Consider the following 230,686-nt stretch of genomic DNA (forward strand, 5'->3'; position numbering starts at 1 on the left):
TATTTATGACCGTGTAATCAATACTGCAATCAGAACGGTTAACCATCATGATTTCAACTTGCGCTATCTGGCGCCCTATCGTGAGCAGATGCGCCCTGTTCTGCAACAGCAGCAGCTGGATGAAGCGTTTGTATACGGGCTGATACGGCAGGAGAGCCGCTTTATCGCGGATATCAAATCCGGCGCTGGTGCAATCGGCCTGATGCAACTGATGCCGGCCACAGCCAAGTGGGTAGCCGGCAAACTGGGAGTGCGTGATTTTCATACCAGTCTGGTTAGCGATATCAATACCAATCTCCAGTTAGGCACCTATTACCTGAAGCATGTACTGGATCAACTGGATGATCAACCACTGCTGGCTGCAGCTGCCTATAACGCCGGACCTGGCCGGGCAAGGCAATGGAAGGATACGCGTCCTTTAGAGGGGGCGATTTATGCGGAGACTATCCCGTTCAATGAAACGCGCGACTATGTCAAAGTGGTGCTGAGTAATTCGATGTACTACGCTAATAATTTTGAACAACTTGACCGTCCAACTCTGAAACAACGGCTCGGGATCGTTGCGCCGAAGCGCTGATGTGTCGAACATGAAGATTTATCGGGTAGGAGGCTCAGTACGTGATGAACTGCTGGGCTTACCTGTCAAGGATCAGGATTATGTGGTGGTGGGTGCTACGCCGGAAGATATGATCCGCCAGAGCTATCGTCCGGTAGGCAAGGATTTTCCGGTATTCCTGCATCCTGAGACACACGAACAGTACGCGCTGGCGCGGACTGAACGAAAAATCGCTCGAGGGTACAAGGGTTTTGCGATTTACGCCACGCCCGAAGTGACGCTGCAGGAAGACCTGGCCCGGCGCGATTTGACAATTAACGCCATCGCGAGAGATGAAGCCGGCAATATTATTGATCCGTTTGGTGGAATTGCCGATTTGCAGGCAGGTATCCTGCGTCATATCGGCCCGGCATTTGTTGAAGATCCCGTGAGAGTGCTGCGGGTTGCACGGTTTGCTGCCCGCTTTGGTTTCCAGGTCGCACCGGAAACGTTTGAACTGATGAAAGAGATTGTTCATACTGGTGAGACGGAGGCGCTGGTCGCGGAGCGGGTCTGGCAGGAAATAGCCTATGGCCTGATGGAACAGCATCCTTCGCGTATGTTCCACGTTTTGCGGGAATGTCGTGCGCTCGCCCGTATTTTGCCTGAAGTGGATGCATTATTCGGCGTGCCGCAGCCCGCACATGCGCACCCTGAAATCGATACCGGCATTCACGTCATGATGGTTATTGATTATGCTGCATCGCAGCAGTACCCCCTTGAAGTGCGTTTTGCCGGATTGACCCACGATCTGGGGAAGGGCACGACACCTCCTGATGAATGGCCGCGTCATATCGGTCACGAAGCGCGCGGTGTGGAACTGGTCATGGATTTGTGTGAGCGTATCCGGGTGCCGCGAGAATCCAGGGATCTGGCGCTGCTGGTGGCGCGTTTTCATGGCGATGTTCACCGGGCACTGGAATTGCGCCCTAGTACCATTGCCGATATGCTGCAGGCAACAGATGCCTATCGCAAAAAAGTGCGCTTCCAGGCTTTTTTGCAGGCGTGTGCCAGCGATTTTCACGGGCGGCCAGGTTTTGCTGATCAACCCTACCCGCAGGCGGAGCATTTAAGCAAGGCACTGCAGGCCGCAAATAGCGTCGATGCGGGCGCGATTGCCATGCAACTCGGTCAATCACATGCTGGGGACACGGATTTACCGATGCGGATCAAGCGTCAGGTCTACGCTGCGCGAGTTGGCCGGATTAAATCTCTTCTTTCAAATCCGTAACAGCGGGCAGGCCGGTATCCGACAATAATTCTGCTTTTCCATTCGAGACAATGAATACCCGGTTGGCCGCGTTAATCACTGCGGGTTGATGGGAGACAGCAATGATCGTGAATTCCTTTGATAGATTCTGCAGCGTTGTGCAGATAATGCGTTCACTTTCCGGATCCAGTGCACTGGTGGGCTCATCCAGCAATAACAGTTTCGGCTGATGAGCCAGTGCTCTGGCAATGGCGATGCGTTGTCGTTGTCCACCGGACAGCATGCCGCCGCGTTCTCCGACAATAGTATGAATCCCATCGGGAAGTGAATTGACGAAATCCCATGCACCAGCCTGTCTGAGCGCGCGTTCCGCATCCTCGACGCTGATGGTGGAATCACCCACGAGAATATTGCTCAAGATAGTATCATGCAGCAATACTGTATCCTGGGAAACATAGCCAATCATATGCCGCCAGTGACGCAGATCAATGTTGTGCAAGGATACGCCATCAATCAGGATTTCACCGGATTCTGGTTCGGCCAGTCCGCAGAGCAGATCAAGCAATGTGCTTTTGCCAGCACCTGAAGAACCAATGAGAGCGGTGAACGAATGAACTGGTATTTCTATATTCAAATCACTGAATATGGTTTTTCGTTCATAGCTGAAGACAATATGTCGCAGGTTCAGACCCTGTTCCAGGGTCGGTATCAATGTACCAGTTGATCTTTCTGCCTCCATACGTGCTTCCTCAGCAGCACTGCGCAAGGCCCAATAGGCACTTTCCTGTGCCACAAGCTGCTGATAGCGGCGCTGGGTTTTATTCAGTAATCCCAGCACCCGGGTCAGTAGAAATACCATGACCATGACTTCAGGCAGGGACAATTTCCAGATAACCAGTGCGAGATAGAGGCCGCTTGCGGTCAGAGCGGCCAGAATGGGTTCCTGCAAGGCCAGCAGAGCCGCCCGGTTGGTTACCTCTTTACGCGTGGCTTTTTCCAGCAGCCGGGTTTGTTCGCGGAGAATAACATCGGCCACATTATCACGCGCCATTGCTTTCAGAGATTTCACCGAACCAAGCACATCAGATAGATAGGTCAGCAAATGACGCAACAAATGAGTCTGCTTATTACCGGCGCGTTTGGTTGCCCTGACCAGCCGGTGCAATACCATAAACAGGATCGCTCCGATGATCAGCGATCCCAACGTCGCCTCCCAGGAAATGAATAAGGCCACGATGCTGTATACCAGCGCCTCAATTGCCAGCGCCAGTACATTGACACTGTGTTCAAAACCGTTGGCGGCACGATAGGCTTCGGTGGCAATTGAATTTGCCAGCGCACCGGCGGGCTGACGCAGATAGTATTGCCAGCGACTGGCAAGCAGCGCCTTGATCAGATCCAGCCGCAGCGCGGTAGCAACATGGGCGACGGTATGACCGACTTGCTGGTTGGTCAGCAGCAGAATAGCGCCCTTGAGGAACATGCCGCCAACGATAACCAGCAGAATGGTTTCCAGTGTGGGCTCCAGTCCGATCTCATGCAGCATATTAACGATCAGCTGGCCCATTTTGGAATCAACCGATTCGCCTACTGCAATGGACAACAGGGGAAGCAACGCAGTCAGACTAAGTGCCTCGGCGACGCCTGCCAGCAGCAGAGCAATCAGTACGAATGCGCTGCGCTTCGGGAAGACCATGATGTAAGTAATCAGCGTGCGCATGATGGGATGAGTGGGTGTTTACAGATCAATTGTGCCTTCAAATACAGTAATAGCTGGCCCGGTCATCCAGATAGGCTTGTCTTTTCCGTCCCAGCGAATCTGGAGATTGCCACCGTGCATGGCTACCTGTACTGTGGTATCCAGAAGGCCGCGCAGAATGCCGCAGACAACGGCAGCACAGGCGCCGGTACCGCAGGCCAATGTTTCGCCGGTTCCACGTTCAAAAACACGTAGCCGGATATGCGCACGGTCAATAATCTGCATAAAGCCGGCGTTAACTCTTTCAGGAAAAAGTGGGTGGGCTTCAATTTTGGGGCCTTCAGTTGTGACCGGTGCCAGATCAATATCTGGAACGATTTGCACGGCATGAGGGTTCCCTATCGAGACAGCAGAGATTTCAATAGTTTTGTCGCCGATTTGCAATGGGTAAACAGGCATACGCTGTGCGGCCTGAAAAGGAATTTCAGCCGGTTCAAACTGGGGAACTCCCATATTGACGGAAATTTCACCATTGTTTTCGATCGTCGGCGTGATGATGCCGCGAGCGGTTTCCACGCAGATCGTATTTTTGTCAGTCAGATTGTAGTCACGCACAAAGCGGGCAAAGCAGCGGGCGCCATTGCCGCATTGTTCAACTTCTCCACCATCGGCGTTGAAGATACGATAGCGAAAATCGCCGCCTTCCCTGGCCTGTTCTACAACCAGTAGTTGATCGAACCCAATGCCGAAATGACGATCTGCCAGCCGGCGGATCGTGGCAGGATCCAGGAAAGTGAGGGAGGCTGGCTGGCTGATTGCATTGATGACAATGAAATCATTTCCCAGCCCGTGCATTTTCGTAAATTGTAATTTCATCTTTAGAGTCCTTCAGATTTATCAGAAGGTGTGTAGATGTTCTGAGTTAGCTGATGGATGTAATTCAATCCCGGGAACAAATGTCATATTTTCCTGCTTGACCATGATGGAACGCAACTCTACTATATTGAGCACAAAAATATCAGAGCCTGGCTGTGGTAATGGGGGATACACTTCCATTCCCGATCGTCGTTAAATGCGGGGATAAGAAAGGGTGCAAGGGTAGTATTATGCTACGTGTCATTGCTTTGCATTATGCAACTTCCGGTTTTGTGTTGGTAATCCGTCAAATTTGTCGGTATCTCCAATTTCCAGATCATGTTCCTTTTGCTTATCTGCGTACTTGTTTACGCTCTTTCGGAGAGTTTTCCGGAAAAATCCAAATTCAGAGGTCATCGAAATATGAAGCATGTATCAAACATCCGGTTGCGTGTGGTTTATGAACGCGGATTCACTTTGCTCGAATTGCTGGTTGTCATGGTGATTATTGGCCTGTTGGCGGCTTATGTTGGCCCCAAGTATTTTTCACAGGTAGGTAAATCTGAAATCAAAATGGCCCAGGCGCAAATAGATTCTCTGGAAAAGGCGCTGCATCAGTATCGGCTGGATGTCGGAACATATCCCACCACTGAGCAGGGGTTAAACGCACTGCTTACTGTGCCCACCAACGAACCGAAATGGCAAGGGCCTTATTTGAGTAAACGTTTACCAGCTGATCCATGGGGCAAGCCTTATCAGTATAAATATCCGGGGACACAGAGTGATTTTGATTTGTTCTCATTTGGTAAGGACGGTCAGCCAGGTGGTAGCGGTGAGGATGCGGATATCACCAACTGGTAGCCGTATTCAATCCCATTGATGCGCTACACAGTAAAAGCTTTACTGACCGGAAAAGGCGCTGTGCTGCTTGAACTTGAGGCGGCCAGCGAAGCCGATGTTCGCAATCAGATTAGCGCCCAGGGTGGCGTGGTACTGAGTATCCGGCGGAATTTCTCAAGCTTGTTTTCCAGGCCGCGTTCGCGGTTTCCGTTATCTAATTTCTCCCAGGAACTGCTTGCCTTGCTGACAGCCGGCCTGAATCTGGTGGAGGGGATTGAAACCCTGGTTGAGAAAGAAGAAGACAGTGCGGTGCGCGAATTGCTGCAGCAGATATTGGTGCGATTGCATGAGGGGATGACACTCTCGCGTGCTCTGGAATCTCATCCGCAAACATTTCCGCCGCTGTACGTCGCCACGATTCGCGCCAGCGAGCAAACGGGAGATCTGGCAGAAGCGCTGACACGTTATCTGACTTACCAGTCACAAATGGATCTGGTTCGCAAGAAACTGGTGGGTGCATCCATCTATCCGGTTTTGCTGCTGGTGCTGGGGGGGCTGGTGGCCATTTTTCTGTTGGTGTTTGTTGTGCCAAAATTCAGTGCCATCTATGAAGATATGAGTACGGATCTGCCCTGGATGTCCATGCTGTTAATCGAATGGGGGCATCTGGTGCAAAAAAACGGCTGGATGCTGGCAGGCGTTGTAACGGTTATGCTGGCCGCCGTGTTTTACACACTTTCACAACCGCAAGTTCGGGCGCACCTGTTGCAAGCGCTATGGCGTATTCCGGCAATTGGCGAGCGGATGCGGGTTTACCAGCTTGCCCGTTTCTATAAAACGCTGGGCATGTTGCTGCGTGGCGGGATTCCCGTGACACAGGCGCTGGAAATGGTCAGTGATCTGTTGCAACCACATTTTCGTCCCCGCGTAAAAATTGCCGCAACACTGATTCGTGAAGGTAGCACTATTTCCAGTGCGATGCAGCGTGCAGAACTGACTACTGCAGTGGGCAGCCGCATGTTGCGGGTGGGTGAGCGTACCGGCATGATGGGCGACATGATGGAGCGTATCGGCAATTTTCACGATGAAGAAATCGGGCGCTGGGTTGAGTGGACCACCAAACTGATCGAGCCGCTGTTGATGGCAGTAATCGGAACTGTCATCGGCGGTATCATCATTCTCATGTATCTGCCAATTTTTGAGCTGGCCGGGAGTATCAATTGACGCAGACGCAGGTCGCCCTGCTGGACCAACCGGTAATTGATGCAGCCCAACTTCGCCAGGCACGGGAGCAGGCTGTCATCCATGGTACGTCGCTGATCAAGGTGCTGGAAGAAACCTGGCAAGGTACTCCGGATGAACTGATAGTCGCACTAAGTAGAGCACTGCGTGTGCCGATGCTCTCCATGAGCGATTTGCATGCGTTATATCCGGCTTTTGACAAGTTGCCTTTTGCTCAGGCGGTCAAGCATGAGTGCGTGTTGTTGCAAAAACCGGATCAGTCGTATCTGCTTGCCGTCAGTGATCCATTCCGGCCGAGCCTGCGTGACTGGGTGGAAGAATATGTGCCGGTCAATGCGCTGTGGCATCTGGTACATCCAGCAGATCTGGCTGCCTTTTTTGCGCAGCAGGAACAGAGTATGCGCGCGATGGATAATGTTCTGACTTCTGCCCGGGAAAACCTGATTCAAACTGGTATTGAGGAGTTGTCGCTCAAAACGATACATGAAGGTACCAGCCAGGTGGTGCGCCTGGTGCATTCAACACTGTACGATGCACATAAATCTCAGGCAAGCGATATCCATCTGGAAACCACGCCAGGTGCGCTGTCCATCAGATACCGGATCGACGGCGTACTCACCAGCATTGGTACGATGCAGGGGACGGATCTGGCTGAACAGGTGATTTCCCGCATCAAGGTAATGTCGGATCTGGATATTGCCGAACGCCGCATTCCGCAGGATGGTCGCTTCAAGGTATCCATCCAGGGCAGGGAAATTGATTTTCGCGTGTCGGTCATGCCCAGCATTTTTGGGGAAGATGCGGTGCTGCGAATTCTGGACCGTCAGGCGCTGACCGATCATATTGAAGGGTTGACACTGAATCAGTTGGGATTCAATGTCGTTGCTATTGCCAGCATACGTCGTCTCAGCGCAGAACCATATGGCATGCTGCTGGTAACCGGGCCGACCGGCAGCGGCAAAACAACTTCGCTCTATGCTGCTATTTCTGAAGTTAACCACGGCCAGGACAAAATCATCACTATCGAAGATCCGATCGAATACCAATTGCCGGGTGTGCTGCAGATACCCGTTAACGAAAAAAAAGGATTGACATTTGCCCGAGGGCTGCGTTCAATTTTGCGGCATGACCCCGACAAGATCATGGTGGGAGAAATCCGTGATGCTGAAACCGCACAAATCGCTATTCAGGCTGCATTGACGGGGCACTTGGTGTTTACCACAGTGCATGCCAACAATGTATTTGATGTAATCGGCCGGTTTGCGCACATGGGAGTGGATCCCTACAGCTTTGTTTCGGCACTGAACGGTATCGTGGCACAGCGGCTGGTGCGTTTGTTATGCCCAAATTGCATGGTTTCTGAGCAACCGGATCATCAGATGATCGAGGAATCGGGGATTCCTTTGGAACAGGCGGAACAGTTTGATTTCAACTCTGCAAAAGGTTGCGGGCACTGCCGAGGCAGTGGTTATCGCGGGCGCAGCGCCATTGCTGAGATCTTGCTGTTGAACGATGAAATCCGTGAGCTGATTATCGCGCAGGCACCTATTCGTCGGATCAAGGAAGCTGCCCGGCTGAATGGCACCCATTTTTTGCGTGAAGCAGCGCTGGATATGGTGAAATCCGGGCAAACCAGCTTACAGGAGGCTAATCGTGTCACGGTTGTGGCGTAACTGTATGCAGGTTTTTTTGGCACCCGGCCGGGTCAATCTGGTGGGTTTTGCCCGTGGCATCAAGCCCATGCAGCGCTTCAGGCAGTCGGGTACTTGTGGTCAGGCGAATGCTGCAAGCCAGTGGCAGGCTCCCTTGCAAGTACTGGAGCAGATGATCGGGCAGGTGGATGACAGTTTCAGACGAGGTGCTGAACTACACATCACGCTATCCAATTACTTTGTTCGTTATGGTGTTATTGCACCACAGTCTTCGCCGGCGAATCCGGATGAACTGATGGCTTATGCTGGTTTCCAGATGCGTGAAATCTATGGTGAACATGTTGATAACTGGGAGCTCAGTCTTGGCATATGGGATCCCCACGGCGGGACATTATGCGCGGCCATTGCCCGCGATTTGCAATCAGAACTGGAAGCACTGGCACAGCGTCATGAAATGCTACTTGTGCACATAGAGCCCTATCTCGCTGCGGCACTGGATCACTGGTCAAAGCAGTTGAATGACAAGCAGATATGGTTTGTTCTGGTGGAATCGGGGCGTTTCTGCCTGGTTTCATTGCTTGATGGCGTGTGGTGCGGTGTGCGCAATCAGAAAGTAGTAGAGAATTTGCAGGAAGAACTGTTATCGGCACTGGTGCAGGAGTCGATCATGTCCAGTTCAGGTCAACTGAGAGAGCGGGTTTATGTGTTTGCTCCCGAATTGGCCAGGCCACTTCCTGATGTATATGATTCTCGCTGGCAATTGGTGCACTGGCCGGATGAAAGCTATCCTGTGCCTGCACATTTCCCGTGGATAAAAAAGGTGGATGACAGGCAGAATCATGCGTAGTCTAAAGCTAAATTTCCCCTATCGCGGACAGCGGCTCCCGGTGGCCGATTATATGTTGCTGCTGCTAGGCGTTGCATTGCTGCTGAGTGCGGTTTACCAGCTCAAGCAAACCATGTCGAAGATCACTTACTGGGAATCGCGCGAAGTACGTATGACCCAGCAGCAGAAGCATACCAGGCAACCCAGAACACCAATGGCACGTATTAACAAAGCAACACAGCAGGAACTCGAACAGGTAAATGATATTTTACGCCAGCTCAATTTTCCCTGGGAAGCGTTGTTTGATTCGCTGGAGCTGGCCGCCAGTAAGGAAGTTGCACTGCTGTCGCTGCAGCCCAGTGTATCCGGGCGTACTGTCCGTATTTCAGGTGAGGCAAGAAATCTTGCCGGCCTGGTGGAATATGTTCAGGCACTGGAACAGGAACCTGTATTTAGGAATGTGCATCTGGCCAGTTATAAAACCCGGCAGGATGATTCGCATCACCCTATTGTTTTTTCAATCATGGCAACGTGGCACGAATTATTTTAGAAAACTGGCTGGTCAGGATACGCTGGCATGCTACCTGTCTGGGTACTATTGGCAAGACGGGAGCGGGATTGCTTGTGCTGACACTGGTATTTTTTATGGCGGCCGTATTGCCCCAACAGCAGACCCTGAAGGAATTAAAAAACAGGGTGCAAACGGTACAGCAACAGGAGCAACCTGATTCTGTGAGACAGGCAGGGCTGAGTGACAGCCAGGCCCTGCAGGTTTTTTATGATTTTCTTCCGCGCAGTGATTCCTCCCCGTACTGGATCAGTGAGCTTGATAGGATTGCGCGAGACAGTAGCGTGGAATTGAACAGCAGTGATTACCGGCTGACGATGGAAAAAGAATCTAAGCTGATCCGTTATGAGATTCAGTTGCCATTGCGCGGAACTTACCCCCAGATTCGTGCGTTTCTTGCAGAAGCGCTGCAGGCGATGCCAACACTGGCGCTGGCGGATATCGCGATTAAACGTGAAACCGTACAGACTGGCCGTGTGGAGGCACGCTTGAATATGTACCTTTATCTGAATGACTATTAGGGAGACGCTGATTAAATGGCTGCTCGGATGAGCTGCAGCACTACGCGGTGCTCACAGCCTCGCTTATCTACTGGATGTATCTCGTCAATTGCTGAATCTGGTTGCGGGATCTGATATGGCCAGCGCGGTTTATCGGAAATGGATGCTCTGGGGTGCTCTGGCGGCTACTGTACTAGCAGCATTGCTGGTTGATGATGAGAGTGAACAGGCTGTGGATGATGTAGTACAGGCAGTACAACCGGTATCTGGTTCTTCAGGCGACAAACACACTGTTGGACAAACCCGTGAAACGTTGCCGGTCGATCAATTGGGAAAACGAAAATTTAGTGCCAGGGCAGATGATATATTTGCTGTGACTTCCTGGGTGCCGAAACGCACTGCTGTAGATAGCAGTTTTAACCCGCAAATTCTCCAATCCAGGCAGGAAGAAGTCAGGCGACAGCCGCCGACACCCTCTGCGCCACCATTACAGTTTGAATATCTGGGTCGAGTGGTTGCGGAAGGAAAAACCCGGATATTTCTGGCCCAGGCAGATCAAAATTATGTTGCTGGTGTGGGGGAAAGGATCAATGCGGAATACCGGATTGGTCGGATTCAGGAGGATGCAGTTGAACTGATTTATCTTCCCTTGGGTGTCAGGCAAACACTGCTTATCAATTAGAGCTGTCCATAAAGGGTGTCATGAATAGAGGGAGAAATTTTTTTGTGCTGCTGCTATTGTGTGTATTGATCACCGGTTGTGCAACACAAATGACACGAAACCCCTCCTTCCTGGAAGGAAAACAGCTGATCGCGGAAGGTCGGCTGGAAGAAGGATTGAGCAAGCTGGAGCAAGCTGCGCGCGAGGAACCAGATAACAGGGAAGTGAGTGCGACTCTGGCCAGAGAACGTGATTCCATCATTGGCCAGATTTTATTCGAGGCAGATGGCTTCCGGATGGCAGGCAATTTGGAGCAGGCGGAGCTGGATTATCAACGAGTCCTGGGTGTCAGTGTCAATAATGAACGTGCCCGGGAAGGATTGGAAGCAGTTGAGCTGGAGCGCCGTCATATTGTGCTGGTGAATCAGGCAAAAGAAGCGCTTGCGCATCATGACGTGGAAGGTGCGGAAAAAATCGTAAGAGGGGTACTGGCAAATAATCCCATGCAATCCGAAGCCAGGCAGCTGATCAAGGCGCTTAGTGAACGGATTGCACGGGCCGAGACATCCGAATTATCCCTGATCTCCGAGTTCAGCAAGCCAATTACCATGGAGTTTCGTGATACATCACTAAAAGCCATATTTGAACTTATTTCCCGCACGGCTGGTATCAATTTTGTGTTTGATCGCAATGTTCAGCAGGAAGCAACGGCTTCGATGTTTGTACGGGACAATTCCATTGAAGATGTGCTGAAATTGTTGCTTCTGACCAACCAGCTCGCTTATAAGGTGTTAAACAGCAACACGCTGTTGATTTATCCGGATACGCCGGCCAAGCAAAAAGATTATCAGGAGCTGGTAGTGCGCAGCTTCCATGTCGCTAATACCGATGTCAAACAGATGGTGGCTATGATCCGTGGGCTGGTCAAGGCGCGTGATATCTACGTTAACGAAAAACTCAACCTGTTTGTGATCAGAGATACGCTGGAGATGATCCGGTTAGTGGAACGCCTGGTTGCAATCAATGATTTTCCTGATCCCGAGGTGATGCTGGATGTGGTTGTATTGGAAGTGAAGCGTGATAACACACTGGAGCTGGGGCCGAATATGCCTACTTCGGTGACATTCAGCGCCATCCCTGGAGTGGGTGCACCTGCCCAGGCGGCAGCTGATTCCGTGGTGAAAATGAGCATGATCAAGAATGCGGGATTTGAAGGTCTGCGGAGTTTTACCATTAGTAATCAGGCAAAAATTGATTTTGGCAGAACGCTGACTAACGCGGATGTGCTGGCCAATCCCCGTATTCGCGTTAAAAGTCGGGAAAAGGCAAAAATCCATATCGGCAACAAGGAGCCGGTGTTCACCGTGACCAATACCGCCAATGTCGGGTCGGCTGCTTCAGCGACTTATATTGATGTCGGATTGAAATTCGAGGTTGAACCAGTCGTTAGAACCAACAATGAGGTAACACTGAAAGCATTGCTGGAGGTCAGTAGTAATCTGGGCGAGAAGAGATCCGGAGGGGGAGATAATGCGGCCACAGCCATTGTCATCGGTACACGCACTGCGGAAACAGTGTTGGAATTGCGCGATGGGGAAACACAGGTACTTGCCGGATTGATTCAGGACGATCTGAGCCGGGTAAAATCGGGTATCGCTGGACTGACCGAGATTCCGATACTGGGGGATATTTTTTCCAAGCAGGTCAGGAAACATAATAAAACCGAAATAATTTTGCTGATCACACCGCATATTATTCGTAATGTCGTTCAGCCCAACCATTTTGAGAGTGAATTTTATTCCGGTACAGCCAGCGCTGCCGGAAAACTTCCTGTTACTATCCGGAAAACGGCTCCGCAATCACTAGCCATGGAATCCTCAGGCAGCGCTTCAGTCGGTGGTGGCTATGCCGCATTTGGCCAGGCGGCACGATCTGCCGGATTGCTCGGCACGGAATCTGATCCGTTTGAAGAAGCTATCACCCAGGCAGGAAGTGTTGCGTCACCTTCGCTGACATTGCGGGCACCGGAAAGCGTGACAATGGGACGGGAATTTACCACTACTGTCAGGCTGGTGACACAGGATTCCATGCTGTCCGGTGAGTTGAACCTGATCTATGATCCGGAGGCGCTGGAGTTGATAGATGGCGGAGAAAAATCCGGCATGCGCAACCTGAAATTTGGACGGGATCAACCTACTGGAATGACGGCAGTATTACGTTTCAAGGTGATTAGTACAAATCCGGGTTCAACCGAAATCGCGTTACAGAATCTGCAGGTGCGAGATGAAACCGGACAGGCGATTGAAGTGGACGTGCCACCGACAGCAACTATCCGGATTCAATAAAGGTATCTCTGAAAACGATCGTGCAAAAAGTGTTTCCAGAAAACTGTCATTTTCAGGCTTGTCGAGGTTTTACGCTGGTTGAACTAATGGTTGTGGTGGTGATTATGGGAATCCTGGCTTCTGCTGCAATGCCGTTAGGTGAAATGGTCGCCAAGCGAGAAAAGGAGCAGGCGTTGCGTACTGCACTGCGTCAGATTCGTACAGCGATTGATGCTTACAAGCAGGCGGCGGATGAAGGACGGGTGGAGAAGAAAGCTGATGAAACCGGCTATCCCCGCAAACTGGAAGATCTGGAGATGGGGGTAGACGATACCAAGGATCCGGACAAGAAAAAAATCTTTTTTATGCGCCGGCTGCCGCGTGATCCCATGTTTCCCGATTCTGATGTAATGGCTGCCGAAACCTGGGGTAAGCGCAGTTACGCCAGCTCACCCGATCATCCTGAAGAAGGGGACGATGTTTATGATGTTTATTCATTGTCGGAAAAGGTGGGGTTGAACGGGATTCCTTATAACCAATGGTAAAATTTGCTGATGGGTTTGTCATCAATCGTTCAAAGCCGTTTTTTTAGTGGCCATCATCTAGTTGATGCAGATCAGCCTGATGGACATTTTATACGGTTGCGTGAGCGTGGGTTTACACTGATCGAGCTGCTGGTTGTCATGACAATTATTGCTATTTTGCTCACCATTGTGTCGCCACGTTACTTTACATCCGTTGATCGGGCGAAGGAAACGGTGCTCAGGCAGAACCTTGGTATTTTGCGCGATGCTATCGATAAATATTATGCCGATACTGGCAAATATCCGGCTGATTTGAATCAGCTGGTTGAGGATCGCTATATTCGTGCAGTACCGGTTGACCCGATTACTGGGGAAAATATCTGGGTGGAAATACCACCTCCTGATCCTGAAATGGAAGGCGTATTTGATGTACATACCATTTCCGACAAGCAGGCGCTGGACGGGACGTTTTATGAAAAATGGTGATGAAACGGATCAGAGAAGAACAGGGATATATTTATATCTGGATGTTGTTTGCTGTTATGCTGGCGGGCGTGATGCTGGCTGCCGCCGGATTGGTATGGCAAACAGAAGCCAGGCGGGAGAAGGAGCAGGAATTACTGTTTGTGGGAGATCAGTTTAGGCGGGCGATTGAATCTTATTACAATGATTCCCAAACCGCCGGGGGAGGCGCTGGGCGCTACCCGGAATCGTTGGAACAATTACTTAAAGATGAGCGTTCCCCGGTTGTTAAACGGCATCTCAGAAAAATTTACTATGATCCGATGACCGGCAGCCACAACTGGGGGCTGATCAGGCAGGAGGATGGAGGGATCATCGGTATTTACAGTCTTTCGACAAATGTGCCGATCAAGCGAACCAGCTTCCCGGCGGATTATGCGGCGTTTGAAAATGCCGAGAGTTATCAGAGCTGGAAATTCACTCTGGCTGCCAGTGGTACCGGAGGACAGGGGACGCAACAGATCGATGATCAGAAAAATGTGCCGGGCAGCATGCCTTGATGCCTGATTCCCGAGTGTTTCACTTAATCCATTTGCGCAGGATCAGTCTGCTCCGGATGTAAACGCCTACCCATCCCCGCAAAATTCTGTGGATCAACCAGTTGATCAGTGATTGTCTTTTTAAATAAAGAATATTGAAACCAACCGAATATACCGTAATTACAAGAACCAGGCTTGTTGTTTGAAAGTCTTAGTACAGATAAATAGTTGCCGAAGGCCGATACGAAATGAATGTTATTTTGACGATATTATTAGCAACGCTGCTGGGCGTGGCGGGATGTACCCAGCTTCCCAAGACAGGAAATAAAGTTATGGGTGATTCGGAGGCACCCGAGAATGCAGCGCCCGTTACTGAACTCACTGCTGATCTTCTTTTTGATTTCCTGCAGGGAGAAATTGCTTTGCAGCGGAATCAGCCAGGCGTTGCTGTGGAAAGCTTTATCCGGATGGCAAAGGAAACACGTGACCCGGGAATCGCAGAGCATGCGACTGATATCGCACTGCGGGCGCGTCGTTTCGATGATGCCCGGGAAGCCATTGATTTATGGGCAACGCTGGAACCGAATTCCATACAGGCACATCAGGCAGCTGTAGCGCTGTTTGTTGCGACCGGCCAATTGAATAAAGTGCGTCCTCATATTGAACGGTTGCTTGTGCTTGAGCCGGAAACCGTCGATAAGGCTTTTATGCAGCTTAACAAGCTTCTGTCTCATCATCCAGACAAGGAGGCAGTACTAAAGCTCATTCGGCAGCTTGCAGCGCCCTATCCTGATCTGCCGGAAGCCCATTTCGCTGTTTCACAGGCCGCATGGGTTGCCCGTCAGTTCAAATCGGCATCAGAAGCCATGAGCCAGGCGCTCAAGCTGCGACCGGAATGGGAAATGGCTGCTGTACACCAGGGACAGATTCTGCAGAAAATTGATACAGACAAAGCACAGGCCTTTTACAGTCAGTATCTTGACCGGTTTCCCAGAGCCAATGATATGCGAATTGCCTATATCCGCATGTTGATGGAGGAAAAAGAATTTGATCGGGGGCGTGAACAATTTCAGAAACTAGAACAGGCCAATCCATCCAATCCGGATATCGCGCTGGCAATCGGTCTATTATCTGCCGAGCTGGATGATCTGGAAAATGCCGAAAAATATTTCAAACGTGCCTTGCAACTGGGGTTTGAGGATGCCGATACGATTCATTTCAATCTGGGACGTATCTATGAGATCTCGCAGCGTGATGCGCAGGCAATGGATGCCTATCAAAAGGTGGCAAGTGGAGATCGTTATATTCCAGCACATGTGCGCTATGCTTATTTGCTGGCAAAACGGGATAGCGTGGTAGCTGCCAGACACTATCTGAAGACGATCCAGGTTTCGGATGAGCGGCAACGTACGCAGTTGCTGATCTCCGAAGCACAGTTGCTACGAGATAATAATGATTTCCGGGGAGCGTATGATTTGCTGGATGCCTATCTCCGGAAATATCCGGAACAGGTCGAGCTGCTTTATGATCGCGCCTTGATGGCAGACAAGATTGGCAAACTGGATGTGCTGGAACGGGATCTGCGTAGATTAATCCAGCTGAAACCGGATAATGCTCATGCCTACAATGCACTGGGTTACAGCCTGGCCGAGCGTGGAGAGCAGTTACCGGAGGCATTGGCGCTGGTCCAGAAGGCGATTGAGCTCTCTCCTGATGATCCTTACATTCTGGATAGCCTGGGCTGGGTGTATTACCGGATGGGTGATCCGAGAAAAGGGATCAAGTATATAAAACTTGCTTTTGATACGCGCTCTGATCCAGAAATTGCCGCGCATTATGGAGAATTGTTGTGGGTATCCGGTGCCAGACAAGATGCTGAAAAAATTTGGCAAACAGCACTGGAAGATCATCCTGAAAACGAGCTGCTGCTGGATACCATCAGGCGGTTCATGAAATAGACAGCAGCCAAGGAACTTCTGAAGAACATCAGTGAAGCAGTCAGTGCAAAGTTGCTTCATGTGTTCATAAAGAGGTAAATAACATTCCGTAAGGTGTGCTTGTGTGCATCATCAAACTGATAATCCGACAAAAATAGACGATCTGATGTGATTTCTGTCGGATTTTTATACACCTCCTCTTTTTTGTCCATTGGCCTTTGAAATCCCACATCATTTTTCTCGTTCTTGTGAAAAAGAACAGAAAAGTTCGTTGAAAATCCCGTAAAAAATTAAAAAAAGTTTGCAGAGCACCAAAAGTGTGTCGATAATTTTTACATGTCATTGCCATTATCTCGTCTTTTAAAAATAGACGATCTGATGTGATTTCTGTCGGATTTTTATACACCTCCTCTTTTTTGTCCATTGGCCTTTGAAATCCCACATCATTTTTCTCGTTCTTGTGAAAAAGAACAGAAAAGTTCGTTGAAAATCCCGTAAAAAATTAAAAAAAGTTTGCAGAGCACCAAAAGTGTGTCGATAATTTTTACATGTCATTGCCATTATCTCGTCTTTTATTGTTGTTATTAAATTAGTTATTGTTATGGCATGAAATTTGCTTATTAATGAATGACAATTTTGTCAATAATTCAGAGGGGAAGAAGTTATGAAAAATAGGAGTTGGGTGGCCATTGGTTTGACGGGTGCTATAGCAGTGTTGTCACTAGGTGTTTAGTCCCACGGTGTGCTGGTGTAACATATAACCAGCTACGGAGGGATGATTTATGGGACAGATATTACACGGAAGCGCCCGCACGACAGCGGCGGTACGTCGAGCGATACAAAATAGTCAAGAGAGTCTGAATGTTCTGGCCAAGCGGCATGGGATTAATCCAAAAACGGTAGCGAAGTGGCGGAAGCGGGAATTCACCCACGATGCACCGATGGGCCCCAAAGAGTCGCACTCGACTGTTTTAAGTCTGGAAGAAGAAGCCGCTGTTGTGGCGTTTCGCAAACATACGCTTCTACCGCTGGATGATTGTCTATATGCCTTGCAACCAAGCATTCCGCATTTAACCCGCTCAAGCCTGCATCGCTGCTTTCAACGGCATGGCATCAGTCGGTTGCCGGAGGTTGATGGTGACAAGCCAAAGAAAAAGTTTAATGCCTATCCAATTGGCTACTTCCATATTGATATTGCCGAAGTTCGTACGAAGGAAGGTAAACTCTATCTTTTTGTAGCCATTGACCGGACATCAAAGTTCGTTTTTGTTCAACTCCAGAACAAAGCCAACCGCAACACGGCAACCGCCTTCTTGAAGGCCGTGATCGAGACTGTTCCCTACAAGATCCATACAATCCTGACTGATAACGGTATCCAGTTTACGTTCCCGGCGCGTTATCGGAATGGGCCAACGGCTCAGTATGTAACGCATATGTTCGATAGGTGTTGTCAGATCAACGGCATCGAGCACCGTCTCACCAAACCCAACCATCCCTGGACCAATGGTCAGGTTGAACGCATGAATCGAACCATCAAGGATGCGACTGTAAAACGGTATTATTACGACTCACACGATCAGCTGAAGGCCCATCTCCATCGCTTTGTGATGGCTTATAACTTCGCCAAAAGACTAAAAGCTCTCAAAGGCCTAACACCCTATGAATACATCTGCAAAATCTGGAAAAATGAGCCAGATCGTTTTATCTTTGACCCATTCCAGCACACCGTGGGACTAAACAACTAGGTGGTAATGCAGTAGCAGCTCCACTGCCGGACAGCTGGACATGTGTTGGTAATTGCGGAACGAATACCGCGGTTGATGGTGTGGTAACGCTGGCGCCAGGTTTTAATTCTTATCAGTGGATTTCAACAAATAATGGCCCTAGTGGTGCTGGCGCATTACCAGTCGGTCCGACTGGACAAGAAACCAACGGTTCTGCAGCACACACGGGGACGTTTTCTGTAAATGCAGGTGATACGTTAAATTTTTATTTCAATTACATTACTTCTGATGGAGCTCAGTATACAGAATATGCATGGGCCGGTTTATATCAGGACTCAAGCGCATTTGATTCCTATCTGTTTACCGCGCGAACGACTCCTTCTGGCGATACCGTACCGGGATTCAGCCTGCCGGGCTTGGGTAATGGCGTAACGCTTTCACCTAACACGACTGAAATTATTTCCGGTGGCCCAGCATTCTCACCGCTCGGCAGCTCCTCGGGTACCTGCTATTCAACGGGGTGTGGCTACACTGACTGGGTCCAGATGAGCTATACATTTACCACAGCCGGAATCTACTCACTTGGATTTGGTGTTACTAATGCGCTGGATACTGCTTATGATTCTGCCTTTGCGATCGCTGGCGTGTCGATTAACGATGTGCCCATTGACGATAATACCGTACCTGAACCAGTGACACTGGCACTGTTTGGCATTGGCCTCATTGGATTGAGTGCATCACGACGTAGACGCGCATGAGTTGATAAATAAGCTCTTGTTCTGACAAAGGGTGAAGCAGCCAAATGAATTGGTGCAGGCTGCTGCACCCTGTCTCATACTGTTTGTTTATTCCCTATAAATTGCCTTACCAGATTACTTTACCCTTCAAGGGTTTGCAAAGACGGTATTCTTACCATCAGTGTTGCGTACACCCTGCTGATTATGTCAGATGATTCGTGAAATAACAGGCAGTCAGCCAGTCAGTTGCCGATAGAGTGCCGGAATAATTTTGATGAGTCGTTCCGGCCGATTGATGATGGCGTAGCCACCACGGCCGAACAGATAAGGAAAATAAGCTTGTGCTTCATGGTCGATGGTGATGCCAAACAATTGCAATCCTTGCCGCCGGGCTTCGATAACCGCTTGGCGAGTATCTTCAACGCCGTAGCGACCTTCATAATGATCCAGATCGTTGGGTTTGCCATCAGTCAGCAACAGAATCAGGCGGTGACGTTCTGGTCGTTGCGCCAGTAACTGGCTGACATGGCGCAATGCTGTGCCCATCCGGGTGTAGTATCCTGGCCGTAATGCTGCAATACATCGCAATGTCCGGCTGCTGAAAGGTTCGTTAAAATCTTTCACAGTCGTCATTTGCACAAAATGGCGCTGGCGTGAGGTAAAGGTGTGAATTGAAAAACAATCCTGACAAGCGGCAATGCCAGTGGCCAGTGCAACCAGTGCTTCTTTCTCGATATCCAGCACCCGCCGCCCGCCAATCCAGCTGTCTGTGGAGAGAGAAACATCTACCAGCACCGCGACCGCCAGATCTCGTGCTTGTTCGCGTGCAGCAAGATAGAGCCGATCTGTACCCATGCCATGAGCGGCCTGATCCGCCTGGGCGCGTACGAGTGCATCCAAATCCAGTTCCGCGCCATCCGGCTGGCCGCGTAAAATTTCCCTACGAGGGCGTAATGCCTCGAACTGACGGCGAATCCGGCGAAACTGCCGCCGGGCACCGTCACTGGGTTCCCATTGCTCTCCGGTTTCACTGGCGATTCGGCACAGCACCTGACAATGGGCAGCGTGATATTGTTTGCGGCGATAATCCCATTCAGGGTAAGTTAGTTTCGCAAGCAGGCTGGCTGGATCGGTATCTTCCGGTGCCAGATCAAGATCAAATTTCAATACTGTGGAGGCGCGCCGTCGATGGGTAGTAACGGCCAGCTCTTCCATTGAATCAGCTACTTCTCGAGCGCCTGCTTCATTATCATCTTCTACTGGTCGGTTGACATTCACCATTTCCGACCAGGTGATCAGTTTCTCAAAACGGTTTAGTAATAGGGGATCATTACGTTCGCTCTGGTCAAATTTTCTCCGTCGGGCTTTTCTACTGCACCGATCTTCCTGATTGACAGAATGATCAACCCGATCTTCATCAGCGGACAATGTTCGGGTAGTACCCGACGGTGAATCTATTTCTATCGTGCCCCATAACGGCACTGGCAGAAACGGGTGGTAACCTTTATCTGCGCGCAGATCACTGAAATCCGGTTCAGGTTGTTGGATGCGTGCGAGTAAATTGATTGCTGCCGGATCAGTACACGGTTGTCCAAGCAGGGCAAGTACAATGGATTCTACAATGTGCTCTTGTGTCGGTAGTGAACGGGGTGGACGTGTTTGAAGTAAATGAGAGCACAGTGTCTGATATGTTTTTCTTAAGCCCAGATAGCGTTGACAAATAGCAAGACTGGTTTGCCAGGCACAATGAAGAAAATAAAGATCAGTCTGGAATGGATCATCCTTTGAAAAAGCGGATTGATGACAATGCTGGCTTATTTCGTCGAAATGTCCGGATTGCTTACTGCTACTTGCTGCCGCCTGCTGCATTTCATTCTCGGTAGCGTGCGCAGTCGCAATGACATTGGTTGATCTAATCAGCGTTTTCTTGCCTGTCATAGCAAAAAAAGCGGCTAACCAGAAGTAGAGTTGCCGATTGAGCGATGCTTCTGGGAACAAGCAAATCTCGGCGGGCAGTAATAATCGTTCCGGGCCAAGTACCGCCAACGGCAGTTTTTCTTGGTGATGACCCAGGCGCTGTTTCCAACTTGGACGATTTCGTACCGTTTGTAGCGTTGTGGCCGTCAGTAACAGACCGTGATCACCGCCCATACCATGAAAAAATGTGCGCAACGCTGCATGAATGGATTCCAGCGAAACGGCGGCCGAAGGATAGTGTGGGTAACTACTTTCAGACTGGCCAACTAGTCGGTGCCAGAGACGGCCGATTTGTTCTTCCAGCTCCAGCCATTGCCACATGGTGTTTAACCGAAAGTAGCGTGGATCAGTTCAAATAAACCTTGTTGCACTTCCGGCTCATCGCTTAATGGTTCGATCAATGCGGCTTGTGCTGCCTGCAGGGGATCAAGCCCAGCCGCCATCAGTGTAGCGCAGTACACCAGCAACCGGGTGGAAACACTTTCTTCCAGATCAACTTCTTTCAGCAGTCGCAGTTGGGTAGCTAGATTGACCAGCGCAGTGCAATGTTCTCTTGCGAGGCCGCTTTCATTGGCGATAATTTCCAGCTCAATTTCCGGTGGAGGGAAGTCAAAGGACAGGGCGATAAACCGCTGCCGTGTACTGGGTTTGAGTGATTTAAGAATGTTCTGATAGCCGGGATTATAGGAGATGACCAGCATGAAGCTATCTGGTGCCTGCAATACTTCATTAGTACGTTCCAACGGCAACATGCGCCGATCATCTGTCAGGGGATGCAGTACGACTGTTACATCCTTGCGTGCTTCCACAACTTCATCCAGATAACAGATACCGCCTTCGCGGATGGCGCGGGTCAACGGTCCATCCACCCAAACTGTTTCCCCACCCTTGATCAGGAAACGGCCAGTCAGATCAGCTGCGGTCAGATCATCATGGCAAGAGATCGTAAAAAGCGGCCGCTGTAGTCGGGCAGCCATGTGAGTGACAAAGCGGGTTTTGCCACAGCCGGTTGGCCCTTTCAGTAACAGCGGCAAGCGTTGCCGGTAGGCAGTTTCAAACAACTCACATTCATTGCCGATCGGGACATAAAATGGCAAATCTGTTGCCGTAGCAGCTGTCACAGCTATATTCCCGGAGTGGCTAACAACTGTTTCATTTGTTGGCTGCCCGCAAGTTCAGGGAGGGTGACACCTGGTTTTTGACAGGCCCCAACGCAGCGTAAATGTATAGGATTACGCCGATAACGAAGACGATACCGGACAGCAATCGCATCCAGTAGAACAAATCCAGTTGCTGTTGAATTTCCATGAATCCCAGTCCCATAACCCGTTGTAAATGCGTTTGCAGTACCCCGGCAAACGTCAGGGTGAAGGTCATGAACGCCATGGAAGCAGTCATCACCCAGAAACTCCACATATTCAAAATCTGGTTATACGGTTGCACGCTGCGCAATTGTGGCAGGGCATAGGTGAAGAAAGCCAGATTGAGCATGACGTAGGCACCATAAAATGCCATGTGTCCGTGAGCAGCGGTGATTTGCGTACCATGACTGTAAAAATTTATGAATGAGAAACTGTGCATTAGCCCCCATACCCCGGCACCGAAAAAAGCCATCACCGGACAGCCTAAAGTCCAGAGCATGGCGGCCTTATTGGGATGATTACGTCCGCTGCGGTACACCATGTGGAAACACCACAGCACCATAGCGAAGAAGGGCAGCACTTCCAGAATCGAGAACAGACTGCCGATCCATTGCCAATAGCTTGGTGTGCCAATCCAGTAATAGTGGTGACCGGTGCCTAGCAATCCGCTGAACAACGCTAGACCAACAATTACATACAGCCATTTTTCGATGACTTCACGGTCCACGCCAGTCATCTTGATTAACAAAAAAGCAAGCATCGATGCCATGATTAACTCCCATATGCCTTCCACCCAGAGATGCACGACATACCACCAGTACATTTTGTCCAGCGCGAGGTTATCCGGATTATAGAAGGCAAATAGAAATAACAGTGCCGCCCCCCACATGCCAAGTAGCAGAACTGTGGAGACAACGGTCTTTCGTCCCTTGAGGACTGTCATAGAGACGTTGTACAGAAATAACAGGAACGCAACGACTAACAACACTTTGACCCATAAAGGCTGTTCCAGAAACTCCCGGCCTTCATGTATCCCCATCAGGTAACTCACCACGGCAGCCAGTGCAGCGAAGACGAAGATAAACAATTGCAACCAGGCAATTTTCGGGCTATGGATATCTCGCTCGCTTTCTTCAGGAATCAGAAAATAAGCTGCCCCGAAGTAACCTAGCAGCAGCCAGATCAGCAGGGCATTGGTGTGAATCATCCGAATAATGTGGAATGGCAAACTTTCTGCCAGTAAATTAGGCAAGGTATAGACGGAACCGGCAAGGACACCGGCCAATACCTGTACAAGGAACAGCGCTAATGCGGCGATGAAATAGGGGTAAGCAAGTTTCTGGGTCGAATATTTCATGGATATTTTCCTTCGTATGATAGTTGTTCAGGTGAGTTAGCCTGCGGTATTTGGAGGCCATGCTTGTGTATCAATACGACTGACCCACTCAAGAAAATCGATTAAGTTATCCAGCTCCTGTTCGCTTAAATTGAATTGTGGCATCTGGCGACGTCCCGGTACACCGGTTGGCTGGGCTCTCATCCAGGCCTTTAATCCCATTCTTGCACCCTCCGGATGCTCACGTCCGCCATAGCGGACCCAAACATTACCCAGTTCTGGAGCAAAATAAGCCCCTTCACCCAGTAGCGAATGGCAATTGATGCAGGCATTGTGCTCCCATACCTGTTTTCCTTGCGCAACAGAGGGCGTGAGTGTTGCCTGATCAGTCGAACTGTTGACAATATATAGATGGGTATGGATTGAAAGTGCAATGAAAAGTAGCAGGAAGAAAGCTGTCCCGCCGTAAAAAATATTACGGGCAGCCGATTTAGTAAACCTTTCACTCATCGCTATTCTCCTTGTTCAAATATTTTGGGTAATTATAGCTGTGACCGGGTTGCTGGTATTTTAGGGCCGCAGAGTATAGCCAACTTGTCGGCATTTGTCTGATGACTCAGAACCTGCATGGAGGCTCTTGTACATCGCCATATTTGCTTGCCTGGATCCATTCCCGCAACTACCTCAACTACCTGCTGCTTTATCGTCTGGAGCGGATGCATTGCGCTAAATAATACCGTGTTACAGCTCGACCTGTATGCCGAGCTCGATCACGTGCTCTGGCGGCAGATGGTAGAACGCCGTTGGCCAGGCGCTGTTGCGTGACATAAATGCAAACAGGCGATCTCGCCAGAGCGCCATTCCGGGGCGTTCGTCGGTAGGGATCAACGAGGCACGGCTGAGATAATAGGTCGTGGTGTCGAGATCAATCTTCAATCCCAATGTTTCACATGCTCGCAGCGCCACCGGAACATTCGGACTTTGCATGAATCCATAGTGCACAATGATGCGGTGAAAACCGGAAGACAGCTCCATGACTTCAAGGCGCTCTGCTGCCGGTACACGCGGCACCTCTTCGGTAATTACGGTAACCAGGACCACTTGTTCGTGCAAGGCCTTATTGTGAATCAGCTGGTAGAGTAATGCCGGCGGTGTATCGTGCTGGTGGATAGTAAGGAAAACTGCCGTACCAGACACACGCACAGGAGGATCAGTCACGATACGTTGGAGAAAATCTTGGAACGACTCGGTTTCCTTATGTATTCTCTGTATGAGAAGCTGGCGCCCCTGCTGCCAGGTAATCATTAAGGTAAATATGAACACGGCTATGGCCAGCGGGAACCAGCCACCATCCGTGATCTTGAGTAGATTTGAACTGAAGAAGGCCAGGTCAATTATCAGGAATCCCACCGTCACTGCTACTGCGGTCAGGATGTTCCAGTGCCAGCGTTCGCGCATCACAAAAAATGCCAGAATGGTAGTGATCACCATAGTACCTGATACCGCGATACCAAAGGCACCCGCGAGGTTATCCGAGGAGCGGAAGTGCAGTACCAGCCATACGGCAGCAATCATCATGAACCAGTTTGCCGCAGGCACGTAGACCTGGCCGATTTCCTCCGAGGAGGTTTGCACCAATGTCAGCCGTGGGCTCTGCCCAAGCTGAATCGCCTGCCGGGTCAGCGAGAATACACCTGAAATGATCGCCTGAGAGGCAATGATAGTGGCGAGCGTTGCCAGGCCTACCAGGGAATATAGGAATGATGGCGGCGCTAGGTGAAAAAACGGTTGTGCCTCATGTGGGTCGAGCAATAGTAGCGCCCCCTGCCCGAAATAATTAAGTAACAAGGCTGGCAGTACCAGGGCAAACCACATTAGCCGGATCGGCGCTCGCCCAACATGTCCCATATCTGCATAGAGAGCCTCGGCGCCGGTTAGGGCGAGAAACACGCCACCGAGAACTCGGAAAGCGCTCCAGCCGTTATCAGTGAAGAAATTGATCCCATAATAGGGGTTGACCGCGACCAACACCTGTGGATGGTGAATGATTCCATTCAATCCGAGCAAGGCGATTACTACAAACCACACTAGCATGATCGGGCCGAAGACTCTGCCGATGCGCGCGGTACCTCGCTTCTGTACCATAAACAGCAGCACCAGAATAACGGTGGTTGCCGGGATTATGTAAGATGTCAGTTGTGGTGCTGCCACTTCCAGCCCTTCCATGGCGCTCAGTACCGAAATCGCTGGTGTGATCATGCCGTCGCCATAGAGCAGCGCCGCACCAAACAATCCAAGGACAATCAGTATATTGCGCTGGTGTTGTGGCGATCCGCGCCAGGGGCGCAACAGTGCCAGCAGAGCCAGAATGCCGCCTTCGCCGTGGTTATCCGCACGCATAATAATTAGCAAATACTTGATCGAAACAAGGATGATCAGCGCCCAGAAAATCAACGACAGGATACCCAGGATACTTTCAGGCGTTCTTGAGTCGGGCGCCATATTGTGCAGCGCTTCGCGAAACGCATATAGAGGGCTGGTAGCGATATCACCGTAGACCACACCCAGGGCGGTTAGGCATAAAGCAGCAGTGAGGCGGGGGTTTGTGTCCTGTTCGTTACGTGATCCTTGCCTGTTACTGGCAGATGATTCCGAATCGAGTGCCATGTTTTATTTTCTTTTTTTTCGATGTAGGGAGATTACTGCTTAAACTACCCATTATGCAAACCTGCTGTAAACCGTAAACGGTAGTATATTTGACGAAGCATTGAATGACACGCACAAACGCGAGAGTGTAAGAATTTTTGTGTAAACGGTTATTTGGCAGGATACTGCCGTGCGACGCAGTACCAAGCCTACGACAGTGGATCTATATGAGGTGTTCTGCGCGGTGCTATACCTACTGCGCACCGGTTGCCAATGGAGATTCCTGCCCAGTGAGTTTCCCAAATGGTAGCGTGTGTATGCCTTATTGGCACAAATGGAGTGAGCCCGATCAGCACGGTGTGAGTGTGTTGGAGCAGGCATTAAAAAATCAGGTTGGCGCGGCCCGCGAGAAACGGGGGCGCAACGCTTGCCGCACGTTCTTGATCGTGGACGCGCAGAGTGTGAGAAACACGGACATGGCGGGCCAGAAGGGCTATGACGCAGGCAAGAAGGTATCGGGCATCAAGCGTCATATCGCGGTCGATACCCAGGGTTTGCCGCATGCCATTGCGGTGACGACAGCGGAAGTGACCGATCGCAAAGGTGCGTTGCAGGCTTTCCGGCGTTGTCGTTCAGGCCTGGGCCGGGTGGTGGCGGTGTTGGCGGACAGCGGTTATGTGGGAGAGCCGTTTGCTCAAGGTGTACGCGATGTGCTGAGCGAGACTGTCGCGGTTCAGATCGCCAGGCGCAGTGAGTTGCATACCTTCGCCGTTATCCCCAAGCGTTGGGTAGTGGAACGCAGCTTTGCCTGGTTGGAGAAGAATCGACGGCTGTGGAAGAACTGTGAGCGCTTACTCAACACCAGCTTGCAGTTTATTCACCTGGCCTTCCTGGCCCTTCTACTCAAAAGACTTTGAACAGGTTCTAAGTGTTTAGTCCCACGGTGTGCTGGTGTAACATATAACCAGCTACGGAGGGATGATTTATGGGACAGATATTACACGGAAGCGCCCGCACGACAGCGGCGGTACGTCGAGCGATACAAAATAGTCAAGAGAGTCTGAATGTTCTGGCCAAGCGGCATGGGATTAATCCAAAAACGGTAGCGAAGTGGCGGAAGCGGGAATTCACCCACGATGCACCGATGGGCCCCAAAGAGTCGCACTCGACTGTTTTAAGTCTGGAAGAAGAAGCCGCTGTTGTGGCGTTTCGCAAACATACGCTTCTACCGCTGGATGATTGTCTATATGCCTTGCAACCAAGCATTCCGCATTTAACCCGCTCAAGCCTGCATCGCTGCTTTCAACGGCATGGCATCAGTCGGTTGCCGGAGGTTGATGGTGACAAGCCAAAGAAAAAGTTTAATGCCTATCCAATTGGCTACTTCCATATTGATATTGCCGAAGTTCGTACGAAGGAAGGTAAACTCTATCTTTTTGTAGCCATTGACCGGACATCAAAGTTCGTTTTTGTTCAACTCCAGAACAAAGCCAACCGCAACACGGCAACCGCCTTCTTGAAGGCCGTGATCGAGACTGTTCCCTACAAGATCCATACAATCCTGACTGATAACGGTATCCAGTTTACGTTCCCGGCGCGTTATCGGAATGGGCCAACGGCTCAGTATGTAACGCATATGTTCGATAGGTGTTGTCAGATCAACGGCATCGAGCACCGTCTCACCAAACCCAACCATCCCTGGACCAATGGTCAGGTTGAACGCATGAATCGAACCATCAAGGATGCGACTGTAAAACGGTATTATTACGACTCACACGATCAGCTGAAGGCCCATCTCCATCGCTTTGTGATGGCTTATAACTTCGCCAAAAGACTAAAAGCTCTCAAAGGCCTAACACCCTATGAATACATCTGCAAAATCTGGAAAAATGAGCCAGATCGTTTTATCTTTGACCCATTCCAGCACACCGTGGGACTAAACATCTAAGAGGCTGTTTGACTCAGCTTCATCATCAAACGATCCAATGCATTGGCAAATCCGCGCTGATCAGATTGACTAAACGCTGCAGGTCCGCCCGTTTCCACCCCCGCACTACGCAATTCTTCCATCATATCGCGTATCGATAATCGTTCACGTATGTTATCTACGCTGAAAAGCTCTCCTCGATGGCTGAGCACGAAGGCTTCTTTATCAATTAACTGTGCTGCCAGTGGAATATCGCCCGTAACCACCAAATCACCAACGCCCGCGTGTAGCACAATATAATCATCCGCCACATCAAAGCCACGGGGTACTTGAACCGCTCTAATCAAAAGTGAAGGTGGTGTATACAACATCTGATTCGCCACCAACGTTAAAGGCCGTTTCCAACGTTGTGCTGCCCGAAATAAAATATCTTTAATCACGACTGGACATGCATCCGCATCGACCCAAATATGCATCTTATCTCCTAAAACCCATGCTCTAGCGCATGGATAATTGTAGTTATTTCCGGCTCAAAATCGCGCTGAATGCTGGTTGAGTCAGCTTTAAATGTAGGTCATTACATGTATGCTGGTGTAGCAGTTCACTAAATTCGTCTGCTGTTACAGGCTTGCCCAGCAGGAATCCCTGTACTTCATCGCACATCATGCTTTTTAATTTCGTGAGCTGCGAATCGGTCTCGACGCCCTCAGCTACCACATCCATTCCGAGTGTATGGGCAAGTTTGATGATTGCAGAAACGATGGCGCTGCCTTCATGTCCGTACTCATCCATACCACTGGTGAAAAAACGATCTATCTTCAGTTGCTTGGCACGGAAGCGTTGCAAGTAGGCAAGGCTCGAATAACCTGTCCCGAAATCGTCAATGGCAATCTCGAAGTTGTTTTCCTGGAACTTACGGATCATATCAGTCGTTTTGGGTGCATCCTGCATCGCCACGGTTTCCGTGATTTCAAACATGATCTGTTCGCATGGGATTTGTTCAGATCGGACGATATCCAGCATCGTTGTGATCAGATCCGGTTGCTCCAGTTGCCTGGGAGACAGATTGATGGCCACCTTGATTGCTGGCAAGCCGTCTTCCTTCCAGCGGCGTAGTTGTTGGCAAGTTTCGCGCACCACCCAGTAACCTATTGGGATGATTTGCCCGGAACGTTCAGCGATCGGGATGAACTCTATCGGTGGTAAAAGTCCGAATTCTGGATGGCGCAGACGGAGTAGCGCCTCGGCACCGACTAGCTCACTATTGCTGCCACGGAATTTTGGCTGAAAATACAGAGAAAAGTAGCCAACTTTGAGTGCTTCGTGCAAGACACGCTGAATCTGCAGCGCGCGAGTGGCCGCTTCATTCATGCTCGTCTCAAAAAATCGATAGGTGCTGCGCCCACCCCGTTTTGCTTCGTACATCGCGGCATCCGCGTTCTTCAGCAGTTTTTCAACGGTATCGCCGTCTTGTGGAAATAATGTAATTCCGATACTTGGCATCACCTGTAGAGGCTGGTTATTGGCCCATAGACCTTGGCGCATGCGGCTGAGTATGCTATCTGCCATTTCTGAGGCATCGTCCGTAGTCGCGATATTTTCAAGCAGTGCCACAAATTCATCACCTCCCAGCCGGGCGACCGTGTCGCTGCCGCGCACGCAATGCAGCAACCTTAGCGCGAACGCCTTCAGGACTTCATCCCCAACTGAATGCCCAAGAGAATCATTGATGATCTTGAATCCATCGAGATCCATAAACAGGATGGCAAACATATTCCCATCGCGCCTGGAAATTTCAATCGCACGTTCCATCCGCTCTATAAGCGTCCAGCGGTTTGGCAAATCCGTCAAGGCATCAAATGTTGCCATGCGGACGATCTGGTCGTTGAGGCGGGATACTGAGCCAGTAAGAAAGTTTGCCCTCGCATCGTAGCGAGATAGTGTGAGTGTAATGATCAGGATCAGGAATGTGAGCAAAATGATGGTAGTGGCGAGCCATTGCGAATCGATATCGTTGGCTGTGCCGCTAGTTGATCCGGGTGGAAAATAGGCGGCGGCCATGCCGGTGTAGTGCATCCCGGTAATCGCGACACCCATCAGGAACGCTGCGCCGATACGCTTAGCAATCAGATGGGTTTGATCTGCATCGCTGAGAATGTAAGCAATCCACAGTGCAGCATTGGCTGCAATAATGGCAATAACAACCGAGATACCGAACAGCAGCGGATCGTAGTGAATCGCAGGTTGCATCTCCATAGCGGCCATGCCGGTGTAATGCATGCTGGAGATACCCAAACCCATCAGGGTGCCGCCGATGAGGAGGCGAGAAATCGTCAATTTTGTTTGCGTGACCACATACAGCACAGAATAGGAAAGCAGTATGGCGATCACCAGCGAATAGACGGTAGTTGCGAAATCGTAACCGAGTGGGGTAGGCAGCAAAAAAGAGAGCATTCCAATGAAATGCATAGACCAGATACCAATGCCCATTGCTGCTGCGCCGCCGGCAAGCCACACATAACGCAGCCTGGGACGCGTCAATGCAGAAATGTGGCTCGATAGGTCAAGAGCGGTATAAGAGGCAAGCATGGCCACCACAAGTGACAAGCCAACCAGCCAGGAATTGTATGTGGCTTGCATGACAGTTCCGGTACAGGATTAGTAACATAGAGGATAACGGCAACGAGAGCACTTCTTTTAAGCACTGCCACGGTACTTATAATCTATTTTCTGAGATCGTATCCCTGATACAGCAGCTACATTTCCTGATTGGAGTACTTGAGAGTTTTAGTTGGACAGACCAAATTTACCCCTGGAGTTCGTGAATGATCTGTTCGCCTGGTACAAGAGCATCGCGGCGAATATCCATCGCTGTGGGCGCCGGTTGAATCAATTGCCCCCAGTTTGTCTTGATCAATTGATACACTTTCTCAATTAATCATGGTTGTTTACAAACCAGGCCGTAGCCTTTGCCAATAAATATGTCACGCTCCATCTCCACACGCTTGAGCTTCGTTGGAATTCAAGGGAGTACCACTCGATACCGAAGCCGTGGTAGTTGCCTGATTAGGCTGATATTGAAACGGCGCCAGGCTTAGATCAAAGTGTAGTGGCAGCCAAATTTCTTGGATAGCCCTACGAACAGGTAGACACAAGTGGGCCTGGGCATTGATTTTTATCGTGATGAAGTAACTGGCATGCTTCATTTTCATTCCAAGTAAACGTTTGGCAGTACCAATCATTGTTCAATCACAATATAACTAACGTATAGAGGCGGAATAACCACATCGTATCAGGTGTTCTGTCGTTGTCCTGCTTGGATTTCTTTGACTATTCTTTCGATTGAATTTTTGTAGAATACCCGGTTTGTTTGGTTCTCTTTTTTACGGTTGATCCCCACCGATTTAACTATCATGGCTCATTCTTTTGATGTGATTATCATCGGTGCTGGCGCAGCCGGATTGATGTGTGCGATTGAGGCTGGCAAGCGAGGGCGCAAGGTGTGGTTGATCGATCATAGCGCCAAGATCGCCGAGAAGATTCGTATTTCTGGTGGTGGGCGCTGCAATTTTACCAATCTGCATACCCAGCCCCAAAGCTACCTTTCTCAGAATCCGCATTTCTGCAAATCGGCACTTAGGCGCTATACGCCGCAGGATTTCATTGCACTGGTGTGCAGGCACGGTATCGCTTTTCATGAAAAGAAGCTGGGGCAGTTGTTTTGCGATGATTCCGCCAAACAGATTATCGCTATGTTGTTGGCGGAAGCGCATGAGGCAGGTGTGAAGCTGGAAACCTCGGTGCAGGTGCGTGCCATTGAAGCAGTTGCGGGCGGTTATTGGCTTAAAACCAATCGGGGCGAGCAAACTTGTGCTTCGCTGGTGATCGCGACTGGTGGCCTTTCGATTCCCAAGATTGGAGCGACGCATTTTGGCTATGAGGTTGCCAAACAATTCGGGTTGCACGTGATTCAGCCGCGCGCGGCGCTGGTGCCGTTGATTTTCGATGGAGCATTGTTGGCACGTTGTCAGGCATTGAGCGGGCTTTCGGTCGAGGCGGATGTGCGTTTCGGGAAACAGATTTTTGCTGAAGGATTGCTTTTCACCCACCGAGGGTTGAGCGGGCCTTCCATTTTGCAAATCTCATCGTATTGGGAGGAGGAAGAGCCGATTGTGATCAATCTTGCACCAAGTACGAATGTGTTGGCATTTTTAAAAGTGCAAAAACAACGTCAGCCCAGGCTGCATATCAACAATGTATTAGCGGAAATCTTGCCTAGGCGACTTGCCCAAAGTATTTGTGATGAACGGAATGATAGCGGGCCATTGGCCAACTTGTCCGATGTCCGGCTTGCGGCGCTGGCTAGTGCTGTCAATGATTGGCATATCAAACCGGTTAGTACTGAAGGTTATCGGACGGCTGAAGTGACTCGGGGCGGGGTAGATACACGTGAGTTGTCTTCGCAGACAATGGAGGCAAGCAAACAATCTGGCCTGTTCTTTATCGGCGAAGTGGTGGATGTTACCGGTCACCTGGGTGGTTTTAACTTCCAGTGGGCCTGGTCCTCGGGTTACGTAGCCGGGCAGTATGTATAGACTTGTTTTGGTACCGGCATGGCAGCCAGTGCTGCCTGGTGAGTGCATGATGATCTGGGCATAGACTTTTATCGTGCTGAAGTAGCTGGCAAATCGCACCGCTCATCTTGCCTGTTCCATCACATCAATTTGAGTTGCCAGTTACGCTGCGTGGCCAAAGCGATAAAACGCAAGAATACCGAAGAGATTGGGAAAGAATGCGACCTTTTTATCATGATTCATTACTCGCCTTTCCAGGATGTTCACTTTGTGTTTCTGGCATAGTTGCTCGAAATCGTGCAAGGTACAAAGGTGAATATTCGGGGTGTCATACCATTGATAAGGCAGATTGGATGAAACTGGCATGTGTCCGGCAGCAACCTGCAAGCGGTTTTTCCAGTAACCGAAGTTGGGAAAAGAGACGATACCTTCCTTGCCAACGCGCAATATCTCCTGAATGATATTTTCTGTGTTTTTCATCGCCTGTAATGTCTGCGACAGGATGACATAATCAAACGATGCATTCTCAAACCCGGACAGGCCGGATTCAAGGTCGCTGTGTATGACATTGATTCCTTTTTGCATGCACGCCAGAATATTGTGAGCGCTGATTTCCACGCCGTAGCCGCGTACATCGAGCTTGTTACCGAGGTAGTGCAGTAACGTCCCGTCACCGCAACCCAAGTCAAGCACGCTGGATCCTGGTTTGATCCAGGCTGCGATAGTGGCGAAATCCGGCCGCAATGTCAGGACCGATCTGCTGATTTCAGTTGTTGTCATGTCCAAATAAGAAACCGTTAACCGGTTCTGCTAGATAGAGATGTTATCCATGTAGGCGCGCACCAGCTGGTGGTAGTAGTCATCCTGCATGAGAAAAGAGTCGTGCCCGTATGTGGAAGGTATTTCCGCATAGCTGACATTCAGTTTATTGTCGAGCAGTGCTTTGACGATCTCGCGTGAGCGTTCCGGAGAAAAACGCCAGTCAGAGGTGAATGAGAGTACCAGGAAATCTGCTTGTGCACGCGCAAACGCTGCACTCAGGTTGCCATCATAATCCTGTGCCGGATCAAAATAATCCAGCGCTTTTGTCATCAACAGATAAGTGTTGGCATCGAACAGATCGGCAAATTTATCTCCCTGATAATGCAGGTAGGATTCAATCTGAAACTCCACGTCATAATTGAATGCAAGCGAGCCATTACGCAGTTCGCGGCCAAATTTGCTGGCCATGGAATCATCCGACAGATAGGTGATATGACCGAGCATACGGGCCAGGCGAAGCCCTCTGCGCGGGTGGGTGCCATGGGAATAATAGTCTCCGCCATGAAAATCCGGATCGGTCAGAATCGCTTGTCGTGCCACATCGTTGAAAGCAATATTCTGTGCCGTTAATCTGGCAGAAGCGGCGATCACCGCGACATGGCGCACTCTTTCCGGAGCATCAAGCGCCAGTTGCATGGCCGACATGCCCCCAAGACTGCCCCCAATGATGGCAGCAAAACAATCAATACCGAACTGGTCAGCAAAACGCACATAGGTTTTTGCCCAGTCACTTGTTGTGACCAGCGGAAAATCCGGGCCGTAGCGTTTTCCGGTTCTGTTATTAATGCTGATGGGGCCGGTAGAACCATGGCAGCCACCCAGATTATTAATGCCGATGACAAAGAATTTCCGGGTATCAATCGGTTTTCCTGGACCGATCATGTTGTTCCACCATCCGGTATTCTTGGGATTATCTGCGTAAACACCAGCCACATGGTGGTTGCCGGATAATGCGTGACAGACCAGAATTGCATTGGATCGCTCCGGGTTCAACTCTCCGTAGGTTTCATAGACCAGTTCATAGCTGTCCAGTACAGCCCTGCTTTTCAGGCTGAGTGGGGTGTCAAAATGTACGCGTCGCGCCGAGACGATACCGATAGAATCAGAATCTTGCATGAACATCTGAAAATAATAAAACTGACTGTAGATGTGAAAAATGAATGCTCATTGTATCTAATTGTATTACTGAAAATTCAGTATTCCTTAGGGAGGTGGATGTATCAGCTATTAAGTTTCTGCAGCAGATCATGAATTTTCTCCGGCTCGTCCGCCTTGAGTATCTTTTGTATCAGACGCGAAATATCGGGCAAAGAACTATCCAGTACCTCCCGTTTCACAGTCAGTAGCTGTGTGGGATACATGGAAAACTGCCGTAGCCCCATCCCGAGTAACAGACGGGTATATTTTGCATCGCCTGCCATTTCTCCGCAGATAGAAACCGGTATGCCGGCTTTTGTCGCACTCTGGATGATCCGAGCCAATAATCGCAAAATGGCCGGATGCAGCGGATCAAACAGATGCGCAACGGTTTCGTCGGTCCGGTCAATTGCCAGTGTGTACTGAATGAGATCATTGGTGCCGATGGATAAAAAATCCAGTTTGCGCATGAATAGCTCAAGGCTCAGCGCAGTTGCCGGGATTTCCACCATGCAGCCGATTTTAATAGTTTCATTGAAAGGCTTGTTTTCATCTCGTAAACTTTGCTTGGCAAATTCGATCATTTGCAGTGTCTGATCAACTTCCCGGCTGCTGGAAAGCATCGGAATCAGGATCTGGGTATGGCCCAGGCTTGAAGCGCGCAAAATGGCGCGCAGTTGCGCCAGAAACATGCCTGGTTCGGCCAGGCTCATCCGGATCGCACGCAGGCCAAGCGCCGGATTGGGAGCCATGCGATAGGCGCTTCTGAGATTCTTGTCCGCACCCAGATCAAACGTACGAATGATGACAGGTGATCCATTCATGCCTTTGATCACCGTGGAATAGGCTTCAAACTGTTCTTCTTCATCCGGCAGATCATCCCGGTTCAAAAACAGAAATTCACTGCGAAACAGACCGATTCCGGTTGCGCCATGTTCTTTTGCCCGCTCGACTTCTTGCGGCAGTTCGATATTGGCAAGCAAATCCACCGGAGTACCATCCCGTGTCACTGCTGCTACAAAGCGGAGACGCCAGAGTTTGCGTTTCTCCAGCTCAAGCTGGTTTTGCTTCAGACGATATTCGGCGAGGATATATTTATCCGGGTTGATAATGACGATGCCCTGATTGCCATCCACAATCAGATTGTCATTCTCGCGGATAAGCTGCTGGGCGTGCTGCATAGCCACGATCGATGGAATATTGAGACTGCGTGCAACAATAGCGGTATGCGAGGTTGGCCCGCCCATGTCTGTCAGAAAGGCAGAAAATTGATACTGCTTGTATTGCATGACATCAGCCGGACTCAAATCATGTGCTACCAGAATACCGGAGCCATCTTGTTTCACCGGCGGGGGCGTATACCCCGGATGTCCGAGCAACACCTTCAGAACCCGTTCAGCTATCTGGGCAACATCGGTTTTGCGTTCACGTAAATAGGCATCTTCTATTTCCTCGAAGCGTGCAACCAGGACTTCCATTTGTTGTGTAATTGCCCATTCGGCGTTGCATTGCGCTTGCTTTACAATGTCCAGTGCAGCCTGGGAAAACATCGGATCATCCAGAATCATCTGGTGCAGTTCCAGAAATGCATTGAATTCAGCCGGTCCAGCTCCTTGTACAGTAGAACTCTTTAGTGTTTCCAGCTCCAGCCGCACGGTGGAAAATGCGTTGTGTAACCGTGCCAATTCAGCATCAATTTGATCCTTTGGCAGCTGGTAATGAAGGATGTTCAGCGCTGCTGACGAGGCCAGATGAGCACGTCCGATCGCAATTCCGTCGGACACACCGACACCATGGAGGATGAAACTCATTCACCTTCCCCGAAGTAATCATTGATCAACGCTTTTAATGCTTCCATGGCCTGAATTGCATCGGGTCCGATCGTTTCCAGCTCGACCACTGTACCCTTGCTGGCGGCAAGCGTCATGACACCCATGATGCTTTTGGCATTTACCCGGCGACCGCTGCGTGTCAACCAGACTTCACTCTCGAACCTCTCTGCCAGTTGTGTCAGTTTGGCTGATGCACGCGCATGCAAACCCAGTTTATTGAGGATAGTTAACGTCTCAGTTGGCATTGCCGGTTTCCTGCGATATATGAAGGATACTTTCCCGTCCGCCTGTCAGAACTTTGTTAATCAGCTGTGGCAGGGGAATATGCCGGTGTTGTACCGCACGCAACAACATGGGCAGATTTAGCCCGGCCAGGCATTCAACGCGCCCATCCTGAATCAGCCTACAAGCGATATTAGCTGGCGTGGCGCCCAAAATATCCGTCAGAATCAGAACACCGTCACCCTGATCCAGCTGCTTGAGTACTGCCTGCAACTTTATCGCCTCAGTATCCGGATCTGCAGCCGGGGACACAATATGATTAAGCAACAGCGGGGGACGCTCGCCCAGAATATGGATGACGCAGTCAATCAGACTGGCCCCAAACTGCTCATGACTGATGATCAGGATTCCGATCATTTTGTGATTTACCTACCTGTTTACTAGAAATGAATTTCTGGATTTTATCATCAAGGTATTTCTAAACAATTCAATTACTCGTGTAATTTGTATTCGTATTAAAAATGCATACGGCGGTATCTTTTTCAATGGCGGCGGATTTAATTTAGATGACGGTACAGTGCACTGTCAGATCTGGTAAGTAAATATTAAGCAGGTTGTAAGCTATTTCACGGCAGGTTTCCACAAAATGAATCATGATCACACAATAATTGTAACAATTACGTATGTAGAGGCGTGTGGTTGCAGAGAGAAATAGAAATCAGAGTATATGCTGGAAAAATTTAATCCTACTGTCAATTTTCGGTGATGGAGCAATTCTTTGTAACTGTTCTGCTTTCAATTGAGCATTTTCATATGCTTGGCGGGGTAGCTTTTTTGGCAGCGTTGCTGGCCATATTGGCCGCCTGGATCATGCTGTGGCTTGTCCAATATTACCTGCTTCGCTATGGCAACAGGTTATGGCGGGCAACGGTATCGTTGGGCCATGTACTCAAGAGCAAGTTTATTTGCAATCCATACGTGCACCGGTGGATGCGCCGACATCCCGGCAGCATCCGGTTTCTGGCGGAGCGTGCTGATTACACCCATTTTTTCGGCCTTCCACTGACACTTCTTTTCTTGTCGCTTGCCGTTACGTTGGTTTTGCTTGTAGAAGTTGCTGAAGATGTCGCTACTTCCGATTCGATCGTTGTGGTTGACCATATTGCTGCCCGGTTGATTTCCACATTTCGTGCGCCAGAACTTATTCCTGTTGCCATCTGGATTACGAATTGGTGTGCACCGCCGATAATCGGCATATTACTGGTGGTGGCATGTTTGTTGCTATGGCTGGTGAACCGCAGATTTGCTGCCATAGGCTTGATAACTTCGTTACTGGGAGCCTCCCTGTTCAGTGTGCTGAACAAATTGATTTTTCAGCGGCTCCGGCCGGATGGCGCTGTGCTGCTTGAACCATCCTATTCCTTCCCAAGCAGCCATGCCACCCTGTCAGTCGCTTTCTATGGATTTCTGGGGTATTTGCTGATCAGATCTGTGCAGAAGTGGGATACACGGATCAAATTATGCTTTGCCATGATGGGATTTATTTTTCTGATCGGACTCAGCCGCATTGTGCTCGGCGTACACTACCTGAGCGATGTCTGGGCGGGCTATTTGGTGGGGTTGCTGTGGCTGATCGTGGGCATCAGCGTGAATGAATGGCTCGCTGCAACCGGGCGAATTGACTGGAATTTACCACTTGACCGGCGTCGGAGAATACTAGCGTGCTCCCTCATGCTTGTCGCAGTAATTGGTGTTGCCGGTTATTTATTTGCCCAGGCACTGGTTTTTCGCAGTCTGCAATAGAAGCATCGTCTAGTTTGACTAAGAAGGTTTAATGCCCAAAATCAGCGGTATGAGCTGCAGGCCGGTATCTGCATGGATAAATTATTATGCGTTACTACTACAATGGATTGTAGCGAATGAATCTTTGCGGCAACTCAGGTCAGCAGCTATTACCGAACCGGTAACACTGAGTGTGAGAATTATCAAAACGAACTCTTTGACATTTATAGCTATCACTTTTCTTCAGTTGGTTTGATCGATTTTGAGCGCATAACGTGGGAATTAAGGCAGGACGCGAAGCGGCGTCGGTTTGAATGAATTGTTAGTCGGCATTTACATGGGAAATTCAGCTGAAGTGAGTTTCCAGGAAAATAACCCGTGGCACTCTCGTCATTTCTACCGCGCGGGGTGAATCAGTGCGAGCTTTTGTACCTAGCCCATTGCCGCGCTTTGCCGCCGAACATGCACGCCAGCAACTGAATACCAGTTTCTCGATAGCTACTGCTGCCGTATTCTGAAGCATTCCAGAGTTGTGCAAAGGTTTCCAGGGATTCAAAATGCATACAGTAGTATCTTTTTCAATCAATCTGCCATGAGGAGAAATTGTGAAAAAACTGATAATGGGTGTGCTTTTCCTGGCCTTCATGTTGTCCGGAGCTGTCTGGGCAACGCCGTTTACCAGCCTGTACGCGTTTGGCGATAGTCTCTCGGATGGCGGTAACAGCCCGACTGCGGTAACGAGTATTTACAAGCTGCTGGGAAATAATTGTGATCCCACCCATCCCTGTCCACCTTATGTGGGTGGGCATTACTCCAATGGACCGGTAGCGGTTGAATATCTGGCAAATTCAATCCTGCCTGGTGGCGCTAATTCAGGCAATTTTTTTAATTTCTCCGTCGCTGGAGCAACCAGTGGTATCGGTAACTATGGTGATGGAGGGTCTGCAACCTCATCCGGCATTTTCGGATTACCTGGCATTAGTCTGGAAATTGGAGGTTATCTGTTTGCTTCGGGAGGAGTGGCTGATCCGGATGCGTTGTATTTTGTCTGGGGTGGAGCAAATGATTTTCTGACATTAGATTCCCCCACTGCTGCAGCGCAGAATATCGCAGCCAATGTAGACAAACTCATGGCGGCTGGAGCCACTCATTTTTTTGTGCCCAACCTGCCTGATCTGGGCCTGACACCGCTGGCTGCAGAAGGAAATGTGCAAGGGCTGGCCACATTATTCTCCACCACGTTTAATACGGTGCTGTCTTCCGAGTTGGCAGCGCTGGGTACGCAGTTTCCTGTTGCTGAAATTCTCCAATTTGATACCTATTCCTTTTTCAATCGGATTGTTGGTGACCCGGCTGCGTATGGTTTTACCAATGCACAGGCAAGCTGCCTGGCTTTTCAGGCAGGAGGGGTGCGATGCAGCAACCCGGATCAATACGTATACTGGGATGACCTGCACCCTACCACGCAAGCGCACGCTCTGTTTGGCTCTGTTTTTGCCCGGGCCATCCCTGCGCCGGGAACACTTTTTTTGCTGATGCTGGGCTGGCTGGCACTTGTTTTTGCGCGCGGGAACTGGACTTGCAAGAACCTGGCCAGGCCAGTTAATTCCATGAAACTGGTTGGCTGATTGCCGGGCTCTGTTTGAATCTGGTGGTGATGCAGGGCGGGCAAGCATAGTGCATCACCTGCAAACTACCGGGTTATTTCGAGTGCTTCCCGGTAGCTTTGCCAGTCAAAGCGGGGGCCTGGGTCAGTTTTCCTTTGTGGCGCAATATCGACGTGCCCGACAATGTCATGAATAGGGTAGGTTGCCTGTAGTGCTTGGGTGAGTTTAACCAAACGGGCGTACTGAATTGGTGCAAATGGTTGATTATCACTGCCTTCCAGCTCAATACCAATGGAAAAATCGTTGCACCGGGTGCGGCCTTGCCAGCAGGAGACGCCGGCATGCCAGGCACGCAGCGTGCAGGGGACAAACTGGATGATTTCCCCATCACGGCGAATAAAAAAATGGCTGGAGACTTTTAATCCTGTCAGCTCTTGATAATACGGGTGTGCTTGAGGGTTGATCTGGTTGGTAAACAGTTCAATGACGCCTTCGCCGCCAAATTCTTCCGGGGGCAGGCTGATGGCATGGATGACCAGCAGGCTGATATCATTCCCGTCCGGCCGTTCATCGCAATTGGGAGAAGGAATGTATCTGGCGTGAACGAGGTAACCGTCCGTATTGATTAGCATGGATATGATTGAATTGCCGGCATGAGTTCTGAAATTTTAAGGGTGCCGCCATAAAAACGCCCGTTAACCATTTTAATTGAGTGACTATCTTGCAACGCGGAAAATTTATTACTTTTGAAGGGATAGACGGGGCGGGGAAAAGCACCCATCTGGCCTGGCTGGCGAGTTTCCTGCGTGATAAGGGGCTGGAGGTAATCGTGACGCGTGAACCAGGTAGCACCGCGCTGGGTGAACAATTACGGCAATTGTTGCTGGATCATCGCCAGGCGATGCACGCTGAAACCGAGACGTTGTTGATGTTTGCCGCGCGGAGAGAGCATCTGGACAAAGTGATATTGCCAGCATTGGAGCGTGGTGCCTGGGTAATTTCAGATCGTTTTACTGACGCCAGTTTTGCCTACCAGGGCGGCGGCAGGGGAGTGCCATCAGCCAGGCTGGAAATTCTGGAACAATGGGTGCAGAAAGGGTTTTCTCCTGATCTGACGGTGTACTTCGACGTACCGGTGACAATCAGCCGCCAGCGGGTACAATCCGCCAGAACGGCCGATCGCTTTGAGCTGGAACCAGATCTGTTTTTTGAGCGTGTGCGACAAGCCTATCTGCAACGCGCCAAACAATTTTCTGAACGGATCAGAGTAGTGGATGGCAGCTTGTCGCTGGAAGAAGTCAGAACAGCCATGGTGGAAGTTGTAGAGAAATTCTGGTCGGCTCAAGCGAGCTCCGGATACAGAATGTAAGTTTGGCATGAGTAAACAGCCAGATATCAGAGAGACGCCAGATGGGAAGAATATACTGAAAGACAGTGCTGTCGTTGTATTCCTTGCTATTAGATGATTACCCGGACTTCAGCCATAAATCATTCCAATCAGGTTTCATCCATATCCAGCCACACTCCATTCTGACGACAATGCCTCCGCCTGCTGCAATACGGTCTGCACCGCCGCATCCTGCAGGTCGGGTGGGTAGCCATATTTGCGCAGGATGCGCTTGACCAGCACGCGCAGCCGCGCCCGGGCCGATTCACGGTGGGCCCAGTCAACGGCAATGTTTTCTTTCAGGCTGACCAGCAGCTCGTGAGCGATAACCCGCAAATTGTCGTCACCCATCACCTGCACAGCAGATTCGTTCTCCGCCAGCGCGTCGTAAAAGGCGATCTCATCAAGGGATAAGCCCTGTTCCTCGCCGCGATTACGTGCAGCGCGAATGTCCTGCGCCAAATTGATCAGTTCCTGCAGCACCTCGGCGGTGGTGATAGCATTGGCGTGATAACGGGCAATGGCGTCTTCCAACCGCTCGGTGAAAGCGCGAGTCTCAACCACGTTGGTGCGGGTGCGTGAGCGGATGTCATCGTTCAGCAGCTTGCGTAGCGCCTCCAGGCCGAGGTTCTTTTTCTCCATCTGCTGTACTTCGAGCAGGAACTCGTCGGAGAGGATGGAGATGTCAGGGGTTTGGATGCCAGCCGCCGCCAGGATGTCGACGATTTCCGTCGACACAACAGCTCGACTAACAATCTGCTGAATGGCCATCTCCCGGTCCTGACGCGTTCCACCGCTACCGCTTGCGGTCTTCGACAAAGCGGCCCGGATGGCCTGAAAGAATCCCACCTCCTCGCGGATGGTGCGTGCTTCATCAGAACTCGACGCCAGCGCAAAGGCTTTGGACAAAGCCAATACCCCGTCGGCAAAGCGCCGCTGGGCCTGCTTCTTGGCTTCTGGTGTTTTTTCGGCAGCCGCCCACTGTTGCTGCTTGTCGAGTATCCATTCAATGGCGCCGGCCATCATGGCTAGTCGCTCGCCGGGTGTGCCACCCAGAGCACTGCGGTAGTCGAAGCCGTGGAACATGTCGCGCACGATTTCGTACTTCTCCAGCATCACCGCCACGGCTTCGGCTTCGTCGATGCCGGTCTTGTCCTGGTCTGGTTTGGAGTACTGCGCCAGTGCCGCTTTCAGATTCTGGGCAATGCCAATGTAATCCACTATCAAGCCCGCCGGCTTGTCACGGAATACGCGGTTAACGCGAGCAATAGCCTGCATCAGACCGTGGCCGCGCATCGGCTTGTCGATATACATGGTGTGCATGCTGGGCGCATCAAAGCCGGTCAGCCACATATCGCGCACGATAACCAGCTTGAGCGGGTCTTTAGGGTCACGAGCCCGCTTGGCCAACAAGTCACGTCGCGCTTTGTTGCCAATATGTTGCTGCCACTCAACAGGGTCGCTGGCAGTGCCGGTCATGACGATCTTTACCTCACCGGCATTGTCATCCTCGCTGTGCCATGCAGGCCGCAGCTTGGTGATCTCGTCATAAAGTGCCACGCAAATGCGCCGGCTCATGCATACCACCATCGCCTTGCCATCGAGCGCCACTACCCTGTCCTCAAAATGGTGCACTAGGTCGTTTGCGATCAATGCCAGGCGCTTATCGCTGCCTACCAGAGCTTCCACCGTGCTCCATTTCTGTTTGGTGCGTTCGGCGCTGGATTCGTCCTGGTCTTCCAGTAGGGCTTCAATTTCCGCATCAATACGCGGCTTCTCATCGTCATCAAGTTCAATGCGGGCCAGGCGCGATTCGTAATAAATGGGTACGGTCGCACCATCTTCTACGGCACGGCTGATGTCGTAGATATCGATGTAATGGCCAAAGACAGCAGGTGTGTTGACGTCAGTCGCTTCGATGGGAGTGCCCGTAAAGCCGATGAATGAGGCGTTAGGCAGGCCGTCGCGCAAGTATTTGGCGAAGCCGTAAGCAATCTCGCCGGTCTTGCTGGCGACTTTGGCTTTGAAGCCATACTGGCTTCGGTGTGCTTCATCCGCGATCACCACCACATTGGCACGATCAGTCAGCACCGGGAAATCCGTTTCATCGGCGGCTGGCGAAAACTTCTGTAGCGTGGTGAAGATAACCCCACCGGAAGCGCGAGACAGCAAGGTACGCAGGTGCTCCCTGTCCTCCGCCTGAACAGGTGTCTGCCGTATAAGGTCCTTGCACATAGCGAAGGTGGCAAAAAGTTGATCGTCGAGATCATTACGATCAGTTAGCACCACCAAAGTGGGATTGGCCATGCGATGCTCGAATACCAGCAGCCCCGCATAAAAGGCCATCAACAAACTCTTGCCCGAGCCCTGGGTATGCCAGATAACTCCCGCTTTCCGGTCGCCGGGCGGTTGGTCCTTCACACTAGGCAAGCCGTAGACTGCGGGGTCTTCAGCAACGGCGAACTGGCTGGCCCTTAACGTAGAAATCACGGCTTTCTTGACGGCGTGGAACTGGTGATAACCGGCGATGATCTTGATCAATCCAGATGGGCTTTCACCGAATACCGTGAAGTGACGCAACAAGTCGAGAAAACGCCCCCGCTCGAACACGCCCTCGATCAGGGTGGCCATCTCAGGCGAACCCTTGGGCTCAATATGCTGACCGTCCGTGGTGCGCCAGGGCATAAAGCGCTCTTGGTTCGCCGACAATGAGCCTACCCGCGCCGACAGACCATCAGAGGTCACCAGCAGTGCGTTGCTGCGAAACAGTGCCGGGATCTGCTGCTTGTAGGTTTGTAGTTGATTGAAGGCACTTGTCAGGGTGGCGTTTTCGCCGCCAGGGGCCTTGAGCTCAATAACGGCCAGCGGCAGGCCGTTGACGAACAGCACAACGTCTGGCCGTCGCTTGACCTGTCCGGCAACCACCGTAAATTGCTGCACCGCCAGCCAGTCGTTGTTGCTCTGCTGCTCAAAGTCGATCAGGCGCACGTTGCCTGCTGTGAGCACGCCATCATCACCATAGTATTCAACCTCCGCGCCATCGATCAGCAGGCGATGGATTCGGCGGTTCTCTTCCAACAGGTTGGGCAATTCCGACTGTGTCAGGCGGCGTATGGCGTCTGCCTGTGCTTCGGGAGGCAGCGTTGGATTCAGGCGCGCCACAGCATCACCAAGTCGACTTTTCAGCACGACTTCATCATAGGCATCACGCTCCGGTTCGCTGCCATCCGGGCCTATCATCTCATCTGTTGCACAGGCAAAGCCGAGCGAGGTCAGTTGGTCAAGCAGTGCGGTTTCCAATTGGGCTTCGGAGAGAAAAACCATCATGCGTTCCCCCCGTCATTTCCCATCTGCTTCTCGAAGGATTGGCGCACCAACCCCATGACATAGGGCAATTCATCCAGCGTACTTAGCCCTACTTCAACATCTCCGTTACCCCAGCGGCCGAGGTTGGTCACATCCTTGGCTTTGCCCTTGGGGTCATGCAGCTCATGGAAGGCCATGTTCAGGGAAAGGCGCAGGCGGCTTTTTTGTGGCACTACATCCACGAAGTTGGTCTCGGCCTTGAAGGCAATATAAAGCTTGAGCACTTCTTCGGTTACACCGGGGTCTAAAGCCATTACTTCCTTGCGCAGCGCGTCGTACATTCCCCGCATGGGTGAGCCTGCAGCAAGTTGTGGGTGATTGCTTAAATCATATGCGGCGTTGGCAGGTGAGGGCTTCCGATAGTCGTCGAGCACGTTTGCACTCAGAGCAGGGGCAGGCCACACTGCCACCGCTTGCGTGGCCAGGCGCTGGGCACGTGCCTGGATCGCTGCCTCGTCCCAAGTGTCCAGAACACCAAGACCCTCGTTCACACGCAGTGGACTTTGTTTGAAACCACCTTGCATGTCGCGTTTGTCGGCAAAGGAACGGTCACTGTATTCCGTGTTGTAGCCCGTGAGCGTCAGGTTGCCAAGAGTGTGCAACCAGCTCTCCTGCACCCGCTGCCAGTCGTGGCCCAACGCCTCGCGCCATTTGGCTGAAAGAGTCTCGTTCTGTGGCAGGATATGTTCGATGGTGTACTCATCCACAGGCACCCGCTCCTTGCGACCGTGGTTCTCCAGTCGGCGCAGCCAATAGCTGCGGCTGCGGAAGTTATACAAGTCGCGCACGCTCAGCTCGCGCTTAAACTCCTCATCATTGGGAAAGCGCCGATAGGACGGCAAACCGAGAAAATGGGCCTGGATGCTTTCCAGGTAGCGGTCTTTTTTCAAGGCTCGACCGAAGTTGGCGAAGGTTTTGTTCAGGGAGTTGGTGGGAATAGCGCACACTGCACGCCGGAACACATAGGCCTCCACCAAGCGCACAGCAGCGATGAAATCATCGCTGCTCAGCTGAGCCTTAGCATAGTCATCATAGAGTTGCAGTAGGAAAGGGTAGGCCACATCGACCTTTAACTCGCGCAGATCCTGAAACGCCTCGGCCAACTTCTTGTCGGTCTCTTGTCCCAGTGCCATGGCGCAGTAATAACCACCAAACCTGTGGATATCGGCTACTAGCGCATCTACCCCTGCTGCCGACTGTGCCGGGGTTCGGGCAAAGGCCTTGAAGGCTTCGTAAACATCGCCGATTTTGGGCAGCTCGCCCGTGCGCACCGTCAGGTAATGGCGCATGAACCAGTCGAAATGCTCGCCATAGCCTTCCTGTCCAAAGGCGACCTCCATCGGTCGCCAGTGATCCTCGTAAAGCCGGGTCTGGTGCTCGGGCTCTAGCCCCATCAAAACAAAGTTGCGGATTAGGTCGGCCTGGCTTAGCGCCCGCCCGGTGGAGTTCATGCTTTCGAAGATCAGTTGAGGGTTATCTTGGTCGCGGCTGAGCGCAATATCCACAATGATCAGCTTAGCCAACCCTTGGCACAGCGGCTTGAGGTCAGTTAGCGTCTTCACCTTCTGCTCGAAAAACGCGAAGTTCTCCTGAATGCGCAGGGAAGGCTGGGCCGGCCAGGGCTTTTGCCGGAGCAGCGCCAACAGGCTGTCCTTGTCGGTCTGTGTCAGCAGCAGCTTGAAACCACGCTCGCCGTCTTCCAGCGGGTTGAGCAAGTAATAGTTGCGCAGCTTCTTCGCGGAGAAACCATCGATGGGTTCTTCATTACCTAGATGGCGGCACAGCGCCTCAATAATCAGCATGGCCGTGGTAAGGCGTTGCTGTCCGTCAATTACCAGCAAGGGTGATTGACTGGAAACCTGATATAAACCCTGTTCGATATAGACCACTGAGCCGATGAAGTGCCCACCAACGTTATCGTCACTGCCGGCACGTAGAATGTCGTCCCACAATTGCTGGCACTGAGGCTCATTCCAGGAGTAGGTGCGCTGATAGATCGGAATAATGAACTGCGGAGATTTTTTCAAAAAGTCCAGAAGTTTGGCTTCGGTGGCTTTCATGGATTCTCCTCTTCGTCATGTGCCTCAGTCCCCAGCAGTGAGGAGTGGCTTGTATGGTCCATTGCCTCGCTGTTGGCACTACGCGCAGCGTTCAGAGCTTCCACGTATGCCTCGCGGTCTAACTGATACAACAAACGGCTCACTTCGATGGATAGTGGCAGAACATCTCCGCCCGGCAGTAGGAATTGCAGGCTGGTCAGGCCTTCGTCGTCGGTTTCAACGGCCAGTCCTACGTGCTCATCGATCAGCACGTTGTCGTCGGCGAAGCGCGCCCAAGGTTCGCGCGAACTGCTGGGGTCCAGCTGGGCGTCCAGATAGGCCTTGTGCAGAAAGGCCACAATGGCATCGGCGGCGAGCACTGCTGACCGACGGTGGTGGATTGCCAGTCGCTCTAGGTATGGGTCTTTGCCATGACTTGCTGGGCCGGCCTGATTTCGCAGATCGTTGAGCGCGCCAGCCAGCTTGTGATGGCTCGACACCAGCTTTTTGAACTTTTCGTCTCGGATATCGCCAAGCTTCAACGCGCGCACGGCAGCGCTTAGCCAGTCGGAAAGTCTGGGCGTCTCCTGCACCGGCTTGAGTGGCGTCAGCGGCGTATGGAAACTCTCGACAATAACCCGGCAGACCACCTCAACCATGGTCTTCGCGCAGTCAATGCAGGCATCATTGTTCTGGTCGAGGGTCTGTTCCAGCGCTTCGAGATTCTGCTGCAGCATTGGAGCATTGCGCCAGTGATTACACGCCTCGCGAATGCCGGGGCACCAATCCATAGTCATGAATGTGCCCCTTCCAACATAAGCTGCGTCCGCCCTCGGTGTATCATCTCGGAAGAGAGCATGACGTGCAGGTTTAGGCCGATGTGAGTCTTGGGAATCTTGATGCGCTTGACTGAGGTGGTAGACACTTCATGGATGACCACTACGTGCCTGTCTACCAGCGCGAGCGACTCCAGCCCGGCGCGCTCGCATGCCCAATGCGCGGAGCTGATTGGAAAGAGGGTCATTGCATTGCCACCGCAGCCTGGTCTGCTGCTTCGTCATCATACGCCTCTCCCATCATCATCCTATAATGCGCTAAATGCTCCGCTTTCTCGAAAATTGCCCTGAAAACATTTAGGTAGTTATCAACAGTTGCATCGTCGATAGCTATGTACAGGTCATCATGGGCAAAGTGGGAGCCATCGTTTACCCACGAGAAAAGTGACTTGCATATCAGCCTTTCTTTGCCTTCAAACATGGCGCAAAGCTTGTCTGGATCAACCCCACCCAAAATTTTGAAATAGTTTTCAAGAATCCGCCGCAGTGTGTTTTGGATGGTGAGTTTTGAGGTATCCTGTCGGCGCACTTCAGCCCAAAGCAATTCATAGGATGTCTTGATAGGATTAGACTCGTGCCGCTCAATCCTCGACACGAGTCCGGCTTTGCGAACCACCCAGAAGGTCTCTTCGTTCATTGCCTTTTCAGTCCGTTTCGGATTGAAAGTCACCTCTTTATGAAAATAGACATTGTGGGTGAGTACGAATATCTGCTTGATAAGGCCAGCACCTGATCTAACCTCATCGAAAAGCCCCTTAATCAGACTTCCAACTATAAAAAGGATGTCACTATCCAGACTGGAAACAGGATCATCAATAACCACGATGCGGTCCGTCGTCATGCCGCTTTCGGTATCACTACCTTTCAGAAGATGATAAAAATATAGGAAGGTCACAAAAGTCTTCTCGCCCTCACTCAAGGTGTCTTTTGCATCCGAACCATCCGCTCGCAAGAGCTTATATGACGTGCCGTTTTCCGCTTTTGCTAGGGAGAACCCGTTGAAGCCGAAAGACCGAAGTAGTGTGTTAATGGCATCTATCGTTGGCTGAACGCTGGTTGTCTGCTTCTCTAACTCACGGATTTCGGCTTCTTTCTGCGTTTTTTTGGTGTTGTTCGCAGTAATTTTCTCGTCAAGAGAATTAACCGCCCTTTTGATTGCTTCAGCCTTGTTCTGATAGTCCTCAAGGTCAGCTTTCAACTCATCCAGAACGAACTTCCAAACCTGCGATGTCAAGGTGCGTCGTTCTTGCGCCAGATTGTTCACCATGGTGTTGTGGGTGCTGACTTCTGTATTAGCCGCATCAATCAGTGACTTGATTTCGGAGATGACATTGCCCAAAGATTCCAGTTCTATTATTTGACTCGCCTCTTTTTTCTTCTCGGCAAGACGCTGGATGTTAATCGTGATTTTGGACTCAAGCAGTTGCTTCTCCGATTTCAGTTTTTCGATATCGAGGAACCGTGACGGAGCATCAACGATCCCATTAATCTGTTGTTGCAGGCGCTCAGCATTGGTTATGTAGTTGCTCGCGAGCTCGTCAATTGCCTTTGTTTCAGTAATAAATGACTCGTCAAAATAATCCTCCAGGCTCTTGGCGAAAGCTTCATCTGTACTCTGCTGGCAAAAGGGGCAGATGCCATCATTGATGTCGTAGTAGCTTCGACCCTGACGGACCCAGTCACTGTTTCCAAGCTTCTTGATCATGGCGGCGATATCAACGTCTTCCTTGCCGATAACACGCTTTTTCAGGATTGGATTGGTTTCATGCGCGATTAGTGTGGCTGCGTCGATGGCGGGTATCGCTGGCTCAGTCGTGGGTGTTGTTCCGAATATGGACGCACATTTCTTTTCGAGGTCAGTCAGTGGGGAAAGGGCTGATGTATTGACCGCTAGCTCCTGAAGGATTTTAGTTTTGAAGCCCTCTTTATTATTTCGATAGCCCTCGAAAGCCCCATGCAGCTTGGCATCGTGCTTTTGCTTCTGCGTCCAGCACTTCTCCTTGAGTGCATTTTCGAGCACGGAAAGTTCGCCTTTTTTACCGCTTGCCCCATCATCGCCGTGAAGCGTATTAGTCAGGTTCTCAATCTTGCTCTTGAGCTCATCAAGATCAGTCTTGGCCGCTTTAATCTTGCCCAAAGTTTCAGCCTGGTTTTCGCCCAGCGTGAAGACGCCTTTCAAATCAGTGGATTGGTCAAAATTGCGTTCTACGAAGTCACGGTTATAGACCATAGCCTGAACTGGTAAGCCACCTTTCCAGCCTACAGTACAGGTAGGATGACCCGCCTGATCGGCGATAACTCGACTGATTGTCGTTTTGCCACTGCCATTTGAACCGTACACGAAGTTGATCTGTGATAGGCCGTTGAGTATCACGGCTGGGCCTGTGTAGCTGGCAGCGCCAGTGAGGGTTATCGACTCAATCATGCATTGGCTCCTGCCATGAATATTTCGGCATCCTTGATGCGCAGCTCACCTGAGATTAGTTTGGGTAGTAGGCTGTCGCGGAGTTGGGCGAGGGTTTCGTTTGCCTTGGCATTGGACTTGATGCTCTCAAAGAGAGGCATAACCTGTTTTGCGAAGGCATGCCAGACGTTTTTGTCGGGTGGAGAGGCGAGCTTGAATGCCGCGACCGAATCCCCTTGTGCGCGCTGACGACCAGATGTCCCGGTCATGCTTCTAATCGCGTGTTCTCGAAAAGCATCGTCTCGCGCAAGCAAGTATGGGTACTCGGCTGGAACCGGTGATTTGGGTCGCATGACGATGTATTCCGTCGATCCCCATCCGATTGTGTCATTAGGCAGGCACTGAACGAATGCGGTCTTCCCGTTCTCAAGGCATGGCGTAATTCGCGCCAACAATGTATCGCCGTTCCGAAACCGCATCCCGCTACCGAAGTTCCTCGTGACTGGTGGTTCAGGCCAACTGCCTGATGTTGGGAGAGAGGCCATATCGAGGTAAGGCGCGGGCGTGCCCTTGCGCAGAGGTTCGCTCGGGTTGAACTCGATAAGCTCGCTCGCGGGAACCGTCTCCCACCCTCCAGGCCTCCCCTCATCATCCAAACGGTCTGGAAAGAGGTTCCAGAGATCGGCGGGCAGATAGGGTTCTCGACCTCTCATCTTGGCGCGGACGGGACCGAAGTCAACAAACCAGTCCTTGAACAGGGCGCGGGCCATGGCCTCCAGGGTCTGGTTGCGGCGGCGGTTGAGTTCGATCTTGTCATCCAGCGTGCCGAGAATGTGGGCGATGGCGCGTTGTTCGCTAGGTGGTGGAACTAGCGTCCTGAATGCCTCGATTCGAGATGGGGACGTATGCTTGACTGTTGTCCCTGTCGCGGAGCCAATTACCCAAGCACGATATTCGTGAGATCGGAGCAAGTACTCGACAAATCGAGCATCAGCTTCAGCAGATGGGTTGAAAACGAGCAGGCCTACGCGCTGATTGTGGAGCCACATATTAGCGTCATTCGGAACCCTCGCCGCAAACCCAAGTGTGTCTGATTGCTTGCTAAGGTCGGTCATCGTCACGACGATCTGGCCAGGCTGCAGCACGTAATCTGTTGGTACAGGACCACGGTAGTACTTGCGCTTATCGTCTTGAAAGCCGCCACCAATGGCAAAGTTGCCTGGTGTGACCAGAATCTCAGACTGCTGCTGGTCAGTGAAAAACTCGCCCTTGAAGGCAAAGCCGTGCTTCACCTTAAAAAGGTCGCCGAGCGCGACGTCACGCCACTCAACCGCCATACCCAATCTCCCTCAGGTTGGCCTCAATCGCTGCATTCAGCCGTGCCGCTTCCTGCTGCTGCTCGCGCCACTGGGCACTGAGTCGCAGCATCTTTTCCTCAAATGGTTCGCCGTCGTCTTCCTGTTCTGCTGCACCGACGTATCGGCCGGGTGTTAGCACATGGCCGTGCTTGCGGATCTCTTCGAGGGTTGCGCTCTTGCAAAAGCCGGGAATATCCGTGTACTCCCCATCCTCCTGCTTGCCACGCCAAGCATGGTAGGTATCAGCGATTTTCTGAATATCGGCATCACTGAGCTCACGCCGGGTGCGGTCCACCAGGGAGCCCATATTACGGGCGTCGATGAATAGGATCTCGCCGCGCCGGTCGCGCAGGGTTTCCTTGCCGCGCTTGCCGTTGGATTTGTCACGGGCAAGAAACCACAGGCAAGCGGGAATCTGGGTGGAGTAAAAAAGCTGACCGGGCAGGGCGACCATGCAGTCCACCGCGTCGGCCTCGACCATAGCCTTGCGGATCTCGCCTTCGCCGCTCTGATTGGAACTCATGGAGCCGTTGGCCAGCACCACGCCGGCAGTGCCGAAGGGCGCGAGATGCCAGTAGATGTGTTGCAGCCAGGCGTAGTTGGCGTTGCCTACCGGTGGCACGCCGAATTGCCAGCGCGGGTCTTCACGCAGGCGGTCACCGCCCCAGTCGGAGATATTAAAAGGCGGGTTGGCGAGAATGTGATCGAAGCGCAGGTCACGCAGCTCGTCCTTGTGGAAGCTGCCCTCGTTGTTCCATCGGATATCGGAGTCGATGCCTCGCACAGCGAGGTTCATCTTGGCGAGGCGCCAGGTGGTGTAGTTGCTCTCTTGGCCGTAGATGGCGATGTCGCCGATGCGCCCGCCATGCTCCAGCACGAATTTCTCGCTCTGCACGAACATTCCGCCGCTGCCGCAGCAGGGGTCGTAGACACGCCCCTGATAGGGCTCGAGCATCTGCACCAGTACTTGAACCACCGAGCGCGGGGTGTAGAACTCGCCGCCGCGCTTGCCTTCGGCACCGGCGAACTGGCTGAGAAAGTATTCGTAGACGCGGCCGAGCACGTCTTTTGATTTGTCGCCACTCTCGTTCATGGCGATGCCGGAGATCAGGTCGATCAGCTCACCCAACATCACCTTGTTCAACGCCGGGCGGGCGTAGTCCTTGGGCAGTACGCCCTTGAGAGATTCGTTGTCCCGCTCGATGGCGCGCATGGCGTCGTCGATCAGGGTGCCGATTTCAGGGCGCTTGGCATTGGCCTTAAGGTGCGACCAGCGTCCTTCCTTGGGAACCCAGAACACGTTGTCAGCCAGGTATTCGTCTCTGTCCTCTGCCGCTTGCGTGTCTTCAGCCAGTAGTTCGGCGTGGCGGGCCTCGAAGGCGCCTGAGATGTATTTCAAGAAGATCAATCCGAGCGCGATGTGCTTGTAGTCGGAGGGCTCCATATTGCCGCGCAGCTTGTCAGCGGCTTTGAACAGCTCGGTTTCGAAGCCGAGGTGATCGGTAGTTTTGTTATTGGGTTTAACCATTGGGTATTCTTTGCTCCCTATAGTGCTAGCGGGTTAGTTGACTTATTATCAACAATTTATATATCAGTAAAATGCTGAATAAATAGAGATTTTACTTTTTTAAGCTGGTTATGGCGGGCAGAAGTAGCGCTTTGTGTTAACTCTCCACAGGGTGCTTGGTGCGCAGCAGGCCTATTCCCAGCATGGCCATGATGATTGAAACCAGAGGATTTAACACGTTGAGCAGAGCATACGCGGCGTAGTCCAGTGTTGGTACGCCCAGTGTTGCGGCGTAAAAAACACCTGCTGTTGTCCACGGGATCAGGCCGGTGGTCAGTGTGGAGCCTTCCTCAATGGAACGCGATAATACGGCCAGATCCAGCTGCTTTTCCCGATAAGGCTGCCTGAACAGTTGGCAGTTGAGGATGATGGAAATATACGCCTCTCCCATGACCAGGTTACCGGCCAGGCCGGAGGCAATAGTGGCGGCAATCAGGGTACTGGCTCGGCTGATCGGCGCAATCAGCCGCATCAATAGTACTTGCAAGAATCTGGCACGATACAGGATGCCGCCCAGTGCTAGCGCCATGATGGATAACAGCAAGGTCCAGGCCATGCTGTATAAACCGCCGCGTCCGAGTAATTCGTCAATATTGGCGATGCCGGTATGGCCGGGTGTGTTCAGCCACAGCGCGTTGATGACATTGACAGTATCTCTTCCTTGATAGGCCACGGCGATCAGCATTGCCAGCAGGATGCTGCATGTCATACTGGTTTCGGCACTGTAGCGTTTCATACTCATGCCCAGCATCACTAGCAGGGGTAACAGCGTTATCGCCCCGTTCATTCGATAGGAATGTGCCAGCGCGCTGCGGATTTCTGCCAGATGTGCTTGCGGAAGATGATAATCGCCGTACTGCAGTCCCCATACGAGAAAAATAGCCAGAACAATTATGAATGTGGGCAGCGTGGTGTACAGCATTGAGCCGATATGTCGGTATAGATTCGTACCAGCACTTATTGCCGCGAGATTGGTGGTGTCGGAAATCGGTGACAGCTTGTCACCAAATGTTGCGCCGGAGACGATCATGCCGGCCACCAGTGGCAGTGGAATGCCCATAGCATTACCAATTCCGATCAGTACTACGCCGATGGTGCCGACGGTGCCCCAGGAGGTGCCGGTTGCAACCGACATCAAGCTGCACAATACAAAACCGGTTGCCAGAAACAGGGTGGGATTGAGCCAGTCAAGGCCAAAATACAGCAAACTTGCGATGGTACCGCTTTGCATAAAGCTGGCGATTACCATGCCGATCAGCAGGAAAATGTAAATCGCCGGCAATGCCCTGACGATGCCTTCATCCATCATACTGCGAATGGCAGCAAACGAATAACCCAGGCTATGGATATGCAGGCCTGCCCAGATCAACGCCAGAAAAATGAGTGCGTGTAGGCTGATTTGAAACACGAACAAACCCGATGCAATCAGCAGCAGTATTCCTGTAAAACAAATGAGTGCCTGCCAGAAGGAAGGGAGCGGGTGTATATTTGGCGGTTCCTCTACGGTGGTGTCGTTGTGTGTCATGGTTTTGGTGATTATTTATGGATCGGTTAATGTCAATAACATTGCGTGATTGCCTTGCTTTCCTTGTTCTTTTTTTGGGGGGATGCAGACTTTATCACCAGGATATTCAAACAACCAGATTGGGTGCCAGTGTTTCCGATCCGGGTCATGCTTGTTGGAAATCACGCTAAACTGCAATGCCTTTATTAAAGGCAGTTTCTTTATTTAATGAAAAACTATTTTTTTTAAGATAGGTAACTTCAAAAATGACTGTGGCTGAAATTTTTCCATGGCAGCAGACAATCTGGCAGCAGATCCGGCAACCGGACAGTTTGAAACGGCATCATGCCCTGTTGCTAAAAGGGCGTAAGGGGATCGGCAAGCTGGGTTTTGCACTTGCTCTGGTGCAGTTCATTTTGTGTGAACAGGCGGATACAACAGGAAAGGCATGCGGAAAATGTCAGGATTGTTACTGGTTTGAGCAGGGGCTGCATCCGAATTTTCGTTTGCTGGAGCCGGAAGCGTTGTCAGTTCAGGATGGGACGGCGGACAGGAATAGCGAAGAAAAGCAGGAGGAGGCCAGTGGTACAAAGTCTGGCAAAAAACCGAGTCAGCAGATCACGATTGCGCAGATCCGTACACTGGATGACTTTATCTATCTGAGCGCACACCAGAATCGCTACAAGGTGGTGTTGATTCATCCGGCCGAGGCAATGAATGCAGCTGCTGCCAATGCGTTGCTGAAAAAGCTGGAAGAACCGCCGCCAGAGGTATTGTTTATTCTGATAGCGCACGGAACGTCAATGATTCCAGCAACTATTCTGAGCCGCTGTCGGCAGATTGCCATGCCGACGCCGGATCGTAAACTTGCAAAAGACTGGTTGATTCAACAGGGAATTGCACAACCTGATTTCCGTTTGGCTATGTCGAGTTTCTCACCATTGCTGGCATTGCACTATGACGAGCAACAATCTTCGCCTCATGCTGATTTTATTCAGAGTTTATGTGTGCCGGAGAAATTTGATCCAATCGGATTGGCAGAAAAACTGTACAAGCAGGATTTATCCAGTGTGACCAGCTGGATGCAGAAATGGTGCTATGACCTGATGAGCTGCCACCTTAGTGGAAGGGTGCGTTACCACCTGCAGCAGATGGATGCCATCAAGCGGCAGGCGGCAGTCATAGATCCGGTTGCGGTTGGATTTCTATGGCGTGATCTGGCTGCTTCACAGCAACTGGCACGCCACCCGCTCAACCCCAGGCTGTTTCTGGAAGAGATGTTTCTGATCTGCGCTGACATAATACATCCGGCAGGCTCAGAAACAAGGTAATAACTACTGAATGCAGGATTCGCTGGTTGGGTCGATGGTGCAAGCCCAGAGCGTTCTGTGAATACCTGCTGCACGATTAAACAGGTGGTCGGCCTGCTGGGATTTTTGCTGCTCCAGCGTGAGGGAGGCTTTTTCAGGAATGAAGTATTTTTGTACCCAGAAACGTATTCTGCAGAACTCTTTCTCGTTTGCGCACAGCTTGTGAATGGCAGAGCTGTATATCGTTTTATCTGCTTGCCGCCCTTTTTCTATCAACACCATATTCACAAATTTTCCTGAATTACCCATTTCAACTTTGCGTATCAGTTGCCAGCCAATACCGCTGGGTAGTGCATTTTCATCTACCTTGACCGCAGTTTCGGATTCGGCGGTAGTCGGGGCTGTTTCTTCCACAGGTGTAGAGGCTGCAATATGTTCTCCATCCTGTACTGAAAAAGCCAGGCTTGACCAGGTGATTGCGAGAGCAATCAGCAATCCTTTTCCTATATTGTTCATGTGTTCCCCTTATGAAAACAGCTTGTTATATTGAAAGGCGCCTCAAGAAACTTACGACACCTGATCTGCTCGCGACAGTTTTTTAAGCTGACCCGAGATGTATTATTCTGTCTGCACGAAGTATTGCCCAGGCTGCTTGAGAAATATAAAAAATCCGGCCATAACAACTTGTTTTCGTAACACCCGACAGACTAACGTTTCTGATCTTATCCAAAGATTGGATCACTGTGCAACGATTGTGACTGGAAATCGGTAGCTTGCATGTTTGTTTCATCAGATTTAACCAAGAATTTTTATTTGGCAGAAGATTCTTTCGGAGCAGAAAGAGGAGTCTATGAAACATAAAATTACGACGAATTTGAGTCATCCACGCAAGCATCATGCTCGCGTGCGTAATTATCGTCCGGGTGCGTCCCCCGGTTCTTTGGAAGCTCTGCCGGCTGCAGGGTTAGGGACGACACCGATGCCATTGGCGTGTATTTCACTGCTGCGTTATGGAAAAAATGGGGTGATTGAAGAGCAACGTGGGCTTGCAGCACACGATTGCCAGGCGCCTGCTGCCAGCGCAGCAGACGTTATCTGGTTGCATTTACAAGGTCTACCTGCTCCAGAGCAGCTGCAGGCGTTGAGTGCGGTGTTTGGTTTGCATCCGCTTGCGCTTGAGGATGTATTCCATCGGGAGACCCGTTCCAAAATAGAAGCCTACGAGGCGCAGCAGTTTGTTGTGCTCAATTACCTGCATCAGGATCAAACGGGTAAATTCAATACCGGCCTGGTGAGTATTTTTCTGGGAAAGAACTATCTCATCAGTATTAACGATGGTCCAGGTGATCTTTTCGAGCCTGTTCGGCGGCGTATTCGCAATACGGGCAAGCCGTGCGAGCATAGTGCCGATTATTTACTATATGCACTGGCGGATGTCATTGTTGATAGTGGATTTTCGTTGCTTGAGGAACTCGGCGATCAGATTGAAGCGCTGGAAAATGAAATTCTCGACAACCCGGGTCACGAGGCGCGCAACAAAATTCATTGCATCAAGCGTGAATTGGTTCAGGTGCGTCGCATCTGGTGGCCGCAACGTGAGGTTATTGCCGCACTTATGCGCGATGATGGACATTTTCTGTCTGATATCACACGTCTTTACATGCGTGACTGTTACGACCACTGCGTGATTGTGATTGACTTTGTTGAAACCTATCGTGAGATGGCGTCTAATCTGCTTGATACTTATCTGTCCGCAGTGAGCCAGCGTATGAATGATGTCATGAAGGCACTTACCATTATCGCCACAATTTTTTTACCCCTTATGTTTCTCACGGGTCTGTACGGTATGAATTTTGATACTGAAAGTCCGTGGAATCTGCCTGAGCTGCACTGGCGTTTTGGCTATTTTTACGTGCTCAGTGTAATGGCCGTTGTGGTTATTGGCATGCTGATTTATTTCCGGCGCAAGCGTTGGTTGTAAGAACCTGTTTATGATCTTGTAAAACTGCTGATAATAATGTTGGGGTATGAAAAAAGTTATCCGAGCGACATCAGTTGTAAACAATTTGAAATTATCAAGCCGTTGTTGGAGCGTGCGCGCAGGAAGACCTACCCCAGACGCATCTAAGGATTACCCCATGCAATCGCAGTCACTACAGCTGAGGTGGCAGGCCGTAAGGGGGGCTTTGCTGGTGGCTGCGTCGTTGCAAACAGGGGCTGCTGTAGGGACAAAGTCTACTGTACGACAGCGCCTATCTGGGCAAACCTTTTGCCCAAGGAGTGTGCGAAATCCTGGGAAAGTTTGTGACGGTACAAATCGCTAAACATAGCGAGCTGCCATACCTTTAAAGTCATACCCAGGTGCTGGATTGTGGGACGTAGCTTCACGTGGCGAGAAAAGAATCAGTGACTGTGAAAAAACTGTGAGCGAGTACTCAATGCCAGCTTACAGTTCATTCACTTGGCATTTCTGGTGATCCTGCTGAAAAGAGTTGGAACAGGTTCTGAGAAGTGCCCTTGTGTGCGAGCAGAACGATTATAATCGTACCAATTGTGCCAAAGGGGGATAACAGTTTATGAGTGATTTGCAAATCAGCCTGGTTATTATTGGTGTTGTGATTATTGCCGGGGTTGTCATATTCAACAGAATTCAGTTGGCTCGTCATCATCGCCGGGTTCAGGATGCGTTCAGACATGAACATGATGATGTTTTATTGAGTGATGAGCATAAACCAATATCTGTAGATGAACGGATTGAGCCACAATTTGGTGATGAAGTACCGTCAATTCAGGATGATGCGACGGATTTGGCCAATGTTCCGGCGAGTGCTTTGTCTGAACGGCATGTGGCGAACGATCAGCCGGTACAGAAAGAGCCCGGTGTGCAGAAGAAAGCGGCTAGCGTTGATAGCATGATCAATTATATTGCCGATATTCGCTCAAACTCACCTATCCCGCATGAGAGACTCATAGATCTGCTGCAACAGAAGTTCGATTACGGTAAGCCAGTGCGCTGGTACGGCCTGCAGTCAGAAGGACAGCTGTGGGAGGAGATTTCGCTGGATACGCTTAGCCCCAGAAATACGTATATCGAATTGAAAGGATGCTTGCAGCTTGTGGATCGCTCTGGACTGGTAACAGAAATTAATTTATCGAGATTTCGTGACATGGCCGAAGATTTTTCTGTGCAGATTCACGCGGAAGTTGATTGTCCTGATATTGCGGATGCGTATGCCAGGGCGGTTGATCTGGATAGATTTTGTGCTGATGTCGATGTGATTATGGGTGTCAATATTATCAGTAAAGATGGTGGTGCTTTTGTTGGAACCAAAATCCGTGCGTTGGCGGAGGCATCTGGTTTTAGGCTGGAATCCGAAGGGGTTTTCAGATACCGGGATAGCGAAACGAATGAGGTGATGTTTTCCCTTGGCAACTTTGAGTCTGCTCTGTTTTTGCCGGCAAATATGCGGACGTTGACTACTCGGGGCATTACTTTTCTGTTAGATGTGCCCAGGGTCGCAAATGGTGAGAAAGTATTTGATCAGATGGTCCATATTGCCAGACTTTTTTCATCGACATTGAACGGCCTTCTGGTGGATGACAACAGAGTACCGCTGAGTGAAAGTGGAGTAAAAAGAAGTAGGCAGCGGTTGGCTGATATTCAAACTACAATGGCGGCACATAGTATTGCTGCTGGTAGTGAAACAGCCCTGAAGCTATTTGATTAACAGTATCTCAAGTGTTCCGTGGGAGTAAGCCATGGATAAATCTGGTGCTGTGCAGAATCATCCGATTCAGGTTCAGCTGGAAATTGGGAAGCGATATTACTGGTGTCGATGTGGTCTCAGTCAATCACAACCATTCTGTGACGGTTCTCATAGAGGTGCCGGGATAAACCCTGTGCCATTTACGATTAGGGAAGCTGGCTCGGTTTGGCTTTGTGTCTGCAAAAAAACAGGTAATGCTCCTTTTTGCGACTGTTCTGGTAGTGAGCCATGATTTTTTATGCATTCTGATTGGATCTGGGGCTTGGGTGCACGAAAACCATGAACTACTGCGATATTGAAGCAGAGATAGTAGGGGTGTTCAGAGTGGGTTATTAATTTTTGACAGATGTGGTTTGACAATGCGCTGGATTCTAACCGGATTATTTTTGTTATTGGTATTTCCACTGCCAAGCCGTGCAGCTCAGGACGTGTGGATTCTGATAGATACTTCAGAGCACCGGCTTAGTGTCATGCGCAAGGATAAAGTCTTGCTGACTTTTGATAATATCGCTATTGGTCGGTATGGCGCTAGCCACTCAAGGATGCGAGGAGATAATCAAACACCGCTAGGATCGTTCCGAATCAGTTGGGTTAAACAACATGACCGCTTCTATCGTTTTTATGGCATTAATTACCCTAATCGAGAGGTTGCGGACTTGGCTCTTTCAGAGGGGAGAATTTCGCGACAAGTCTGGGAAAATATAATGAATACCATTGAATCCACGGGATTGTCACCACAGGATACATCGCTTGGTGGTTACATAGGTATTCATGGCATAGGTAAGGGTGATCAGGCAGTACACTCTCGTTTCAATTGGACAAATGGATGTGTGGCTCTTACTAATGTCCAAATTGATCAATTGAATCCGTGGGTAAAACTGGGTACGCGTGTGGTAATACGATGATAGTTCCTTCATGAAAGGATTCTGAAAAATACGATTGAGTAAAAAGATGTCGATGTGCCTAATTTATTAAGGCCTGTTCCTGTTTGATCCCAAGCTATTAATTTAAAGAAGCAAGTTCGTATCGTTGTAGCTCTCACCAGCAATAGGAGCTTGCAATACCTTGGTTGTTACTCAATGCAGAACTCTGGCTGAAGCTACTGGCCATTTTGCTTCACAATCACCTCTACAACAAGCAAGATTTGCGTATGACTGTCGAAGGCATACTGTACCGCATGGTACCGGTTCATTCGGGAGCTGGAGCAAGGTTTATAAACGATGCACCGCCTAGTCTGTCAGCGGAAAATGGCTCAAGGTATTTCAGGCTCTGGTGGTTGAGCTGGACATGGAGCGGGTTTTTATCGATGGTAGCTATCAAGGCTCACCAGCACAGTGCGAGCGGTAAGGATAAGGCAATCGGAAAAAGCCAGGGCGGTGTAAAATGCACATGGCGGTAGATACCCACGGGCTTCCCCCATCGCATTCAATATTATCGGTAGTCAGATCAATGATTGCACACACGCATTGGCTTTGCGATCCAGGCTGGGCGCGGCTCAATCCATTATCGCAGACAAAGGACTATGACAGTCAGGCCATTCGCGATCAAATCGAACAACAAGGTGCCAAGGCAGTCATTCCAGGGGAGTGGAACTCCAAAACAGGTAATACAGATCCGGACCGAGGACTATACCGGTACCGACACCTGGTAAAAAATATTTTCGCACGGTTGAAACAGTGCCGGGCGGTGGCCCCGTGCTTTGATAAATTCCAAAAAAACCACGAAAGCCTCGTGGCTATGGGTTTGTACCTTCCTGTGGTTACCAATGTGAAATGGGAACAGACCTTTGGATAGTCAGTTGATTTAACTGCGGCAACAGAATACTTTAGCCTTGACTTGAAAATAATAACGCCGTAAAATTCGCAGTCTTTTTTAGCCGCTATATAAGGCGAGAGGGTTTTGTGTAAAACAAGGCTATAGGAAAGCAAAAGAAAAACATAGGTTGAAGGCGTAAAAAAGAGTCTGCGCTATTTTAATGAAAACAACCTGCATAATAGAATTAAAACTTGATGTATGAAAAGCTGGGAGCAAAATGCCGACAATTAGTCAATTGGTGCGCAAGCCACGTAAAGCAAAGCAAGTAAAAAGTAAGGTTCCTGCTCTTGAGAGCTGTCCCCAGAAAAGAGGGGTGTGCACTCGTGTTTATACGACAACGCCTAAAAAGCCAAACTCTGCGCTCAGGAAAGTGGCCAGGGTGCGATTAACCAATGGTTATGAAGTGAGTAGCTATATTGGAGGCGAGGGGCATAATTTGCAGGAGCACTCGGTTGTATTGATCCGTGGTGGAAGAGTTAAGGATTTGCCGGGTGTTCGGTATCACACTGTGCGCGGAAGTTTGGATACGGCTGGTGTGAAAGATAGAAAGAAAGCGCGTTCAAAATATGGTTCAAAAAGACCAAAAAGTGCATAAGATATATAGTTCAGTGTGCGTATAGCTGTGTGAGATTAATAATCAAAATATTGAGATAGTGCAAAATGCCTAGACGCAGAGAAGTGCCCAAAAGAGAGATTTTACCGGATCCAAAATACCATAATGTGGAATTGGCTAAATTTGTAAACGTATTGATGACGCGTGGAAAAAAATCAATTGCTGAGCAAATCATATATGGTGCTTTAAGTTACGTAGAGAAAAAATCGGGAAAGGATCCGGTGGAGGTATTTACACAGGCGCTGTCAAACATCAGGCCGGTCGTAGAAGTTAAAAGCAGGCGGGTAGGTGGTGCGAATTATCAGGTTCCGGTTGAGGTTAGGTCGGTGAGAAGGAGTGCTCTGGCTATGCGGTGGTTGCGAGACGCAGCTCGTAAGCGTAGTGAGAAGTCAATGGATTTAAGATTGGCTGGTGAATTGCTGGAGGCTTCTGAGAATCGTGGAACGGCAATTAAGAAGCGTGAGGAAGTGCATAGAATGGCAGAATCAAATAAAGCATTTTCTCATTTCAGGTTTTGAAGAGTTGGCTGCTTATATATAAAGTACAGCTGTAGCTATTTATCAGAAAAAACAATCTTAGGGTGTGGCAGTGTCAAAAAGAAATCCGTTAGAGCGATACCGTAATATAGGCATCATGGCTCATATTGATGCAGGAAAAACAACAACAAGTGAGCGTATATTATTTTATACAGGTGTTTCTCATAAGTTGGGAGAGGTGCATGACGGTGCTGCCACTATGGATTGGATGGAGCAAGAGCAGGAAAGGGGCATTACAATTACTTCTGCCGCCACAACATGTTTCTGGAAGGGGATGGCGGGCAATTACCCCGAGCACAGGATTAATGTAATTGATACACCAGGGCACGTAGATTTTACGATTGAAGTGGAGCGTTCATTGCGGGTTTTGGATGGAGCTTGTACGGTATTTTGTTCGGTTGGTGGTGTGCAGCCACAAACAGAGACGGTTTGGCGGCAAGCAAATAAGTATGGCGTTCCGAGGCTGGCTTTTGTAAATAAAATGGATCGATCGGGTGCAAATTTTATGCGTGTCCGTGAGCAAATGATAAGTAGGCTTAAGGCAAATCCTGTGCCAATTCAATTGCCTATCGGAGCGGAAGATAAATTTGCTGGCATCATTGATCTCGTGAAGATGAAAGCTGTTTATTGGGATGATGCAAGTCAAGGCACGAAATTTGAGGAGCGTGAAATACCGGCTTCTCAACAAGCTGATGCGGCTGCTTGGCGCGAAAAAATGATAGAGTCTGCGGCCGAAGCAAGTGAAGAGTTGATGAATAAGTATTTGGAAGCGGGTGATTTGGCAGTGGAGGACATCAAGCAAGGGCTACGTGCAAGAACAATAAATAATGAAATCGTGCCAATGCTTTGTGGGACAGCATTCAAAAATAAAGGTGTGCAGGCTATGTTGGATGCTGTTTTAGATTATTTGCCTTCACCATTAGATGTACCGGCAATTAAAGGTGTAGATGAAAATGGCTTGGAGGATGAGCGTGGACCAAGTGAAGATAGTCCATTTGCAGCTCTAGCATTTAAGATTGCGACAGATCCCTACGTTGGGCAGCTAATATTTTTTCGGGTATATTCTGGGACTGTTAAATCAGGTGATACTGTATTTAATCCTGTTAAAGGAAAGAGGGAAAGGATTGGTAGATTGTTGCAGATGCACGCTAATCAGCGTGAAGAAATTAAAGAGGTTGGAACTGGCGATATTGCTGCAGCAGTAGGTCTGAAGGAAGTTACAACGGGGGATACATTATGTGATCCTAATCATGTAATTACTCTGGAACGTATGGATTTCCCGGAGCCAGTTATTCATGTAGCGGTAGAGCCAAAAACTAAGATTGATCAGGAAAAGATGGGGATTGCACTTAACCGTTTAGCTCAGGAAGATCCATCTTTTAGAGTTAGAACAGATGAGGAATCTGGCCAGACGATTATTTCTGGTATGGGTGAACTCCACCTGGAAATTATTGTTGATCGGATGAAGAGAGAATTTGGAGTGGAGGCAAACGTAGGTGCTCCACAAGTTGCATACCGAGAATCGATAAGAAAGCAAGTTGAGATTGAGGGTAAATTCGTTAAGCAAAGTGGTGGTCGTGGTCAATATGGTCATGTATGGTTGCGAATGGAGCCTAATGAAGCAGGTAAGGGATTTGAATTTGTTGATGAAATTAAGGGTGGTGCTGTTCCGAGAGAATATATTCCTGCTGTTGAGAAAGGATTGCGGGATTCATTATCGAACGGAGTGCTTGCCGGATACCCGGTTGTTGATGTAAAAATCGCATTATTTGATGGTTCATACCACGATGTTGATTCCAATGAAAATGCTTTTAAGATGGCTGCATCAATAGCGTTTAAAGATGGTATGAAAAAAGCCAGCCCAGTTCTTTTGGAGCCAATGATGGCAGTAGAAGTGGAAACACCATCTGAGTTTATGGGTAATGTGGTTGGTGACTTATCTTCACGTCGTGGAATTATTCAGGGAATGGAAGATATTCCAGGGTTTAAGGTGATACGATCAGAAGTACCATTGGCGGAGATGTTTGGGTACTCCACTATACTTCGATCTGCTACTCAAGGTAGGGCAACATACTCTATGGAGTTCAAGCATTATTCTGAAGCTCCAAAAAATGTGGCTGAGGCAATCATCAGTAAGAAATAAAGCTATTCAAATAAAAAGAGGTTGACGTAATGGCGAAAAGTAAATTCGAGCGGGTGAAGCCGCATATAAATGTAGGGACGATAGGCCATGTGGATCATGGGAAAACGACGTTAACGGCGGCGATCACGACCATCCTGACCAGGAAATTTGGCGGGGAAGCCAAGTCGTATGCTCAGATAGATTCGGCGCCCGAGGAGCGTGCACGTGGGATTACTATTAACACATCCCATGTTGAATACGAAACAGATAAACGCCATTACGCGCACGTTGATTGCCCGGGTCATGCCGACTATGTGAAGAATATGATCACAGGAGCGGCGCAGATGGATGGCGCTATTCTGGTGGTATCAGCGGCTGATGGGCCCATGCCGCAGACACGCGAGCATATTCTGCTGGCGCGACAGGTGGGAGTGCCTTATATCATTGTCTTCATGAATAAAGCTGACATGGTAGACGATGCTGAGTTACTTGAGCTCGTCGAAATGGAAATACGTGAACTGTTATCCAAGTATGATTTTCCAGGGGATGATACACCTATTATTATTGGTTCAGCACTGAAAGCGCTGGAAGGGGATAAAGGTGACATCGGTGAAGCAGCTATTCTGAAGCTGGCGGAAGTGCTGGATTCATACATCCCGGAGCCACAAAGAGCGATTGATGGGGCTTTTATTATGCCTGTTGAAGATGTGTTCTCAATCTCCGGACGTGGAACTGTTGTTACAGGGCGTGTGGAGCGCGGTATAGTCAAGGTTGGTGATGAGATAGAAATTGTGGGATTGCGACCTACAATCAAAACGACATGTACCGGTGTCGAGATGTTTCGGAAGTTGCTGGATCAAGGGCAGGCCGGAGACAACGTTGGTATATTATTAAGAGGTACCAAGCGAGAAGAGGTGGAGCGTGGCCAGGTTCTGGCTAAGCCGGGTAGTATACTGCCACACACCAAATTTTCTGCGGAGATATATGTGTTGAGCAAAGAAGAAGGTGGTCGGCATACACCATTTTTTGCAGGATATCGCCCACAGTTTTATTTCAGAACAACTGATGTAACAGGCTCCATTGAACTGCCGGCAGGCGTCGAAATGGTGATGCCAGGTGATAATATATCAGTTAATGTCAATTTGATTGCGCCAATAGCAATGAGCGAGGGATTGCGTTTTGCTATTCGTGAAGGTGGACGTACCGTCGGCGCTGGTGTGGTCGCCAAAGTAATTGAATAAGTTTAGATACATCGATACTGCTAAGGATTGGTAGTCTCATATAAAACAAGCTCCGTAAAATATACAACTTAGAGTGCTTTATGCAAAATCAAAAAATACGTATACGTTTAAAAGCTTTCGACTATCGCCTAATAGATAAGTCAGCTGTTGAAATAGTAGAAACAGCAAAGCGGACAGGAGCTGTGGTTAAGGGGCCAGTGCCACTGCCGACGCGTATTGAACGATTTGATGTGCTGCGATCACCGCACGTAAATAAAACTTCGCGCGATCAGTTTGAGATTAGAACGCATTTGAGGCTAATGGATATTATTGATCCTACAGATAAAACAGTAGATGCACTGATGAAGCTTGATTTGCCTGCTGGTGTTGATGTTGAAATCAAGCTGTAGTTTATTTATTAGCTATAGAAGGCAAAAACTCAAAGTAGAGGAAGCAAATGAAATTAGGGCTTATCGGTAAAAAAGTAGGAATGACTAGAATCTTTACCGAGTCTGGAAGTAGCGTGCCTGTCACCGTTCTTGATGTTTCGAAAAATCGTGTGGTGCAGATTAAAACAGCTGAAAGAGATGGCTATTCAGCAATTCAGTTGACGCAAGGATATCGACGGAAAAATAGAATAACAAAGGCACTATCTGGTCATTTTGCACGAGCTGGTGTAGAGGCAGGAAAAGTAATAAAAGAATTTAGAATAGAGCAGCAAGCTATCAATAGCAACCTAAAATTAGGTTCTGAAATAAACGTCGAAATTTTCCTGATAGGGTCAAAAGTAGATGTAAGTGGGGTGTCTATAGGTAAGGGATATGCTGGTACTATAAAGCGTCATAATTTTTCTTCGAGTAGAGCCAGTCACGGTAATTCAAGATCACATAATGTTCCGGGTTCGATTGGTATGGCGCAAGATCCAGGTCGGGTTTTCCCCGGGAAGAAAATGACAGGTCGGTTGGGGGGTGTAAATAGCACAATCCAGAATATTGAAGTTGTACGTGTTGATACTGTTCGTGGTCTGATTTTTTTGAAGGGATCGGTTCCGGGTTCAAAAGGCAACGGAGTTTTTATACGCCCAAGTGTGAAACACGCAAATAAACAATAACTGATAAGTATAAGCAAATGGTTAAAATTCCTTGTAGAAGCGAAAATGGACAAGTTGTTAATATTGAAGTATCAGATTCTGTTTTTGACAGGGTATATAACGAGGCATTGGTTCATCAAATAGTGACATCGTATTTGGCGAATGCCAGAAGCGGTACTCGAGCCCAAAAGGGGCGATCTGAAGTTGCCGGTTCTACGCGCAAACAATGGAGACAGAAAGGAACCGGAAGAGCAAGAGTTGGTGCAGCATCGAATCCATTGTGGAGGGGAGGTGGGAAAATATTTCCCAATAAGCCAACAGAAAACTTTACCAAAAAAATAAATCGCAAAATGTATCGTGCGGGGATGTGTACGATATTTTCCCAACTATTAAGAAATAGTAAATTAGTAGCGATAAGTGAATTTCAGGTCGCGACTACAAAAACAAAATTTTTTTTGCAGAAATTAAAAAATTATCAACTTGAAAATGTAATGATTATTACTGATGAAGTAGATGAGAATTTATATCTGGCTTCCAGAAATGTACCGAATGTAAAAGTAGTCGAGATTGACTTAATAGACCCTGTAAGCTTATTGTCTTATGATAACGTTGTTATTACTCGCGAAGCAGTAAATAAAATTGAAAGCGTATTGCAATGAAAATTATCAATATAGGCAGTGAAAGAGCACTGGAAGTAATAAAAGCTCCACAAATTTCCGAGAAGGCAACTTTTTTAGCTGAGAAAGTTAGGCAAATCATATTTTATGTTTCACGCGATGCTAATAAAGCTGAAATTAAATTAGCTATTGAGCAGATTTGGAAATCACAGAATATTAAAGTAAAGAGCGTACAAATAATAAATGTAAAGGGAAAGAAAAAAAGATTTGGCCGATATATAGGGCAAAAATCAGATTGGAAAAAAGCATTTGTTAGTCTAAGAGATGACCGCGAGATAGATTTTACTGATGTAAGGTTATTTGAGGATAAATAATGACACTTAAAAAATCAAAACCTACCTCTCCAGGTCAAAGAGCAGTGGTTAGATCTGTAAACAGTTTTTTATATAAGGGAAATTCATATTCCGCATTAACTGAGAAAAAGAAAAAAAATTCAGGTAGGAATAATTCTGGAAAGATAACAGTACGACATATTGGTGGGGGACATAAACATCATTATCGGATTGTCGATTTTTGCAGAAATAAAGATGATATTCCTGCAAAGGTTGAGCGCATTGAATATGATCCTAACAGAAGTGCGTATTTAGCATTACTTTGCTATGCGGATGGAGAAAGGAAATATATTATTGCAGCAAAGGATATAGAGGTGGGCTCGTACGTGGTCAATGGATCAGGTTCTCCAGTTAAAACTGGTAATGCATTGCCTATCCGTAACATTCCGGTTGGAAGTGTGATTCATTGTATCGAGCTAAAGCCTGGTAAGGGAGCGCAATTAGCACGTTCTGCTGGATCCTCTGCTCAGCTTATGGCGCGCGAAGGTGACTATTCTCAGATTAGATTGAGATCGGGTGAGATCAGGAAGATACATATAAATTGTAGAGCAACAATTGGAGAGGTTGGTAATTCCGAGCATAATTTGCAATCAATAGGTAAGGCTGGGGCTGTAAGATGGAGAGGAATTCGTCCAACAGTTCGAGGTGTGGCGATGAATCCTGTTGATCATCCTCATGGTGGTGGAGAAGGTAAAACTGCCGCTGGAAGGCACCCTGTAAGTCCTTGGGGCACGCCTTCAAAAGGATCCCGGACAAGAAGAAACAAGAGGACAGTCAATATGATTGTTCGAAGCAGATATTCTAAGAAAGGTTAAAAGTATGAGCCGATCTATTTCAAAAGGTCCTTTTGTTGATTTACATCTCATCAATAAAGTCATAGCTGTTCGTAAAAATAATGATAAAAGGCCTATAAAAACTTGGTCACGGAGATCAACCATTCTCCCGGATTTTATTGGATTAACTATTTCTGTCCACAATGGAAGGCAGCATATTCCCATTTTTATAACAGAAAACATGGTTGGTCATAAACTTGGTGAGTTTTCTCATACTAGAACGTTTAAAGGCCATGCTGGTGATAAGAAGGCAGCAGGTTCTAAGCGATAGGATTATATATGGAAACATCTGTAGTTTTACGTAGCGTAAGATTATCCGCTCAAAAAGGGCGGTTAGTGGTAAATCAAATTCGAGGATTGCAGGTTGATCAGGCTATTAAGCTCTTGACATTCAGTCCAAAGAAGGGGGCGGTAATTATTTTAAAGTTACTTGAGTCAGCGGTAGCAAATGCGGAGCACAATGAAGGTGCTGATATTGACGAATTAAAGGTAGCTCGAGTTTTTATAGGGCAAGGATCTTCACTAAAACGTGTTAGTCCGCGCGCAAAAGGGAGAGGAAATCGTATATCAAAACCAACATGTAATATTTTCTTGACCGTCTGCAATAGATAGAAATTTATTAAGTAAACATGAAAAAAGGTAAATAATTCATGGGTCAAAAAATTAATCCGACAGGATTTAGACTTTCAGTTCTGAAGAACTGGTCTTCTCGTTGGTATGCAAACACAAAGAAATTTTCAGTTTTTTTAAATGAAGATATTAATGTGCGGCAGTATCTTCAAAAAAGATTAGCGCATGCTTCTGTAGGAAGTATCATTATTGAAAGACCATCAAGAAATGCAAAAATCACAATACATACGTCAAGACCAGGTGTTGTAATTGGTAAAAAAGGCGAAGATATTGAGATTCTTCGTAAAAATGTTGAGAAACTTATGAATGTTCCCGTGCACATCAATATAGAGGAAATACGTAAGCCTGAGATTGATGCGCAACTTATTGCGGCTAGTATTACTCAACAGCTTGAAAAAAGAATAATGTTTAGAAGAGCTATGAAAAGGGCGATACAAAACGCTATGAGATTAGGAGCTCAGGGGATTAAGATAATGAGTTCTGGAAGGTTGAATGGTATAGAAATAGCACGAACTGAATGGTATCGAGAGGGAAGAGTGCCTCTTCATACATTAAGAGCCGAAGTTGATTACGGAACTTCAGAAGCTAAAACAACTTATGGTGTGATTGGCGTTAAAGTTTGGGTTTTTAAAGGGGAACAGCTTAGTGTGAGGGATCGTCAAAACTAAGCAAAAGCTTAATCTCTCTGAGAGTCAGCTCAGATTAAGTTTGTGACTATATTTTAAAGTAGCTCGAAAGCAAGGGATTTAGTAATGTTACAACCAGCCAGAACCAAGTTTCGTAAGCAGCATAAAGGTCGCAATACTGGTATGGCAACCAGAGGCGCAAAGGTTAGTTTTGGGGAGTTTGGGCTTAAAGCTATAGGCCGTGGAAGATTAACCTCAAGACAAATTGAAGCGGCTCGACGTGCAATGACGAGACATATCAAGCGTGGTGGACGTATTTGGATAAGAATTTTTCCAGACAAGCCTGTTTCGCGAAAACCTGCTGAAGTTAGAATGGGAAAGGGCAAGGGGAATCCAGAGTACTATGTTGCAGAGATTCAGCCAGGAAAAGTGCTTTATGAAATGGATGGAGTTGATGAACTGCTTGCACGTGAGGCTTTTAGATTGGCTGCTGCAAAGCTACCAATGCAGACGGTATTTGTGATAAGGCATTTAGGGAGTTAATTTCTTAATGAAAGTAATAGAATTAAAGGGAAAAGGATTGCCAGATTTGGAAAAAGAGCTTTTATCGTTAAGAAGAATCCAATTTGGTTTGAGATTCCAGTTGAAGACGCAACAGCTTACAGATACGTCTCAAGTTAAAAAAGTGCGTAGAGATATAGCGCGTATTAAAACCATTATTCGAGAAAAAGAGGATGGCGATGAATTTAGACAATCAAAGTAAATATCTGATTGGACAAATTATAAGTGATAAGAGAGATAAAACAGTAACTGTAAGAATTGACAGAAAAGTAAAACACCCTCTTTATGGAAAAATTATCACTCGTTCAAAAAAATATCATGCTCACGATGAGCATAATCAATATAAAGTGGGCGATGTGGTGGCTATAAGTGAAGCACGCCCTATATCAAAAACCAAATCTTGGCGAGTAATCAAGGTAGTAAAGATTAATTGAATATAACCCTCGATTGAAAAGTGTTATTTATATCCTACCGTACAAAATTTAGAATCAATCTTAACAGGAAGTATAAATATGATTCAGATGCAGTCTTTACTAAAAGTAGCTGATAATACGGGGGCTCGCACTGTAATGTGTATCAAGGTTCTCGGAGGATCAAAGCGAAGATTTGCTGGAATCGGAGATGTTATTAAAGTTGCTGTAAAAGATGCCGCGCCTCGTGGTCGTATCAAAAAAGGAGAGGTTTATAACGCGGTTATTGTACGAACGGCAAAGGGAATTCGCAGATCTGATGGCTCTTTGGTGAAGTTCGATACGAATGCCGCGGTAATTTTGAATAATAAATTAGAGCCTATAGGTACTAGAATTTTTGGTCCGGTAACACGTGAGCTTCGTACAGCAAAGTTCATGAAAATAGTGTCTCTAGCTCCCGAAGTAATTTAAAGTAAAGAGCTTATGGCCATGAAAAAAATCAGGAAGGGTGACAACGTAATTATATTATCAGGTAAAGATAAGGGTAAGCAATCAACGGTAATTAAGTTTGAAGGTGTAGAAAAAGTAATAGTTAGAGATGTAAATAGAGTTAAATCGCATGTTAAGCCTAATCCAAGTAAAAATATTGTTGGTGGGATTATTGAAATAGAAAAACCAATTCATGTTTCTAATATTGCAATTTTTAATTCTGACAAAAATAAGGCGGATAGAGTCGGTTTTAGGTTTAATGAATCAGGTAATAAAGTACGCTACTTTAAATCTGATGGCACTCTAATAGATTTGTAAGGATAGAAGAATAAAATGGCTCGATTATTTGATTATTATAAAAATATAGTTATAAAGGAACTAATACAGCAGTTTAATTATAAAACTGTGATGCAGGTTCCTAAAATAACAAAGATAACTCTAAATATGGGTGTTGGTGAGGCGGCTGTTGATAAAAAAATAATGGAAAATGCCGTCAGTGATCTGGAAAAGATCTCGGCACAAAAACCCATAATTACGAAAGCGAAGAAATCTATTGCAACTTTTAAAATAAGGCAAGGTTATCCGGTTGGTTGCATGGTAACTTTGCGTGGAATAAAGATGTACGAATTTTTGGATCGTCTTGTAAGTATTGCTATCCCTCGTATACGTGATTTTAGAGGAATAGGAGGAAAAGGTTTTGATGGCCGTGGTAATTTTAATATGGGAATTAAAGAGCAGATTATATTTCCTGAAATAGATTACGATAAGATTGATAAATTGCGTGGTTTGAATATAACGATGACCACAACGGCCAAAACTGATATAGAAGCTAAGGCTTTGCTTTCTGCTTTTAAATTTCCATTTAAAAATTAAAGGAAGGAATAATGTGGCTAAGAAGTCAATAGTAAATCGTAATATAAAGAGGATGGAAATAGTAAATAAATATGCGACACGTCGTTCAGAATTAATTGCTGTCTTAAAAGATACCAAATCAGATATTGAACAAAAGTCAACAGCGCGTAATTTACTTCAAGGACTCCCTAGAAACTCTAGTCCCGTTAGGCTGCGTCAGAGGTGTATCTTGACTGGAAGGCCAAGAGGAGTATATAAAAAATTTGGTTTGGGAAGAATTAAGCTGCGTGAAATAGCGATGCGTGGTGAAATTCCAGGTGTTATTAAAGCAAGTTGGTAAAGTTAAGCTTTGACTTTGAAGAAAATTGTGATAAAAAAGTTATTTCTGGAACAAAATATAATTTGGTGTATATATGTGCATGACTGATCCAATAGCTGATATGCTTACGCGCATAAGAAATGCGCAGGCTGCAGAAAAAAAAGAAGTAAAGATCCCTTCATCAAAGTTAAAAAAAGCAATTCTAAAAATACTAAAAGATGAAGGATATATTGAGAGCTATCAAGAGATAGTCAGTGATGGAAAGTTATATGTAGATATATGTTTGAAATATTTTAACGGCGGACCAGTTATTACTTCACTTACCAGGATAAGTAAGCCAGGATTAAGAAGGTATTCATCACGAAATAATCTGCCGAAGGTGATGCATGGTTTGGGTATAGCTATTGTATCAACCTCTAAGGGTGTTATGACCGAGCGTTCGGCAAGAGCTGGAGGAGTTGGTGGTGAGTTATTGTGCATAGTTGCGTGAGGTAATTTAATAATGTCTTTCTACACAACAACAAAACCAATCGAGATACCAAAATTAGTGGAAGTCCAGTTGACAGAATTGGGTATAGCTATAAAAGGGCCTTTGGGAAGTTTATTTCAATTAATTGATGTTCATAATACTAAAATTGAAATGAGCTCAAATTATTTAACTATTCAAGCCTTAAACTCTTCAAAACAAGCAAGATCTATAGTGGGAACGATTAATGCCTTGATATCAAATATGATTAGAGGTGTGACAAATGGATTTGAGAAAAAACTTCTCATTGTAGGAGTTGGGTATAAGGCACAAGTTTCTGGCAATATTTTAAATTTGAATCTCGGCTTTTCTCATCCTATATCTTATTCCGTTCCAGAAGATATTAAGGTGGAAACGCCAAATCCAACTGAAATCCTAATCAAAGGTATCGACAAACAAAAAGTTGGTCAGGTTGCTGCGGATGTTAGATCTTATCGGCGTCCTGAACCATATAAGGGAAAGGGAATTCGATATTTTGATGAGAAAGTTATAATTAAAGAAACTAAGAAAAAGTAATAGTGATATAAGGATAAGATAATGTTGCTAAATACGATCAAACAGGCTCGCTTAAGGCGTGCTAAAGCAACTAGAATTAAAATTAGCAATTCAAAGCGTTTTAGGCTGTTGGTTCATAAGAGTAATAATCATATTTATGCGCAGATTTTGGATCCTTCATCAAATAATGTGGTTGTTAGCGCTTCGACAGTTGAGGCGGAGGTAAAAAAACAATATCCAAACGGTGGGACGGTGGAAGCTGCTAGGTATATTGGTCAATTAGTGGCTAAGAAATCTCTTGATTCACAGATTAGTGAAATAGCTTTTGATAGATCTGGATTTAAGTATCATGGCCGAATAAAGGCTCTTGCTGATGCAGCTAGATCAGCAGGGATGAAGTTTTAAAATAAAGGTAATTGCGGTGGCTAAAACAACGAGATCTACAGGTACAAAAACTCAAGACGAAATAAAGGCTGATGGATTGAAAGAAAAAATGATTTCTGTCAATCGTGTTACCAAAGTTGTAAAAGGTGGTAGAATTCTTGGTTTTGCTGCTTTAACAGTGGTTGGTGATGGGAAAGGTAGTATCGGCATGGGTAAGGGGAAATCTAGGGAGGTTCCTTTAGCCGTGCAGAAGGCTATGGATGAGGCTCGTCGTGGAATGATTAAGATTAACTTGATAAATGGTACGCTTCATCATCCCATAATTGGTCGACATGGTGCAGCCAGAGTGTATATGCAGCCAGCTTCAGAAGGGACAGGAATCATCGCTGGTGGTCCTATGCGTGCTATTTTTGAAGTGATGGGTGTACATAATATTTTAGCTAAGTGTTTGGGTTCTACAAATCCGTATAATATAGTGCGAGCTACTCTGAATGGCTTAGATAAAATCCAAACACCCGCAATGATTGCCGCTAAAAGAGGTAAAAGCATAGACGAAATTACTGGGGCCTGATTTAAATGGAAAAATTAAAATCTATAAAAATAACCTTGGTAAAAAGTTTAATTGGTACAAAAAAGAGACATAGATTGATAATACAAGGTATGGGATTAAGGAAGATTAACCGTACAGTTTTTTTGCCGGATTTACCTTCGACTAGAGGTATGATTAATAAAACAGCATATCTATTGAAAGTAGAGGAATAAAGGTGAGACTTAATACTATAAAGCCTGGTATGGGTTCTACAAAACCCAGAAGAAGAGTGGGGCGTGGGATTGGTTCCGGGTTAGGTAAAACATGCGGCAGAGGGCACAAGGGACAGAAATCGCGGGCAGGCGGTTTTCATAAGATTGGCTTTGAAGGGGGGCAGATGCCATTGCAACGCAGATTGCCTAAGAGAGGTTTTGTGGTCTATGGGAAGAAACAAATACAAGAGATTAAACTATCTAGTTTGTTGTTAATTGATCGGAATGAGTTTGATACATCTGTATTGCATGAATTCAACCTTATAAAGTCTATTAATTACCCTGTAAAAATTATTGCAGATACTCAGGCTTGTACACGAGCTATAAGGCTAAAAGATTTAAGAGTAACTCGAGGTGTCAAAGATATAGTAGAGCACGCGGGTGGTCAGGTTGAATTAACTATAGAAGATGTAAATGGTATCTAAATCAAAAGCTGCTTTGTCTGATAGATTCTATGATTTAAAAAAGCGATTGTGGTTTTTGCTGTTTGCTTTGATTGTGTATCGCATTGGTACACATGTTCCCGTTCCTGGAATTGATTCGGTTGTATTAAAAGATCTTTTTAACTCCCAGGAAGGTGGAATACTGGGAATGTTTAATATGTTTTCGGGGGGGGCTCTTTCAAGATTTTCCATATTTGCACTTGGAATTATGCCCTATATATCGGCATCCATTATTATGCAACTTGGAACAGTAGCTGTTCCGTATTTGGAATCTTTGAAAAAGGAAGGTGAATCAGGCAGGAAAAAGATAACGCAATACACTCGTTACGGTACGCTGCTACTTTCTACATTACAAAGCTATGGAATTTCCTTTGCCTTGCAATCACAGCCTGGCTTAGTGGTGGAACCAGGAATGCATTTTATATTTACAACAATCATTACGCTTGTAACTGGATCCATATTCCTCATGTGGCTTGGAGAGCAAATCACAGAGCGCGGAATTGGGAACGGAATTTCTTTGATAATTTTTGCTGGAATAGCAGCTGGATTTCCAAGTGCTGTTGGGGGGACTCTTGAGCTGGTAAATACGGGCGCAATGCATTTCTTTACTGCCTTATTTATTTTTATTGCAGCTATAGCTATTACAGCACTGGTTGTTTTTATAGAGCGTGGCCAACGGAAAATATTGGTAAACTACGCAAAAAGACAGGTAGGTAAGCAGATGATGGGTGGCCAATCATCTCATTTGCCTCTAAAGTTAAATATGTCTGGAGTTATACCTCCAATATTTGCTTCCAGTATTATTTTATTTCCCGCAACTTTAGCTGGTTGGTTTTCTGATAGCCTGTCTCTAAATTGGTTAAAAGATTTTAGTAATACGTTGGCACCTGGACAGCCTATTTATGTTGCTTTATATGCTACATTGATCATATTTTTTTGTTTTTTCTATACCGCACTTGTATTTAATCCGAAGGAAACGGCAGATAATCTGAAAAAAAGTGGGGCTTTTATACCTGGAATACGTCCAGGTGACCAAACTACGAAATACATAGAGCGTATTATGTTGAGGTTAACATTAATTGGTTCAATTTATGTCACGCTAGTTTGTCTGTTACCTGAGTTTATGATTTTAAAATGGAATGTTCCATTTTATTTTGGAGGAACTTCGCTGCTAATAATTGTCGTGGTTACCATGGATTTTATGGCTCAAGTTCAGTCTCATGTGATGTCAGGTCAATATGAGAGTCTGTTGAAGAAAGCTAACTTCAAAACCAGTGGTAACTTTTTACGATAGTTGGGTTGTGATGGCAAAAGAAGAAACTATACAAATGCAAGGAGAGGTTATTGAAACACTTCCAAATGCAACGTTCAGAATAAAATTAGAGAATGGCCATATTGTACTAGGCCACATTTCTGGAAAGATGAGAATGAATTATATTCGTATTTTGCCTGGTGACAAGGTTACAGTTGATCTAACACCCTACGATTTAACTAGGGCACGGATAACTTTTCGCACCAAGTAGTTACTGTAATTATTACATTACATAAATATTATCGTGAGTTTATTATGAAAGTTAGAGCATCAATTAAAAAGATATGTAGAAATTGTAAAATAATTAAACGTTATGGGGTTATTCGTGTTATTTGTGTCGATGCCAGGCATAAACAACGCCAAGGTTAATTATCGTTTTTAATATATAGGGTAAAAAATGGCTCGTATAGCAGGCGTCAACTTACCTAGCAATAAGCACGTTAACATAGCTTTGACGGCGATTTATGGTATAGGAAATTCGACAGCACGTAAAATTTGTACGGATTTGGATATTCCACCGTTTATTAAACTTAAAGAGTTAACGGATGGTAAGTTAGAAGAATTGAGAAATTCTATTGCTAAGCTGCTGGTTGAGGGAGATTTACGCAGAGAAGTCTCTATGAATATTAAAAGGTTGATTGATCTTGGTAGTTATCGTGGATTGCGACATCGTAGGGGTTTGCCAGTAAGGGGCCAACGAACGAAAACTAATGCGAGGACAAGAAAAGGTCCACGTAAAGCTATACGTGCTAGATAATTCTTTTACCAATTTAATTTAAAAGTAGATCAGGAATTAATGATAAAACCTCCATTAAAAAGCCGTAAGAAAATTAAGAAAAATATTATTGAAGGAGTTGCACATATACATGCATCTTTTAACAATACAATTGTGACGATATCTGATCGACAAGGAAATGCTTTGTCTTGGGCTACATCGGGAGGAGTCGGTTTCAAAGGATCGCGTAAAAGTACCCCTTTTGCGGCACAGGTTGCTGCAGAACATGCGGGCAGAGCTGCGTTGGAGTATGGCGTTAAAAATTTAGAGATTAGAGTTAAAGGACCCGGACCTGGCCGTGATTCGGCTGTAAGAGCGCTTAATGCTACAGGTTTTAAAATTACAAGTATTACTGATGTGACACCTGTGCCTCATAATGGGTGTAGGCCGCCCAAGAAGCGTCGTATCTAAGAAGGAGAAAATCTGTGGCCAGAAATATAAACCCAAAGTGTCGTCAATGTCGTCGGGAGGGAGAAAAATTATTCCTGAAAGGTGACAAGTGTTTTAGTGATAAATGTCCAATAGAGCGTAGAAATTATCCACCTGGACAACATGGACAGAGAAAAACAAGACTATCCGATTATGCTGTGCAGCTAAGAGAAAAGCAAAAAATTAGAAGAATCTACGGCTTGCTGGAAAATCAGTTTCGTAATGTATACAAACAAGCCGATAGACAAAAGGGTATTACAGGTGAGAATTTACTTAAGCTTTTAGAAAGCCGTTTGGATAATGTTGCATATAATATGGGATTTGGGGCATCAAGAGCTGAAGCACGACAAATAATTAGACACGATTGCATTCTTTTAAATGGTAAAAAAGCTAATATACCCTCACAATTAATAGGGCCAGGCGATCAAATAGAGGTGGCTGAGCATGCAAAGAGTTATTTGAGGATCAAATCTTCAATTGAATTAGCCAAGCGTCGTAGTATTCCATCCTGGCTGGAGGTTGATTTTGATAACCTTAAAGGCCTTTATAAGAATAAACCTGATCGCAGTGATTTATCTTCAACTATTAATGAATCTCTTGTAGTTGAGCTTTATTCAAAGTAATCGGCATTTTTTATATTGGCACCTATATGTCATCGAATAGTTTTCTTACACCTAGGATTATAGAGGTACATAATCTCTCGCCTTTACGCGCTAAAGTTGTAATGGAGCCTTTTGAACGAGGTTTTGGTTACACTTTAGGTAATGCATTACGTCGCGTTTTATTATCTTCCATTCCTGGTTGTGCTCCTACTAAAATTAGTATTAGCGGAGTGGTTCATGAATATTCAACGATAGATGGCTTACAGGAAGATATCGTTGATCTGATATTGAACTTGAAGGGAGTTGTACTAAAACTTCATAGCAAGAACTCTACTGTTCTTTCTTTAAAGAAAGATACGGAAGGTATTGTCACGGCTGGAGATATTGAATCTTCTCATGATGTTGAGATAGTCAACCCAGAACATGTGATTGCTCATATTACTAGCGGTGGCCGTATTGAGGCGCAAATAACTGTAGAAAAAGGAAGAGGATATTTACCTTCTGTTAATCGCAGTCGAGAAGATAAAAGTTTATCTTCTATCGGTGATATACTGCTGGATGCTTCATTTAGCCCGGTTAGACGTGTCAGTTACACGATAGAAAATGCACGTGTGGAGCAAAGAACAGATCTTGATAAGCTGATTATTGATATTGAAACAAATGGTTCTGTTGATCCGGAAGAAGCTATTCGTTATGCAGCAAGGGTATTGGTTGAACAGTTTTCTTTTTTTGCAGATCTAGAGAGTACTCCATTGCCTACTGAGCAACCGAGAGCTCCTGCAATTGATCCTATTTTGTTGCGGCCAGTTGATGATTTAGAGCTTACCGTCCGCTCCGCGAATTGTTTGAAAGTTGAGAATATATTTTATATTGGAGACTTAATACAACGAACAGAAGCTGAGCTTCTTCGTACACCTAATTTAGGTAGAAAATCATTAAACGAAATTAAAGAAGTGCTAGCTTCACGTGATTTATCGCTAGGTATGAAATTAGAGAATTGGCCGCCAGCTAACTTAGAAAATTATGTAAAGGAACCGGGACATGCGTCATCGTAATGGATTGCGAAAATTAAACCGAACCTCTAGTCATCGTTTGGCTATGTTCAGGAACTTAACTAATTCTTTGCTTGAACATGAAATTATAAAAACCACACTCCCTAAAGCTAAAGAGCTTCGTCGTGTAGTAGAACCGGTAATTACTTTAGGTAAAAATCCAACCTTAGCTAGCAAACGATTGGCATTTGATAGATTAAGAAATAGAGAAAATGTTGTTAAAATCTTTTCTGAATTGGGACCGCGATATCAGAATCGAAACGGAGGTTATTTAAGAATTCTTAAATGTGGGTTCAGGAAGGGAGATAATGCTCCAATGGCTATCGTGGAGCTATTGGATAGATCTGAAGCTAATAATGATATTGTGAATATTGCTGAGTAATTAATCGTTGATTTAATAGTTCTGTTTTTGAAGCTGTAGATTTTATCTATTTTTTCATATTTAAAACATAACTATTTAGCTACATCACTCCATTTCAATATTTCCAGGTAAATAATTGATTGGAGTGATTTTAATTTGTCCCTTCTAAATATATTTCGCATTAGCCTGACAATTTTATTATTTCACGAAGCCGCAGTAACTCAGTTGGTAGAGTAGCTGATTCGTAATCAGCAAGTCGGAGGTTCGACTCCTCTCTGCGGCACCATGATTCTGTTAGTTGATTTTTAACTGATTGAAATTAGCATAAAAAGCTATTGGGATCATGATCTCCTTATTTTATTATATTCTGACTTGATTTTCAGCTTGCGTTTTTCTTTGGGATCTGAGATTAAAGGTCTGTAAATTTCAATGCGATCGTTTTGCTGGAGCACAGTTTCTGAGCAGGCCACTTTTCCATAAATCCCTATTTTAAGAGTTGAGCAATCGATCTCAGGATAGAACTCTTTCATTTCTGCAAGTTTAATTGCTTGATTAATTAAAGTTCCTTTTGGAACTTGAAGTCGTTTGATAAAATGTCGTTCGGTCAGTGCAGCGACTATCTCTATGATAATAAAATCCTTCCTAAATACTGGGTCCATAAATCTCTTCCGCTCGTTCCACGAAAGCTTCTACAAAACTATTGGCTATTATGTAAAATACTGGACCGATCAGCTTTTCTAAAAGTTTGTGAGAAAATGTGTAATGTAATTTAAATTCAATTTTACAAGCAGTATCTGTTAAAGGAATGAAGCGCCAGTAGCCATTAAGCTTTTCAAAAGGCCCTTCAAGCAGTTCCATTTCTATCAAGTCGGGTGGGTGGCGTTTGTTTTTCGTAGTAAAGCTATGTTTTACAAGATGGTAGTCGATATTTATTGTTGCGTGTGCTGTTTCGTTGTCCTCCATGAGTTTCATTGATGCCCCCGAGCACCAGGGTAGAAAGTCGGGATAGTTCTCCACGGTATCTACTAAATGAAACATTTGGGCAGATGAATACCCCACCAATACAGTTTTTTCTATTTCAGTCATAATGTTGTATTCTCATAGTCTGGGTGTAAAGATACAGAAAACTGATACACTAATGCGCTAATCAAATATTTTTATATGCATATATTTTCTTCCAGCTGTTTTGAATGAGCATTGCACAAAACAAAAAGGCTTTCCACGATTATTTCATTGAAGAAAAATATGAAGCCGGCATTGTGCTGGAAGGATGGGAGGTTAAGGCAATTCGTGCCGGTCGGGTTCAGTTAAAAGAAGCTTACATAGTTATCCGCAGGGGTGAGTTATTTCTTATAGGATGTCATATTAGTCCGCTGCCGACAGCATCGACACATGTTAATCCTGACCCCGTAAAAACACGCAAACTGTTGTTGCATGCTTTCCAGATCAAAGAACTCATCGGCAAAGTAGAGCGTGCGGGCTATACTCTGGTTCCCTTAGATATGCATTATAAAGCAGGTAAAATCAAACTGGAAATTGGCCTTGCCAAGGGAAAAAAGCAATACGATAAACGTGAAAGTGAGAAACGTAAAGAATGGGAACGTGATAAGCAGCGCTTGTTGCGTATGCGCCATTCCTGATTAATATTTATGCAAACAAATTCATCTAACTCCGTTCCTTCGGCAATTTCTGATAAATATACTCAAAATCATATGCCTATTGCTATCTGGTTGCTGATTTGCTGTGCGTTGGTGTTTGCCATGATTGTTGTGGGTGGAGTAACGCGTCTGACAGGTTCCGGGCTATCGATCGTTGAATGGAAGCCAATAGTTGGAACGATTCCACCTATTGGCCAGGAAGATTGGGAAGTATTGCTGGAGAAGTACCGTCAGATACCTCAATACGAACAAGTTAATAAAGGTATGACGCTGGATGAATTCAAGGGAATATTCTGGTGGGAATATTTTCATCGTTTGCTTGGTCGCCTGATTGGTCTGGTTTATTTCATACCATTTGTCTATTTCATGGTGCGCAAACGGATTGATCGTTTACTTGGTTTAAAGCTGCTGGGTATATTCGCGCTTGGTGCTTTGCAAGGGTTAATGGGCTGGTATATGGTTATGAGTGGACTGGCAGATAATGTTTATGTCAGTCAGTATCGGCTGACTGCACACCTTGGTCTCGCTTTTGTTATTTATGCTGCTATGTTCTGGGTGGCTACCGGATTGATTTCTCCCTTAAATACTCATTTGTCAGACCCGGTATCCGTACATAAACTTAAAAAGTTTGCCTGGATGCTGACTGGACTGATATTCGTTATGGTATTGTCCGGAGGATTGGTAGCGGGTATTCATGCCGGGAGGGCGTATAACACATTTCCCTTGATGGACGGCTTTCTGATTCCTCCCGCTATGTTTGTGCTGGAACCTTGGTATCGAAACTTTTTTGATAACATCACTACAGTACAATTTGACCACCGCTTGATTGCCTGGTTGCTTATTTTTTCTATACCATGGTTCTGGTTCAAGGCAAAACAGTTATCATTGTCTTATTCTGGTCGCTTGGCTTGTCATCTCCTGCTGTTGATGTTGCTCATTCAAGCAGGGCTTGGGATTACGACGTTATTATTGTCGGTTCCCCTGACGTTTGCTACAGCACACCAGGCTGGTGCTGTGCTGTTATTCACTGCTGCATTGTGGGTTTGTCGTAAGCTATCCTGACGGTAAATATGTGTTTTTTCTAATGGTGATACGCCTCTTTTTAGTAGATGAAACCTTGGGAAAGAATCAATAACCGGTACAAGAGAATATGCTGATGGAAGGATCAATACCGGGGTTTGGGCGTCGTATACTGGCGCTGGCTTACGAATTTTTGTTGCTGCTGGGTGTATGGTTTATCGCGGCCTTCCTGTTCCACCTCGTTTTTCGGGATACATCAGCTGAATACTTTAGGCCCTTGTTTCAGTTTTATCTATTGTGTATTGGTGGTATCTATTTCATCTGGTTCTGGACCCATGGTGGCCAAACGCTGGCCATGCAAACCTGGAAGTTACGACTTGTTTCTGAGAATGGTGGAAAAGTTACTATGCAACAGGCGATGGTGCGCTACCTCATGGCTGTAATAGGCATTAGTTTTCTGGGATTTGGATTGCTGTGGGCTTTATTTAATCGTGACCGGCAATTTCTGCATGATAAGCTGGCAGGTACGCGGATCATAAGACTCAGTTAAACCGGAAAAGCTACGGTGGATCTTAAGGGAGATTTTATAATCCGGCCACGGTATTCTTATTTCTGTAAGGTTTCTGATGGCAGTTGCTTGCTTTGCAGTTACGGCGTTGTTCTATTTTTTTATTATGTAGTCTGAAACATACTGTATTCAGGTGCTATCTTAAGGTAGAATGAGCGCATGGCGGGCCTCCCCGCATTGTAAGATAGTGAATCTGGTCAGATCCGGAAGGAAGCAGCCACAGCTATTTTTTACAAGTGCCGGGGGTTCGGCTCGCCACCTGTCTTTATACAGATTGCAGAGTCTGTTTCTTTGCAGCTTCATAATAAATCCGGGTTGTAATAATCTCTTCTCGATAAAAAACCTTGACGGATTCTCAGGCACTTGCCCGCAAATGGCGCCCCAAAGACTTCACGGGGCTGGTTGGACAAGAACACGTTGTAAGAGCACTGGTCAACTCAATGGAGCAAAACCGGTTGCACCACGCATACTTGTTTACGGGTACGCGCGGGGTTGGCAAGACAACGGTAGCCAGAATCTTGGCAAAGGCCCTGAATTGTGAACAGGGAGTTACTGCCACACCTTGCGGCAAGTGTGCGGCTTGCCTGGCAATTGATCAAGGAAATTTTGTTGATCTGATTGAGCTGGATGCAGCATCCAATACACAAGTGGATGCCATGCGTGAGCTACTGGATAACGCACAATATGCACCAGTTACGGCACGGTACAAAGTCTATCTGATCGATGAAGTGCATATGCTTTCCAAGTCAGCATTTAACGCAATGCTCAAAACCTTGGAAGAACCGCCAGAGCATGTCAAATTCATTCTTGCCACCACCGATCCTCAAAAAATACCTGTTACTGTATTATCTCGTTGTCTGCAGTTCAATTTGAAGCAGATACCTCCTTCTCTGATCGTGACGCGTCTGTCCGAGATTCTCTCCATGGAGAGAATTGTGGCGGATGCGACTGCCTTGAAGTTGCTGGCAAAAGCTGCGAAAGGAAGTTTGCGTGATGCTCTGAGCCTGCTAGATCAGGCCATTGCACTCGGTAACGCCACAGTGGATGAAAAAAATACTCGTGTGATGCTGGGAGCGCTGGATCAGGATCATTTGTTCGCATTACTGGAAGCACTGGCGGAGCAGGATGGAGCGGCATTGTTAGCTATTGCTGATCAGCTAGAAGCGGCGAGTGTATCATTTGATTCTGCCTTGCAGGATCTGGCAGCATTGCTACACCGGTTGGCAATAGTTCAGACCGTTCCACAGATGCTTGATGAAGAACAGCCGGAGAGTGACAGGTTGCTCGCCTTGGTAAAATGTTTCACGCCCGAGGATATTCAACTGTTTTATCAGATTGCATTGCACGGGCGTGCTGATCTTGGTCAGGCTCCGGATGAGTACAGTGGTTTTACCATGACATTAATGCGGATGCTGGCCTTTATGCCTCATTCTCAACAATCCAGTCATCCGGTGCACGCAAGTACCAATGCCAATATCACTCGGAAAATTAAATCTGAGCTGCCTGCAGATTCCAGGAAGCAGGAAAAATCAATAGAGAACGATTCTCCGAATGACGCCTGGCTTGCGCTGGTAAACCAATTGGAATTGAGTGGGATGACACGGATGCTGGCACAGTACAGTGAAGCAAAACACTTCTCTGCAAACAGAATAGAATTGTGTGTGGCAGAAATGCACAAACATCTGCTGGAAAAATCCTATCAGGACAAGTTGAAATTTCAACTGGAGTCTCATTTTGGGAAACCCGTTGAAGTGATTTTTTCGCTGGGGAGTATTACTGGTGTTACTCCAGCTATATTACAGGATCGCGATAAGCTCGCAAAGCAATCCCAGGCAGTTGAGGCGATTAAATCGGATCCTTATGTTCAGGAACTGATCGAACAATTTGACGCAAAATTGAATATTTATTCCATTAAACCAATTAATTAACGGAGATTGTAAATTGATGAAAGCCAATTTGGGCAATCTGATGAAGCAGGCCCAGCAAATGCAGGAAAACATGAAGGCTATGCAAGAAAAGCTGGCAACGATTGAGGTTGAGGGCCAGGCAGGAGCAGGTATGGTTAAAGTGATCATGACTTGTCGCCATGATGTAAAGCGGATCAATATCGATAGCAGCCTGATCGGAGATGATAAGGAAATGCTCGAAGATCTGGTGGCAGCTGCGATGAATGATGCCGTACGTCGGGTAGAAGCTGCAACACAGGAACATATGGCGAGTGTAACCAGTGGCCTGGGATTGCCGGCAGGAATGAAATTTCCTTTCTAAATTGTTTGGCTGCGTGTTTTTGACAGACCGACTACAACACAGGACTTATATTCATGTCGGTTAATCGGCTAAAGAATCAAAAGCCCAGGCGCACGCACAGATCACCTCCTGCCTCGAAGAACCTCAGCGCTGCACCTCCTGCCGAAACTGACAGGTTACAGAAGTTGCTGGCACGCAATGGCTTGGGTTCCCGACGGGAAATTGAAGCCATGATTGCAGCCGGTCGTGTGAGTATCAATAATACGACGGCAAAACTCGGCGATCGAGCTGGGCTCGGGGATAAGATACGGATTGATGGAAGAATTATCCGACTTAGCATGCCTGCACTTTTGCCACGGATTATCATTTACCACAAGCCGGAGGGGGAAATTGTCAGTGCGCGTGATCCACAGGGGCGGCTATCGGTATTCGATAAATTGCCGCACATTCAGTCTTCCAAATGGATAGCAATAGGCAGGCTGGATTTTAATACCAGCGGGTTGCTTATTTTTACAACCGACGGCGCCTTGGCCAATCGCCTGATGCATCCGCGTTACCAGATGGAACGGGAGTACGCAGTTCGCATTGTTGGGGAGCTGTCCCCGGAACAAATTACTCATTTGACTACTGGTATTGAACTGGAAGATGGTTCAGCAAAATTTGATCAGTTGCTTGATGAAGGTGGGCTGGGAACGAATCACTGGTATCGCATCGTACTGAAAGAAGGTAGAAACCGTGAGGTTCGCCGAATGTTCGAAGCGCTGGGGATAACAGTCAGCCGCCTGATGCGTGTCAGGTTTGGCCCCGTTAATCTCCCGCCCAGACTTAAGCGCGGTATGTGGCTGGAGCTGGTCGATACAGAAGTCGAACGATTACTGGCGCTGATCAGTTAGCTCGCTTCCAGACAAATTCCTTTCTACGCTTACAAGTCGCATCGTCTCACCATTAGAAGAAACTGATCTCCTGCACTGGCTTCCAACCAGGTACAGGACAGCTGGGGAAATGCTTGCTCGATTTCGGCTTGATTGTGGCCGATTTCCATGATCAGCAAGCCGTTTTCGGTCAGATGGTCGGCTGCTTCTCTGAGAATTCGGTGAACAATATCCAGCCCATCAAGTCCGCCTGCCAGGGCGATAGCGGGTTCGTGGCGATATTCTTCAGGGAGCATTGCCATGGATACAGCATTGACATAGGGAGGATTACTGATGATTAGATCGTATCTTTTACCTTGCAGCCTGGTGAAAAGATCCGCATGGATCAGGTTGATCCGGTTCATCAGATCATAATTTCTGATATTTATGGATGCCACGTCCAGTGCATCGGAAGAAATATCCACAGCATCGATTTGTGCCTGCTCAAAGGCGTGTGCCAGTAAAATGGCGAGACAGCCGGAGCCAGTGCATAAATCAAGTGCTGAATTGATGTCATGTGGATCTATTACCCAGGGAGACAGGCGATCATGTAGCAATTCAGCAATAAATGAACGCGGTATGATGACACGTTCATCAACATAGAAATTAAAATCACCCAGCCAGGCTTCGTGCGTCAGATAGGCAACCGGTATTTTTTCCCTGGCACGTCGTTCAATGATACGGAGAACCTGATCACGCTCATTGTATGTAAGCATGGCATCCATAAAAAGATCCAGCTGATCAGCGTTCAGATACAGTGCGTGCATAATCAGAAGCGCTGCTTCATCATAAGCAGTCGGCAGACCGTGTCCCAGGAAAAGATCGGATCGGTTGAAATAGCTTACTGCAAAACGCAACAAATCACGCAAGGTGCGCAATTCTTCCCCTGCCTGGAGGATGGTAGTGTTATTGGGCTGTCTGGTATAAGTCATGATTCAATCCGAGTTTCTCCGGAAAGCAATTTAGCATAAAAAAACTGATGAAAGTACAGGTTATCCGGGTGCCGGTTCAGGCAGAAGATGAGTATTTCATGCGTCAGGCGCTGGATCTTGCCCGTGTAGCGGGCGACTCAGGGGAGGTTCCAGTCGGTGCGGTTGTGGTCAGAAATAGCCAGATTGCAGGTTACGGATATAACTGTCCTGTTACGTTAATGGATCCGACGGCACATGCTGAAATCATGGCCTTGCGTGATGCTGCCAACAAACTGGGAAATTACCGGCTGCCAGAATGTACGCTGTATGTCACACTTGAGCCTTGTGTGATGTGTATCGGTTCAATGTTTCATGCCAGAATCAAACGGCTGGTTTATGCTGCGGAGGATCCAAAAACCGGTGTGTGTGGCAGTTTGCTTGATTTGCCTGCTGATACCCGGCTTAATCATCACTTGGTGGTTAGTCAGGGTGTTCTGGCGGATGAAGCGAGTACCTTGCTGAAACAGTTTTTCATTATCCGGCGCAGTACAAAAGAGCGCGATACACCATGAAAATTATCGTTGATATTTCGTTGCAACAAATGACTCTACAGGATGTAACAGGACATATTGTCAGGTGTTACCCAATCTCTTCCGCAAAAAATGGTACTGGACAGCAACGTGGCAGTTTTCACACACCTTTGGGAAAGCATATTATTCGTGCCAAGATTGGACAGAATGTACCTGTTAATACAGTGTTTGTCCGGCGTCGTCCCACTGGAGAAATCTATACATCAGAGCTGGCGGCCAATCACCCGAATCGGGATTGGATTCTGACACGCATTCTCTGGCTTTCAGGGTGTGAGCCGGGATTTAATCGCCTGGGTTCGGTCGATACCATGCGGCGCTACATTTATATTCACGGCAGTCCAGACAGCGCGGAGATGGGTAAACCCGGATCGATCGGCTGTATCCGGATGCATAATCACGATCTATTAGATCTGTTTGAACGGGTGTCTGTTGGCACGCTAGTTGAAATCAATGCCTGACCGCTTTGGGACGTAATCAAGAGGATGGTGATATCCAACACATCCTGACCAGGAAAATATCATGAAATCATTATATGGCAAGACATTACTGAACGATCCGGTGCAGAACAAATCCACCGCTTTCACCCGAGAGGAGCGTGAACATTACGGCTTGCAAGGGTTACTGCCATACGGCGTGACGGATATTAAAAAACAGCAGCAACGGGTACTGGCCAATCTGCGCAACAAAAGCAGCAATATCGAAAAATACATTTATCTGAATGATCTGCTCGAACGCAACCAACAGCTGTTTTACCGCACTCTGGTCGATCATATTGGTGAAATTATGCCATTGGTCTATACGCCCACTGTGGGCGAGGCTTGTGTAAAGCTTTCACATATTTTCAGAAAGCCGCAAGGGTTTTACATTACGCCGGAAGATCGCGGGGAAATTATATCCCGGCTCAAAAACTGGCCAGAAACCGATGTGCAAATTATCGTTGTTACAGATGGCGAGCGAATTCTTGGCCTGGGTGACTTGGGAGCAAATGGTATGGGAATACCAATCGGCAAAATATCTCTGTATGTAGCTTGTGCCGGGATTTATCCCGATCGATGTATGCCGGTCATGCTGGATGTTGGAACCGGTAATCAGGCACTGCGAGAGGATCCGCTCTATCTGGGTTATCCCTATCCCCGGCTGGTCGGACAGGATTATCTATCGCTGGTGGATGAATTTGTGGAAGCGGTACAGCATCGGTATCCGGATGCGTTGATCCAGTTTGAGGATTTCAGCAGTCGGAATGCATTTACCTTGCTGGATCGCTATGCCGCATCAGTTCGGTGTTTCAATGATGATATTCAAGGCACAGCTGCAGTGACGCTGGCGGGTATCTATGCTTCCTGCCGGATTACACACAAATCGTTTGCTGATCTGAAAATCATGTTACTGGGAACTGGATCTGCTGCAACCGGTGTGGCCGAATTGCTGCTGCCGGCATTCAAGGCGGCCGGACTGGGTGAGGCCGAGGCTCACTCTAGAATTAGTTTTGTTGATAGACGGGGTTTGGTGACAGCTGCACATGAGCTGATTAAACCGCGTATTTGTCCGTTTGTGAGCGAACGTGAGGCAATGAGTTTCGTTGATGCGATTACCGCTATCCAGCCGGATGTGCTGATTGGCGCAACAGGAACAGCGGGTGCGTTCAATGAAGCAGTTATTCGCGAGATGGCCCGTTGCCAGGAACGCCCCGTGATTATTGCGCTTTCCAATCCAACTTCGCATACGGAATGTACTGCTGAACAGGCTTACCGGTGGAGTGAAGGACGGGTTATTTTTGCCAGCGGCAGCCCGTTTGCGCCGGTAACATTTAATAAACGAACCCATTACCCGGCGCAGGGAAACAATGTATATATCTATCCTGGAATCGGGTTAGGTGTCATGGCCAGCCGTGCGCGTCTGGTGGTTGAACGTATGTTTCTGGTTGCTGCTGAAGAATTGGCAAATCGTGTTTTGTCTGGGGAAATCGAGCGTGGATCAATTTATCCGGATATTGCCCGGGTACGCGATATTTCACAGGGCATTGCCATCAAAGTTTGTCAGGTGGCTTGGCAGGATAGCCTGGCGGGTGGAAATCTGCCTGAGGATCTGGAAGCAAATGTGCAAGCTTTGATCTATGAACCCGGCTATTGAAACAGGAGTGGTGTCCCCCTGCCTTACGGTATAAAGCAGGGGATTGATTTACTCAAACAGGTTGAGGATACCGTCGAGACCGACGTGATTAAGAGAAAAGGTTGCTTTTTCCTTTAATACAGGTTTTGCATGAAAGGCAATGCCAACTCCTGATTCTTCCAGCATTTTCAGATCATTGGCGCCATCGCCGACAGCAATGACCTGATCTTTCCTGAGGCCGAGCTCATCCCGTATCCGTTTCAAGATTTCTCCCTTGCCGGATGAACCGATAATGTTGCCCAACACTCGTCCGGTCAGTTTCCCATCCTGTACTTCAAAAGTATTGGCGAATGCATAATCCAGCCCGAGCCGATCTTTGACCCGATCGGTGAAGAAAGTGTAGCCGCCCGAGATTACCATGGTCTTAATACCAGCGGATTGCATGCGTTGCAGCATTTTTTCAGCCCCCAGGCTCAATCGCACGCGCTCATCGTAAACCTTCTGTAGTGCTTCCTGTGGCAGCCCTTCAAGCAGGGCGGTACGGCGGATAAGGCTTTCGGCAAAACTGATTTCTCCGCGCATAGTGCTCTGAGTAATGGCGGAAACCTGCGGTTTGACATTGTGCATGTCGGCAATTTCATCAATGGATTCGATGGCGAGCAGGGTTGAATCCATATCCATAGAGATTAAACCAAAATCGCTTAATTTTTTGCCTGCCGGAACAAAAGCATGATCCAGGTTGGTCTCTTCACAATAGTCAGGAATATCCGGATGCAGTTGAGCATTTATCATCCGGAAAGCTTCCCCGGTGATGCGATCAATCTGACTGGCTTGTGCGAGTTTGGCAATTGCCCGTAAATCATTGTTCTGTATATCTGTACCTTGAATAATAAGATTCATGAGAATTATTTTAATTTGATTAAGTGACGAATGCAGGCACTATACATGGAATGTCGTACTATATGAATATCGGCCGGGTAGGTGCGATCAGGTTTTTAAGGGTGAAGTCAGCGCCGGATTCCATTCAACAATCCGGTTACGACCTGCATACTTGGCGGCATACAGTGCTCTATCGGCTGCTTCCAGCATTTCACTCTGGAGATCAAAAGACTTTTCCTTATCCATATTGATAGCCAGGCCAATTGAAGCCGTGATGCGGATAGTACTGGCTTCATTCGGTTTATAGGCAATTGTAGCGATACTTTCCATGACCCTTGCCAGGATGTGACGTGCAGCCGAAAGAGTCGTGCCCGGGAGTATCAGAGCAAATTCGTCACCACCATACCGGCAGAAAATATCGGTTTGACGAATCTGATCAGTAATAGCTTTGGCTACAGTTACCAGCACACCGTCTCCTGCAATATGCCCATAGGTATCGTTAAAAGTTTTGTAGTTGTCAATATCAATCATTGCCAGAGCAAGAGACGTTCCCTGCTGAATTGAAAGCTGAAATTCACTCCGGAATGCCCCATCGAAGTAGGCGCGGTTGTGCGCGCCGGTCAGGCCGTCATGCTGAATTTTGTCTTCAAGCTCGCGCACTTTGATCATAGCTCGCACTGTCAGTAACTCTCGGGCCTCAGTGATGATATTGTCAAGGTGGGCAGGGTTCAGGATAGTGATTTCAAATAGCTCTTCCACATGGTGCAGATCATTCTGCATGGCTTCCAGAACTTCTATCAATGCATGTCCGTCGAGCCCCAAATAGGCCTCCGCTATGCGGGTTGTTTCATCAATTTTTTCTTTTTTGTCAGGCGACAGGAAATAATCCGTAATGTAGCCAGATACTGCAACACATTCGTTGATGCCAGCATTAGGGATATCTGGTGCAGTATGGCTGCTCCGGCAGGCGGCAGGTGCGTAGCTGGGAAATTTCCAGTATTCAAGTAATGCTGCGCCCAGTTCGTCATGTCCTATATCGAATGTTTGGCGTTCAGCTTCCAGAAGGGCATTGTGGTCCTCAGTAAGCGAAAATACCGGTGGGTAATCCTCAGGCATGAGAGCGTGAAAGGCGAGAATGCCAATATCCTGCAGCAGCCCGGCCAGGAACAGATCATCCAGTATTTTGTCCATTCCCAGACGTTTGCCCAAAGTGCGACTGGCCAGCGCAGAAGTGATCGAGCGGCGCCAGAAGCTATTGTTGCCAGTCATGCCCAGCTTCTCTCTGGATTGTTTTATCAGAGAATCTGCCAGCAAGAAGGATAATGCTATTGTAATAACACCGTAAGTTCCGAGAATATTGGTAGCCTGGCTGATGTTATTGATCGGATATCTGGATTTATACAGAGGGGAATTGGCTGTCTTGATAATTTTGGCGGCAAGCGCAGGATCATGCGAGATATAATGATTGATCTGCGTAAGGCTGGTATCTGCTTTACCGGCAAGATCAATAATCTTGAGCGCAACAGAAGGCAGGCTAGGCAAATTGGTACAGAACCGCAATTGCTTGAGCAGATTTTCTTTCATGTTTCCATTACCAAGGACGTGAATAGAGCGTTTGCTTACTCATTCCGGATTTACAGGGAAAAATAATTTTACCCGATATAATTCCATGGAAATACTGGAAAAGAGCCGCTAAGTAAACCTATTTGTGCTGAATGTCAAAAGCATAATTCCGAATATTATGGCAGGGAATTCGGTTTTTTAATTTTAAATCAGAGACATGACCATAGTCCGGTTCATATTTATTGTCAAAAATAAACAAATAAAACAGGAGTAAAGCATGGACTTCGCAATCCAAGCGGGCGATCTGGGGAAATATTATGGTGACTGTATCGTGGCGGGTGTGTTCGAGTCCCGTAAGTTGACTGAGGCGGCCAAAGCTTTGGACGAAATGTGCAGAGGTTATCTAACCAAGGTGCTTGACCAGGGAGACATGGACGGTAGAGCAAATACAACTTTACTGCTGCACAACGTCCCGGCTATTGGAAGCAAGCGAGTGTTGCTGGTCGGGCTGGGCAAGGAGGAAGAATACGTAGAAAAGGTATTCCTGGAGGCCATTCGTGCAGCTTTTAAAGCACTGCATCAGACAGGGGTCAAAGATGTCGGTTTGTGTGTGGCGGATTTGATTGTAAAAGGAAGAGATACTGCCTGGAGCGTACTGCAGTCAACCCTCCTGGTAGAAGAAAGTGTGTACCGCTTTGATCGGCTCAAAAGTAAACGTGAGGAACGTCAGCCATCCCTGCAGAAAATTATCTTTCTTATCGGGGATGAAGCTGCAAGGGCAGGCGCAGAACAAGCATTTAAGCAGGGAGCAGCTATTGCGTGTGGTATGAATGTAACGAAAGATTTGGGTAATCTTGCGCCCAATATCTGTACTCCGACCTATTTGGCCGAACAGGCTGGCGAAATGGCCAAAACATACAATCTCAAACTTTCCGTGCTGGAAGAAAAAGATATGGAAGCGCTCGGAATGGGTGCATTGCTGGCTGTGGCACGTGGCAGCCATCAGCCGGCCAAGCTGATCGTACTGGAGTATCATGGCCGGGAAGGCATCGAGAAACCAGTTGTACTGGTTGGGAAAGGTGTCACCTTTGATACCGGCGGTATTTCACTGAAACCGGCAGTTGATCTTGATGAAATGAAATACGATATGGGCGGCGCAGCAAGTGTTTTCGGTACGCTGACTGCTGTAGCGGAAATGAAGTTGCCTATCAATGTAACAGCCATCATTCCCACAACCGAAAATATGCCAGGTGGCAATGCAACCAAACCCGGGGATGTTGTTACCAGTTTGTCCGGGCAGACAATCGAGATATTGAATACCGACGCAGAGGGACGATTGATTCTGTGTGACGCGCTGACATACGCCGAACGTTACAATCCGGATGTGGTGATTGATATTGCCACGCTAACGGGGGCCTGTGTGGTCGCCCTGGGGCATGTGGTCAGTGGCCTGATGGGTACCGATGAGCCGCTTGTTCAGGAACTGCTTCAGGCTGGGGAAAAGGCATCTGATCGTGCCTGGCAGCTACCACTGGGAGAGGAATATCAGGAACTGCTCAAAAGTAATTTTGCCGATATGGCCAATATCGGCGGTCGCTGGGGAGGAGCGATTACCGCGGCCTGCTTTCTTTCACGTTTTACCAGGAAATACCGCTGGGCGCACCTTGATATTGCTGGAACAGCGTGGAAATCCGGCAAGGAGAAGGGTGCGACCGGACGTCCGGTTCCGCTACTAACACAATTTCTGATCGATCGTGCACAACAGCATTAATCAGCTGGTATTCTAATTTCTGCGGGCAGGTGTGACACAGATTGATTTTTACACGGGCGCAACCGACAGATTGCTGATCGCCTGTCGTTTGTGTTCGAAAGCAGTACAGCAGGGATTGAAAACAGTTGTTTATATTCCGGATGCAGAATTGGCAAACCGGTTTGATAAGTTGCTCTGGACGTTTTCTCCAACCAGTTTTGTCCCACACTGCCAGGCAGATGACAAACTGGCGGGGGTGACGCCAGTGATCCTGAATAATCAGCTAGAAATGCCGGAAGTGGCTTACTTCGATGTGTTGCTTAATCTGGATGCGGCAATTCCATCCGGATTTGAACATTTTAAGCGGGTCGTTGAAATTGTTGATGAAATAGAGGACAGCAAGCTGCATGCACGCAAACGGTACCGGCGCTACCAAGAGTTGGGACACGACATTCGCCATCATCGGCTTGAGGAAAATTAACTGATTCCGAGCTATGCAGAAGCTCTCTGTATTCTCGGACTTTGAGTTTACTATCTGATCAGGAGCAATCTGGTGGCGGATGATCAACCCGATATAACGCAGGAACCGGAAGATGAAATCCTGCTGAATAAAATAGATTCAATGTTGCGCAGACATCGACAGGAACAATCTTCTCTCATGCAGCCTGTAGAGCAGATTATTGTGAGCTCATTTGACTCCCTGGAACAGCTTCCTTCCGTATCCGGTGAATTGCCCGGGGATATTGCCGAGTCAGCACCCGATATTGACGGGATTCCTGTTTTGACTGATCAGGTGACACTGACGATAGATGAATGGCCATCCCCAACAGAAATTTCCGAGCTGTTGTATTTCGCTTTTGATGCAGCATTAAGGGAAGCATGTATCAGTCTGAATCCTGCTGAACGGTTGACCTTGATTCAAGCTCTGGGGAAACGGCTGCCCAAAAATATTTAATCTTGCCTTCGTTCGTTATAATGGCCGGTTTCATTCTACCGGTTTACTTTGTGTCTGATTGTCATGGAACTCGCAAAAAGCTTTGATCCAAAGGATATAGAAAATCACTGGTACTCGGTCTGGGAAACCGCTGGCTACTTTAGTCCAGCCAAACGGGAGGAGGTTAATGCCTATTGCATCATGCTGCCGCCCCCCAATGTTACCGGTACGCTTCACATGGGGCATGCTTTCCAGCATACCCTGATGGATGCACTGATCCGTTATCATCGTATGCTGGGTGACAACACATTGTGGCAACCGGGCACGGATCATGCCGGGATTGCCACGCAGATTGTGGTTGAACGCCAGCTGGATCAGGAAGGAAAGGATCGCCGCCAAATGGGTCGTGAAGCTTTTCTGGAGCGAGTTTGGCAATGGAAAGAAGAATCCGGCTCCACCATTACCCGGCAAATGCGCCGTATGGGAACTTCCTGTGACTGGTCGCGCGAACGCTTTACTATGGATGAAGTGCTTTCCCGTGCGGTAACTGAAGTATTCGTTCGTCTGTATCGAGAAGGGTTGATTTACCGTGGCAAACGCCTGGTTAACTGGGATCCGGTATTGCAAACAGCAGTCTCCGATCTGGAAGTGGTGTCAGTTGAGGAACAGGGATCGCTTTGGCACATTCTTTATCCTTTCGAACATCGGGCAGAAAATGGTGAGAAAGGTCTGATTGTTGCTACTACACGGCCTGAAACTATGCTGGGTGATGTGGCGGTGGCAGTACACCCGGAGGATGTACGCTACCGGCATCTGATCGGACATCATGTGCGCCTGCCGTTGTCCGAGCGCACAATTCCGATTATTGCAGATTCCTATGTTGATCCCGCTTTTGGTACAGGGTGCGTAAAAATCACCCCGGCACATGATTTCAACGACTATCAGGTAGGGTTGCGCCACAAACTGATACCACTTAGCATTTTTACGCTGGATGGCAAGATCAATGACAATGCCCCGGTTGAATTTCAGGGACTGGATCGTTTTGATGCCAGAAAGAAAGTTATTACCGATCTGCAGGCACAGGAATTACTGGTTGAAACTCGCCCGCATAAACTGATGATTCCGCGTGGGGATCGGACCAATACGGTGATTGAACCCATGCTGACCGATCAATGGTATCTAGCGATGGAAGGCCTGGCCAAACAGGGGCTGGCAGCGGTTGAAAGCGGCCAGGTCAGATTTGTGCCGGAGAACTGGGCGCATGTCTATAACCAGTGGCTGGAAAACATCCAGGACTGGTGTATTTCACGGCAATTATGGTGGGGACATCGTATCCCAGCCTGGTACGATGAAGATGGCAACGTAATTGTTGCATATGATTTGGAAGAAGCCAGAAAACTGTCTGGTAAGGAAAACCTGCATCAGGATGAAGATGTACTGGATACCTGGTTTTCTTCCGCGTTATGGCCTTTTTCGACACTGGGCTGGCCGGAACAGACGCCTGAGCTTAAAACCTTCTTGCCTGGATCCGTGCTGGTAACCGGATTTGACATTATTTTCTTCTGGGTGGCACGTATGGTGATGATGTCTCTGCATTTCACCGGCGAAGTACCCTTCCGGGAAGTGTATATCACCGGCCTGATTCGCGATGCGGAAGGCCAGAAGATGAGTAAATCCAAAGGTAACGTACTTGATCCGCTTGATCTGATTGATGGCGTTGCACTGACGGAGTTGATCAGAAAGCGTACGACCGGCCTGATGAATCCCAAGCAGGCGGAATCCATCGAGAAGGCCACACGCAAGCAGTTCCCGCAAGGAATTCCCGCATTCGGAGCCGATGCGTTGCGCTTTACCTTTGCCAGCCTGGCCTCGCATGGGCGCGATATCAAGTTTGATCTACAGCGCTGTGAAGGGTATCGCAATTTCTGCAACAAATTGTGGAATGCTACCCGTTTTGTGCTGATGAATTGTGAGGGTAAGGACACAGGATTGGATGAAGGGCTGCCACTGAATTTCTCACCAGCGGATAAATGGATTATTGGTCGTTTGCAGCAAGCTGAACAGAGCGTAATACAGGCTTTCAATGAGTACCGATTTGACCTTGCTGCACGTGAGATGTATGAATTTATCTGGGATGAATACTGCGACTGGTATGTAGAGCTGGCAAAAGTACAGTTGAACAGTGAAGATGAAGCACGGCAACGTGCCACTCGCCGTACATTGGTGCGGGTATTGGAAACGGTGTTAAGGCAAGCGCATCCGATCATCCCGTTCATTACAGAGGAACTCTGGCAGGCAGTTGCGCCGCTTGCAGGTAAAACGGGGGCCAGTATCATGTGTCAGCCTTATCCTCAACCTGATCAGTTACGTATTGACGAGCAAGCTGCTGCAGATATTCAACTACTCAAGGAAGTCGTGAATGCTTGTCGTACGTTGCGCGGAGAAATGAAACTGTCACCGGCAGACCGTATACCGTTATTGATAGAAGGTGATCGTGCCCGATTGATAAATTTCTTTCCCCACTTGCAGGCGTTGGCCAGATTATCCGAAGTGGATATCCTGCCAGGTGGGTTACCGGATACCGATGCACCAGTTGCTGTGGTGGGTGATTTCAGGTTGATGCTGAAAATAGAGATAGATGTTAAGGCAGAACGTGAACGCCTCAACAAGGAAATACTCCGGGTGGAAGCTGAAATCAGCAAAGCCAGAGTGAAGCTGGACAATCCTGATTTTATCCAACGTGCGCCAGAAAAAGTGGTTCAGCAGGAAAAAGGGCGCTTGGTCACGTTCAGCACAACCTTGAAAAAACTTGATGAACAGTTGCGAAAACTGGATTGACCACTAGTCGCTGAACGATGATAGAAGTACAGTTATGTACGATTCTTTTCTTACGTTAATTTATAAACCTTTTTGAGATTTAATCTATATAGACAATGACCAGACTGGAAAATGATACTTTTATTCGCGCACTGCTGCGGCAGCCTGTGGACTATACCCCTGTCTGGATGATGCGCCAGGCTGGCCGCTATCTGCCAGAGTACAACCAGACGCGGGCGCGTGCGGGTGATTTCCTTGCCCTATGCAAAAATCCCGCACTTGCAACAGAAGTGACTTTGCAGCCATTGGACAGATTTCCGCTGGATGCAGCCATTTTATTTTCCGATATTCTGACTATCCCGGATGCAATGGGGTTGGGATTATATTTTTCGACAGGAGAGGGGCCACGCTTCGAGCGCCCGTTACGTGAAGAACGAGAAATTCACTCATTGATCGTGCCGGACCCGGGTACACATTTGCGCTATGTCATGGATGCCGTTACAGAAATTCGCAAGGCGCTGAACAATCGAGTGCCATTAATCGGATTCTCAGGCAGCCCGTTTACGCTGGCATGTTATATGGTGGAGGGTGCAAGCAGTAATGATTATCGTCAGATCAAAACCATGTTGTATACACGCCCGGATCTGCTGCACCATATTCTGGAGGTAACAGCGCAAGCGGTGATCGTCTATCTGAACGCCCAGATTGAAGCAGGTGCGCAGGCAGTGATGATTTTCGACAGCTGGGGTGGTGCGCTATCCCATGCCGCCTATCAGGAGTTTTCCCTGCGTTACATGACCCAGATCATGGAAGGATTAAAACGTGAACATGACAGCGAACGTATCCCGAATATCCTGTTTACCAAGGGAGGTGGGCTGTGGCTGGAATCCATCATGGCCAGTGGTTGTGATGCCATCGGATTGGACTGGACGATTGACATTGGCGAAGCGCGTCGGCGTACGCAAGACAAAGTAGCTTTGCAGGGCAACCTGGATCCAGCTGTATTGTTTTCCTCACCGGAAGCAATTGCTGCTGAAGTTGGAAAAATACTGGCAAGTTATGGTCATGGGCATGGCCATGTATTTAACCTCGGGCATGGCATTTCCCAGTTCACTCCGCCAGAAAATGCAAAAACACTGGTTGAAACAGTGCATATGCAAAGCGTTCACTATCATCAAGTCAGCTAATTTTTAGTATGAGCAGCGGGTTATCAGAAATTGATAACCCATTTTTGTTGTAATCGTCAATATTCTGCTGGGTTTATAGCCGGAAAGTTTTCAGATTATTTCACTGTAGGGTTGTGACCAGATATCTATAGAACCTGAGAATTGGTGGATTCTTTTATTTTGCACGAAGATATAAAATCTTTTGGGTTGCTCCGGGCGCTTGTCTTTCTTCTGTCACGAAAAGATCTATCCTTGCTTTGACAAGATCCGAGAGCTTTTTATAACCGTAAAGTCTGGAGTCAAAATCGGGTTGCAATTTTGTGAGATAGCTCCCAAAGGTTCCGATTTGCGCCCATCCGGTATCATCACTTGATTGTTCGAGTGCAGCGAGCACAAATTTCTTTGGGAATACCTGTTTTGGTTTTGCTTGATTGTTGGCTGACTGAACAGTGGCATTCTTTGAGTCATCACTTGCTTTGTGCGTGGTTATATCAGATTCTGTATCGCCGCCTGGACGTAAAATTTCTGTAAATATAAATTTGTGACAGGCGTTGCGGAATGCTTCAGGTGTTTTTTTCTCACCAAAGCCAAAAACAGTGAGCCCCTCTTCACGCAACCGCATTGCAAGACCTGTGAAATCGCTATCACTTGTAATCAGACAGAATCCATCAAATTTGCGTGTGTAGAGTAAATCCATTGCATCAATGATAAGGGTACTGTCCGTTGCATTCTTACCGGTAGTATAGGCAAATTGTTGAACGGGCTTGATTGCATGTCGTTGTAATACTTTTTTCCAGGAAGCGCTGGCAGGAGCAGTGAAATCACCGTATATACGCTTTACAGTGGCTTCACCGAACCGTGCAATTTCTGCCAGCAGCCCCTCGATGACAGCAGCCTGTGCATTATCAGCATCAATGAGGACAGCCAGACGAAGAGAAAGCTCTTCAGATTCAGTTTTTGTGACCACGCGTGGGGATGCCAAGATATCTCCTGTCTCCTGATGTATAAGTAAATCAGCCCCGAAATGACTTAATCATCCATTTTAGTGCGAATAATGCTCTTCCGGCATTTTAATAACAAGATCATTATTGATGATTTTCTTTACTCGGGACAGGAGAATCCAAAGCTGAATCAGAGGCCAGCCAGCACTTTTGCGACCGTTTCCCCCATCATGGACGGGGTCGGGCAGATAGTAACACCCAGTTCTTGCAGTTGTTCCACTTTTTCTGCTGCACTTTCGCCGGTTGATGAGATGATTGCTCCGGCATGCCCCATTCTTCTTCCGGAAGGAGCAGTTAATCCGGCAATATAGGCAACCAGAGGTTTGCGCATGTTTTCTTTGGCGAATAGTCCGGCTTCCACTTCCATCGGGCCGCCGATTTCACCAATCATCAATGCAATTTTGGTTTCCGGATCTTCTTCCAGTTTTTCCAGAATATCCCGGTGTGAGCTACCGATGATCGGATCTCCACCAATGCCAACCGAGGTGGAAATCCCGATATTCAGTCGCCGCATCTGATCGGCGGCCTCATAGCCGAGTGTGCCGGAACGGCCTACCACGCCGACTATCCCCTGGCTGTAAATATGCCCTGGCATAATACCGAGCATGGAACGCCCTGGACTGATGGTGCCGGAACAGTTAGGTCCAGACAATACCATCCGGTTTTGTTTTGGAAAGAGGCGCAGGAAATTCTTGACGGTCATCATGTCCTGGGTCGGGATACCATCCGTGATGGAGACACAATATTTGATTCCTGCATCAGCTGCTTCCATGATGGAATCTGCAGCAAAGGCAGGCGGGACAAATACGATACTGGCTTCCGCACCAGCCTGTTCAACCGCTTCCCTGACGGTATTGAATACTGGCAGTCCCAGGTGTTTCTGTCCCCCTTTACCGGGCGTTACGCCTCCTACCACATTGGATCCATAATCGATCATTTCCTGAGCGTGGAAGGTGCCAATCCGGCCGGTAAAACCTTGTACGATGATCCGCGTCCGCTCATTAATGAGAATTGCCACTTTTTGTTCCCCTTTCTGGTTTCGGTTATTCAGGCTACGACCTGGTTGCGTGCGTGTACTGCTTTCTCGGCTGCTTCGGCCAGAGTTTCTGCGGTGATAATGGGCAGACCGCTATCGGCGATAATGCGGCGGCCTTCTTCCACATTAGTGCCGGACAAACGTACAACCAGAGGAACAGTTGTTCCGATATTCCGCACCGCCTGGACTACGCCCTCGGCAATCCAGTCACAGCGGTTAATACCAGCGAAGATGTTGACCAGCATGGCCTTTACATTGCTGTCTGCCAGCACCAGCCGGAATGCTTTTTCAGTCCGCTCGGCGGAGGCGCCACCACCCACATCCAGGAAATTGGCAGGCTCGCCACCGGCCAGTTTGATCATGTCCATGGTGGCCATGGCAAGTCCGGCACCATTGATCATGCAGCCAATATCTCCATCCAGTCCAACATAACTGAGGCCGGCCTCTGCTGCTGCAACTTCGCGCGGATCAATCTGTGTGTTATCGCGCAACTCAGAAACCCGGTGACGCCGGAACAGTGCGTTTTCATCGAAACTCATTTTTGCATCCAGTGCGATCAGCTCATTATTCCGTGTGACAACCAGCGGATTGATTTCGAGAATATTGGCGTCCAGATCACGCAAGGCACGATAGCAACCCCTGATGGTTTTGATGGCGTGATTGAGTAGCTCGCCATCCAATCCCAGGGAAAAAGCCATGGTTCTTGCCTGAAAATCCTGCAAACCGACAGCCGGTTCAATATGAATTTTCTTGATAGCACCTGGATTTGTGACAGCCAGCGTTTCAATGTCCATTCCTCCCTGAGCGGAGCCAACCATGACGATACGTTCATGGCTGCGATCAATCATGAGCGCGAGATACACTTCCCGGGCAATGTCTGTGCCCGCTTCAATATATAACTTCGAGCAGAGCTTGCCTGTCGGACCGGTTTGATGCGTAACCAGTTTCTTGCCCAGCAGGGATTCAGCTGCTGTTTCGATTTCCTGGTGTGATCTGCATATCTTGATAGCACCTGCCTTGCCACGTGCCCCGGAATGAATTTGTGCTTTGACTACCCAGACGTTACTACCAATTTCCCGGCTGCGTTGCACAGCCTCTTCCACCGAATACGCCAATCCGCCTTCAGCCAGTTTGATACCGTATTCAGCCAGAATTTCCTTGGCCTGATATTCATGAATATCCAATATAGCTTCTCCCTTGAATTTTATGAAATGGTTGGGTTTAAGGGAAACTCTGAAAAAGAGTGCGAGTGATAGCCAGATAAAGCGAAATCAGCTAAAAAGCACAATTTACACAGGTAACTGAGCATTCTTAGTCTGATTTCAGTGCAGTTATTTTTCAGAGGTTCCTTGAATACTTATTTGCTTTTGGCAGCAATCGCTTCTGCCATTTTGACGATGTTGTTTGCCATTCTTTCCGAGGCAGCATCGATCAGCTTGCCATCCAGTGCTGCTGCACCTTTTCCTTGAGCAGCAGCTTCTTTCATTGCCGCCAGTATCCGCTTGGCCTTGTCAATCTCAGCTGCTGGCGGGGTAAAGACCTCATTAGCCAGCACAACCTGGGAAGGATGAATAGCCCATTTTCCTTCACAACCCAATGCAGCGGCTCGCCTGGCGGCCAGCTTGAACCCTTCCGGATCCTGAATGTCTCCAAAGGGGCCATCGATCGGCCGCAGACCAAATGCGCGGCAGGCAACGGTCATTCTGCTGATGGCAGCATGCCATTGATCACCTGGGTAGTCCGGGTTGAGTCCACCGATATTGGTGGTGCGGGCACGATTGCTGGCGGCGTAATCAGCTACGCCAAAATGCAGTGCTTCCAGACGTCCCGCAGTTCCCTTGCGAGCGATATCTTCAACATTGGCCATTCCCAGCGCGGTTTCAATCAGTGCTTCCACCCCAATCCGGTTTTTCAACCCCTGCTGCATTTCGAGCTGATTGAGCATGGCTTCCACCATGTAGACATCTTCATAAACTCCGACTTTGGGGATCAGCAGCGTATCAATCTTGTGCCCGGCCTGCTCAACCAGATCAACCACATCGCGCACCATATACTGAGTATCCAACCCATTGATACGTACAGAAAGAGTGACACCATGGCTTTTCCAATCCAGATCATTGATGGCCTGGATGATATTTTTTCTTGCCTGGAGCTTGTCATCCGGTGCAACTGCATCTTCCAGATCCAGAAATATGAAATCCGCTCCGCTTTTCAGTGCTTTTTCAAACATTTCAGGGCGGGAACCGGGGACGGCCAGCTCGCAGCGTTGTACACGCGGTGTTTTGCTTTCATACAAGGTATGACTCATTCTTCCTCCAACAGATTAAATACGATGTTATGTGTGAATATCGAAATGCATGGTGCGCTGTGCGCAAACGTCACAGCTGTCCATAAAGGATTGCCAGGTGTATGGGATCCAAGCCGGAAATAAACTGCTCCCCCGGGGGATAAAATCAGATGCACAGAAGTGATGTTCTTGAGTAATTTGACAGCGTTGTTCGCCAGATCAGCGAAATTATAGCATTGACGTCGATCCGATTTCAGTCAATCCTGATCTTTCACGCAGTGCTGGCGGGCCTGTTCTTCTGCATGAGCAGCGAATAAATGGATTGATATGCCGAAGCAGATGCCTGCCAGCTAAAATCCTTTTGCATGCCGTTACGCTGCAGGTTTTTCCAGAGCCTGGTGTTGTGATAAGCATTAATGGCTCGTTTGATTCCTTCCATGAATGAATCAGCAGTCATCTCGTGAAAGTGAAAGCCGCTTGCACTTTTATCCGCCAGCGTTTCAGGAGTCAGATCCACTACAGTATCCATCAGTCCACCAGTGGCATGTACAACGGGAGGGGTGCCGTAGTGCTGGCTGTACATCTGATTCAAGCCACACGGCTCAAAACGAGAAGGCATCAGAAAGCAATCCGTGCCGGCATTGATTAGGTGTGACAAGGCTTCGTCATAACCAATACGGACTGCTATTTTTGTAGGGAAAGCTTGTGCCAGGGCAGCCAGTTGTTGTTCCAACAGTGCATCTCCACTTCCCAGCAGTGCTAACTGGGCAGGTAGATCAGCCAGCATGGGCGCTACCTGCAGCATGATATCGCTGCCTTTCTGGTGTGTGAGACGACTAACGGTTCCAAATAATGGAATCGCCTGGTTATTTTCCAGCCCCATTGTCTGCTGCAAGGCAAGTTTATTGGCGGCTTTTGCCGACAGATTCCTGCTGGTATATTTTTTCACAAGATATGGATCGGTTGCCGGGTTCCAGATGGCGGTATCGATTCCATTGACTATCCCGGTAATATCGTCGCTGCGCTTAGCCAACAGCCCCTGCAAACCGAATCCCAGTGGTTCCTGCTGGATTTCCCGGGCATAGCCAGGGCTAACTGTAGAAATATGGTCGGCGTAATAGATTCCTGCCTTGAGGAATGACAGGTTGCCATAAAATTCAGCGCCGTGCATGCTGAAACTTTCATCCGGTAGACCCAGTTTTGCTACCTCATCAGACGGAAAGTTACCCTGAAAAGCCAGGTTGTGCAGCGTTATCAGGCTGGCTGCTTTTTTTCCCGAATGGAAATGAAGATAGGCTGGCGTCAATCCGCTTTGCCAGTCGTTACAATGAACGATATCTGGTACCCAGGCAAGCGGACTGGCATCACTGGCGAGAAGCGCGCCAATTTTTGATAATAAGCCGAAGCGCTGTGCATTATCCGGCCAGTCCTGCCCGGTATCATCCAGATAAATTCCGCCTGTACGCTGATAAAGCGCTGGGCAATGGATAACGTATAAAGGCACACTGACAGATTCGTTAATCTGTAACCGGGAAGAAAGTAGTGTGGCGGGTGGGAAATGGGGTTGCAGATCAAATGTAGCCACTTTGCGTCTGGATTTCAGTCCGGCCAGTACCGCTGGATAACCGGGTAAGAGCAGGCGAGCATCCATTTTCAATGCACGCAATGCGACAGGCAATGCGGCACTGACATCACCCAACCCGCCAGTTTTGCATAATGGAAAAACTTCCGGGGTGACAAATAACACCCGTATATTTTTGCGAGGGGAAGAGGAAGGCATGGCTTGATATATGTTCTGATTTATTGTTGTGTTCTATAAAAATCGATCAGGTTGTTGGTTGATGCATCGTGCCCGGTTACCGGTTTATCTGCAGCCAATTCAGCCAGGATTTTTCCCGCCAGTTGCTTGCCGAGTTCTACTCCCCACTGATCGAATGGATTGATTTCCCAGATCACACTTTGCACGAATACTTTGTGCTCATAGAGTGCGATCAACATGCCAAGGGTTGCTGGATCGAGTTTTTTGAACAAAATCGAGGTGGTAGCTCGATTGCCTGGAAACACGCGATGAGGAAGCAAGCGTTCTATCGCTTCGACAGACAGATTTTGATTTATCAGTTCGGCTCTGACTTCCTGTTCATTTTTTCCGCGCATCAGTGCTTCGGTTTGAGCAAAGAAATTCGCCAGTAACATAGGGTGATGCTCGGGCAGCGAATGCTGGCATTGGCACGGTGCCAGAAAATCAGCTGTAAATTTCTGCGTGCCCTGATGCAGCAATTGATAAAAAGCATGCTGGCCGTTGGTACCGGGTTCGCCCCAGATCACCGCACCAGTGCTGTAGTCAACTGCTTCCCCGGTACGAGTGACACGTTTGCCACAGCTTTCCATTTCCAGTTGCTGTAAATAAGCTGGAAAACGGTGCATGGATTGATCGTAGGGCAGGATTGCCTGATTGGTTACATGAAAAAAATTGATTTGCCAGACTGCAATCAATCCCAGCATAACCGGCAAGTTTTTCTCAAAAGGCGTGGTCAGGAAGTGTTCATCCATTTTCTGCGCTCCGGCTAGCAGTAAACGGAAATTGTCCATTCCTACTGCCAATGCAATTGGCAGGCCGATGGCTGACCATAATGAATAACGCCCGCCGACCCAATCCCAGAATTCAAACATATTGTCCGGATCGATACCAAACTGGCTGACAGCTGCGCGGTTAGTGGAAACGGCGACGAAATGTGCTGCAATATCCTGTTCACTGCCTCCGCTGGCCAAAAACCATTCCCGCGCGGAATGGGCGTTGGTGAGTGTTTCCTGGGTGGTGAAGGTTTTGGAGGCGATGATGAACAGGGTTGTGGCAGGATTAAGGGGCTGCAATATGCTGGAAAGATGCGCGCCGTCAAGGTTGGAAACGCAATGAACCTGCAGTTGCGGCACATGATAAGGCTTAAGTGCTTCGGTTGCCATCACCGGACCGAGATCGGAGCCGCCGATACCGATATTGACCACATCGGTAATTGGCAGGCCGGAATAGCCCCGGTGCGTGCTGTTGTGAATTTTTCCGGTAAACCGTTCGATCTGCTGTAAAACGCGTTTAACCTCCTGTGTGACATCCACGCCATCTGTAAAAACAGGTGTATTGGCACGCAAGGCGATGTGCAATGCTGCCCGGTTTTCAGTAGAGTTGATCTTGTCGCCGTTGGCCATGCGAGCCATCCAGTCGGCCAGATTTTGCTGTCTGGCCAGTGCCAGCAATAAACGAATTGTCGTTTCATCAACCGGCTGTTTGCTGTAGTCAAGCAAAATATCCTTAAATTGCAGCGAGAATTTGTCGAACCGATGTGGGTCTTCGCTAAACAGGGTGCGTAGCGAGCGGTTTGCCATATCCGGCTGATGCGTGCTCAATGCTTGCCAAGCAGGGGATCGGGTCAGTGTGGACATATCTTTCTCCATAAGATAGGCAGCCGGATCAGTATTTTTCAAAAATTGCAGCGATTCCCTGTCCACCACCGATGCACAGGGTAACCAGTGCATGGCGGCCATTTATGCGCTGCAGCTCATAAATGGCTTTGATCGTCAGTATACAACCGGATGCACCAATCGGATGCCCCAGTGCCACGGCACCGCCGTTCGGGTTGGTTCTATCCGGATCGAAACCCAGTTCCCGGGCAACCGCACATGCCTGGACGGCAAAGGCTTCATTGGACTCGATTACATCTATATCAGTCAGCTTCAATCCGGCACGATTCAGCGCTTGCTTAACCGCTGGTACCGGGCCGATTCCCATATAACGTGGATCTACTCCTGCATGGCCGTAAGCAACCAGACGTGCCATCGGTTGATGATTGTTTTGTGTGGCTGCATGTTCTTCCATCAGCACCAGTGCGGCCGCACCATCATTGATGCCGGATGCATTACCGGCCGTGACTGTGCCGTTTTCCCGGAAAACCGGGGGCAGTTTTCCCAGTGTTTCCATACTGATGTTGTCGCGTGGATGCTGGTCTGTATCGAATATTACCGTACCTTTACGACTGGAAACCTCAACCGGCACGATCTGTTCCCGGAAATAGCCGCTATGAATAGCGTGAATAGTACGCTGATGGCTTTCCAGGGCAAACTGATCTTGCTGCTCGCGGGTAATACGCCATTTTTTAGCGATGTGTTCAGCGGTGATCCCCATGTGCACCTGATCAAACGGATCGGTCAGGGCGCCTACCATCATGTCGGTTGCGATACTGTCATGCATACGCTGTCCCCAGCGCAGTGCGGGCAACAGATACCCGCCACGGCTCATCGACTCAACGCCGGCAGCAATAGCCACATCGGTATCTCCCAACTGCACCGCCTGCGCAGCAGAGATAATCGCCTGCAATCCACTGCCGCAAACCCGGTTCAGAGTAAGTGCCGCTACATGCTGTGGCAGACCAGCTTCCAGCGCCGCCACGCGTGCCAGATACATATCCCGTGCTTCAGTGGGGATAACATGCCCGGCAAACAGGTGTCCGATGCTTGCAGGATCTATATCGGCACGGGCGATGGCCTCTTTAATCGTGATGGCGGCCAGCGTGGTGGGCGCCAGATCCTTCAGTGCGCTGCCGTAATCACCGATTGCGGTTCTTGTGCCACTCAGAATGACAACGTTGCGCATTGAAAATGGTTACAGTACGTAGCGAGCCAGATCTTCGCTCTGCGAGAGTTTGCCAAGACGTTCATCAACATACGCAGCATCAATGACATGTGTGCTTCCGCTGTAGCGAGTGGCATTGAATGAAATGTCTTCCAGCAATTTTTCCATCACGGTATGTAGCCTTCTGGCGCCAATGTTCTCGGTTATTTCATTGACCGAAAAGGCAATCTCGGCCAGTCGCTCGATAGCGTCTTCTGAAAAATTCAGTTCAATCCCCTCTGTTTTCAGTAGTGCCTGATACTGGCGAATCAGGCAGGCATCGGTGTTGGTGAGAATTTGCTTGAAATCATCCGCGCTGAGGCTGTCCAGTTCCACCCGAATGGGGAAACGTCCCTGGAGTTCGGGGATTAGATCCGATGGTTTGGCCAGATGAAAAGCCCCGCTGGCGATAAACAGGATGTGGTCGGTACGGATCATGCCGTACTTTGTGGAAATGGTCGTGCCCTCTACCAGCGGCAGCAAATCGCGCTGAACACCCTGGCGTGAAATATCGGAACTGGATACTTCTGAGCGGCTGGTAATCTTGTCAATTTCATCAAGAAACACGATGCCGTTTTGCTCAACATTCTGCACCGCATTCAGTTTCAATTCCTCATCATTGATCAGGCGGGCGGCTTCTTCTTCAGTCAGTAGTTTTCTGGCTTCACGGATACGCAACTTGCGTGACTTTTTCTTGCTGGCACCCATGTTCTGAAACATACCCTGAATCTGGGAAGTTAGTTCTTCCATGCCTGGCGGGGCAAAAATTTCCATGCTGGCTTGTGACATGGTAATTTCGATATCGATTTCCTTGTCGTCAAGCTCACCTTCGCGCAGTTTCTTGCGGAATTTCTGGCGGGTTGCGCTATTTTCTTCGCTAGGGTTGGCATCAAAGCCTGGATCACGTGCCGATGGTAGCAGGGCGTCAAGTATCCGCTCCTCTGCGCGATCTTCAGCCAGAGGCTTATTCTTCCTGATCTCGTGCTCGCGAGCCTGTTTAATGGCAGACTCCACCAGGTCGCGAATAATAGAATCGACATCCCGACCGACATAACCCACCTCGGTAAACTTGGTTGCCTCGATCTTGATGAAAGGCGCATCAGCCAGCCTGGCAAGTCGCCTGGCAATTTCAGTTTTGCCGACACCGGTTGGGCCGATCATGAGGATATTTTTAGGGGTGATTTCGTGGCGCAGTGGCTCATCCACTTGTTGCCTGCGCCAGCGATTTCTCAATGCAATGGCGACGGATCGTTTAGCAGCTTCCTGCCCGATGATATGTTTGTCCAGTTCGTAGACAATTTCCTGTGGCGTCATATGTGACATGATAGGTTTTCCTGGCTTGGATTAATTCCTGGTGTTAATCGAGCTGCTCAATGACATGCACCTGATTGGTATAGATGCAGATATCACCGGCGATGGTCAGCGCCTTGGCAACGGTCTCGGCAGGGCCCAGATTAGTATTTTCCAGCAGTGCACGTGCAGCCGCCTGCGCATAGGCGCCACCACTACCGATAGCCGCTAGCCCTTGTTCCGGTTCAATGACGTCGCCTGCTCCTGTGATGATGAGAGTGGCTTCATGATCGGCCACTACCAGCATCGCTTCCAGGCGACGCAGGATACGGTCAGTACGCCAGTCCTTGGCAAGTTCGACTGCAGAGCGCAAGAGATGTCCCTGATGTTTTTCCAGTTTGGCTTCAAAGCGTTCAAATAGCGTGAATGCATCGGCCGTGCCGCCTGCAAATCCCGCAAGAACCTTGTCGTGATAAAGCCTGCGTACCTTGCGTGCACTGGCTTTAGCAACGACTGCACCAAGCGTGACCTGGCCATCTCCACCCAATGCTACTTGCCGGCCGCGCCGGACTGATACTATCGTGGTCATATTTTTTGTATTTGGCTAAAAAAACGATTATAACGCCGTTTTATAACGAGATTCAGTTACGGGTGCAGATGTCGCCAGAAGAGGGGCTGTCTTCAAGCAGGGAATCAATCAGGTAGTACCGATTTTATTTGTATGTGGCGGGGAGCTGTGAGGCAGGTTACAGCAGTATCCGCTGGTGGATATCGTGCTGTCTGATTAACGTATTGTATTAAGTATGTCTTCGTTGTATTTTTTCTGTGCTAGCTCGCGCAAGGCAATAACGATCGGCTTGTCGCGTCCGGCATCAATCATTGGCGTGGAACCAACTGATATCTGCCTTGCCCGCACGGTCGCTGCCAGTGTCATATTAAAACGGTTCGGGATCACTTTCAGACAATCTTCTACGGTAATGCGTGCCATGATGGATAACTCCAGTAAAAATTTACAAAAATGTAAAAAACGTAAGGCTGATCAGGAAAATTCAGCAAGCAGAGCGCGCTGCCTGACAAGCTGACGGATTGTTTTCAGCCGTTCAGCCCGAATAATGCAGGAGATTTCCTGTGCTGCTGTCTCCAGTTCGTGATTAACAACGACATAGTCAAATCTATTGAGATGGCTGGTCTCGCTGCACGCGGCCGACAACCGCCGTTCAATGGTCTTGCTTTCATCCAGGCCGCGTTGCTCCAGACGGTTTTTTAATGTTTCCATGGATGGAGGCAGAATAAATATGGAAGCAGCCTGCGGGTAGAGTTCGCGCACCTGTTGCGCCCCCTGACAATCTATTTCCAGCAGGACATCCTGTTCCGCCACCATGGTTTCTTCTATCCACTTGCGTGAGGTGCCATAAAAATTGCCATATACCTCGGCGCTTTCCAGGAATTCACCATGTGCCTGCATTTCCCTGAAAGTTGCGTGATCAACAAAAAAGTAATCACGACCGTTCTCTTCATCCCGCCTGGGGGGGCGTGTGGTATAGGAAACTGAGAGGGTTACATTGATATCCGTTTGCAGCAAAGTACGGATTACACTGGTTTTACCGGCACCAGAGGGTGCGCTGATTACAAACAGACAACTCATAATATTTCGTTTTATTGAAATTCTGGCGTATTTTAACAGGTAAATACCCGGAAACTCCCGGGATTATTTATTGTTGATAATGGAAGTCGTCAATAAATTTGAAGCGGATCGTTGTTTCAGTTAGAATCTTTTTTCTTCAGGCGCGTAGCTCAGCTGGTTAGAGCACCACCTTGACATGGTGGGGGTCGTTGGTTCGAGTCCAATCGCGCCTACCAGAAGACAATCGGATTCTGGTATCTGTTATCGTCACGCGCTTCGGCCCGGCCGTACTCCATTTTTTTCTATGTCTCGTCTTGAGTTCTATTGATCGGGAATTTCTTTGATTTTCGCTCACTTGCCAGTATGCGGATCGCCTGCGCGTTACTGGGAGAAAAGACCTTGTCAGCCGCTTCTTGCCACGGCAGCCAGATATATCCCAAGTGCTCACGCGGAGAAATGACAACCGGTATCGTTTCCGGCAGCTCTAGTCCAAACATGTGCTCGGTATTGTGTGTTATTCCCGGCGGGTAGCGCCAACGCCATTCTTCAAAAAGTTTATAGTGATTTTGTATTTCCCAGTTGCGGAGGATGTAATTGGCAGTATTCAGGCCGGTTTCCTCTCTAACTTCACGCGCAGCAGTCTGCTGCAGTGTTTCTCCCGGATTCTGGCTGCCTGTAACAGACTGCCAGTAACCGGGGTGGTCAGCGCGTTCCAACAGCAACACCCGCAGATCGACCGTGTGGATAACGACCAGAACAGATATGGGTATTTTGTAGACTTGCAACAGACAAATCCAGCTAATCGGTTGTGATATCGGTCTTTCGCAGACGGATATGCAGCTCCCGCAATTGTTTCTCCTCGACGGTACTGGGTGCCTGCGTCAGCAGACATTGAGCGCGTTGTGTTTTGGGGAAAGCAATCACATCGCGGATAGAATCTGTACCGGTCATCATGGCAACGATACGATCAAGACCAAAGGCTATGCCGCCATGCGGTGGGGCGCCGTATTGCAGGGCATCCAGCAGAAAGCCGAATTTCAGTTTTGCTTCGTCATCCGCTATGTTCAATGCCTGGAATACCTTGCTTTGTACATCCTGCCGGTGAATACGGATTGACCCACCGCCAATTTCCATGCCGTTCAATACCATGTCATATGCCCTGGAAAGTGCCTTGCCCGGATCGGTTGCCAGGAAATCCTCATGCCCCTGGCTGGGAGCGGTGAAGGGGTGATGTAAGGCCTGCCAGCGTTTTTCTTCTTCGTCCCACTCGAACATTGGGAAATCCACGACCCACAAAGGTTGCCACAAATTTGTGGCCAGACCGCGTTCATGCCCGATTTTGACCCGTAATGCGCCCAAGGCATCGTTAACAGTTTTGACCTTGTCCGCACCAAAAAATACCAGATCACCATTCTGTGCCTGAGTGCGTTCGAGCATCGATTGCACGACAGGCTCGGGCAGGAATTTCAGGATAGGGGATTGCAATCCCTCCATACCTTTGGTCAGGTCATTAATCTTGATATAGGCCAGACCTTTTGCTCCGTAAATGCCGACAAACCGGGTGTACTCATCGATCTCCTTGCGGGACAGCTCCCCACCGCCAGGAACACGTAGTGCGGCGACTCGCCCACCCGGTTTTTGTGCAGCATCGCGGAATACCTGGAAAGGTACGTCCTGCATCAGATCAGTCAGCTCTGTCAGTTCCAGTGACACCCGCAGATCTGGCTTGTCTGATCCGTAGCGGAACATGGCGTCAGCATAACTGATCCGGGGGAAGGGGTCGGGCAAGCTGACATTGATCACATCAGCAAACAGGCGGCGGATCATGTCCTCCATCAGATCCATGATGTCATTTTCTTGCAGAAAAGAGGTTTCAATATCAATCTGGGTAAATTCTGGCTGGCGGTCTGCACGCAGATCTTCGTCCCGGAAGCAGCGGGTAATCTGATAGTAGCGATCGAACCCGGACACCATCAGTAGCTGCTTGAACAGTTGCGGAGATTGTGGCAGTGCAAAAAAACAACCAACGTTGACGCGCGAAGGTACCAGATAATCACGCGCGCCTTCCGGCGTGGATTTGGTCAGCATTGGCGTTTCCACGTCGATAAAGCCGTGCTGATCCAGGAATACGCGTGTCGCCATGGTGACCTTGTGCCGCAACCGGATGTTGTGTTGCATCGCCGGGCGGCGCAAATCCAGATAACGGTATTCCAATCGTATCGCTTCGCTCAGATTGTCATCATCCATCTGGAACGGGGGAGTGAGCGAAGGATTTAAAATTTCGATAGTGCTGACCAATACTTCGATTTCCCCGCTGGGAATCCCCCGGTTGACTGTCCCCTCGGGACGATGGCGTACCAGGCCGGTAATTTCCAGCACAAATTCATTACGGATTTTTTCTGCAATCGGGAAAGCTGCAACATTATCAGGATCACAAACAATCTGAACGATTCCCTCGCGGTCGCGCAGGTCAATAAAAATAACCCCACCATGATCACGCCGGCGATGTACCCAGCCGCATAAAGTAATTGTTCTACCCAGATGACGTGTGTTGATGGCGCCGCAATAGTCAGTACGCATAAGTGACGTTAATGTTGATTGAATGAAAAAACGGTTCAGATAACCTTGCTGTGTAAAAATCCTGCTAGTCTGTAGCAGGCGCAGACGGCACGGTGGTTGTGGTCGGTGTTGTCGCCGCGGTATTTGCAGCAGTCTTATCGGTGCTGGTAGTTTCCGTGCCGGATTCCTCTTTTGGTTTTGAATCCGGTCTGCCAGTATTCTTGTTTCTGAAATCTGTTACATACCATCCAGTTCCCTTCAGCTGGAAACCTGCAGCAGAAACTTTCTTGACATAATCAGTGCTGCCGCAGGAAGGGCACTTTGCGATCGGAGCATCACTCATTTTCTGTAGATACTCCTTTTCCAATCCACATGCATGGCAGGCATACTCATAGATCGGCATGCTTTTTCTCCTTTAAATAAAGTCTTTGAAAACGGCATTATACTTGACTGCCAGAGCAATTTCCTGGGTGGCTTTGTCTGATCGCGGGCTGTATCAGTCTGGCTCGAGCCTGTTAACTTTCCTTTCTGCCGTATTTATCCTCAAACCGGACGATATCATCTTCTCCCAGATAGGAACCGGACTGGACTTCAATCATTTCCAGCGGCACTCGTCCTGGGTTTTCCAGCCGGTGCGGTGTCCCCAGCGGAATAAAAGTGGATTCATTTTCACTGACCAGAAAGGTTTTGTCTGCCCGGGTAACCTGTGCGGTTCCACGCACCACAATCCAGTGTTCGGCGCGGTGATGGTGCATTTGTAATGATAATGCGGCGCCAGGGTTGACAACAATGCGCTTGACCTGGAAGCGTTCACCTGTATCGATCGAATCGTACCAGCCCCATGGGCGGTATATTTTGCGATGTGAGCGGGTTTCCGGCCGGTTTTTCTGCCGTAGGGTGTCAACGATATGTTTGACTTCCTGTGTTTTGTCCTGATGTGCAACCAGAATTGCGTCAGAAGTTTCCACAATGACTACGTTATTTACGCCGATACAAGCAACCAGTCGATGCTCGGAGAATGCAAGAGTGTCATGACACTCTTGCAATAACACATCGCCGCGTACGACGTTGCCTGATTCATCCTTTGGCAGGGTGTGCCACAACGCATCCCACGCGCCGATATCCGACCATCCGGCTGAAAGCGGAATGATTGCGCCTGGCGGCAAGGTATCCGGATGAGTGGAAAGTGATTCCATCACGGCATAATCAATTGAATCGCCGGGGCAGGCAGCAAAGGCAGTTTTATCAATCCGGTAAAAATCACCATCTACTGATTCCGGCTGCCATGCAGCGCGACAGGCATTCAGAATATTTTGACGGCAGGTATCAATGGCAGCAAGCCAGACAGATGTGCGCATCATGAACATGCCGCTGTTCCATAAATAGGAACCTTCTTGCAGATAATTCTGTGCCGTGACCAGATCTGGTTTTTCAACAAAGCGGGAGATCTGGAAAGTATCCGGCTCGTGTAGTGCAGTACCGTACTGAATATAGCCATAACCGGTTTCCGGCGTATCAGGCGTGATACCAAAAGTAACCAACATACCGCTTTCAGCAAGCAGCATACCCTTGTGAACAGCCGTCTGAAAGGCAGCTATATCTGTGATGACATGGTCAGATGGCATTACCAGCAAGATCGGATCATTCCCTTCCTGTATAGCAGCCAATGCCGCGATCGTCAGAGCAGGCGCGGTATTCCGCCCGAATGGTTCAAGAATGATCTTGCCAGTTTTGCCGATAAGCCGAAGCTGCTCTGCAATCACAAAACGGTACTCCTCGTTGCACACAATGATGGGCGGTTGAATAACGATATCATCCAGCCCATCCAGGCGGCGCACGGTTTCCTGCAGCAGGGAATGCTGATCAACCAGCGGCAGTAATTGCTTGGGATATTGCTGGCGCGAAAGTGGCCATAGCCGTGTGCCTGAGCCACCGGAAAGAATGACTGGGGTAAGGGAATGTTTCATGCTTGCATCAGATTGGTTATGAAGAATAGGGCAGATTTTTGCTGACCATTCGAAATTTTGAATTCAGGGGCGATCCAATTCTCTGGTCAGTATTTCCACGATACGCCGTGCAGCATTGCCATCCCATAAATTCGGCCGGCGTCCCTGCTTGCCGCGTCCTTGTAAAATGTTGTCCACCGCAGACTGTATTCGTACTGGATCGGTTCCTGCCAGTGTGTTGGTACCTTCATCCACCGTGACTGGCCGTTCGGTATTTTCCCGGATGGTGACACAGGGAATTCCCAGGGCGGTAGTTTCTTCCTGCAAACCGCCACTATCAGTCAGAACAACGGTGGCATCCTTCCAGAGATGAAGAAAGGGCATGTAAGCCTGTGGGCCGATCAGTGTAATGTTGGGTCCCAGATCGATATTAAATTTTTTCAGATTGTTTTGTGTGCGCGGATGGGCCGGAAAGATGAGCGGAAGCTGTTTGGCAATCTGTTGCAATGCCTGGCTGATACGTTGCAGCGTTTCAGGGTAGTCTACATTGCTTGGTCGGTGCATGGTGACAACGCCATACGGGCGATCTTTCAGTGACGTTTTAAGTGGATTGGTCTCAAATCCGGAAGTGTCTACTCGGACAAGCTGTTCGACTTGGTAGAACAGATTATCCACCATAACATGGCCGACATAATGAATGGCTGAGGCCGGTTTTCCTTCTCGTAACAAATGCTGTTGTCCACTCGGCTCGGTCACAAAAAACCAGTCGGTAATACTATCTGTCACCAAGCGATTAATTTCTTCCGGCATGCACATATCGCCGCTGCGCAACCCTGCCTCGACATGCGCAACCGGAATGTGCAGTTTCTTGGCGACGATCGAACAGGCCAGGGTTGAATTGACATCGCCGACAACCAGTACCGCATCTGGTTGCTCTGCCAAGCAATATTCCTCGAAGGCGATCATTATTTTTGCTGTTTGCTGTGAATGGCTGCCACCGCCGGCTGCCATAAAGATATCTGGTTGCGGGATGCCCAGCTCCTCGAAAAAAACATCGTTCATTGCCCGGTCGTAATGCTGACCGGTGTGAACAATCTTGTAGGCCAATTTATCCTGCTGCTGCAAAGTGCGGACAATTGGCGCAATTTTCATAAAATTAGGGCGTGCACCAGCAATGAGATGAATTTTTTTCTGCATAATTTTTTCCGCGAGACAGAGACAATGAGCAGGATTGTAAACCTTGAAAACTTCCCGGGTTTCTTTATCTGCCAAAAGATAATTTTGATGCTACCAGTTTTCCTGGGAATCCTCTGAAAAACTGTCTACGTTGCCATCACTGCGTTAAAAACAGGCTCAAAATACTTATTTGTTGCTTGTAAACTGTATTTGCTCGGCGTAAGCGCCTCACCCTACGGGCCGGCCTCACGGCTGTTCGCTGCGCTTTGCTTGCATCACCTGTGGTTGCCTTGCTGACTGCCTCACTAATACTTTTAAAGGATACCTGATAGACAGCAAGTGGCCTTGACTGGATTGCTCCTGATTCAGAATCGTATCATGACAAGTCAGCAGGCAATACTTGAGAAATCTCTGAAAAACCACTGTATTTCGTCATGATTGATGCGTTGCAACAGTGTCACGGGCCAAGGAAAACCTTGATGAGGATTACTGATGGTCTGGCTTGCTGAGGTACTCAAATATAAGATACACTCAAAATCAATCTTATAAATACTCTGCTCAGGAGAAGTATTCATGCCTGATCCTACGTTGTGTACTGAGGAAGATATCACACGCCTGATCCACGCTTTTTATACCCGGGTACGGGATGATGAAGCACTTGGTCCCATTTTCGACGCACATATTGATGACTGGAGCCTCCATCTGACCAGAATGGTGGATTTTTGGTCATCTATTTTGCGCGGTACTGATCGTTTTAGTGGTACGCCAATGCCCAAACATATAGCCCTGCCTGATCTGAATGCAGAGCTGTTTCAGCGCTGGCTCAAGCTGTTCCATAAAACCGCTGCTGAACAATCGAATCAGGCCATGGCTGAACAGATTTGTATGATGGCTGATCGCATCGCCCGCAGTCTGTGGATGGGTTATCAGATCAGTCATCATCCTGAGGTGATGCCTGTGGGGTTGTCTCATGGTTGAGTCATCACAAATCAGGAAGCAGCTGCCAGCGCCGCAATGGGCTGCTTTCCTCAGCCTGGGCTTTCGGCCACTGTATATTGCAGGCTGTTTCTGGGCAGCTATTTCGGTAGCACTATGGATATATGCACCCCAATGGCTGACGGGTGTGTTAGCTGGTATGCTCTGGCACGCACATGAAATGCTGTGGGGGTTCGTCGCCACTATTGCAGTAGGATTCCTGCTGACCGCTAGTGCTAATTGGACTGGCATCAATCCGTTGCACGGTCGTGCGCTAGGCGGGTTGACACTGTTGTGGATTGTGGCGCGAGCTGGTTTTTTGATGCCGGGATCGATAGCATTTGGTATCGCAACACTTTGTGAGCTGCTGTTTTTCGGCATAGCGGCACTGGCGTTGGGCCGAGTTATTTATCAAAAACGCAGCCAGCGTAATTACGGTATACCACTGCTTGTGCTGGGGCTAGGTGTGGCTGATGGCCTGTTTCTGTGGTTTATACAGGCAGGGGATTATGCTTTGTTGATGGAGAGTTTTCATGCCGGCCTGCTGTGCATGGCAGTGATCGCACTGTTGATTGCACGCCGGGTGATTCCATTTTTCGCTATGCGGGCAGTGCAGGGTTTGACGATCCCGATGCTTACCGGCAGTGGTCAATGGCAACTTGCAGCGAGCATTTTCGCCATTGTGTTCTTGCTGTTAGGGTGGACCTCGGCAGCGGCAATCGCGCTGGCAGCCGCCGGGACTCTTGCTCTGTGGCAACTGCTTGCCTGGAAGCCGTGGGCCGTTCGACAGGTGCCATTATTGTGGATTCTTTATACTGGATACGCCGGGCTGGGTATTGGTTTGCTGGTTGCAGCCGCTTATTCTGCAGGCTGGATCTCCCGTGCTGCCTGGCCAGTGCATGTAATCGGCGTGGCAGGCTTTGCGATACTGATTATCGGCATGGTTACCCGTACTGCATTGGGTCACCTGGGGCGGCCATTACGTACTGATCGCAGCATGGTCATTTTGTATATGTTAATTATCACGGCTGCTGTACTGCGACTGGCGGCGCTGTTGCCAACTGCTTACGTGCCAGGCCTGTTGCATGGTTCGTCTGCGATCTGGATATCGGCCTTTGTACTTTACCTCTGGCGTTTTCTTCCAATGTTGATCCGGCCGCGTGCAGATCAATCGCCTCCGGTGATCAAGCCGGGAAATATTCCGGCACAGCCTCACTGATCGTTGAACGTATGAATATTCAACCAAGAGGATTCATGCAATGAGTTATGGCTTGTTGATAACGCTGCATTTGCTGGCTGCGATCGCTTTTGCGGGAACAGTATTTTTTGAAGTCGTCATGATCGAAGGTATACGCAAGCACCTGCCGCACGAAATCATGCGTGAGGTTGAACGCGCTATTGGTAACCGTGCTGTCAGGATCATGCCCTGGGTACTTCTGGTACTGTATTCCGCCGGAATAGGGATGGCCTGGCAACATCAGGCGACCCTGGCACAGCCTCTGGCCAGCAGTTTTGGACTGTTATTGAGTATCAAGATCATCTTGGCAATCAGCGTTTTCGGTCATTTCGTGACAGCCATGATATGGCGGAAGCGCGGTCTGCTGAACAGGCGGCGTTCACAGCGCTTACACCTGAGCATCTTCTGCCACGTACTGACAATTGTCATCCTGGCGAAAGCCATGTTTTATCTACACTGGTAACCAGGGCACTGCCTGCTTTATCAAGAGTTCCAGAGTGTTACTGAAGCTGGATGCAAGGCTTATAATATGGTATTCAGTTCTTCAATCCTTCAGTCTGACCAGGAGAAGTTATGCCTTCATTTGATATCGTTTCTGAAGTTGATAAACAAGAAATTCGTAACGCGGTTGATCAGCTTAACAAGGAAGTTTCTGCCCGTTTTGATTTCAAGGGCTCGGATGCACGTGCCGAGCAGACCGACTATGAGCTTTATCTTTTTGCGGATGATGAATTCAAACTCGGTCAAGTGATGGATATTCTGATAGCCAAATTTACCAAGCGAGAGATTGATGTGCGCTGTCTGGATAAGGGGCAGGTTGAGAAAATAAGCGGTAACAAGGTAAAGCAAAAAATTACGGTTAAAACCGGAGTGGAAAGCGATCTGGCCAGAAAAATTGTCAAGCTGATCAAGGATAGCAAACTTAAAGTCCAGGCGAGCATTCAAGGTGAGGTTGTACGGGTAACTGGTGCAAAACGTGATGTTTTACAGGAAGTAATTCAGCTAGTGAAAGGCGGTATTACAGAATTGCCATTACAATTCCGCAATTTTCGGGATTGAACGTTCGGTTCGGTGACAGGTATCAATTATTCCTTCTTAAGATTACTACAATAAACGGGGCAAGAGTGCATGTTGCTGCAACTCCCGCTTTGGCCATCTATTTAGAAATTAGAAATAGTTCCACTGTACCTGGAATCTCACGACATCAGACTTGAATTGCTTGTCATGTTTTAGATCAGTGCGGTTCATCATATGATAGACCGTTGTAAGTTCAACTGCCGGTGAAATCTGCCATTCTACCCCGAATTCCCAGTCTCTTACACGATCCTGAGGGGTATTATCCTGGAGTCTCAGTGCACCGTTATAGCGTTGCCATTTGACGAATGGAAGTAAGGTTCCCCAACGAAATCCATCGTATTTATACATTGCCTGAACATAGCCGCCGTTGAGGGAATGGTTGGCAATCGTTTTCTTATCGTCACTTAGGCTGGGACCATTTCCCCAGTTCCATTCAGCTTGTAAGCCAAAGGGCTGCGGATAAAGTATAGCGTGCACCCCGACACGTTCATCTCTGATACCTTTTTCAGGTACACCCGTAATCTTGGTTTTATCATATTTCGGAACATAGCGACCGTGGTAAGCGGATGCGCCTACTTCAATAAGTTGGCCGTTTCCAAACTGGAACGGATAGGTGAGACGGCCTACGATGTGCACTCCGTTATTCAGGTCAACATTGTTGGGCCCCTGGCCACCAAAAGTACCAAAGGAAAACATACCGTAGTCACCCGTGCCTTTCAGTTTCTTCGCTGCTTTGAACCGCTCTTGTACATGAGTGGGCGTCCACATAAAGAATGCACCGATGTCTCGCTCATTACAACAGTCCATTGCATCGGTGCGGTCAAGTGCGAGACGCTCTGAGCTGGATTGTAGGCTTTCGAAGCCGAGCGGAATTTTTGATTGTCCGACCCTAACCCGATATTCCTTGCCTTTATCGAAGAATAGGTCACCATAAGCATCCCTTAAGATGGCGCTACTGGCAAGATCTGCCTGTAAGTAAAAATAGAGATAATCGGTAATATCCCCGGAAAGAGCCAGGCGCGCTCTTTTGATCAAGAAGGATGATTTATCCGGTCCGGCAGATTTGTCCTGCCAGTAGGATGCGCCATCATTGTCTCCCCACAGACTTTTTCCGTAGCGGAATTGTGTATAACCCTTGATGCTGATTCTTTCGTACCATTTTTTTTCTTCCTTGGGTTTTTCTGCAGAGGGTACAGGGGTTCTCGATGCATGTTTAATTTGTTCGTTTGTTTGTTTAGACTGCGTTTCTACACGCTGTTCGCTATCTTGTGCGGATCTGGTTTCAGCATGTCTGGTGGGTGATTCATCCGGTCTGGACTTTTCTTCGGCTGGGGATTTGGATACTGTTTCTTCCACCTGCTGGAATACGCCCAGCTTGATCCTGTTTTCACCCGGCTCTGCATAAAGCTGTTTGGTGACGGTATCCATGTAGAGGATAAGTTTTTCTGCACAGACCGGAAGCGGAACAGACAAGGTGGGTAATACAAGAAATATGAGCAATGCAAATGACCTGATACTTGTAATTTTCGCCATCATTTGTTTGATTTTTATCCTCTTATTAAAGTATAGAAATATACGTCGATCACCATGACTGAGAATAGTAATTAAAATTATTCTTGTAGACTGTTTCAAGAATCGTGAGGATGTATTGATACAGTCGTCGGAATTATCCTGATAGCGAGTGACAGGCTAGTGACAGCCTGGTGACTATTTTGTTACAGAAATTACGGGAAAATATCTGAATCCGGACAGGATTCCTGCAGCCGGGCGGGAGATCGCCTGGTGCAGGAAGATTAATGCTGAAGGATGAGTGGTAGAGGGGATTGCAAATAAAGAGAATGGAATAGAGCTACGTTATAGCTTTTTCGTATCAGGTTGATGTGTGATTCGGAGTATGGATATTGATATGAACAGAGTTTTCTGGCTGCTGGTTTATTTTTCCCATTCCAACTCGAATATCCTGTGCAATAGTTTGGTAAAGTGGGTAGATAGCTGGACGTATGTTTTGAAGAGTTTTATCAATACTAAACATTGATGGGAAGCGCAAACCGTTGTGTTCGGTCGGCGCCCCAATAAATTGGATTTCAAAACCCAGTTTATTAAAATGATTGGCTAGACGTTCTTCTGTAAGAATGAAAAGTAACTTAACGCCGTATAAGCGTGCTAATTCAACTGCACCATAATAAAGCCCCAGTGGAATATAGGGAAAGCGTGACGTCTGATTAGAATCAAAATCGTTTTCAGTGAGGCAGACGGGATTGCTGGCTTCACCTTTTCTACGGCGAAATGAAGAAATAACTGCAAGGCGGGAAACTTCAGCAATTTGTTTTCTGGGCAATTTTACTGGATTAATAATGGAGCGATTCAGGGTATTTGCGCAGGCTTTCTCAAACGGTAAAAGCCAATCAGAGCTATCAGTTGGTGGAATAATGATACGGACACACCCGATAAATTTTTCCTGTCGAGTATTACGGATCAGTAAATGTAATGCATGAGTATCATATTCATCTGATTCCAGCTGATCTTGGCGTAATGCCTCATATTTCAGCTCTTCGCAATAAACTGAATGACGAATGTAATAAGCTTCGTGCTTTAATACCTCAGTGAAAGCGGGAACAATTTCAAAATATTGCTTGAAGGCGGTTCCCAAGTTGGTAGTTTTTTGGGTGAACATAATGTGCCTCTTGTATGTAATTGCTTGAAAAGTGCTGTACAAATAAATCCAGATCTAATTACTAAAATCCGGAATCATGGCAATTAACGGCTTTATTTTAGAAATATTGAATTTTCAGCACAATGAGCCTACAAGATCTCTTCTGAGCAGCGTACAAGTAGTGATTTAATGAATAAATATTGGATCAGTCCCGGGCTGAGGACTCACGTTTGGTAGCATTGCTGTATTGAAATATGGCTTGAGCGATTGCTGGCTGAGGATCAGCATCGATTAAAAAATGTGAAGATACTTCGTAAGGATTCGAGAGGTTAATGTAATGTTGGTGTGCAAAAATCGTATTATAGAAATACTTGGATTTGTGCGTTTTTATTCGAGTGGATTTGGTGAGTGTGTCAACTGGGCGCAGCAACCAGATTCGTATCTGGATATATACACGTTTGAACGGGAGAGTATCAGCTTTTTTCAGTGTACACTGTTAGGTTGTGGATCAGGGTTGGCCTGTTTCCCAGCTTATCGAGAAGAAAATGGATCGTTCTTTAATCCGCTTAATTTAAAGAGAAATCTAATGTCATGTAGATCATTGTGATACCGTTTGGGCAGATTTTCTGAGAGTTTTCGGATTTTTTCCAAAGTTGTTTGTGGCAAAGTTTTGTCTTCAGTTTTTATGATCGTTAGAATGGGGATCAAAGCAGTAGAAAGAATTTGTACCTTTTTTTCAGGAAATATTTCTGCAGCAAGCTGTTTGAATTCCTCGGAAGAAAAAGCGGCACGCAGTGATCGTTCATAATCCAGTGTAAAAATAGCGGGTTGGTACTTTTTATTCAGATAAGCAAAATAAAGGACTGAATAGAGTGATTTGAGTCGTGATAAATCCATCAGGAATAAAGCTCCTTCTGTTCTCAATACCCGCCTGATTTGTCTAAAACAATTTTTTAGTAAACGTTCGCTGGGCAGGTGATGTAATGCCAGTGTGCTGATAACAGCATCGACCGAGTTGTCAGGAATTGTATTGAGTGTCGAAATATCATCTCTGACAAAAGAGATATTGTTCACTCCCAGCTGATCACAATAGGCCTTGGCATTTTTTAACATATTTTCTGACATATCTACGCCAATAAATTCAATCTGTGGATTAATTTGGGCAATTTGTGCCAGTTGTGTTGCGGGGCCACAGCCAAGATCGAGTACCTTATTACAGTCCTGTATAATTTGAGAAATACGGGTGGTATTGAACAGGTAAGTGGCAGACATAATACCGTCAATACGCCCGGCTTCTGCAAAAGCCGCTACCTGGTTTTTATCCTGCATGACCAAATCTGGTTCAGGCTCGCGATTAAATTCATGTTTTCCAAGTATTTCTCGCAGTAACGTTGGAATAACCGAAATTCTCATGTTTCTTGCTCCTGTATCAGATTTTGACTAGCAGTTTACTAGGATTGGAATACAGGTAAAAGACAAATACTGGGAGAAATATACGTTTTAGTAACACGTAGCTTGGGTTATATGATCCAGCAGAAAATTATATTAGGGAGAAAGGAGGTGTTGAATGTAAAACTAAAAAGCCCCGCACCGGCTAGCCGTATGTGGGGCTTTGTTAGTTGATTAGTAGACTAGTATTGATTAGGCTTTTTTACGAAGACGTGAAGTGCCAAAGCCGAGTAAGCCGATTCCAAGCAAAGCAAGCGTTGCCGGTTCTGGTACTACGCTCCCTTGAAAATCAAATGTACCTACACCACTTTTAACAGCCACGATACATTCACCTGTTAAGCAACCTGTTGCTGTGTCATAGTTAAAAGCTACTGCATCACCTGTATTGTTAAATGCATTGAACATCAAGTCATAAAAAGGATTGGGCTGAGAAAAAAAGGATTGCCCTGCGGGAGATGTCAAAAAATCAGTGTAGGAATTTAAAGCTACCCCTCCTTGAATAATAGCTGACTCGCCTGTTATTAGTGAACCTGTCGCAAGTATGAAATCATCAGCTATCGTACCACCAACAGATGCTGGGTTTGTTAAAGTTGCCTGTGTAAACGCAGTATCTAAATTTGGATCGGCGTACATGGTGAATGTAAGGGTATCTAAGGTATACGTACTTCCGGTAGTACCGAAACTACCGGAACTCAAACTGGTTGTTAAATCAAATGTAAGATAAATCCCGTAATCTACAGTGATACGGGAAATACCTGCTCCCACGGTAGAGCCTGCAAGTGCAAAATTCGAAAAATCAATATAGCCAGATTCAGCAGCAGTGTTAGTAGAAGCATTTAGAATAATTTGTCCTGATGCCGTTCCTGCAAGCGAGTCGGCCTGAAAATCATTATGTGCAGAATTTCCTGTAATATAGCTTGGGCTCACTGTAAATACTTGGTATGCCAATGCCTGGCTGGAAATTCCTAAAATACCTAAACCGCCAAGAATAGCCGGGATTAATTTTTTGTTCATAAGTCACCTTTAAGTTTTAATACATAGATCAAGAGGCAAATATCGCGCATTTTTGTTCAAACGCTTACTTTTATATAAGCATAAGATATGCCAATTTTTTGATTCATGCTTAACGATATGTTTATAAACATAAATTTTCTTAAAAATAAATAGAGATTTGGTTCTTTTTTGTTATTCAGAAAAAATGTAAAAAAAATCGACAAAGGCTAGCCAAAAGTAGTGGATATTGAGTCGAGGGGTGTTAGCTGTGTTCAACTAGTGACGTAATCTCTGGTCGGCTGGTAATTATTGGTAAATGACTGGCATTTCCCATTCTAAAGAGAATAACTGGTATGTTTTCAGGAAATATTGTTTTCCAGCCGGCCAAAAGTTTTTGTTGCAGGGTTGCTGGAATACCTTCGTTTATTGCTTGTGGCAGTGCATAGATTGCAGAAGCAGGCATGGGTTGCAGCACACGCCCTTGTTTGGTCAGGGTAAGCCACAGTCTTTGAAATGAGCGCCCGGCTTGTAGTATCGATTGAGTGTCGATTTTTTTTACACTTAATGCACCTAAATGGGGAGCAAGCCGACAGGGTAAATAGCTGGAGCGAAAACCCAATACGTGGTGCATTCCGAAAGAGTTGGCCAGTTGTGCGATTGGCCAATGGCGCAACAGGCTGAAGAAGCCTCGCGATAATGGTTCAATACCTAATGCACCGGGTGGTAACCCTTCGGTGCAGGTAGTGTGCCAGCCAATATCAAAGCGAATGGCGGAGAACAGCTCTTCATGCAAAAGCGGGTTGCGAAAACGTTCGGTTTCAGCAATGCGCATCAGGTAAGCAGTTTGTTTGCGTAGTGCAGGAGTATCCAGCCAGTGTAATTTGCAATCTGAATATTTTTGTATTGTCTGATGTAATACCTCTCGTTCGATATCAGTCATACCAGGGCCGAGAAAGTGTAATCTGCGGTTGGTGTGACGCAGGGGAATCATTTCTCGAAGGGAGTCTTCTTCAGTCTGATCTGCATGTAGGGTGATTTGCAGGATCAAGTGAGGGTTGCTTGGTTCGGGAAATGACATCGCTTCAGCATGGAAATTGAAATGACTGGCGGCGAGTACAATATTTTCTGTTATAGCTCCCAAAGATAATAATGCCAATACCCATTTATATCCTCCTTCGGACGGAAATTCAGTTCTGGTGTGATAAATATGGATACTGTTTCCGGTTATCTTGAAGCGAGCTTGGTGCTGGTTATCTGCTGAAGGCGCCAGAATGGCGCTTTGCAGGATGTAATCAAGTTGTTGTTGGGTTACTTTGTTTGTCTTGCTATGCATGTTTAAGTTTGCGATGAGCCAGGGAAATGGCTAATCGACTCAGTGGATTCCTATTTCCCCAGGGACGCCATGTGAATGCTAGTTTGTTTAGATAGGCATCAAAGTGATATCCCTTGGGTGCTACTCTGATTGGCCCGCGACCAAGCAGAATTTTTAGAGCCTCGGTTGCGGCTGCTCCTGCACAAAGCTGGCAGGCCATGATGGTGGACGGTCCTTTGCGGTTAACCAGATCAATTGTAGTCGGATCAACTAGATAGCTCATTTGCAGGCGTGCGGGTGCGAGCCCTATAAAAAAACGTAACCCCTTTTCTTCTTCTAAGCTATTTTTTAAGCCAAAATAATCCTCAAAGGTCATGCCTCTTGGCATGAAGTTGAGTACTGCTGTGCCCATGCCCAAAGGAGCAGCGGTTACTGCGGGGATATTTTTGGCGGCACAGGATGCAAATATATGTTGGCGAGCGTTGAAGGCAAAAAAATCCAGGCCATCAATGTAAATATCAACATCAGCCAGAAATGCCTCGGAATTGCCTTCATTTATACCATCGGGAAATCTGGAAATTTCCAGGTCGGGATTAATTTTAAGAGCTTCCCTGATCATGACATCAAGTTTGCTCAATCCTATGGTTTCAATGTTGGCACCAATTTGTCTGTTGAAGTTGGCCAGATCAAAAGTGTCAAATTCGGCCAAATGGAATTTACCTATTCCCAACCGACAGAGTGTCAATAGATGAAGTCCGCCAACCCCCCCCAGCCCGGCGATAGCGACTCTTTTTTGTTGTAATCGATTTTGTTCTTCTCTTGTCAGCCAACCGATGTTGCGGGAAAAGGCCTCGTTATAAATAAATGGCTGCTGCATATTGATAAGTTTAAATCTATTTACCTAAAGTCGAATGTTTCTGCATGATTTTAATTTGTTTTCTATGATTTAAATATTAGTCGTTATTTGATTTCTTGAAAAATCTAAAACATCTGGAAAAATGTTACTAATGTGAGATTAGCTGAAGGGGTTGAACTGTCTGTAGATTACTTGTTGATTTTTGATTTATCCAAGGAAAGGGGATGCAATGCGGGTACAAGGAACGACTGGTTGTATTTGTATCGCATGTTCCGGCCTGTGAATTGATCTGGTTTTTTATGAATTTGTGTTCTAAGTGCAACAGGACTGCGGGTGCGTTGACGCGCGGACAGATTTTTTCTTCTCCAATTAGTTGAAATCCAAACATGCGGCGCTGGGGGGTGGCATGGCGTGGATTAACTTCGCAAAAAAAGTCTGTTACCTGATAAAGATTGCGTGCATAAATATAAGCAAACTGGAAGAGCACGGCGATCATTTCCTTTGAACCATGCTGAGGATCCAGTACCAGCTTCGATAGCTCACAAACTCTCCTCCCTTTCTCTCGGAAGTAGTCTATTTCAGACTGGTAGAGTTCATCAGCAAGTAGACCTTCTTCTGAATCAATTTTTAGTGTAAGTGTTCCGGCTACAATATCGCCGATTGTTGCTAAAAATGTAAATTCATTGGGCTTGTGTGAAAAAACAGATGCACTTTCTGTATTGTAGCCGCGCAAGGCATACATCTGTTTGATCAGTGTAGTGGCTTTAATGCGTTGTTTGAGAGAGCTGACCAGGTGAATGCTGTAACCGTTGTGTTGCAGGAGGCAATCCGGTTCAGTGTGATCGGGGTAGTTACTCGGGCTGGCTGGTATTCGGTATTGTTGAGGGGGGAGGGGCTGTGTTCTGCTGTAGTTGAATGAAGGTGAGTCGGGGTGATGAATATTAAATGCGAGATTTGCTAGCTGGATATTCTTTGCCGTAACTGCCGGCGTGGATTGGTTCGCGATCTGCATAGAACATACTCCTCATAAGTCATTTCCTGAATTAAACAAATGTAATTCAAAGAATGGTTGTTTGATAAACTGGAGCAGATAAATCATTTACTACCTGCAATATGCTTTCAATAAAAGCATAATCCATGCCATTTGTAATAATGGTTGTTAATCAGATAGTTATAAATTTTTCTGTTTTTTGATGAAGAGAATTGTCGCTGTAATCTGTTATGAAGATTGTGAGCAGTCATAATCAATTGTTTTTATTGAATATTATTTGTCTCTTTAGAGAGACGGTTGGGCTGGGGTGATGGTTGTTGCAAGGCGGCTGCGCCAGAGTATTCGAAGCAGGAGCAACAAAACTCGTTCTCGTGAATGCTGTGGGCATGAAGCAATTCGGCAGTGGGGGTGCGAAGGCCTGGATTGCCGTGATCTCGTAGGCTATGCGAATTATGTGGAGCTTACCTTCCTTAATAAAAAGAACGGAAGGAGCAAGTTGCTGGTTCTGCTATATTTATTTTTCTTGAATTTGATTGTATATAGACATACATAGATGGAACAGTTTTGAGTTTGCATAAGGATAAATTTGGCTGAAATGATCAGAATTTTGTTGTTCCTCATTAGCTTGCAGGCAGTATCCGCTTTTGCGGTGGAGATTACGCCGCGTATTACTGATCGTGAAATCGTTGAATCATTGGCGGAGCTTAGGGCAGGGCAAAAAGCGCTGGAAGAAAAATAGATTTACGTTTTATAGCGATGCGGGAGAAAATGGATCAGCGTTTTGAAGCCATAGACCGGCGGCTGGATTTTATCCAGCAGCTGATGCTGGTGAGAATTGCCGACATATTTGGTCTGATTGGTTTCATTGTATGGGATCGCTATGCAACACTGCGTCCTATGGACACACGCCTTAAGCAGCTTGAACGGGAGCTGTAAAATGACCTTTGGCTGCAGTCTGACGCGCATGCTTCATACCTTGCGCGAACTGGCGAAGGAAGATAAAAAGATTGAGGTAATTTTGCGCAGTTTCTCGCTGTTATAGGCGGTTCCTAGGATGCCTCAGTTGATGATTGGCCGCCTTGACACCGTGAACCTGGCGTATGCTTTTACGATCGCTCTTGTACCTTTGCATTGAGTATGAGGGTGATTAAAGAGTATAAAAATTTTCGACACACTTGTTTGTCAGGTCAAGCCCTCGTTGTTTCTCCGCAAGAGGGTGAGCATTGATAGAATGGATAAAGTTGTCTTTGTTCCCTCTCTCGGCACATGACAGAGCGTGATTTCTGTTTTCAGTATTTGATTAGCTGAAAAAAACTTGTGCTATATTGGTTGCTTGCTTCTGTCCGCTGTACAACTTCTTTTTACCCGGATCCGGGTATTTCAAATTCTTGATTACAGTTTCTCAATTTATTTCGGATATCAGTAAAAGTGTTTTTTGAATGGGTAGTCGATCCTGCTGCGTGGGCAGGTTTGGCAACACTGATTTTTTTGGAAATTGTGCTGGGGATTGATAATCTCGTTTTCATTGCAATCCTGGCGGATAAACTGCCGCCGGATCAGCGTGAGAAGGCACGTATTGTTGGCTTATCTCTGGCGCTTGTCATGCGCCTCATCCTGCTTGCATCCATTTCCTGGGTCATTACGCTGACTACGCCGTTATTGACAGTTTTTGATATTGGGCTGTCCTGGCGAAATATCATCCTTCTGTTCGGTGGCATATTCCTGCTTTTCAAGGGGACGATGGAGTTGCATGAGCGGCTGGAAGGACATTCCGGGCAGAAAGAAGGCAAGATTGTGCACGCTGTATTCTGGCAGGTCATCGTTCAGATTATTGTGCTGGATGCGGTTTTTTCGCTGGACAGCATGATTACAGCGGTGGGGATGGTGGAGCATCTTGCGGTGATGATGATTGCCGTCATCATTGCGGTGGCTGTCATGATGGCATCTTCCGGACCGTTGATGGCATTCGTCTCGAAACATCCCACTGTTGTGATTTTATGCCTGGGTTTTTTGATGATGATCGGCTTTTCGCTTGTAATTGAAGGCTTTGATTACCATGTTCCCAAAGGGTATCTCTATGCGGCAATCAGTTTCTCGATTCTGATTGAGGTGTTTAACCAGATTGCCAAGCATAACAAGGAAAAGTTCGTCACTACTGGAGACTTGCGAGAGCGTACCGCAGCAGCCGTATTACGACTGCTTGGCGGGAGAGGTGGCGAAGTTGGGTTGGGTGAGACTGCAGAAGTGATCGCGCAGCAGGTTGCCAAAAATGATCTGTTCGCCCGGGAGGAAAAGGAGATGATTGAAGGCGTGTTGACGCTGGCTGAGCGCCCTGCCATGTCAATTATGACGCCACGCACTGATATTGATTGGCTGGATTTGGAAGATAGCACTGAAATGATCAGATTGAAAATCATCGACAGTGGCCATTCGCGTTTTCTATTGTCACGCAGTAGTGTGGATGAGTTTGTTGGCGCTGCATTCGCCAAGGATCTGCTGCGCGATATGCTGGAAGAAGGAAAGATCAACCTGGAAAAGTCGTTACGCCATCCGATTGTGGTGCATGAGCGTGTGCCCGTGATCAAACTGATGGAGCAGCTCCGCAATCAATCATTACAGCTAGCAGTGATTGTTGAAGAATATGGATCAGTCGAGGGAATTGTGACGCCGGCAGATATTCTGGAAGCAATCGCTGGTGAATTTCTGGACGCAGATGAAGAAAAAATGGTGGCGGAACAACAGGCGGATGGTTCGTGGCTGATGGATGGATGGATCAGTATCCGCAAGGTATCCAATTTATTGGAATACGATCTGGTTGATGAGGCTGAACGCTATTCCACGCTCGGGGGGTATCTGCTCTGGCAGTTAGGCTATATTCCAAGTGAGGGGGAGCAGATTACGGTTGATGGTCTGATTTTCGAAATTGTTTCAGTTAACCGACATAATATCGGTAAAGTGCGTGTGCGCCGCGTGCAGCCTGAAAATGAGTAAGGGGATTCAATGAGGATATCTGGAGGATTGTTTTTGTCGCTGGCGAAGTGAAAGGAGTGGAGGCCAAAATTGATTTTTCCATTGAACACATACCTGTCGAAATTTTTTACACTGTCTGCAAGGCTGTTTTCCTGTCGCTATTTTGTCAGAAGATGACTTGAAAATTTTCATTTGCTGGCAAATGGTTATCCCCAGGTTCAGGATGTTCTCCATTTTTGGCATGATTGTTGCTTGATACTTAAGAATAAAACAAAACCTTAAGGAACTTCTGGACGAATCCGACATGGTCACGCACGTGGTTTTGTGGGATGGGCCGCAAGGCGCGCATAGATCATTCCCTTCGCAACGAGCGGAACAAGCAGGCTACCCGAAAAACCGTGTGCTCATCGCGTTGTGCACCTTGGCTTCGTAGAATGGGTTCGCGGTATACACCTTACGATCATCGCAGTTTTACCAGCAGCGCGGCTCATGGAGGATTCGTGCAGAGGCTCCTTAACTATCCAAGCAGAAGAGAAATATGCACATCTTCCAAAAATGGCGGTGGGTTGTGTTGAGTTTTTTAGCTCTGCATGCTGCTGTCACTTACAGCAGTGAACCTGTTCCCCGGAGAATACCCGGTAATGTTGCAAATAATGCCGAAATATTGATATTGCAGGCTCGTCAGTATGAACATGGCGAGGGTGTGCAACAAGATAGAGAAAAAGCGGTGGAATTGTATTGTCAGGCAGCCAGACTGGGTTCGGCGGAGGGGCAATATGCACTGGGATGGATGTATGCCAATGGGCGTGGTGTTGAGCGTAATGATAGCATTGCTGCCAGTCTGTTTGAAATGGCCGCCGCCCGGGGGCATGCCTATGCACAGAAAATGCTGCGGTTCATGCCTGTGCCAGCCAATCCAAAGGCACAGTTACCGGATTGCTTGAACAAAAATATTTATGCTCGCGCCAAGGCAATGCCAAACAAATATTACGTTAACCAGTCCGTGTCTGCACTTGTGGAGAAACTGGCACCGCAATACGAGATAGATCCTGATCTTGTACTGGCGGTTATTTCAGTTGAATCCGGTTTTAATGTGCAGGCAGTTTCAGCCAGGAATGCTCAGGGATTGATGCAACTGATCCCGGAAACAGCGGAGAGGTTTCAGGTCAAGGATGCTTTTGATGCAGAAGACAATATCAAGGGCGGCATGGCTTATCTGAGATGGCTGCTCGCTTTCTTCAAGGGAGATGTGGCGCTGGTTGCCGCGGCATACAATGCCGGGGAAGGGGCGGTCGAGAAATATCGCGGCATTCCGCCTTATTCAGAAACTGTAAAATACGTCAACAAAATCTTGTCGCGCTACAACAAAACCACCCATCCATTCCAACCTGGTGTGGTCAGCAGAACTTCTTTCATCTTCACCTCGGCTGGAGCTGGGCAATGAAACGTCGGCCATCTCGCAAAATAAATTTTCATCACTTGTAAACATCTGTAAAAGCAATTGGCTTTGTGAACACCGCAGGCGTGAAGCAATCCAACAAGTTCTGTCGAAAAATTTTACACCGTACATGAGCCATATTCGCAGAGTACGTTGGCGCGCTCTCGTTATTGAGGGCGATTTATAAATTGGGTGAGGGTGTGGCTTTTTCCAGGTTTTTCTCTTTGAATTCGCATAAATCTATAATCAGGCATTGCTGACATAAAGGTTTCCTGGCTTTGCAGATATAGCGTCCGTGCAGAATTAACCAGTGGTGGGCATCTTGCCGAAATTCTTCCGGGACAACCTTGAGCAGTTTGCGTTCTACTTCCACAACATTTTTACCTGGAGCAATCCCGGTGCGGTTGGCTACGCGGAAGATGTGGGTATCGACTGCAATGGTGGGTTCGCCAAAGGCGGTATTCAGAATCACATTGGCGGTTTTTCGGCCAACTCCCGGCAGTTTCTCCAGTTCCGTGCGGGTGCGTGGGACTTCACTGTGATGTTGCTCGATCAGTAACTGGCAGGTGGCGAGGATATTTTTGGTTTTGGTACGGTACAGACCGATGTGTTGAATGAATGGACTGAGGCCGATTTCTCCCAGTCGCAGTATCTTCTCTGGTGTATCGGCCATCGGGAACAGTTTGCGTGTAGCCAGGTTGACGCTTTTATCAGTGGCTTGTGCCGAGAGGATGACAGCTACCAGTAACTGAAACGGTGTGCTGTATTCAAGTTCTGTGGTCGGATGGGGGTTGGCCTGCCTGAATCTGGTGAATATCTCTCGGCGTTTGGTGGCGTTCATTCTTTAGCCGGAATGTTGGAACGTGCAAGTGCTGCGCGCGCACGTTCCATTGCTGCCTGGATGGCTGCTTTCTTCATATCGGTTGCTTGTTGTGTAACGAAGCTGGTATCTGCTCCGGGTTTGTTCTGTTTCGGTTTCCGGGATTCCTGTTGGTTGCGTGCCAATCTGAGTTGCCTGAGATGATACCTCTTACGCGCGCTGTCAGCCATTTGTTGCTGGATTTCAGGTGTGGCGGGCTTAGGCACAGGCACCATACTGATGCAGTCCACCGGGCAGGGTGCGATACAACGTTCACAGCCGGTGCATAACTCGGTCAGGACGGTATGCATGCATTTGGCCGCGCCGATGATGGCGTCTACCGGACAAGCGCGCAAACAGAAGGTACAGCCGATACACTGTGCTTCATCAATGACGGCGACTGCTGGTGGTTTGGGGTGGCCATAAGCCGTATTGAGTGGCTTGGGAGCAATGTTAAGGATGGCGGCAATAGCTGCAGTGCCGGCGTCGCCACCAGGCGGACATTGATCAATATCTGCGCGCCCCTCAGCAATCGCTACAGCATAAGGACGGCAACCATCAAATTTGCACTGGCCGCATTGGGTTTGCGGCAGCACGGCATCAATCTGCTCAATCAATTTACTTTTATCCAGCATGGGTTGAACGAGAGCAAAGTAGTGAGGTGATTTCTGGAATCAGAGCCGGACCACGGTAAATTAATCCGGAATAAACCTGCACCAGGCTGGCGCCGGCTTCTATTTTGGCTTGTGCATCCAGGGGTGACATGATGCCACCCGCCCCGATGATGGGAATGGCCTGCTGGAGATGCATGGCAAGCTGGTGGATGACGGCAGTACTGCGCTCCGTTAATGGCGTGCCGCTTAATCCGCCTTGTTCATCACCATGCGGAAAGTGCTCAAGGCCGTCACGTGCGATGGTGGTATTGGTTGCAATTACGGCATCCATACGGTGTTTCAGTAGCAGCGAGGCGATTGCTTCGATTTGAGCAGATTCCAGATCAGGTGCGATTTTGATGGCCAGCGGGGTGTAGTGGCCATGTTGATCGCTGAGTCGGGTTTGTTCCGTCTTGAGTGCGCCCAACAGTTGTTCCAGTTCGGTTTCATTTTGCAGCTGCCTGAGTTGTTTCGTATTAGGTGAGGAGATGTTGACGGTGATATAACTGGCATACGGGTACGCCTTGCGTAAACAGATCAGATAGTCATCTATCGCGTTTTGCAGGGGCGTATCAGCATTTTTACCGATATTGATGCCTAATATGCCTTGATAATCCGCCTGCCGGACATTTTCTATCAGTTTATCTATGCCAACGTTGTTAAATCCCATCCGGTTGATGATTGCTTCAGTCTGCGGGATGCGAAACAGCCGTGGGCGGGGATTGCCAGGTTGCGGGCGCGGGGTAACAGTTCCTACTTCAACAGAGCCAAATCCCAGCCGGGCCAGTGCGCTGATGTACGCGCCGTTTTTGTCGAGACCGGCAGCCAGCCCGACCGGGTTAGGAAAATCCAGCCCCATAGCGCGAACCGGTGTGCAGTAGATAGTGCGATTAGGTAACAGCCCGGTTTTCTGCAGTAATCCGAGCGTATCCAGGGTAAGGGTGTGGGCAGTTTCGGCATCAAGCAGAAACAGCAGCGGACGTAGTAGAGTGTATGTCATTCAGATGGTTGTGCAGGTTTCCTGACATTGCCATTGGTTGTCAATTAACAGTTGTAGTGGTTGGAAATTGGCTTTATAGCGCATTTTTCGGTTATTTTCGATCCAGTAACCCAGATAAAGGTAAGGTAGCTGGCCATGATGGCATTGTGCGATTTGCCACAGGATATTAAAGGTGCCATAGCTCGTTCCGGTGACATCCGGATCAAAAAAGGTATACACCGAAGAAAGCCCGTCCGGTAGCTGGTCAATGATGCTAACCATGCGCAGTTGTTGATTCTCGTGGAATGTTACCAGAAAGGAGTCGACCATACTTTGCAGGAGAAAATTGCAATACTGTTCATGCCCATTTTGATTATCAAGATCCATGCCTCCGCCGGGGTGACGTAATTTCTGGTAGCGCTGGTAGAGATCAAAGTGTGCAGGATCAAAATGAAGGGGATGCCGGGTGGCTTGTAAATGCTGATGTCGTTTCCATATTCTGCGCTGGATACGGTTAGGGTGGAACAGTTCTGCCGGGATACGCGCCGGGATGCAAGCATGACATAGCTCGCAATCCGGGCGATAGATGAAATTGCCGCTGCGACGATATCCCTGTCGGATCAGTTGTGTGTAGGTATCAGCATCCGATGCATTGCCGGTCAATACGACCCGGGAGCGTGCGAGCCGCCCTGGTAAGTAACTGCACGGATAGTTTTTGGTGAGCTGGAAATCCATGATTGCTATTTCGGTTGTTGCGGACTATTGCGGATAGGTGAAATTAAAATGCCATTTTCTATTTTGTTCAGGCTGGTCGGTCAGCTTACCCAGTAATTTAGAGAATTGGAGTCTTGGAATCTCTCGCGCACCCATTGACATCAAGTGAGCTGTTTTCATCTGGCAGTCGATCAGGCCATAGCCCTGACGCTCCAGTTGCCTGACCAGATAAACCAGTGCAATTTTGGAGGCATCGGGTACCCGGGAAAACATTGATTCGCCAAAGAATGCTTTGCCAATGGCTACACCGTATAGCCCGCCGACCAATTCTCCATCCACCCAGGTTTCGACCGAATGCGCTATCCCGCGCTGATGGAGTGCAGTATAGGCTGCAATCATTTCGGGATGTATCCAGGTGCCGGTTTGTTTTTCGCGCGGTGCTGCACAGGCTTGCATGACTTGCGTGAAGGCGCTGTCTGTCCGGATCTGATAATGATTTTTCTTCAACGTCTTGTGCAGTGAACGAGAAATTTTCAATTCTTGCGGAAACAGTACCATTCTTGGGTTCGGACTCCACCAGAGTATGACTTCCTCCTGATTGAACCAGGGAAAAATCCCTTGCCGATAGGCAGAAATCAGGCGTTCTGGCGACAGATCTCCGCCAGCGGCCAGTAAACCATTAGGTTCGATCAGTGCCTGTTCCAGTGGTGGAAAGGGGGTATCGGAAAAGAGCGTGCGAATCATGGCTGAAACAATATCTTCAGGTAAATAATAGCAAATGGTGTTTTCTTGATGCAGATTAAGAGCATCATGTCTGCAATTATCTAGTATCTATCATTAATTAGGGAACTTCGCACGAATCCTTCATGAGCCGCATTGCCGAAAACCGCATGGATACTGGTTTTACGGGTAACCTGCTATGTTGCGCTCGTTGCGAAGGAGGTGACCATTAGGCTGGTATGAATTATTTGGCCCGGATAGTTCTTATTCAATAATAATCAGAAGAGCAGTATTTCAGTTCAGTCCGGGCGTAAATAGCAAGAAAACAGCGCTGCCTTGATATAGATCAAAGTATTTCTCCCGATAGTTATTTAGCATTTGTCGTGCAACATTTGCATATACATAAAACAAGAAAGGAGAACAGGGTGAGTCATAATCCATTCGGAAAGCGTGCTGTATTAAATACTGTGATCGGTGTATTCGGTGCTTCAATGCTGCTGGGTGCGCCACAGACATTTGCCGAAGGTGCATCAACACAGGTTTTGGAAGAGCAGATCAGGTTGCTTGAACAGCAATTGCAATCTATCCGGGGCGAGCTGGATAAGGTTAAGTCCGATACCGTGATACATGAGCAAAAAGTTGATCAAAAATTGCGGGCAGTAGCTTCGGAAGAAAAAAGAGAACACAAGGAGCATGAAATTGAACATGCTGCCCATAAGCACATGCTGTTTTTCCGGGGTGGCTTTGCGCATAGTGACCATCTTCGCAATGGTGTTTCCATCCAGAGTGCTGTAGCTCCTATCGGGATGCAGGATCGAGCAGGCAAGGATGCCTGGTATGTGGGTGCCGGGTTTGATTTCAGTCTGACCAATGATGCTTGGGGAATTATGCCGGGGACCAGTGTATTCGCTGAGCTGATGTTTGAATATAAACAGTACAGCAACAAAGTGAAGGGAAACGTGTTAGCTAATAGCCCGACTCTACTTGCTCCTGATGCACCGTTGAATCCAAATAATGTAACAGTCAGCCAGTTTACGTTGACTGCTGCTCCAAAAATCAAGTTTATGGAAGGCAGTAAATTCAGGCCATGGATTATTCCGGCTGGTCTGGCAATTCATGTGATCAGCCCGCCTTCCGAATCCATCACCGTGCTGGAACCGGGCGTCATGTTCGGCGTAGGCGCTGATTACAACATCTGGAAATCGATGTATGTCGGTGCAGATGCCAGATACCATCTGGCTGGCAAGATTGACGGAGTGGATGTCAGCGGATTTACCGTGGGTGGTTATCTCGGAATCGGGTTTTAAGGCAGGGTAAGCGTTTTTTGATATAGAAATTAGTTAGAAATTGTTTCAATCGTAGTTTGTTTTCTCAGTAGTGACGAGTATTTCTCTCTTCTCGCTTCGAGCAAAATAGGAGCCCAAGCAACAGATTTTGTGACGAAGCCTTTATACCCCGCCTAAGTTTTGGCGGGGTTTTTTTATGAGTGTCAGGAGGACAGGTTAATCTGGTTGCGCAAGGCATCAAGCAGTTTATCGTACAGGCCATTAAAGCTGCCGTTACTCATGATCAAGATATGATCACCTGGTTGTGCCGCAGTAGTAATGGCGCTGATCATGGCAGACAGATCATGGTGAATGTCAGCTTTATTGCTGAGGGAAGTGAGGGCTGAAGCTACGTCCCAGCCCATCTGATGGGCATAGCAGAATACCTGATCGGCCTGATTCAGACTGGCAGCGAGGCTGTCCTGCCAGACACCAAGTTTCATGGTATTGGAGCGTGGCTCCAGCACAGCGAGGATGCGTGCCGAACCAATCTTGTCGCGCAGCCCTGCCAAGGTTGTTTGAATAGCGGTGGGGTGATGCGCAAAATCATCATAGATGTGAATATCATGAATAATCCCGCGCAGCTCCATGCGGCGTTTCACATTTTTAAAGTGGGATAAGGCTTCAATGCCAAGTGGTGCCGGTACGCCGGCGTGACGCGCTGCAGCCAGCGCTGCCAGTGCATTCATGCGGTTATGTTCTCCCAGTAACTCCCAGTGCAATATTCCCTGCGGTTTACCCTGGAAACGGATTGACTGGCTTTGATCGTGTTCCGTGGTGATTTGCCAGCCTTCATCCACCCCGAATTTTTCTACAGGCGTCCAGCATCCTTGATGCAACACGCGCTGCAGGGTTTCATCACAGCCGTTGACAATAATCAATCCATTGCGCGGAACGATGCGGACAAGGTGATGGAACTGACGCTCGATCGCGGCCAGATCCGGGAAAATATCCGCGTGATCAAATTCAAGGTTATTGAGTACCGCAGTTTTGGGCTGATAGTGCACAAATTTGGAGCGCTTGTCGAAGAAGGCGGTGTCGTATTCATCCGCTTCGATGACAAAGAAAGGAGAGAGAGTTTGTTCTCCGTCGATATGCCCCAGACGGGCAGACAGGCCAAAATTCTCCGGGACGCCGCCGATGAGGAAACCGGGGGCAAGTCCGGCGTATTCCAGAATCCAGGCAAGCATTGAACTGGTGGTGGTTTTGCCATGCGTGCCGGCAACGGCAAGCACCCAACGATTATGCAGCAGATGCTGTGCCAGCCATTGCGGGCCGGATGTGTAGGGTAGATGTGCATCGAGAATGGCCTCCATTAACGGGTTGCCGCGTGTGACGACGTTGCCAACTACGAATAAATCAGGCGCCAGCTTAATCTGATCGGTGCTGTAGCCTTCGATCAATTCGATATTTTGATTGCATAACTGTGTGCTCATTGGCGGGTAGACGTTGGCATCGCAGCCGGTGACGGTATGACCAGCAGCGCGTGCCAGTACCGCCAGTCCGCCCATGAAGGTACCGCAGATTCCAAGAATGTGAATATGCATAAATGTTCCGGCAGGGTAATTGTGAAGGAGGCAATCGGTTGAGCGGGTGATTATACGCGAGGCGTGACCGGGGGATGTATCCGTGCTACGCTGGTTTCCGTTAAATTTGGGAAGGGAGGCATGAATGGCGCTTCTGCCATTATATATACCAAAAAACAGACGATTACAGGTTGTGATTGCGGGCGGGGGGTACGCAGGGATTGCTGCGATGACTACGTTACGGCGCTACAACCCTGACGCAGAAATCACGCTGATTGATCCTGGAATCAATCATCTCAAAATCACCCATTTGCATGAAACTTTCCGCTATCCATTATCTGATTTGCTGGTTCCGTATACGGCTTTGGAGCAGCGCTTTGGTTGTCGCCATATTCGCAGTACATTGTCGCTGGATGAATCGATGTTGTGTCAGTGGCAGCAAGATCATTACTTGCAGGCAGGTGATATCCAGGTTCCATTTGATTATCTACTGGTAGCATCGGGTGCAAGGATGGCATGCCGGAGTGATATGGATAGTCACACTACAAAAAATGTATTTGGCCTGGAGGATTTTTTTACTGTTTCCGGCGCTGATCTGCTGAACAGCTTTCTGGAAACGAAAAATAGTGAAAGATCGTATATATCCGTAATTGGCGGGGGAGCAACCGGTATCCAATTTCTGTTTGAGCTGGCCGATTATCTGTATCGCCACCGGATTAATCACGGTCTACGGCTGGTGGATGATAAGGAGCGAGTATTACAACAGTTTCCAAAAGGATTTTCCTGGTATGTGGAAAAACGCATGCTGGAGCTGGATATCGAGTTTTATCCAGCGGCCCACTTTCTGGAGCAGCGTACGGATAAACTTCTGCTGGAAGATAAAACCAGCGGGCGACATTTTGTATTGCCTTCCATTCTTTCGCTGGCATTCACCGGCAACAGACCGGGTAATCTGATCAAAACCAACTTGTTCGGCCAGGTGATGGCAGCTGGCAAGCCACTGGAACATATATTTGCAGCGGGCGATTGTTCGGTTTATCAATCAGTGGGATCGAATACGATGACTGCTCAGTCAGCAGTGCGTAAAGGGAAACTGGCTGCCCGTAATATGTTGCGCCACTCCGGTATGCTCAAGGTGCTTGAGCCGTATCTGCATCGTGATCTCGGTTACGTGGTCAGCCTGGGGCCGAATGATGCAGTAGGTTGGCTGGCGGTCGAAAACAATGTAGTGACAGGTATTCCTGCACAGGTTATCAAGGAAATTGTCGAAGTTCAGTACGATTTGCTGTTGAGCGGGGTGGATACTTATCTGGTGTAGTTTGTTAACACCGACAGAAGAAATCAGATACCGCGCATCATGGCAATGCCGTGCGCGCCATGTTCCTGGGCAATTGCCAGATCGGTCGGCTGTAATCCTCCTAACGCATAAACCGGCAGCGGGTAATCCCGGAGGAGGACAGAAAACTTATCCCATCCCAGTGAGGGAGCTCCCGGATGGCTGAGCGTGGGGTATACGGGACTCAGCGTGACAAAATCAACGCCCAGCTGCTCAGCGCGCTTGAGTTCTTCTGCGTTGTGGCAGGAAGCACCGCACCAGTTAACAGTTGGCCGGGCAGTCAGTGATAGCAATTGAGTTGAAGTCAGATGAATGCCATCAGCCTGCACTGTTTGCGCCAGTGCGATATTCCCGTTGAGCAGTACTGTCACCTGATGATTATTCCGGGCAAGTTGCAATACAGTCTGAACATAGCATTCCAGTTGATCGGGCGGCATAGCTTTTTCACGGATTTGCAGAAGTTTTATGCCACTCTGAAAAGCTTGTCGGATGGATAACAATGATGCTTCCACACCCATTTCAGCTGCACAGGTAATGGCATAGATCGAGGGTAACATCAGGCTGCGCAGAATGGGGATATTGGCCGGAAGCAAAGGAGAAACAGTGACATTGTCGGCGGTTTGCCAGGCGAGCTGCTGCTGTTCACGAGGAGCGGGTTCACCCTGCCAACTGGTTACCCGATAAAATCTGAGTTGTACCATGGCATGCGGGTAACTGAATAGCCGTGTCAGCCATGGCGTGGCTTGGTCGGGGGTAATACCCAGTTCTTCATTCAGTTCGCGTGCCAGTGCCTGAACAGGAGATTCTCCTGTTTCTATTTTCCCCCCGGGAAACTCCCAGTAGCCAGAATAAGGCTTGCCAGTTGGCCGGCAAGTGAGCAGGAAACTGCTATCTGGACGAATAAGAATGGCAACGACGACTTCAACCAACGGTAAGTCGGGCATATTATTTTTGCCCTATTCTGCCTTTGCCAATTTTTGCTGACCTGCCCAATCACGGGCGAATTGGCGAGCAACCCGTCCATTGCGAGAACCTCGTGCCAGCGCCCAGCGAAGCGCTTCCTGCCGGGCCGGGCCGGATAATCTGCTGATACCATGTTGTGAGAGCCAGTGCTGAACAATTTCCAGATATTGCTCCTGATCGAATGGATAAAAAGACAGCCACAGACCAAAGCGTTCTGATAGTGAAATCTTTTCCTCGGTGGCTTCTCCCGGATGGATTTCGCCCTCCACATGCCGGGTTGCCAGATTTTCATGCATGAATTCCGGAATCAGATGGCGGCGATTAGAGGTGGCGTAAACCAGTACATTGTCGGATGCGGTGGAAATGGAGCCATCGAGAATGACTTTCAGTGCTTTGTAACCCGGCTCATCCGCTTCGAATGACAAATCGTCACAATACAGAATGAAGCGCTCCGGACGCTGATCGATGAATTCAACAATGTCGGATAGATCGGTGAGCCCTTGTTTATCTACTTCAATCATACGTAAGCCTCGATCTGCATAGTGGTTCAATAATGCTTTTATCAATGAAGATTTGCCGGTGCCGCGTGCGCCAGTCAGTAATACATTATTAGCTGGGAATCCGGAGACAAACTGCTGGGTATTGCGATCAAGTGCCTGCTTCTGCTCTTCGATATTCAGCAGTTCATTCAGCGTAATCGTATGCGGGTGGCTTATCGCCTGCAAAAAACCGGTATTGCCATGTTTACGCCAGCGAAAGGCGATGTGTGCATCAAGATCAGCGTGCTGTATCCGGGTAGGGAGGATGTCCTCAATGCGCGTTAACAGTTGGTCTAAGCGTTGGAAAAACAGTTCGGAATCATTCATATCAGCTGCGGTAATCGGCATTGATTTTTACGTAATCATAGGAAAGATCACAGGTCCATATTGTGGTGGCTGCATTTCCCCGATTGAGTTTTACCTGAATAGTAATTTCTGGTGCCTGCATGATACGTTGCCCTTCTTTTTCACGGTAGCTGGCAGCACGGCCACCGTGTTCGGCGACCAGGGTATTTTCCAGATAAAGCTGAACAAGATTGACATCCAGATCCTCAATGCCGGCATAACCGATGGCAGCCAGAATTCGTCCCAGATTGGGATCGGATGCGAAGCAGGCCGTTTTGATCAGCGGGGAATGTGCGATGGCATAGGCGACCTTGCTGCATTCTTCCGCTGTCCTGCCACCTTCTACTTGCACGGTGATGAATTTGGTTGCACCTTCGCCATCGCGCACAATCATCTGGGCAAGCAGAATGGCCACTTCGGTAATGGCCGCCTGCAGCGTGATAAATCCCGGGTCGGTTGATGTAGTAATCAGGTTGTGCTTCGCCTGTCCGGTGGCCATTAGGATCAATGCGTCGTTAGTGGATGTGTCGCCATCTACGGTAATGCAGTTGAAGGATTGATTGGCCGTGTGGTGTACCAAATCGTTCAGCAAGGGTTGCGTAATAGCTGCATCCGTAGCGATATAACTAAGCATGGTGGCCATGTTCGGATGGATCATGCCCGAACCTTTGGTGATGCCGGTGATGGTGACGGTCGTTCCGCCCAATTGAATCTGGCGGGAAACGCCCTTGGGCACAATGTCGGTCGTCATGATTGCCTGAGCAGCAGCAAACCAGTTGTCCAGTACCAGGTTTGCCACTGCCTGGGGCAGGCAGGCAGTAATTTTTTCTACCGGCAGTGGCTCCATGATGACGCCGGTGGAAAATGGCAAGATCTGCTGTACCTGGCAGCCAATGAGCCCGGCCAGCGCGGCGCAGGTGGCGTATGCGTGATCAATACCGGATTGGCCGGTGCCGGCATTGGCATTGCCAGTATTGATCACCAGTGCGCGAGTCGGTAAAAGGGCTGCAAGATGTGATTTGGCTACCGTAACAGGTGCGGCACAGAACCGGTTTTTAGTGAAAACACCGGCAACTTGTGTGTTTTCGGCAAGCTTGATGACCAGCAGGTCTTTTCGGCCGGATCGCTTGATGCCTGCTTCTGCCGTCCCCAATGATATGCCCTGGATCGGCAGCAGCTGTTCAGGTAGTAGCGGTGGAATGTTGACTGGCATGAACGAGAGTCTGTGAGAAAAAACGTTATCGTAACCTATCCTGCAGGAAATCGCCGGGTTGCCTGGAATTATTCTATTTATCTAAAACTGAATGGAGTTTCGCGAGTACTTTGTTAAAATAACGATTTTTAGCGGTTTCGGATACATTCTGGATACATCTATGGAATCAACTTTTCTGGTAGACAATATGTTTTTTATCGTGGCGGCAATGCTGAGTGGTGGCATGCTGCTATGGCCGGTGGTTGCACGTAACTCCGTGCGTGATATTGGTACAAAGCAGGCGATCCGGTTGATTAATTATGAAGATGCTCTGGTGCTGGATGTCAGAGATGAAGGTGAGTATGTCGGTGGTCATCCGCCCAATGCTGCCCATATTCCGGTGGAGCAGATAGAAGAACGTTGGCAGGAGCTGGAAAGATTCAAGGATAAACCTGTTGTTATCATCTTTACGCCAGGGCTGCGACCGGGGCGAGCTGGTTCCGTTTTGCGTAAAAATGGTTTTAAACAGGTTTTTAATCTATCTGGTGGCATTGAAACTTGGCAGCGTGAGAATCTTCCATTGGTGAAAAAGTGATGGATGATAACGGCGCGGAAAGAGACAAAATGCCTAAGGTGGTGATGTATGTATCCGGATTTTGCCCCTATTGCACCATGGCAGAAAAATTGTTGCGTGCAAGAGGCGTGGAGGAGATTGAGAAGATCAGAGTGGATCTGCAACCAGGGCAACGAACCGAGATGATGCGGCGTTCCGGACGACGAACGGTTCCGCAGATCTATATTGGACAGACCCATGTTGGAGGGTATGACGATTTGTCAATGCTGGATCGACAGGGTGAGCTGGCCAGTCTGCTGGCTGGCTGAATGTCTGCCGGTATCTGATTGTTATTGGAAGCTGACTTATTTATTTTGATAAATGTATTTAACCGGAATCAACCATGACTGAACCACAGCAGCAGCCCGTTTTTGTTATTGAAAAAGTGTATGTCAAGGATTTATCACTGGAAATTCCCCATGCTCCTCAGGTTTTTCTGGAACGGGAATCTCCCGAGATCAATCTTCAGCTGGCTACCAGTGATAATGTCATAGAAGGGGAGATCCACGAGGTAATTGTGACGGCGACTGTCACGGCGCGCCTGAAGGAAAAGGATAAGGTTATGTTTCTGGTAGAGGCTCATCAGGCTGGTATTTTCCGGATACGTAATGTTCCCGGGAATGAGATTGAGCCAGTATTGGGTGTTCTGTGTCCAAATATTCTGTTTCCCTATCTGCGTGAAACGATCTCGGATACAGTAACGCGAGCTGGATTCCCGCCTGTGATTCTCAATCCGGTTAATTTCGAGGCAATTTATCAGCAGAAGCAGCAGGAAGCGGCTGTATCACAGCCTGATCAGCCTGTGGATAATACAACCAGGCACTGATTCATGAGATTACAGCTATTTCGGGCCGGATTTGTTACCGCTGGCTTGTTGTTTCCATTGTTGTTTTTTTCCTGTAAGGCCATTGCACAGGAAGGCAGTCAAAATGAGTTTCTGTCGATCGCGACGTCGGCAACTATTCTATATGATGCCCCTTCTCTCAATGCCGGAAAACTATATGTGGCGAGTGTAAATCTGCCTCTGGAAGTGGTGGTAAAGGTGGTGGGATGGGTAAAGGTACGGGATTATCATGGATACCTTGCCTGGGTAGAAGATAAAAATCTCAGCCCGAAACGGTTTGTGATCGTCAATGCTTCTGTTGGCAGTGTTTATCAATCTCCGGATCAGAATTCGTCGCTGGTGTTTCAAGCCCGGCAGGATGTGGTGCTGGAATGGCTGGGTGCTGCCGCAAATGGGTGGGTAAAAGTAAAACATCAGGATGGCCAGGTCGGCTATATCAGAACTGATCAAGTCTGGGGTGTATGAATATCACGGTGCTTGGCGCGGGAGCCTGGGGAACTGCGCTGGCAATTTATCTGTCGGCACGTCATCACGTAACGTTATGGACCCGTAATACAGGGCACTTGGCAGAATTGGCGGCGTTGCGCGTCAATCAGCGTTATCTGCCGGGGCAGCATTTGCCGGATTCCATCCATCTCGCTTCTGCGCTGAGTGATGCGTTGGAGCAGGCGGAGCTGGTTCTTGTGGTTGTGCCTGTTGCAGGGTTGCGCGTAACTTTGCAGCGGATAGCTGCTTTGAATCAGTCATTGCCGCTTGTTCTGGGATGCAAGGGATTTGAGGCAGGCACTGCAAAGCTTCCCTGCCAAGTGGTTGAGGATGTTTATTCGGCGGAGATCACTTGTGGCGTATTGTCTGGCCCAAGTTTTGCCCAAGAGGTGGCAATGGGGCTTCCTGCTGCACTGACGCTGGCTTCTGATGATGATGCTTTTGCTAGACGGATTGCCAGTGAGATTCATACTTCAATTTTACGTGTTTATTCCAGCAGTGATGTGGTTGGAGTTGAAGTTGGCGGGGCGCTCAAGAATGTAATTGCAATTGCTGCCGGGATTTCTGACGGACTTGCGTTTGGTAATAATGCAAGAGCAGCACTGATTACTCGCGGGCTGGCGGAAATTACCCGGCTGGGTGTGGCGCTGGGCGGGCATAGGAAAACCTTTACCGGTTTGAGTGGAATTGGAGATCTGATTTTGACTTGTACCGGTGATTTGTCAAGGAACCGTCAGGTTGGGATGATGCTTGCTGCCGGGTGTCAACTGCCAGAGATTTTACTTGAAATCGGACATGTTACTGAAGGTGTGTATACCGTTCGAGAGGCGCACGAAATGGGACGGCAGCTACAAATTGATATGCCCGTAACTCAAGCGGTTTACAGTATTTTGTACGAACAAATCCCGGTTGAGAGTGCAATCAGGAATATGCTTGATCGTGAACCTGGCGCAGAAACAGATTGAGAGCAGATTTTACTGATGTGATACTTTCTCGATTCGGGTGAAACGGGAATTTATCAAAAATGAAGCTGATTTCTGGTTAAACACTTGACCGCCGCAAAACGGCTTGATATAAGGGTTTATACAGAGTTGTCTGTGTAAAAAGAGGTGTTTTCCTGCAACCTAACGAAGCAAAACAAAGGGGAATTTATGAATAAATCTGAACTCATCGAAGCGATTGCTCGTCATGCCGATATTACAAAAGCAGAGGCGGGTAATGCACTGGATGGTGCGTTATCTGCCATTAAGGATGCGCTTAGCAAGAATGACAGCGTCACCCTGGTAGGTTTTGGAACTTTCAAGGTTGGGGAACGGGCTGCCCGTACGGGACGTAATCCGCGTACCGGTGCCGAGATAAAAATCAAGGCAGCTAAAGTGCCCAAATTCACTGCTGGCAAAGCGCTGAAAGATGCTGTAAACTAGCGCTCCTTCGATAGCAAAGAAAAGATGGGTGGGTTCGGGTGCTTAGCTCAGCTGGTAGAGCGTCGCCCTTACAAGGCGAATGTCGGCGGTTCGATCCCGTCAGCACCCACCAACAGCATTATTGGGTAAAGTTATCTTGTAGCTGATCTCTTATTAGAGAGTGTAATACTGGGAGTGGTAGTTCAGTTGGTTAGAATACCGGCCTGTCACGCCGGGGGTCGCGGGTTCGAGTCCCGTCCACTCCGCCATATCTTTACTTTGCGTAATGTCCGGTCATGATGATATAACATCTTTTCCTCCCCCTGTTTTTCCCTGTTTCCTTTTTTTCGGGTATTCGCCGTGTTTGATTTTGTAAACCAAAAGAAGACGATAGTTCAGATCGTGCTTTTTATTGCCCTCTTGCCGTTCTTGTTCTGGGGGCTGGAGTCGTATCAAGGCATGGGTAGTGCGAGTGATGTTGCATCTGTTGATGGTGAGGAAATCAGCCGCCAGGAATATGAGCAGGCTTTACGTAATCAACAGGAAAATCTGCGTAATATGCTGGGGGAAAATTTTGATGCCAGTCTGCTGGACAGCCCGCAGATGCGTATGGCTGTTCTGGAAAATCTAATCCAGCAGAAGCTGTTGCGTCATGAGGCCGGGCGAGTTGGGCTGGCCGTACTGGATTCCCGTCTGACTGCCGAAATTCAGAATATCGCTCTTTTCCACGAGGACGATAAATTTTCGTATGAGCGTTACCGTGAATTGCTTCAGCGCCAGGGAATGTCTCCCGCAATGTTTGAAGCGAGGCTGGCGGGTGATCTTATGCGACAACAGCTGCTGGAAGGTATTACCGGAAGTGTGATCGTCTCCAAAACTGTTGCGGACAGAATAGCCTCACTCAGTGAAACCAAGTACGAGATTAATCGGGTGACAATCAATCCTGAGCAATATATTAATCAGGCTGAACCCGATGAGGCTGCTATTCAGTCATACTATGACAGTCATCGTCAGGATTTCACGTTACCAGAACGGGTTCGGATCGAATATGTTGTGCTTTCTTTGGAAGAATTAGCGAAGCAGGAGCAGATTTCTGATGAGGAAATCAAAAAATATTTTGATGAGCATCAGGATGAGTTTGGTCGGGTCGAGGAACGGAGAGCCAGTCATATATTGCTGACCGTTCCGGTTGATGCAACTGAAGAGCAAAAGGCAGCCATTAAGGCTAAGGCAGAACAAATTCTAGAACAAGTAAAGCAGGATCCGGACAAATTTCCAGAATTGGCTAAGGAGTTGTCAGAAGATCCGGGTTCGGCGAAAGCAGGCGGAGATCTTGGTTTCTTTGCACGTGGCTTGATGGTCAAAGCCTTTGAGGATACGGCGTTTGAGATGCAGCTGGATGAAATACGCGGCCCGGTAGAAACTCCGTTTGGTTTTCACATTATCAGGCTGACCGCAGTGAAAGATGCGAATGTGGCTAAATTTGATGAAGTCAAGGAAGGCATCAGACAAACGCTCCAGCGTCAGAAGGCTGCTGACAGATTTGGTGAGCTATCCGAAGATTTCAGCAATATTGTTTATGAGCAGAGTGATACATTGCAACCTGTAGCGCAGATGTTTAATCTGTCTGTTCAGCAAAGTGACTGGATTGATCGTAATTCGAAGGAGCCGTCAGTTATTGCCAATGAACGTATGCTTCAGGCGATATTTTCGGAGGGCGCTATTCGTGACCATTACAATACCGAGGCGATTGAAGTGGCTCCTGATACCTTCGTTTCGGCCAGAGTACTTGAGCATCGTCCCGCCAGTGTGCAATCAATCGGACTGGTCAAGGATAAGATTATCGAACTTCTAAAGCAGCAAATCGCAGCTGCAACCGCCGAGGAAGAAGGCAAACAGAAGCTTGCCAAATTGCAGGCAGGAGAGACTGATGAATCCCTGGAATGGGGAGAGCCAGTGGAAATTTCCTATACTCAGAAAAGAGGGAGTGATGAAGAGATGCTACACGCACTTTTTCAAACAGATGTGGAAAAACTCCCTGCTTATACTGGAGTCAAGACCAAGAAGGGTGGTTTTGACCTGATCCGGATCAATCAGGTGAAAGTACCAGCTGCTGAAAGTGGATCATCCCAATATACTATGCTCATCAATCAGTTGCAGCAGGTACACGGTCAGGAAGAATTAAACGCCTATCTTGCTGGCCTCAGGCAACGCTACGAAGTAAAAATCAAGCCAGTTGAGGAGAATGACTGATAAGAAGAGCAGTAGTAGCCTGCAGGCTACTACTGCTCATCAGTGTCCAGATTAAATGCGACGGTATTGAATCCAGCATCAACATAGGTAATTTCGCCGGTAATACCACTGGCCAGATTGCTGCAGAGAAAAGCAGCTACGTTACCAACCTCCTCGGTGGTCACATTTCTTTTCAAGGGTGCAACTTTCTCGGCATAACCTAGTAACCTGCCAAAATTACCAATTCCTGCTGCCGCCAGCGTTTTAATTGGACCGGCTGAGATGGCATTCACCCTGATCCCTTGTTTACCAAGACTTGACGCCATGAAGCGAACGTTAGCTTCCAGGCTCGCCTTGGCCAACCCCATCACATTATAGTTCGGCATCACACGCACAGCGCCGAGATAGCTGAGTGTCAGCAAAGCGGCCGATCTTCCCTGCATCAGCGGCAGGGCAGCTTTTGCCAGTGCAGCAAAGCTGTATGAACTGATATCATGTGCAATATGAAAGGCTTGCCGATCGACGTTTTCCAGATAATCACCAGTCAGAGCGGCGCGTGGAGCGAAGGCGATGGAGTGCACGATTCCATCCAGTCCATCCCAATGGCTCGCCAATTCACTGAAACAGCGGGTAATTTCTTCATCTTGGCTGACATCACAACGAAACAGCAGGTCGCTGTTAAATTCGGCAGCTAGCTTGCCAACGCGCTCGCGTAAATCTTCTGATTGATAAGTAAATGCCAGTTTGGCCCCTTCGCGATGCATCGCCTTGGCAATGCCGTAAGCAATGGATCGGTTGCTAAGCAGGCCTGTAATCAGAATTTGCCGGTCAGCTAGAAATCCCATAATCGAAAACTCCAATTAGTATTTGTTTGTCTTAAAACGTGCCTTGGCCGTATGAGGTTTTTTTACGGTTTAGCTTGCTGGATTGCTGTCCTTGTATAACATGTAGTGCGCATTGTATCACCGCTCATGGGCTCCGTCTTTCTGGGCAATGTCCCTTGCAATCTTGCTGGATGAGCCTTGATTCAATTGACGGGTTGTCTGGTATGATAAACCGATCTCTGGTTGCAGTTCGCTACAGAATATATGTTGCTGAATGATATATCCTGGCTGAACGGTTTCCAAAGCTTTCCTGGCCGATTTTCCGGTTCCTTTCTTCTCCATCAGCGCTATGACTTCTTCAACAATATCAGCAGTTTCAGAAGCAGTACAAAGAAAGATTATCAACGCCATTGCGACAGAGCTCAGTGTTGCGCCACAGCAGGTCAGCGCAGCGGTAGCCTTGCTGGATGATGGCGCAACCGTGCCTTTTATCGCGCGATACCGTAAGGAAGCAACGGGCAATCTGGACGATACACAACTGCGTCTGCTGGAAGAACGATTGATCTATCTGCGCGAGCTGGAAGAACGGCGGCAGGTCATCCTGACCTCGATTGGGGAGCAGGGAAAACTCTCCGATGAATTGCGCTACATAATCGAACAAGCTGCAACCAAGCAGCTGCTGGAAGATATTTATTTGCCCTACAAACCGAAGCGTCGAACACGGGCACAGATCGCGCGTGAGGCCGGGCTGGAACCCTTGGCAGACACTCTTCTGACAGATCCGACGTGCGACCCAGAACAGGAAGCCGCAAACTATATCAAGGTGGTGTCAGCAGCCGAAGGAGTAGAGGCAATCAATGTTCCCGATGTAAAAACAGCACTGGAAGGTGCGCGTGATATTCTGGCTGAACGTTTTGCGGAGACAGCGAAGCTGCTCGCCATTCTGCGCAATAAACTTTGGCAGGAAGGCGTGGTGACTTCAGTGGTTGTTGCCGGTCAGGAAATGTCGGAGGAAGAAAAATTCCGTGATTACTATGCTTATGCCGAGCCAGTGCGCTTGATTCCCTCACACCGCGCGCTGGCATTGTTCCGTGGCCGGGCACTGGGAGTGCTTAGAATTGATCTGGACCTGGATGAAACTTCTCGTGAAGTAATTCCACATCCTTGTGTTGCCATGATTGCTGCACATTTCAAAATCGAAAATCGTGGCCGGAAAGCGGATAAATGGTTGGGGGATGTTTGTCAGTGGGCCTGGCGTGTCAAAGTGCATCCGCATCTCACTGCGGAACTGTTGTTGCAGGTGCGCGAGGCAGCAGAAACTGAAGCAATCAGGATTTTTAGCCGCAACCTGCGTGAATTGCTGCTAGCCGCTCCGGCGGGGCCCAAAGCTGTACTCGGGCTTGATCCGGGTTATCGTACTGGCTGTAAAGTGGCTGTGGTCGATGCCACTGGGAAATTGCTGGAAACGACGACGATTTATCCGCATCAGCCACAAAGTAACTGGCAGGGTTCACTGGCAAGCATCGTGCAACTGGTGCTCCGGCATGGTGTTGAGCTGATTTCAATTGGGAACGGGACAGCGAGCCGGGAAACCGATAAATTAGCCACCGAGGTCATTCGGCTGGTGGCAGAGCAACACCCCGAATTGAAGTTGATCAAGCTTGTTGTCAGTGAAGCAGGTGCCTCGGTTTATTCAGCTTCTGCACTGGCTGCTGCAGAATTTTCCAATCTGGACGTAAGCTTGCGCGGCGCGGTTTCCATTGCCAGACGTCTGCAAGATCCGCTGGCAGAACTGGTCAAGATCGAACCCAAATCAATCGGTGTTGGTCAGTATCAGCATGATGTAAACCAACGTACTCTGGCGCGATCACTGGCTGCTACGGTTGAGGATTGTGTTAATGCGGTTGGTGTGGATGTCAATACCGCATCAGCACCTCTGTTAGCACAAGTTTCCGGCCTTAATCGCGTACTTGCCCAGAATATCGTCAGCTATCGCGATGCTCATGGTCGGTTTCCAAATCGGCGAACGATTCTCAAAGTGCCGCGTGTGGGTGAAAAAACATTTGAGCAGGCAGCGGGCTTTCTGCGCATCAACGACGGGGATAATCCATTGGATCGTTCCGCTGTTCACCCGGAAGCCTATCCGGTGGTGGAGCGCATTCTGGCGCGTTTGAGTAAAGGAATCGGGCAGGTAATGGGGCATCCGGAAACACTCAAAGGGCTTACTGCTGAAGAATTTACCGATGAAACCTTCGGTTTGCCAACTGTGCGCGATATTCTGTCCGAGCTGGAAAAGCCTGGCCGTGATCCGCGCCCGGAATTTAAAACCGCTACCTTTCAAGAAGGGATTGAATCACTGACTGATCTGCAATCCGGCATGATTCTGGAAGGCGTTGTGACTAACGTGGCTGCGTTTGGAGCATTTGTTGATATTGGCGTGCATCAGGATGGTCTGGTGCACGTTTCCTCACTGGCAAACAAGTTCATCAAGGATCCCCACCAGATTGTTAAGCCAGGACAGATCGTCAAAGTCAAGGTGCTGGCAGTGGATACCGTACGTCAGCGTATCAGTCTAACCATGCGGATTGATGATGTGCCTGAAGCAACCGAACAGCCTAAAATACATACAGTACATAAAGAAACAGGTAAAGACAACCGCCAGCCCCGGCGTGCTTCTCGTCAACCACAGGTTGCATCCAGAGTAGATAAATCCACATCTGTCAGTGCACTGGCTCTTGCACTGGCGCGGGCGAGGGAAAAGAAATAAAGCTGGATCTATGAGAGAAAAGATAACTTATACGCATGGATACCACGATTCAGTGCTGCACTCGCATAGAAATCGTACTGTCGAAAACTCTGTTGGCTATATTAAAGACAGGATTATCCCCGGGAAAAATTTACTCGATATTGGGTCTGGTGCTGGCACTATTACCGTTGATTTTGCCAGACGGTTAGCGCCTGGCCAGGTTACTGCTGTAGAAATAACTGCTTTAGCACTTGAGTTGACCAAAGCAGAAGTTGAGCGGCAGCATCTGGAAAATGTGAATTTTTTGGTTGGTGATGCCACCACGCTGGGGTTACCCGACAATAGCTTCGATATAGTACATGCGCACCAGGTCCTGCAGCATGTGGGCAATCCTGTACAGGCGCTCCGTGAAATGAGGCGTATCTGTAAGCCTGATGGAATCGTGGCAGTTCGGGATAGTGATTATGGTGGGTTTATCTGGTACCCCATGATTCCTGCACTTGATCAATGGATGAAATACTATCAGGAGGTGACCCGAAGTAACGGTGGAGAGCCTGATGCTGGTCGCTATTTACTCTCTTGGGCGCAACAAGCCGGGTTTACAGAAATCAAATCAACCTCCAGTACTTGGTGTTTATCCACTCCGGGTAGTCGTGCCTGGTGGGGTAGTATGTGGGCAGATCGAATTTTGAAATCGGACATAGCTGATCAGCTTCGTAATGACGGCATTGCAACAGAACAGGATCTTGAGTGCATAGCACAGGCCTGGCTGGCCTGGGCTGCCAAAGAGGACAGTTGGATGTCCATTGTCCATGGAGAAATAGTTTGTTGCCCTTGAATTACCAAAAAATTTCTTTCAGGAGACTTACGTCTCCGATATGCGCTCAATCACGCAGTACGGACAAGAAATTATGCGACTATAAATTGACAGAGTTATTGATCAGTATCAGACATTACAGCATGTTGCGTTTTGCAATATTGACCATTTACTTTGCGGTGTCTGGTGGGCTGTTAGTTAAATTTTTCGATTCTGGTTTCTCTCAACATTATCCTGAATTGCTCTGGTTATTTCAGGTTGGCGGGGGAACTGTCACCATTGCATTTTTCATATATGAAATTGTTCTGGATGATAATTTAAGAAGGTTATGGAAATCTGTTGCCGCGACTGTCAGAAAAAAGGATGATGTCTTGTTAAGCCATCGCCAGTGCTGGAAAAACATTTTGGTTCCGGTTGCAACGTATGGAATTTTTATTGGGACACTCGTTTTCTGGCTAGGTATCGCTTAGGAACACTATCCCTGTAATTAATTGTGCATTGGAGTGTGCATGGTGAAATCCATGTTTCACGGAAGGTGTATCGCAGCACATCATTGATGGTGATAAGGAGATTTAGTCTACAAAGCCACCATGATAATAACCGGTTTGCCATTATTCTTCCGGCCAGCGTATGGCAAACTGTTCCAGTAGAATATTCTTCAATTTATCGGATGGAACATGGTGCGCTATTACGCGACCATCTGGATGACGATGCCTGAATTCTCCATCCAGTAGTGAAAGACGTCCACCATTGGGCAGAGCGCGCGCAGCCATGATCTGTTTTGTAAAACTGGATTCCGGATATGTGCTGGTGTACCAGTTGGCTACTTTCTGATCGCTGGCTGGCATTTCTTCACCCCAGAATTCGTATATGTCCAGCCAGTGGTTATCTGTCCAAACCTGATGAAACCAGCGCCCAGCCTCATGCATCAGCCGGCGGCGATCATGCAATGTATCCTGCTCCAGATTTTCCTGCCACAGCAGAGCCTGTGTCAGCGAATAGCCACCTACACCAACATCGGTCAGCCATTGCTGACCACCCAGCTCGACGCTGATAAACAGGTGGGTACGTGCTGGCATCTCCAAACGATCGGTTACTCGCAGGCGTACCCGTGCCGCCAGCGGTCGTGCCTTGAACCCAAGTTGTAAGAGAATCTGTAGAAACAGACCATTTTGCTCGAAACAGTATCCGCCGCGCTTTGCCAGAACCAGTTTATTAAACAGAGCTTCTGTTTCCAGATGGATCGGTTTTTTCAGAAATACATCTAGATTTTCAAATGGTATCGTCTGCGTATGTGCGCGAGTCAAAGCATGCAATACCTCCAGTGTATTTTCTACCGCACCCTGATAGCCAATCCGTTCGAAGTATTGTGATAAACAGACAGGTGGTTCTTTGTTCATTTTTGATAAAAATCGGTGTATCATAAAGAAAAAATGTGCTGGCCTGACAGCAGGAACTGGTTTCTAGTAACAATACTCAGCCTGGTTGAAGTATGCTCGGAGAAGCCATCCTGTAAAAATACCGGAAATGCTTACAGATTGGTATCGGTTATGACTGCTGGCCTGATCCCGCTGTACTTTACCTGAGCATGCTTGCCAAGCGCGACGATCACAACTACGAGTGTAGCCACCAGCCAGGTGGTGAGGTCCGCACGCTCTCCCAATAGCAATACTGATGCAATAATGGTTAGAAATGGCTGCAATAGCTGGGTCTGGCTGACTTTTGAGATTCCACCCAAAGCGAGCCCGTGATACCAGGGAAAGAAGCCGAGATATTGGCTGATGACCGTGAGATAAATAAATCCAATCCAGGATTCCATAGGTAGGTTCAACGTGGTAGGCGCGTAAAGTACGGTCGGGATGATTAGGACGGGAAAGGAAAAAACCAGCGCCCATGAAATCACCTGAGGCCCGCCTAACGATTTGGATAGCCTCGCGCCTTCTGCATAACTGACGCTGGCACAAATCACTGACCCGAAAAGCGCGAGGTCGGCCAGATGAAGCTTGCCACCAGCCTGATTCAGTGAATAGCCGACTACCACTGCCGCGCCTATCAGTGCAAATAGCCAGAATTTGCCAGATGGGCGCTCGCCTGAAAACAGGGCGGCTGCAACTGCGGTTGCCAGTGGAAAGATGCCGAGAACAACGCCACCATGTGACGCATCAACATAACAAATTGCCCAGGCAGCTAGTAATGGAAAGCCAATCACCGCGCCGAGAGCCACAATTACCAGGCCTTTCACCTCTTCGCGGGTTGGCAGGCGCTGGCGGGTGAGCCATAGAAAAATAGCCGCCAGCAAAGCAGCCCCCGCCCCCCGGCCAAGTGCTACAAAAACCGGGTCAAGTGCAGTAACTGCTGCGCGCATGGCTGGCAGCGTGAGTGCAAAGAAAACTACAGCAATAAATCCATAGAAATAGCCAAGATTCTCGTTACGCGTGTTTGTCATGAAGATCTCGATCAAGATAGGAAGAAGTTCCGGGATGACAGATCTACACCCCGGTGCATGCACTTGTCTGGTGGTTATTCGGAGAGATCAGACAAGTTTGATCAACCCCGGGTAAAGCGCTACCAGTGCCAATGTCAATATCTGCAGCAGGATGAACGGGATAACACCCCGGTAAATATCAAGAGTGGTGATGGATGGCGGTGCAACACCCCGCAGGTAGAATAATGAAAATCCAACTGGCGGAGTGAGGAAAGAAGTTTGTAGATTGAGCGCGACCAAAATACCAAACCAGAGTGGATCAATTCCCAGCTTGATCAGTAGAGGGGTGATCATGGGAATAAAAATATAGGCGATTTCAACAAAATCGAGAAAAAATCCCAGCAAGAAGATGATTAACATCATCAGCAGAATGAATCCCCATTTACCGCCTGGTAAATGGGGCAACAGTAGTTCGGCCGCTTCATCACCACCGGTATAGGTAAACACCATTGAAAAGAATGTAGCACCTGCCAGGATGGTAAATACCATGGTTGTGATCTTAGTGGTTTCCATGGCAACCTGGTGCAGCATGCTGATTTTGAACTTTCCGTTCAGCATGGCCAGAATGATTGCACCGACCGATCCCATCGCAGCTGACTCAGTCGGCGTGGCAATACCAATGATAACTGTTCCCAGTACAATTATGACCAGGGACAAAGCCGGGATGATTGTTTTGAAGGCGTGCCAATATTGCTTGATGAGGGAGCCACTTTTGTTGGGTATAGGAGGGGCTGCTTCTTTTCTGAACCAGGCAAGTATCAGGCAATAAATGATATAAATGACGACCAGCAGCAGGCCAGGTACCAGTGCCGCTCGGAAAAAACTGCCGACCGGCCTTTGTAGTACGTCGCCCATGATAATCAGCACAATCGAAGGGGGAATAATTTGCCCCAACGTGCCCGATGCGCAAATTACCCCGGTAGCCAGCCGCTTGTCATAACCGTATTTCAGCATGATAGGCAGGGCGATCAATCCCATGGTAATGACTGAAGCGCCTACCACGCCGGTGGCCGCTGCCAGCAGCATCCCTACGATGACAGTTGATACCGCCAGACCACCCCGGATACGACCAAACAGGGAACCCATCGATTCCAGCATACTTTCCGCAATGCCGGATTTTTCCAGGATCAGCCCCATGAAAATGAACAGTGGTACCGCCATCAGGGTGACACTGGTCATGATTGAATGCATGCGCTCGGCGACCATCAGGAACAGATGCAATCCCTCGAAATACAGGCCATAGAAAAGTGCTACGCCACCAAAAGTAAAAGCAACCGGAAAGCCGAAAGCCAGCATGATCAGGCAAACCAGGAACATGGACAGCGCAATCATTTGGCAATGGCTCTGGTGAATATTCTGTCTGAGAGTGACAGAATGGCGGTCAGAAAAACTATCCGGACAAGGCTTGACAAGATCATGATTCTTTCTGCTGTGGGGCGGCGTAATCAGTCAGAGGTGGGTTATGTTTTTCCGCCAGCAGCCGCAGATTACGCAAGATTTCTGCCAGTGACTGAATCAGTACCAGACCATAGCCAATTGGTAGTAATGCCTTGAATGCAAAGCGGTAGGGCAGCCCGCCAGGATCGCTGGATGTTTCCTGTAACTGATAGGAATAACTGACGAAATCCCAGGAGCTGTAGAGAATTAGCGTACACATGGGGATGACAAAAATAAGATAACCGCAGATATCGATGATTGCTTTGCGGCGTGGTTTCAGATGGGCGTAAATGATATCTACCCGTACATTGGCGTCTTCTCGCACAACGTAAGCGGCACCCAGCAGGAATATTGCTGCGAACAGGTGCCATTCCAGTTCCTGCATGGCGATTGAGCCGCCGTGAAAAAAGTAGCGTGTGATGACATCAGTGAACACCACGCCGATCATTAGCACGCACAGCCAGCCTGCCAGCCAGCCTGTTGCGCCGGAAATCCTGTTAATCAGGCGTTCCAGTTTGCATAAGATTTCCACTTTGAATCCTTTCAAGGGGATGGGACAGTCGTTGATTTTCCAGTGGTTCTGGCGATATTTTATGTGCTGATAGCTTAATGTCCTGCGATGATCATGCGTTCAATCAGCAGCGAACCACAGTGGCGTGAGCCGCGCACGATGATATCGTCACCAACGGCAACAATACCGGACAACATTTCCTTCAGATTTCCGGCAATAGTGATCTCCTCAACGGGGTAGCTGATCTCACCGTTTTCCACCCAAAATCCGGCGGCGCCCTGGGAATAATCTCCAGTGACGAGGTTGACACCATGGCCAAGCAATTCAGTAACCAGTAACCCTTTATTCATTTTTTTCAGTAGAGCATCGAACGGCAGTGATACATCGTTTTCCAGGATCAGATTATGATTGCCACCGGCATTACCAGTGGAACGCATACCAAGTTTACGCGCTGTGTAGCTGCCCAGAAAATACCCTTGCACGATACCGTTTTCCACCACCTTGCGCGGATGAGTCGCCACCCCTTCATCGTCAAACGCACAGCTTGCCAGACCTTTTGGCAGGTGCGGCAACTCACTGATCTGAATGGTTGCAGGAAATACCTGTTTGCCGATGCTGTCCAGCAGAAAGGAGGATTTGCGATAAAGGCTGCTGCCACTGATTGCCTTGACAAAATACCCCAGCAGACCGGAAGAAATAGTTGATTCAAACAGCACCGGCACTTCGCAGGTAGCAATTTTTCTGGCACCGAGGCGTGCCAGGGTGCGCATACCGGCTTTTTGGCCTATTTCCTCAATGGCTTCGAGATCGCTGGCCGCACGCGCAACGCTGTACCAGTAATCGCGCTGCATGTTATTTTGTTCCCCGGCAATGACCGCGCAGCTGATGCTATGGCGAGATAGTGGATAACCCGCATTGAAGCCATGACTGTTGGCATATACAAACCGGGAAGCACCGGCCGATACACTTGCGCCTTCCGAATTGGTGATACGTTTATCTGTTGCCAGTGCTGCGGCTTCACACCGGCGTGCCAGCTCAATGGCTGTTTCAACAGACAGTGACCACGGGTGATAGAGATCAAGGTCAGGGAAAGAAGTCGCCAGCAGATCCTTGTCAGCGAGTCCCGCATAAATATCGTCAGCCGTGTATCGGGCAATCGACAGAGCGGCAGAGATGGTTTCGCGAATGGCCTGTGGAGAAAAATCCGAGCTGCTAGCATTGCCCCGCTTATGTCCAATATGAACGGTGACAGATAGCCCTTTGTCGCGTGTATATTCAATAGTCTCCACTTCCCCCTGGCGCACGGTGACGTTCTGGCCAGAGCCATCGGAAACATGCATCTCGCATGCGTCGGCACCTCCTTTTTTGGCAAGTGTTAGCACATCATTTGCAATTTGCTGCAGGGTCTCGTAGGGGTAGGTGAATGGCTGCAGCGGTTCCGGATAATTAGAATTATTCATGTAATTGGGTTGGAGACGGTTTATCAGAGCATTGAAAACAGATCCGTTTTCAGATCAGGGCTGATCCGGCCGAAAACGGAACAAAAGAAGAATGATCGTTACAGCTACAGGTTGCTTAGTGGTGATCGAAGGTGGTTTTGAATCCATCCATGTGGCATGGACATTACTCTTCAGTGTGCCATGCTTATTACTAAGGTTCCCTAAAGCGGGTTATGATACCAGTTTCTTGACTGTTCCCGATACGTGTGACTGTGCCCAACCATCAGCAGGATATTTCCGACTCCGACCTTGAATCCCGGCCGAGTAAGACCCGTCTTAAACAAGAAATGCATGCTTTGCAGGTGCTGGGTGAGCGGCTGGTTGAGCTTGAACCGGCCAGAATAACCGAGTTGGATCTGCCAGAAAAACTGACAGACGCACTGCTTGAAGCCCGCAGAATAACCAGTCATGGTGCGCGTCGCCGCCAGATGCAATTTATTGGCAAGCTGATGCGTGCAATTGATCCTGTGCCTGTTCAGGAAAAATTGGATGCGTGGCAGCATTCCAGCCTGAAGCATACTGCATGGCTGCATCAACTGGAGCGATGGCGTGATCGCCTGATCAGCGATGAGGCGGCTGTGACTGAATTCGTGCAAAGCTATCCACAAACTGATGTCCGGCAGTTGCGTACCTTGTTGCGCAATGTTGAAAAGGAAAAACTGGCAAACAAACCTCCTAAAAGTTTTCGTGCCTTGTTTCAACTATTGCGACAGATTATTCCGGAAATATCGGCGTAGGTGTGTCATTGGGCTGGATTGCTTGCCATGACTAAAATACCACCTTTGCGAACATTGCAGGTGTGAAGTAATCGAGCAAGTTTTGAAAAATTATTTTTAAAATTGCTGAAAATGAGCGAAAAATTCGGATTTGTCTATTGATTTGAAGGAGATTAGCAGATGCGGTTGAGATGGATTGTATGTTCAGTATTTTTGATGTTGATGGTTTTGCCTATGACATCATCGAGTGCCCAGCCAGCTGGCACCAATGCAATAGCGGCGAAGTGCAAAGGCTGTTTGTGCCCGGGTGATCCCTGTCAACTTTGCCGGTTGCCACCGCATACGGATGATCCGATTCCTGAAAATGAGCCAGCAACCTGTCGTGCTATTCGGGAAGCTGTTCCACCAGCGTCATTTCAACCAGGAGAAAATGAATATTTTTCTAATCTGGATAAATCGACCATGATGTGTATTCGCAGTGGTGGTGATGTCATTCCGAACACGCGCCGTGCACCAGGCTATCCGGCACGGGTTTATTGCAAACCGGATCTCACACGGCGTTGAGAATTTATTTACCACTATCATCGCATGAGAATTATCACTTTGAACCTGAACGGCCTGCGTTCAGCAGCCAGCAAAGGGCTTTTCGACTGGCTGCCTCAACAGGAGGCGGATGTAATCTGTGTGCAGGAATTAAAGGCACAGCAGAATGATATTAACGGTGTGATGCGCACACCGGATGGCTATAGTGGTTATTTTCACTGTGCTGTGAAAAAGGGTTACAGCGGGGTCGGTATTTATACCCGTCATGCACCTGATCAGATTGTGGAGGGAACCGGTATTGCGGAAATCGATGCAGAAGGGCGCTTTTTAAGAGTGGATTTCGGAAATCTGACGGTTATTTCAATTTATCTTCCTTCCGGCTCCAGCGGGGAACATCGCCAGGCTGCCAAATTTTTCTTTATGGAGCATTTTTTTCCTCTGTTGCAATCATTGGCGGAAGGTGGTCGCGAAGTGCTGCTGTGCGGGGATTGGAATATTGCGCATAAGGAAATTGATCTCAAAAACTGGCGTTCCAACCAGAAAAATTCTGGATTTTTACCGGAAGAACGCGCCTGGCTGTCTACTGTATTTGACGAGTTAAAACTGGTGGATGTGTTCCGCACAATCAATCCGGAGCCGGATCAATATACCTGGTGGTCCAATCGCGGTCAGGCGTGGGCAAAGAATGTCGGCTGGCGAATAGACTACCAGATTGCTACACCGGGTCTGGCGAGCACAGCAACGGGGGCATCAATTTATAAAACAGAACGTTTTTCCGACCACGCTCCTCTGCTCATCGATTACGACTTCAATCCATGAAATTGGATGCATGCATCGGCTGGTTGCATGCGCTGCGTATCTATACTCACCCGAGAGTACTGGGCATGCTGGTGCTTGGGTTTTCTGCGGGCTTGCCGCTGCTGCTGGTATTGGGCACGTTATCGTTCTGGCTGCGTGAAGCGGGTATTGACCGGACAACCATCGGTCATTTGAGCTGGGTGGGCCTGGCCTATGGCTTCAAGTGGGCCTGGGCGCCGCTGGTGGATCGGATGCCGTTACCGCTGCTCACTCGCTGGCTGGGACGCCGCCGCGCCTGGCTGTTTTTGTCACAGCTTTTGATTGGTGGTGCGTTGATCGGTATGGCCAATACTGATCCGGCTGGAGATTTATCGCGCGTGGTGATTTTTGCACTGATCGTGGCTTTCGCTTCGGCTACCCAGGATATTGCGCTGGATGCCTACCGGATCGAGGCAGTTGCCTTGCGGTTACAGGGTGCGATGGCGGCAACCTATCAGGCGGGTTATCGTCTGGCGATGATTCTGGCTTCAGCGGGAGTGCTGTGGATTGCCGCAGCATTTGATGTTTCCCCGGGAGAATATAGCGCCTTATCCTGGCAAATAGCATATTTATTCATGGCGGGTTGCATGCTGATCGGGGTCATTGCCACGTTGATCATCCGTGAACCGGATGTGCCAGTTGGTCAGTCAGCTATTGTGGATGAAATACAGGTAAAGGTAGCGCTTGCCGGTTTGCACCCGGATGGATTGCCAGCTCAGCTGCTTGCCTGGCTGTATGGTGCAATGATTGCGCCGTTTCGTGATTTTATCGTGCGCTATGGCTACCACGCACTGCTGATTCTGGCGTTGATTGCCATGTACCGGATTTCAGATGTAGTGATGGGCATCATGAGTAACCCGTTTTATGTGGACATGGGCTATACCAAGGACGAAGTGGCCACGATTTCCAAAGTGTACGGCGTGCTGATGACCATTCTGGGTGCCGGGATCGGCGGTGTGCTGATTGCGAAAACCGGTGTGATCCGTACCCTGTTTTTGGGGGCGGTACTGTCCGCAGCCACCAACCTGCTGTTTGTGTGGCTGGTGGGCAGAGGCCATGATGTCGGCGGACTGATATTCACCATTTCAGCCGACAATCTTTCAGCAGGCATAGCCTCCGCCGCTTTTGTCACTTATCTTTCGGGGTTGACACATACCGCCTATTCGGCCACTCAGTACGCACTGTTCAGTTCAATCATGCTGCTGCTACCAAAATTTATCGCCGGTTTCAGCGGCGAATTTGTTGATGCTTACGGCTACGCGGTATTTTTCACCGGTACTGCTCTGCTAGGCGTACCGGTATTACTGTTAGTGTGGAAAGTGGGGCAAATTGACCATGCTGGATCAGTGAAAAATAACTTGCAAAAAGAGTAGGTAAATAGCCAGCCTTCCGGTCATAGGTAGTCTGGGCAATTTGGGTTTGGGTATCCATGGCATCAATCGTGGCGATGCAGCCCTCAAGAGCCAGCGTCTGCGGCAGCGACGGCATCTGAGCCGAGCATCGGCAGAATGCTGCCAACCCAGCGACGGGGTGCTACCTTAAATTCCTCCAGGCAGATCAGCCAGAAGAGACGGTCCAAGGTGTCGTGTAGAGGGTGAGCTTGAGATACTGTCGAAGCCAATCCAGCTTCTCGTTCGCCCAGGCCAGTATCTCATTGATCGTAATTACCAGCACTTTAACCAGATCATGCCGACTTTTCCGCTGCCGAGGATCCGTGATTGATACAAAAACATCTGCCAGACGCAGCTTGCCTTCCGTCTCTATAGGATACCCAAAAAACAGAAAACTACACAAATCAACCTTCTGTGAACAAAGATTTTGTAGCTGATTAATCGTAAACATCTATTTCAGACAGTCAACAACATTGGCATTCGTACGATTACCCTGCATTGGAGAATATGACCCCGTAAAAATTTGAGAAAAGTGCTTAACTATGTGGTCGACTATTGCTTGGCAGGAACAGTTTTCACCGGCGTTGCTATTGAAGTGTGAGAGACAGTTGTTATCGACAAACAAATAGTAGGCCTGCATGACAATCGACTGCTATATGGGTGTCATGCGCTCAGCAAGATTAGCCATAATCCAGATGGTGCCAGCCACCATGATGATCAACAGCGAAGTAGAAAACAGGACCAATAACAGATCCTCACGCTTGCGTTTGCGGTCAAGGTGCAGGAAGTAGCGAAAGTGCACCACGGTCTGCACCAATGCCAGCACCGCGATAGTTATTAACAACGGGTCACGTGCCATGGCTTGCCACTGTACCAGCGCAAAGGGTACCAGCGTGAGACCAAGCGCTAGACCAAACCCCCACACGTAAGACATGAAATCACGCCGCTCATTGGCCGTGAGCGCGTTGGTCGCGGATGTCCGGGTAACAATAGGTTCACTCATGCCAACCCCGCCAGATAAACTACTGAAAAAATAAAGATCCAGACAATGTCCAGAAAATGCCAGAACAGTGCCAATCTGAGTAGCCCTAGCTTGGTCTCACTATCCAGGCCATGAACGGCGATTTGCCCCAGCATGCAAACCAGCCAAATGCAACCTGCCATCACATGCAAGCCATGCAGCGGCACGAGACCAAAGAAGCCCGATAAAAAGCCGCTTTGCGTGGGCAGGCCGTCGGCAGCAAACATGGCACGAAAATCATTCAGTTCCATTCCCAGGAAAACTATGCCAAGCACCAGTGTGATCAGCAGCCAGCCGACCAAGCGTGATGTCGGGTGTTTGTATTTCATGGCGATTGACGCCATACCGAACGTAAAGCTGCTCGTCAGCAACAGCAGTGTTTCAATGAAGATGGGACCCAAGTAGTACAGTTCGCGCGGGCCAGGGCCGTCTGCAGTACCTTGCAGCAAGGTGGCGTAGGTAGCAAAAGCCATTCCGAAAATAATGGCGTCGCTCATCAGGAATACCCAAAAGCCAAACACAGTTGCTTCGGCCTGGGTATGCGCATCCGAGTGTTCGGCCCCGAGGTTCAGGCCCGGGTAGATAAAAATCTCCTTGTTCTGGCGTGCGTCAAGGTAAAATTCCAAGCGCTTGAAAAGCTCTGAGATCATGTGGGCACCTCTACGGTTTCAATCGCGGCGCGCCCTTTGTTCGCGGCCGTGTGCTCTTGGCTGCGCTTGATCGGCAGCGCCAAGCGTGCAGCCTGAATCCAGTGCCGATGTGCCCGACAGACGGCTTCTGCCGGGATGATTTTAAGTATGTCACGCTGAAAGCCGTGCACCACCAGGGTGCCAATCGTTATCAATCCTGTCAGGATCACGAGCCACCAGATTTGCCATACCAGCCCGAATGCTAACAAGAAGCTAGTGCCGCCAAATACTGGACCCATTGCGCTGTTCTGCGGTATTTCGATATTGACGTATGCATCGGGTTCCTGATAGCCGACGCCAAATTCCTTGGCGGCGGTGAAAGCATCGCGATCGTTGATACTTGGAACAACTGGGAAATTGTACTCCGGCGGGGGCGCTGATGTGGCCCATTCTAGGCTGCGCCCATCCCATGGATCACCCACAAAAACTCGGTTCGCTTCGCGATGTTTGATTGAAACCCACAACTGAATTACAAGCGCCATGAGTGCTGCTGCAACCAGTAGAGCACCTACAAATGCAACGATTTCCAGTGGTACGTAGCTAGCCTGTTCGTAGGCAACACTGCGGCGTGGCAACCCCATCAAGCCCAGAATGTACAGCGGGAAGAATGCACCCATCCAGCCAAAAATCCAGCAGTATGCGGAAATTCTTCCCCAACGTTCATCCAGGCGAAACCCGAATGCTTTGGGAAACCAGAAGGTATAACCCGCCAGCATGCCAAACAGTACGCCTGGTACAGCCATATTGTGGAAATGTGCCACCAGAAAAACGGTGTTATGCACTTGATAATCCAGGATGGGATTAGCCAGCATGATGCCGGTAATGCCGCCAATCACGAACAGAAAGATGAACGCCAACGAATAAATCATGGGTACACTGAAGCGTATGCGACCGCGAAGCATGGTCCACATCCAGTCATAAATTTTGACTCCGGTAGGAATGCCGATCAGCATGGAGGCAATCCCGAACACCGCGTTGATATGGCCCGATTGACCCATGGTGAAGAAGTGGTGCAGCCATACCAAAAATGACAGGAATGCAATCGACATGGTTGCCCACACTAACGATTTATAGCCAAACAGAACTTTACCGGAGAAGGTCGAGAAGATCTCGGAATAGACACCGAAGGCAGGCAAAATCAGAATGTAAACTTCAGGGTGACCAAAGAGCCAGAACATGTTGAGGAAATTCATCTGATTGCCGCCCAGGCCGTTGGTGAAGAAATGAAAATCGAGGTAGCGATCCAGTGCTAGCTGTAGTGTCACTACAGTAAGTGGAGGCATGGCAAAAATCATCATGATAGCGGTGCATAGCGCGGTCCAGGTAAAGAGCGGCATGTAATAAAGCTTCATGCCAGGCGCACGTTTTTTGTAAATGGTGACGGCAATGTTGATGCCGGTGAGTGTGGAGCCCAAAGAAGCCAGTGTGAGTGACCAGATCCAGTAATCAACTCCGATGCCCGGGTTGTATAAGGTTTCGGTATAGGGGGGGTAACCAAACCAGCCACCGGTAGAAAAAGCTCCGACGACAAGTGAAATCATCACCAACGCAGCACCTGCTGCAGTTAGCCACAGGCTGATGGAATTGAGTATCGGGAAAGCAACGTCGCGTGCGCCGATTTGTAGCGGTACGACATAGTTGATGAGCCCCGTGAGAAACGGCATCGCCATGAAGAAGATCATAATCGTGCCGTGCGTACTGAAAAGCTGGGCGAAGTGGTCGGATGAAAGAAAGCCGCCACCTAATCCGACTGCGCCCTGTGCGCGCATCAAAACCGCTTCAGCGATGGCGCGCGTTAACATCACCAGTGCCAGCACTACATACATGATCCCAATCTTCTTGTGATCGGTGCTGGTGAGCCAGTCGAACCACAAAGTGCGCCAGGCGTGGTAGCGCGTCAGCAATGCCATCACCACCATCACGCTGATGATTACGAGCGCGGCTGCAAAACTGCCTAGAAGCCCGTTAATAAAAATATCGCTATCATCGCTGCTGAGCATGGCCAGAAACGGAAACGAATCCGCACCCAGAAGTCCTAGCGGATGATTGAAAATGGTAGTCCAGCTCATAGGCTATTGACCCTTAGTGATCGCAGGCGCCAGCGCGGTTGACGGCAATGGTTTCTCATCCATGACTGACATCACTAAATCGGTGAAGAAATTAGCTTTCACGCCAGTGAAGTAAACATTACCATCGAGGACTGGAGCTGCTGGTGCCAGCGCTGTGCGCAGCTGTGCCTTGGTTCCTTGTGTTGCAATGGCGTTCAATGCGGCTGCATCGAACGGGATTCCGGTAGCGCGGACTTGCTGCACCCAGGCATCAAAATCTGTCAGCGTCATCGCCACAGCGACAAACTTTTGCTGGTGGAAGCCATCGCCGCTATACATGGTGTTTTCACCGAGGAAGTGGCCCGGCCGGTCGGCTTGCAGATTGAGCTGTGTGACCATGCCGCCCATGGCATAAATCTGGCTGCCTAATGCTGGAATGAAAAATGATTGCATCACCGTGGCTGAAGTCAGCTCCATGGTTAGCGGCTGCTCGGCAGGAAACGCCAGCATGCCGACGCTGGCAATGCCTTGCTCAGGATAAACAAAGAGCCACTTCCAATCGTAGCCAATTACCTGGACATGGGTTGCTGGTTTACTGGACGCAAGGGTGTGATAAGGGTCAAAGCGTTCTGTATCTTCCCATACCAAGACGCTTAAAAAAAGAACAATGGTGATTGGGATGCCCCAACTGAAATATTCGAGTGGTTTGAAGATCTCCCATCGTGGCACGTATTTGGATTTGGTGGCGCCATAGCGATAGTGCCATGCAATCCACGCCGTACTGATAAACACAGGCAGCGCAATCAGAATGAAGAGGATAGCCACGACCAGCCAGAAATGTTCACTTTGAGCTGTCGCAATTGGGCCTTGTGGATTGAGGAAGCTCAAATGTTCGGCACTGTTACATCCTGAGAGCAACAAGAGTGCAACATAATGAACAGACAAAGTGCCGGTTTGTCGTAAGCCAAGGCCATGCATGTGTAGCACAGACTCTGGCGTTGTGGATTTGGGCATCACTGTTTTCATTTGGCTCTGCGTCGATAATAACTACAAACTACGATCAACCAGTCCTACATTAGATACTCATGCATATTGACCAGTTCAAAAACTGGCTTGCAGTATGATTCATCTACCAGAGCAATTTATTGCTTCGTATTGATCGGGGTTCAGTTTTGTGCATCCATGTCATAACATAATATAACTATGCCGGCTTCATCATAGGAAAATTAGTGCCGATCGGGTATCCTTATTTGAATTTGAACAAAATAATCTTCTATCATGAGCGTAGTAAAAAAAGCTGTATTCCCGATCGCAGGTCTTGGCACCCGCTTTCTACCTGCAACCAAGGCATCTGCCAAAGAGATGTTACCAGTCGTAGATAAACCGTTAATTCAATATGCCGTTGAAGAGGCGTATGCTGCCGGAATCCGACACATGATTTTTGTGACAGGCCGCACCAAGCGTAGCGTCGAAGATCATTTCGATACGGCCTACGAGCTGGAAAATGAGTTGGAGTTGGCAGGCAAGACCATGTTGCTGGATGTCGCTCGCGGTATTGCTCCCGATGATATGGTCTGCACCTATGTACGTCAATCCCGTGCGATGGGGCTTGGTCATGCGGTGCTGTGCTCAAAAGAGCTGGTTGGTCATGAACCCTTTGCAGTATTACTCGCTGACGATTTAATGATTGGGAAGCCTACGGTAATGGCGCAGATGGTTGAGCAATTTGCCAAAAGGCAAGCCAGCATCCTGGCTGTTCAGGATGTACCACGTGAACATACCAGGCGCTACGGAATCGTCAGCGGCCGTAGTGTGGCGCCAGACCTTGTGGACGTCAGCGGAATTATTGAGAAGCCTGCTCCAGATGTTGCGCCTACAACGCTGGCCGTTGCTGGTCGCTATGTTTTGACCCCGGGTATTTTTAAAGAGCTGGAAAACATGCCTCACGGTGTCGGTGGCGAAATTCAGCTTACTGACGGTATTGCCCGACTTTTGCAACACGAGAAGGTTTTTGCTTATCGCTACAAAGGTGTTCGTTACGATTGTGGAAGCAAGCTGGGATTTTTGCAGGCAACAGTAGATCTTGGCGAGTGCCACGATGAAGTTGGGGCCGAATTTTCAGCATGGCTACAACAACGCGACGTACATTTGAAGGCTGATAATTAATTGTTTAAGGTGGTGTCTGGATCTGCTCTTACTAACGATGCCTGAAATGTAAGTCCCCAATTGAGGATTTACATTTCAGGCTGAATTCCATCATTTCATGATTTTATATTTTCATAAGTTATAAACTGTGGGGGTTTATTTCTGAAATTTTGTCTGAACTGTTAAGGAGTTCTCATGAACCTGCAATGACTCCTGAGCCAGCTTAGCAATCATCAAAATGATCTGGCCATCAGCATTTTGTTGCCCACTCATCGGACTTATCCTGATAACAAACAAGATATGATCACGCTGAAAAATATAGTCAAAGAAGCTGAGGAACGGTTATATACCCAGCTTGATAAGCGTGAGGCCAAGGCAATTATCGATACCATCAATAAAGAAATCGATACACATAATCACAGCTACAATCTCGATAGCCTGGGTATCTTTGCGAATCGTCGTAGTGTAACTGTTGTACGCTTGCCGTTTACGGTCAAAGAACGGGTGATTATTAATGATACCTTCGCCGTGCGTGATCTTGTACGAGAAATAAATGAAGCTGTTCATTATTATATACTGATCATTGCGCGTACATCCGCACGACTGATCGAAGCATTTAACGATCGCCCAATCCATGAATTCGGCCCGCAAACTACTTTGCAAACGGGTAATAATTTTCCGATGGAGAGCCCGTTTTCGTTCGCTGCAGAGGGATTGGATCGTGCCCAAATTCCCGATGATACAGGCTACCTCAAGGAATTTTCTTTAACCGCGTAGATAAAAGCTTACAGGAAATTCAGAACAATCCCGAGCGTAAACGTTTGCCGGTAATTATCGTCGGCGATGCGCGCAATGCAGCCTTTTTCAAAGAGGTTTGTGACCAGCCAACCGATATCGTCGGAGAAATCACCACTATGCCTGATTTAAAGGTACCTGCTGAAAAAATTATTCCGGAAGTGCAGGCCATGCTGGTTGAATATCGCCTCAACCGGGCAAAAACAGCCCTGCATCATCTTACCCAGGCTCGCGACGCTCATCAATTACTGACAGATTTTTCCACTATTTTCCGTGCTGTGGCCGAAGGAAATGCAGCGCGCTTGTTCGTGCGTCAAGGCTATATTCAGCCGGGCATCATTGATTTTGACCAAAAGATCGTTACTGTTCACGATGATGCTACTGCATCGGATATGACAGATGATGTGGTGGATACATTTATCGAGCTGGGCATGCAACAGGGTGGTGAAATCTGCTTTTTGTCAGCTGAGCAGCTGGGAGAAGAGAAGCCGCTCAGCTTGCAGACAAGATATTAATTGGTTTGTAGAGAGAGTCATGATTCTGACAACAAACCCTGCAACCGGAAAAATACTGCGAACGTACAGGCGCTATTCCGAAACGATGATCTTCAGTGCGCTGGAACATGCGCATGCGGCTCATCTGGCATGGCGGCAGACGCCTTTGTCTGAACGGGCAGGAGTGCTGCTGAAACTGGCAGAAGTTCTGCGAAAGAAATCCGAACAATATGCCCGACTGATGTCAGAGGAAATGGGCAAAACCAGTCACGCAGCACGGGCGGAAATCGAAAAATGTGCCTGGTGCTGCGAAGTGTATGCAGCTAACGCTGCAACCTGGCTGGCTGAGGAAGAGGTTGCAGCAGATGGCCGAAAACATCGTATCGTTATTGAGCCGCTGGGGGTCATTCTGGCGGTTATGCCCTGGAACTTTCCGTTTTGGCAGGCGATTCGTTTTCTGGTTCCGACACTGCTGACAGGCAATGGCGCTTTGTTGAAACATGCCGCCAATGTCACGGGATCTGCCCTGAATATTCAGGAGGCAGTAAGTGAAGCCGGGTTTCCACAAGGGCTGTTCAGCACGATTCTCGCTTCTCATGAACAGGTCGAACAGATTATTGCTCATCCGTTATGTCAGGGTGTTTCACTGACTGGCAGCGCTGAAGCGGGCAAAATTATTGCTGCCACAGCCGGAAAATACCTGAAGAAAATCGTACTGGAACTGGGGGGTTCTGATCCCCTGGTTGTACTGGCGGATGCAGATATTACCGCTGCGGCAAAGGCAGCGGTAACCGGGAGATTTCAGAATAACGGGCAGAGCTGCATTGCCGCGAAGCGCATCATCGTTCTGCGGGAGGTACAGGAAGCATTTACTGCAGCGTTACTGGCTGAAGTTGAAAAACTGGTGGTGGGGGATCCGCTCGACGAAAAAACGGATATTGGTCCGCTGGTCAATGAACAGGCCGCAGAAAAAATGGAACAATTCGTGGCTGATGCACTTGCGAAAGGTGCGGTGGTACGAACAGGCGGCAAACGTCAGGGGGCTTATTTTCCGCCGACTGTGTTGACCAATGTGACTCCGGATATGAATGTACTGACCGAAGAAGTATTTGGCCCGGTCGTGCCGGTCATCGTCGCTCAATCCGTGGATGAAGCCGTTGCATTGGCTAACAGTACCCGGTTTGGCCTGGGTGCGAGCGTATGGAGTCGTGATCTGGTGTATGGCGAGCAGGTCGCACGCAAACTGGAAGCAGGCGCCGTGTTTGTCAACAGCATCACCAAATCGGATCCGCGCATGCCTTTTGGCGGCATCAAGGAAAGTGGTCTGGGGCGTGAGCTTTCCCGGTGGGGATTGAGAGAATTTGTCAATATCAAGACCATTAACGTTTATGATAGCTAGAGATAAAAACCATACAGGAGAGACTCACATGCCTATTTCAAAATTCATATTGGTCGGCTGTATGCTGACAGTTGCCGGGATTCCCAGTGCATTTGCGCATACCGGTCATGGCGGCAACGAGATGCCTGCCACATACGGACAGGAATCTGCTGTACCGACGACGGATGAATCGCTGGCGGACGAACGGCAAGCCTCGGCACTCCTGAATCTCGGCACACATACCTTCCCGGTCAGTACACAAAACAAGCTGGCGCAACAATTCATCAATCAGGGAATTAATCTTGCCTACGGCTTCAATCATGCGGAAGCCGGTCGTGCATTCAAGGAGGCAGCCCGCCTGGATCCCGGGCTGGCAATGGCCTATTGGGGACAAGCACTGGTGCTGGGCCCCAATATCAATGCAGCAATGGATGCCGGTGAAGAACCGTTGGCGGTGAAGCTGATCAATCAGGCTAAATCACTCATGACCACAGCGTCGCCGAAAGAGCAGGCACTGATACAAGCACTGGAAAAACGCTATTCAGGCATGGCCGAAGCACGTAAAGTCAACGATAAAGCGTATGCGGATGCCATGCGTGAGGTGCATCATCAGTTCCCGGATGATCCGGATATTGCCATGCTGTATGTAGAATCTACCATGGATCTTCGCCCTTGGGGCTACTGGATGCGGGATGGTTACCCGTTTGAAGGGACAAATGAAATTGTCGCCTTGACTGAAGATATGTTGCGTCGCTACCCGAACCATCCGGGGGCGCTGCACATGTATATTCATCTGATGGAGCCCACCTCCAATCCAGAACGAGCTGAACAGGCAGCGGATAAATTGCTGACACTGATGCCACAAGCCGGACACATGATTCACATGGCTTCACATATCTATCAACGTGTAGGCCGCTATGCAGATGCTGTAAAAAGTAATCAGATGGCGATCAAGGCGGATGAGGAATATATCGCACAGTTCAAGGCGCAAGGGCTGTACCCGGTGGTGTACTATCCACATAACATTCATTTCCTCTGGTTCGCGGCTTCAGCTAGCGGTCAGTATGCACTGGCACTTAAAAGTGCTCGTGACGCGGCCAGTAAAGTGGATGATAAGTTACTGAGTCAAATGCCTTTTACTGCAATTTTCCGGGTCTTACCTTACTGGACACTTGCCCGATTTGGCCAATGGCAAAGCGTACTTGCTGAACCGGCTCCGCCTGCGGATAACGCCTTTCTCACAGGAAGCTGGCATTACGTGCGTGGCCTGGCCTATATAGCGATGGGACAATTACAACAGGCCGGGATGGAATTAGCGCAATTGCACAAAATTGTAAAAGATCCTTCACTTAATACCCCGTTGCTTTCTCAAAATACGGCGTACAACGTATTGCGAATCGCCCCTGAAGTACTGGCAGGCGAACTCGCCGCTGCACATGGAAAACTTGATGTCGCCATTGCCCACCTGGAACGGGCAGTCCGACTTGAGGATGGCCTAGTCTATACAGAACCTGCTGAATGGCATTATCCACCACGGTTGGCATTAGGAGCGATTCTACTGGAAGCAGATCGTCCCGATGAAGCGGAGACCGTATACTGGGAAGATCTGCGGCGCAACCGCGATAATGGTTGGGCACTGTTTGGTTTGCAGCAAGCTTTACGTGCTCAAAACAAAACAGTAGAAGCAGATGTGATCAAGGCCCGTTTCCAAAAAGCATGGGAACATGCAGATATCCCACTCTCTGCTTCACGTATGGGATGGTAAAACGGGGTAAAGATTAGCGTGAGTGGCTGTAGCTCACGCTAGGAGTGGTGGGTAAACAGGCTTTATCTATAATCATCCAAGACTGAACACTTAATGGCTGACATAAAGCTTGTCAATTTCGGCCTGGTAGTGTTTATAAATATTTTTTCGTTTTAATTTGAGAGTGGGAGTGAGCATTTCATTCTCTACCGTCCAGGGTTCAGGAATAAGCAGTGCACGGTGAACTTTGGCGTAGCCTGGGAAGCCGCTGATCTGCTGGGCGATTTTTTCCAGAATGATTTCTTCAGCATATTCATCATAAGCCAGTGCATGCGGATCATTTTTTGTATTGCAGTGCGTAGCAACGACTTCCCATCCATGCTTGCTCAGGACAACCAGCGCGCTCAAATAGGAACGTCCTTCTCCAATAATCATGACCTGTTCGAAGATCGGATCATGCAAAATGGCCGCTTCCATGTCAGCTGGCGGTATTTTCTCACCGGTGGACGTGACGATAATATCCTTTAGCCGGCCGGTAATGGTGATTCTTCCCTGTTCGTCGATCTGTGCGGTATCTCCGGAATCAAGCCATCCATCTGCAGATAAGATGGCACTGGTGGCTTTCGGATTGTTCCAGTAACCCAGCATGACGTTGGGACCGCGAATCAGCAAGGCATTCTGCTCGCCCAGCTTGACCTCCACTCCGGGAATAGGTTTACCGACGCTGGCCGGGACATTATCGTTCAACCGGTTGGCGCAGACGACCGGGCTGGTTTCGGTCAGCCCGTAACCTTGCAGGATAGGTAATCCCAGTGCGATAAAAGTATGCGAAACTTCTGGCGATAATGCTGCGCCTCCACTCATTACTTGCCACAGCCGTCCGCCCAGTTTTTCCATCACCTTGCGGGCGATCAATCGATCAAGCAGTGGCCACAGCAGGTGTGAAATCCGCCAGCCAGTACGCCCCTGCTGATATTCAAAACGGCTGTATCCCACATCGACAGCCAGCTTGAATAACAGTCTGGCCACTGCAGAGCCTTCGGCCAGTTTTTCCTGGATTCCCACATAGATTCTCTCGTAAATTCTGGGTACTGAAATCAAAATGGTGGGCCGGATGATCAAGAGATCTTCCGATAACTGGCGAGTGGAACGTGCATAGGCGATTGTTGCGCCACATAGCATGGGAGTGTAGTAGCCGGCTGTGCGCTCAAAAGTGTGGGACAGCGGCAAAAACGACAACAATATATCATCCGGCGTCACCGTAACAATCTGTGCACAAGCATGGGCATTGGACAAAATATTGTGATGGCTCAGCATTACTCCTTTCGGGCGACCAGTTGTACCGGAAGTGTAAATAATGGTGGCCAGGGAATCAGGCTGATTCTCAGCGAGTGGACTATTCTCCGGTTTCTCCGGCAGCCAGTCCCGCAATGCGATGGCGCGTTGATGACCTGTCAGATGCACGTCTTGTGAAGTAGTGCTCATAATGACGATGCGCTTCAGTTGGCCAAGTTGCCCGGCAACTTGGCTAAATGCCTCCCACCGCGCCATGTTCTCCAGTAGCAGCAGACTGGCACCTGCATTATCCAGACACCAGGCGGCATTCTCAGCCCGATCCTCGATATAAAGCGGTACGACCACCAATCCCAACCCAAGTGCTGCCTGTTCAAACATGACCCATTGCGGGCAATTACGCACCATGATGGCCACCCGATCGCCAGGAGAGAGATTTTCCCGGGAAAATGCAGTCCGCCAGAGTTTAACAGCGCTGGCCATATCATCCCATGTGTAATCCAGCCAGGCTTCCTGGCTGACATCGTAGTCACGATAGGCGGTTGTGTGGGGGGTGCGTCTGACCCGTTCTTGGAACAACCCATCAAGCGTCCGGGCCGTTTCAACGGGGATCACGTCCATGTTCCGGGATGGTGTGGCGGCAGTTATATGATTCATGCCGGAATTTCTCCTTGTGGATTACCCGCCTGCTGCAAATCAGGTGAGAAATCATCCACCATGATGACGCGGCGGCGCAAGTCTTTCATTTCTGCCAGTAAAGTAGCTTCTCTATCGCTGATAATGCCTTGCGCCAGCGCCTGATTGATTTGTTCATCTTCGTGGGTAGTCAGGGTTTTATCTTTGACTGCTTGCCTAAGTCTGGCTTCAATTGGTTCGCAGGAGATGGCGCTAACCATGGCTTGCCCGAGTAATGCCAGGGGATCATCCTTGTCAGCTGGCAGGTAAATTCCCATTGTCAGGCGATCACGTGCTTCTCCAGGGGTCAGAATAAGTCGGGCGACTTGATGTGAAAGCGTATCAGAAGGCAGCTGGCAGCGCATGCCGCGCGGAAAGACCATGAGTCGCAACAGGCACCGCGTGACTTTGCTGACCGGGAAATTAAGCAGGAATTCATGGAGTGCTTGCTGCATACGGTAGAGTGCATCCTGCATGGACCAGTGTAAAAATGGCAGATCGGCAGCAGGGCGGCCATCATCCTCAAAACGTTTAAGCGTGGCTGAACAAAGATACAACTGGCTGAGCACATCGCCCAGACGTGCGGAAAGACGTTCACGCCGCTTGAGTGTGCCACCCAGCTTCAGCATGGCAACATCCGTTAGCAGCGCAAAGGAAGCAGAGAAACGTGTCAGCTGTCGGTAGTAATTGACAGTTTCACTGGCTGCATTTGCCGGCACTTCTTTGATCAATCGCAGACTGAAACCAAAAATCAGACTGCAGAATGCATTGCGCAAGGTAAAGGCTACGTGTCCGATCAATGCCTTATCAAACGCTTGCAGACTGCGCTTCCTGTCTTGATCCCAAGCTGCGCTGATTTCCTGCAGCGTGAAAGGATGGGCACGGATAGCACCTTGTCCAAAGATGATCATGTTGCGTGTCAGGATATTGGCACCTTCTACGGTGATTCCCACCGGTGTCTGCTGATAGGTGCGTGCCAGATAATTGGAGGGCCCCAGACAAATTCCCTTGCCGCCGTGAATATCCATGGCATCGTTAATCGCCTGGCGGCTGCGTTCGGTCAGATGATATTTGACGATTGCTGAAATGACCGAAGGCTCCTCGCCTAGATCAACTGCACCGGCAGTCATGACGCGTGCGGCATCCATCATATAGGTGTTGCCGGCGATGCGGGCAAGTGCTTCCTCCACCCCCTCGAAATAACCAATTGGCAATCTGAATTGTACGCGTACCCGACCATAGGCACCGCTGCTCCAGGCAGATAACTTGGCTGCACCGACACTGGTGGCCGGCAGCGAAATCGATCGGCCGACGGAAAGACTGTTCATCAGCATGCGCCAGCCTTGTCCTGCTTTTTCCTGTCCACCAATGATCCAGTCCATGGGAATGAAAACATCCTTGCCGGAATTGGGCCCATTCTGGAAAACACCATTCAGGGGAAAATGTCTGCGACCAATATCAATCCCCGGTGTATTGGTCGGAATCAGTGCCAGCGTAATGCCGATATCCTTTTCACCGCCAAGCAATCCATCCGGATCATATAGTCTGAATGCGAGCCCCAGCAAGGTGGCAACCGGCCCCAGCGTGATATAGCGTTTTTCCCAGTTGATGCGTATTCCCAGTACATCCGGCTGACCATCAAACTCAGCGCGGCAGACGATGCCGGCATCCGGAATGGATCCGGCATCCGAACCGGCTTCCGGCCCGGTCAATGCAAAGCAGGGGATTTCGGTACCATTGGCCAAGCGCGGCAAATAATGATTTTTCTGCTCTTCCGTTCCGTAATGCAGCAATAACTCGGCCGGACCGAGTGAGTTGGGCACCATCACCGTAACCGCTGCGGTGTTGCTGCGCGAACTGATTTTCATCACCACTTCTGAATGTGCCAGTGCAGAAAAGCCGAGCCCACCGTATTCCTTGGGAATAATCAGTGCAAAAAAGCGGTTTCCCCGGATAAATTGCCAGACATCAGGCGGAAGATCATGCCGTTCATGCGTGATATGCCATTCATCCAGCATGGCACATAACTGCTCAACGGGGCCATCGAGAAAAGCCTGTTCCTCCGTACTCAAAGTTGGTTTGGGATAGGCCAGCAGCTTGCCCCAATTTGGTTTGCCGCTGAAGAGTTCACCTTCCCACCAAACTGTACCGGCGTCGAGCGCCTCCTGCTCGGTTTGGGAAATTTGTGGCAACAGCTTGCGAAAAACTCTCAAGGCAAGGTTGGAGACAATGTTGCGGCGTAGAAACGGCACCGTGAATAATGCCACGATGAGGACAAGCAACGCGACAAACAGGAGCAAAACAAACTCGGACATGGCTTTCTCCATGAATTTCTAGTGATTATTGATCGCTACACTACCCGAGAATAGGATGCTGTCAAGATTTTGTTTGTATCCGTACTTATGCTCAACAAACTTGGAGAAGCTTGATTTGTGCTTGTCGTTAAGTCTGTGTGAGTTTCTTGAAAAATCTCAATGACGTATGGATTTTTTGAATTACAAGGATTAATATTTTTAAAAGGTAAGCGCAGATTTTACGAAAGTCGGTTGTATTTATCTTTTTTCTGCCATGAAGACAAAATCAGAGGAAAAGAAAGCGCCAGATGAATTCCTCAGCGTAGAGCGGGGAAAAACAAAGTCGAACGCTATCTCCATACCTGCAGTCGAGCTGCCAGGGGGTGGTGGTGCCATTAAAGGGATAGACGAGAAATTTTCAGTAAATCCTGTCAATGGTACCGCCAGTTTTTCAATCCCCTTGCCTTTTTCTCCCGCTCGCGGAAGTTCTCCAAACTTATCTCTTGCCTATGATTCCGGCGCTGGTAACAGTGTGTTTGGCTTGGGATGGCGGTTGTCATTAAGCTCAATCAAACGAAAGTCAGACAAAAAACTCCCGCAATATCTCGATAATATTGATTCCGATATTTTCTTGTTTTCAGAAGCAGAAGATCTGGTTCCGGAGTTTGCGAAGAATCCGGATGGCAGTTTTCAGAGAGACAGTACAGGCAGCTATGTAATTAAGGAAGCTCTATCACCTGATCAACTGTACTTGATTCATTATTACCGGCCGCGTATCGAAGGTCTGTTTGCACGTATCGAGCGCTGGCAGGATAAAACCGGTAGCCGCATAAAATGGCGGGTTATTACCAAAGATAACGTTACGACTTTATTTGGCTGGAGTAATAACTCTGTCATTGTCGATCCTGGCGATAACAATAAAATTTATGAATGGTTACCGGAATTCACTTTTGATGATAAAGGCAACTGTAGTCACTACTTCTATAAAAAGGAAGACAGTAAAGGTCTCGATACCAGTCTGATACAAAATAACAACCGGATAAAAAGCGGTAAGCTGACTTACACCAATCTCTATTTGGCAAAGGTACTTTACGGGAATAAAACACCCTATACCAAATTCAACACCCCATTCCTGCCAGAAGCAGATTACCTGTTTCAGACTGTATTTGATTATGGCGAATATGATTCTGCATCATCCTTCAATCCGGTAAAGGACTGGTTATTCCGCCCTGATGCTTTTTCCGATTACAAGTCCGGTTTTGAAATACGAACAACCCGACTTTGCAAGAAGGTGCTGCTATTCCACTGCTTCAGTGAGCTGCCTGGTGGCTCGGCATTAGTAAAATCACTTGATTTTGAATACGAGGGTAATCATCAGCAAGGTTTCATCTTTCTTCGGTCCATTACCCCTGTTGGCTATATCAAAAAAACTGACGGAAGTTACAGCTCAAAAAGTCTGCCAGCAACCGAATTTTTCTATCAGAAACATGCATGGAACAGCGAAGTTAAAGCTATTTCGCTTGAAGATCTGGCCCATGATCTCATTGGTCTGGATGAGCAGGAATATCTCTTTACCGACTTATTTAATGAAGGGCTTTCCGGCATCCTGACCGAGCAGGCAGGTGGCTGGTATTACAAACACAACCTGGGTCAGGGTAAGTTTGCATCGGCCAGACTCATTTCACCTGAACCTTCATTTACAGGATTAAATTCTGAGCTGCAACTGCTGGATTTAGATGCAGATGGAGGTAAGCAGTTAGTCAATCTCAGCCAGACGCCAAAGGGCTATTTTGAATTGAGTGATGAGGAAGAGTGGCAATCTTTTCGTTATTTTGAACAGATTGCCAATATCAATTTGAGTGACACCAATGCCCGGATGCTGGATTTAAATGGTGACGGCAAAGCGGATGTGTTGATTACAGAGGATCAGGTATTTACATGGTATGAATCAGCTGGAAGAAAGGGTTACCGGCCTGCATGCAAAACCATAAAGCCCTGCGACGAAGAAACTGGCCCGCACATTGTCTTTGCTGACACCAGACAAACGATCTTTCTTGCCGATATGTCGGGCGACGGCTTGACGGACATCGTAAGGATCCGTAACAAGGAGGTCTGCTACTGGCCTAACCTGGGTTATGGCAAATTCGGCTCCAAAGTTGCGATGGACAATGCGCCGGAATTTGATTGTCCTGATGCATTTAACCCGGCGTTTATACGCCTGGCAGACATCGACAGTTCGGGTACGACCGACATCATTTATCTGGGCAAGAATGAATTCAGTTGCTGGATGAACTTGAGCGGCAATGCTTTTGGTACTGTGCCGTTCGAAATTGCCAGTTTTCCGGAAATCCATGATCAGGCTAAAGTGACGATTACTGATTTGCTTGGTAATGGTATTGCCTGCATCGTTTGGTCGAGCCGTTTGACTAAAGACTGTCAATCACCGTTACGGTATATCGACCTGATGGACAGTAAAAAGCCACATGTAATGACCGGCTATAAAAATAATCTGGGCAAGGAAGTTTCTCTGGAATATACATCCTCAACCCGGTTTTATCTGGAAGATAAACAGGCTGGCAAGCCGTGGATTACCAAACTGCATTTCCCGGTTCAGTGTCTTTCCAGAACTGAAACCAGAGATCGGATTTCCGGTTACCGTTTTGTCAGTTCGTACAAATACCATCACGGTTATTACGATCATGCCGAGCGGGAGTTTCGTGGTTTCGGCATGGTTGAGCAAATCGACAGTGAGGATTTCGAGCATTGGGTGAAAGGTAATGCTTCGAATATTGTTGACCAAACCCTGCATCAGCAACCGGTCGTGACTAAAACCTGGTTTCATACTGGTGCATTCTTAAAGAGAGAAAAAATTCTTGGCCAGTTTGCCGAGGATTACTGGTATGCAGAGATGCGGCGGCAGGGCTTTGATGCCGTGAACCTCGAAATACCTTTGCAGGATGCCAGATTGATTGCGGCACCCGGCCTGGATGATTCTCTGCTGGCTTACCTCGGCTTCGATGAATGGCGAGAAGCGTTACGAGCCTGTAAAGGTATGAGTTTACGCTCCGAGATCTTTGCAAATGATGCGCCTCTGGATAATCCAGCACCGGAACAACTGCAAAAAGTCTTGACACCCTATTCGGTTGCTACTCATAACTGCGTCATCGAGCTGTTACAACCGAAAGGGCAAAATCCTTACGCCATTTTTGTCGTCAAGGAAAGTGAAGTAATTACCTACAGTTATGAACGGCGAACCGATGATCCGCGTATCGCGCATACACTGAATATCAAACTGGATGAGTACGGCAATGTTCTGGAATCAGCCTCGATTGTCTATCCACGGTTAAAAGCCGATATCGCTTTACCGTTAGTTACCCGGCAAGCGCAAAACCAGACCTTGATCATTTATACCCAAAACCGTTTTACCAGCGACATCAATACAGCGGAAGCATACCGGCTCAGACTGCCTTCGGAAACGATTACCTACGAGATAAGAAATGCGGCTAAATCCGGTGGTTTATATGCGATTAGCGATTTTGAATCTATCCTTGATACCGCTACCTCACTTGAATACCATCAACTTGCCAGCAGCCTGGCAACAGGGATGCTACAAAAACGGTTGATTGAACATGTTTGTACACTGTATCGCGGCAACAATCTGACTGCGCCGTTGCCTCTGCATACCCTGGAATCACTGGCGTTACTGTTTGAAAGCTATCAACTGGCTTATACGCCCGACTTACTGAGCGATATTTATGGAGATAAGGCAGATAGTTCTCTGATGCTCGAGGGCAAGTTCACCCAGTTTGGCGGAGATGGCAACTGGTGGATACGTTCTGGCACGACGCAATACATTGAAGCCACCGAAAACGCACTCGATGCTCAGAATCGTTTCTATATACCGATTTCGTATGTCGATCCTTTTGGTGCTAAAACAAAAGTGCGCTATTACAGCAGCTATTTCCTGTTGATTGAGGAAATTGAAGACACTCTTGGCAATAAGCAAAAGGTCGATCAATTCAATTTTCGCACTTTATCCCCCCGACGTATGCGGGATGCCAACGGTAACTTTTCAGAGGTACTGGTTGATGAACTGGGTTTCGTTAAAGCCTTGGCGATCTTCGGCAAAGGTAACGAAGCGGATGATCTGAATGGGCTGAATGAATTTACTGATGGTGCCGAGCAAATATTAATCGATGATTTCTTCCAGGCACCCGGTTCGGATGTATTGGTCACGCACGCCAAAAATCTGTTGCAGCATGCCACCGCTCGCTTTGTTTACGATCTGGACACTTACAAAAACTCCGGCAAACCGGCCGTGGTGGCGTCGATCCTGCGGGAAGAGCATTTTCAGAAAAATAACGATTCCCCGGTTCAGCTCAGTTTTGAATACTCCAACGGTCTTGGTCAGGTTGTCATGAAAAAAGCCCAGGCTGAGCCGGGCATAGCAACACAAGTCATTATCAACCCCGATAGCAGTTACACCCTCACCGACATCGATACCAGCGCACTCAACCCCAGACAACTGCGCTGGATCGGCAATGGCCGCACAGTGCTGAATAACAAAGGCAATGCCGTCAAGCAATATGAACCCTATTTTTCGGTGACGCATCAATTCGAAGATCTGAAGGAACTGGTCGAGTCCGGCGTCACACCGTTGATGTACTACGATGCGCCCGGACGGCTGATCAAAACCAAACTGCCGGACGGTACCTTGTCCCGTACCGAATTCGATTCATGGAAACAGGTCATCTTCGACCCCAACGATACCGTGCTGGAATCAGACTGGTATAAAAACCGCAGCACTCACCTGATCGATGCAGAACTGCTTGCCGCAGGCAAAGATCCGGACAAGGAAAAATTCGCTGCCGAGCAAGCGGCCAGACACGCCAATACACCGACCACCCAGCATTTCGATACCTCGGGCAGGCCGATCCTTTCGGTTGAACATAACCGCAGCATCAGCAACGGTGCGGATGAATATTATTTCACCCGAGCCGATCTCGATATCGAAGGCAATCTGCGCAAAGTGACCGATGCACGCGGTAATGTTGTGATGCAGTACAAATATGACCTGCTCGGTAACAAGGTATACCAGAACAGTATGGATGCCGGACAGCGCTGGCTGCTGATCAACGTACTGGGCAATCCGCTGCGCACCTGGGACGAACGTAACCATGAATTCCAATATTATTACGATACCTTGCACCGACCCACGCAGAGTAAGGTGATCGGTGGCGATGACGGCGTGGTACTGAACCATATCTTCGAGCGGATTTTCTACGGTGAAGACGAGCCCGCCCCGGAATCGAAAAATCTGCGCGGGCAAATTATCAAACATTACGATACCGGCGGCGTGACACTCCTCCCGGAGTACGATTTCAAAGGTCAGGCCACTTCAACTATCCGTAAGTTGTTTAAACATTACAAGGAAGTGGTCAACTGGGTAGATGCCAATCTGCTCAATGATCTGGAAGCTGACAGCTTTACTTTCAGTACCGAAACCGATGCCCTGGGGCGAATCAGCCAGCAAATCGCACCGGATGGCAGCATCATTACCCCTTCCTACAATGGAGCCGGCTTGCTGAATGCAGAAACTGTTAAACACCCGCATTTGCCCACAAATTCCATCTATATAAAAGACATCGACTACAACGAAAAAGGCCAGCGCAACAAGATTGTGTACGGCAACGATGTCATCACCGAATTCACTTACGATGAAGAAACCTTCCGCCTGATTCGGCTTGAGACCAGGCGGCAAAACAACGATCCGCTGCAGGACTGGCGCTATACGTTTGATCCGGTCGGCAATATCACGCATATCGAAGACAAAAACAGCCCGGTGGTATTTTTTGATAACCAGAAAATCACCAGTATTGCGCAATATGCCTACGATGCTTTGTATCGCCTGGAAACCGCTAGTGGGCGAGAGAATAACCAAATCTTGGCATTCGACAGCCAGGATAACTGGAACGATGCGGCTTATTTACAGCAACTGAACCCCGGCGACCCGATGGCGATGCGCAACTACACGCAAAGCTACCAGTACGACGCAGTCGGCAACATCCTGCAGATGAAGCACCAGGCTCCCGGCAATGCCTGGGTGCGAAACTACAACTATCAGGGCAGCAACAACCGCCTGATCAGTACCCAGATTGGCGCCCATACCTATCAGTATCCGCACCATACCCAGCACGGCTATATGACCGCCATGCCGCATCTGGAAGACATCGGCTGGAATTTCAGGGAAGAGCTGATCAGAACCATCCGCCAGCGCCGCCTGGATGGCGGCACGCCGGAAACTACTTATTACCAGTACGACAGCCAGGGCCAGCGCATCCGCAAGCTTACCGAGCTGTCCGTGAATCCGGGTAATACACCAGCCTTGAAGGATGAGCGCATCTATATCGCCGGCTATGAACGCTACAAACAGCACAGTGGCCCTGATGCGGGTTTGGAGCGGACCAGCCTGAGCCTGATGGATCAGCAGCACCGCTTTGTGATGATCGATACCGAAACCCGGCCAAAGATCATTCTAGGGGTTCCGTCAGGCCGTACTGATCCTGAACAAACCGTGCGTTATCAGTTGCATAACCACCTGGGTTCAGCAGCGCTGGAACTGGACAATGCCGCTCAGGTGATCAGTTACGAGGAATATCATCCTTATGGTACGACGGCGTTTCAGGCAAAGAATGCTGCGATCAAAGCGGCGGCGAAACGCTATCGCTATACCGGGATGGAGCGGGATGAGGAGAGCGGGTTGGAATACCACAGTGCCAGGTATTATTTACCTTGGCTGGGGAGGTGGACGGCATGCGATCCACTCTGGATGGGCAACCCGCGTGCAGCAGAGAAACCAGAAGTCAAGTTCCGAAGCGGGATGGCGAAAGATGATGTCACGCAAGGCGTGGATACCCAACGGTCGAAAGATGAGAATACTTTCACACCACGTAAGCCCCCAGGATCGCGAGATCGCGCTAGGTGGCACAAAAGCTTATCGTACCGAACATCACATGTTGCATGCGATCAATTATTTGCATATGTAAATAACAATCCAATTCTGTTTATCGACGCTGATGGGTTCCAAGCAACACCGGCCGATCTTGCTCAGTTGATCCAGCAACGCGGAGACGCACTGATCCAATTCATGGGAACTCACCATGGCCTTTTGAGAGGAACATTTGAAGCCACGTTAGCTGAGGCACAGGGTGCCCAGCTTACTGGTTCGGCTGGGCAAACATTTCAACATTTTCAAAGCATGCAACAGGCTGCGAGCGGCTTAGCTACTCGCCAAGGCGAGCTCACGCAGCTTCTTCAGACGCTACAGCGAGCAGATCCGGCATCGGCTCGAGACATTGGAAACGCCATACGACCGGCCCTAGCGCGATCTCGCGAGCTGCTGGCCCTTGCTCAAGAAACAGAGAGTATCGTCACCGAATTACAAAATACTGGGAACTCAGGACGCCTTGACGGAATACCTCTACAAACAGGCCGTGATGCAGCCAGGCTGGCATCAACACAACTCAATCAAATGAGATTGAGCTTGGTACCCAACGCAATTACTAGCGGCTTCCAAAGTACGATGGACAAAATTAGGCAACTTCCAGTTACGTTATCGGATTTGCGCGATAGGGCTAAGGATGTAGGAGCCGCAGTTGGTACTGGATTTTCAGCTTTGCGCGCGGGAGCAGCAACTGCGGGTCGCTCCGCTGCGGCCCGATTCCTTGGAGCTGCATTGGAATTTTTGGGTGCCTTCGGATCTCGTCTTGTAACGCCTTTAATTATCATCATGCCGCCAGGCGGACTATTGCCTGGCCGCTCTCCGACTGAGGCATAGACCGTTGAAATGAGGGCCGTAGGGCGGAAGCCGATAGGCGTTCCGCCATGATGAGATTGGATGTTTGTTTTGATTTGGCGGATCACCCTATCGGGTATCCGCCCTACGATGACGGAGCGTTATGCCGGATTATCGACGTTACCGGGTGCCGGGCGGGACATATTTTTTACGGTTAACTTGTTGGAACGGAAGCTGGATTTGCTGGTGCGGCATATTGATTACGTGCATTGGAATCCGATGAAGCAGAGTTGGGTGTGGAAGGTGCGGACTGGCCTTATTCCAGTTTTCATCGTTATGTGCGTGCTGGCACGTAATTACACGGGATTCGACAGATAACGAATTAACAATAGACAATCGAAAGGTTAACGCAGGCAATGAACTTTGATAGGCAGTTCCAGTGTTGTCCAGATTCGATCAGCGGTCAGTACCGGTGCTTGCAAGCTGTACCCCAGGCTCAAGCAGGCGCGGTCGCCCAGGGACAAGCCCGACTGCCGGGTTTGTTGCCAGAGCCGTCCGGCATATTCGGCCTCTTCCACAGTAAAAGGCAAAATGACCAACCCCAGGGCACAGACATCCTGCTGCATTCCTTCAATATCAACACCTGCGGCAGCCGATTTCTGCACGACTTCTGCCCAGTTGACGCTGGACATCGAGGCTTCTGCCAGCAGCGCATCAACTTGCTCGTGTCCGGGTTCATCCTGCAAATAAGCCAGCAGCGCCGAGGCATCCAGTACAACAGTCATCTGTCAGCATCCCGTTTTGCTTCTTCGTGCCGTTCAGCGATCAATTCGTCGGCCAGACTGACGGATTTGGGCACATGGGCAAAGCGGTGTTTAAGGCGTTTTTTGATTGTTTCGGCTTTTTCCAGCACAAGACGGCCATTTTCGATGCGGGCAATCAGGTGGTCACCGGATTCAAATCCCAGTGCTTGCCGGAAGGCTGAGGGAATAACCAGGCGCCCCTGGCGGCCCAGTTGGATTTCAGTTTGTGAAAGGATGTTAGTCATAAAGATTGTAAATGTGGCACATTTTTTAAATTGTGCCACGCCAATAAATATTTGGCAAATTGCTGCTGGTTTTGGTGGCGGCACTGTATTTCAAATATGACAGAAATTTTTTAATTTAACTTGATAGCTTACCCTTCCAGATCAGGAGGATGACATGGCTGGACAAAACGAAACTCCGAAACTTGATCCCAGGATCAATTTTTTCAAAATTGATCTGCAGAGTGAAAAGCTGCAGAAGCGCTTTACTGAAATTTTCAGTGCCCAGAGTGGTAACTGGCAAGCCATTAAATCTGAATTGAAGGGTAAGGAAGGATTTACTGATGCGGTGATCGACAAGCTGGAATTTACCCATAACCTGGCGGCATGGGGCAATGATAACGCCAAACTTGTTGATCTGTTTCAGCGGGATGGCAATACAAATTCTTTGCGTGATATTGCCCTGACGTTGAATAAGGCCGCATTCATCGACAAAGTCAGAGTTATCGCTGACGATAAACCGGATGAAGAAAAACACACTTTCGCAATTAACCTGCGCCGAGATCTGTTCAAGCTGGAACCAACGGCAATGCTGGTCAATATGGTCAAAGATGTGAAAGTGCCGTTTCTGAACGATGCTATCGGTATAAACGTTGCCGCAGTATTAACCAGACAGCCCGATTTCAATATCAAAACCACTTCTGTTTACGAGCTGATCAAAAACGAGGAAACCTTCCAGGATATTTCTGCCGATGCCCAGGATGCCGTCAAAATCCAGTTGAAAACCTTACAGCGCATTACCGCTGTCAGCCCGGATCCGGATGCCGTGCCCGTGTTATACAACGCCCGGATACAATCGGCGATGCAAATCTCGGCCTTGCCAATGAAGCAGTTCATAGCGACGCTGAGCGGAAATGATCTGGACGAGAATACCCTGGCACAAATTCACTATAACGCCCAGCAAACACAAATCCGTAACGAACAATTTCTGGTATCAGTTCGGGAAGCTGCCCGGCCTACCGGTGTGGCACTGATCGACAAGAGCCTGGATGCCTATATCCATCCACAGGCGCATGTGATGAAGCCTGTCGGCGCTGCCGTAATTGCGGAAAAACCGAGAGAAGAATATGCAAAAGGGCAAATCGAAAAACATAACCTGTCCTGGGATTTATTGTTCGGTGATGCCGATTTCTGCGAATGCGGCGAATGTAATTCGGTCTACAGCGCAGCTTCCTACTTCGTGGAACTGCTGAATTATCTGCGTAACAACAATCTGGATCCTGATGCACCAGATTCGATTAAGAAAAAAGAAGATCCCAGGGATATTTCCAGCACACCGCTGGAAAAACTGTTCGACCGCCGTCCTGATTTGGGTTGCCTGGAGCTGACTTGCCAGAACACCAATACATTGATTCCGTATGTGGATCTGGTCAATGAGGTGATGGAAAACTATGTTGCCTTCAAAAAGCTGAAACCCTTCAACGTCGATGACGAAACCAGCAGCGAGTTGCTGGCTGAGCCACAACACACTGAATACCAGGCGTACTGCATCCTGAAGAACGAGGTTTATCCTTTTACACTGCCTTACCATCAACCGGTCGATGCGGCACGGACTTATCTGAAATATCTGGATACCAGTCGTCATGAACTGATCGATACCTTCCGGAAAAATAATGCCGGAGATGATGCTGAACTTGTAACACTGAAAGATGAGGCGTTGAACCGGGCTGCCGATGCCGAATTTCTAGGATTGACCATGGAAGAGTACGTCATCCTGACGAAAGAATGCTTTGAAAACATCGAACTGATGCGCAAGCTGAAAAATAATCCTGCGCTGACTAAAGATGAATACTGGACGCTGATCGGCGGCAGATCGGTGCATGAATACTATGGTTACAAGGATGAGCAGTCCATGACGGATGAGCTGCCGCAGATTAAAAAAGAATTCCTTCGCCGGACCGGTATTGATTACTTCAACCTGGTTGATCTGCTGAAGACGGAAACGATCAATCCCTGCGTTCCCAAAGGCCGGGCAAAGACTATTATGGAAAGCCTGCATTTCAGTTACCGCTTTCTGCAGAATTACGCCAAGGCACACGGTATCGACAAAATGGCGGAAGACCTGGTGAAACTGGAAACATTCGCGGATCTTGTTCCCAAGCTGAAAGAGGAAATCGCGCTTCTCACCGGCAAGAAAACCTTGAGTTGCCCCAAGCCCTGTGACGATACATCCGATATTTGCGATAAGGACATCACTTGCTGGGTGAAATGCTACTTTGAGAAAGTCGGCAAGATGATCGTCATCGAAAATGGCAGGGGTTGTGTGGATGGGAGAATTTATTCAAGAAATTCCACGCCCGCTACTTTTGCACCTCAACTTCAAGGCTTGGAGGTGGCTATTGAGGATTGCAAAATCAATATCCATCGCGGCGAATTGGTTAAGGTTATTGGTGATATTGACAAGAGTACAGGGAAAGTTACCTTTAACGAAAATGCCGGGCCAATTGATCTGGATGCTTTAAAAAATTCGACTTTCGTCGGGATCAAGGGGGAGAAAGGTGTTTTTCTGACAGTTAATAATGAAATTCACCTGGTTTTGTTTGAGCGGAAAGATACTTGCAATCTCGATACTGCCTTGCTGCAACATCTGGATGGTACGCCCCTGACTGTAGCCGAATACGACAAAATCCATCGCTTTATCCGTTTGTGGCGAAAACTGGGCTGGACGATCGATGAAATCGATCAGGCGATTATCGGACTGAGTATCGAACCGGAATTTGGTAGAGGCTCGGATAACCCGGCAGATTCCCTGTGTGACGAAAATTCCTCCGATGATTGCAGTAACGTTGGTGGTGATTGCGGCGATTGTGGGGACTGTGCAGCAGATATCTGCATCGAAGTATTTGATATCAACCCCAGGCTCATTCATCAGCTGGTTGCTGTTTCCAGATTGCTTAATCAGACTGGCCTGGAGCTGACTAAGCTGCTGTGCTTCTGGACTGAAATCAGTACGTCTGGCGAAAAATCACTATACAAACGGCTATTTCTGACGCACAACATCCTGGGTATCGATAAGGTTTTCAAGGCAGACATCAAGGGCAACTATCTGACTGGCAACGCTAAATTGACAGATCATCTGCCGGTTGTCATGGCCGCCTTGAACCTTTCTTCCGATGATATTCAGGACATCATGAAGTTCGCCAGAATAGAAGATGAATTGACGCTGGGCAATTTATCTTTGCTGTATCGCTACCGTTTGCTATCCAAAACATTGGGCTTAAGAATCTCTGCTTTCCTCAGTATCCCGCCTTTATTTGGTGATATTTTCAAAGATGCCGATGCGTCGTGCGAATTTATGGAACGCTGGGTAAAAATGGAGGATGCCGGATTTACCTGGCAGCAGTTGAATTACATCATCAATGATTTTGACGACATCAAGAAGCCCTTTACCCCAAATCACAGGACAGTTTTATTACTGAGCAAAACGTTGTACGACGGTTTGAATGCTATTGATGTGGATCATCAGGATCTGGTTGCTGATTCGGACATTTCCGATCCGCAGATGCAGGAAATCAATATCCGGCAAAAGGCAACCAGTGATTTGGTGAGAACGAAGGCCAGTTTGCTGTTCGATACCGCTGTTGTTGATAAGCTTGTTGGCTATCTGGAAGGATCTATTGTTTATCAAACCAATGCGCCGGGGAATCTGGATATAACTATTCCTGATGGCAAGACACTTAAAAGCAAACTGAAATATGACAAAACTTCAGGAACCATACAAATTACGGGGATATTGACCGCTACCGAAGCCAATGATTATAAAAATCTGAGCACTCATTCGAAGTGGAACCCGGCCCTCATCCGCATAGAAAAACAACAGGTAAAATTATTCAAAGAGCTATTAGCCGGCATTTTTGAAGAAGAAAAAACCAGAACCGATGCTGAAAAAGCAGGCTTGGAAGCCATAATCAAATCGGGCGATGAAGCGGTTCCGGTAGCTGATATTCCTGAGGGCGATCCGGACCCCAATACGGCACCAAAAAAACGTGTCGCATTTCTGGAGATTTTTCTGCCTTTTTTGCGCCAGCAGTTAACGCATCGGTTTGTCGTCGATACTTTGTCCGGGTTTGCTGAACTGGAAAGCAAAGTTACTGATGAGCTGGTATCAAAGATTCTCAAACTCGGGACCCCTGCTGCACCGATTTACGACATATTTGAAAAAATAAAAGATAGTGTCAAACCTGTTGAAACCGACTGGAGTGGTTATTTAATACCAGCTGCCAATGCCAATTTCACTTTTATCGTAAAAGGCAGTGATGCTGCACCGGTTGTTACCATCGATGGGGTCGCTCTGAATTTTTCTGCTCAGGAAGATCCGACTAATGAATGGTGGAGTGCTGCTGAAGAACTGACTGCTGGCAAGTTGTATAAGTTAAATACAACAGGTATGGCGCTGAAAAATATCTTCTGGAAAACACCGGCAGCAACTATTACCACAATTCCTTCTTCAGCCCTGATTCCTGATTTTGCCTCGAAACAGGCAGAGCCAGCTCTGATCACTTTGAAGAAAGCTGCCATGCTGGTTTCCGGATTTACTTTAAATGCAGATGAAATCAGGTTCCTGAACCTTAATCAGAACTTTCTGGATGAAAATGCCAAGGCTTTGGATTTTAACTCCCTGACGTTGGGGCATTGGCTTCGCCTGGAAGCCTATACCCGTTTACGGAATTCATTGTCGCAGACCAGAATTAATATCCTGGATTTTTGGCATTGGGCTGATGACCCAGCATCTGATGTTACAGAATTAAGTAAAAAAATAAGCGATTTAACGGCCTGGAAGAAAGAGCGTATTGATAAGTTAATTGCTACCGATCATTTTAATATTGGCCAGTTAACCGATTACCGTAACGAAAAGAATCTGCTCAAGTTGCAGAATGCGTTAAATGTGGCAGATAAAATCGGCGTAGATATTGACCTGCTGTTTGATTGGGCTATTCCGACATCAAAATTTGGTAGATGCCGCAAGATTGCAGACAGCATCAAAAACGCGATTCGCGCCCGTTATAACCAGACTGACTGGGAGCAGGTTGTCAAGCCGCTGAATGACCAGTTACGCAATCACCAGCGGGATGCGTTGACGGCTTACTTGTTGCAACAACCGGAACTTCTCGCCTGGAATGTCGTGGATGCCGACGGCCTGTTCGAATATTTCCTGATCGACGTGCAAATGGATGCCTGCATGGAAGCATCGCGGATTAAACAGGCAATTTCATCCGTACAATTATTTATCCAGCGCTGTTTACTGGGACTGGAATCCAAACTCGATCCAAACACTAAAACTGAAATTGGAGTAGCCAGCAATATTCTGGATCGGGAGCGCTGGGATTGGATGCAACGTTACCGCGTGTGGGAAGCCAATCGTAAGGTATTTTTGTATCCGGAAAATTGGATTGAGAGCAATCTGCGCGACGATAAAAGTCCTTTCTTCAAAGAACTGGAAAGTGAGTTGCTGCAAAAAGACATCAACAAGCAGAATGTCACTGACGCACTGAAATCGTATCTTTATAAAGTCGATGAAGTGGCGAATATGGAAGTTGTAGGGTTGTACATCGACGGTAAAAAGAATAAGAATACATCTGTCCCTGGTTGGGAGGGTGGTTCCAAGCTACATGTTTTTTCCAGAACGCGAAATGCGCCTTATTTCTTCTACTACCGCTATCTTGCATTGGATGAGATGAACTGGTATCCGTGGGAAAAGATGCAGGTGGATATACCTAGTTATGATGTTGAAAATAACAATCATGAAATAGTAGGAAATGGATGCTACTTGACCCCAGTTGCATGGAATGGACGGTTATTGATTTTCTTTCCACAAATAATGAGAAAATCGAAGCCTGATGGTGATTCGTCTAAGGGTAGTTTTAATACTTTAGGCAATGATCCAGCGGGCATTAATAAATCCCAGCCTCTTGAGTTCTATGAAATAAAAATGGGATGGAGTGAGTATCGAAATTCAAAATGGACTCAAAAACAGCTTTCCAATAATGTTTTAATTGTTCCATTAACTGAAATAATTACGATTCCTCCAAATACGTATGAAAAACGGCCGATCTTAGGAAGAAGGATTGATCAATTCACTTTCATTCCGGATGTTTCAAATGAACAAATAGTAATTCGGGTAGAAGATCTGGTCGCTAACGATACTACTACCTTTAAAGGATTCACCTTTACAGGAAGCAAAATCGAAGATGATAAGGATATTGGAATCGGTGCAAATTTCTTGCCATCCAGCATTCAAATGGAATTCGGTACAACAGAATTTCATAAATTTTCTAATAATATTCAGTCGTTGCAGTTAAGTGGTAATGCTTGGGGAAATGATGATGCAACATTTATGGTAGAGAAAAACTCAGTTCAATTAAATTATCCAAATAGTAGTATTTCATCCAAGTTTTACTATTCTGAAACGCATGAATTACTCAAGTTAATTAATTTTGGAAAATTAGAAACTTTTTTTAACCATAATGAAAATATCGATGCGATTGAATTTGGTCAATTTCATCAGGATGTGAATCAAATCTATCATGAATTAAAGCATCCTTATTCGCTTTATAACTGGGAGCTATTTTTTCACACACCTATTTTGCTGGCAGATGCACTTAGTAAAGCTCAGCATTTCGAGGAGGCGATGAAATGGTTCCATTTCGTGTTTAATCCACTTGCTGATGGAGCTAAAGACAATCGTTTCTGGCAGTTCAAACCATTCAAGGAAACTGATAGCAGGCGGATACTGGATAGCATTTTTTATTTTCTTGAACCGAATAAGGAAAATAAAGCTATCAATGAATGGCGTAACAAGCCATTCATGCCGCATGTTGTAGCAAGAAGCCGTCCCGTCGCTTATATGAAATGGGTGGTGATGAAATATATCGATAACCTGCTGGCCTGGGGTGATTATTTGTTCCGTCAGGATACGATTGAGACCATTAACCAGGCTACTCAACTTTATGTGTTTGCCGGACATATCCTCGGCCCCAAACCGATGATGATTCCGAAACGCGGCAAGATTAAACCGCAGACTTACCTCGGTTTAGTGGACAAATGGGATGCCTTCGGTAATGCTATGGTGGAACTGGAATTAGCTGCACCGTTTAGCAATCAGACTGATTTACCTTTGGGTTCCTTTGATTCCAAGACAGGGGAAATTGGCTTTGCCAATATTTTTGGTTTTGCCAAAACCTTGTATTTCTGTATCCCGAATAACCCGAAACTGATGGGGTATTGGGATACGGTGGCGGACCGGCTCTATAAAATCCGCCATTGCCTGAATATTGAAGGGATATTCCGCAAACTGCCTTTATTTGAACCACCCATTGATCCGGCGTTATTGGTCAAAGCGGCAGCACAAGGCTTAAGTATTGATTCGGTATTGAATGATCTCAATACACCGATGCCGAATTATCGCTTTTATTATCTGCTGCAAAAGGCGCTGGAGCTGTGCAATGAATTGAAATCCCTGGGTAGCGCCATGCTTTCTGCTATAGAGAAAAAGGACAATGAAACTGTCGCATTGATCCGAGCAAAACATGAAAACGTGATGCAGAACCTGGTGATGGAAATCAAGAAGCAGCAACTGGAGGAAGCGCAAAAGAATATTGAAAGCCTGCAACAGAACCGCAAAACACCGGAAGAGCGGATGAAGTATTACCTGAAACTTGCTGGCCTGGATGAGAGTCTGGTGCCTGGTGATACGGCGGAATTTAATGGTATTCCCAATAATATCGTCACGGTCGATGGCGATAGCGAGTTGAAGCTGATTCCGTCTGAAAAGCAGGATATGGATAAGGCAAGCGAAGCCCAAGATTGGCAAAGAGCAATTGGTATTATTGAAACGTTAGCTAGCGGCTTTCATGTTATTCCATCGGTTGAACCGACAGCCGCCCCTTGGGGAGTTGGTATGAAAGCTGTTATTTTTTCCGGTACTATGCTCGGCAATGCAACGCAAGCAGTTGGCAGAGGACTTCAAGTTCACGCTAGCGATTTATCTTTCGCTAGTTCTAGTGCAGGCAAAAAAGGCGGCTTCACCCGCGCTCTACAAGAACGCATCTTCCAGGCCAATGCCGCCGGATATGAACTCAAGCAAATCGACAAGCAAATTCTCGCACAACAAATCCGTATAGATATTGCCAATCAGGAAATCGTTAATCAACAAAAAGCGATTGACAACGCAACTGAAGTTGAGGAGTTCCTGAAAAACAAATATACCAATGAAGAGCTCTATACCTGGATGCGCAGTAATTTGAAAACCTTATACCGTCAGGTTTATAACCTGGCGTGCGATCTGGCGAAGAAGGCAGAAAAAACCTATCAATTTGAACGCGGGTTGAGTAATTCCAATTTCATTCAGCCGGGTTACTTTGATGCGGGTCGTGAAGGTCTGCTGGCAGGTGAACAATTATATGTTGGGTTAAAGCAACTGGAAGCTGCCTATCAAAATGAGCGCGGCTATGATTATGAGATTACCAGGCACGTATCACTGTATCAGCTCGACCCGTTAGCCATCATACAGCTTAGAGAAACCGGAAAATGTGAGTTTGCAATACCGGAAGCTCTGTTTGATCTGGATTTTCCCGGCCATTACAAACGCAGAATCAAGTCGATCTCACTTTCCATTCCCTGTGTTGTCGGCCCGTATACAGGTATTAATGCTACTTTGACTTTGCTGGAAAATAAATTCCGCAATACGGCCATTGGCGGCAAATCCTATGCGGAGAATACCGAGGAAGAAGATCCCAGATTCAGTGCTTATAAAATACCCATCAATGCGGTTGCTGTCAGTAGCGCACAAAATGACAGTGGTATGTTTGAGCTTAATTTTAAAGATGAGCGCTATCTCCCGTTTGAAGGAGCAGGAGTCATCAGCAGGTGGCGACTGGAGCTTCCGAAAATCCGTCAGTTTGATTACCAGACTATTTCTGATGCAATTGTCCATATTAGATATACAGCCTGTGAGGGTGGTGAAATACTCAAATTAGTAGCTGGCAAATCGTTATCCAAGCAGCTTGAAAATATCACTCAGGCGATTAATGAAACTGGCCTGCATGTTGCCTTGACGATGCGCCATGATATGCCGAATGACTGGCATATGCTGAAGAAGAATGGCTTTGTTGATCTGACTATTACTAAATCCAGATTGCCTTATATGATTCAGATTCTGGACAAGCCGGAAATTGAGGAAGTTATGTTTTTGGCTCAAATCAAGGATGATCCGACTACTTATTCGATATCAATTGATGACTCTGCTCTTGGTCTTGCAAAGATTAGTAATGAACTGAAATTATGTCGTGGCAAGAGCGAAGCTATCAAAATTGATAAACCATTTAAACTCTCAGTAGAGACTGACTTGGTAAAGCTGGAAGAGTTGTTTTTTATTATTAAATACAAGGTTGCTCAGCTCGGTAAATAGATCTGGAACTGGTGAGATGTGGTTTTTTATTGACTGTGGCTTCCATCAGTCAAATGGAGAATTTATAGATATCTCGCGTGGAGAAGCCACTTAAATCTGACGGAATTGTTTAAAAACCCGGCTGCATGCAGCCGGGCTAATGATCAGTTTCGGATAATCTGTGATTTTATCAAGCTCTGCTGCTGCGGTTGTCCAGGCTGTAGCCACCGGCACCATGCACTGCCAGCAGAGTGAAGCCACCTGCGATGGCAATATTCTTCATGAACATGATCATTTGTGTCTGATCGGCAAGATTGCTGTGAAAAATTACTGCTGCTGCCAGTGTAAACAGTGCCAGAGCGACAGATACCAGGCGGGTTTGCCAGCCAATGATAATTGCCAGAGCCCCACCCACTTCAAGCAGAATGACCAGTGGCAATAGTGTTCCTGGAACGCCCATTGCATCCATATAGCCTTGTGTATCTGCATAGCCACTAATTTTTGAAATACCTGCGAGTAAAAATATTTGTGCCAGAAGCAAACGTGCAACGAATTGACTGATTTTTTCCATTTGAATCTCCTTGCCAGTAAGCTGGTGTTTCTTAAAAATACTTTTTATTACTTGCGTTTAATCCATGCTTTATCACGCACAAACTGATTGGATTGGTAATCCTGTAGCGCCTCATCAATTTGTTCGCGAGTGCTCATGACAAACGGGCCATACTGCACGATTGGCTCGTGCAACGGTTTTCCGCTGACTACAATGAAACGTGCCCCTTGTTCTCCTGCCACGAAGTCGAAAATACTGTCGTCAACACCTATCACAACCAAAGAATGAAGTGCGACAGCCTGTCCGTTAAATTGTCCATTGCCTTCAAATACATAAGTGAAGCTTGTGTTCTGCGCCGGCAACTGGTGCTGAAAATGCCGTCCGGGCTGTAGCTGTACATCAAAATAAGTTACCTGCGTCAAATCATCCTGGATCGGTGCAACGGTATCGCCGAAACAGCCAATTAACACTTTCAGCCGGTAGTCTGCTGTTTCTATCACTGGGAATGCCGCTGCAGGAAATTCCTGATATTCCGGATGATCCATTTTGTTGACCGCAGGCAGATTAATCCACAGTTGGAATCCACGCAGCAAGCCATTTTCCTGTTTCGGCATTTCGGAATGAATCACCCCGCTGGCCGCTTTCATCCACTGTGCTGAGCCCGGTTCGAGGTTGCCGGTATTGCCCATGCTGTCCTGATGCTGCATATAGCCATCCAGCATATAGGTAAAGGTAATAAATCCCCGATGCGGATGGGAAGGAAAGCCGGCAATGTAATCATTCGGGTTGTCACTGCTGATGTAATCCAGCAACAGAAAAGGATCGTAATTGCGCAGTGCCGGCGTGCCAATTGTGCGATGTACGACCACACCGGCACCTTCGGATACCGCCATTGCAGGAATGATTCGTACAGCATTCATTGATGTATTCATCGTTTTCTCCTTTTCTGTGATGCATTGACAGGTTCTGCTTGCTGGAAACATTATCACCGTTGCTTAAAATAGAATAAACATCGTTTTGTGGAAATTATTGTTCTTATATAAAGAACAATAAAGGTAAGCAAAGGAATGCAATGGATCGATTGGAAAATATAAGCCTGGAAACCACAGTTGGATGCAACCATCGACTGTGATTTCCAGGTGATTGATACTCCTGAAATGGGAAACCCGGTTGCTGTGATTACAACATTGCCAAGCCTTCCAGACTGATCAGGAGGGAGTTAACAGCTTTGTGAACAACATTGATTGGGCCAACCGGGATCACATAGGGATTAAACCTGAATCCGGCAGTTGGATGCGCTCGCCAGCACCACTCTCGCGGCGCTGCCTCTCTTTGCGCGTAATGGATTATAAATATCTCTTGTATCCCGAATCTAGATATCTGATCAGAACACAGAATCCGGCCAGCAGCAGCCAGATGCTACTCGGTTCCGGTACGGCTGCAGGAGGATTACCCGGCAGCTGATTGATGCCAACCGTGAAAGATGGTCCGATAATCTTGTTAAACCCACTAAGCCCGAAACTTTTATCGAAAACAGGAAAAGATAAAAGATTTATATCAAACAGAGTTCTATCAATTCCTAATAAGTCATTCAGGCTGACTGGATTGAAATCAACTAAATTAAGTGAGCCAATAGATGCAGTGGCTCCCAGCTTTAGTAAATCAAGCGTCCCGACAAGATTAAGGTAGAGCTCCGTGATATTTTTGAATGTGGCATCGACTCCAAATGTTGGCGTAAATGTCGTCTCTTGCGAAATCGCGAATTCGGGTAAATCATTCCACAATCCCCTCCAGTTCGATTGTGCTTCCGTCATGCCCGCAATTTGGACCGGGTCGCTGAATTCCAAATCAACCATCAATGTGGGACGAAAATCAAATCCCTGGCCAACGCGGAGAACAGGTCCCGCATCAACGTCGATCAGATCGAGAGATATCGTAAATTTAAGCGGACCAGCGTCGATCAAATTAAGATTGAGACCCGCAGGAGGCAGGCCGGCAAAAATCGTTGCGATCCCGTCGATATCCCATTGTGCAGAAAGCAAATCATCTTCCCCGTTGGAGATTACATTGGTATTGATTCGTGGGGGAGTAGGAAGACCAGGTATCGGGAACGGGGCATATGTAGGGTCGTCAAGCGAGCCACTTGTGGCAATATTCGGTATATTCAGGCCAATTTCGACTAGATCGACAGTAATCTCGGGTGCCGGATTCGGCATCGTATTGGCAAGCGAAAAGCCTGATGAATCTGTGAGTTTGATACCGACATATGGTGGCACCGGGGAAACGCCTCCTTCAAGTGTCAGGCTCCGGTTTGCAATGGGGATCTCTGCAAGGGGTTCCCCGCTTGGTAGAATGCCGTCGAGTATTTTCAGGCTACCAGGATCGATCGACAGTACGCGCTGATCCAGATTGATGTTCGGTAATTGCCCACTGCCGCTTGCACAACCGATAGCTGCACCACAAATCCCAGCATCAATCGAACCCGAAAGCTGCATGATCGCGCTGAAATATGCCTCGATTTCAGGTGATTGTGTTTTGATCGTACCATTTACAAAGTTATTGCTGGTATTGATGTTGAAAAACTGTCCAGCACGTACCGTATCCGGCAATTCGGCTGACAGATTGAAGCCAGCGGTCGTATCAACCGAGCCGCTATCGACAGAGTAACCGAAATCGAGACCCACTTTCCCTGATGTTTGTACCTTAAGAGAGGCTGTTCCGAGAAGGTTAGATTCATCTATTATCGTAGCGGTTTTATTGTTCCATTGCGTGCCGACGAAAACGGAATCCGATTTCTGGAAGGCTGTTCCCGGCCCCCACATGCTTTGATCTGTGCTTTTGAATTCGAGAAGTCCCGGATCATAAATCACACCCGCCCAGGCCGGTGCAACGATAAACGCACCAAGGATCAGTGTTGTGGTAATTAAGTTGCTTAACGTTTGTCTTTTTTTCTCGCAATTTCTAAATAAGATCAGGGTTTTCTTGGTATTTTTCACATCATAATCCTCATTAAAGTAACCCCGAGATTTGTACAACGGCTTTCAAATGCTTATCAGATTCCATCATACCATCCTGGGAGTTGTTGAAAATATTCAAAAAACATCAGGAACAAATTGTTTTTACATAGAAAAAACTTAAATTCCTTGTGTAAGTTATGCAATTTTCATGCCAATGAGAATAACCTTATGAATATAAAAGTAGATTTATAATTATAAGTATGTTGTCGTTATTTCTTCATGTATTTATGTAAAAATTATCGACAGATTTAGATGGGTTTTAGTGATCTTTGATATCTTTTTTGATGAAGTTATGTGTTTTCTCCCATGGACAAAATGATCAGGGAGAGAAATCACTTTTGATTTCAATGATGAATGAATAAAAAGGGCGAAATGTAAAAGATTCCGACAAGGTTATCTGGGTCAGCAGGAGAATTTCATGCTCCAATGCATCTAAATGAGGTTTTTAGGTTAATGGGATCTGCCTGCCGGAAGCGGGCCTTTCGTTGTTACAATAAGGATAAAATCATTTCATATGAGACTATTGTTTCGATAATAACAACAATAAGAGAAAGCAGGGATGCAATGGATCGATTCGAGAATATGAATGCATTTGTGCGTATTGTGGAAGCGGGCAGCATCAGTGCGGCTGCGGATCGCATGGGTGTAGCCAAATCTGTCATCAGCCGACGATTAAAGGAACTGGAAGCACACTTGGGCGTTCAGTTATTTCATCGTACCACGCGGCAAATGAAGCTTACCGACAGCGGCCGTGCTTTTTATGAACAATCTGTTCGTATCCTCGCGGATATTTTCGAAGCCGAGCACGCTGTATCACAATTTCATGGCGCTTTAAAAGGTAATTTGAAGGTGGCAGTTCCGCTCAGCTTTGGTTTGATGCATCTAGGCCCGGCTATCACTGCATTTCTGCATGCTCATCCGGATATCAAATTTGATCTGGATTTCAATGACCGTCAGGTCGATTTGCTGGCGGAAGGTTTTGATCTTGCCATCCGCATCGCAAACCTGCCCGATTCCAGCTTGATCGCACGTCGCCTTGCACCTATTCAGGCTGTCATGTGTGCCAGCCCGGCATACCTTGAGCGCATGGGCACGCCGCAGGCACCTGAAGAGCTCATCAGGCATCGTTGTCTGGCCTACAGTCTGATCAGTAATAGTGATAACTGGCATGTGTATGACCCTACGGGACAATTGATCAAAACCAGAATTACTCCCTACCTGAAAGCCAGTAATGGCGAGTTTCTGCGTGATGCCGCCGTCGATGGGCTGGGTATCGTATTGCTGCCGGCTTTCATTGTTTATCGGGAAATAGAACACGGTGCGTTACTGCCGATATTAACGGGATACCACTATTCGCAACTGGCAGCCTATGCTATCTACCCGCAAACCCGTCACCTCTCGCAGCGTGTCAGAGCATTCGTCGATTTCCTGAGCAAGCGATTTGAAGCAATGCCTTATTGGGATTCTTGCCTGCGCCATACAAAAAATATTTCATGAAGTTTCCTTCAAGTTATCAGCTTTACGGGATAAAACACAAGCTACGGTTAGCGGGTGTAAATTTTTGTGATAACAACTTGATTCAGGGCAGGGAGGACATGCAGAAGCTTGACAAGTAATCTGAGGCTGTTTTAATACTCTTCAGGCAAATTTATGACGAGGGGGTAGAGTATGAAGAAAAATAATTTACAGATTTGTATTGGCACCTTCTTGGCTGCCGCGCTGGTTTTCGGGCAGACAGTACAGGCAGATGAGCTGATTTTGGATGGTAACCAAACTATCAGTGACGATACGGATGTCAATGTCATTGTTGTCGGTAATTCTGGTACCAATTCTACGGGTGGTGATGGTCATCTTATTGTTAATAGTGGCGCAACACTCGCGAATTTTGATGGAAATTCTCCAACGCTCCCTGGCCGGATTGATGGTGTGGAATATCACCATGAGGATGGCTATCTTGGCTTTAATGCCAGTTCAACTGGTACCGCCACTGTTACAGGTGTGGATACACTCTGGGATAACTCAAGTGGCGGTTTGTATACCGGCTACCTTGGACAGGGTTTGCTTGTCGTAGAAGAAGGTGGGAGAGTTGTCAGTGAACAGGGCTACCTGGGATACCAGACCGGTTCTACGGGTGCTGCCGCTGTTACCGGTACTAATTCTCGTTGGGACAACTTAGGAAATCTCTACATTGGCGGGAATGTTTCCGGTGCGGGTGGTCAGGGGAATCTTGTTATCAATGATGGCGGGATCGTGTCGGCCGATGAGGGTACCACCATCTGGTCCGCCGGCAGTTTCTCAGGTAAAGGCGGCATGCTGGTGGGGAATGTCATCAACCATGGCCTGATCAGCCCGGGTAATTCGGCCAATCCGTTTGACGTGCTGACGATCGCCGGTGGTCTTGCATTGGAAGAGGGCAGTACACTGGCTTTTGAGATTTTCGGTCCAATGTTGTATGACCAGCTTTTTGTTGATGGTGATTTTACAATGGGTGGCTCGTTGGCGCTGGATTTTGACAATTTTATCCAGCCAGCTTTTGATACTACTTATGACCTGATTCAGGTTGGTGGTAGCCTCACTGGTATATGGGATAATTTTGATATCAATATCTCCGCCGGGTTTGATCCCAGTCTGCTGACTTACAGCATCGCGGGTAGTGATAGCCCTGATTCCAGTCAGGTGCTTCGTCTGACTGTTGCAGGTGCGGGAAATCCTATTCCTGAACCAGCTACTATCCTGTTGATCGGATTGGGCAGCATGATGATGCTGTGGCGCTGGAGTGGCCTGGTCAGCTAGTAGCCAACAACACATTTTCCCGCTGCGTATGCGTGCAATAGTCAAGCCGGAGGCTGGTCTTTAAACTTTAAAGGAGGTTAAGTTCAATTATGCCAACCAGTTACGATGTCAGGTTATTGCAAAAAAAGGAAATAGCCGAAGGAACGACGGAATTCACGCTGGAAAAGCCCAAGGGCTTTGAGTATCGTGCGGGTCAATATGGTGATCTGGTGCTGCCGCCTTCTACCGGGCTGAACGACAGCAATAACAAACATGGTTTTTCATTCGTTAGTGCACCATTTGAGGATACGTTGCGCATGGCTACCCGCATGCGTGATTCGCTCTATAAAAGAGCAGCAGCCAAAGTTCCGGAAGGGACCATGGTGCAACTGCTTGCGCTGTGGGGAGATTTCACACTGCAAAAAAACGAGGCTGTCCCGGTAGTGTTTATCACAGGTGGCATTGGTATTACACCAGTGCGCAGCATTATTGCGCAGGCTACGCATGACAAGACAAATCACAAAATTACACTGATTTACGCCAACCGCACACCTGTACAGGCTGCTTACACTGATGATCTGAAATGGCTTGCAGGAGAAAATAAAAATTTTACTTTTGTACCGGTGTACACATCAACCCAAGGTCACGTTAATGCAGAACTCATCAAACAACATGTGCCTGATATTATTGCATCGCGCTATTATTTGTCTGGCCCGGAAGGCATGGTTAAGGCCATGCGCGCACTGTTGATTGAGATTGGCGCTGATGAAGATAACATCAGAACAGAAGAGTTTGAAGGGTACTAGCCCAAGCATATGACGACAAAAAATTCTACTGACATTTATTTATATCTGATCTGGTACTTTGCATCGAAAAAGCTCAATTGATCTACCCGCAGGATCATTCTGATTCAAGGCCCCCTGTAAAAACGGGAGCCTTCTACTATTTCACCAGCCAGCGGGTGGACATTCCAGCCATCATATGATCGTTGACGTGGCAGTGGAATAACCAGTTGCCTGGTGAACGGGGAACCATGTCAACAGATCGCATGCTGGCAGGCATGATCTCGATTACGTCAGTTCGGCGACCATTATCCAGCACGGTCTGCCCATGCCAATGTACTGTGTGGTTATCCACTTCATTGCCCAGTGCGATCAGATGCCAGCGAACACGCTGGCCACGTGTAGTTTCAAAGCCAGACAGATTGCCGAAAATCCGGCCATTGATCGTATGTTTCAGGCCACTTTCCTCATCATTTTCTTCGTTGAATATCATGTATAGCGCGATAAACTCCTGATCCACATCGCGTGGAATAGGGCCTCTATTCGAACGCGCTTTATTAGCAGCGGTGACAATGATGGTTCCGATTAACCCCAGGTTGATTTCGTGTTCTGCCATGACATGCGAGTGATAGAGCCAGACAATGGATGAGGGGTCATCCGGACCGGGGCCGGCATCCCGATCAACGACCCAGGTATAAGTGTAGCGTCCACCCGGAGGAATACTGCCGCCCGCACCACCATCAGCACCTTCATTATCCTTGTTATACATCACGCCATGAGGGTGTATTGAAAGTGGCAGATCAGTGTTGTTCAGAAAATGGACCTTGATGATATCGCCCACTACTGCGCGGATGGTGGGACCTAGAATTCCCATCCATTCAGGCTGAGATATAGGTTGAGAGTAACTGTTGTCGGTATAACCGATATAGCGATATTTGGTGTAAACCAATGTGTTTCCGTAGACACCCAGACCATTTTCGGGGTTGATCAGATTTCCGCCAGATGGCGCATAATTCCAATCTGTCTTTTCTGCGGCGATCCAGTACTCTTGTGTGTCCCTGGCTTGTACTGAAAAAGATGCCACCAGCAGAAGCAGAAAAACAAACAAAATCGGATATGACCATAAGAATGGATAGCTGTTTTTTGTATACATGGATGGACTCTCTTTTAGTTTGCTCTCAATGCATGACGCTGTTAGGGATCCTCTGAAAAATGATCTGTGTTGCCTCACTACGTTAAACACAATCTCAAAATATGCATTTACTAGCTGTAAACTGTATTTTTCGCCTGTATTTACCTTGTGCTGGCTTCTTCATTAACATTCTCAGAGGATCCTGAGTAACAGATGCTGTGTGTAATGATCAAGTTGCTGGCAAATGTGATGAACCTGGTTTGTTCAGATAACGGCTACCTCGGGAGAGAATTTCAACCGCCTTGCCAAAAGTAACCAGATCCGATCGTTGCAGCATGACGCAATATTTGCGAGTACGCTGGCAATATCGCCTGACGGTAAAAAAATCTTCATGGTTGATGCAGTCCGCCGGACAAATCACGATATTTACGCAATCAAGCAGAGCGAGTAGACAATTTGTATTGCCTTGCACGCTACTGCGAAATGCCATAAAGTGGCCACCAGCAGCCTCAATCAGACGATGATAATCCGGATAGAGTGCTGCACGTCCGCCTATACATAAAACAGACTGATCAATGAGATGACAGCAACCATCTTTCGGACAGCTGATAGCGGGTGTGACGAGATATGGATGTGGCTGGCCTGATCTGATCCAGTGCAAACTGGCATCAACTGGCGTTTTCAGTGTGTTGGTATTGACGTGGCAATCAATCGGAGTTTTGGTGTATGCGGGATTTTCAGGCTGAAGTCGGACTGTGTTCCCATGCGCGGTGCGTGACAAAGCTGAACAGATCAAGTGATACAAATGCTTTAATCTCCATCCCAGCCTGGGAGCTTGTTGCTTGTCTTGATAGGAAAATGTGGTGAACACTGCTTTGCTTCGATGAATTTCGGGTAATTTGCTGAAATTTGGCTGTGCATCCTGACCGACTGACGCCAATGCTGGTTTTTTCAGAAATTTCATAATCAATTCCATCTCAGAAAAAAGGCTGGCTTGCCCCGGGAGGAGGGGCTGGCTTGCCGTCATAAATCACTGGAAGAGGAGAGAGAGAACTGCCAGTGATTGCTATGAAAGTTAATATCCGTCAGCTTTGAACGTAGATCAAAAATACGCTTGTAAATTATTTTGTCAGTATCAGTTTATCGTTGCGTGTCAGGCGTAAGTGATATTGCTCGCCCCGATGCTGAATAAGTATTTCATTGCCTATCCCGAACAAAGTTTTGCTGCTGATCAACTTGATGGGAAACTGTGAAATCAGTCCATCATTCAATTTAGGGTCCGTATGATATTCGGTATTGATGGTATTCATATCTCGTTCCAGTCAAATTAGTTAATGAGAATGATTATCATTGTACTGGTAAAAATAATTTGTGCAAGCGTTTTTTGGAAGCAAATTGAATTTTGGAAGGGGTGCAGAGATTAATTTCCCCGGTTATTTCTCTTTTGGCGACTTTGACTGGAAACTTTTCAATCCTTATGCCCGGTAACGCATATCTACATTTGCCCGTCGACGGGCAGTAGCAAAGACATGATAGCCGCGCTTTTGCAGGCCATGAGCAGTGCAATGGCTGATACCACTGGAGCGTCCAGTGATCAATGTCTTTTTCTTCATTTTTCGTTTTACGTGGTTTAGGTTGAGAATCCAGATTCCCGTTTTTATTGCAACCGGTTACGGGTAAAGATGATTACCATGGGCAGTGTAGTGAGGGAAATCGCTGCCAGTGGCCAGAGGTTTGCAAGGATGTCCCAGGGTGGAAGCGCCTTGAGAAAACAGCCTTCGATAATGATCAAAAAATGAGTGAGCGGGATGGTTTGAGATAACCATTGCAACAATACTGGCATATTTTCGACTGGCGTAGATAGTGTAGTCATGAAAGCTGCACGCACTGCCTCTCTCGAAGCCAATGGCAATGATGCGAACAAGGAGTTTATGGTTCTTCCGGACACACGCGTGCTATCGTTGCGCATGACGCCGATGGCAACGGGTACATGGCGTGTCACAGACACATACTGGGCGTGTGCTGTCCGGCACATTCAATGGAAGGCGTTGTGAGCAGCTTGTCGGATAAACAATTGATAATTGCGTGGTGGTTCGATTGATTGATCTTTATGGAGATTTGCTCTTATGGCTAGCAACTTGCTTCCTCTCAGCATTCTGGGTGCCGTCGAGACCAATGGCACGGTGAGTTTCGGATTCTGGCTACCTTGGGTGTCGGCTGTCGACGGTAATGCAGTCACGGTCAAGATTATTCACGAGCACGATCAGTTTTTGCAGGAGATTCCGCCACGGGAATTCCCCATGGCCCATAGCGTGCGCTCGCCTTACGGCGACTTTTGGTCGGCGACTGTGCCGATTGTCGGGACGACACCGGCAAATCCCGGATCGGCCTGGGGTACGGCTGGACGGTATGTCTATCGCTATCAGATCAACAATCCGAATGTCGGCATCCTCGACTGGATCATCGATCCGTGCGCGCGGGAGTTTGGCGTTGGTAAGCTTTCAGCGTTTACGCTCGGTTATCAACCGTATAACTGGAGTGTAGCCGAGGCAAATTGGCGCACGCCGGAGCTCTCTAATCTGATAATTTATGAAATTAACATCGCGGAGCTTGGCGGCGACCTGGAGCGCACGCGCGATCTTATGGTCTATCTTAGCGATCTCGGCGTGAACGCTATCGAAATCATGCCGTTGTCAAACGTTGCCATGTCGGTGTCGATTGGGGATATCTCCCCATCGGCTATTTCGGCGTTGATGAACGATTCGGTAAGCGCTCTGACTTCCAGAAACTCGTTGATATTGCTCATCAGCAAGGCATCGCCGTCATTGTCGACGTCGTATATGGTCATACTGGAGTCGATTTTCCCTACTACGACGCTTACAATCGCCTGCAGTATCACGAAAACCCTTTTATGGGACCTTTCGCCAAAGATTATTTCAGCAGCTTTGGAAAGAGCACGAACTTTGGGAGCCCATTCACACGCGACTATTTTTTCACGGTTAACCATCATTGGCTCGAGGTTTATCACATCGACGGGCTGCGCTACGATTGCGTGCCGAATTACTGGGATGGGCCATTCGGTGTGGGATATGCAAACCTTGTCTATGAGACTTACCAACTCACCAAAAACAAGATTGCGCAAAATCAGCGCTATTGGAATCGTTTCAACGCGGGTGCAGGCACGTCGCTCAGGCTCATTCAATATGCCGAGCAATTAGAAGGGCCAGAGGAGGTGCTGCGCACAACTTACTCCAACAGCACCTGGCAGAATCATACCTTCGACGCTGCCAAGGCGGTGGCACGTGGCGACCAGAGGCGACTGGCTGACTGGGGTTTATCGCTCGGTTTACTTGGTTACCCGGAGCAAGAGAACACCAATGGAGACGTGATTACTAAAACTGCGTTGCAATACATTGAGAATCACGATCACGAGCGCTTCATTTGTAATTTCGGTTTGATGAATCCGGACGAGGCCGGTAATCCGCTTTTTCTCGAGGGCGACCGCAGTCGCTGGTACATGCTCCAGCCCTATCTCATCGCCATGCTGATGAGTAAAGGCGTACCGATGTTGTGGCAAGGTGAGGAATTTGGTGAAAGCTATTTTTTGCCCGATTTCGGCGCAGGGCGCGTGGGGCTTTTGCGCTCGCTGCGGTGGGATTATTTCTACGACAGCCCGGGTCAGCAGTTGGTGCAACTGGTAAGAAAGCTGTTACGCATCCGGCGCGATCAGTCGCAGATCCGTCGCGGCAATTATTTTTTCTTTAATGATTGGGACCGCTATCTTTCAAAGCGTGTCTTGCTGTTCGCACGTTACAGCGACGCACAATACACGCTTGTTGCGATTAACATCGGCGATATTGATCAGACGGTACCTTTCTGGTTTCCCATCGGTGGCGACTACAATGAAGAACTTCATGGCGGTGATCTGGGGCTCAAAGGAATTACACCCCTTCAACAAACTTGGCTCAAGGTTCCTTCCCATTATGGTCGGATTTGGACGGTGTAGGAGTCGCAAGGGTATTTATTGTTGGATAAATAAAAATTTGATAGGAGGGTTCCATGTTCCCGCTACTTTTTATTTTGATGGTCGCCAGCATACCTAAATGAGTCATTATGTTGAGCACAGGCGTCTTTTGTGGTTCGTTTATAACCCTAATCAAGACTATGCTTAAAAGTGCACATGCATTGTATAGAGCGAGGCGTGTTGTCAAAAATAGCGAGCAGAATAAGTTGCTCAGTGATTATCAGGGTAAAGTTCTACGGATGATGAACATCACCAGTCAGTGTGGTTTTGAGCTGCAATATCAAGGGCTGGAAATGCTTTATCGCCACTATCGGGAAGATAAGCCGGAATCACCGGCCAGTGATATTGAACAGCTGCTGTAACCTGCCACACAATTCAGATTCAAGTCCCTACATGAACAAAGCTGGATAGCACGAATCAGAATTGATATGAAACAGCCAGTTTGTAGTTGCGTCCCGGATCTTTCAACACGTTGAGGTGACGGCGATAATCCTTGTCAGTCAGATTGTCGATTCCAAAATCAAAACGTAACCCTTTAGCTGGGCCGTTTTGTGGCAGCCAGGTTAATGTTAGATCATGCAGTGTATAGCCAGGTGTCGGGGTTCCACCTGTTGGTACACGATGTTGTGCACTGACAATACTGCTGCGCCAGCCCAGGGAAAGATCATGAGTTGGCCAATTTAACCCGGCCATTACAATCCATTTATCTGGCTGAACATTGGACAATACTCCGCCACTCGTCCGGTTGTAACCCCGGGTCTGAGCGTAGGAGAAGCCGGTGTAGCCATATTTCGTCGCATAGCTGGTCTCTATTTCGAATCCTTTCAGCAGGGCATCATGTACATTGTCACTGGTTGTGGTACCGCCTCTGCCTGGGTTGCCAGGAACCGGGCGAAAGACAAAATCAACCATCAGATCAACGAAATTTTTAACCTTATTATGGAAATAAGTTCCGCGCATCGTCAGTTGATCGTTTTCAAACAGCAGATTCGATTTTTGTATGCGTGCGCCAATTTCCTTATTGAAGGCAGTTTCCGGTTTAAGATCGGGATTGGGGGTAAACAGATTGGAACACCTTGGTCCACAAGTGAAATGTGTACCGGTCGTAAACAGTTCGCCTAGTGTCGGTGCGCGAAATGCTTCGCTGTAGCCACCAGTGATTGAGAACCATTCAGTTACCTTAAGCAGTCCACCAAGCTTGAAATTGACGCGATCATTTTGATTGGAGCTGACGGATATGCCATCTGCCTTACTGCTGAAATAATCCCAACGTATACCAGGAATGAGTGACAATCGTTCCCACAACGTGATTTCATCCTGTAAATACAAGCCAACGACATCTGCTTCACCCCGGGGGAATTCCGGTCGTGTGGCACCATTGCGTTTGCCTTTAGCTTCATTATGAAAATAATCAACGCCATAGGTAATTAATTGGGTTGTAAAACTGTTCAACTCAAGGCGCGAGCTGTTGCGTGCATTGATGCCGGTCGTGGAGAAATCAGTTTCATCGCGCCGCCGGTCAAATAACCGTTTCTCGAGACTGTAGGTGGTATTGTGGTAGACCAGTACTTCAGGATTGAGCCAGGCATTATCCACATTTTCATAACGATAGCGCAGTGTATAGTTGCGCTGCTCGGTATCCCGATCTACCAGTGTGTTTGCCGTAGAAGCAGCTTGCGAGTTGGAAGGTACTTTACCGGCCTGATCGAACGTTTGTGCAGAAAATGTGAAGCGATGATCGCCTGGTGTCCAGTTAAATTTGGCCAGACTGGCATAGGATTCAAAGCGGGAGTTTTGTAGTTTGGAGCCGTCGCCGTGACGGATATCGTCGGCTGCATTACGGAAGGAAAAATCAAGCAGATAATCGAATTGTTCCCCAGCCAGCCCGTAAGCACTGATGCCGGGAATATATTGCTCGTTCATGCTCTGGAATCCCCCTCGAACTTTCATGCTGAAACGCTCACCGGAACGCAGCAGATCGGTTGCATCCAGCGTGGTTAAGGAGATAACGCCACCGAGCGCGCCACTGCCCCATACGGTGGAAGCCGGCCCGCGCATGACATCCACGCGCTTGAGCAGACTAGGGTCGGTAAAGATGCGGGCATTGTGACCACGGTTGAAATCCTGTCTGGCACCATCCAGCAGGAACAGGATGCGATCATCCCCCATGCCGCGCATGACCGGACTAAGGCCCAGATTGCGCGGCCCACCACCCAGTTCAACGTTAGGCAGGTAACGGAGGACATCTCCTATATCAGCTGCTTGCCGGGTCCGTATCTGTTCGGTATCGACCACGCTGACTGATTCGGGCACTTCGCTTACCTTTCGACTGGTGCGGGTAGCGGTAACGGTGATTTCCTTCAAGTCAGCGGAAGCCAGCCTACTTTCAGATTTTGTGCCAGCTGATGTTGTCTGTGCATGAACAGCATTAGAAAGCATCGATACAGCCATGATGATTGCAAAATAAAAAATGTTGAGTGCGGCTGGATAATGCTTGCATCTCGGTGACATAAAAAATACTTCCTCCAGAAATGAGTAATTTCTGGCTGGCTGGCGTAGTGCTGGCTGGCTGGAACAGCGGTTTTTGTTGCCACGGTAATGTTTTTAGTTATTGATGGCTTCCTCGTGCTGCTTTATTCCTTGTTGAATTTGTTCATCGACCCATTGCGTGAACAAGGGGTGAGGCGCAAAACCTTCTCCCAGTTCGAATTTGAGTCCCTCCAGGAATTTTTTTTCTGGACCAGTACTGGTTGTGCGTGCGGGGATGACGATGGCTGTGCCCCCTTGTTTGTTGGCTTCGGTTACCATGGCTCTTGTTTTTTTAACCCAGGGCGCACGTTTTTTTGGCCAATCTTCGCGCCAGGTGGCAACCTTGAATGCTTTGAAATTTTCACCGCCATTGCTGCGTATTTGATGGGTGATGTTTTCCAGATTTTGCAACCATTTATCGTTGTGCTGATCATCCTGCGCGCCGTGCGCAGTCAGAATGACAGTTTCTTTAGATGGATCCTTGGAGAGCGCAAGTACACGATCAAACAGTGCTTTTGCAAATAGGGGGCTATCCTCATAACCGCCTGTCCAGATGGCCGGTAAGGATGTCAGGATCCTGGGAACGGGTTTGCTGGATTCTCCATGTCCGTGCTTGCCATGTCCATTCTGTGTTTTGCTGTTGGCTATAGCTTGCTTGGTTTCAGGATCCTCGATATCCATCCCGACCAGGTGTGCGATTTCCTTACGGAATGAATTTTTGGTTGCGAAGGCACTGACGATAATTGCTGCTTTGGCGCCGCGCTGCTCCAGCTTGTGCAGTGCATGTTCGATTGTAAGAGGATCCGCCATGGAAAAGGCAAATTCGATTTTGTAGCGATCCATCAGGGGGTGTACTGCTGTACGCAGATTCTCATTCCAATGAAAATCAGAACCATGAGCAAACAGGATAACGCCGGTATCTTCTGCTGCCAGGGGCAGATGACGATTAGCTTCCCGCTTCATCCACATCGTCAGTTGCTGTGGTTCGATTCCAAAGTTATTGAGTACTGCATTCTGAGGTAGCAGCTGTTTCAGTCGTGCGTCGAGCGACATCATGCTGTCATGTTTGGGGCCCAGAGCAAACAAGATAACCTGGTTCTTGCTATTTTTAATGGCCGGAAGAGATGTTAGTACGTTGGAAAGTTTTCGTTTTGTACTATTCATGTAGCCTTCCGGAGATTCGTTTTCTGATCTTTCTGGGAGGATCAGGGCATTGATCGAACGAAAATTGATTCCTGCTGATGCCTGTTTGATAATTCGCATCCAGTCGTTATACATCGCACGTCTGTCCTTATCATTTTGTGCGCCATAACCTACTACAAGTAGGTTTTGACGGGCCGTATGTTCCATGGTGCGCAACCAGGCGGCGAGCGCCTCAACTGCGAAATAACTTTCACCATAAGGTTGCGCAAAAATAGTGGGGGCAATTTTATTTTTCTGCGTGATCAGCTGATAAATGAGTTGATAATGCGGTTCTGCTGCAGAAATAAACAAAGGCAATACCACAATACGGCTGACATTGCGGCTATGCAGGCTGGCCAATGCAGATTGCAGGGTTTGCTGGGTACGCTCGTCAGTAACGAATACCAGTGCTGCCGGATGATTGACGGAGAAAGGTAAGAATGCTTCGCGGATCTCCTCGTTGCCCACAAAGCCTCGATCGGCTGCAATCACCAAAAAACCGGTTTGATCTGTCGATTCTGTATTGGTCGCATACGCCCCGCCGGTACTTAGCAGAACAAATGCCAATAAATAAAACGACATAACAGTTTTTACTGTTCTAATTCCAAAAGACATGCTTTCTCCGTGTTGTGTTTGAATCGAAAAATAAGAAGAGCAAAAACTGACCAGCAGATAACGTTCAGCACCTACGCCGTGGTTTCGGGTAGCAAGCTAGATAAATTATTGATGCTGGCTTCGCCTGCTGCAATTTTTGCTAATGCCGTGGCGAAGCTGGAAATGCCTGTTCCCTTGAACAATAAACAAGGCTTGCGCCCCAGGCGGCAAAGTCTTTTGATCTGATAGTAGGCAGCATGGCTGACGCAATCAGTCGGGCAAATCACCGCTGTGGCGCCGTATACCATTTCCGGTAAGCGGGATAACGCATCTTCCTGTCCGCCGTCATGATGTGACAATTTGAAGCCAAACTGTCTGGCAAGTACGCGGTAGTGTGGTAGTTGTGCCGATCGACCGCCCACGCACAGAATGCAGTCGTAAGAAGCAGTGGGGGCATCAACTATATCGGCTGACTCTTTATCCATGGTATGAGTGGCACTAAAAGCCAGCAGCAGATTCTCCAGTGTATCTCGCTCGGTATGGAGGGTATCCCGTTCGCGATAAAGTTCAGTCAGATTGTGGCAGGCTTTTTTGAGTGATCGCTTGAGTTCATCAGCTTGAGCGACCTTGATTTGCAGTTGCTCGTTTTCTGTTGTCAGCAGCATCAGGCGCTGCCCCATACTGATCATGGTGCAGCCGGATTCCAGCATTTTCAGGCGCTGACGCAGGGTGTCATCTTCCCGTCGGGATTGCTGTAATTGCCGAATTTCTACAGTCGCCTGTTCCAGCCGCTGGCGTAAGCGCAATTCGGTCTGCGCGTGTTTTCCCTTGGTCAGCTCCAGTTGCTCGGTCAGCTCCTTCAGTGTCTGCTCTGTTTGACTTACCCGATTCTGCATAGCCGAAAGCTTGGCGACTGCTTCATGCATGTGCATATGAACCGTATCGTGAATTTCCTCCCTGGTTTCAGAACTGATGCGCTTGTGGGTAAGTGCTGCCCACAGAGGCCCGGCTACTTTCCCGTTGGAAAAGTGTGTTCTCCAAAGTGTCAATACCTCGTTGTCAGTTTTGGCTGCCTCGAATTGTTTGATATAGCTCCGATGCAATCTGTCCAGACGCTTATGAATCGTTTCTGATACGGCATTTCTGGATGTTGCGCAGCAAACCGCCTCGACATGTAGAGCATGTGCGTTATTTGTTGGAGCATTAAAGTGAAAATGTCTGGCAAAGCATTCAAGATCTGAAGGAGGAAGGCAAAGGCCGATAACAGGGCAGTGATGGGTTCTGTCCAGCTCCCAGAGTTTCATGCGTTTTACAGGAGGCGTATGGATGTCGATTGTTTTTTCAGGTAATAAGCTATTGATTCCCGACTGTCGCAGAATTGCTGGTGCATGCATGCGGTATCTCCTTGTGGTGAAAATATCGATCTGAATCAAATTAGACAATATGAAATAAGAATGATACTAATTATCATTGGCATCATCAACAATTACATTGTAATCGATTGGATATACCTCGCGATCAGGGCTTTATTTACATATCAAGATGCGACAATTTGTCGCATTTTTATTTTTTTTTGAATCAGTTATTCTCTGATTTTTGACGTAAATCATGAAGAAGTTAATGTTTTTTCTCCCTGCACTGGCTGGATTATTTTTCACACTTGTTTCCACGGTTACGGTCGCAACTGGGCTAAGTGCCAATAGCTCAACACAGCAACCGCTTGCAGTGCCTGCCTCAAAATCCTCCAGATCTGCACTTGGGGTAGGGGTAATACTGGATCAGGAAGGGCGGTTATGGTTGGCAAAAGTGGCTAATCAGCACTTGCTGGTTTCCAGGTCAGAAGATGATGGAAAGCATTTTTCTGAGCCTGTGACCGTTACTCTTGCACCGGAAAACATAGCCAACGATGGTGAAAATCGCCCCAAGATTCAGGTTGTAAGTGATGGTACGGTGCTTGTCACCTGGACACAGCTACTAACAGAAAAATATGCCGGAAATATAAAGTTCTCCCGTTCAACCGATTTAGGCCGGACTTTCTCGGAGCCGGTCATTCTGAATGATGATGGTCATGTGACCAGTCACCGTTTCGATTCCCTTGCCATTGATGGCAAGGGAAGAGTAGTAGTGGCCTGGCTGGATGCAAGAGACCGTGATACAGCGCGGGGAAGAAATGAAGAGTTCAAGGGTGTTTCACTCTATAGCAGTCAATCATTCGACAATGGTGCGCACTTCGAGCCCAATCGGCAGATTCACCAGCATACCTGTGAGTGTTGCCGGACTGCTCTTGCCTGGACCAGTGAGGGGCCAGTTGTGCTGCTGCGGAATATTTTTAGCGCCAACACCCGTGATTTCGCCGTGGTTAATCTGGACAAGACGGAAGAGGAGGCAAGAAGAGTTACCCATGATGAATGGCAGATCGATGCCTGTCCACATAACGGCGGCAGTCTTGCGACAGACAGCAAAGGGCAATTGCATCTGACCTGGTTTACCAATGGTACAGCCGGCTCAGGCCAGTTCTACAAACGGATCAGTGGCAACCTTGAGTCGAAACCCATGGCGCTGGGGGATATAGATGCCCAGCCCAACCACGCCGCAGTGGTAGCACATGGTGAAACCATCCTCCTCACCTGGCGTGAATTTGACGGGAACGTTTATTCCGCAAAGATGATGTTTTCAAATAATGGTGGCGAGACGTGGAGTGAGCCATGGCGCCTGATGTTATCTGCTGGTGCAAACGATTATCCACTGCCACTAATTAGCAATGATAAAGCCTTGGTTGTATGGAATACCGACAATGAAGGGCTGCGAATTCTACCCGTTGAAAGAGTAATTAATCGATCCGGCAGCTGAAAACCATCTTCAAAACAACAATAAACAGCAGACAAACTTATGACATGTATCACAAATGAGTGATACGGCATCAGGCATTGCTGTAAATTTAATCACAAATCTGAAAGGATGGCTCAGACCATGAAGCAATTTCCTCTGACATTGATCGGCCTGTTTTGTGCAGTATCAAGTTACGCTGCTCCGGGTGATGGTTCACCTGGAAAGCAAGCCCCGAGTGAGAGTAACAGGGAGTATGCGGGAGAGCAATTGGCGCAAGTGGCTGAATCAGGCAGTAATGCAGGTGCTGATAAGGAAAAAGGGAAGAAGAAAAAGGCAGGTGAGATTGCCCCACAAAACAGAACAGTTTTCAGGGAAATGGTGGTGACAGGCGAGATAGAGCGAGATTCACGCGTTACTTCACCTTCAATGCGTGTAACTCGGACGCAGGTCGAGCAGCAGAATGCACAAACTACGGAAGAAGTGCTCAAATACATGCCCAGCCTGCAAATACGCCAGCGTTATGTGGGTGATCCGAATGGTGTGCTGGGGATCCGCGGGGCAGATATGTTTTCAACTGCGCGCAGCATGGTTTATGCCGATGGCCTACCGTTGCACAACTTTCTGCAGGCTTCTTTCAATGGTGCGCCACGCTGGTCGCTGGTCGGGCCGAACGAGATCGATTCGGTTGATATTGTTTATGGTCCTTTCTCGGCCGAGTACAGTGGCAACTCGATAGGGGGTGTCGTCAATATTAGAACGCGTATGCCGAACAAGCAGGAGTTTTATGCTGAGGGCAGTGTGTTCATTCAGCCTTACAAGAATTACGGGTCGGATAAGGGAACATTCATCGGTGACCGGCAATATTTCTCTTACGGTAATCGAATACAGGACAAATTCACGGTGTTTCTGGCTTACAACCGGTTGGAGGCCCAAGGGCATCCACAATCCTATTTCATCGATAACACCGGATTGTTCAATGTGCCCGGAGGAATGCCAGTGACCGGAGGTATCAGGACGCCGGATACGCGTGGCACGCCCAGTATCATTTACGGTGATACCGGCCCCGAGAAAGTGAATACTCACTTGTTCAAGGGGAAATTCGGATATGACATTACTTCTGACCTGCAGACGCTGTTCACCGTAGCGTATGAAGAACGCACCCGCAACCAGAATCATCCCAATAACTATCTGCATACAGCAAACGGTAATTATTTCTGGGGAGGAAGTTCACCTGTCTGTAACTCGGTTGTCACCTGTTCAAATCCGGGCAATGCTTCCCTGGATGGCACCCGTTTCGACGTGGTGCGAAATGGTTTTGGCAGTAGCCGCGACAAACGCGAGACATTGAATCTGGGTTTGTCGCTGCGCGGTGCGCTAACGCCTGACTGGGATGTCGATACCACGCTCAGCTATTTTGATGTGTTAAAGGATATTCGTGCGGCTGCATTTTTCAATCATGCTGATCCAGGCAATACCGGTGCCGGGCAATTGCAGGATTTTCGTAAATTCAACTGGTGGAATTACGATCTCAAGCTGAGTACACCGATGTTGCTGGGTTACGACAAACTGTCGTTTCTGACCGGATACCATTTTGACCAGTACAACCTTAGTTTCCGGCAATATAGCCTGACCAATTATGATGATCTGACCCGGGGCGCATTGCAGGCCAATCGCAACAATGATGGTCGCACATCGACCCATGCGATCTTTGCACAATCGATGTTTCGTTTCCTGCCGGACTGGGATATTACGGCTGGTGTGCGTCAGGAATGGTGGGAAGCAAGCAAAGGGGTTGCTTCCAACGTGGTGGTGCCGGATCGTACCGAGACAGCCACTTCTCCCAAGGTTTCACTGGGATATGAACCCCGGCAGTGGAAATTCCGCTATTCGTTCGGGCGTGCGCATCGCTTCCCGGTGATTGCGGAGCTTTTCCAGTCACTCGGTACGCCTACCAGCATTCTGACTGCAAACGCGCTACTCAAACCTGAAAATGGCGTGCACCATAACTTTATGGTGGAGTACGGGCTGCCGAAGGGTTATGCCCGTATTAACGTATTCCGGGATGACATCAAGGATGCCATCCGCCAGATCACTTCCGCCTCAGGAGTACTTACAACCAGTGCATTCCAGAATATCGGCGAAGTTGGCACAACCGGAGTGGAGCTGATCTTCGAACAGAGAAATATTCTCGGTACGCGATTTGATTTCATGTTCAACGGCACCTGGATGAATTCAAAAGTGGAAGAGGGGCCAGTTGTGAAATTTACCGAATCAACCGGTGTGTCTGCCAACTACAGCTTGACCGGAAAACAGGTTATTCGCCTGCCGCATTGGCGAGCCAACTTTTTCGGCACTTATCATGTGACGGATGCCTGGGACGTTTCCTTATCTGGCCGCTATACCAGCGATTCATATAACGACCCTGATAACAGAGATCATGTGAACAAGGTATTTGGTTCTCAGAGTGATTTTTTCTTCATGGATTTCAAAACCAGTTACCGGTACCGGTTCAATAACGGGTTGAAAAGCCGGTTTTCGTTCGGCATCAGCAACCTCAACAATGACAAGGCATGGGTATACCACCCCTATCCGCAACGTACTTATCTGCTTGAGGCAGCGTTTAGTTATTGAGCCCAAATAATCCGCTCGCCGTTATTCGGCGTCCTGATGGATTATTGGGATTGAAGTTACGGGTAATCAAGATATATGTCATCTGGTAAAAACCCTGTTGCCAGCTACGTCTCCAGGCCATGTTTAGCTCGGGGTGCGACAATTTGTCGCATTGAGATGCCTTTCTGGCCGGCTTATGATTGAGGCGCTCAGTATGGGTCATCCTATAAGGGAGCTTCTAAAATGGGTTCCCGGTTGAATTTTACGCTTCATTCCGCACAACCAGATTTTTAGGGGTATCCATCAGTTTTAAAGCTTTCAAAACAGGGAAAAATATGAAAGGCAGAAAAATCAAACAAAAACAAAAATGGGGATTGGGAGTCGAAAAAATCGGTTACGGCAAGTCTCTAATGCCATTGACGGTTGCGGTAACCGGGGTGCTGGCAGCTGTTGCACCCATCTGGGTACAGGCGCAAAGTACGGATGAATCGATACAACTGAAAACAATCCAGGTGATAGCACCAGAGATAGAGCCAGCGATCACGGTACAGAGCTTGCCGGAAGCAAAACGTGCCATGCGCCGGGTGCCGGGTGGCGCCAATGTGGTGGACAGCGAAACCTATGCCACGGGCCGTGCTTCAACAGTGCAGGATGCGCTGGGGTATTCGCCCGGGGTATTCGTCCAGTCTCGTGCCGGTGCTGAAGAGTCCCGCCTGTCGATTCGTGGCTCAGGTATACAACGCACATTCCATTTGCGCGGCATCAAGATTTTGCAGGATGGTTCACGGCTGAATCTGGCCGATGGCGGGGCGGATTTTCAGGCAATCGAGCCCTTGGCTACCCGCTATATTGAAGTGTTCCGGGGAGGTAATGCACTGCAGTATGGATCAACCATGTTGGGAGGCGCGATCAATTTCGTTACGCCGACTGGTTATGATGCGGAGCGTTTCCGCGCGCGGGGGGAGGCAGGTAGTTATGGCTATAACCGGCTGATGGCCTCTTCCGGTGGTGTGCATGGCTCGCTGGATTATTTTGCCAGTGTCTCTCGCTACAGCCAGGATGGTTTCCGTGATTGGGCCGCTACCGATAACTGGCGCATGTTTAGTAATGCGGGTTACCGTATCACCCCTGATCTGGAAACACGTTTTTACTTGACCTATGTTAAATCTGACTCGGAGCTGCCAGGCAATCTGACTAAAGCACAATTAAAATCCGATCCCAGGCAGGCAAATAAAGATAGTCTGGATGGACGACAAAAACGTGACATTGATCTTATCCGGGTAGCCAACCGTACCGTTCTGAAATTGGGCAGCAATCAACAACTGGAATTTTCCGGATTCTACTCACACAAGGATCTGTGGCATCCGATTTACCAGGTGCTGTCCCAACCCACCAATGATTATGGCATAGGGTTGCGCTATATCAATGAAATGCCGGTGGCGGGTTATCGTAACCGTTTTGTGCTGGGTTTCGAACCGAGCTGGGGCAATGTCATGGATAACCGTTTCAAGAATGATGGCGGTAATGCGGGTGCGCGCACTGCCAAATTTGATCAGCATGCCAGCAGTTATGTAGTGTATGGGGAAAATCAGTTTTATCTGCTGCCACAACTGTCGTTGATTGTGGGTGGGCAGTACACTTACACCACGCGCAAACAGAAGGATCTGTTTATGGCTGGTGGGGTGGATCAGAGCAGGAGCAGAAACTACCAGCGCTTCACTCCCAAGGCTGGATTGATCTATGATCTGAATCCGGACATACAGTTTTTTAGTAACGTCAGTACCAGTTTCGAGCCACCCAGTTTTGCCGAGTTGACCAGCGGGCCGGTTCAGGCACCGACATTTGCTAAAGCGCAGCGTGCCATTACGTTTGAGGTAGGCAGCCGGGGCCGGTTATTTAATATGGCTGAGTGGGATGTGGCATTGTATCGCGCGCATGTACGCAACGAATTACTTGCGCTGGTGGACCCTGCTACCAGTTCCCCAATAGGCACGGTCAACGCGGATAAAACCGTGCATCAGGGAGTCGAGCTGGGCTTGGATGTTGAATTAGTAAAAATGTTTTACCTGCGTCAGATGTATCTGTTCAATGATTTCAAATTCGATAAGGATGCTGCTTTCGGTAATAACCAGCTGGCCGGTATTCCGCGTCATTTCTATAAGGCTGAGCTGACCTATCGTCACGCTGACGGTTACTATATTGGCCCGAATGTGGAGTGGTCACCGCAGAAGTATTATGTGGATCATGCCAATACAGTGCATGCCGATTCCTACGCGCTACTGGGCTTTAAAATTGGCAAACGGAGCAAAAGTGGATTTTCCTGGTTTGCCGAGGCGCGCAATTTGACCGATCAAAAATATGCCGCTACTACAGGTGTGGTGGACTTGGTTAGACTAAAGAATGGTGTTCCTCAGGATCAGTTGTTCCTGCCGGGAGATGGGCGCTCCTTCTTTGCCGGGCTGGAATATCGTATGTAGCACATTCATTCTTCCGCTGGCTGGATCGATTGGCAGGAGTGGGTGCTTAACTTAAATGGAGTGAAGATGTCGATTAAACATTTCATTGCAGCAATTTTTATTGCTGCAATCTCTGCTGCAATTCCTTTTACTCAGGCGGCAGAACATGCACATGACGCGAAGGCAGCAAAGCCCAAGCATGATATGAACAAGATGTGGGCAGAAATGCGTACCCGGGCGGTTGGTATGGCTGTTTCCGTGGCGGCCGATGAGAAGGGTGTGTTGTGGCTGGCACGTATGCAGGACGGTCATATCAAGGTGAGCCGGTCTGAAGATAATGGCAAGCATTTTTCCGAAGAGGTGACCGTCAATCCACAACCAGAAGCAATTTTGGCAGAAGGGCAGAATCGGCCAAAGATTGCAGTACGCAATGGCGTCATTGTCGTTACCTGGGTGCAGGCATTGCCAAAAGTATTTTCCGGCAATATCCGTTTTGCCCGCTCAGTGGATGGAGGCAAAACTTTTTCAGCACCGGTGACAGTCAATGATGATCACGAAGAAACCAGTCATGGTTTCAGTACGCTGACACTGGATGATCGTGGCCATGTAACAGTGGTCTGGTTTGATGGACGTGAGCGCGATGCAGCCGTCAAATCCGGGCAGGAATATATTGGCAGTACCGTTTATTACGCAGTGTCAGAGGATGGAGGGGCGAGTTTTTCTGTAAATCGTAAACTGGCAGATCATGCGTGCGAGTGCTGCCGGATCAGCATGACACTGGGGGTTAATGATATCCCGTTTGTTTTCTGGCGTCATATCTTCGATGGCAGCATGCGCGACTTTGCACTGGCGCGATTGGGTGCACAACCCAGGGTAGTTCGGGCCAGTGAGGATGGCTGGGAAATTAATGCCTGTCCGCATCATGGGGGGGATATTGCGGCAGATGCAGTGGGTGATATTCATCTGGCATGGTTTACCGGTAATTCGGAGCATCCTGGATTATTCTATCGGCGTATTGATGGTGAAAAAATGACTACAACTACCCCCCATGCATTTGGTGATCTCGACTTTCAGCCAGGTCATCCCGCTGTATTTGCGCATGACAAACAAGTGTTTCTGGCCTGGCGCGAATTTGATGGTGACAATTACCGGATGATGACCTCTGTTTCGGCAGATCGGGGCGATACCTGGTCAACAGCGCGCATCGTGGCAACAACCAGTGGTGCAGCAGATTTGCCGATATTTGTAACAGACGCGCACAAGCCGCTTGTTGTCTGGAACAGTACGCGAGACGGGATACGTCTTTTTGATGTGGGAGGTGATTAATGATGCGTCGCTTACTATGTATATTGCTGCTGGTAGTGGCAGGTGCTGCTTCGGCAGCGGATAACTTGCGTCCCTTTGTGCCCGGCAGTATGGCGCAAATTCAGGAAGAGTATGCTGGCAAGCCTTTTGTGATGTTTCTCTGGTCGCTGACCTGTACCTACTGTCCAACCGAACTGGAAATGCTTGGAAAATTCAAGTGGCAGCATCCAGAGCTGAATCTGGTGTTGATTGCAACGGATACACCGGAGGATAGGCCGGAAATCGTTTCTCATCTTGCCGGCTACGGATTAAGTGAGATTGAGAGTAACTGGGTATTTGCTGAAGATATGCCTGAACGTTTGCGTTTCGAGATTGACCGCCGCTGGTATGGTGAAGTGCCGCGTACCTATTTTTATGATCAAGCACATGAACGCCTGGTCAAGACCGGTCTGGTCGGTGAGGCATTTGTCAAGAAATGGCTGACGCTTGTCAGCATGAATACACCATCGACAGGCAAGTAATCCATACCCGTACTTTTCCGATCAGATCTATGTATAGCTGATCTGCAGCCGGTTTTCGTTCTTTTTAGTTGGGCAGCTTGCTCTTTAGGGCTCATGCTTGTAATCTTTTTTATCAGGCCCAATCCTGCTCTAGTTGCGGCAGGTGGTGTCTGGCCTGAAATTTGACCATGCGGGAGGTGTCTTGAGCAATCCATTCATTGTTAGAAAGGCTGCAGTACTGGGGGCGGGAGTTATGGGTGCTCAAATTGCAGCACATCTGGTTAATGCCAACATAGAGACATTACTGTTCGAATTGTCGGCCGAATCGGGCAATCCCGATGCCAATGTACTGAAGGCGATCAACAGACTGAATAAACAGGACCCTTCTCCCCTATCGGTAATTGACCGGGCAAGCTGTATTGAACCCGCCAATTACGAGCAACATCTGGAAAAGCTGGGTGAGTGCGATCTTGTGATCGAAGCGATTACCGAACGGCTGGAGCTGAAGTCGGAGTTGTACGAAAAAGTTGCACCCTATCTGAATAATCAGGCCATTCTGGCCAGTAATACTTCTGGTCTTTCCATCAACCAACTGGCTGCAGCCGTTCCCGAGGCCCTGCGACCGCGCTTTTGCGGCATTCATTTCTTTAATCCACCCCGTTACATGTATCTGGTGGAATTGATCCCAGGAAAACAGAGTGATCAAGGCGTACTTGATGCACTGGAAAGTTTCCTGGTGACCAGTCTGGGTAAAGGTGTTATCCACGCCAAGGATACGCCCAACTTTGTTGCCAACCGGGTAGGGGTCTTTTCCATGCTGGCGACCATGCATCATGCCCGGCAATTCGGTTTGAATTTTAGTCTGGTGGATAAGCTGACTGGTAGGTTGATCGGGCGGCCGAAAAGTGCAACCTTTCGTACTGCTGATCTGGTCGGACTGGATGTGCTAACGCATGTCGTACAAACCATGCAGAACAGCCTGACAGAGGATCCCTGGCATGCGCATTACGCTGTTCCCGACTGGTTGCAAAGACTGGTTAATCAGGGCGCACTCGGACAGAAGAGTGGCAAGGGGGTTTATCAGAAGCAGGGCAAGGAAATCCATGTGTTGAATCCGGATACGGATACGTATCAACTGGCGCAGAACGAAGTTGACAGCGAAATCGAAGCACTGTTGAAACAGAAAGATCCTGTAGCCCGGTTTGTGGCGTTGCACGATCATCCCCATCCGCAGGCCCGATTTCTGTGGGCGATTCATCGTGATCTGTTCCATTATTGTGCCGTCCATTTGGAATCAATTGCCCATAATGCACGTGACCTTGACCTGGCGATACGCTGGGGATTTGGCTGGCAACGGGGCCCTTTCGAGATTTGGCAGGCAGCGGGATGGAATACGCTTGCTGGTTGGATAGCAGCGGATATTGCTGCTGGCAAAGCCATGGCTGCAACGCCGCTGCCAGCTTGGGTGCAGGTGGTTGGACAGAGTGCTGCTCAGGGAGTACACGCACAGGAGGGCTCCTATGCGCCGGTGGCGAACAATTTGCAGCCACGTTCGCAGTTGCCGGTGTACCGGCGTCAGCTATTCCCGGACAGGCTGGTTGGCGAGGAAAGGGTCTATGGTGAAACAATTCTGGAAACAGACGCACTGCGCATGTGGCATACCGGAGATCAGATTGCCATCGTCAGTTTCAAAACCAAGAAGCATACTATTGATAATCTGGTTCTACAGGGGATGCAACAGGTTATCACTGAAGCCGAGCGTCATTTTCGCGCATTGGTAATCTGGCAGACCGAACCGCCATTCTCACTAGGTGCCAATCTGCAAAAGGCGGCAGAAAAACCGAAAACAGAAGTATCGCAAGCTCCCTTGGCACCTCCGGCACCACCTTCAGCATTTGATCTATTTATCCGGAAATTCAAAAAGTCTGCACAGTCCACCATTCTGCAAGCAGCCCGCAGCCTGGATATAGCCGACAAGTTAATGGCTGGAAAACTGGCTGAAGTGGAAGTGATGATTGCTCATTTTCAGCAGATTTCGCAGCAGCTTCGCTACAGTATGATACCGACCGTTGCTGCGGTCGATAATATGGCGTTGGGTGGAGGGTGCGAGTTTGTCATGCACTGTGATCGCGCGGTAGCAACACTGGAAACCTACATTGGCCTGGTTGAGGCGGGTGTAGGGCTGCTGCCAGCCGGAGGCGGGTGTAAGGAATTTGCCTTGCGCGCCGCGCGTAATGCGATTGATGGGGACCCTTTCCTTTATCTAAAGCATTATTTTCAGACGGTGGCTATGGCACAACTGGCTAAAAGTGCAGAGCATGCAAAGGCATTGCATTATCTGCAGCCTGCTGATGTAGTTGTCATGAATCGTCTTGAATTACTGCACATTGCCAAGGCGCAGGCGCTTGCGTTGGCAGAGACCGGGTATCGTCCGCCATTGCGTCCGCGTGAAATCGTAGTGGCAGGGGCAACGGGAGCTGCTACGATCAAAAGTAATATGGTCAACTTGCTGGAAGGTGGCTTTATTTCCGAGCATGATTACCTGATTGGCAGCAAGATCGCGCATGTTATGTGTGGCGGTGATATTGTCGCGGGCAGCCGGGTGGATGAAGAGTGGTTGCTGAAGCTTGAGCGTACAGCATTCATTGAGCTGCTGGCGACCGAGAAGACTCAGGATCGCATTGCGCATACGCTGAAAACCGGTAAACCGCTGCGCAACTGAGTGATTTGGAGTTGCGGAAGATGGGCGTGATGAAATAAAAATTCAAGTATTGAAGGAGAAACTGATGACCAGGCAAGTGCAGGAGGCTTATATCGTAGCCGCTACACGCACACCGGTAGGTAAAGCGCCACGGGGCATGTTCAAGGATGCTCGGCCGGACGACATGTTAGTGCATGTGCTGCAGGTAGTGCTGAAACAGTGTGCAGGGCTGGATCCGGCAGCGGTTGAAGATGTTATCGTCGGTTGTGCCATGCCGGAAGCGGAACAGGGGATTAATGTGGCGCGCGTAGCACTGCTGCTGGCTGGTCTGCCGGTTAGCGTGCCGGGTGTAACAATTAATCGGTTTTGCGCTTCCGGCCTGCAGGCGGTTGCCATGGCAGCCGACCGGATTCGGTTAGGTGAAGCGGATGTCATCATTGCTGGCGGCACCGAAAGCATGAGTATGGTGCCGATGATGGGTAACAAAGTGGCGATGAACCCGGCTTTATTTAAGCCAGAGAGTGAACAGGTAGCCATTGCTTATGGCATGGGGATTACTGCCGAAAAGGTGGCGGAACAATGGAAGGTCAGCCGTGAGGCGCAGGATGAATTTGCACTGGAAAGCCATCACCGTGCGATTCGCGCCATCGAACAAGGGGAATTCAGGGATGAAATTTCTCCTTATCCCGTTCATGAAGACCGGCCGGACCTGAATACGCACGAAATCCACGATTTCTCCGTTATCAGGGATACTGACGAGGGACCCCGGGCGAATAGCAGCCCGGAGGCACTCGCCCGGTTACGTCCGGTGTTTGCAGCACGAGGATCTGTCACGGCGGGTAACAGCTCGCAAATGTCGGATGGAGCAGGTGCGGTGGTGGTGGCGAGCGAGGCAGCTTTGCAGCGCTTTAATCTGACACCGATCGGGCGATTTATTGGTTATGCGGTGGCTGGTGTGCCGCCGGAAATCATGGGGATAGGACCCGTCGAGGCGATTCCTAAAGTGCTGAAACAAACCGGCATCAAACAGGATGAACTTGACTGGATTGAGTTGAACGAGGCATTCGCTGCGCAAAGTCTGGCTGTTATCCATGATCTCGGATTGGATCGGGCAAAAGTTAATCCACTGGGTGGGGCCATTGCACTGGGTCATCCACTGGGTGCAACCGGTGCGATTCGCGTGGCAACATTACTGAGCGGATTACGTCGTCACAAACTCAAATATGGCATGGTCACCATGTGCATTGGCGGCGGAATGGGAGCGGCAGGCGTATTTGAAGCGCTATAAACAAAGCATCAGTCCGATAGAGCAAATCGGACTGATTTTGGCGGGCGGCTGATTTATTGGGCAGGTATCTGTAATCTTCCTGTAAAAATTGTTTGATTACTGGTGGAATAAGTCGCCTCGCCCTGATGCTCCCACCACTCATTTTCTCCCGCAACATAACGCGCACCTGATGCAGAAATTGCAAGATTAAGAATCTCCATCCTGCCGTCGGGAAAAGTAAGCGTCACCGTATCATCATCCCGATAAACCGCCCGTACCGCCTGCCCGGAATCTGAAACAAAAATTACCGAGCTGATGACTGCTGCCATGGGGTTGGGAGATGTTAGCGGTGTGCAGGATGTCAGGATCGCAAGTAGCGGGAAGAGGATAAAATATTTTAGAAATCGTTTCATACGATTACCTGGTATTGGGGTTGTTATAAGGATCGGGCTACAAATTTTCTATAACCTGCGTTGTTTATCATATGTAAAAGCTGTTTTTAACCCGGCTAATAGCGCAGGGATGCTGGCTTGGATATTGGCAGCATCGAAATCAGCCAGTCCAAGAGCAATACCAAAGAAAGTAGCAAAAATTCCTGTGGTTGTAAGAATTGTAGGATCGTAGATCAAAATTTTATCGTCGTATCTGATGTGGAAATATAGGATTGGAATTGATATGAACCCAAGAAATAACAGAGTATGGATGGGTAGCGTAGTAAAAAATGACATAGTTTAGAAAAATTTAAAATAGTTTTCTTGGTTAAATAAACTGCTTATTCGGTAGAAACTTTAGATTTCTCTGTTATAACCATTTCAGATAGATCTCGGTGGTTGTTTTATATTAGAACTGTCTTTTAGGAGCAGTACCTACGATTGACTGAACGTGATCTTTTTCATCATACGTAATAGTGATTTGTCTTTTATGTCCTTGCGTTGCTTCTATGGGCGTACCGACAACTTCCCAAAGTCCAAGGGTGGGAACATCCATTACCCCGTGCCCGATGGCCCGTCCAGCACTTGCTTCGTTACCAAGCTCATATTCATAAATATCCTGTCGTTTTCTGTTTTCCAGTGTTGTGTCGTAGTAATGGGGTGCCCAAGATGCAATTCTATTTCTCCACGTGTGGCACCAACCCTGATTGCCCCGAGATTGGAGTCCTGTTTTCTGGACAATGCCATTCCGACTGAGTACCCGGATAAAATAGTTAAGGTGATCACAGTTAAGAATATATTGGTGATCTTTTCATCGATAATCTCCTTCGAGAATTTGGTATTGCTTTTAAACGGCTCTTTTTCTACTGAATTGAGAAAATGAGGAAATAAGAGAGGAATGCTATGTAGTAGATAGTGTTTTGATCGTGAGGTGGAAGTGTTTCTAATGGCGCTTAAAAGTAGATCATGATTTCAGATAATGGCGATACCTGACGTTAACATCACCAATACTTTCACTTTTATTCATTAGGGGTATCTGGCTAACCGGGTTTTCCCGGATGGTCATTCTCTGGTATCAAATCAGTGTTGATCGGAATTTACAGTCTTGCATTTGTGTTCGGGGCCGTTTGGTTGTTGCAGCAGCCGGTTTTGCCCGAAATTTATTGGGCGATTGGGCTGATTCCGATAGTGCTGGCAGCTTTAATTCTTTCCCGACTCCAATTTCGTTTTTCCGTGTTGGTAAGCAGGTTTCTATTGTTTGTTGTTATGCTGGGTGCCGGTTTTTTCTGGACAGCGTTATCGGCGCAGATGAGGCTGGCGGACAGTCTGTCGCATGAATGGGAAGGAAAAGATATTGTGGTTACCGGTGTTGTTCCGGACATGCCGCAGTTTGCCCGGTACAGCATGCGCTTCCGGTTTGATGTGGAGCAAGTGCTGACACCGGATGCGGTAGTACCTGCCCGTATTCAGCTTTCCTGGTATCGGGATAACAAGCGTAAGGGGGTTGCTTTACCGCATATCACAGCAGGAGAGCGTTGGCGGTTAACCGTCCGGTTAAAGCGTCCGCATGGCAGCGCCAACCCGCATGTGCTGGATTATGAAGCCAGATTGCTTGAGCGTAACGTGCGCGCAACAGGTTATGTGCGAGCAGGGCAGGATAACGAGCGGCTTGAAGCATGGAACAGTGATCCGCACTACTTCTTTGAGCGTAAACGTGATGGAATTCGTAGTCATTTTCAGCATTATCTGGCCGAATATCCGTATGCAGGGGTGCTGATCGCGCTGGTGGTGGGTGATCAACGTGCTATTCCGTCGGAGCAGTGGGAGATTTTTACCCGAACCGGCACCAGTCATCTCATGGCAATTTCCGGTTCGCATATTACGCTGGTGGCCGGGCTGGTGTTTTTGCTGGCTTATTGGGTATGGCGTCGTGTTGGTCTTGCATTGTGGTTGCCTGCCCGCAAGTTTGCGCTGATGTGCGGGTTGATCGTTGCCATCGGTTATGCATTACTGGCTGGTTTTGCTGTGCCCGTGAAGCGTGCGTTATTCATGATGATCATCATCGTGGTGGCGTTCTGGGGTAACCAGCGCGTGCGTACACTGCCTGTGTTGGGGTGGGTGTTATTGCTGGTTGTGGTACTTGATCCGTGGTCGGTCATTGCACCAGGTTTCTGGTTGTCGTTTGCAGCAGTGGCGTTAATTTGCCTGGTAGTATCCGGTCGGATTGGTCGATCAAGTGCAGTAACTGGCTGGGTGCGCATACAGTGGGCGATTACGCTTGGTTTGTTTCCGCTGCTGCTGATCCTGTTTCAGCAGATTTCATTGATATCACCCGTTGCCAATGCGGTGGCGATACCGGTGATTACCCTTGTCATCGTGCCGCTGGCATTACTGGCTACCATTCCCGGGCTGGAATTTCTGCTGCTGGTTGCACATCCCTTTCTGCAAATTACGATGGCTGTGTTGCAGTGGCTGGGGGAGCTTCCTCTGGCCACCTGGCAACAGCATGCACCGCCTTTATGGACAGTGATTACTGCGACCATCGGCGTGATATGGCTGTTGTTGCCGGGCGGGCCAGGGCTGGGCGTATCAGCTGGTTTTCCTGCAAGATGGCTGGGTATACTGACAGGATTGCCATTATTTCTGGTTTTTCCTGAAAAACCAGCTGCGGGAGAGCTCTGGCTAACTGTGCTGGATGTGGGGCAGGGGTTATCTGTAGTGTTACGTACTCGCAACCATACTCTACTTTACGATACCGGGCCAAAATATGGTGACAGTGATAGTGGGAAGTATGTGATTTTGCCATTCCTGCGTGGAGAGGGTATTCAGACGCTGGATAGGATGATCGTTTCCCACGCGGATTCGGATCACAGTGGCGGGGCATTGTCGATATTGACGAGCGTAAAAACCGGAACGTTGCTGGCATCAATTGCGGCTGATCATCCGATACGGCAAGCTGTTCCTGATAATCGCTATTGTCTTGCAGGAGATTCGTGGTGGTGGGACGGAGTACATTTCGAAATCCTGCATCCGCTGGAACCGGAGTTTTTGCTACAGAAACGCAAGACCAATGAATCGAGTTGTGTACTCAAAGTAACAACGCCACATGGCAGTGTATTGTTGCCGGGAGATATTGGCCAGAAAACTGAGGCGGGTCTACTGCAATATGCTGGTACTTCGCTTGCTTCCAGCGTGTTGATTGTGCCGCATCATGGCAGCCGATCTTCATCTTCAGAAGCTTTTGTACGACAAGTTGATCCTGGCTATGCTATTTTTGCAGTGGGTTACCGAAGCCGGTTCGGGCACCCGCATCCGGAAATAATAGAGCGCTATCAGGCGCAAGACAGCCAGCTACAGCGCAGTGATCATGATGGAGCGGTGTTATTGCGTTTTGTCCGGGGCACTATAGAAGTTGATACCTGGAGAAAGCTTAATCACCGTTTCTGGCATGACAAGTGGTCTGCAGTAGATGAGGCAGACTGAGCATCATCCCTCGTAACAAGCGCCTGAAATTTACTACCCCTGGTTTGTAGGAAAAACTCCTACAAATTTTCAAGCCGAATTCCTACGGTTGATATGGTAACAGCCCGCTTTCCCCAATTTGCTCCCTGGTTAAAAATGCTTACATCATTTTTGAGAACAACCCGGTTTAATTTGTATATTAGAAGGAGCAGTAAAAATGGGGACAAATCAGATTTTAGATGAAATCAGGGAAGTCAATCTCAGTTATTTGCTGCTGGCTCAACAAATGCTGCGTGAAGACAGGGTTGCTGCAATGTACCGTTTAGGTATTGACGAGGATATAGCGGATATTCTGATCAAGCTGACTAACAGCCAGTTATTGAAAATGGCTGGATCCAACATGCTGTTGTGCCGGTTCCGTTTTGATGACAGCCTGATTGCAGAAATACTTACAAGTCATAAACAGGATCGCGCACTGACACAATCCCACGCTGCAATACTCATGGCAGGGCAACCTGCTGAAAAAATTTCCTGAGCACCCGTATAGAGGAAGAGGAGGAAGTAATCATGAAAGTGAAAAGTATTTTATCCGAAGGTAAACAGATTCAGCTTGCCACTGAATTGGTCCGGCTGGGTGCAAGGCTGCAAGTGCTCGAAGTATCTACCACACTCAGTCGCGAACGACTTGTGAAGCTGTATAAGGAAGTTAAAGGTGTTTCTCCTCCCAAGGGTATGCTTCCCTATTCCGAGGACTGGTTTACAGGTTGGCAGCC

General features: G+C 48.2%; 213 protein-coding genes, 4 tRNA genes, 1 other RNA gene and 4 pseudogenes (2 of these 222 cut by a window edge). 129 read left to right on the forward strand and 93 right to left on the reverse strand.

All coding sequences use genetic code 11. From position 1 onward, the window contains the following. Positions 1-577, forward strand: the 3' end of a protein-coding gene (locus ACZ5EJ_RS02020) for a lytic transglycosylase domain-containing protein (RefSeq protein WP_011633620.1). It extends 1,331 nt beyond the left edge of the window; 577 of the gene's 1,908 nt are visible here — the last part of the coding sequence; the start codon falls outside the window, past its left edge; it ends in the stop codon at positions 575-577. A gap of 10 nt (positions 578-587) precedes the next feature. After that, positions 588-1,826: a multifunctional CCA addition/repair protein gene (locus tag ACZ5EJ_RS02025; protein ID WP_464557358.1), complete on the forward strand. Its 1,239-nt coding sequence runs from the start codon at positions 588-590 to the stop codon at positions 1,824-1,826. On the opposite strand, the gene ACZ5EJ_RS02030 is transcribed toward ACZ5EJ_RS02025, so the two are convergent. Genes ACZ5EJ_RS02030 through ACZ5EJ_RS02040 form a run of 3 tightly spaced genes read right to left on the reverse strand, consistent with a single transcriptional unit; the run spans position 1,801 to position 4,560 of the window. Continuing rightward, complete coding sequence (locus ACZ5EJ_RS02030; protein ID WP_074709919.1) at positions 1,801-3,525, reverse strand: ABC transporter ATP-binding protein; 1,725 nt, start codon at positions 3,523-3,525, stop codon at positions 1,801-1,803. The genes ACZ5EJ_RS02025 and ACZ5EJ_RS02030 overlap by 26 nt on opposite strands. 18 nt (positions 3,526-3,543) lie before the next feature. Further along, positions 3,544-4,380 (reverse strand): diaminopimelate epimerase, encoded by an 837-nt coding sequence (gene dapF, locus ACZ5EJ_RS02035; protein ID WP_074709921.1) that lies wholly within the window; start codon positions 4,378-4,380, stop codon positions 3,544-3,546. Between the two features lie 21 nt (positions 4,381-4,401). After that, positions 4,402-4,560, reverse strand: coding sequence for a hypothetical protein (locus tag ACZ5EJ_RS02040; RefSeq protein ID WP_160803448.1), 159 nt, complete (start codon positions 4,558-4,560; stop codon positions 4,402-4,404). 222 nt (positions 4,561-4,782) lie between these two features. Between ACZ5EJ_RS02040 and gspG the strand changes: the two genes are divergently transcribed. The 14 genes from gspG to ACZ5EJ_RS02110 all read left to right on the forward strand — a co-directional run bounded on the left by gspG (position 4,783) and on the right by ACZ5EJ_RS02110 (position 18,916). Next, positions 4,783-5,220, forward strand: a complete 438-nt coding sequence (gene gspG, locus ACZ5EJ_RS02045) for a type II secretion system major pseudopilin GspG (protein ID WP_074709924.1) — start codon at positions 4,783-4,785, stop codon at positions 5,218-5,220. Positions 5,221-5,238: 18 nt separating this feature from the next. Beyond that, the gene (locus ACZ5EJ_RS02050; protein ID WP_011633625.1) at positions 5,239-6,423 is read left to right on the forward strand and encodes a type II secretion system F family protein; all 1,185 of its coding nucleotides are present in this window, start codon (positions 5,239-5,241) and stop codon (positions 6,421-6,423) included. Beyond that, positions 6,420-8,114, forward strand: a complete 1,695-nt coding sequence (locus tag ACZ5EJ_RS02055) for a GspE/PulE family protein (RefSeq protein WP_464557360.1) — start codon at positions 6,420-6,422, stop codon at positions 8,112-8,114. The genes ACZ5EJ_RS02050 and ACZ5EJ_RS02055 overlap by 4 nt, the downstream gene beginning before the upstream one ends. 4 nt (positions 8,115-8,118) lie before the next feature. Then, entirely contained in the window at positions 8,119-8,940 is an 822-nt protein-coding gene (locus ACZ5EJ_RS02060) for a hypothetical protein (RefSeq protein ID WP_464557362.1), read from the forward strand. After that, on the forward strand, positions 8,933-9,469 hold the full coding sequence (locus ACZ5EJ_RS02065; protein WP_011633628.1) for a PilN domain-containing protein: 537 nt from the start codon (positions 8,933-8,935) through the stop codon (positions 9,467-9,469). The genes ACZ5EJ_RS02060 and ACZ5EJ_RS02065 overlap by 8 nt, the downstream gene beginning before the upstream one ends. Beyond that, on the forward strand, positions 9,451-10,008 hold the full coding sequence (pilO, locus tag ACZ5EJ_RS02070) for a type 4a pilus biogenesis protein PilO (RefSeq protein ID WP_011633629.1): 558 nt from the start codon (positions 9,451-9,453) through the stop codon (positions 10,006-10,008). Before ACZ5EJ_RS02065 ends, pilO begins: the two co-directional genes overlap by 19 nt. A gap of 115 nt (positions 10,009-10,123) precedes the next feature. Next, on the forward strand, positions 10,124-10,669 hold the full coding sequence (locus tag ACZ5EJ_RS02075) for a hypothetical protein (RefSeq protein WP_011633630.1): 546 nt from the start codon (positions 10,124-10,126) through the stop codon (positions 10,667-10,669). An 89-nt stretch (positions 10,670-10,758) separates the two neighbouring features. Continuing rightward, entirely contained in the window at positions 10,759-12,993 is a 2,235-nt protein-coding gene (locus tag ACZ5EJ_RS02080; protein WP_242500194.1) for a FecR domain-containing protein, read from the forward strand. A 20-nt stretch (positions 12,994-13,013) separates the two neighbouring features. Beyond that, the gene (locus ACZ5EJ_RS02085; protein WP_011633632.1) at positions 13,014-13,517 is read left to right on the forward strand and encodes a prepilin-type N-terminal cleavage/methylation domain-containing protein; all 504 of its coding nucleotides are present in this window, start codon (positions 13,014-13,016) and stop codon (positions 13,515-13,517) included. Between the two features lie 9 nt (positions 13,518-13,526). Beyond that, complete coding sequence (locus ACZ5EJ_RS02090; RefSeq protein ID WP_011633633.1) at positions 13,527-13,982, forward strand: type II secretion system protein; 456 nt, start codon at positions 13,527-13,529, stop codon at positions 13,980-13,982. Next, on the forward strand, positions 13,982-14,518 hold the full coding sequence (locus ACZ5EJ_RS02095; RefSeq protein ID WP_074455411.1) for a type II secretion system protein: 537 nt from the start codon (positions 13,982-13,984) through the stop codon (positions 14,516-14,518). The genes ACZ5EJ_RS02090 and ACZ5EJ_RS02095 overlap by 1 nt, the downstream gene beginning before the upstream one ends. 239 nt (positions 14,519-14,757) lie before the next feature. Next, complete coding sequence (locus ACZ5EJ_RS02100) at positions 14,758-16,455, forward strand: tetratricopeptide repeat protein (protein WP_464557364.1); 1,698 nt, start codon at positions 14,758-14,760, stop codon at positions 16,453-16,455. 761 nt (positions 16,456-17,216) lie between these two features. Then, positions 17,217-18,179, forward strand: coding sequence for an IS481 family transposase (locus ACZ5EJ_RS02105; RefSeq protein WP_464557365.1), 963 nt, complete (start codon positions 17,217-17,219; stop codon positions 18,177-18,179). A 23-nt stretch (positions 18,180-18,202) separates the two neighbouring features. Beyond that, positions 18,203-18,916, forward strand: coding sequence for an NF038132 family protein (locus ACZ5EJ_RS02110; protein ID WP_464557700.1), 714 nt, complete (start codon positions 18,203-18,205; stop codon positions 18,914-18,916). A gap of 213 nt (positions 18,917-19,129) precedes the next feature. Here ACZ5EJ_RS02110 and ACZ5EJ_RS02115 read toward each other — a convergent pair whose 3' ends face one another. The 5 genes from ACZ5EJ_RS02115 to ACZ5EJ_RS02135 form a co-directional block, all read right to left on the reverse strand. Continuing rightward, positions 19,130-21,193, reverse strand: coding sequence for a nitric oxide reductase activation protein NorD (locus ACZ5EJ_RS02115; protein WP_464557366.1), 2,064 nt, complete (start codon positions 21,191-21,193; stop codon positions 19,130-19,132). 5 nt (positions 21,194-21,198) lie between these two features. Beyond that, a complete protein-coding gene (locus tag ACZ5EJ_RS02120) occupies positions 21,199-21,993 on the reverse strand; it encodes a CbbQ/NirQ/NorQ/GpvN family protein (RefSeq protein WP_218138411.1) in 795 nt (264 codons plus the stop codon). A 31-nt stretch (positions 21,994-22,024) separates the two neighbouring features. Next, on the reverse strand, positions 22,025-23,371 hold the full coding sequence (locus ACZ5EJ_RS02125; protein WP_074684730.1) for a cbb3-type cytochrome c oxidase subunit I: 1,347 nt from the start codon (positions 23,369-23,371) through the stop codon (positions 22,025-22,027). Between the two features lie 36 nt (positions 23,372-23,407). Continuing rightward, positions 23,408-23,860, reverse strand: coding sequence for a c-type cytochrome (locus ACZ5EJ_RS02130; RefSeq protein WP_074684731.1), 453 nt, complete (start codon positions 23,858-23,860; stop codon positions 23,408-23,410). Between the two features lie 231 nt (positions 23,861-24,091). After that, entirely contained in the window at positions 24,092-26,017 is a 1,926-nt protein-coding gene (locus ACZ5EJ_RS02135) for a potassium transporter Kup (RefSeq protein WP_074684732.1), read from the reverse strand. A gap of 169 nt (positions 26,018-26,186) precedes the next feature. On the opposite strand from ACZ5EJ_RS02135, the pseudogene ACZ5EJ_RS02140 reads away from it, so the two are divergent. Both ACZ5EJ_RS02140 and ACZ5EJ_RS02145 read left to right on the forward strand, forming a co-directional pair. After that, positions 26,187-26,913, forward strand: a pseudogene (locus tag ACZ5EJ_RS02140) (IS5 family transposase); the annotation flags it as partial. A 68-nt stretch (positions 26,914-26,981) separates the two neighbouring features. Further along, complete coding sequence (locus ACZ5EJ_RS02145; RefSeq protein ID WP_464557040.1) at positions 26,982-27,944, forward strand: IS481 family transposase; 963 nt, start codon at positions 26,982-26,984, stop codon at positions 27,942-27,944. Here the strand turns inward: ACZ5EJ_RS02145 and ACZ5EJ_RS02150 are convergent. Further along, entirely contained in the window at positions 27,941-28,399 is a 459-nt protein-coding gene (locus ACZ5EJ_RS02150; protein WP_074455417.1) for a YaiI/YqxD family protein, read from the reverse strand. The genes ACZ5EJ_RS02145 and ACZ5EJ_RS02150 overlap by 4 nt on opposite strands. 43 nt (positions 28,400-28,442) lie before the next feature. Continuing rightward, complete coding sequence (locus ACZ5EJ_RS02155) at positions 28,443-30,563, reverse strand: putative bifunctional diguanylate cyclase/phosphodiesterase (RefSeq protein ID WP_074455418.1); 2,121 nt, start codon at positions 30,561-30,563, stop codon at positions 28,443-28,445. A gap of 773 nt (positions 30,564-31,336) precedes the next feature. Between ACZ5EJ_RS02155 and ACZ5EJ_RS02160 the strand changes: the two genes are divergently transcribed. Continuing rightward, positions 31,337-32,518, forward strand: a complete 1,182-nt coding sequence (locus tag ACZ5EJ_RS02160; RefSeq protein WP_074455419.1) for a BaiN/RdsA family NAD(P)/FAD-dependent oxidoreductase — start codon at positions 31,337-31,339, stop codon at positions 32,516-32,518. A gap of 141 nt (positions 32,519-32,659) precedes the next feature. Here ACZ5EJ_RS02160 and metW read toward each other — a convergent pair whose 3' ends face one another. From metW to ACZ5EJ_RS02185, 5 genes are all read right to left on the reverse strand, one after another. Further along, positions 32,660-33,277, reverse strand: coding sequence for a methionine biosynthesis protein MetW (metW, locus tag ACZ5EJ_RS02165; protein WP_011633644.1), 618 nt, complete (start codon positions 33,275-33,277; stop codon positions 32,660-32,662). Positions 33,278-33,307: 30 nt separating this feature from the next. Next, a complete protein-coding gene (gene metX, locus ACZ5EJ_RS02170; RefSeq protein WP_011633645.1) occupies positions 33,308-34,441 on the reverse strand; it encodes a homoserine O-succinyltransferase MetX in 1,134 nt (377 codons plus the stop codon). 98 nt (positions 34,442-34,539) lie between these two features. Continuing rightward, positions 34,540-36,267, reverse strand: coding sequence for a phosphoenolpyruvate--protein phosphotransferase (ptsP, locus tag ACZ5EJ_RS02175; protein WP_011633646.1), 1,728 nt, complete (start codon positions 36,265-36,267; stop codon positions 34,540-34,542). Further along, positions 36,264-36,533: an HPr family phosphocarrier protein gene (locus ACZ5EJ_RS02180; protein ID WP_011633647.1), complete on the reverse strand. Its 270-nt coding sequence runs from the start codon at positions 36,531-36,533 to the stop codon at positions 36,264-36,266. The genes ptsP and ACZ5EJ_RS02180 overlap by 4 nt, the downstream gene beginning before the upstream one ends. Beyond that, complete coding sequence (locus tag ACZ5EJ_RS02185) at positions 36,523-36,927, reverse strand: PTS sugar transporter subunit IIA (RefSeq protein ID WP_011633648.1); 405 nt, start codon at positions 36,925-36,927, stop codon at positions 36,523-36,525. The genes ACZ5EJ_RS02180 and ACZ5EJ_RS02185 overlap by 11 nt, the downstream gene beginning before the upstream one ends. Positions 36,928-37,275: 348 nt before the next feature. Here ACZ5EJ_RS02185 and ACZ5EJ_RS02190 point away from each other — a divergent pair, with 348 nt between their 5' ends. After that, on the forward strand, positions 37,276-38,313 hold the full coding sequence (locus ACZ5EJ_RS02190) for a phosphatase PAP2 family protein (RefSeq protein ID WP_464557370.1): 1,038 nt from the start codon (positions 37,276-37,278) through the stop codon (positions 38,311-38,313). Positions 38,314-38,705: 392 nt separating this feature from the next. Here the strand turns inward: ACZ5EJ_RS02190 and ACZ5EJ_RS02195 are convergent, their stop codons facing one another. Beyond that, positions 38,706-38,855, reverse strand: a complete 150-nt coding sequence (locus tag ACZ5EJ_RS02195) for a hypothetical protein (protein ID WP_160803451.1) — start codon at positions 38,853-38,855, stop codon at positions 38,706-38,708. A gap of 42 nt (positions 38,856-38,897) precedes the next feature. Here ACZ5EJ_RS02195 and ACZ5EJ_RS02200 point away from each other — a divergent pair, with 42 nt between their 5' ends. Next, positions 38,898-39,920 (forward strand): SGNH/GDSL hydrolase family protein, encoded by a 1,023-nt coding sequence (locus tag ACZ5EJ_RS02200; protein WP_083386871.1) that lies wholly within the window; start codon positions 38,898-38,900, stop codon positions 39,918-39,920. Positions 39,921-39,985: 65 nt separating this feature from the next. On the opposite strand, the gene ampD is transcribed toward ACZ5EJ_RS02200, so the two are convergent. Beyond that, the gene (ampD, locus tag ACZ5EJ_RS02205) at positions 39,986-40,531 is read right to left on the reverse strand and encodes a 1,6-anhydro-N-acetylmuramyl-L-alanine amidase AmpD (RefSeq protein ID WP_074709939.1); all 546 of its coding nucleotides are present in this window, start codon (positions 40,529-40,531) and stop codon (positions 39,986-39,988) included. A gap of 89 nt (positions 40,532-40,620) precedes the next feature. Between ampD and tmk the strand changes: the two genes are divergently transcribed. Further along, entirely contained in the window at positions 40,621-41,268 is a 648-nt protein-coding gene (gene tmk / locus ACZ5EJ_RS02210; protein WP_011633653.1) for a dTMP kinase, read from the forward strand. A gap of 135 nt (positions 41,269-41,403) precedes the next feature. On the opposite strand, the gene ACZ5EJ_RS02215 is transcribed toward tmk, so the two are convergent. From ACZ5EJ_RS02215 to nhaC, 8 genes are all read right to left on the reverse strand, one after another. Further along, positions 41,404-44,610 (reverse strand): type I restriction endonuclease subunit R, encoded by a 3,207-nt coding sequence (locus tag ACZ5EJ_RS02215; protein WP_074709968.1) that lies wholly within the window; start codon positions 44,608-44,610, stop codon positions 41,404-41,406. Further along, positions 44,610-46,712: a GmrSD restriction endonuclease domain-containing protein gene (locus tag ACZ5EJ_RS02220; RefSeq protein ID WP_074709942.1), complete on the reverse strand. Its 2,103-nt coding sequence runs from the start codon at positions 46,710-46,712 to the stop codon at positions 44,610-44,612. The genes ACZ5EJ_RS02215 and ACZ5EJ_RS02220 overlap by 1 nt, the downstream gene beginning before the upstream one ends. Then, a complete protein-coding gene (locus tag ACZ5EJ_RS02225; RefSeq protein WP_074709945.1) occupies positions 46,709-47,488 on the reverse strand; it encodes an abortive infection family protein in 780 nt (259 codons plus the stop codon). Before ACZ5EJ_RS02225 ends, ACZ5EJ_RS02220 begins: the two co-directional genes overlap by 4 nt. Next, a complete protein-coding gene (locus tag ACZ5EJ_RS02230) occupies positions 47,485-47,715 on the reverse strand; it encodes a DUF4411 family protein (protein ID WP_074709947.1) in 231 nt (76 codons plus the stop codon). The genes ACZ5EJ_RS02225 and ACZ5EJ_RS02230 overlap by 4 nt, the downstream gene beginning before the upstream one ends. Beyond that, positions 47,712-49,952 (reverse strand): AAA family ATPase, encoded by a 2,241-nt coding sequence (locus tag ACZ5EJ_RS02235; protein WP_074709950.1) that lies wholly within the window; start codon positions 49,950-49,952, stop codon positions 47,712-47,714. Before ACZ5EJ_RS02235 ends, ACZ5EJ_RS02230 begins: the two co-directional genes overlap by 4 nt. Further along, positions 49,949-51,268 carry a restriction endonuclease subunit S gene (locus ACZ5EJ_RS02240; protein WP_074709953.1) on the reverse strand — a complete coding sequence of 440 codons (1,320 nt, stop codon included), beginning with the start codon at positions 51,266-51,268 and terminating at the stop codon, positions 49,949-49,951. The genes ACZ5EJ_RS02235 and ACZ5EJ_RS02240 overlap by 4 nt, the downstream gene beginning before the upstream one ends. Beyond that, the gene (locus ACZ5EJ_RS02245; RefSeq protein WP_074709956.1) at positions 51,258-52,817 is read right to left on the reverse strand and encodes a class I SAM-dependent DNA methyltransferase; all 1,560 of its coding nucleotides are present in this window, start codon (positions 52,815-52,817) and stop codon (positions 51,258-51,260) included. Before ACZ5EJ_RS02245 ends, ACZ5EJ_RS02240 begins: the two co-directional genes overlap by 11 nt. Positions 52,818-52,953: 136 nt before the next feature. After that, positions 52,954-54,381: a Na+/H+ antiporter NhaC gene (nhaC, locus tag ACZ5EJ_RS02250; protein ID WP_464557372.1), complete on the reverse strand. Its 1,428-nt coding sequence runs from the start codon at positions 54,379-54,381 to the stop codon at positions 52,954-52,956. Between the two features lie 245 nt (positions 54,382-54,626). On the opposite strand from nhaC, the gene holB reads away from it, so the two are divergent. Further along, complete coding sequence (gene holB, locus ACZ5EJ_RS02255) at positions 54,627-55,691, forward strand: DNA polymerase III subunit delta' (protein ID WP_074455430.1); 1,065 nt, start codon at positions 54,627-54,629, stop codon at positions 55,689-55,691. Positions 55,692-55,694: 3 nt separating this feature from the next. Here the strand turns inward: holB and ACZ5EJ_RS02260 are convergent, their stop codons facing one another. Next, a complete protein-coding gene (locus tag ACZ5EJ_RS02260; RefSeq protein WP_074455431.1) occupies positions 55,695-56,186 on the reverse strand; it encodes a hypothetical protein in 492 nt (163 codons plus the stop codon). 334 nt (positions 56,187-56,520) lie between these two features. On the opposite strand from ACZ5EJ_RS02260, the gene corA reads away from it, so the two are divergent. The 40 genes and pseudogenes from corA (at position 56,521) to ACZ5EJ_RS02460 (ending at position 80,028) form a co-directional block, all read left to right on the forward strand. Beyond that, on the forward strand, positions 56,521-57,651 hold the full coding sequence (gene corA / locus ACZ5EJ_RS02265; protein WP_083331290.1) for a magnesium/cobalt transporter CorA: 1,131 nt from the start codon (positions 56,521-56,523) through the stop codon (positions 57,649-57,651). Between the two features lie 147 nt (positions 57,652-57,798). After that, positions 57,799-58,212, forward strand: a pseudogene (locus ACZ5EJ_RS02270) (transposase family protein); the annotation flags it as partial. A 34-nt stretch (positions 58,213-58,246) separates the two neighbouring features. Further along, on the forward strand, positions 58,247-59,398 hold the full coding sequence (locus tag ACZ5EJ_RS02275; RefSeq protein ID WP_011633664.1) for a cell division protein ZipA: 1,152 nt from the start codon (positions 58,247-58,249) through the stop codon (positions 59,396-59,398). Between the two features lie 31 nt (positions 59,399-59,429). Next, positions 59,430-59,669: a CDGSH iron-sulfur domain-containing protein gene (locus tag ACZ5EJ_RS02280; protein ID WP_011633665.1), complete on the forward strand. Its 240-nt coding sequence runs from the start codon at positions 59,430-59,432 to the stop codon at positions 59,667-59,669. Between the two features lie 127 nt (positions 59,670-59,796). Further along, positions 59,797-60,342: a L,D-transpeptidase family protein gene (locus ACZ5EJ_RS02285; RefSeq protein WP_074455432.1), complete on the forward strand. Its 546-nt coding sequence runs from the start codon at positions 59,797-59,799 to the stop codon at positions 60,340-60,342. Between the two features lie 155 nt (positions 60,343-60,497). After that, positions 60,498-61,208, forward strand: a pseudogene (locus tag ACZ5EJ_RS02290) (IS5 family transposase). Positions 61,209-61,469: 261 nt separating this feature from the next. After that, entirely contained in the window at positions 61,470-61,847 is a 378-nt protein-coding gene (gene rpsL / locus ACZ5EJ_RS02295; protein ID WP_074455433.1) for a 30S ribosomal protein S12, read from the forward strand. A 65-nt stretch (positions 61,848-61,912) separates the two neighbouring features. Continuing rightward, complete coding sequence (rpsG, locus tag ACZ5EJ_RS02300; protein ID WP_074455434.1) at positions 61,913-62,383, forward strand: 30S ribosomal protein S7; 471 nt, start codon at positions 61,913-61,915, stop codon at positions 62,381-62,383. A 70-nt stretch (positions 62,384-62,453) separates the two neighbouring features. Then, entirely contained in the window at positions 62,454-64,544 is a 2,091-nt protein-coding gene (gene fusA / locus ACZ5EJ_RS02305; RefSeq protein ID WP_464557374.1) for an elongation factor G, read from the forward strand. 29 nt (positions 64,545-64,573) lie between these two features. Next, complete coding sequence (gene tuf / locus ACZ5EJ_RS02310; RefSeq protein ID WP_011633671.1) at positions 64,574-65,764, forward strand: elongation factor Tu; 1,191 nt, start codon at positions 64,574-64,576, stop codon at positions 65,762-65,764. Between the two features lie 80 nt (positions 65,765-65,844). Beyond that, positions 65,845-66,153, forward strand: coding sequence for a 30S ribosomal protein S10 (gene rpsJ, locus ACZ5EJ_RS02315; RefSeq protein WP_011633672.1), 309 nt, complete (start codon positions 65,845-65,847; stop codon positions 66,151-66,153). A gap of 47 nt (positions 66,154-66,200) precedes the next feature. Further along, positions 66,201-66,854: a 50S ribosomal protein L3 gene (rplC, locus tag ACZ5EJ_RS02320; RefSeq protein WP_074455449.1), complete on the forward strand. Its 654-nt coding sequence runs from the start codon at positions 66,201-66,203 to the stop codon at positions 66,852-66,854. A gap of 17 nt (positions 66,855-66,871) precedes the next feature. Beyond that, positions 66,872-67,492 carry a 50S ribosomal protein L4 gene (gene rplD, locus ACZ5EJ_RS02325; RefSeq protein ID WP_074455450.1) on the forward strand — a complete coding sequence of 207 codons (621 nt, stop codon included), beginning with the start codon at positions 66,872-66,874 and terminating at the stop codon, positions 67,490-67,492. Beyond that, positions 67,489-67,824, forward strand: a complete 336-nt coding sequence (gene rplW / locus ACZ5EJ_RS02330; RefSeq protein WP_074455451.1) for a 50S ribosomal protein L23 — start codon at positions 67,489-67,491, stop codon at positions 67,822-67,824. Before rplD ends, rplW begins: the two co-directional genes overlap by 4 nt. Then, a complete protein-coding gene (rplB, locus tag ACZ5EJ_RS02335) occupies positions 67,824-68,657 on the forward strand; it encodes a 50S ribosomal protein L2 (protein WP_011633676.1) in 834 nt (277 codons plus the stop codon). Before rplW ends, rplB begins: the two co-directional genes overlap by 1 nt. Positions 68,658-68,661: 4 nt before the next feature. Next, positions 68,662-68,946 carry a 30S ribosomal protein S19 gene (gene rpsS / locus ACZ5EJ_RS02340; RefSeq protein WP_074455452.1) on the forward strand — a complete coding sequence of 95 codons (285 nt, stop codon included), beginning with the start codon at positions 68,662-68,664 and terminating at the stop codon, positions 68,944-68,946. 8 nt (positions 68,947-68,954) lie between these two features. Further along, positions 68,955-69,287, forward strand: a complete 333-nt coding sequence (gene rplV, locus ACZ5EJ_RS02345; protein WP_011633678.1) for a 50S ribosomal protein L22 — start codon at positions 68,955-68,957, stop codon at positions 69,285-69,287. A 38-nt stretch (positions 69,288-69,325) separates the two neighbouring features. After that, positions 69,326-69,952 (forward strand): annotated as a pseudogene (gene rpsC, locus ACZ5EJ_RS02350) (30S ribosomal protein S3); the annotation flags it as partial. A gap of 105 nt (positions 69,953-70,057) precedes the next feature. After that, on the forward strand, positions 70,058-70,474 hold the full coding sequence (gene rplP / locus ACZ5EJ_RS02355; protein WP_011633680.1) for a 50S ribosomal protein L16: 417 nt from the start codon (positions 70,058-70,060) through the stop codon (positions 70,472-70,474). Between the two features lie 7 nt (positions 70,475-70,481). Beyond that, complete coding sequence (rpmC, locus tag ACZ5EJ_RS02360) at positions 70,482-70,694, forward strand: 50S ribosomal protein L29 (RefSeq protein ID WP_041353422.1); 213 nt, start codon at positions 70,482-70,484, stop codon at positions 70,692-70,694. Beyond that, entirely contained in the window at positions 70,672-70,926 is a 255-nt protein-coding gene (gene rpsQ, locus ACZ5EJ_RS02365; protein ID WP_011633681.1) for a 30S ribosomal protein S17, read from the forward strand. Before rpmC ends, rpsQ begins: the two co-directional genes overlap by 23 nt. A gap of 78 nt (positions 70,927-71,004) precedes the next feature. Continuing rightward, positions 71,005-71,373 carry a 50S ribosomal protein L14 gene (gene rplN / locus ACZ5EJ_RS02370; RefSeq protein ID WP_011633682.1) on the forward strand — a complete coding sequence of 123 codons (369 nt, stop codon included), beginning with the start codon at positions 71,005-71,007 and terminating at the stop codon, positions 71,371-71,373. Positions 71,374-71,391: 18 nt separating this feature from the next. Further along, positions 71,392-71,709, forward strand: a complete 318-nt coding sequence (gene rplX / locus ACZ5EJ_RS02375; protein ID WP_074455512.1) for a 50S ribosomal protein L24 — start codon at positions 71,392-71,394, stop codon at positions 71,707-71,709. Between the two features lie 15 nt (positions 71,710-71,724). After that, a complete protein-coding gene (gene rplE, locus ACZ5EJ_RS02380) occupies positions 71,725-72,264 on the forward strand; it encodes a 50S ribosomal protein L5 (protein ID WP_074455453.1) in 540 nt (179 codons plus the stop codon). 13 nt (positions 72,265-72,277) lie between these two features. Then, entirely contained in the window at positions 72,278-72,583 is a 306-nt protein-coding gene (gene rpsN / locus ACZ5EJ_RS02385) for a 30S ribosomal protein S14 (RefSeq protein WP_011633685.1), read from the forward strand. Between the two features lie 73 nt (positions 72,584-72,656). Continuing rightward, the gene (gene rpsH, locus ACZ5EJ_RS02390; RefSeq protein WP_074455454.1) at positions 72,657-73,052 is read left to right on the forward strand and encodes a 30S ribosomal protein S8; all 396 of its coding nucleotides are present in this window, start codon (positions 72,657-72,659) and stop codon (positions 73,050-73,052) included. A 12-nt stretch (positions 73,053-73,064) separates the two neighbouring features. Continuing rightward, complete coding sequence (rplF, locus tag ACZ5EJ_RS02395) at positions 73,065-73,604, forward strand: 50S ribosomal protein L6 (protein WP_011633687.1); 540 nt, start codon at positions 73,065-73,067, stop codon at positions 73,602-73,604. A 21-nt stretch (positions 73,605-73,625) separates the two neighbouring features. Next, positions 73,626-73,988, forward strand: coding sequence for a 50S ribosomal protein L18 (rplR, locus tag ACZ5EJ_RS02400; protein ID WP_011633688.1), 363 nt, complete (start codon positions 73,626-73,628; stop codon positions 73,986-73,988). A gap of 16 nt (positions 73,989-74,004) precedes the next feature. After that, positions 74,005-74,538: a 30S ribosomal protein S5 gene (rpsE, locus tag ACZ5EJ_RS02405; RefSeq protein ID WP_176752563.1), complete on the forward strand. Its 534-nt coding sequence runs from the start codon at positions 74,005-74,007 to the stop codon at positions 74,536-74,538. Between the two features lie 5 nt (positions 74,539-74,543). After that, the gene (gene rpmD / locus ACZ5EJ_RS02410) at positions 74,544-74,729 is read left to right on the forward strand and encodes a 50S ribosomal protein L30 (protein WP_074455455.1); all 186 of its coding nucleotides are present in this window, start codon (positions 74,544-74,546) and stop codon (positions 74,727-74,729) included. A 2-nt stretch (positions 74,730-74,731) separates the two neighbouring features. Further along, positions 74,732-75,193, forward strand: coding sequence for a 50S ribosomal protein L15 (gene rplO, locus ACZ5EJ_RS02415; protein WP_074455456.1), 462 nt, complete (start codon positions 74,732-74,734; stop codon positions 75,191-75,193). Continuing rightward, positions 75,183-76,505 carry a preprotein translocase subunit SecY gene (gene secY / locus ACZ5EJ_RS02420; protein ID WP_074455457.1) on the forward strand — a complete coding sequence of 441 codons (1,323 nt, stop codon included), beginning with the start codon at positions 75,183-75,185 and terminating at the stop codon, positions 76,503-76,505. The genes rplO and secY overlap by 11 nt, the downstream gene beginning before the upstream one ends. A gap of 10 nt (positions 76,506-76,515) precedes the next feature. Continuing rightward, complete coding sequence (gene infA, locus ACZ5EJ_RS02425; RefSeq protein WP_011111057.1) at positions 76,516-76,734, forward strand: translation initiation factor IF-1; 219 nt, start codon at positions 76,516-76,518, stop codon at positions 76,732-76,734. Between the two features lie 44 nt (positions 76,735-76,778). Beyond that, positions 76,779-76,892, forward strand: coding sequence for a 50S ribosomal protein L36 (gene rpmJ, locus ACZ5EJ_RS02430; protein WP_074455458.1), 114 nt, complete (start codon positions 76,779-76,781; stop codon positions 76,890-76,892). Between the two features lie 28 nt (positions 76,893-76,920). After that, positions 76,921-77,280, forward strand: coding sequence for a 30S ribosomal protein S13 (gene rpsM, locus ACZ5EJ_RS02435; protein WP_011633693.1), 360 nt, complete (start codon positions 76,921-76,923; stop codon positions 77,278-77,280). Between the two features lie 39 nt (positions 77,281-77,319). Continuing rightward, entirely contained in the window at positions 77,320-77,709 is a 390-nt protein-coding gene (rpsK, locus tag ACZ5EJ_RS02440) for a 30S ribosomal protein S11 (RefSeq protein ID WP_011633694.1), read from the forward strand. A 14-nt stretch (positions 77,710-77,723) separates the two neighbouring features. Continuing rightward, positions 77,724-78,350, forward strand: coding sequence for a 30S ribosomal protein S4 (rpsD, locus tag ACZ5EJ_RS02445; protein WP_074455459.1), 627 nt, complete (start codon positions 77,724-77,726; stop codon positions 78,348-78,350). A 26-nt stretch (positions 78,351-78,376) separates the two neighbouring features. Continuing rightward, positions 78,377-79,384, forward strand: coding sequence for a DNA-directed RNA polymerase subunit alpha (locus ACZ5EJ_RS02450; RefSeq protein WP_074455460.1), 1,008 nt, complete (start codon positions 78,377-78,379; stop codon positions 79,382-79,384). Then, on the forward strand, positions 79,371-79,763 hold the full coding sequence (gene rplQ, locus ACZ5EJ_RS02455) for a 50S ribosomal protein L17 (RefSeq protein WP_011633697.1): 393 nt from the start codon (positions 79,371-79,373) through the stop codon (positions 79,761-79,763). The genes ACZ5EJ_RS02450 and rplQ overlap by 14 nt, the downstream gene beginning before the upstream one ends. A 189-nt stretch (positions 79,764-79,952) precedes the next feature. Continuing rightward, positions 79,953-80,028: transfer RNA gene (locus ACZ5EJ_RS02460), tRNA-Thr, on the forward strand. Positions 80,029-80,083: 55 nt separating this feature from the next. Here ACZ5EJ_RS02460 and ACZ5EJ_RS02465 read toward each other — a convergent pair. Beyond that, positions 80,084-80,401, reverse strand: a complete 318-nt coding sequence (locus ACZ5EJ_RS02465; RefSeq protein WP_011633698.1) for an RnfH family protein — start codon at positions 80,399-80,401, stop codon at positions 80,084-80,086. Next, complete coding sequence (locus ACZ5EJ_RS02470; RefSeq protein ID WP_011633699.1) at positions 80,385-80,828, reverse strand: type II toxin-antitoxin system RatA family toxin; 444 nt, start codon at positions 80,826-80,828, stop codon at positions 80,385-80,387. The genes ACZ5EJ_RS02465 and ACZ5EJ_RS02470 overlap by 17 nt, the downstream gene beginning before the upstream one ends. A gap of 104 nt (positions 80,829-80,932) precedes the next feature. On the opposite strand from ACZ5EJ_RS02470, the gene smpB reads away from it, so the two are divergent. The 7 genes from smpB (at position 80,933) to rluB (ending at position 86,128) form a co-directional block, all read left to right on the forward strand. Then, positions 80,933-81,382, forward strand: coding sequence for an SsrA-binding protein SmpB (smpB, locus tag ACZ5EJ_RS02475; RefSeq protein WP_011633700.1), 450 nt, complete (start codon positions 80,933-80,935; stop codon positions 81,380-81,382). Between the two features lie 9 nt (positions 81,383-81,391). Next, positions 81,392-82,462: a COX15/CtaA family protein gene (locus ACZ5EJ_RS02480; protein ID WP_011633701.1), complete on the forward strand. Its 1,071-nt coding sequence runs from the start codon at positions 81,392-81,394 to the stop codon at positions 82,460-82,462. A 94-nt stretch (positions 82,463-82,556) separates the two neighbouring features. Next, complete coding sequence (locus ACZ5EJ_RS02485) at positions 82,557-82,970, forward strand: RDD family protein (RefSeq protein WP_041353681.1); 414 nt, start codon at positions 82,557-82,559, stop codon at positions 82,968-82,970. A 179-nt stretch (positions 82,971-83,149) separates the two neighbouring features. Next, positions 83,150-83,248, forward strand: an RNA gene (ffs, locus tag ACZ5EJ_RS02490) — signal recognition particle sRNA small type. Between the two features lie 84 nt (positions 83,249-83,332). Beyond that, positions 83,333-84,916, forward strand: coding sequence for a DNA polymerase III subunit gamma/tau (gene dnaX / locus ACZ5EJ_RS02495; RefSeq protein WP_011633703.1), 1,584 nt, complete (start codon positions 83,333-83,335; stop codon positions 84,914-84,916). Positions 84,917-84,932: 16 nt separating this feature from the next. Further along, positions 84,933-85,256, forward strand: a complete 324-nt coding sequence (locus tag ACZ5EJ_RS02500; protein ID WP_011633704.1) for a YbaB/EbfC family nucleoid-associated protein — start codon at positions 84,933-84,935, stop codon at positions 85,254-85,256. A gap of 53 nt (positions 85,257-85,309) precedes the next feature. Beyond that, positions 85,310-86,128: a 23S rRNA pseudouridine(2605) synthase RluB gene (gene rluB / locus ACZ5EJ_RS02505; RefSeq protein WP_011633705.1), complete on the forward strand. Its 819-nt coding sequence runs from the start codon at positions 85,310-85,312 to the stop codon at positions 86,126-86,128. A gap of 29 nt (positions 86,129-86,157) precedes the next feature. Here the strand turns inward: rluB and prmB are convergent, their stop codons facing one another. Further along, positions 86,158-87,078, reverse strand: coding sequence for a 50S ribosomal protein L3 N(5)-glutamine methyltransferase (gene prmB / locus ACZ5EJ_RS02510; RefSeq protein WP_011633706.1), 921 nt, complete (start codon positions 87,076-87,078; stop codon positions 86,158-86,160). Between the two features lie 47 nt (positions 87,079-87,125). On the opposite strand from prmB, the gene tadA reads away from it, so the two are divergent. From tadA to ACZ5EJ_RS02525, 3 genes are read left to right on the forward strand one after another with little or no spacing between them, the layout of a single operon-like run. Next, positions 87,126-87,629, forward strand: a complete 504-nt coding sequence (tadA, locus tag ACZ5EJ_RS02515) for a tRNA adenosine(34) deaminase TadA (protein ID WP_011633707.1) — start codon at positions 87,126-87,128, stop codon at positions 87,627-87,629. Then, positions 87,626-88,105, forward strand: coding sequence for a L,D-transpeptidase (locus tag ACZ5EJ_RS02520; protein ID WP_011633708.1), 480 nt, complete (start codon positions 87,626-87,628; stop codon positions 88,103-88,105). Before tadA ends, ACZ5EJ_RS02520 begins: the two co-directional genes overlap by 4 nt. Before the next feature lie 58 nt (positions 88,106-88,163). Further along, positions 88,164-89,777 (forward strand): NAD-dependent malic enzyme, encoded by a 1,614-nt coding sequence (locus ACZ5EJ_RS02525; protein ID WP_256212009.1) that lies wholly within the window; start codon positions 88,164-88,166, stop codon positions 89,775-89,777. A gap of 48 nt (positions 89,778-89,825) precedes the next feature. On the opposite strand, the gene serB is transcribed toward ACZ5EJ_RS02525, so the two are convergent. After that, positions 89,826-90,656: a phosphoserine phosphatase SerB gene (serB, locus tag ACZ5EJ_RS02530; RefSeq protein WP_011633710.1), complete on the reverse strand. Its 831-nt coding sequence runs from the start codon at positions 90,654-90,656 to the stop codon at positions 89,826-89,828. Between the two features lie 87 nt (positions 90,657-90,743). Beyond that, on the reverse strand, positions 90,744-92,219 hold the full coding sequence (locus ACZ5EJ_RS02535) for a GGDEF domain-containing protein (RefSeq protein WP_011633711.1): 1,476 nt from the start codon (positions 92,217-92,219) through the stop codon (positions 90,744-90,746). 256 nt (positions 92,220-92,475) lie between these two features. Here ACZ5EJ_RS02535 and ACZ5EJ_RS02540 point away from each other — a divergent pair, with 256 nt between their 5' ends. The 5 genes from ACZ5EJ_RS02540 to hemE all read left to right on the forward strand — a co-directional run bounded on the left by ACZ5EJ_RS02540 (position 92,476) and on the right by hemE (position 98,886). Beyond that, positions 92,476-93,969, forward strand: a complete 1,494-nt coding sequence (locus tag ACZ5EJ_RS02540; protein ID WP_011633712.1) for a leucyl aminopeptidase — start codon at positions 92,476-92,478, stop codon at positions 93,967-93,969. Positions 93,970-94,000: 31 nt separating this feature from the next. Next, entirely contained in the window at positions 94,001-94,429 is a 429-nt protein-coding gene (locus ACZ5EJ_RS02545; protein ID WP_011633713.1) for a DNA polymerase III subunit chi, read from the forward strand. Positions 94,430-94,501: 72 nt separating this feature from the next. Beyond that, the gene (locus tag ACZ5EJ_RS02550; protein ID WP_011633714.1) at positions 94,502-94,903 is read left to right on the forward strand and encodes a hypothetical protein; all 402 of its coding nucleotides are present in this window, start codon (positions 94,502-94,504) and stop codon (positions 94,901-94,903) included. Between the two features lie 63 nt (positions 94,904-94,966). After that, on the forward strand, positions 94,967-97,720 hold the full coding sequence (locus tag ACZ5EJ_RS02555; RefSeq protein WP_011633715.1) for a valine--tRNA ligase: 2,754 nt from the start codon (positions 94,967-94,969) through the stop codon (positions 97,718-97,720). A 95-nt stretch (positions 97,721-97,815) separates the two neighbouring features. Then, positions 97,816-98,886, forward strand: coding sequence for a uroporphyrinogen decarboxylase (hemE, locus tag ACZ5EJ_RS02560; RefSeq protein ID WP_011633716.1), 1,071 nt, complete (start codon positions 97,816-97,818; stop codon positions 98,884-98,886). A 154-nt stretch (positions 98,887-99,040) separates the two neighbouring features. Here hemE and ACZ5EJ_RS02565 read toward each other — a convergent pair whose 3' ends face one another. The 11 genes from ACZ5EJ_RS02565 to gmk all read right to left on the reverse strand — a co-directional run bounded on the left by ACZ5EJ_RS02565 (position 99,041) and on the right by gmk (position 110,784). Then, positions 99,041-99,847, reverse strand: a complete 807-nt coding sequence (locus ACZ5EJ_RS02565; protein WP_011633717.1) for an NYN domain-containing protein — start codon at positions 99,845-99,847, stop codon at positions 99,041-99,043. 149 nt (positions 99,848-99,996) lie between these two features. After that, entirely contained in the window at positions 99,997-100,884 is an 888-nt protein-coding gene (sucD, locus tag ACZ5EJ_RS02570; protein WP_011633718.1) for a succinate--CoA ligase subunit alpha, read from the reverse strand. Positions 100,885-100,913: 29 nt separating this feature from the next. Then, a complete protein-coding gene (locus tag ACZ5EJ_RS02575) occupies positions 100,914-102,086 on the reverse strand; it encodes a malate--CoA ligase subunit beta (RefSeq protein WP_011633719.1) in 1,173 nt (390 codons plus the stop codon). A 173-nt stretch (positions 102,087-102,259) separates the two neighbouring features. Then, complete coding sequence (locus tag ACZ5EJ_RS02580) at positions 102,260-103,210, reverse strand: HpcH/HpaI aldolase/citrate lyase family protein (RefSeq protein WP_011633720.1); 951 nt, start codon at positions 103,208-103,210, stop codon at positions 102,260-102,262. A gap of 250 nt (positions 103,211-103,460) precedes the next feature. After that, entirely contained in the window at positions 103,461-104,969 is a 1,509-nt protein-coding gene (glgA, locus tag ACZ5EJ_RS02585; RefSeq protein ID WP_074455464.1) for a glycogen synthase GlgA, read from the reverse strand. Positions 104,970-104,989: 20 nt separating this feature from the next. After that, positions 104,990-106,624, reverse strand: coding sequence for a glucose-6-phosphate isomerase (gene pgi / locus ACZ5EJ_RS02590; protein WP_074455514.1), 1,635 nt, complete (start codon positions 106,622-106,624; stop codon positions 104,990-104,992). 28 nt (positions 106,625-106,652) lie between these two features. After that, complete coding sequence (locus tag ACZ5EJ_RS02595) at positions 106,653-107,831, reverse strand: acetyl-CoA C-acyltransferase family protein (protein WP_074455465.1); 1,179 nt, start codon at positions 107,829-107,831, stop codon at positions 106,653-106,655. Between the two features lie 9 nt (positions 107,832-107,840). Continuing rightward, complete coding sequence (hslU, locus tag ACZ5EJ_RS02600; protein WP_074455466.1) at positions 107,841-109,172, reverse strand: ATP-dependent protease ATPase subunit HslU; 1,332 nt, start codon at positions 109,170-109,172, stop codon at positions 107,841-107,843. A 34-nt stretch (positions 109,173-109,206) separates the two neighbouring features. Then, positions 109,207-109,728 carry an ATP-dependent protease subunit HslV gene (gene hslV, locus ACZ5EJ_RS02605; protein WP_011633725.1) on the reverse strand — a complete coding sequence of 174 codons (522 nt, stop codon included), beginning with the start codon at positions 109,726-109,728 and terminating at the stop codon, positions 109,207-109,209. Between the two features lie 195 nt (positions 109,729-109,923). Next, positions 109,924-110,127, reverse strand: a complete 204-nt coding sequence (rpoZ, locus tag ACZ5EJ_RS02610; RefSeq protein WP_074455467.1) for a DNA-directed RNA polymerase subunit omega — start codon at positions 110,125-110,127, stop codon at positions 109,924-109,926. A 51-nt stretch (positions 110,128-110,178) separates the two neighbouring features. Beyond that, the gene (gene gmk / locus ACZ5EJ_RS02615; protein ID WP_011633727.1) at positions 110,179-110,784 is read right to left on the reverse strand and encodes a guanylate kinase; all 606 of its coding nucleotides are present in this window, start codon (positions 110,782-110,784) and stop codon (positions 110,179-110,181) included. A 138-nt stretch (positions 110,785-110,922) separates the two neighbouring features. Here gmk and ACZ5EJ_RS02620 point away from each other — a divergent pair. After that, a tRNA-Val gene (locus ACZ5EJ_RS02620) sits at positions 110,923-110,999 on the forward strand. 66 nt (positions 111,000-111,065) lie between these two features. On the opposite strand, the gene nudB is transcribed toward ACZ5EJ_RS02620, so the two are convergent. The 6 genes from nudB to ACZ5EJ_RS02650 form a co-directional block, all read right to left on the reverse strand. Beyond that, positions 111,066-111,548 (reverse strand): dihydroneopterin triphosphate diphosphatase, encoded by a 483-nt coding sequence (gene nudB / locus ACZ5EJ_RS02625; protein ID WP_011633728.1) that lies wholly within the window; start codon positions 111,546-111,548, stop codon positions 111,066-111,068. 13 nt (positions 111,549-111,561) lie between these two features. Next, positions 111,562-113,343 (reverse strand): aspartate--tRNA ligase, encoded by a 1,782-nt coding sequence (gene aspS / locus ACZ5EJ_RS02630; protein ID WP_074455468.1) that lies wholly within the window; start codon positions 113,341-113,343, stop codon positions 111,562-111,564. Positions 113,344-113,407: 64 nt separating this feature from the next. Next, on the reverse strand, positions 113,408-113,725 hold the full coding sequence (locus ACZ5EJ_RS02635; RefSeq protein WP_011633730.1) for an FmdB family zinc ribbon protein: 318 nt from the start codon (positions 113,723-113,725) through the stop codon (positions 113,408-113,410). Between the two features lie 112 nt (positions 113,726-113,837). Then, positions 113,838-115,289, reverse strand: a complete 1,452-nt coding sequence (locus ACZ5EJ_RS02640; protein ID WP_074455469.1) for a mannose-1-phosphate guanylyltransferase/mannose-6-phosphate isomerase — start codon at positions 115,287-115,289, stop codon at positions 113,838-113,840. 63 nt (positions 115,290-115,352) lie between these two features. Further along, the gene (gene wecB / locus ACZ5EJ_RS02645) at positions 115,353-116,465 is read right to left on the reverse strand and encodes a non-hydrolyzing UDP-N-acetylglucosamine 2-epimerase (protein ID WP_074455515.1); all 1,113 of its coding nucleotides are present in this window, start codon (positions 116,463-116,465) and stop codon (positions 115,353-115,355) included. 365 nt (positions 116,466-116,830) lie between these two features. Continuing rightward, the gene (locus ACZ5EJ_RS02650; protein ID WP_074455470.1) at positions 116,831-117,019 is read right to left on the reverse strand and encodes a hypothetical protein; all 189 of its coding nucleotides are present in this window, start codon (positions 117,017-117,019) and stop codon (positions 116,831-116,833) included. Here ACZ5EJ_RS02650 and ACZ5EJ_RS02655 point away from each other — a divergent pair. From ACZ5EJ_RS02655 to ACZ5EJ_RS02670, 4 genes are all read left to right on the forward strand, one after another. Then, positions 117,018-117,422, forward strand: a complete 405-nt coding sequence (locus ACZ5EJ_RS02655; RefSeq protein ID WP_074455471.1) for a group III truncated hemoglobin — start codon at positions 117,018-117,020, stop codon at positions 117,420-117,422. The two genes, ACZ5EJ_RS02650 and ACZ5EJ_RS02655, sit on opposite strands and share 2 nt — an antisense overlap. After that, positions 117,415-118,638, forward strand: coding sequence for an NnrS family protein (locus tag ACZ5EJ_RS02660; RefSeq protein ID WP_011633734.1), 1,224 nt, complete (start codon positions 117,415-117,417; stop codon positions 118,636-118,638). The genes ACZ5EJ_RS02655 and ACZ5EJ_RS02660 overlap by 8 nt, the downstream gene beginning before the upstream one ends. 40 nt (positions 118,639-118,678) lie before the next feature. Continuing rightward, positions 118,679-119,119, forward strand: coding sequence for a CopD family copper resistance protein (locus ACZ5EJ_RS02665; RefSeq protein ID WP_074455472.1), 441 nt, complete (start codon positions 118,679-118,681; stop codon positions 119,117-119,119). A 110-nt stretch (positions 119,120-119,229) separates the two neighbouring features. Then, entirely contained in the window at positions 119,230-119,715 is a 486-nt protein-coding gene (locus tag ACZ5EJ_RS02670) for a YajQ family cyclic di-GMP-binding protein (protein ID WP_011633736.1), read from the forward strand. 108 nt (positions 119,716-119,823) lie between these two features. Here the strand turns inward: ACZ5EJ_RS02670 and ACZ5EJ_RS02675 are convergent, their stop codons facing one another. The 7 genes from ACZ5EJ_RS02675 to ACZ5EJ_RS02705 all read right to left on the reverse strand — a co-directional run bounded on the left by ACZ5EJ_RS02675 (position 119,824) and on the right by ACZ5EJ_RS02705 (position 128,008). After that, on the reverse strand, positions 119,824-121,269 hold the full coding sequence (locus ACZ5EJ_RS02675; RefSeq protein WP_074455473.1) for a porin: 1,446 nt from the start codon (positions 121,267-121,269) through the stop codon (positions 119,824-119,826). A 334-nt stretch (positions 121,270-121,603) separates the two neighbouring features. After that, positions 121,604-122,407 carry a PEP-CTERM/exosortase system-associated acyltransferase gene (locus ACZ5EJ_RS02680; protein WP_074455474.1) on the reverse strand — a complete coding sequence of 268 codons (804 nt, stop codon included), beginning with the start codon at positions 122,405-122,407 and terminating at the stop codon, positions 121,604-121,606. A gap of 510 nt (positions 122,408-122,917) precedes the next feature. Next, positions 122,918-123,799 carry a class I SAM-dependent methyltransferase gene (locus ACZ5EJ_RS02685; protein ID WP_074455475.1) on the reverse strand — a complete coding sequence of 294 codons (882 nt, stop codon included), beginning with the start codon at positions 123,797-123,799 and terminating at the stop codon, positions 122,918-122,920. Between the two features lie 228 nt (positions 123,800-124,027). Beyond that, positions 124,028-124,849, reverse strand: a complete 822-nt coding sequence (gene pepA, locus ACZ5EJ_RS02690; RefSeq protein ID WP_074455476.1) for a flocculation-associated PEP-CTERM protein PepA — start codon at positions 124,847-124,849, stop codon at positions 124,028-124,030. 241 nt (positions 124,850-125,090) lie between these two features. Further along, positions 125,091-126,161, reverse strand: a complete 1,071-nt coding sequence (locus tag ACZ5EJ_RS02695; protein WP_074455477.1) for a hypothetical protein — start codon at positions 126,159-126,161, stop codon at positions 125,091-125,093. Continuing rightward, complete coding sequence (locus ACZ5EJ_RS02700) at positions 126,154-127,017, reverse strand: ThiF family adenylyltransferase (RefSeq protein WP_074455478.1); 864 nt, start codon at positions 127,015-127,017, stop codon at positions 126,154-126,156. Before ACZ5EJ_RS02700 ends, ACZ5EJ_RS02695 begins: the two co-directional genes overlap by 8 nt. A gap of 127 nt (positions 127,018-127,144) precedes the next feature. Next, positions 127,145-128,008: an N-acyl amino acid synthase FeeM domain-containing protein gene (locus ACZ5EJ_RS02705; RefSeq protein WP_074455479.1), complete on the reverse strand. Its 864-nt coding sequence runs from the start codon at positions 128,006-128,008 to the stop codon at positions 127,145-127,147. A gap of 574 nt (positions 128,009-128,582) precedes the next feature. Here ACZ5EJ_RS02705 and ACZ5EJ_RS02710 point away from each other — a divergent pair. The 4 genes from ACZ5EJ_RS02710 (at position 128,583) to ACZ5EJ_RS02725 (ending at position 132,401) form a co-directional block, all read left to right on the forward strand. After that, positions 128,583-128,726 carry a hypothetical protein gene (locus ACZ5EJ_RS02710; RefSeq protein ID WP_011633752.1) on the forward strand — a complete coding sequence of 48 codons (144 nt, stop codon included), beginning with the start codon at positions 128,583-128,585 and terminating at the stop codon, positions 128,724-128,726. A gap of 29 nt (positions 128,727-128,755) precedes the next feature. After that, complete coding sequence (locus ACZ5EJ_RS02715; RefSeq protein WP_160803456.1) at positions 128,756-128,923, forward strand: hypothetical protein; 168 nt, start codon at positions 128,756-128,758, stop codon at positions 128,921-128,923. A 492-nt stretch (positions 128,924-129,415) separates the two neighbouring features. Beyond that, the gene (locus ACZ5EJ_RS02720; protein ID WP_074455481.1) at positions 129,416-130,978 is read left to right on the forward strand and encodes a TerC family protein; all 1,563 of its coding nucleotides are present in this window, start codon (positions 129,416-129,418) and stop codon (positions 130,976-130,978) included. Positions 130,979-131,495: 517 nt separating this feature from the next. Beyond that, complete coding sequence (locus tag ACZ5EJ_RS02725; RefSeq protein ID WP_074455482.1) at positions 131,496-132,401, forward strand: transglycosylase SLT domain-containing protein; 906 nt, start codon at positions 131,496-131,498, stop codon at positions 132,399-132,401. A gap of 175 nt (positions 132,402-132,576) precedes the next feature. Here the strand turns inward: ACZ5EJ_RS02725 and nth are convergent, their stop codons facing one another. Genes nth through aat form a run of 5 tightly spaced genes read right to left on the reverse strand, consistent with a single transcriptional unit; the run spans position 132,577 to position 136,344 of the window. Further along, entirely contained in the window at positions 132,577-133,236 is a 660-nt protein-coding gene (gene nth, locus ACZ5EJ_RS02730) for an endonuclease III (RefSeq protein WP_074455483.1), read from the reverse strand. Next, positions 133,233-133,889 (reverse strand): RnfABCDGE type electron transport complex subunit B, encoded by a 657-nt coding sequence (locus ACZ5EJ_RS02735; RefSeq protein WP_074455484.1) that lies wholly within the window; start codon positions 133,887-133,889, stop codon positions 133,233-133,235. The genes nth and ACZ5EJ_RS02735 overlap by 4 nt, the downstream gene beginning before the upstream one ends. After that, positions 133,879-134,907 (reverse strand): quinone-dependent dihydroorotate dehydrogenase, encoded by a 1,029-nt coding sequence (locus ACZ5EJ_RS02740; RefSeq protein WP_074455485.1) that lies wholly within the window; start codon positions 134,905-134,907, stop codon positions 133,879-133,881. Before ACZ5EJ_RS02740 ends, ACZ5EJ_RS02735 begins: the two co-directional genes overlap by 11 nt. Further along, positions 134,908-135,621 (reverse strand): arginyltransferase, encoded by a 714-nt coding sequence (locus ACZ5EJ_RS02745; protein WP_074455486.1) that lies wholly within the window; start codon positions 135,619-135,621, stop codon positions 134,908-134,910. It lies immediately after the preceding gene. Positions 135,622-135,645: 24 nt separating this feature from the next. After that, entirely contained in the window at positions 135,646-136,344 is a 699-nt protein-coding gene (aat, locus tag ACZ5EJ_RS02750; RefSeq protein ID WP_074455487.1) for a leucyl/phenylalanyl-tRNA--protein transferase, read from the reverse strand. Between the two features lie 401 nt (positions 136,345-136,745). Here aat and ACZ5EJ_RS02755 point away from each other — a divergent pair, with 401 nt between their 5' ends. After that, the gene (locus ACZ5EJ_RS02755; RefSeq protein ID WP_011633763.1) at positions 136,746-137,627 is read left to right on the forward strand and encodes a porin family protein; all 882 of its coding nucleotides are present in this window, start codon (positions 136,746-136,748) and stop codon (positions 137,625-137,627) included. A 182-nt stretch (positions 137,628-137,809) separates the two neighbouring features. Here the strand turns inward: ACZ5EJ_RS02755 and mpl are convergent, their stop codons facing one another. Next, a complete protein-coding gene (gene mpl, locus ACZ5EJ_RS02760) occupies positions 137,810-139,192 on the reverse strand; it encodes a UDP-N-acetylmuramate:L-alanyl-gamma-D-glutamyl-meso-diaminopimelate ligase (protein ID WP_074455488.1) in 1,383 nt (460 codons plus the stop codon). Between the two features lie 124 nt (positions 139,193-139,316). Between mpl and ACZ5EJ_RS02765 the strand changes: the two genes are divergently transcribed. Next, positions 139,317-140,489: an NAD(P)/FAD-dependent oxidoreductase gene (locus ACZ5EJ_RS02765; protein WP_011633765.1), complete on the forward strand. Its 1,173-nt coding sequence runs from the start codon at positions 139,317-139,319 to the stop codon at positions 140,487-140,489. Positions 140,490-140,512: 23 nt separating this feature from the next. Here the strand turns inward: ACZ5EJ_RS02765 and ACZ5EJ_RS02770 are convergent, their stop codons facing one another. Genes ACZ5EJ_RS02770 through argJ form a run of 3 tightly spaced genes read right to left on the reverse strand, consistent with a single transcriptional unit; the run spans position 140,513 to position 143,567 of the window. Beyond that, positions 140,513-141,451, reverse strand: a complete 939-nt coding sequence (locus tag ACZ5EJ_RS02770; RefSeq protein ID WP_074455489.1) for a Nudix family hydrolase — start codon at positions 141,449-141,451, stop codon at positions 140,513-140,515. A 12-nt stretch (positions 141,452-141,463) separates the two neighbouring features. Continuing rightward, a complete protein-coding gene (locus tag ACZ5EJ_RS02775) occupies positions 141,464-142,336 on the reverse strand; it encodes an ATP-binding protein (RefSeq protein WP_074455490.1) in 873 nt (290 codons plus the stop codon). A 1-nt stretch (position 142,337) separates the two neighbouring features. Further along, positions 142,338-143,567, reverse strand: coding sequence for a bifunctional glutamate N-acetyltransferase/amino-acid acetyltransferase ArgJ (gene argJ, locus ACZ5EJ_RS02780; RefSeq protein ID WP_074455491.1), 1,230 nt, complete (start codon positions 143,565-143,567; stop codon positions 142,338-142,340). Positions 143,568-143,727: 160 nt separating this feature from the next. Between argJ and ACZ5EJ_RS02785 the strand changes: the two genes are divergently transcribed. The 9 genes from ACZ5EJ_RS02785 (at position 143,728) to ACZ5EJ_RS02825 (ending at position 149,145) form a co-directional block, all read left to right on the forward strand. Continuing rightward, complete coding sequence (locus ACZ5EJ_RS02785) at positions 143,728-144,141, forward strand: rhodanese-like domain-containing protein (RefSeq protein WP_074455516.1); 414 nt, start codon at positions 143,728-143,730, stop codon at positions 144,139-144,141. A 29-nt stretch (positions 144,142-144,170) separates the two neighbouring features. After that, positions 144,171-144,428, forward strand: a complete 258-nt coding sequence (grxC, locus tag ACZ5EJ_RS02790) for a glutaredoxin 3 (RefSeq protein WP_041353688.1) — start codon at positions 144,171-144,173, stop codon at positions 144,426-144,428. 74 nt (positions 144,429-144,502) lie between these two features. Then, positions 144,503-144,985 carry a protein-export chaperone SecB gene (gene secB / locus ACZ5EJ_RS02795; protein ID WP_011633771.1) on the forward strand — a complete coding sequence of 161 codons (483 nt, stop codon included), beginning with the start codon at positions 144,503-144,505 and terminating at the stop codon, positions 144,983-144,985. Between the two features lie 3 nt (positions 144,986-144,988). Next, the gene (locus ACZ5EJ_RS02800; protein ID WP_011633772.1) at positions 144,989-145,468 is read left to right on the forward strand and encodes an SH3 domain-containing protein; all 480 of its coding nucleotides are present in this window, start codon (positions 144,989-144,991) and stop codon (positions 145,466-145,468) included. Further along, positions 145,465-146,454 carry an NAD(P)H-dependent glycerol-3-phosphate dehydrogenase gene (locus tag ACZ5EJ_RS02805; RefSeq protein ID WP_011633773.1) on the forward strand — a complete coding sequence of 330 codons (990 nt, stop codon included), beginning with the start codon at positions 145,465-145,467 and terminating at the stop codon, positions 146,452-146,454. Before ACZ5EJ_RS02800 ends, ACZ5EJ_RS02805 begins: the two co-directional genes overlap by 4 nt. Positions 146,455-146,640: 186 nt before the next feature. Next, on the forward strand, positions 146,641-146,913 hold the full coding sequence (locus ACZ5EJ_RS02810; protein WP_011633774.1) for an HU family DNA-binding protein: 273 nt from the start codon (positions 146,641-146,643) through the stop codon (positions 146,911-146,913). 36 nt (positions 146,914-146,949) lie between these two features. Further along, a tRNA-Val gene (locus ACZ5EJ_RS02815) sits at positions 146,950-147,025 on the forward strand. A gap of 59 nt (positions 147,026-147,084) precedes the next feature. After that, a tRNA-Asp gene (locus ACZ5EJ_RS02820) sits at positions 147,085-147,161 on the forward strand. 91 nt (positions 147,162-147,252) lie between these two features. Continuing rightward, positions 147,253-149,145 carry a SurA N-terminal domain-containing protein gene (locus tag ACZ5EJ_RS02825; RefSeq protein ID WP_011633775.1) on the forward strand — a complete coding sequence of 631 codons (1,893 nt, stop codon included), beginning with the start codon at positions 147,253-147,255 and terminating at the stop codon, positions 149,143-149,145. A gap of 29 nt (positions 149,146-149,174) precedes the next feature. Here ACZ5EJ_RS02825 and ACZ5EJ_RS02830 read toward each other — a convergent pair whose 3' ends face one another. Then, positions 149,175-149,969 (reverse strand): enoyl-ACP reductase FabI, encoded by a 795-nt coding sequence (locus tag ACZ5EJ_RS02830; RefSeq protein ID WP_011633776.1) that lies wholly within the window; start codon positions 149,967-149,969, stop codon positions 149,175-149,177. Positions 149,970-150,297: 328 nt separating this feature from the next. Here ACZ5EJ_RS02830 and ACZ5EJ_RS02835 point away from each other — a divergent pair, with 328 nt between their 5' ends. The 3 genes from ACZ5EJ_RS02835 (at position 150,298) to ACZ5EJ_RS02845 (ending at position 153,981) form a co-directional block, all read left to right on the forward strand. After that, positions 150,298-152,715, forward strand: a complete 2,418-nt coding sequence (locus tag ACZ5EJ_RS02835) for a Tex family protein (RefSeq protein WP_074455492.1) — start codon at positions 150,298-150,300, stop codon at positions 152,713-152,715. Between the two features lie 10 nt (positions 152,716-152,725). Continuing rightward, positions 152,726-153,532 (forward strand): class I SAM-dependent methyltransferase, encoded by an 807-nt coding sequence (locus ACZ5EJ_RS02840; protein WP_011633779.1) that lies wholly within the window; start codon positions 152,726-152,728, stop codon positions 153,530-153,532. Between the two features lie 122 nt (positions 153,533-153,654). Next, on the forward strand, positions 153,655-153,981 hold the full coding sequence (locus ACZ5EJ_RS02845) for a hypothetical protein (RefSeq protein WP_107818325.1): 327 nt from the start codon (positions 153,655-153,657) through the stop codon (positions 153,979-153,981). A 141-nt stretch (positions 153,982-154,122) separates the two neighbouring features. On the opposite strand, the gene ACZ5EJ_RS02850 is transcribed toward ACZ5EJ_RS02845, so the two are convergent. The 5 genes from ACZ5EJ_RS02850 to pmbA all read right to left on the reverse strand — a co-directional run bounded on the left by ACZ5EJ_RS02850 (position 154,123) and on the right by pmbA (position 159,404). Then, positions 154,123-154,911, reverse strand: coding sequence for an arylamine N-acetyltransferase family protein (locus ACZ5EJ_RS02850; RefSeq protein WP_041353690.1), 789 nt, complete (start codon positions 154,909-154,911; stop codon positions 154,123-154,125). Between the two features lie 131 nt (positions 154,912-155,042). Beyond that, positions 155,043-155,957 carry a DMT family transporter gene (locus ACZ5EJ_RS02855; protein WP_011633782.1) on the reverse strand — a complete coding sequence of 305 codons (915 nt, stop codon included), beginning with the start codon at positions 155,955-155,957 and terminating at the stop codon, positions 155,043-155,045. A gap of 87 nt (positions 155,958-156,044) precedes the next feature. Next, positions 156,045-157,328: a TRAP transporter large permease gene (locus ACZ5EJ_RS02860; protein WP_011633783.1), complete on the reverse strand. Its 1,284-nt coding sequence runs from the start codon at positions 157,326-157,328 to the stop codon at positions 156,045-156,047. Between the two features lie 82 nt (positions 157,329-157,410). Then, entirely contained in the window at positions 157,411-157,965 is a 555-nt protein-coding gene (locus ACZ5EJ_RS02865) for a TRAP transporter small permease subunit (protein ID WP_011633784.1), read from the reverse strand. 74 nt (positions 157,966-158,039) lie between these two features. Then, complete coding sequence (pmbA, locus tag ACZ5EJ_RS02870) at positions 158,040-159,404, reverse strand: metalloprotease PmbA (protein ID WP_011633785.1); 1,365 nt, start codon at positions 159,402-159,404, stop codon at positions 158,040-158,042. Positions 159,405-159,649: 245 nt separating this feature from the next. On the opposite strand from pmbA, the gene yjgA reads away from it, so the two are divergent. The 4 genes from yjgA to ACZ5EJ_RS02890 all read left to right on the forward strand — a co-directional run bounded on the left by yjgA (position 159,650) and on the right by ACZ5EJ_RS02890 (position 162,912). Further along, complete coding sequence (yjgA, locus tag ACZ5EJ_RS02875) at positions 159,650-160,180, forward strand: ribosome biogenesis factor YjgA (RefSeq protein ID WP_011633786.1); 531 nt, start codon at positions 159,650-159,652, stop codon at positions 160,178-160,180. A gap of 213 nt (positions 160,181-160,393) precedes the next feature. Continuing rightward, positions 160,394-160,723 (forward strand): hypothetical protein, encoded by a 330-nt coding sequence (locus tag ACZ5EJ_RS02880; RefSeq protein ID WP_240142196.1) that lies wholly within the window; start codon positions 160,394-160,396, stop codon positions 160,721-160,723. A gap of 24 nt (positions 160,724-160,747) precedes the next feature. Further along, complete coding sequence (locus tag ACZ5EJ_RS02885) at positions 160,748-161,521, forward strand: exodeoxyribonuclease III (RefSeq protein ID WP_011633788.1); 774 nt, start codon at positions 160,748-160,750, stop codon at positions 161,519-161,521. After that, the gene (locus ACZ5EJ_RS02890; protein ID WP_176752564.1) at positions 161,518-162,912 is read left to right on the forward strand and encodes an AmpG family muropeptide MFS transporter; all 1,395 of its coding nucleotides are present in this window, start codon (positions 161,518-161,520) and stop codon (positions 162,910-162,912) included. Before ACZ5EJ_RS02885 ends, ACZ5EJ_RS02890 begins: the two co-directional genes overlap by 4 nt. Before the next feature lie 184 nt (positions 162,913-163,096). On the opposite strand, the gene ACZ5EJ_RS02895 is transcribed toward ACZ5EJ_RS02890, so the two are convergent. From ACZ5EJ_RS02895 to ACZ5EJ_RS02915, 5 genes are all read right to left on the reverse strand, one after another. Next, positions 163,097-163,381 (reverse strand): DDE transposase family protein, encoded by a 285-nt coding sequence (locus ACZ5EJ_RS02895; RefSeq protein WP_011633790.1) that lies wholly within the window; start codon positions 163,379-163,381, stop codon positions 163,097-163,099. A gap of 201 nt (positions 163,382-163,582) precedes the next feature. Next, the gene (locus ACZ5EJ_RS02900) at positions 163,583-163,933 is read right to left on the reverse strand and encodes a cytochrome o ubiquinol oxidase subunit IV (RefSeq protein ID WP_074455493.1); all 351 of its coding nucleotides are present in this window, start codon (positions 163,931-163,933) and stop codon (positions 163,583-163,585) included. Then, positions 163,930-164,601 (reverse strand): cytochrome c oxidase subunit 3, encoded by a 672-nt coding sequence (locus ACZ5EJ_RS02905; RefSeq protein ID WP_083331293.1) that lies wholly within the window; start codon positions 164,599-164,601, stop codon positions 163,930-163,932. Before ACZ5EJ_RS02905 ends, ACZ5EJ_RS02900 begins: the two co-directional genes overlap by 4 nt. Beyond that, positions 164,598-166,709: a cbb3-type cytochrome c oxidase subunit I gene (locus ACZ5EJ_RS02910; protein ID WP_074455494.1), complete on the reverse strand. Its 2,112-nt coding sequence runs from the start codon at positions 166,707-166,709 to the stop codon at positions 164,598-164,600. Before ACZ5EJ_RS02910 ends, ACZ5EJ_RS02905 begins: the two co-directional genes overlap by 4 nt. A gap of 3 nt (positions 166,710-166,712) precedes the next feature. After that, positions 166,713-167,714 carry a cytochrome ubiquinol oxidase subunit II family protein gene (locus ACZ5EJ_RS02915; RefSeq protein WP_083331294.1) on the reverse strand — a complete coding sequence of 334 codons (1,002 nt, stop codon included), beginning with the start codon at positions 167,712-167,714 and terminating at the stop codon, positions 166,713-166,715. Between the two features lie 252 nt (positions 167,715-167,966). Between ACZ5EJ_RS02915 and galU the strand changes: the two genes are divergently transcribed. The 5 genes from galU (at position 167,967) to ACZ5EJ_RS02940 (ending at position 173,265) form a co-directional block, all read left to right on the forward strand. Beyond that, the gene (gene galU / locus ACZ5EJ_RS02920) at positions 167,967-168,854 is read left to right on the forward strand and encodes a UTP--glucose-1-phosphate uridylyltransferase GalU (RefSeq protein ID WP_011633795.1); all 888 of its coding nucleotides are present in this window, start codon (positions 167,967-167,969) and stop codon (positions 168,852-168,854) included. Positions 168,855-169,133: 279 nt separating this feature from the next. Continuing rightward, positions 169,134-169,610, forward strand: a complete 477-nt coding sequence (locus tag ACZ5EJ_RS02925; protein WP_143000364.1) for a hypothetical protein — start codon at positions 169,134-169,136, stop codon at positions 169,608-169,610. 44 nt (positions 169,611-169,654) lie between these two features. Then, entirely contained in the window at positions 169,655-170,143 is a 489-nt protein-coding gene (locus ACZ5EJ_RS02930; RefSeq protein ID WP_083331296.1) for a baeRF3 domain-containing protein, read from the forward strand. A gap of 19 nt (positions 170,144-170,162) precedes the next feature. After that, the gene (locus tag ACZ5EJ_RS02935) at positions 170,163-171,521 is read left to right on the forward strand and encodes an NAD-dependent succinate-semialdehyde dehydrogenase (RefSeq protein ID WP_083331297.1); all 1,359 of its coding nucleotides are present in this window, start codon (positions 170,163-170,165) and stop codon (positions 171,519-171,521) included. Between the two features lie 28 nt (positions 171,522-171,549). Beyond that, a complete protein-coding gene (locus tag ACZ5EJ_RS02940; protein ID WP_074455496.1) occupies positions 171,550-173,265 on the forward strand; it encodes a tetratricopeptide repeat protein in 1,716 nt (571 codons plus the stop codon). 90 nt (positions 173,266-173,355) lie between these two features. Here the strand turns inward: ACZ5EJ_RS02940 and ACZ5EJ_RS02945 are convergent, their stop codons facing one another. Further along, positions 173,356-175,194 (reverse strand): AMP-dependent synthetase/ligase, encoded by a 1,839-nt coding sequence (locus ACZ5EJ_RS02945; protein ID WP_074455497.1) that lies wholly within the window; start codon positions 175,192-175,194, stop codon positions 173,356-173,358. Next, positions 175,191-177,527: an acyl-CoA dehydrogenase gene (locus ACZ5EJ_RS02950; protein WP_074455498.1), complete on the reverse strand. Its 2,337-nt coding sequence runs from the start codon at positions 177,525-177,527 to the stop codon at positions 175,191-175,193. The genes ACZ5EJ_RS02945 and ACZ5EJ_RS02950 overlap by 4 nt, the downstream gene beginning before the upstream one ends. 253 nt (positions 177,528-177,780) lie before the next feature. Between ACZ5EJ_RS02950 and ACZ5EJ_RS02955 the strand changes: the two genes are divergently transcribed. Both ACZ5EJ_RS02955 and ACZ5EJ_RS02960 read left to right on the forward strand, forming a co-directional pair. Next, positions 177,781-185,343, forward strand: a complete 7,563-nt coding sequence (locus ACZ5EJ_RS02955) for a SpvB/TcaC N-terminal domain-containing protein (RefSeq protein WP_464557404.1) — start codon at positions 177,781-177,783, stop codon at positions 185,341-185,343. Positions 185,344-185,403: 60 nt separating this feature from the next. Next, positions 185,404-185,679: a hypothetical protein gene (locus tag ACZ5EJ_RS02960; protein WP_464557406.1), complete on the forward strand. Its 276-nt coding sequence runs from the start codon at positions 185,404-185,406 to the stop codon at positions 185,677-185,679. A gap of 26 nt (positions 185,680-185,705) precedes the next feature. Here ACZ5EJ_RS02960 and ACZ5EJ_RS02965 read toward each other — a convergent pair whose 3' ends face one another. Both ACZ5EJ_RS02965 and ACZ5EJ_RS02970 read right to left on the reverse strand, forming a co-directional pair. Further along, positions 185,706-186,086: a PIN domain-containing protein gene (locus tag ACZ5EJ_RS02965; protein WP_464557407.1), complete on the reverse strand. Its 381-nt coding sequence runs from the start codon at positions 186,084-186,086 to the stop codon at positions 185,706-185,708. Then, complete coding sequence (locus tag ACZ5EJ_RS02970; RefSeq protein ID WP_074455521.1) at positions 186,083-186,349, reverse strand: AbrB/MazE/SpoVT family DNA-binding domain-containing protein; 267 nt, start codon at positions 186,347-186,349, stop codon at positions 186,083-186,085. Before ACZ5EJ_RS02970 ends, ACZ5EJ_RS02965 begins: the two co-directional genes overlap by 4 nt. 154 nt (positions 186,350-186,503) lie before the next feature. Between ACZ5EJ_RS02970 and ACZ5EJ_RS02975 the strand changes: the two genes are divergently transcribed. After that, the gene (locus tag ACZ5EJ_RS02975; RefSeq protein ID WP_464557409.1) at positions 186,504-195,791 is read left to right on the forward strand and encodes a Tc toxin subunit A-related protein; all 9,288 of its coding nucleotides are present in this window, start codon (positions 186,504-186,506) and stop codon (positions 195,789-195,791) included. Positions 195,792-195,960: 169 nt separating this feature from the next. Here the strand turns inward: ACZ5EJ_RS02975 and ACZ5EJ_RS02980 are convergent, their stop codons facing one another. The 3 genes from ACZ5EJ_RS02980 to ACZ5EJ_RS02990 form a co-directional block, all read right to left on the reverse strand. Then, on the reverse strand, positions 195,961-196,341 hold the full coding sequence (locus ACZ5EJ_RS02980) for a DoxX family protein (RefSeq protein WP_464557410.1): 381 nt from the start codon (positions 196,339-196,341) through the stop codon (positions 195,961-195,963). A gap of 47 nt (positions 196,342-196,388) precedes the next feature. Then, positions 196,389-197,252 (reverse strand): pirin family protein, encoded by an 864-nt coding sequence (locus ACZ5EJ_RS02985; protein WP_464557411.1) that lies wholly within the window; start codon positions 197,250-197,252, stop codon positions 196,389-196,391. A gap of 414 nt (positions 197,253-197,666) precedes the next feature. Then, positions 197,667-199,316 (reverse strand): hypothetical protein, encoded by a 1,650-nt coding sequence (locus ACZ5EJ_RS02990; protein WP_464557412.1) that lies wholly within the window; start codon positions 199,314-199,316, stop codon positions 197,667-197,669. Positions 199,317-199,901: 585 nt separating this feature from the next. On the opposite strand from ACZ5EJ_RS02990, the gene ACZ5EJ_RS02995 reads away from it, so the two are divergent. The 3 genes from ACZ5EJ_RS02995 (at position 199,902) to ACZ5EJ_RS03005 (ending at position 202,915) form a co-directional block, all read left to right on the forward strand. Next, positions 199,902-200,834 carry a LysR family transcriptional regulator gene (locus tag ACZ5EJ_RS02995; RefSeq protein WP_464557414.1) on the forward strand — a complete coding sequence of 311 codons (933 nt, stop codon included), beginning with the start codon at positions 199,902-199,904 and terminating at the stop codon, positions 200,832-200,834. A 171-nt stretch (positions 200,835-201,005) separates the two neighbouring features. Beyond that, positions 201,006-202,130, forward strand: coding sequence for a PEP-CTERM sorting domain-containing protein (locus ACZ5EJ_RS03000; RefSeq protein ID WP_464557416.1), 1,125 nt, complete (start codon positions 201,006-201,008; stop codon positions 202,128-202,130). A gap of 89 nt (positions 202,131-202,219) precedes the next feature. Continuing rightward, complete coding sequence (locus ACZ5EJ_RS03005) at positions 202,220-202,915, forward strand: FAD-dependent oxidoreductase (protein WP_464557417.1); 696 nt, start codon at positions 202,220-202,222, stop codon at positions 202,913-202,915. Positions 202,916-203,051: 136 nt separating this feature from the next. Here the strand turns inward: ACZ5EJ_RS03005 and ACZ5EJ_RS03010 are convergent, their stop codons facing one another. From ACZ5EJ_RS03010 to ACZ5EJ_RS03030, 5 genes are all read right to left on the reverse strand, one after another. Continuing rightward, a complete protein-coding gene (locus tag ACZ5EJ_RS03010; protein WP_011633807.1) occupies positions 203,052-204,044 on the reverse strand; it encodes a multicopper oxidase domain-containing protein in 993 nt (330 codons plus the stop codon). Between the two features lie 208 nt (positions 204,045-204,252). Further along, positions 204,253-204,987 (reverse strand): DUF2325 domain-containing protein, encoded by a 735-nt coding sequence (locus ACZ5EJ_RS03015; protein WP_464557419.1) that lies wholly within the window; start codon positions 204,985-204,987, stop codon positions 204,253-204,255. A 157-nt stretch (positions 204,988-205,144) separates the two neighbouring features. Beyond that, positions 205,145-205,333, reverse strand: a complete 189-nt coding sequence (hemP, locus tag ACZ5EJ_RS03020) for a hemin uptake protein HemP (protein WP_011633809.1) — start codon at positions 205,331-205,333, stop codon at positions 205,145-205,147. Between the two features lie 165 nt (positions 205,334-205,498). Continuing rightward, on the reverse strand, positions 205,499-205,636 hold the full coding sequence (locus ACZ5EJ_RS03025; RefSeq protein ID WP_176752566.1) for a hypothetical protein: 138 nt from the start codon (positions 205,634-205,636) through the stop codon (positions 205,499-205,501). A 44-nt stretch (positions 205,637-205,680) separates the two neighbouring features. Then, positions 205,681-205,896, reverse strand: a complete 216-nt coding sequence (locus ACZ5EJ_RS03030; RefSeq protein WP_041353432.1) for a P-loop NTPase family protein — start codon at positions 205,894-205,896, stop codon at positions 205,681-205,683. On the opposite strand from ACZ5EJ_RS03030, the gene ACZ5EJ_RS03035 reads away from it, so the two are divergent. From ACZ5EJ_RS03035 to ACZ5EJ_RS03045, 3 genes are all read left to right on the forward strand, one after another. Then, positions 205,895-206,077, forward strand: a complete 183-nt coding sequence (locus ACZ5EJ_RS03035; protein WP_041353433.1) for a hypothetical protein — start codon at positions 205,895-205,897, stop codon at positions 206,075-206,077. The two genes, ACZ5EJ_RS03030 and ACZ5EJ_RS03035, sit on opposite strands and share 2 nt — an antisense overlap. Positions 206,078-206,757: 680 nt before the next feature. After that, positions 206,758-208,029 (forward strand): alpha-amylase family glycosyl hydrolase, encoded by a 1,272-nt coding sequence (locus ACZ5EJ_RS03040; protein ID WP_464557704.1) that lies wholly within the window; start codon positions 206,758-206,760, stop codon positions 208,027-208,029. A gap of 158 nt (positions 208,030-208,187) precedes the next feature. Then, positions 208,188-208,409: a hypothetical protein gene (locus ACZ5EJ_RS03045; RefSeq protein WP_464557421.1), complete on the forward strand. Its 222-nt coding sequence runs from the start codon at positions 208,188-208,190 to the stop codon at positions 208,407-208,409. 55 nt (positions 208,410-208,464) lie between these two features. On the opposite strand, the gene ACZ5EJ_RS03050 is transcribed toward ACZ5EJ_RS03045, so the two are convergent. The 3 genes from ACZ5EJ_RS03050 to ACZ5EJ_RS03060 form a co-directional block, all read right to left on the reverse strand. Then, on the reverse strand, positions 208,465-210,558 hold the full coding sequence (locus ACZ5EJ_RS03050) for a TonB-dependent hemoglobin/transferrin/lactoferrin family receptor (RefSeq protein WP_464557423.1): 2,094 nt from the start codon (positions 210,556-210,558) through the stop codon (positions 208,465-208,467). Positions 210,559-210,651: 93 nt separating this feature from the next. Next, the gene (locus ACZ5EJ_RS03055) at positions 210,652-212,373 is read right to left on the reverse strand and encodes a CbiX/SirB N-terminal domain-containing protein (protein WP_464557425.1); all 1,722 of its coding nucleotides are present in this window, start codon (positions 212,371-212,373) and stop codon (positions 210,652-210,654) included. Between the two features lie 71 nt (positions 212,374-212,444). Next, positions 212,445-213,746: a DUF2325 domain-containing protein gene (locus ACZ5EJ_RS03060; protein ID WP_074456360.1), complete on the reverse strand. Its 1,302-nt coding sequence runs from the start codon at positions 213,744-213,746 to the stop codon at positions 212,445-212,447. A 226-nt stretch (positions 213,747-213,972) separates the two neighbouring features. On the opposite strand from ACZ5EJ_RS03060, the gene ACZ5EJ_RS03065 reads away from it, so the two are divergent. From ACZ5EJ_RS03065 to ACZ5EJ_RS03095, 7 genes are all read left to right on the forward strand, one after another. Next, complete coding sequence (locus ACZ5EJ_RS03065) at positions 213,973-215,202, forward strand: sialidase family protein (protein ID WP_256201556.1); 1,230 nt, start codon at positions 213,973-213,975, stop codon at positions 215,200-215,202. 120 nt (positions 215,203-215,322) lie between these two features. After that, complete coding sequence (locus tag ACZ5EJ_RS03070) at positions 215,323-217,812, forward strand: TonB-dependent receptor (RefSeq protein ID WP_074684927.1); 2,490 nt, start codon at positions 215,323-215,325, stop codon at positions 217,810-217,812. A 314-nt stretch (positions 217,813-218,126) separates the two neighbouring features. Continuing rightward, positions 218,127-220,268, forward strand: a complete 2,142-nt coding sequence (locus tag ACZ5EJ_RS03075) for a TonB-dependent receptor family protein (RefSeq protein ID WP_464557428.1) — start codon at positions 218,127-218,129, stop codon at positions 220,266-220,268. 66 nt (positions 220,269-220,334) lie between these two features. Then, positions 220,335-221,573: a sialidase family protein gene (locus ACZ5EJ_RS03080; RefSeq protein WP_464557430.1), complete on the forward strand. Its 1,239-nt coding sequence runs from the start codon at positions 220,335-220,337 to the stop codon at positions 221,571-221,573. After that, a complete protein-coding gene (locus tag ACZ5EJ_RS03085) occupies positions 221,573-222,073 on the forward strand; it encodes a thioredoxin domain-containing protein (RefSeq protein WP_074710629.1) in 501 nt (166 codons plus the stop codon). The genes ACZ5EJ_RS03080 and ACZ5EJ_RS03085 overlap by 1 nt, the downstream gene beginning before the upstream one ends. Positions 222,074-222,254: 181 nt before the next feature. After that, positions 222,255-224,774 carry a 3-hydroxyacyl-CoA dehydrogenase/enoyl-CoA hydratase family protein gene (locus ACZ5EJ_RS03090; protein ID WP_041353699.1) on the forward strand — a complete coding sequence of 840 codons (2,520 nt, stop codon included), beginning with the start codon at positions 222,255-222,257 and terminating at the stop codon, positions 224,772-224,774. A gap of 64 nt (positions 224,775-224,838) precedes the next feature. Beyond that, on the forward strand, positions 224,839-226,041 hold the full coding sequence (locus ACZ5EJ_RS03095) for an acetyl-CoA C-acyltransferase (RefSeq protein ID WP_011633822.1): 1,203 nt from the start codon (positions 224,839-224,841) through the stop codon (positions 226,039-226,041). Between the two features lie 53 nt (positions 226,042-226,094). Here ACZ5EJ_RS03095 and ACZ5EJ_RS03100 read toward each other — a convergent pair whose 3' ends face one another. The 3 genes from ACZ5EJ_RS03100 to ACZ5EJ_RS03110 all read right to left on the reverse strand — a co-directional run bounded on the left by ACZ5EJ_RS03100 (position 226,095) and on the right by ACZ5EJ_RS03110 (position 227,198). After that, on the reverse strand, positions 226,095-226,433 hold the full coding sequence (locus ACZ5EJ_RS03100; RefSeq protein ID WP_011633823.1) for an MliC family protein: 339 nt from the start codon (positions 226,431-226,433) through the stop codon (positions 226,095-226,097). Positions 226,434-226,481: 48 nt separating this feature from the next. Then, positions 226,482-226,649 (reverse strand): hypothetical protein, encoded by a 168-nt coding sequence (locus ACZ5EJ_RS03105; protein ID WP_166484973.1) that lies wholly within the window; start codon positions 226,647-226,649, stop codon positions 226,482-226,484. A gap of 357 nt (positions 226,650-227,006) precedes the next feature. Then, entirely contained in the window at positions 227,007-227,198 is a 192-nt protein-coding gene (locus tag ACZ5EJ_RS03110) for a hypothetical protein (RefSeq protein WP_041353437.1), read from the reverse strand. Between the two features lie 336 nt (positions 227,199-227,534). Between ACZ5EJ_RS03110 and ACZ5EJ_RS03115 the strand changes: the two genes are divergently transcribed. From ACZ5EJ_RS03115 to flhC, 3 genes are all read left to right on the forward strand, one after another. After that, positions 227,535-229,934: a DNA internalization-related competence protein ComEC/Rec2 gene (locus ACZ5EJ_RS03115; RefSeq protein ID WP_464557434.1), complete on the forward strand. Its 2,400-nt coding sequence runs from the start codon at positions 227,535-227,537 to the stop codon at positions 229,932-229,934. Between the two features lie 196 nt (positions 229,935-230,130). Next, positions 230,131-230,448, forward strand: a complete 318-nt coding sequence (gene flhD, locus ACZ5EJ_RS03120; RefSeq protein ID WP_011633826.1) for a flagellar transcriptional regulator FlhD — start codon at positions 230,131-230,133, stop codon at positions 230,446-230,448. Between the two features lie 32 nt (positions 230,449-230,480). After that, positions 230,481-230,686 carry the start of a flagellar transcriptional regulator FlhC gene (gene flhC / locus ACZ5EJ_RS03125; RefSeq protein ID WP_011633827.1) on the forward strand. Its footprint extends 370 nt past the window's final position, so only the first 206 of its 576 coding nucleotides appear in the window; it begins with the start codon at positions 230,481-230,483; its stop codon lies beyond the right edge, outside the window.

Source organism: Nitrosomonas sp. TNE100 (assembly GCF_055387135.1).

Bases quoted from the DNA above. Each gene is read 5' to 3' on its own strand.
- ACZ5EJ_RS02025 (WP_464557358.1), top strand. From the start codon at position 588: ATGAAGATTTATCGGGTAGGAGGCTCAGTACGTGATGAACTGCTGGGC.
- ACZ5EJ_RS02030 (WP_074709919.1), bottom strand. From the start codon at position 3,525: ATGCGCACGCTGATTACTTACATCATGGTCTTCCCGAAGCGCAGCGCA.
- dapF (WP_074709921.1), bottom strand. From the start codon at position 4,380: ATGAAATTACAATTTACGAAAATGCACGGGCTGGGAAATGATTTCATT.
- ACZ5EJ_RS02040 (WP_160803448.1), bottom strand. From the start codon at position 4,560: ATGGAAGTGTATCCCCCATTACCACAGCCAGGCTCTGATATTTTTGTG.
- gspG (WP_074709924.1), top strand. From the start codon at position 4,783: ATGAAGCATGTATCAAACATCCGGTTGCGTGTGGTTTATGAACGCGGA.
- ACZ5EJ_RS02050 (WP_011633625.1), top strand. From the start codon at position 5,239: ATGCGCTACACAGTAAAAGCTTTACTGACCGGAAAAGGCGCTGTGCTG.
- ACZ5EJ_RS02060 (WP_464557362.1), top strand. From the start codon at position 8,119: ATGCAGGTTTTTTTGGCACCCGGCCGGGTCAATCTGGTGGGTTTTGCC.
- ACZ5EJ_RS02065 (WP_011633628.1), top strand. From the start codon at position 8,933: ATGCGTAGTCTAAAGCTAAATTTCCCCTATCGCGGACAGCGGCTCCCG.
- ACZ5EJ_RS02075 (WP_011633630.1), top strand. From the start codon at position 10,124: ATGGCCAGCGCGGTTTATCGGAAATGGATGCTCTGGGGTGCTCTGGCG.
- ACZ5EJ_RS02080 (WP_242500194.1), top strand. From the start codon at position 10,759: ATGACACGAAACCCCTCCTTCCTGGAAGGAAAACAGCTGATCGCGGAA.
- ACZ5EJ_RS02090 (WP_011633633.1), top strand. From the start codon at position 13,527: ATGGGTTTGTCATCAATCGTTCAAAGCCGTTTTTTTAGTGGCCATCAT.
- ACZ5EJ_RS02095 (WP_074455411.1), top strand. From the start codon at position 13,982: ATGAAACGGATCAGAGAAGAACAGGGATATATTTATATCTGGATGTTG.
- ACZ5EJ_RS02105 (WP_464557365.1), top strand. From the start codon at position 17,217: ATGGGACAGATATTACACGGAAGCGCCCGCACGACAGCGGCGGTACGT.
- ACZ5EJ_RS02115 (WP_464557366.1), bottom strand. From the start codon at position 21,193: ATGTGGCAATGGCTGGAGCTGGAAGAACAAATCGGCCGTCTCTGGCAC.
- ACZ5EJ_RS02125 (WP_074684730.1), bottom strand. From the start codon at position 23,371: ATGAAATATTCGACCCAGAAACTTGCTTACCCCTATTTCATCGCCGCA.
- ACZ5EJ_RS02130 (WP_074684731.1), bottom strand. From the start codon at position 23,860: ATGAGTGAAAGGTTTACTAAATCGGCTGCCCGTAATATTTTTTACGGC.
- ACZ5EJ_RS02135 (WP_074684732.1), bottom strand. From the start codon at position 26,017: ATGGCACTCGATTCGGAATCATCTGCCAGTAACAGGCAAGGATCACGT.
- ACZ5EJ_RS02145 (WP_464557040.1), top strand. From the start codon at position 26,982: ATGGGACAGATATTACACGGAAGCGCCCGCACGACAGCGGCGGTACGT.
- ACZ5EJ_RS02150 (WP_074455417.1), bottom strand. From the start codon at position 28,399: ATGCATATTTGGGTCGATGCGGATGCATGTCCAGTCGTGATTAAAGAT.
- ACZ5EJ_RS02155 (WP_074455418.1), bottom strand. From the start codon at position 30,563: ATGCAAGCCACATACAATTCCTGGCTGGTTGGCTTGTCACTTGTGGTG.
- ACZ5EJ_RS02160 (WP_074455419.1), top strand. From the start codon at position 31,337: ATGGCTCATTCTTTTGATGTGATTATCATCGGTGCTGGCGCAGCCGGA.
- metW (WP_011633644.1), bottom strand. From the start codon at position 33,277: ATGACAACAACTGAAATCAGCAGATCGGTCCTGACATTGCGGCCGGAT.
- metX (WP_011633645.1), bottom strand. From the start codon at position 34,441: ATGTTCATGCAAGATTCTGATTCTATCGGTATCGTCTCGGCGCGACGC.
- ptsP (WP_011633646.1), bottom strand. From the start codon at position 36,267: ATGAGTTTCATCCTCCATGGTGTCGGTGTGTCCGACGGAATTGCGATC.
- ACZ5EJ_RS02180 (WP_011633647.1), bottom strand. From the start codon at position 36,533: ATGCCAACTGAGACGTTAACTATCCTCAATAAACTGGGTTTGCATGCG.
- ACZ5EJ_RS02185 (WP_011633648.1), bottom strand. From the start codon at position 36,927: ATGATCGGAATCCTGATCATCAGTCATGAGCAGTTTGGGGCCAGTCTG.
- ACZ5EJ_RS02190 (WP_464557370.1), top strand. From the start codon at position 37,276: ATGGAGCAATTCTTTGTAACTGTTCTGCTTTCAATTGAGCATTTTCAT.
- ACZ5EJ_RS02195 (WP_160803451.1), bottom strand. From the start codon at position 38,855: ATGCATTTTGAATCCCTGGAAACCTTTGCACAACTCTGGAATGCTTCA.
- ampD (WP_074709939.1), bottom strand. From the start codon at position 40,531: ATGCTAATCAATACGGACGGTTACCTCGTTCACGCCAGATACATTCCT.
- ACZ5EJ_RS02215 (WP_074709968.1), bottom strand. From the start codon at position 44,610: ATGGTTTTTCTCTCCGAAGCCCAATTGGAAACCGCACTGCTTGACCAA.
- ACZ5EJ_RS02220 (WP_074709942.1), bottom strand. From the start codon at position 46,712: ATGAAAGCCACCGAAGCCAAACTTCTGGACTTTTTGAAAAAATCTCCG.
- ACZ5EJ_RS02225 (WP_074709945.1), bottom strand. From the start codon at position 47,488: ATGACTATGGATTGGTGCCCCGGCATTCGCGAGGCGTGTAATCACTGG.
- ACZ5EJ_RS02230 (WP_074709947.1), bottom strand. From the start codon at position 47,715: ATGACCCTCTTTCCAATCAGCTCCGCGCATTGGGCATGCGAGCGCGCC.
- ACZ5EJ_RS02235 (WP_074709950.1), bottom strand. From the start codon at position 49,952: ATGATTGAGTCGATAACCCTCACTGGCGCTGCCAGCTACACAGGCCCA.
- ACZ5EJ_RS02240 (WP_074709953.1), bottom strand. From the start codon at position 51,268: ATGGCGGTTGAGTGGCGTGACGTCGCGCTCGGCGACCTTTTTAAGGTG.
- ACZ5EJ_RS02245 (WP_074709956.1), bottom strand. From the start codon at position 52,817: ATGGTTAAACCCAATAACAAAACTACCGATCACCTCGGCTTCGAAACC.
- nhaC (WP_464557372.1), bottom strand. From the start codon at position 54,381: ATGACACACAACGACACCACCGTAGAGGAACCGCCAAATATACACCCG.
- holB (WP_074455430.1), top strand. From the start codon at position 54,627: ATGACTGTGGCTGAAATTTTTCCATGGCAGCAGACAATCTGGCAGCAG.
- ACZ5EJ_RS02260 (WP_074455431.1), bottom strand. From the start codon at position 56,186: ATGAACAATATAGGAAAAGGATTGCTGATTGCTCTCGCAATCACCTGG.
- corA (WP_083331290.1), top strand. From the start codon at position 56,521: ATGAAACATAAAATTACGACGAATTTGAGTCATCCACGCAAGCATCAT.
- ACZ5EJ_RS02275 (WP_011633664.1), top strand. From the start codon at position 58,247: ATGAGTGATTTGCAAATCAGCCTGGTTATTATTGGTGTTGTGATTATT.
- ACZ5EJ_RS02280 (WP_011633665.1), top strand. From the start codon at position 59,430: ATGGATAAATCTGGTGCTGTGCAGAATCATCCGATTCAGGTTCAGCTG.
- ACZ5EJ_RS02285 (WP_074455432.1), top strand. From the start codon at position 59,797: ATGCGCTGGATTCTAACCGGATTATTTTTGTTATTGGTATTTCCACTG.
- rpsL (WP_074455433.1), top strand. From the start codon at position 61,470: ATGCCGACAATTAGTCAATTGGTGCGCAAGCCACGTAAAGCAAAGCAA.
- rpsG (WP_074455434.1), top strand. From the start codon at position 61,913: ATGCCTAGACGCAGAGAAGTGCCCAAAAGAGAGATTTTACCGGATCCA.
- tuf (WP_011633671.1), top strand. From the start codon at position 64,574: ATGGCGAAAAGTAAATTCGAGCGGGTGAAGCCGCATATAAATGTAGGG.
- rpsJ (WP_011633672.1), top strand. From the start codon at position 65,845: ATGCAAAATCAAAAAATACGTATACGTTTAAAAGCTTTCGACTATCGC.
- rplC (WP_074455449.1), top strand. From the start codon at position 66,201: ATGAAATTAGGGCTTATCGGTAAAAAAGTAGGAATGACTAGAATCTTT.
- rplD (WP_074455450.1), top strand. From the start codon at position 66,872: ATGGTTAAAATTCCTTGTAGAAGCGAAAATGGACAAGTTGTTAATATT.
- rplW (WP_074455451.1), top strand. From the start codon at position 67,489: ATGAAAATTATCAATATAGGCAGTGAAAGAGCACTGGAAGTAATAAAA.
- rplB (WP_011633676.1), top strand. From the start codon at position 67,824: ATGACACTTAAAAAATCAAAACCTACCTCTCCAGGTCAAAGAGCAGTG.
- rpsS (WP_074455452.1), top strand. From the start codon at position 68,662: ATGAGCCGATCTATTTCAAAAGGTCCTTTTGTTGATTTACATCTCATC.
- rplV (WP_011633678.1), top strand. From the start codon at position 68,955: ATGGAAACATCTGTAGTTTTACGTAGCGTAAGATTATCCGCTCAAAAA.
- rplP (WP_011633680.1), top strand. From the start codon at position 70,058: ATGTTACAACCAGCCAGAACCAAGTTTCGTAAGCAGCATAAAGGTCGC.
- rpmC (WP_041353422.1), top strand. From the start codon at position 70,482: ATGAAAGTAATAGAATTAAAGGGAAAAGGATTGCCAGATTTGGAAAAA.
- rpsQ (WP_011633681.1), top strand. From the start codon at position 70,672: ATGAATTTAGACAATCAAAGTAAATATCTGATTGGACAAATTATAAGT.
- rplN (WP_011633682.1), top strand. From the start codon at position 71,005: ATGATTCAGATGCAGTCTTTACTAAAAGTAGCTGATAATACGGGGGCT.
- rplX (WP_074455512.1), top strand. From the start codon at position 71,392: ATGAAAAAAATCAGGAAGGGTGACAACGTAATTATATTATCAGGTAAA.
- rplE (WP_074455453.1), top strand. From the start codon at position 71,725: ATGGCTCGATTATTTGATTATTATAAAAATATAGTTATAAAGGAACTA.
- rpsH (WP_074455454.1), top strand. From the start codon at position 72,657: ATGTGCATGACTGATCCAATAGCTGATATGCTTACGCGCATAAGAAAT.
- rplF (WP_011633687.1), top strand. From the start codon at position 73,065: ATGTCTTTCTACACAACAACAAAACCAATCGAGATACCAAAATTAGTG.
- rplR (WP_011633688.1), top strand. From the start codon at position 73,626: ATGTTGCTAAATACGATCAAACAGGCTCGCTTAAGGCGTGCTAAAGCA.
- rpmD (WP_074455455.1), top strand. From the start codon at position 74,544: ATGGAAAAATTAAAATCTATAAAAATAACCTTGGTAAAAAGTTTAATT.
- secY (WP_074455457.1), top strand. From the start codon at position 75,183: ATGGTATCTAAATCAAAAGCTGCTTTGTCTGATAGATTCTATGATTTA.
- infA (WP_011111057.1), top strand. From the start codon at position 76,516: ATGGCAAAAGAAGAAACTATACAAATGCAAGGAGAGGTTATTGAAACA.
- rpmJ (WP_074455458.1), top strand. From the start codon at position 76,779: ATGAAAGTTAGAGCATCAATTAAAAAGATATGTAGAAATTGTAAAATA.
- rpsM (WP_011633693.1), top strand. From the start codon at position 76,921: ATGGCTCGTATAGCAGGCGTCAACTTACCTAGCAATAAGCACGTTAAC.
- rpsK (WP_011633694.1), top strand. From the start codon at position 77,320: ATGATAAAACCTCCATTAAAAAGCCGTAAGAAAATTAAGAAAAATATT.
- ACZ5EJ_RS02450 (WP_074455460.1), top strand. From the start codon at position 78,377: ATGTCATCGAATAGTTTTCTTACACCTAGGATTATAGAGGTACATAAT.
- rplQ (WP_011633697.1), top strand. From the start codon at position 79,371: ATGCGTCATCGTAATGGATTGCGAAAATTAAACCGAACCTCTAGTCAT.
- ACZ5EJ_RS02465 (WP_011633698.1), bottom strand. From the start codon at position 80,401: ATGGACCCAGTATTTAGGAAGGATTTTATTATCATAGAGATAGTCGCT.
- ACZ5EJ_RS02470 (WP_011633699.1), bottom strand. From the start codon at position 80,828: ATGACTGAAATAGAAAAAACTGTATTGGTGGGGTATTCATCTGCCCAA.
- smpB (WP_011633700.1), top strand. From the start codon at position 80,933: ATGAGCATTGCACAAAACAAAAAGGCTTTCCACGATTATTTCATTGAA.
- ACZ5EJ_RS02480 (WP_011633701.1), top strand. From the start codon at position 81,392: ATGCAAACAAATTCATCTAACTCCGTTCCTTCGGCAATTTCTGATAAA.
- ACZ5EJ_RS02485 (WP_041353681.1), top strand. From the start codon at position 82,557: ATGGAAGGATCAATACCGGGGTTTGGGCGTCGTATACTGGCGCTGGCT.
- ACZ5EJ_RS02500 (WP_011633704.1), top strand. From the start codon at position 84,933: ATGAAAGCCAATTTGGGCAATCTGATGAAGCAGGCCCAGCAAATGCAG.
- rluB (WP_011633705.1), top strand. From the start codon at position 85,310: ATGTCGGTTAATCGGCTAAAGAATCAAAAGCCCAGGCGCACGCACAGA.
- prmB (WP_011633706.1), bottom strand. From the start codon at position 87,078: ATGACTTATACCAGACAGCCCAATAACACTACCATCCTCCAGGCAGGG.
- tadA (WP_011633707.1), top strand. From the start codon at position 87,126: ATGAAAGTACAGGTTATCCGGGTGCCGGTTCAGGCAGAAGATGAGTAT.
- ACZ5EJ_RS02520 (WP_011633708.1), top strand. From the start codon at position 87,626: ATGAAAATTATCGTTGATATTTCGTTGCAACAAATGACTCTACAGGAT.
- serB (WP_011633710.1), bottom strand. From the start codon at position 90,656: ATGAATCTTATTATTCAAGGTACAGATATACAGAACAATGATTTACGG.
- ACZ5EJ_RS02535 (WP_011633711.1), bottom strand. From the start codon at position 92,219: ATGAAAGAAAATCTGCTCAAGCAATTGCGGTTCTGTACCAATTTGCCT.
- ACZ5EJ_RS02540 (WP_011633712.1), top strand. From the start codon at position 92,476: ATGGACTTCGCAATCCAAGCGGGCGATCTGGGGAAATATTATGGTGAC.
- ACZ5EJ_RS02555 (WP_011633715.1), top strand. From the start codon at position 94,967: ATGGAACTCGCAAAAAGCTTTGATCCAAAGGATATAGAAAATCACTGG.
- hemE (WP_011633716.1), top strand. From the start codon at position 97,816: ATGACCAGACTGGAAAATGATACTTTTATTCGCGCACTGCTGCGGCAG.
- ACZ5EJ_RS02580 (WP_011633720.1), bottom strand. From the start codon at position 103,210: ATGAGTCATACCTTGTATGAAAGCAAAACACCGCGTGTACAACGCTGC.
- glgA (WP_074455464.1), bottom strand. From the start codon at position 104,969: ATGCCTTCCTCTTCCCCTCGCAAAAATATACGGGTGTTATTTGTCACC.
- pgi (WP_074455514.1), bottom strand. From the start codon at position 106,624: ATGTCCACACTGACCCGATCCCCTGCTTGGCAAGCATTGAGCACGCAT.
- ACZ5EJ_RS02595 (WP_074455465.1), bottom strand. From the start codon at position 107,831: ATGCGCAACGTTGTCATTCTGAGTGGCACAAGAACCGCAATCGGTGAT.
- hslU (WP_074455466.1), bottom strand. From the start codon at position 109,172: ATGTCACATATGACGCCACAGGAAATTGTCTACGAACTGGACAAACAT.
- hslV (WP_011633725.1), bottom strand. From the start codon at position 109,728: ATGACCACGATAGTATCAGTCCGGCGCGGCCGGCAAGTAGCATTGGGT.
- rpoZ (WP_074455467.1), bottom strand. From the start codon at position 110,127: ATGGCACGCATTACCGTAGAAGATTGTCTGAAAGTGATCCCGAACCGT.
- gmk (WP_011633727.1), bottom strand. From the start codon at position 110,784: ATGAGTTGTCTGTTTGTAATCAGCGCACCCTCTGGTGCCGGTAAAACC.
- aspS (WP_074455468.1), bottom strand. From the start codon at position 113,343: ATGCGTACTGACTATTGCGGCGCCATCAACACACGTCATCTGGGTAGA.
- ACZ5EJ_RS02635 (WP_011633730.1), bottom strand. From the start codon at position 113,725: ATGCCGATCTATGAGTATGCCTGCCATGCATGTGGATTGGAAAAGGAG.
- ACZ5EJ_RS02640 (WP_074455469.1), bottom strand. From the start codon at position 115,289: ATGAAACATTCCCTTACCCCAGTCATTCTTTCCGGTGGCTCAGGCACA.
- wecB (WP_074455515.1), bottom strand. From the start codon at position 116,465: ATGCAGAAAAAAATTCATCTCATTGCTGGTGCACGCCCTAATTTTATG.
- ACZ5EJ_RS02655 (WP_074455471.1), top strand. From the start codon at position 117,018: ATGCCTGATCCTACGTTGTGTACTGAGGAAGATATCACACGCCTGATC.
- ACZ5EJ_RS02650 (WP_074455470.1), bottom strand. From the start codon at position 117,019: ATGAATACTTCTCCTGAGCAGAGTATTTATAAGATTGATTTTGAGTGT.
- ACZ5EJ_RS02660 (WP_011633734.1), top strand. From the start codon at position 117,415: ATGGTTGAGTCATCACAAATCAGGAAGCAGCTGCCAGCGCCGCAATGG.
- ACZ5EJ_RS02665 (WP_074455472.1), top strand. From the start codon at position 118,679: ATGAGTTATGGCTTGTTGATAACGCTGCATTTGCTGGCTGCGATCGCT.
- ACZ5EJ_RS02670 (WP_011633736.1), top strand. From the start codon at position 119,230: ATGCCTTCATTTGATATCGTTTCTGAAGTTGATAAACAAGAAATTCGT.
- ACZ5EJ_RS02675 (WP_074455473.1), bottom strand. From the start codon at position 121,269: ATGATGGCGAAAATTACAAGTATCAGGTCATTTGCATTGCTCATATTT.
- ACZ5EJ_RS02680 (WP_074455474.1), bottom strand. From the start codon at position 122,407: ATGTTCACCCAAAAAACTACCAACTTGGGAACCGCCTTCAAGCAATAT.
- ACZ5EJ_RS02685 (WP_074455475.1), bottom strand. From the start codon at position 123,799: ATGAGAATTTCGGTTATTCCAACGTTACTGCGAGAAATACTTGGAAAA.
- pepA (WP_074455476.1), bottom strand. From the start codon at position 124,849: ATGAACAAAAAATTAATCCCGGCTATTCTTGGCGGTTTAGGTATTTTA.
- ACZ5EJ_RS02695 (WP_074455477.1), bottom strand. From the start codon at position 126,161: ATGCATAGCAAGACAAACAAAGTAACCCAACAACAACTTGATTACATC.
- ACZ5EJ_RS02700 (WP_074455478.1), bottom strand. From the start codon at position 127,017: ATGCAGCAGCCATTTATTTATAACGAGGCCTTTTCCCGCAACATCGGT.
- ACZ5EJ_RS02705 (WP_074455479.1), bottom strand. From the start codon at position 128,008: ATGCAGATCGCGAACCAATCCACGCCGGCAGTTACGGCAAAGAATATC.
- ACZ5EJ_RS02710 (WP_011633752.1), top strand. From the start codon at position 128,583: ATGATCAGAATTTTGTTGTTCCTCATTAGCTTGCAGGCAGTATCCGCT.
- ACZ5EJ_RS02715 (WP_160803456.1), top strand. From the start codon at position 128,756: ATGGATCAGCGTTTTGAAGCCATAGACCGGCGGCTGGATTTTATCCAG.
- ACZ5EJ_RS02725 (WP_074455482.1), top strand. From the start codon at position 131,496: ATGCACATCTTCCAAAAATGGCGGTGGGTTGTGTTGAGTTTTTTAGCT.
- nth (WP_074455483.1), bottom strand. From the start codon at position 133,236: ATGAACGCCACCAAACGCCGAGAGATATTCACCAGATTCAGGCAGGCC.
- ACZ5EJ_RS02735 (WP_074455484.1), bottom strand. From the start codon at position 133,889: ATGCTGGATAAAAGTAAATTGATTGAGCAGATTGATGCCGTGCTGCCG.
- ACZ5EJ_RS02740 (WP_074455485.1), bottom strand. From the start codon at position 134,907: ATGACATACACTCTACTACGTCCGCTGCTGTTTCTGCTTGATGCCGAA.
- ACZ5EJ_RS02745 (WP_074455486.1), bottom strand. From the start codon at position 135,621: ATGGATTTCCAGCTCACCAAAAACTATCCGTGCAGTTACTTACCAGGG.
- aat (WP_074455487.1), bottom strand. From the start codon at position 136,344: ATGATTCGCACGCTCTTTTCCGATACCCCCTTTCCACCACTGGAACAG.
- mpl (WP_074455488.1), bottom strand. From the start codon at position 139,192: ATGCATATTCACATTCTTGGAATCTGCGGTACCTTCATGGGCGGACTG.
- ACZ5EJ_RS02765 (WP_011633765.1), top strand. From the start codon at position 139,317: ATGGCGCTTCTGCCATTATATATACCAAAAAACAGACGATTACAGGTT.
- ACZ5EJ_RS02770 (WP_074455489.1), bottom strand. From the start codon at position 141,451: ATGCCCGACTTACCGTTGGTTGAAGTCGTCGTTGCCATTCTTATTCGT.
- ACZ5EJ_RS02775 (WP_074455490.1), bottom strand. From the start codon at position 142,336: ATGAATGATTCCGAACTGTTTTTCCAACGCTTAGACCAACTGTTAACG.
- argJ (WP_074455491.1), bottom strand. From the start codon at position 143,567: ATGCCAGTCAACATTCCACCGCTACTACCTGAACAGCTGCTGCCGATC.
- ACZ5EJ_RS02785 (WP_074455516.1), top strand. From the start codon at position 143,728: ATGGAATCAACTTTTCTGGTAGACAATATGTTTTTTATCGTGGCGGCA.
- grxC (WP_041353688.1), top strand. From the start codon at position 144,171: ATGCCTAAGGTGGTGATGTATGTATCCGGATTTTGCCCCTATTGCACC.
- secB (WP_011633771.1), top strand. From the start codon at position 144,503: ATGACTGAACCACAGCAGCAGCCCGTTTTTGTTATTGAAAAAGTGTAT.
- ACZ5EJ_RS02800 (WP_011633772.1), top strand. From the start codon at position 144,989: ATGAGATTACAGCTATTTCGGGCCGGATTTGTTACCGCTGGCTTGTTG.
- ACZ5EJ_RS02805 (WP_011633773.1), top strand. From the start codon at position 145,465: ATGAATATCACGGTGCTTGGCGCGGGAGCCTGGGGAACTGCGCTGGCA.
- ACZ5EJ_RS02810 (WP_011633774.1), top strand. From the start codon at position 146,641: ATGAATAAATCTGAACTCATCGAAGCGATTGCTCGTCATGCCGATATT.
- ACZ5EJ_RS02830 (WP_011633776.1), bottom strand. From the start codon at position 149,969: ATGGGATTTCTAGCTGACCGGCAAATTCTGATTACAGGCCTGCTTAGC.
- ACZ5EJ_RS02835 (WP_074455492.1), top strand. From the start codon at position 150,298: ATGACTTCTTCAACAATATCAGCAGTTTCAGAAGCAGTACAAAGAAAG.
- ACZ5EJ_RS02840 (WP_011633779.1), top strand. From the start codon at position 152,726: ATGAGAGAAAAGATAACTTATACGCATGGATACCACGATTCAGTGCTG.
- ACZ5EJ_RS02845 (WP_107818325.1), top strand. From the start codon at position 153,655: ATGTTGCGTTTTGCAATATTGACCATTTACTTTGCGGTGTCTGGTGGG.
- ACZ5EJ_RS02850 (WP_041353690.1), bottom strand. From the start codon at position 154,911: ATGAACAAAGAACCACCTGTCTGTTTATCACAATACTTCGAACGGATT.
- ACZ5EJ_RS02855 (WP_011633782.1), bottom strand. From the start codon at position 155,957: ATGACAAACACGCGTAACGAGAATCTTGGCTATTTCTATGGATTTATT.
- ACZ5EJ_RS02860 (WP_011633783.1), bottom strand. From the start codon at position 157,328: ATGATTGCGCTGTCCATGTTCCTGGTTTGCCTGATCATGCTGGCTTTC.
- pmbA (WP_011633785.1), bottom strand. From the start codon at position 159,404: ATGAATAATTCTAATTATCCGGAACCGCTGCAGCCATTCACCTACCCC.
- ACZ5EJ_RS02880 (WP_240142196.1), top strand. From the start codon at position 160,394: ATGACATCATCGAGTGCCCAGCCAGCTGGCACCAATGCAATAGCGGCG.
- ACZ5EJ_RS02885 (WP_011633788.1), top strand. From the start codon at position 160,748: ATGAGAATTATCACTTTGAACCTGAACGGCCTGCGTTCAGCAGCCAGC.
- ACZ5EJ_RS02890 (WP_176752564.1), top strand. From the start codon at position 161,518: ATGAAATTGGATGCATGCATCGGCTGGTTGCATGCGCTGCGTATCTAT.
- ACZ5EJ_RS02895 (WP_011633790.1), bottom strand. From the start codon at position 163,381: ATGTTTACGATTAATCAGCTACAAAATCTTTGTTCACAGAAGGTTGAT.
- ACZ5EJ_RS02900 (WP_074455493.1), bottom strand. From the start codon at position 163,933: ATGAGTGAACCTATTGTTACCCGGACATCCGCGACCAACGCGCTCACG.
- ACZ5EJ_RS02905 (WP_083331293.1), bottom strand. From the start codon at position 164,601: ATGATCTCAGAGCTTTTCAAGCGCTTGGAATTTTACCTTGACGCACGC.
- ACZ5EJ_RS02910 (WP_074455494.1), bottom strand. From the start codon at position 166,709: ATGAGCTGGACTACCATTTTCAATCATCCGCTAGGACTTCTGGGTGCG.
- ACZ5EJ_RS02915 (WP_083331294.1), bottom strand. From the start codon at position 167,714: ATGAAAACAGTGATGCCCAAATCCACAACGCCAGAGTCTGTGCTACAC.
- galU (WP_011633795.1), top strand. From the start codon at position 167,967: ATGAGCGTAGTAAAAAAAGCTGTATTCCCGATCGCAGGTCTTGGCACC.
- ACZ5EJ_RS02925 (WP_143000364.1), top strand. From the start codon at position 169,134: ATGATCACGCTGAAAAATATAGTCAAAGAAGCTGAGGAACGGTTATAT.
- ACZ5EJ_RS02935 (WP_083331297.1), top strand. From the start codon at position 170,163: ATGATTCTGACAACAAACCCTGCAACCGGAAAAATACTGCGAACGTAC.
- ACZ5EJ_RS02940 (WP_074455496.1), top strand. From the start codon at position 171,550: ATGCCTATTTCAAAATTCATATTGGTCGGCTGTATGCTGACAGTTGCC.
- ACZ5EJ_RS02945 (WP_074455497.1), bottom strand. From the start codon at position 175,194: ATGAATCATATAACTGCCGCCACACCATCCCGGAACATGGACGTGATC.
- ACZ5EJ_RS02950 (WP_074455498.1), bottom strand. From the start codon at position 177,527: ATGTCCGAGTTTGTTTTGCTCCTGTTTGTCGCGTTGCTTGTCCTCATC.
- ACZ5EJ_RS02955 (WP_464557404.1), top strand. From the start codon at position 177,781: ATGAAGACAAAATCAGAGGAAAAGAAAGCGCCAGATGAATTCCTCAGC.
- ACZ5EJ_RS02960 (WP_464557406.1), top strand. From the start codon at position 185,404: ATGTTTGTTTTGATTTGGCGGATCACCCTATCGGGTATCCGCCCTACG.
- ACZ5EJ_RS02965 (WP_464557407.1), bottom strand. From the start codon at position 186,086: ATGACTGTTGTACTGGATGCCTCGGCGCTGCTGGCTTATTTGCAGGAT.
- ACZ5EJ_RS02970 (WP_074455521.1), bottom strand. From the start codon at position 186,349: ATGACTAACATCCTTTCACAAACTGAAATCCAACTGGGCCGCCAGGGG.
- ACZ5EJ_RS02975 (WP_464557409.1), top strand. From the start codon at position 186,504: ATGGCTGGACAAAACGAAACTCCGAAACTTGATCCCAGGATCAATTTT.
- ACZ5EJ_RS02980 (WP_464557410.1), bottom strand. From the start codon at position 196,341: ATGGAAAAAATCAGTCAATTCGTTGCACGTTTGCTTCTGGCACAAATA.
- ACZ5EJ_RS02985 (WP_464557411.1), bottom strand. From the start codon at position 197,252: ATGAATACATCAATGAATGCTGTACGAATCATTCCTGCAATGGCGGTA.
- ACZ5EJ_RS02995 (WP_464557414.1), top strand. From the start codon at position 199,902: ATGGATCGATTCGAGAATATGAATGCATTTGTGCGTATTGTGGAAGCG.
- ACZ5EJ_RS03000 (WP_464557416.1), top strand. From the start codon at position 201,006: ATGAAGAAAAATAATTTACAGATTTGTATTGGCACCTTCTTGGCTGCC.
- ACZ5EJ_RS03005 (WP_464557417.1), top strand. From the start codon at position 202,220: ATGCCAACCAGTTACGATGTCAGGTTATTGCAAAAAAAGGAAATAGCC.
- ACZ5EJ_RS03010 (WP_011633807.1), bottom strand. From the start codon at position 204,044: ATGTATACAAAAAACAGCTATCCATTCTTATGGTCATATCCGATTTTG.
- ACZ5EJ_RS03015 (WP_464557419.1), bottom strand. From the start codon at position 204,987: ATGAAATTTCTGAAAAAACCAGCATTGGCGTCAGTCGGTCAGGATGCA.
- hemP (WP_011633809.1), bottom strand. From the start codon at position 205,333: ATGAATACCATCAATACCGAATATCATACGGACCCTAAATTGAATGAT.
- ACZ5EJ_RS03025 (WP_176752566.1), bottom strand. From the start codon at position 205,636: ATGAAGAAAAAGACATTGATCACTGGACGCTCCAGTGGTATCAGCCAT.
- ACZ5EJ_RS03035 (WP_041353433.1), top strand. From the start codon at position 205,895: ATGAAAGCTGCACGCACTGCCTCTCTCGAAGCCAATGGCAATGATGCG.
- ACZ5EJ_RS03030 (WP_041353432.1), bottom strand. From the start codon at position 205,896: ATGACTACACTATCTACGCCAGTCGAAAATATGCCAGTATTGTTGCAA.
- ACZ5EJ_RS03045 (WP_464557421.1), top strand. From the start codon at position 208,188: ATGCTTAAAAGTGCACATGCATTGTATAGAGCGAGGCGTGTTGTCAAA.
- ACZ5EJ_RS03050 (WP_464557423.1), bottom strand. From the start codon at position 210,558: ATGTCACCGAGATGCAAGCATTATCCAGCCGCACTCAACATTTTTTAT.
- ACZ5EJ_RS03055 (WP_464557425.1), bottom strand. From the start codon at position 212,373: ATGTCTTTTGGAATTAGAACAGTAAAAACTGTTATGTCGTTTTATTTA.
- ACZ5EJ_RS03060 (WP_074456360.1), bottom strand. From the start codon at position 213,746: ATGCATGCACCAGCAATTCTGCGACAGTCGGGAATCAATAGCTTATTA.
- ACZ5EJ_RS03065 (WP_256201556.1), top strand. From the start codon at position 213,973: ATGTTTTTTCTCCCTGCACTGGCTGGATTATTTTTCACACTTGTTTCC.
- ACZ5EJ_RS03070 (WP_074684927.1), top strand. From the start codon at position 215,323: ATGAAGCAATTTCCTCTGACATTGATCGGCCTGTTTTGTGCAGTATCA.
- ACZ5EJ_RS03075 (WP_464557428.1), top strand. From the start codon at position 218,127: ATGAAAGGCAGAAAAATCAAACAAAAACAAAAATGGGGATTGGGAGTC.
- ACZ5EJ_RS03080 (WP_464557430.1), top strand. From the start codon at position 220,335: ATGTCGATTAAACATTTCATTGCAGCAATTTTTATTGCTGCAATCTCT.
- ACZ5EJ_RS03085 (WP_074710629.1), top strand. From the start codon at position 221,573: ATGATGCGTCGCTTACTATGTATATTGCTGCTGGTAGTGGCAGGTGCT.
- ACZ5EJ_RS03095 (WP_011633822.1), top strand. From the start codon at position 224,839: ATGACCAGGCAAGTGCAGGAGGCTTATATCGTAGCCGCTACACGCACA.
- ACZ5EJ_RS03100 (WP_011633823.1), bottom strand. From the start codon at position 226,433: ATGAAACGATTTCTAAAATATTTTATCCTCTTCCCGCTACTTGCGATC.
- ACZ5EJ_RS03110 (WP_041353437.1), bottom strand. From the start codon at position 227,198: ATGGCATTGTCCAGAAAACAGGACTCCAATCTCGGGGCAATCAGGGTT.
- flhD (WP_011633826.1), top strand. From the start codon at position 230,131: ATGGGGACAAATCAGATTTTAGATGAAATCAGGGAAGTCAATCTCAGT.